Here is a 161,712-nt window from a genome sequence, read left to right on the forward strand (position 1 = left end):
AATAAAAAATAAACCTTAAATACTGCTTATTTTTAAATAAAATTAAACAATTATTTAATTTTAACACTTATTTACCAAAAAAAATACAAAGAAACACAAACGTCTAATTATCAGTAATTTAATCCCATTTACATTCCCTCTAATCTAAAATAAAATTCTTCTTCCAATTCAAATAATATCGGCTATTTAATTCGTACAAATAAAAAAAGTGGCCAAAAGCCACTTTTAAAAAACATATCTATTTCTTTTTTTTAATTCAGGTAGAACTCATACTTATTGAGCAATTGTATTTCCTTGATAAGGTCTCCGTTCAGGTCTACTGAATGCTTCATAGACTGTACTTCAATATGGGAATCATCATCAATATTTTTGATAAAGAACTTCAGTTTCTGATTTCCTTTATTCCGATCCAAAACCGTTCTGAAGAAATCCAGATCCTCATGTCTTACATCCATCACATCCATTACCAGAGAGATACTCTTGGCAAATCTTTCAAATGCTTCCTGAAGCTCGATCACATCATTTACATTCACAAAGACTCTTCCATCTTTTACCTGCGCGAATTTTATTTTAAAAATAACAAACCTCTGAACTTCAAGCTTCTCCTTCAACCTCATATAATCTCTGTCTCCCAATCTGAAAGAGTAAGAACCGGAATAGTCTTCCAGTGTCACAAAAGCTACTTTTTCACCACTTCTGAAACCATCCTGAACTCTGTATTCTGTGATAAGACCTGCAACGGTATACTCTTTTCCACCGCCTCCATTTTCTCTTTCTTTCTGAAGGGTTTTCCAGTCTTTCTTTTTTTCTTCAAACAATTCGTCCTGCTTATTAGCAAAAGCCTGTTCTTTGTAAGCGTCTACCTCATCAAGATTTAAGAATAGGAAATTTCCTTTAGGTTCTGCTTTTTTAGTAGTTTCTTCTATTACTTCTTCATCCCCAACAGATAATTCGTCAGAAACAATCTCGGCAAGATCAGTAGTTTCATCCGGCGTGTCCTGCTCCAGAACAGGCGCCTCATCTGTGGTCACTTTTTCTTCCTCTTCTTTTTCCAACACCGACTTTTTAGAAAGTCTTCCCTGCATAAACTGGAACTGATATTTAAATTCATCCAGCGGATGGGCAGAAAGGTAGAATCCAATAGTTTCCTTTTCTTTATTCAGCTTATGCATATTCGGCCACTCAGGACAAGGAGGTAGTTTTGGCTGTTCAATCTGAACCTCATCTGCAAAATCTGCAAACAGAGAAAACTCCATCTCGTTTTTACTTTCCTGAAAGCTTTGCCCATATCTGATGAGCCTTTCAAGATTAGTTCTTCCCGCCATATCAATATCAAAGTACTGACCTCTGTGGAAAGAATCAAGTTCATCAAAAGCTCCCGCAACCACTAAACTTTCCGCTACCCTTTTATTCATATGAGAAGGCAGTATTCTCTCAAAAAAGTCATAGATATTTTTGAACCTGCCATTTTCTCTTTCCTTTGTAATTGCTTCACTTGGCCCTTCTCCAATTCCCTTAATCGCTCCAAGACCAAAACGGATCTGTCCTTTTTCGTTTACAGAGAATTTGTATTGGGATTCATTCACATCAGGTCCCAAAACATCAACACCCATACTCTTACAATCTTCCATGAACATGGTAATCGAGTCTGTATTGTTAATGTTATTACTCATCACACTTGCCATATATTCTGCAGGATAGTTTGCTTTTAAATAGGCTGTTTGATAAGCAATGAAAGCATAGCACGTTGAGTGAGACTTGTTGAAGGCATATTCTGCGAAGGCTTTCCAGTCATTCCAGATTTTTTCCAGCCTTTCTTCATTAAGATTGTTCTTTCTTCCTCCTTCAATGAACTTAGGGTACATTTTATTAAGAACGTCAATCTGCTTCTTACCCATCGCCTTTCTCAGCGTATCAGCCTCACCCTTTGTAAAGTTGGCCAACTTCTGTGAAAGAAGCATTACCTGTTCCTGATAAACCGTAATTCCGTAAGTTTCTTTTAAATATTCTTCTGTTTCCGGTAAGTCATATACGATCTCTTCAACACCGTGCTTTCTATTAATAAAGTTCGGGATATATTTAATTGGCCCCGGACGGTAAAGGGCATTCATGGCAATAAGATCGGCAAAAACCGTTGGTTTAAGCTCTCTCATGTATTTTTGCATCCCGGGACTTTCATATTGGAAGATCCCAACGGTTCTTCCTTCTTTAAATAACTGATATGTTTTAGTATCATCCAACGGAATAAGATCCGGGTCAATATCCAATCCATATCTGGCTTTCACCAGTTTTAAGGCATCTTTAATGATCGTCAATGTTCTAAGTCCCAGGAAGTCCATTTTCAGAAGTCCGGCACTTTCAGCCACCGAGTTATCAAACTGTGACACTAAAATATCCGCATCTTTAGCTGCAATAGTCACCGGAACCAGATTACTTACATCTTCCGGAGTAATAATTACACCACAGGCATGAATACCGGTATTCCTGATACATCCTTCCATCTTTTTAGCACTTGCCAGTACTCCATGACGTGAATCATCGGGGCTTTCCAGAACATATCTCATTTCGTCAACGAGCATCTGTTCTTCCGGTTTCAGCTTATCATATTTTGCCAATGCTTTCGCAATGTTCATCCCTGGTGTAGAAGGGATAAGCTTAGCAATATTATTCGTATCAGGAATAGGAACATCCAATACCCTTCCGGCATCTTTAATCGCAGATTTACCCCCCAAAACAGAGTACGTAATAATCTGTGCTACCTGATTTTTACCATATTTTTCAACTACCCATTTAATGATTTTATCACGTCCCTCATCATCAAAGTCAATATCAATATCCGGCATGGAAACCCTTTCCGGATTCAAAAATCTCTCAAAAAGGAGATCATATTTAATAGGATCCACATTGGTAATTCCTGTACAATAGGCTACGGCAGAACCTGCAGCAGAACCACGACCGGGACCAACCCAAACCCCCATTTTTCTTGCTTCATTACAAAAATCCTGCACAATCAGGAAGTAACCGGGGTATCCCGTATTAGCAACAACCTCCAGCTCAAAATCTAATCGTTCTTTGATTTCGTCTGTGATTCCTGTCTCAGAATATCTTTTTTTAGCCCCTTCATATGTCAGGTGTGTCAAATAGGCCATTTCACCACGCTTTCCTCCATCAATATCATCTTCAGCATGAATAAATTCTTCAGGGATATCAAATTTTGGAAGGAGAACATCTCTTTTTAAAGTATAAGGCTTAAATTTTGCAAAAAATTCTTCATACGCTTCAAAGGCATCAGGATAAGCAAGGAAAGATGCTTTAATTTCATCAGAGCTTTTCATAAAATACTCTCCGGTAGCAAGTCCTCTTCTCTTCCCAAAACCTTTTCCGATAGGAGTTGTCAGTTTCTCTCCATCTTTAATACAGCTTACAATATCCTGAATATTGGCATCATCTTTATTGGTATAGAATGTTTCGTTCTGTGCTAAAATTTTAACACTATATTTATCTGCCAGGTACAATAAAACTTCGTTTAAGTGCTCTTCTTCCGGCAGATTATGGTTTTGAAGCTGAACATAAAAATCATCTCCAAAAGTTTCACTCCACCATTTGAAAAGCTCCTCCCCTTTCTGTTCACCGGTATTTAAGATCGCATCAGGAATATCTCCCATAATTCCGGAAGTAAGTGCAATGATTCCTTCTTTATACTCAGCAATCAATTCACGGCTGATCCTCGGAACCCCGAAATAAAATCCTTTAAGGAAACCGATACTGGAAAGTTTTGCCAGGTTTTTATACCCGTTAAAATCTTTTGCCAAAAGCACTACCTGTGTTCTCCTGTCCGGATCATCTTTGGTAAACTGCTTCTGTTCATAGCGTTCTGAAATATAAAATTCACATCCGACAACAGGAATCAATGGTTCAGAAACTGGTTCTGATTCATTAAATTCAGTTCCGTTTTCTTCTGCTTCCTGTTTTTTAGCCAGATATTCTTTATGTTTTTTGGCCCTGTCTCCATTAGCTCCTTCTACAGCAGAAACAAACTTGAAAGCCCCCATCATATTTCCAAGATCCACCATCCCGACAGCCGGGAAGTTTTCATCGGAAGCTTTTTTAATTAAGTCATTAATGCTGGTAGTAGCCGTAAGGGTAGAAAAAACACTATGATTATCAAAATTGAAATATTTTCCTAAATCAATTTCATCAATACTTCCGAAATCCTGCTGTTTCTTCTTATTGTGAAAATCTGCAACCTGCCTTCTGATAACAATATTAAAAGGCTTGATCGGATCAGGATAAAGACTCTTAAAATACGCTAACTGATCTTCTGAAATCTTTAATGTTTCAGCAGGAACCACCCCAATTCTTATCATTTCAAAGAAGGCTCTGGCTGTAGCATTTACATCGGCAGCAGCATTATGGGCCTCATCGAATTTATTCCCGTAAAGCTTCTCATAAAGCTCTTCAAGTTTCGGGGATTTGTATCTTCCTCCACGACCTCCGCCCAACTGACAGAAATCGGTTCCCAGAATCATTGTATCCGCTCTGGGCTTCTCCTGAAGATTGTCTTTTATATTTTTTCTATAAAATTCTGCTCCTACAATATTATAATCAAATTCAACATTGTGCCCGGAAACCACTCTTACTCTTTCAAGTACCTTGGAAAATTCTTCTAAGATCTCCTGCAGATCACGCCCTTCTTCATTGGCAATCTTCGTTGTAATTCCATGAATTCTTGCTGCATTAAAGGGAATATCATACCCTTCAGGCTTGATTATATAATCCTGATTTTCAATTAAATTACCATCATCATCATGCACCTGCCATGCGATCTGTACCATTCTTGGCCAGTTATCTGAATCTGAAAGCGGAGCATTGAAATTTTTTGGTAAACCTGTTGTTTCTGTGTCAAAAATTAAATACATATAATTTTCTAACTTTTTTATAAAAAAGAGAATGTAAAGTTACTTCATTTTTTCGAATTATTGGTTTCAAAAACTGGTTAAGAAGTAATTATTCTGTCCGTAAGAAATCAAAAAAGAATACCGATTTTCAACATGATCCCTCACTGTTTTTCAGTCAAGATCATTAGTTTCAAGTCATTTCATTAAAAACACTCAGTTGTTCAGCTTCATTTGAACCATTTTCTCCCTCAATTTAAATGAAAATAAAACTATTAAAAATGAAAATAATTTAACATTTTAAATCAATAAACAGTGAAAATTCAATAAATAACACCAAAATTCAAATTAAAAGCCAAAAAAAAAGGAAAACAAATACAACATTTATATATTTGAAAAACACATAAAAACATAAAAAATTAAAAAATTATGAAGAGAACCTTTATTTTGATCAGCACTTTAGTCATTTCTTTAGCAAGTGCACAAAACAACAGTGAAGCTCTGGCAAGAAAATTTGAAAACCAGAGAGTTGAAAACAGTAAAAAGTTTGATGATTACATAGCTAAACGCTATAGACAAAACAGAAATCCGGAGATTTTAAAAGAAATTGAAAAGCAAAGAATCAGTTTAGCAGGTTTTGTCGAAAACAAGCCTTATTTTTATGAAGCTTATGATCTGGATCAAATTATGAATTCCAATTCTGACTACCTGCAAGGAGGTACTATTAGTGGATTAACAGGCTCATTCAATGGAGAAGGCATTAAATTTACTATTTTTGATGGAAGTTCTATCTCAGGCACACCTGGACGTGTATTTGAAGGTCACGTATTTTTTGACAATGCTACAGACAGAATAAGCAATAAAGAAGCTACTACTGTGATATACGGAGATCACGCAACATCTGTTGCTGGTTTTATTGGTGCCAAAAATTTCCCTTTTACAGTTACACTTAATGATGGCACCACTAGAGCTGTAAATTTTAAAGGCATTGCGCCTAATTCAACGATAGATGCGTATGCATTTCTAGAAACAACACTGCCTAATGAATCAACTCCCAGCACTGTTTTTCAAAAAATAATTAAAGCTCAGCCAAAAATTTCTAATCATTCCTATGGAGGCAACCAAGGATGGATTCAAGCTGACGTTAATGGTCAACCTGCATGGGTTTGGAATGGTGCTTTTGCTAGTCCCAATACTACTGTTGACGGTCAAGGGGCATATTTTAACAATGACCGTGACTATGATCAAATTGTTTACAATAACCCTTCCTATATCATTGTCAAATCTTCCGGAAACTCTTTTGGATTAGGCCCAAGTGCCGACAGTACGCTTAAAAAATTTCACAGAGATGGAAACGGTAATTTAGTAGAGTTTACAGCAACAGATACATTACCTGCCGACAACTGTTCTCAGGGATATGACTGTATTGGTTTTGGATCTTCAGCTAAAAACATTATTGTAGTAGGGGCAACTGACAGAATTACAGCCAACGGAGGAAGGTATACATCCTCAACAGATGTTATCCATTCATTTTACAGCAGCGCAGGGCCAAGAGATGATGGTGGAATAAAACCAGACATCTCTACAGTAGGAACTTCTGTAGGCAGTGCAACTACACAAAATGGCGCAACAGGTACTCAAAGTGCTTCAATTGGCGATGGAACCTCTTTTTCCGCACCTGTGGTTACAGGTATTATTGGTCTTTGGACACAAATCAACAAACAACTCTTTAATAATACGGAACTTAATGCAGCCTCCGCAAAAACACTAATGATTCACTCTGCTTTAGAAGCAGGTAACCCTGGTCCTGATCCACATTTTGGCTGGGGATTCATTAATGCTAAAAAAGGAGCCGAAATTCTTGTTGGAAAATCTAATAACACCGTTATTTTCAGTGATGAAACATTAAATACTGGAGTAACTAATACTAAAACCGTTAAAGCTTCCGGAACTGAACCATTAAAAGTAACTATCTCCTGGATAGATCCCGAATTCACAAACTTTACCGATCAATGGACTAATGTCCATAACAACAGAACTTCAAAATTAATCAATGATTTGGATTTAAGAATCATTGATACAACAGACAACACTATCTACCTTCCATGGAGACTAGATTATAACAACCCCATGACGGCATTAAAAGGAGATAATACCGTAGATAATGTTGAACAAGTAATAGTAGATACTCCGGTAGCCGGAAGAAATTACAAGATCATTATTAATAATAAAGGAACCCTGAAAAATAATGCAGGTGCTAACGCTCCTCAAAATTACTCTATTGTTGTAACCGGATATAACGAAGTATTAACATTAGGAGCCCAAGAGTCTAAACCGGGGATTTTAAGTGGTCTTGCTGTAGCTCCTTCCGTTACAAAAGACATAATAAACATCCTTAAAGCTCCTAAAAAATCTACGTTTACAATTTACGATTTGTCTGGCAAAAAGCTGCATAACGGCACGATCAGCAGTGACAAGGAAGTAGTTGATTTATCGGATTATACAAAAGGAATTTACATCATAGAAGTAAAAACCGGAAATGACGTTATTTCTAAAAAAATAATTAAAGAATAATCATCAAATTTATATTTTTTTTGCAAAATACTAACAGTTGTTAGTATTTTGTTTTTTTTATATATATTTGCTTCCTATGGAAAATACACTTCACGAAAAAGTTTCTCAGGATATTTTACTTAAAGCGTACAATCATATGATGCTTGCTAAAGCAATGGCTGACATTTATGAAGAAAACAGAAACATCTGTAAATACGTTCACAGTACTTCAAGAGGCCACGAAGCCATACAGTTAGCAACAGCCTATCAATTAAAAAAAGAAGACTGGATTTCTCCTTATTACAGAGACGAAAGTATCCTTTTGGGAATAGGTTTTGAACCTTACCAACTCATGCTTCAATTACTGGCTAAAGCTGATGATCCTTTTTCAGGAGGTAGATCCTATTATTCTCACCCTTCAAGCAGGGATGAAAACAAACCCAAAATCATTCATCAAAGTTCTGCAACAGGAATGCAGACCATTCCTACAACCGGTGTTGCCCAGGGAATAAAATACATTCAGGACTTCAATCTCCAGCAGTTTGAAAACAACCCTGTCGTAATCTGTAGCCTTGGTGACAATTCTGTAACAGAAGGGGAAGTGAGTGAAGCATTACAATTTGCAGCACTGCACCAGCTTCCTATTATCTTCCTTGTTCAGGATAACGAATGGGGAATTTCTGTAACCAAAGATGAAGCAAGAACCTGTGATGCTTATGATTTTGTATCTGGATTTACAGGATTAAGCAGAATGAGGGTTGACGGCACTGATTTCATAGAAAGTTTTGAGGCTATGAAAAAGGCTGTAGATTTTGTAAGAACAGAAAGAAAACCTCTGGTTGTCTGTGCAAAAACAGTATTGATCGGGCATCATACTTCAGGAGTGAGAAGAGAGTTTTATAGAGATGAAGAAGATTTAACGAAACATAGAGCTAAAGATCCGGGAGAAATCCTTAGAAAACAATTACTGGAAGCAGGTGCAGATGAAGATCTTTTAAAACAGATTACCAAAAAAGCGCGTCTTGAAGCAGAAGAAGCTTTTGAAAAAGCTAAAAATGCTGAAGATCCAAAGCCTGAAACCGTAATGCAACACATATTTGCTCCTACTCCAATTACAGAGGAAACGGGCACACGTGAACCTGCCAACGGGGAAAAGATTGTCATGGTAGATGCTGCCATCCACGCAATACAGGAATTGATGTGGAAGCACCCTGAGGCTCTTCTTTATGGCCAGGATGTAGGAGAAAGAATTGGTGGAGTTTTCCGTGAAACAGTAACCCTTGGAAAAAAGTTTGGCAGCAAAAGAGTTTTCAATACAGCCATTCAGGAAGCATATATCATTGGTTCTACAACAGGAATGAGCGCTGTAGGCCTGAAACCAATTGTTGAAGTTCAGTTTGCCGATTATATTTATCCTGGGATCAACCAATTAATTACAGAAATTTCAAAATCAAGTTATTTAAGTAGCGGAAAATTCCCGGTAAGCAATATCATCCGTGTTCCTATTGGTGCTTACGGTGGTGGTGGTCCTTACCATAGTGGAAGTGTTGAAAGTATTCTGGCCAATATTAAAGGAATCAAAATAGCTTATCCAAGTAACGCAGCGGATTTCAAAGGATTGCTAAAAGCAGCTTACTATGACCCGAACCCAGTGGTAATGCTTGAGCATAAAGGATTGTACTGGAGCAAAGTTCCGGGAACTGAAGATGCCAAAACCATTGAACCTGCTGAAGATTACGTTTTACCATTCGGAAAAGGAAAAATCATCATAGAAGCTGATAAGAATGAAACAGAAAAAGGCAGAACCTTAGTTGTTGTGACTTACGGAATGGGAGTCTACTGGGCTAAAGAGGCTGTAAAGAACTTCAACGGAAAAGTGGAAGTGATTGATTTAAGAACTTTAATTCCTTTGGATGAAGAACTTGTTTTTGAAAGAGTAAAAGCTCACGGAAAATGTATCGTTCTTACGGAAGAACAGCTTAACAACTCTTTTGCAGAAGCATTTGCACACAGAATTTCTAAGAATTGCTTTAAATATCTTGATGCTCCGGTAGAAACAATGGGCTCTTTAGATACTCCGGCTGTTCCTATTAATCTGGTTCTCGAAAAAGAAATGCTTCCTAACGCTGAAAAGCTTTCCAGGAAGATCGAAGAAATGCTGCAATATTAAATTGATATAAAATAAGACCTCTAAGAAAATTAGAGGTTTTTTTATGCATTTTTTTCATTACTTTTATTTAAGATTATCAAACTCAACCTGAGAACATTATACCTAAACGAAAAACTGAAATTAGATTTATAACAGGCACTTTCCCATAAACTCTTACAAAGTTTGGTACTTATTTTGTCTGTACACGCAAAACACATTCTTCTTTATGATCACAACCAAATACGTCAACTATAAACAGGTTCTCAATCTATCCGGTGTACATCTTCTTTTAATATCAATATGGTGTACTTTGATTGCTGTTCTGTTTTATTTCTTCAACTGGCACTGGATGACCATTCCATGGGTTCCTGTCGCCCTTATTGGTACAGCAGAAGCATTCTTAGTAGGTTTCAAAAACAACCAGGCATATGACAGACTTTGGGAAGCCAGAAAAATATGGGGTGGAATTGTGAACTCAAGCCGTTCATTCGCTTCAATGGTACAGGCTTTTGATACAAAAAATGAAGAAATAGGTGTTTTTGATCTTGAAGACAGAAAAAAGAAGATCATCTACCGCCATATTGCATGGTTATATACTTTCCGTGAACAGCTTTTAGTCCCTACAGAATGGGAACATATCAGTTCTGAAAACAATAAATTCGGGAACATTAACCTGAGAAGAAACAGGCTGATTAAAGCAGGCTTTCCGGATTACGGAAGAGCTCCTATTTTCTTACACAAATATCTCTCAGAAGAAGAATATGAACTGAAAAGTGATTATAAAAATTTTGCCACTTATTTAGTTTCTCAACAGGCAAAAGATATTAATGAGCTTAAAAACATGAATGCTATCACAGATTTCAATCAAACACAGCTACAGAACTGCCTGAATGAATTCTATAACTTTCAGGGACAAGCGGAAAGAATTAAAAAATTTCCTTCCCCAAGACAGTTTGCCAGCACAGCTTTTGTTTTTAATATTCTTTTCATCACCCTTCTTCCCCTGGGACTGGTAAATGAATTTGCCAAACTGGGAGACTGGGGAATCTGGACTTCTATCCCTTTCTGTATTATCATCGGATGGATCTATATTATCATGGAACTTGTGGGCGACTATTCCGAAAACCCTTTTGCTGGATTAATGTTTGATGTTCCAATGCTTTCCATCTGCCGGACTATTGAAATCGATCTTTTACAAATGACAGGTGAAACAGATCTTCCGGATCCTATTGCTTCTAAAAACGGAGTTCTGGTTTAGTATAAGTAATTACTGACGAGTAATACTGGAAACGGTAGTCAATTTAACGGTTCTAATACCTAATTATTTCTTTATAAAGCAATTGCCGTTGTATTTTTCACTTCGGAAATCATAAATGAACTGTGTGTGCTTGCGATGTGCTGAAGCGTCGTAAGCTTTGTGAGCATAAAATTCCGATAATCTTCAATATCCCTCACTCCTATTTTAAGAATATAATCATAATCTCCACTTACATGGAAGCATTCTGTAACTTCCTGGAGATTCATCACTTCTCTTTCAAACTGCAGAACAAATTCTTTCTTGTGCTGTGTTAATTTCACATGGCACAAAACGATAAACTCCCGGTTGATCTTTTTCCTGTCCAATAATGCCACATATTTGGAAATAACACCTGCATTTTCAAGCTTTTTTATCCGCTCATAAACAGCAGTAACTGACAATCCCAGCTTACCGGCAAGCTCTTTGGTGGTTTGCTTACAGTCTTCCTGCAAAAACAGAAGCAGTTTTCTATCTGTATCATCAAGTTCCATAGATAATTTTTTGGTGAAAATTTAATATTTCCGAAGATAGCAATTATATTTTCTAAATAAACAACGTTTTCCAGTTTTATATTCTATAAATTCAAATTTATGTTGTAATAATTAGGAAAATAACGCAAATTAGGCCAGTAAAATAAAAACAATGCTTATGGAAAACTTTAACGCAGCCAACGAGATCCAGGATCTTCAGTATTTTGGCGAATTCGGAGGAGTAAATCCTTCTATTTCTGACAGCTCCACCTATACTTTCCTTTCTGCAAAGACCATGTTTGATACATTTGAAGGGAATGCTGAAGGATGTTACCTGTACTCCAGACATTCATCACCTATGAACCTTTATCTGGCACAGGCTTTAGCAAAAATGGAGAATACGGAATCTGCCAATGTTACAGCATCCGGAATGGGAGCTATTACCTCTGTTCTGATGCAGGTATGCAAAAGTGGAGACCATATCATTTCAAGCAGAACCATTTATGGAGGAACCTACGCTTTCCTTAAAAACTTTTTACCTCAATTCAATGTAGCAACCACTTTTGTAGACATCAACAATTTTGAGTCTATTGAAAATGCAATTACTGCTAACACCAAAGTAATCTACTGCGAAAGTGTAAGCAACCCGTTACTTGAAGTGGCAGATCTCAGAAAGCTTTCCGAAATCTGTAAAAAACACAATTTAAAACTGATTGTAGACAATACATTTTCACCGCTTTCCATTTCACCACAGTTATTCGGGGCAGACGTTGTAATCCATAGTTTAACGAAATTCATCAATGGAAGCAGTGATACTGTAGGGGGTGTATATTGCGGAACACAGGCATTTATTGATGATACTAAAAATGTAAACTCCGGAGCATGTATGCTGCTGGGGCCTACAATGGACAGTTTAAGAGCTTCAAGTATTCTTAAAAACCTGAGAACCCTTCATATCAGAATAAAGCAACATAGCCACAATGCCCTGTATCTTGCTGAAAGTTTTGAAAAAGATGGCTTAAAAGTATCTTATCCGGGATTACCATCTCATAAGAATCATGAACTGATGAAAAGCATGATCGATGAAGAATACGGATTCGGAGGATTACTAACCCTGGATGCAGGAACTACAGAAAAAGCGAACGAACTGATGGAAATGATGCAGACCGAAAACCTTGGGTATCTGGCAGTAAGCCTTGGTTTCTACAAGACCCTTTTCTCATGCTCAGGAAAATCAACTTCATCTGAGATTCCGGAAGAGGAACGTGCTTCGATCGGTATTTCTGACGGATTGATCAGATTCTCCATCGGTTTAGACCACGACATCAAAAGAACTTATCATAAAATGAAAGAATGCATGCTGAAAGTAGGTATTCTTAACCATGAAAACATCTTCATATCCTAAATTTTATTGTACAAAAGAAGGCTGTTTCAAATGAAACAGCCTTCTTTATTTTTTGTTGTAACTAATATCAGTTCATAAATACCAAACCTCTATTTCTTATAATAATGATGCGGAAAAGCATCCTCAGGCTTCATCCTGAAGATATTGAGCAGCACCCAGGATTTCAGGAAACCATATCCGTAAGAAAACATCTGAATATAGGTGGAGATCACCGCCATTCCGGCAATGCTGATATTTTTAGTCAGTAATAAAGCATGGAAAAAGACCAGAAATGTATACAGTCCATAGAAAGCGAGAATAATGCCTCTTTCCAACACAAAATACTCCATAAATCCCATAATATATCCCAGCATAAATAAAGTAGGAAACGCGAAAGATATTTTTACATAATTCGGATGCCTCTGATTAAGAATCGGTCTTGCACAGCCAAACTGATAGACCTGCTTGGAGAACTTTCCAAAATCTACCCTCCGCTTATGGTAAACGGCAATATCATCAAAAAATGCTGTTGTAAATCCGTTTTCCCAAAGGGTCATCGATAAATCCGGATCCTCTCCTATTCTCATTTCGGAAAAACCACCTACTTTTTCAAAAACCGCCTTTTTCACTCCCATATTAAAACTTCGGGGCTGGAATTTTGAAACTGCTTTCTTACTTCCCCTGATTCCTCCAGTGGTAAAAACAGAGGTCATAGAATATGAAATCGCTTTCTGCATCAGATTAAAGCCTTTATGGGCCTTATCCGCACCTCCGAATGCATCACAGGGAACCGTTTGAATATCTTTTTTAATATGTTCAATATAATCCTTTTCAACAATCACATCACTGTCTACAAATACCAGCCATTCATTTGTTGCTCTTTTTGCCCCGTAATTTCTTGTCAGTCCCGGACCTGAATTATCTTTTCTGAAATATTTAATATCCAGAACCTCTTCAAAATTCTTTATAGTAGGTTTCAGATCGATAATTGAACCATCATCAACGATAATAATTTCAAACTCTTTATCAGTCTGTTGGGTCAAAGAAGTCAGCAACTCGAAAAGTTCATCCTTTCGGTTATAAATAGCAACAATAATGGAAATACTAGGATTCAAATTGAAAATTTTTCAAAATTACTTATTCGTGAAGAAACCACAAACATTTTAATAGCTTCTTCTTAGAAATTAACTTTTATAGTCTTTAAATAAATACTCCCGATTTATAGTAAACACACATCACCAAAGCAATAAAAAATGCGATCACAGAACCACAGACAAAAAGCAGCCTGAAAATACTTTTGAAATAAAAAACCTCCAGTACATTCATAACAAAAAACACTAAAAACGACAGCGCTACCCCAATTAATGAAGTTACAAATAAAGTGATTCCATAGTTCTCAGCCGGCAATGGATCTTTGAATACAATAAAATAAAGAACAATAGATGCCGGGATACAAAATATGATAAAATCTGCTTTTAAATTTTTTAATCTTCTTGATTTCTTACTTTGAGGATGTTCGTCATAATTCAGACTCTTTCTGTCTGAGGATGAACCTGAACCTGAACCTGAACTTAATAAGTCCAAAACATCTAAAGCTCCGCCTAACACATCAAAAATATTCCAGGACATCAATTATTTCTTTTAAGATTTATCCTCTAATTTATGTACTTTCTTCGTTCCTTCATACATCTCATATTGCAGGAATCTCGTTTCCAACTTTCCGTTGAATAGTTTGATCTTTCTTGAAGGGCGCAATCCGATTTTCTTCACAGCCTCAAGATCAGATGAAATCAGCCATGCAAGAGTATTCGGATAATTAGTTTTAAAAGTATCTCCTATCTTTTTGTAGAAATCATCGTCATTAATCGAAATTCTCTCATCATAAGGAGGGTTGAATACCATCAATAATGGGAAAAGTTCTTTTTTAGAATCAAAGAAATTCTGCTTCTTGATCTCAATTACATCTTCCATTTCTGCAGCTTCCACATTCATTCTGGCAGCGTTCAGCATTCGTGCATCAATATCATACCCTACAATCTTCCCATCAAACTGTCTCACTCTGTTGACTCTGAATTCTTTAATTTTGGAAAACAGGTCAGCATCATAGTTTTTCCAGTTCTGGAACCCGAATCTTTTTCTGAAAATCTGAGCCGGAAGATCCATGGCAATCATCGCTGCTTCAATCAGCAATGTTCCTGAACCACACATCGGGTCAAGAAAATTTCCTTTTCCGTCCCAACCTGCAAGCTGCAGCATTCCACTAGCCAGAACCTCGTTAATTGGAGCTTCCCCCTGCTCTCTTCTGTATCCTCTCTTAAATAAAGCATCCCCGGAAGAATCCATAGAAATCATGACCAGTTCTCTATCAATATGAAGATGGAATTTAATATCCGGATTTCTGGTTTCTACATTCGGACGTCTTTTAAATTTATCCTGAAAATAATCTACAATCGCGTCCTTCATTTTTAAGGTTACAAACTGAGAATGTTTGAAGGTTTCAGAATTTACCGTTGCATCAATCGAGAAAGACTGATCAACATCCATAAATTCTGCCCAATCAAATTTGAACAGTCTGTCATAAAACTGGTGCTGATTAAAAGCTTTAAACTCATGAATCGGCACTAAAATTTTTAATGCTGTTCTTGCAGAATAATTGATCTTATAAAGAAAACCAAGATCTCCTTCACAATTCACGGCTCTGTTTTTAATTTCAACCTTTCTTCCTCCTAATTTCTTGATCTCTTCAGCAAGAATTGGCTCCAGTCCGAAGAATGTTTTAATCTGTATTGGTAGATTTTCTATGTCCATAATTTTGAATTAAAAGTTCTAAAGCACTCATATTTAAAATATTAACCGTTCAAAATACTAAGTAATTGAATTTCTCAATCTTTCTATGTTATAAAATACTTTGCTTTTAAGACCACAAATTTAGTTATTTTTGCATTATGGAATGGTTTGAATCTTGGTTTGATACCCCTTATTATCATTTATTATATAGCAACAGAGACTATACTGAAGCCGAAAACTTCATCACAAAACTTACTACGGATCTACAGCTTCCGCCTCAATCCAAGATCATTGATCTTGCCTGTGGAAAAGGAAGACACTCAGTTTTCCTCAACAAATTGGGGTATGATGTTTTAGGCCTGGATCTTTCAAGACAAAGTATTGAAGCCGATAAACAGTATGAAAATCAAACCCTGATCTTCCAGGTTCATGATATGCGAAATCCAATTGATGCAGATCCTATGGATGCTGTTTTCAATCTGTTTACAAGTTTTGGTTATTTCGACAATGAGAATGATGATAAAAAAGTTTTCCAGTCGGTATATAATGCATTAAAACCGGAAGGATATTTCGTGTTGGATTATCTGAATGAAGAATATGTAAGAAATACAATGGTGCCTGAAACAATAATTACCCGTGGGGATATTGATTTTAAAATTTTGAAAAAAATTGAAGGCCGACACATTATTAAAGACATCCGCTTTGAAACAGAAGGACAATCTTTTCATTTTTTTGAAAAAGTAAAGCTTCATACATTGGAAGCCATCCATGCTTATGCTTCGGAATGCGGTTTTGAAAGAGTAAAAATCTGGGGAGATTACCAGTTGAATGAATTTGATAAGGAAAATTCCCCGCGTTGTATCAATTTATTTAAGAAAAAATAGATTCAAATAGATTCAAGGATGATTGCTAATATTATATTTTTATTAGGGACCGTGTTTTCAATTTATTTTGGAATTAAATTCGGATATACCCATAGCCATACTCCTCCTCTTCCATTTGTCATTTCCAGCTTGCTTATCATTCTTGGAGTGCTTTTATTTTTTTTTAGAAAAATAGTTTTTAAAGAAAAAATTAATGATACGATACATCTCGTGATAATAGGTGTGAATCTAATTATTGTTTTATTTTGTCTCTTACCCACTTCTATGTAATATGACTTTTATTTTACTTATATTAAGCGTCATTACCGGAGTTTTACTTGGTAAATACTTTGGTAAAAAAGAAAAGCTGGCTAAAAACCTGCTGGTATTAAGTGCCGGTTTCCTGATTACCATCTGTCTGAACGAAGTTTTCCCTCAGGTGTATACCTCCTCAGAAGGCAGCAATCTGGGAATATTTGTCATTGCGGGAGTTCTTCTGCAAATGATCCTGGAAGCACTTACCAAAGGCTTTGAGCATGGGCATTTTCATCATCACGGTGAACACAATATTCTTCCAGTAGCATTAATGGTAGGACTATTTATCCATGCCTTTATTGAGGGAATTCCGTTAGCCAATGAAGAGCATCAACTGTCTCCTTATCTCTTAGGAATCGTATTTCATAATCTTCCAATTTCATTTATTCTGGGAGCGTTTTTATTTAACAGAAAGGGAGAATCGAAAAGTTCATCCTCTTATCCATCACTGCTGATTGTAGCTCTGTTTGCACTGGCATCACCTATGGGAATGTTATTGGGAAATTATTTTAATCCTAACCTTCAGCCTTATTTCCTTGCTATTGTAGGCGGAATCTTCCTTCACATTTCATCGGTGATTATTTTTGAAAGTAATAAGAACCATAATATTGACTGGGTTAAAATAGGACTTGTCGTATTAGGAGTTTCTCTTGCTTTATTTATGCATCTTTTCCATCATCATTAAAATTTATTTTTTAAGCATAAAAAAGCTCTGAATTTTACAATTCAGAGCTTTTATTTTTATTTCATTACACGAAACGGAAATTAGAATTTCCAGCCAACGGTAATGAAGAAATTATTTCTGTTATTTTTAACTTCACTTACTGCATAAGCATCATTTTCAAAAACAGTCACTTTGTTGCTATTATCAACAGAATAGTAAGCCGTATCAAAATTATCACTACGGAATCCTCTCATAAACGGATTACTGTACTTAGAGCTTATGTTCTGATAAGAAGCGTCAATATAGAATGATTTGAAATCATATCCGATACCGAATGAAACCAAATTTCTATCGCTCAACATAAGATTACTATAAGATTGATCTCCTACATTACCAGCACTGTCAAATCTTGGAATCGTAAGTGCATCAAGAGGATTGGATAAATAAGAATACCCTCCTCTTAATCTCAACTGCTGTACTCTATATTCTGCCCCTACTCTTACTTCTGACATATTCTTGTAATTCTCTTTAAAGAAAGAATTCAGTTCACTTTCTATCCCAGAATATACTTTATAATCAGGTTTTGTAAGACCTAGGGTATAATCTACATTCAATGAAAAGTTTTTACTGGCTACAAATGCTGCACTCACTGTTGCTTTAAGTGGAGAAGTGAATTTTCTGTTTTCAGTTCCTATACCATTTCCATACGTAGGATTATCATAGAAACTAAATTCACGGTCTATATTCCAAAACGTGGGTGTTTCAAGAGATGCTCCTAATCTGAAATTAGGGCTTAATTTTCCTATTACCCCTACTGAAGCAGAGAAACCGGAAGATCGCTCCCAATAAGGAGAATCCTGCTTATCAAAATACCTTACTGAATTATTGTCAAGTGAATTGAACGCAGCAATATCTCCCTGATCAACTGTTGCATTGAAAAAGTTCAACCCTGCCCCTATGTAGAAACTATGATTATAATTTGCCCCTACACCAAAACTCATTTTTGATAAATTACCAAATCTTGAATATTGATGGCCTCCTAATGAATAACTAGATTTGTCAGCAAAATCTGCAATCATATTATTGTTGCCCGGAGATTGCACCACATTATCAAGAGATTGGTTTGAAAAATTAACCCCGATATTAATAAACTTCCATTTAGTCTCAGTCATTAAAGGAAAGGCAATAATTCCGCCTACATTTCCTAAATCCCCTCTCGTTTTACTATAATCTATTGTTTGGTTTCCTAAAGTAGCACTGTTTTTATTACCCATAATAGATAAAGTTGCAGAAATCTCTCCTGAAATAGCCACTCCTAAACCGGCAGGGTTGGTAAGCAAAGAATTTGCATCCCCTCCTAGTGCTCCGTTAGCTCCTGCCATAGCATTAAACTTGGCAGATCCCACCATAGGAGAACTTGAATAAACATCTACAGTATTTCTTATTAATGAAACATCCTGAGCCTGCGCAAAAAATGCGGCAGAAATACCCATTAATACTAAAGATTTTTTTAACATTATTTTTTTAATAGTTTTTTATGAAGTTGAATATTATCTGAATCCGCCTGATCGGGTTCCACCACCACCAGATGAACCGCCTCTAAAGCCGCCACCGCCCGATGACCCTCCGGATCTGAAACCACCACCGGAATTATTAAATCCGCCACTGTTTCTAAAACCTCCCGAATCTCCAGATCTGAAGCCTCCATTGTTGTACCTTGGCTGTTGCTGCGGAGCAGTATTACGGAATCCGCCTGAATCTGAATTTCTGAAACCACCGGAGTTTCTGAACCCTCCATTGGAGTTTCCATTTCTAAATCCGCCAGAGTTTCCATTTCTAAATCCACCTGAACTTTCATTTCTGAATCCGCCGGAATTAGAATTTCTAAACCCATTGGAGTCTCTGAATCCATTATTGTTTCTGGCTGTATTTGTTCTGTATACAGCATTACTCATTCCTGAGCCGCTGTTACCACTTCTCATATAAATTCTGTTATGTCCGCCCCAGTAGCCACCTCCATAACCCCAATATGGGTTACCATAGTAACCACCCCAGAAAGGATCATAATATCCACCCCAGTAAGGAGAATATCCATAACCCCAATATGGGCTTCCCCATCCGAAAGAGCCTCCCCAGCCCCAACCGAATGATCCGCCCCAACCCCATGATAGGCTTGCACCCCAGCCCCAGCCACGGTTCCAGCCCCAATATGGAGAATATCCTCCATACCAGCCTCCAGGGTACCCCCAGGAGTTGTCATAGTAATTGGTTTGAGAACCTGCATACATTCCCCAGTCAGAGTTGGTAGCATTTCCCCAATTAGGATCTACATCACTCCAATCATTATATTTATTTTGCTGTTCTCTCGAATTCGCCTGTGCATTCTGGATGACATTGGAATCCTGATAGTAGTCGTAGTAGTCTCCTACTCTGTTTCCGCCACCATTAATGATAACTCCTTCCGGCAGCGTATCCTTATTAGGGTCATAATATACCCCATCCGTCTCGCTATACCCTCCCATCTGAGCACCACAAGACATAAGCAATAATCCACCTGATATTGCTAATATCCCTTTAGATTTTAGCAGACCAAGCAAATTTTTATGTATATTTCTTTTCATGATAACGTAAAAATTTTTAATTTAAATTATATTTGCAATCTGTACCAAAAATGTACCAATACTGATTAAAAAATCTATCAAAAATAGATTTTTATTTTTAGATAACAATAATGTGCAAAAGTTAAAAAAATTTTAAAAGATAATGGCAAAATTAACCTCAAGAAGCGAAGATTATAGCAAATGGTATAATGAGCTGGTTGTAAAAGCTGACTTAGCTGAAAACTCAGGAGTACGTGGATGTATGGTAATCAAACCGTATGGCTATGCAATCTGGGAAAAAATGCGTGATGAAATGGATAAAAAGTTCAAGGAAACAGGTCACGTGAATGCATACTTCCCGCTTTTTGTGCCCAAGAGCTTATTTGAGGCTGAGGAAAAAAATGCAGAAGGTTTTGCAAAAGAATGTGCAGTGGTTACTCACTACAGATTAAAAACCGATCCTAATAATCCTTCAAAACTGATTGTAGATCCGGATGCAAAACTGGAAGAAGAACTGATTGTTCGTCCTACTTCTGAAGCAATTATCTGGAATACTTATAAAAACTGGATCCAGTCTTATAGAGATCTTCCTATCCTTATCAACCAATGGGCGAACGTTGTACGTTGGGAAATGAGAACCCGTCTGTTCCTTAGAACGGCAGAATTCTTATGGCAGGAAGGACATACCGCTCACGCTACAAAAGATGAAGCTGTAGAAGAGGCTGAGAAAATGAACAAAGTATATGCAGATTTTGCAGAAAACTTTATGGCAATGCCAGTAATTCAGGGATTAAAAACACCTTCTGAAAGATTTGCAGGTGCAGATGAAACCTATTGTATTGAAGCATTAATGCAGGATGGAAAAGCTCTTCAGGCAGGAACGTCTCACTTCTTAGGTCAGAATTTTGCAAAAGCGTTTGATGTAAAATTCACCAACAAAGAAGGAAAAATAGAACACGCATGGGCTACATCTTGGGGAACATCTACCCGTTTGATGGGAGCTTTAATTATGACGCACTCTGATGATTTCGGATTGGTACTGCCTCCTACACTGGCTCCAATTCAGGTCGTGATTGTTCCGATCTTTAAAGGTGAAGAACAATTGGCCCAGATCAGTGAAGTAGCTTTAGATATTCAGGCTAAATTAAAAGCTAAGGGTATTTCTGTGAAATTTGATAACGATACTCAGAACAAACCGGGATGGAAATTCGCTGAATACGAATTGAAAGGTGTTCCGGTAAGAATTGCTATGGGACCAAGAGATCTTGAAAACAATTCTGTGGAAATAGCAAGAAGAGATAACCTGACTAAAGAAGTTCGTTCTATCGAAGGTATTGATGTTTATATTGAGGAGTTATTGAAAACGATTCAGCAGGATATCTATAACAAAGCATTTGAATTCAGAAAAAATAACATCACCAAAGTAGATACTTACGAAGAATTCAAAAAAGTTCTTGAAGAAAAAGGAGGATTTATCTATGCACACTGGGATGGTACAGCTGAAGAAGAAGAGCAGATCAAGGATGAAACGAAGGCTACGATCAGGTGTATTCCTCTGGATAATGACATCGAAGAAGGTATTTCTCTACTTTCCGGAAAACCTTCTAAGAGACGTGTGTTATTCGCAAAAGCGTATTAATAATTTTAACGATTTTAAAAAAAATCGTTAATTTTCAAAGAAATATTCAAAAAAAAATGACATTTGGACGGATTTTTGTTTAAATTTATCTCAACATTAATCAAAAAAATTTATTATTATGTCTTTAAATGTCATTGATTTAATTAAAGGACAATTAGGTCCCGCTTTGGTTTCACAGGCTGCATCACAGTTTGGAGAAAGCGAATCCGGTATTTCTAAAGCAATTGGTGGCTTATTACCTGCTGTAGTAGGTGGTTTAGCCAATAACGCAGACAATCCTGGTGTTTTGGATGCTATTACAAAAGCCTCTTCAAGTGGAATCTTAGGAAATCTATTAGGTGGATCATCTAGTAATCCTATCATCACCACTTTATTATCTTCTCTTTTTGGAGATAAGGTAGGTGGATTAGTAAATTCCATTGCCAGTTTTTCAGGAATCAGCAACAATTCTGCAGGTTCTTTGTTAAATCTGGTTACCGGGGCTACAGTAGGCACAGTAGGAAAATATGCAGCAGACAATAATTTGGGTGCTTCAGGTATTTCCAGCTTACTGAATGATCAGAAAGGCATTATTTCTTCTTTACTGCCGGCAGGTCTTTCTTTGGCTTCCTTTGGATTGGGAGCTGAAAATTGGTTCGGCCAGGCTAAGGAAACAGTTTCTTCAGTAACTTCTACTGCTAAGGACAACATCACTGAAGGTGTAGCTACAGCAAGAGAAAACGTGAGCGAAGGAGCAAGAGAAATAAGAGAACAATTTGAAAATAACAATAATAATAATCAAGGCGGAGGTTCAATCTGGAAATGGTTGCTTCCGCTTTTATTATTAATTGCAGCAGGATATTTCCTTTGGAAACAGTGTGAGAAGAAGCAAACCACAACTACAATGACTTCTACTTCAGACTCCACAGGAACATCTGTAGACACAGCTTCTGCAACAACTTCTACATCAGCTACCACAGCTACTCCTGTAGCGAAAACCGATGAAAACATCGATCTTAACGGAGTAATGCTGAAAGGATACAAAGGCGGTATGGAAGATCAAATGATTGGATTCCTTAAATCTGGAGGGTATAAAAATGCAGCAGATGATGCCGCATTAAAAGACAAATGGTACGATTTCGACCATGTAAACTTCAAAATGGGAAGTTCTACTGAATTAGAGACAGGTTCACAAGGCCAGTTGGATAATTTGGTAGCCATCCTTAAAGCTTTCCCTGATGCAAAAATCAAAATCGGTGGTTATACTGATAAAACAGGAAACGAAGCTTCTAATGTGAAATTATCTCAGGCAAGAGCTGATCACATCAAAGCTGCTTTAGCAAAAGCAGGAGTAGGTGCCCAGGTTCTTGGAGCTGAAGGTTACGGAAGTAAATTTGCTACTGTAGACGCAAAAGCTTCTGATGCAGAAAGAGCTGCTGACAGAAAAATGTCTGTAAGATTCTCTAAATAATCTTTAGAATCAATAAAAATTGAATCCCGGAAATTACTTTCCGGGATTTTTTATGTTCTTATTTTTTGTGTTTACATTTATTTAATTAAATTTGTTAGTCATTTCTAACATTTATGAATTTCAATTTAAAAAACGCCTGGCGAAAAGATAAAACATCCCACTCTTTATCAGAAGTTTATTCTTCTATTAAAGTTCCTAAAAATGCCAGTTTTTGGAGAAAGTACCTTGCTTTTGCAGGGCCGGGGCTTATGATTGCCGTAGGATATATGGATCCGGGAAACTGGGCAACAGATATTGCCGGAGGGGCCCAGTTTGGGTATACCCTACTTTCTGTCATTCTTATTTCCAATATTTTTGCAGTGGTTTTACAGCATTTATCCGTTAAGCTTGGTGTAGTAGCTGAAAGGGATTTGGCGCAGGCCTGTAGAGATCATTTCAATCCTACGACCAATTTTATTCTCTGGGTTTTCTGTGAAATAGCCATTGCTGCCTGTGATCTCGCCGAGGTCATCGGTTCAGCGATTGCCTTAAACCTGCTTTTTCATATTCCATTGACTTGGGGAATTGTGATTACAACTGTAGATGTGTTGGTCATTCTTTTACTTCAGGCCAAAGGATTCCGATGGATTGAGAGTATTGTAGGTGGGCTTATTTTCATAATCCTCACCTGTTTTGCTTATGAAATCGTTATTTCTAAACCTGCTTTTAATGAAATTCTGGGTGGATTGGTTCCTCAAAAAGAGATTATTCAGAATCCGGCCATGCTTTATATTGCTATAGGTATTTTAGGAGCCACTGTAATGCCTCACAATTTATACCTTCACAGCAGTATTGTACAGACTAGGGACTATACCCGCGATACGGAAGGAAAGAAAGAAGCCATCAAATTTGCCACTTTAGACAGCACCGTATCATTGATGCTGGCTTTCTTTATCAATGCTGCCATTCTCATTCTGGCAGCTGCTACATTTCATACTACAGGAAACCAGCATGTAGCTGACATTCATGATGCATATCAGATGTTAACCCCAATTTTAGGGGCTTCAATGGCTAGTATTGCATTTGCAATCGCGTTATTGGCCTCCGGGCAAAACTCAACACTTACCGGAACACTTGCAGGCCAAATCGTCATGGAAGGTTTTTTAAATATTAAACTAAAACCATGGTTACGAAGATTGATAACAAGACTTATTGCAGTTATTCCTGCATTGATTGTTGCTATTCTTTATGGTGAAAAAGGAACAACAGAATTATTGGTTTTAAGCCAGGTTATTCTGTCTATGCAATTAAGTTTTGCAGTGGTTCCACTGGTCATGTTTACCAATGATAAGGCTAAAATGGGGGAATTTGTGAATAAACCGTTCTTAAAGGTTTGCGTATGGATTATCTCAGCGATTATCATTGTTTTAAACCTGTATCTTTTGTATCAGACATTTACAGGAGAACAATAGCAGATATAGGAATTCCTGTTATTCAAGATTCAGAGCAGGATGATTCTAAGTTCAAGGTTTAGCTTTTAAGATTGTCGTCTGTAAATCTAAAATTAGAGTTCATTCTCTTCTTTCTCAGTTTCTTGTCTTTTATCTATTCGTCTATTATCTCACTGTCTATTTGTCTCCGGTTAAAATAGTCAATTTATCTTCTATTATTTTTCTGCCTTAATGTCCTGTTTTTTCCTTTGGCAGAGTCTTTGCGAAACATTCATGTAAATAAATATTGAATTATGGAAAATCAGGATATTAACGAAGAAAGCATCAATAATCAAGAAGATAACAATGTTCAGAATGAGGCGACGTCTCAGGAAAATGTGACAGTTACTCCTTCTGCTGAGGAACTTTTGGCAGAAGAAAAAGACCGTTACATCAGATTATATGCTGAATTCGAAAACTATAAAAAAAGGACTTCTAAGGAGAAAATGGAATTCTTCCAATATGCCAATCAGGATATGATGGTTTCTATGTTGGGCGTTTTGGATGATTTTGAAAGAGCATTAAAAGAAATCGCTAAAAACGGAAATCCGGCTGATCTTCAAGGGGTAGAGCTTATCTATCAGAAATTCAAAAATAAGCTTACTGAAAAAGGACTAAAAGCAATGGAAGTAAATGCTGGCGACAGCTTCAATGTAGACTTCCACGAAGCTATTACTCAAATTCCGGCTCCATCAGAAGAACTGAAAGGGAAAATCGTAGATGTTATTGAAACAGGATATACTTTGAGTGATAAGGTAATCCGTTTTGCAAAAGTAGTAACAGGTAACTAAAATTCATAAATGATAAATGATGAGTGATAATGGATGAATATTTCACTTATTAATTTTTAAAATATCTTTTATCATTTATCAGTAATCAATTATATAATTGTCATGTCAAAAAGAGATTATTACGAGATTCTTGAGATCAGCAAATCTGCATCTGCCGACGAAATAAAGAAAGCATACCGTAAAATGGCCATCAAATTCCACCCGGATAAGAATCCTGGGGATAAGGAGGCTGAAGAAAAATTTAAAGAAGCTGCTGAGGCTTATGAAGTATTGAGCGACGATCAGAAACGTGCCAGATACGACCAGTTCGGTCACGCCGGAATGGGTGGAAATGGAGGTTTCGGAGGCGGAGGCTTCGGAGGCGGAATGAACATGGAGGATATTTTCAGCCAGTTTGGAGATATTTTCGGAGGTGGTTTTGGAGGATTTGGCGGTGGCGGCGGTGGTCGTCAGCAGGTAAAAGGTTCTAATTTAAGAATCAGAATCAAGCTGAACCTTGAGGAAATGGTAAACGGAACTCATAAAACCATTAAAGTAAAAAAAATGAAGATGGCAGAAGGAGCCACTTCAAAAATATGTCCTACCTGTAACGGTTCTGGTGTTCAGCTTAAGGTAATGAACACCATGTTTGGTCAAATGCAGACTCAGACCACATGTGGTACGTGTCAGGGAATCGGAAAGGTAGCTGATAAAATTCCTGCCGGAGCAAATGCCCAGGGTCTTATAAAAGATGAAGAGGAAATCACAATCAATATTCCTGCCGGAGCAAGAGACGGAATTCAGCTTAATGTAAGAGGAAAAGGAAATGACGCTCCGTTTGGAGGAACTCCGGGTGATTTATTAGTTATCATTGAAGAAGAAGTAGATCAAACGATCAAAAGAGAAGGCGATAACCTTCACCAGGAATTGTATGTTTCTTTTGCTGAAGCGGCTTTAGGAACGAAAAAAGAAATTCCTACCGTTGGCGGAAAAGTGAAAATCACGGTGGATCCGGGAACTCAATCCGGAAAAATCTTAAGATTAGCAGGAAAAGGTCTTCCAAGCATTGACAGCTATGGTAAAGGAGACATGTTTATTCACATCAATGTATGGACTCCACAAAAACTTACTAAGGAGCAAAAAGACTTCTTTGAAAAGCAAATGTCCAGCGGAGAAATGGTTGCAGAACCTTCCGGAAAGGAGAAAACTTTTTTTGATAAAGTAAAAGATTTATTCAATTAAATATAGAAAGAGGCTTAGGCCTCTTTTTTTTGTATAAAATTTAAGATTTGGATGTTCACCAGTTAGAGGCCCGACAGAAAATAGATAGTCGGTACTTTACCTTTCGTCCGGGTAGAATTTAAAATTGTCTTCTAATTTTTCAATCATCATATCGCTCATATCTGGATAGTAAAGAAACGGTTATAAAATTACCCAGATCTTACATCAAAAAAATCCTGCATGTTTTTGATGCAGGATTTCTTCTATATGGTAGTGATCGTTTATTTTTTTGCAACTAAAGAATACATTCCTTTTCCTAAAGTGAAGACAGCAACCGCTGCCAATCCGCCAACAATTCCAAGCATAAGCTTTTTCAAAACATCCGGCCAAGCTGGAAGTAATCCATGAAAAAATTCTATTCTATGTAGAAAAATTTCACCAGCAACCATTACTAAGGCAATTGTTCCTACAACTCCTAATATTTTAATAACAATAGGCAAAGCCTTCACTAATATATGCCCAAGCTTTCCAAAAAAACCTTTATCGTTACTTTTCTTTATTAATTTAAACCCTGCATCATCCATCCTTACAATAAGAGCTACAATTCCATAAACTCCAACAGTCGCAATAAATGCAACCAAGCTCGTTACTAAAATCTGTGTAATGAAAGGATGACTTTCTTCCAATACGGTTCCTAAAGCAATAATAACGATCTCGATTGATAAAATAAAATCCGTTGTAATTGCCGATTTTACTTTCTGTTTTTCTATTTCTTCTGAACTTTTTTCTTCTTCTACAATTTCCTCTATAACTTCATGCCCCTTTTTGTGACGATGGAAAAGAAATTCTATTATTTTTTCAACTCCTTCAAAGGCCAGATAGAATCCTCCAAGGATCAACACATAATTAATAGCCGGAGCATACAACCAATTGAGTAAAAAAACGATAGGAAGAATAATCAGTTTATTGATAAATGATCCTTTGGTGATAGCCCATAGAACCGGAATTTCTCTGGAAGAAAGAAAGCCTGTGGCTTTTTCTGCATTTACAGCCAGGTCATCTCCCAAAATTCCTGCTGTTTTTTGTGTAGCTATTTTACTGGTAACCGCTACATCATCCATCAATGCAGCAATATCATCTAAAATTGCAAAAAAGCCTGATGCCATATTTTAATGTTTTTTTAATCTCTGTTAAGTTCAGCAAAAATAAATATTTAATTCCATTTTCTGATTCATAATATGACAATAATTTTAAGAATGATGAGAATCACAAAGGAACTCCCCTTCAATAATTTATATCTTTGTTTAAAATCTATACAATGGATGAAAACTGGGAATCTCAATTACAAGATATCTGGCAGAAGCTTGGAACAATAAACAACGAAGAATTTATTCTACAACTTAAAGATCATATAGCTCTCCTTGTGGATTCACAAGCTATTGCAGATTTTGAAATAGCCTGTGCTTTTGACTCAACCGGACATGAAAAGGAAGCAGAGCCCTTATATAGAAGCGCATTAGATCTGGGGCTATCCGGCTTACGAAGGAGAAGAGCAAGGATTCAACTGGCAAGCACATTGAGAAATAATGGAAAAACAGAAGAAAGCATTCATATTTTGAGAGAAGAAAAAGCAAACTACTCTGATGAACTTAATGATGCTGTGGATTCTTTTCTAGCTCTTTCCCTTTCTTCAGCAGGGGAATATAAAGAGGCATTATCACTAACCTTAAAAGCAATTTCCCAACATTTACCCCGGTATAACCGATCTCTTTATAATTATGCAAATACTTTGCATAAAGAATGATTCTAAAAATTATTTTTTAATAAAAAGAAGCTATCCAACCGACTGAATAACAAAACAAAAACGGATACAAATCATATAATTTCACTAGATTTGCACCTTCTTTTTCTGTACATTTAATCTATGAAAAAGCTCATTCTCAGGTACCATTTTTTCGTTATGGGATGCGTCAGTTTCCTGCTGCAGTCCTGCAATACGAAATTCAGAGTTTGGGTAGGTCCTGATGGCCAGCAGAAGATCTATAACTTAAAATATGGAGAGCATAAAAGACAGAAAATGGATGTTTTTCTTCCTAAAGATTATGCTGTAGATTCTCCTGTGGTGCTTATTGTACATGGTGGAGCCTGGACGCTGGGGAAAAAAGAACATATGATCCAGATCCAGAAAATGCTTTTCCAGAATAAGATCCCAAGTATCAACATGAACTACCGATTGGTTTCTCAAAAGAATAAGATCACTTATAAGCAGCAACTTGAAGATATTAGCCTAGTTGTTGAAAAGTTCAATTCTCTAACGGAAAAAGCGGAACTGCAACCTAACAATTATGTTATTCTTGGTGAAAGTGCAGGTGGACATCTTGCTTTGCTGTACGGCTATCAGCATCCGGATCAGATCAAAAAGATTATTTCTTTAAGCGGTCCTACAGATTTTTACAGTCCTGAATATCTGAATTCCTTTTATTCTAAATATACTTCACCTACTATTCAAAAGGTAGTGGGAACAAAGTTTGACCGTAAAAATATCTCTGAAGCTTTTAAGCAAGCCAGTCCTATTGCCAATATTACCGCTGTTCCTACTCTATTATTCCAGGGAAATCATGACTTTCTGGTCAACCAGCATCAGGGAATTTCTATGGATTCTGCATTAACCCGGTTGAATGTACCCCACAAATTTATCTTTATGGAAAGGACAGGTCATGTGCCGAGATTTTTCAGCAAAAGAAAAAGAGACAGTATTATTTACCCCAATATTCTGGATTGGATCAAAAAATAATCTATTAAGCCAACATAATAAACGAAGGTATACTTATAAATTTTATAGCCACAAATGTACCAATACAAGGATTCGTATATTCGTGGCTAATGAAAAAGGCTATCTCAAAGTGAGGTAGCCTTTATATTTTTAATAGGTTTGAATTCTATTCAAAGTCTTTGTTTTCGTATTTAGAGAAGTCTTCTTTCTTTCCGAACATGAATTTTATAATCACCGGAAGTGTTGTTACCAATACAATCACAATGATGATATATTCTAATTTTTCTTTCAGATTGATACCAAACTGCTCCATGAAAAGCTTATCAAGATAGTGTCCTGCAAAGATCAAAATAAATGACCATAGAACAGCTCCGATGACATTATCCCTCAAGAATTCTTTTTTATCCATTTTTACAATTCCTGCAACAATCGGAGTAAAGGTTCTCACAACCGGCAGGAATCTTGCCATGATAATAGCCAGTGCTCCGTGTTTCTCAAAGAAATCATGTGCCTGATAAAGATATTTCTTCTTAAACAGCATTGAATCCGGTCTTTTGTACAAAGCAGGTCCGGCTTTTCTTCCAAAGTAGTATCCTACTTCATTTCCTATAATAGCAGAAAGTGCCACTCCGGAGGCAAGAATTGTTGTATCTAAGAAATCACTTCCTGTAGAACCAAAGGTCTCTTTGATGATTTCAACTGCGTAAATTCCTGAAACGAACAGTAATGAGTCTCCAGGTAGGAAAAATCCTACAAACAGACCTGTTTCAGCAAAAACAATAAATAAAATAAGCCAAAACCCTCCCATTTTAATATAAAACTCCGGGTTTAATAAATCCTTCCAGCTATTGAAATCTTCCATATATATCGATGAACAACAAAAATAGGTCTAAAATATCTGAAACAAAAATTAATTATAACATTTTAACTAAAATTTCACATGATATTTATAAGTCAAGATCATCATCGGAAACTGCGGTCCCATCGGCCATCAGGAAAGCTTTAAGGAAAGGGGTAAGATTTCCGTTCATTACTGCGTCCACATCTGATGTTTCATGGCCTGAGCGTACATCTTTTACCAATTTGTAAGGATGCATCACATAATTTCTGATCTGGCTTCCCCATTCGATTTTCATTTTGTTAGCTTCAATCTCGTTTCTTGCCTTCATACGCTCTTCCAACTCCATCTCATATAATCTGGAACGTAAAAGCTGCATTGCTTTTTCTTTATTCTGAAGCTGGGAACGGGATTCTGAATTTTCAATGATAATTCCTGTTGGGGCGTGACGAAGACGTACAGCTGTTTCCACCTTGTTTACGTTCTGACCTCCGGCTCCGGAAGACCTCATCGTTTCAAAGGAGATATCAGCAGGGTTGATATTAATTTCAATGGTATCATCTACTAAAGGATAAACATATACGGAAACAAAACTGGTATGACGTTTTGCATTGGAATCAAAAGGTGAAATTCTTACCAATCTGTGAACACCGTTTTCTCCTCTTAAATATCCGAAGGCAAACTCCCCTTCTATTTCAAGGGTAACGGTCTTTACTCCGGCTACATCTCCTGCCTGAAAGTTCAGTTCACGGATCTTGTACCCTTGTTTTTCTGACCACATGGTATACATTCTCATCAGCATGGATGCCCAGTCACAACTTTCTGTTCCTCCGGCTCCGGCAGTGATCTGAAGAACAGCAGAAAGCTCATCACCTTCATTGGAAAGCATATTTTTGAATTCCAGGTCTTCAATTTTTTCCACCAATTGTGGAAACGTTTCATCCAGCTCTTTTTCTGAATCAGGATCTTCTTTAGCAAAATCAGCCAGTACCTGAAGATCTTCAAACTGGGTATGAATCTCATCATAGCCTTCTACCCATTTTTTCTTGGAACGAAGCTGCTTCAGGAAAGCTTCTGCTGTTTTAGGGTTATCCCAAAACTCAGGAGCTGCTGTTTTTTCATCATCATTGGCAATTTCGATCTTCTTTTTTTCAATCTGAAGGTATTTGTGTAATTCTTCAATTCTGGATTGAACTTCTTTTATCTGGTCGTTGTTAATCACGATTCTTTCTTTTTTGCAAAAATAAGGGATTTCTTTCAGAGTGGAAAACTAAGAGTTCAAGGTTTAAGGTTTGATGTTTATAGTTTAAGGTTGTATTCTTCAATATTCTAAAATCACTTCTCTTAAATTTCTTTTCCATCTCCTAATCATCGTCTCCACATTTATTACCTCTTCGTCTATTATTTATGCTCTCTACCTTATCATTTCTCTCACAATCTCCCCAATTTTCGGAGCCAATGCCACTCCCATTCCGGAAAGTCTTACTGCACAAAACTGTCTGTCTGAAATCTGCTTCACAATAGGTGTTTTTTCATTCCCCATAGCCATAATTCCTGACCAGCGAAGAGCAATCTTGAATTCCTGATTAGGAAGAATTACTTCTTTTAAAAAGTTTTCCAGATGGTTTTGAAGGAATTCTGTGGTTTCAAAAGCTGTTGTTTCTTCCGTCTTAAAATCCTGATTTCTTCCGCCACCCAACAATATGCGGTTTCCTAAGTTCCTGAAATAATAAAATCCTTCATCATAATGAAAAGTACCCTTTAATTTTAAATTTTGTATAGGTTCAGTAAGGAGAATCTGGCCTCTTGCAGGAATGATATTTTCTTTCTCCAAAAACTTTGAACTAAATGCATTGGTACAATAAATTAACTGATCTGCTTTTACAGTGAGATTTTCTGAAAGATCAACATTTACTTCATCCGAAGTTTCCTCAATATTTTTAACTTCAGTTCCAAACAAAAACTCAACTTTCAATTCATAGCATTTTTCCAAAAGCTTCTGTAGTAACTTTCCGGAATGCAGACTTCCCTCACATGGGTTTTCAATCAAAAACTGGGATTTACACAACCCAAATTCTTTTATTTTATTCTGCTTCAAAGAGTAAGTTTCCTGAAGCCCTGTTATTGATCGGAGTCTTTCATTAACTTCGTTTATATGGAGTAAAGGTTCATCATTATTCAAAATTTCGTACCCTCCGCTGAGTTCAAAATCTATTTCTTCATTTTTAAAATATCGTCTAATCTTCTGAAGCCCTTCAAACCTCATTGTAACAAGATTCAATGTTTTTTCCCAGCCCATTTTCCGGGAATCAGCAATGACTTCTGTAAGGCTTCCAAAACAGGCAAAACCGGCATTCCGTGTTGAAGCGCCTAATGGAACAGTATTTCTTTCAATAATTAATACAGATTTTTCGGGAGATTTCTCTTTCATGGAAATCGCAGTCCAAAGTCCGGAGAATCCAGCTCCAATAATGACAATATCTCTTTTACGGTAGAAGGTTTCCTGTTCCCAGATGCTGATCATGAGTAATGGGTAATTAGTGATGAATAATTTATGAAATGGACGAAAACGAATAGATGATAGACTGAGAAATGATAGGCTGATACTCGGAGAGGTATTTAAAACCTTACCTTAGTTTTTAGATCGGGGCCACTGAAATGTCATAATCTTAAACTTTGAGTCTCATCTTGTAACCGGGATTCAACTACTCTTCCTTCTCGCCGTTGTGATGAAAACCAATCTCACGTCTGGGTTCTTCAACCACTTTATAAGTTTCAAGCTCCTTTCTTAAAGTCTGGATTCTAAACTGGAATTCGTCAAAATTATTGATGATAACATCTGCTAAAAACCGGGCTATCTGATCAAGGTACTCTTCTGTAAGTTTTGCAGCAGCATCCCGTAAGGCTCCATTGATCAGATTCTGATCAATTTTAAGTTTTTCATTTCGGGTCCTTTGATAAAGGTTTTTGATCCGTTTCTTCAGACTTTGGGTAAAATCAATCAGCATGGTATTGCTAAAAACTTTCATCCTTGAAGAAACATCATGCCAGAAAGGTACTTTATCTGCTTTATTATTTTTAAGAATTTTATAGAGTAACGAATCTTCTTCAAGCCCTCTGGTCATCGCATATAAAATAATTTCCGAACGTTCTGATGCATTGGGCGGAAATATAGGAATCATGACATCAAACCTTCCGGGTGCTAAAATTTCTTCATCAATTTCTGAAACTGAATTGGCTGAACCCACCATTAATACGCCTTCTTTTTCAAATTTTCCGATATAATGAAGAATCAGTTCCTGCGCTTCAAGATTACAGGACGCAATATCATTATCTGCTTTCCTTTGCATCATAATTTCATCAAAATCATCAAGGAAAAGGAGCATTTTATTTTCCTTCATCATATTAAGAAGAAAATCACTGAAATTGATCTGATTTCCGTCAACCAATGAAGTTCCCAGATAGTGCTTTTTAACTTCTTTAAACTGATATCCTATGATTTCAGCAATTTTATTGGCCCAGAAAATCTTACCGCTTCCGGGAGGTCCGTACAAAATAATTCCTGCCGGCTTATTGATTCCCCAGTCTTTGATCTGCTGTGGATTTAAAAACGGTTCAAGCACTGCTGATGTATAGAAAAACAGATCTCTGTACCCTATAAAATCCCTTTGCTGTAAACTGGTTTTATGCCCGAAATAGTCATATACGAACTGATAATTCCCTCCAAGTTTGTTATCTATCCCATAACTTGAAATCGAAGACTTAAAAAAGCCATTATCAAAAATATTAAGATTATTTTCTTTTATCGCTTTTTCAACCTTATCTTTAGGCTGATTGATCACTTCAGCAATCTGTTCCAGCGTTTTACTTTTGTCCAGGTCTTTTTCATATAATCTCAAAAAATCTAAATTTTCGCGGGCAAATTTTTCAAAGTCCTCCTTTACTTCAAAATTTGTACTGATACAGTCTACCAATTCAAGATCAAAATCCTGTATAAACTGTTTGATTGCTTCTGCAGAGACATTCAGTTCTGCGGCGAGTTCAATTAGCTTCATAATTCCCTATTAGTTCTATCAAATTTAATATTTTAATATTAAAAACACCTATGAAAGTGTCTGAATTTAATACCATTTTAATCTAATTATTATCAATCCACCTATCCTTTTTCTTCAACGCTGTTAAATATTGAAGTTCTTTGATCATTTGCTTTTTCATTGTGACATTATTTTATAATTTTATCGAAACGAAGGAAATGAAAAAAATATATTACGTGCCAGGTTTAATCAGTGCTGTACTGATACCCCTTTTATTCTGGTATTATGGAAATCAAAGGGTTCATCCTCAGTATACAGTCATAGATTTGGGAATACCTCTCAAAATCAGGCCCGAAACTCCTTTAGAATATACTTTTGAGCCTTATAGAAACTGGAATTATAAAAAGATCATTGTACAACCTAATACCGCTGTGCAAAACCAACAATATTATATTTCTGAATTAAAAACATTACAGGCAAGAAATGAGAAAGAAACAGGAATTGAATTTGTGATCAATGACAGGAATAGTTATGAAGATTTCATAGCCATTATAAATGTGATGTATCTTTCTAAACAGGAAGTCTTTTGTGCTGACATAGGAACAACAGGCCACATTTTTGCTGTTCATGAATATAGTGACCCTAATGAAGATGTTCGTGAAATTATTTGTGGAACTGAATCCTACATGGATAATTATAAAGAAGAAACTCAATATAAAGGCTTTGACAGATTAAAATCTTTTGCGGAACTTCCAAAGCAGTCTTTTTATATGATTTTCGGTTTTATGCTGTTTTTAAATATATCTATGCTGAGTATTAAAGAAAATCTTCAGATTCACAGAAAAAGGGTAATATGAAAAAGATATACTATGTTCCAGGCCTTATCAGTGCCCTATTAATTCCAATTTTATTCTGGTACTATGGGAGTCAAAAAGCTGAAGAAATGAATGTTTCAGTAATAGATATTGGTCTTCCCGCTAAAATAAAAGACCATAATGACATGTCATATTTCACCTTTGAATCTCTTAGAAATTGGAATTACAAGAAAATAAGAGTATTTTCCGGTACAGCTAAAGAAAATTCAAACTTGTATGTTTCTGAACTAAAAAACCTTCAAAAAAGAAACGAAAAAGAGACAGGAGTTGAGTTTATTTTAGATCAAAATAATACCTATGGTGATTTTGTTTCTCTTCTCAATGATATGTCTATTGCCAAACAAGAGACATATACTTTAGATCTTGAAAAAACAGGGCACCTTTTTGCAATAGTGGAATATAAAGACCCTAATCTCATAGAGCCACCATTTGAATGCCTTCTCTGTAATGATAATATTTCCATATCAGGAGAAGGGCATCATCCAAGTCTTTTTGACAAAATGCAACAAATTTATAAGGGTCTTTCTAAAGATGTATATTACGTTATCTTCGGATTTCTTTTATTTCTGAATATATCCATGCTCAGTATCAGGGAAAGATTTCAATTATCTCTATCAAAATAAAAGGCTGCCCAATGGCAGCCTTCCTTTCACATTACTTTTTATCTAACAACGGAAGATATTTTCCGTATCCTTTTGTTTCCATTTCAGCTTTGGGAATGAACTTCAGGGAAGCACTGTTGATACAGTATCGAAGTCCTCCTTTATCCTCCGGTCCGTCATTGAAGACGTGTCCCAAATGAGCATCACCGGTTTTACTTCTTACCTCTACCCTTGTCATTCCGTTCGTACGATCCATTTTTTCATCAATCAGACTTTTGGTAATTGGTTTTGAGAAGCTTGGCCAACCGCATCCTGATTCAAATTTATCTGTTGAAACAAATAATGGTTCCCCTGTGGTAATGTCTACATAAATTCCTTCACGGGTCTCATTCCAGTATTCATTTTGGAAAGGTCTTTCTGTACCGTTTTCCTGAGTTACACTGTATTGTTCTGCTGTTAATTTGTCTTTTAAAACCTTTTTATCCTGTTTTTGATAAGAGGTTGCTTTGGGAAGTGGATTTGCTTTTTTAGCCATTTCAAAAAGTCCCGGTTCAATATGACAGTAACCGCCTGGGTTTTTATCCAGATAATCCTGATGATAATCTTCAGCTTTATAGAAATTTTTTAAAGGAACAGTTTCCACCACAACTGGTTTGTTGTATCCTTTTGCTAATTTCTGAACTTCGGCTTTTACCAAAGTTTCATCAGCTTTGTCTGTAAAATAAATTCCCGTTCTGTATTGGTCTCCTCTGTCATTTCCCTGTTGATTAAGGCTTGTAGGATCAATGGTTTTAAAATACAGATCAATCAACAGTTTCACATCTACCTGCTCAGGATCATACTTTACTTTTACTGTTTCCGCAAATCCGGTTGTATGGCTTACCACTTCTTCATAAGTAGGATTTTGAGTTTTACCGTTAGCATAGCCAACCTCTGTCCCTACCACTCCACGAATCTGCTGAAAGAAATGCTCTGTTCCCCAGAAACATCCGCCTGCAAAATAAATTTCCCTGACATTCTTATTATCCATAATTTCCTGTTTTTCTTTTTTTACGTTTGTTTCAACGGGCTTATTCTTTTTAAAAAGCCCACTTCCGGCAGCAAAAACTGCGATACCCAGAATAATGCCGAGTACGATTAATATATTTTTCATATTTAGCTTTTTGTTCATTATTTATTTTTTTGTAAGATCATGAATCCAAATCCTAAAAGCATCAGATCCTTCAGTATAAAAAAATCTGTAACAGGAACTCCATCCACTATTTTCCACATTCCCGGAGTCGTAAACAAATAGCTTAACGTCACCAAAAAAGTAGCAATCATACCTATTCCTGCGTACTTTTTTAATACAGCAAATTTCGCACTAAATATCAGTAATAAAGCAATGATAATTTCTATCACTCCGATAAGATTTGACACTGTCTGGACGCTCATAATCTTATATACGAAAAAAGTTAAGAAATGGTTTTCCACCAAAGGTTTTATCGCTGAAGCTTCTGTTGGAGTAAATTTGAAAACCCCTATCCAAAGTAAGATGAGTGCCGCACCGAAAAGCGAAATATAATATCCGAGAGCGTACGCTGATTGATTGTTGCCTGAATTTTGTCCTGTTCCTGTCATTTTTTTAGATTTTGAATGAATACTTTTATTGTTTTTCAAAAGTATAGTCGATGCTATTTCAAAATCCTGACAAAATTTTCTTAGAAATTTAGTTTTTCAATCATTTTATTTTTAAAATCCTGAATTTCAGCTTCATTTATTTCAGCTTCCTTTTCAATAAGTGTCTTTCTGAAAACTTTATCCAGTAATTTTAGCTTTTCATTATAGGCTTTACACCATTTACAAATAGCAATATGAAGGCCCAATTTTCTGTTCTCCTTGGCAGAGATTGTTTGTGCATTACGTTTTTCCATAAGTAAAGTAGCTTCACTGCATGGTAAAAACAATATATGTAGAATTTTTCTTATCATCTCTATAATCTTGAAAACCAGTTAAACTCCAGACATTCTCTCAATTGCATCCGGCTTCTCTGAAGGATCTTCCAAAGATTAGTCGTAGAAACATTCAGTTCCTGACTCACATCGGGGCCTTTTTTTTCTTCAATGTAGTACATTTTGAGTAAAATTTTCCATCTAGCGGGCAATTCTTCAATACATTCTTCAAGCGTTTTATTAAATTCCTGGTTGTCCAGAAGTTCAGATTCTGTTGAAACATTCCAGTCGTTTAATACATCATTATTTTTCCAGGATCCTGTTTCATCAAAAAAATGATCCAGCTTTACATTGGGTTCCGATTTATATTTTTTCCGGTAAAAATCTGCAATTTTTCTCTGAAGAATAGCCATCAGCCAAGTGAGTGGCTGGCTCTTCCCTTCAAAAGAATCATAATTGGAAAAAGCAGCGATGAAAACATCCTGAACGATATCCTGAGCATCTTCATTATTGGAAAGCATATATAATGCCTTCTTCAAAAGCGGTCCGGAATATTGTTCTATCCAGCTTTTCAGAATTTCGTTTTTCATCATTGGAAGTTGTTTTTATCTTACTTCAGATCTTAACGAAGGTAATAAGTTAAATGGAAATGAACAAAATATTCTTGGAATGAATGTTTTTTGTTGGAAAACGCTAGGTCGCGATGATTTGAGATAATGAGTCTGTTTTTAAGGCGCAAAGATTTTATCTACAATAAAATTTCACACTGTTTTTAGAGTAGCCACGAATGCACGAATAATTTTAATTATGTATAAATTCTATGCAAAATCTATGTGATTTAAATAATAGTTTGATTTTTACAACACAGATACATAGAATAAGGTTATTCGTGCATCCGTGGTAAAAAATAACGCAGGATATCATACAAAAATATTTACATCTGGTCATTTAATAAAAACTTAGGAGCCTATATAAGTATATATTTCTAATCACGAATAATTATTATGTCCGGCATTTGATAAAACATCCTTGAAAATATGAAATATTGGATATTAAATCACCTAAAAATCTTAAATTTGCATCTTATCAAAATTTGATATTAAAAAAAAGCAAAAGCAATACTATGACATCACAAGAGATACGTCAAAAATTTTTAGACTATTTTAAAAGTAAGGAGCACCTTATCGTTCCTTCAGCTCCTATTGTGCTGAAAGACGACCCTACCCTTATGTTTTCCAACTCAGGAATGACGCAGTTCAAGGATTTTTTCCTTGGCTACAAAACACCTACGGCCCCAAGAATTGCCGATACACAAAAGTGTTTAAGAGTTTCAGGAAAACATAATGATTTGGATGATGTAGGTAGAGATACTTACCACCATACCATGTTTGAAATGTTGGGGAACTGGTCTTTCGGGGATTACTTCAAAAAGGAGGCTATTGCTTTTGCCTGGGAATTACTGACTGAAGTATACGGAATACCAAAAGATAATTTATATGTAACGATTTTCGAAGGTGATCAATCTGAAAACCTTAACAGAGACCAAGATGCTTATGATTTCTGGAAATCTCATATTGCTGAGGATAGAATCATCAACGGAAATAAGAAAGACAACTTCTGGGAAATGGGCGCAAGCGGACCTTGTGGACCTTGTTCAGAAATCCATATCGATTTAAGAACTCCAGAAGAAAAAGCTAAAGTTTCTGGTTTGGAACTGGTGAACAACGATCACCCTCAAGTGGTGGAAGTCTGGAATCTCGTTTTCATGGAATTTAACAGAAAAGCAGATGGTTCTCTGGAAAAATTACCTGCTCAACATGTAGATACAGGAATGGGCTTTGAGCGTCTTTGTATGGCGCTTCAAGGGAAATCTTCCAACTATGACACTGATGTTTTCACTCCGCTCATTGCGAAGGTTGAAGAACTTTCAGGGAAAAAATATACCGGAATTTTAGAAGATGAAAAAGATATTGCAATTCGTGTAGTTGTTGATCACATCAGAGCTGTCTCTTTTGCGATTGCAGACGGACAATTGCCTTCAAACGGAGGAGCTGGCTATGTTATCAGAAGAATTTTGAGAAGAGGAATTTCTTATTCTTATCGATTCTTAGATATGAAAGAACCTTTCCTTTACAAATTGGTTGCTGTTCTTCAGGAACAAATGGGAACTTTCTTCCCTGAGCTTGAAAAGCAGGGAGCTTTGGTAACAGAAGTTATCAAAAGTGAAGAAGATTCATTCTTAAAAACTATTGAAAATGGTCTGATCAGAGTTGATAAACTGATTCAACAGACTATTGCTGATAATCTGAAAGTATTATCAAGCGAAGAGGTTTTCGAATTATATGATACTTACGGTTTCCCTGATGACTTAACGAGAATTATCGCTGAGGAAAAAGGATTAACCATTGATGAAAAAGGATTTGAAGCTGAAATGGAGAAGCAAAAGCTTCGTTCAAAAGTGAGTTCTACTAAGAAAGTCTATGACTGGGTTATTGTAGAAGAAAAGCCTGAAACATTCGTTGGATATGATCAGATTGAGGCTGAAACCTATATTACAAGATACAGAAAGATAGAAAATAAAGACGGTGAATTTTATCAGGTAGTACTGAGCAACTCTCCTTTCTACCCTGAAGGTGGTGGACAGGTTGGAGATACAGGAGTTCTTGAAAATGCTACAGAAAGCTTCGAAGTATTGGAAACTAAAAAAGAAAATGGTCTGATCATTTCTTTAATCAACGGTCTTCCTAAAGATGCAGGTGCTCTTTTCTATGCTAAAGTAAATGCAACTGACAGAAAGAACTCTCAGGGTAATCACTCTGTAACTCACCTTTTACATGAGGCATTAAGAGATGTTCTGGGAACTCACGTAGAGCAAAAAGGTTCTTACGTAGGTCCTGATTATCTGCGTTTCGACTTCTCTCATTTTAATAAAATGACTGAAGAAGAAATCGCTTTAATTGAAGAAAAAGTAAACCACAAGATCAAAGAAAGCATTGCATTACAGGAATTCAGAAGCATCCCAATTAAGGAAGCTTTAGAAAAAGGAGCAATGGCTTTATTTGGTGAAAAATATGGTGACAATGTGAGAATGATCCAATTCGGAAGTTCTAAGGAACTTTGTGGAGGGACTCACGTAAAAAACACCAGCGAAATCGGTCATTTCAAAATCACTTCCGAAGGTTCTGCAGCAGCAGGAATCAGAAGAATTGAAGCCATTTCAGGAGACAAATCTGAAGAATACTTCAAAGGTCTTGAAAAACAGATCATTGAACTTTCTCAATTATTAAAGTCTAAAGATGTTGTAAGATCTATTGAGAAATTAATCGAAGAAAATACATCATTAAAGACTGAAGTAGAAGCCTTTAAAAAAGAAAAGGCAAAAGGAGAAATCGGTGACTGGAAAAATGCTTATGAGCAGAAAGGTAACAAACAGCTATTAGTAAAAAAGACTTCTTTAGATGCTGGCTCTGTTAAAGATATCGTATTCCAGTTGAAGAAAGAGATTCCAACTTCGGTAACGATCATTCTTTCTGATGCGGATGGTAAACCAATGATCACGGTAGGAGTTTCTGATGATCTGGCAGCAGATTATCAGGCAGGAGCTATTGTAAAGGATCTTGCTAAAGAAATCCAAGGTGGTGGAGGTGGAAATCCTGGCTTCGCAACAGCTGGAGGTAAAAACCTTGATGGATTGGAAAATGCTTATCAGAAAGCTTTGAATATTTAATAAAAAATAATTCAACATATTGAAAAACACCTGAATGAATTCATTCAGGTGTTTTTTATTTATATCCATTCTAATTATTGACTATTCCTTAACAAACCATTACATAATCTTAAACTATTTGTTTTCTCCCCGTAAAGTCTAATTAACACTATGTACTTAGTTTTGTCATAATCGAAATTCAAAAAAATTAATTATGAAAATTAATAAAACTATTGGAGCCCTAGTCTTTGCAGCACTTGTTTTTCAAGGCTGTAATGATGATGATAACGGGGATCAAAACAACCCTGTCAATGACAAGGTCAAGATTGAAAATTTTTCTAAAGAGTCCGCTTTTGTTTATGGGATGACGGGTTTTGAAAACTTAAATATTACCACACTTATTTCCAGTTCTGATGTTCTTTCAGGTTCTCCTGATTTCGTTTTCGGAGGACAGCCTGACGGAATGGGAATCATGAAAGATCCTAACTCAGACGGTTACCTGATGATTACCAACCATGAGATCAAGCAGTCTGTATCTAGAGTATATCTGGATAAAACTTTCAGACCTGTAAAAGGAGAATATATTTTAAATGGATCCGGAGGAATGACAAGATTATGTTCTGCTACCCTAGCGACCCCTGAAATTCATGGCTTCAGTGCATTCCTTACTGCCGGAGAATCTGGTGAAGAAAGTATGGTTCATGCTCTGAATCCATTGGCACCAGCATCTCAGGCATCGGATAAAACCAGAGTAAAACCGGCTTTAGGAAAAGCTTCTATGGAAAATGCAGTTCCACTTCCTAAGGATGTTTCCAATGGAAAATCTTATATTCTGATTGGCGAAGACCAGTCTTATTCTTCTTCTCACCAGTCTGCAGGACAGCTGATCATGTATGTTGCCAATACTCAGGGAGATCTGGATAACGGTAAACTGTATGCTCTTAAAAGAACCAACAATAATTATACTGAAACGGATATGACGAAAGGAAACAACTACGACGTAGAGTTTGTTGAGATTCCTAACGCTAAAAACCTTACCGGAGCTCAGATTAATCAGAAAAACATTGATAATAATGCGATCCGTTTTTCAAGGGTTGAAGATGTGGACTACAGAAAAGGAGCAGGAAAAGGAAGAGAAATCTACTTTACCGCTACCGGAGAATCTTCTGATGGGGTAAGTCCAAAACCTGGATTAACGATGTGGGGAAGAGTTTACAAACTTGTGCTTAACTCCAGCAATATGCTGACAGGAAAATTAGAAGTAGTTGCAGAGGGAGATTCTAACCCAGGAAATAACCTGATCAATCCTGATAATTTATGTGTAACTGAAAACTATGTTTACATCCAGGAAGATGGAGATTCATATTATAAGGCTGCAAATCATGATTCTCATATCTGGCAATTGAATATTGCAACAAAGCAATATAAGCCATGGCTGAATATGAAACATAACAGAGGTAATGCTGCATGGAACACGGCATACAACCAATCCGGAGATCTTCAGAAATTCGGTTCCTGGGAATATGGAGCAATGGTTGATATTTCTGATATCATCAGGGTTCCTAATACATTTGCCGTTAATATCCACTCTCACACATGGCAGCTGGATAAATTTAAAAATCCTGACGGTTCTGCAATCAACACCAACAAAGAAGGTGGACAAATTGTAATTATCAGAAACGTAGAAAAATAGTTTTAATTACTCCTATTAATCCAAGTATCAACAGAAGATCTCTGTTGATACTTTTTCATACTTATGAAGAAACTTTCAAAATATCCGATACTTCTTCTTTTATATTCCGCAACAGCTCTTTTTGTCCTTTCATATTGTAAAAGAGAAAAGCAGCAGCCGGTATATGAAGATCTGGGTTCTGTAAAAAACAGGATCACAACCATCAATACTGATTTTGAAAAACAGATCAATGAACTGAAAACCCTGGTTTCCAAAGACTCTGATGAAAAACTTCTCCAGAAGAAGTTTGAGAGTATCAGAAAGACCTACAAAAAAATGGAATGGGCCATAGAATACTTTCTTCCCCACTCTGCCAGATTTATTAACGGGCCGGCGCTTCCTGAAATAGAAATGGATGAACACACAGAAATAGAACCTGAAGGGCTGCAGGTTCTGGAAGAAATGCTGTATCCCTATCAGAAAGAAAATAAAGATGAGATAAACAGGATGCTCAGCAAACTCATCAATAAAAGCAATACCATAAAAACCAATTTCCAGGTTATCACCGTCAGTAAAGATCAGGTTTTTGATGCTTTGAGACAGGAAGCTTTCAGAATTTCCAGTCTGGGAATTTCAGGTTTTGACACCCCCATTTCCGGAGTATTTTTAAAGGAAATTCCTTCTTCCCTGGAAGGTATTAAAGAAACGTTGGAGCAGATATCAACTGACAGATCAAAAGACAAAGCTCTAAAAAGTATTATAACGGAAATCAATGCTGCCACTGAAGTCCTGAAAAAAAATACAGACAAGAATACATTCGATTACATAAGTTTTATACCGGATCATCTCAATAAAATCACCGATCTGATGCTTGATTTTAAAAATCAGGAAAAAATCCCTGATGTAGAAGTTACGACTGCCTTAAACAAAAATGCAGCTACTTTTTTCTCTAAAAATGCCTTCAACCCTAATGCTTTCACTCCAGGAAAAGAATATGCTTTTTCTGAAGAAAAAGCAACTCTCGGACATCAGCTTTTTAATGACCCTATTTTATCAAATAACAACAACCGCAGCTGTGCAACCTGTCACATTCCTGAAAAAGCATTTACTGATGGCCTTGCGAAATCTATGTCACTTGAAAATTCAGAACTTACAAGGAATGCTCCTTCTCTCAACTATGCCGGGTTTCAGCATGGTCAGTTTTGGGATATGAGGAAAGATGATCTGGAAGGGCAAAGCTCAGATGTTATCTCTAATAAAGAAGAAATGCACGGTGATTTAAATGTTATTCTTGCCAAAATTAACCAGGATAGAAATTATCAGGCTGCATTTAAAAAGATTTATCATTCACAAAAAACTGAGGTGTGGCAGCTTCAGAATGTATTGGCAAGTTATATACGTTCTTTAGCAAAATTCAATTCCAATTTTGATGAATACATGCGGGGAAATAAATCGGCGATGAGTGAAAACCAGAAACGAGGGTTTAATCTTTTTGTAGGAAAAGCTCAATGTGCAATATGCCATTTCATTCCTTTGTTCAATGGTACCGTTCCCCCTACTTTCAAAAAAACAGAACAGGAAGTGTTGGGAACAGCTACGAATGGAGAAAATAAAACATTTGACAATGACCTGGGAAGAGGAAAATTTCATGAAACGGTGGCTTCACTACAGCATTCTTTCAAAACTCCTACCCTCAGAAACATTAATAAAACTGCACCTTACATTCACAATGGAGGTTATAAAACTTTGAAAGAAGTCATGAACTTTTATAATAAAGGCGGTGGAAAAGGTTTTGGATTTAAAGTAGAAAACCAGACCCTTTCTGATGCTCCGCTGCAACTGACCGAACCTGAAATAAATAATATTATTGAATTTATGAGGGCTTTAGATGATCGGTAAACAATCCAACCTCCAAAAAACGATAAAAACTCCTGAGCAGATAGAATTCGGGAGTTTTTTTATTGGAAATTCTCGAAAAATACAGAAACACCATCTGAAGTCAGAATTTCAATCAGCTGTTTTAGGAAAACATCCATCCTTATATTAGATTAAATCAATGTTATACTGTGTTAAAAACTTTTCTACCACAATAAATATCATTATTTTTGACATAGTTTTTTTACATGAAAAGGGGTTTACAGTTATTATTTTTCCTGATATGCTTTCTGGGGTATTCACAGCTGAAAATTAAAGTTGTTGACGGCTCCACTCAAAAGCCAGTCTCCAATGCCAAGGTTTTCTGTGGTACTACCATTCTTGGCTATACCAATACTCTGGGAGTCCTGGAGTTTAAAACAGCATGCCAGAATATTGAGGTTGAAGCTGAATCTTTCCAAAAAGAAACCACAACTGTAGAAAGCAGTATGGAGGTTTCTCTAAATAAAAAATCTTCAAAGACCACCAATATTGAAATGGTAGTGATTGAAGATAAAAGTGATCCGAGAGCTTTGGAAATCCTGAAAAAGGTCAACAAACTATTCAACGAGAATTCTCCTAAAAGCTTAGGCTCCTATGCTTATAAATCGTACGAAAAGATCTCTCTGGACATTGATGAAGACAGTCTTTCTCAATTTAACCAGTATTTTAACGATTTAAATTTCTTCAAGAAAAAGAGGGAAAAAGACTCACTGAATAACATCAATGCAAGGAAAATATTTGCGAAAAGCAAACTCTTTCTCTGGGAAAGAGCACAGGAGTTTTTATACTCTAAAAAATATGGTGAAAAGATCAATATTCTAGATAACAGGATTTCAGGACTGAAACAGCCGGTCTATGAAATGATTGCCCTTCAGCAAAGCAACAGGGATATTGTCCCTGAACAGGTAAAACCTGAAAACAGGGGGCTTTACAGGTACTTCCTTTCTGATACCATCGAACTTGACGGAAGAAAAAACTTTGTGATCCGCTTCCGTGAGGTCAATTATAAAAATCCTGACAAAAAAAGAAAATATACCGGAGCCATCTACATAGATACTGAAACCTACGGGATCAAAAAAATTGAAAACTTCAGTAAAAACAAGAATGACGGAATTATTACCAGCACCTGGATTTTCTACAACAACAAATGGTTTCTTGCCCATGAAAAGACCAAACTTAAAATGGGTAAAATGGCCATGGACGATAAGGAACATGCAGACAAAAAGGACAAAAAAAGCTTTGGAACTTATGCTTTTCTTACCTCAAAATATTTTGATTTTCAATCTCCCATTGAAGAAAAAGCCAAGGACTTCAAAGGATATACTTTTGATGTAAAAAGCATTGACGGGCATTCTCTTGACCGATACAGAACCGAGCCTCTTACTGAAAGGGAGAAGAATACCTATAAAACTGTTGACAGTTTAGGTAAAAAATATAAAATTGACAGCAAAGCGCAGATCATTTCCGGGCTGCTTAACGGGCAGATCAGAGTAGGTGTCGTAGATTTTGCCGTAGATGAAATTGCAAACTTTAACTCGTACGAAGGATTCAGATTGGGATTAAAAGCTAAGATCAATGAAAACTTCAACCCTTACTTCTCTCCGGATTATTATTTTGCGTATGGTGTAAAAGACCGAAGATGGAAATACGGAATGGGAATAGATATTAAAACAACTTTGGAAAAGAATTCCTTTTTCAGATTTGACTTTTATGATGATGTAACCGCTTCTGGTGAGTTCTACAGAAGACTCTGGAACTTTAAGATGAGAATGATGAATTTTGGAAATAATCTTAATAATGATAAGTATTTCCACTTCAAAGGAGCATCATTATCTTATCTGAATGACGTAACGAATGGTCTCACCCTTGCCTTAGCCGTAAGAAGAAATATTGAAGAAGCTCAGTTTGATTACCAATTCAGGGATGGCGGAGCTTCCTTTAAGAATTTCAACACGTTGTTTACCTTAAAATATTCACCTAATTCAACCAATATTATGACCCCTCAGGGAAAATCCCTGATCGATCAGAAATATCCGGAGCTGTATTTTAACTATGAACAAAGCTACAAAATGGCAGGCGGAAGCTTCAATTATTCCCGTTTTGATGCGCTTTTTGTACATAATTTCAAGACCGCCATCGGAACAACAGGTTTCAGACTGTACGGAGGAGTGGTTTTGGGAGAAGCTCCAATCTGGAAGAATTTCACAATGAACGGACTGGCATCACCTGGCAAAGATTTTAATTTTAACCTTACTTCATTCCTTGGATTTGCTACATTGGAGGGGGGAAAATACTATAATGATAAATTTGTCGCGTATTATTTCACGCACAAACTGCCTTTGTATTTCAAGAGTTTCGGACATAATGTTTCCAGTTTTGATTTTGTACTTCGCGGAACGATTGGAGATATGAAACACCCGGAATACCATCAGTTCAGGTTTAAAGAATTAGATCACCTGTATCAGGAAGTAGGATTGGAATGGAATAACTTCCTCTCCAGCTACTTCAACCTGGGATTATTCTACAGAGTAGGTTATTATGCTACTCCACAATTCAAACAGAATTTTGCCATTCAGTTTAAATTAAAATTCCTGGAATTTTAAGCAAAAAAATTACACATATCATTAACATGCAAAGAATAGAAATAAAAGCGGAAGCCTTTTTTGAATTATTAAAATTAAAAGACACTTCCATGTGGGTTATTTTCTCACAGATGATTGACGGAAATGAAAAAGAAATTATATTTTTAGACAGCGAGGACAAGATTCTTTTCAACTATATTTTACCTACTGATGCAGAGAAACTGGAAGAGGACAGAAAAGAATTCTCAAAACAGTTTGCCGACAAACTTGGCAGTTTAAATTAAAAGCTGATGAATAAGAACTATATTTTTTCATTGCTGGGGCTTCTTGTCTTCAGTATCGGAAACGCCCAGGGCTACAAAAAGCCACTGGTATCAGCTATTAAAGAAACGGATCTCAGAAAGGATATGTATGAAATGGCCGCCGATCAGTTCTGGGGTCGTGAAGCAGGAACACTGGATGAGTTGAAAGTATCTATGTGGCTGGCTGATAAAGCTAAAGAAACCGGAATGAAACCTGCGGGTGACAACGATACTTTTTTCCAGTTTTTTGAGATGTACAGACATCAGACGACTCCGCAAAGCACCCTGAAAATCGGAGATACCTCGCTACAATTGTGGAAAGATTTCCTTGTTGCAGAACCTGTAAATGCTTCGTTAGATGCAGAAATTGTATACGCCGGGAATACAGAACCCGAAGATCTTTCTAAGCTAAACCTTAAAGGAAAAGTTCTTGCTATCTATGCTTCTGATAAAAACATTGATAAGGAGATGACTCTTTTTGTAAGAAGATATCCCGGATTTGTAAGAACAAAATATTACAATAAAGCGAATGAACTGGGAGCAAAAGCTATCATTTTCATTACGGATGATATTTCTGAAAAAAGCTGGGTGGAAGTACTTCCTCAAATGACCAGAGGCAGCTATGGTGTAGAAGGATTAAGAGAGAAAATCACCAATAATATCCCTGTTCTCTGGATCAAGAGAGAGAATGCCAACTGGGTAAAAAACAATCCTAAAGTTTCTCTTAGCCTGATGACTGAAACGTACAAATATCCTTCAGTAAATATCATTGGGAAAATTGAAGGGACAGACCCTGTCCTTAAAAACGAATATGTTCTGCTGAGCGGGCATCAGGATCACGACGGAATCAGACATCCTGTAAAAAACGACACGATCTATAATGGTGCTGATGACAATGCCAGTACCTGTGTTGCGATGCTGGCCATGGCAAGAGCTTATAAAAAGCAGCCGGGAAAAAGAAGTATTCTGTTTGTCTTCCATGGTGCTGAAGAAAGAGGTTTATTAGGTTCGAGATGGCATGCTGCCCATCCTGTAGTTCCGAAAGAGAAAATTGTAGCCGTACTGAACGGTGATATGATCGGAAGAAATGATAATAATGAGGCTGCTTTATTAGGAGGAAACGCCCCTCACAAAAACTCTGAAGAGCTTGTAAAAATGGCTGAAGATGCCAATAATGAAAGTACAAAGTTCAAGTATTTAAAAGATTGGGATTCTCCGAATCATGCTGAATATTTTTATTTCAGAAGTGATCATCTTCCGTATGCTAAAATTGGGATTCCGGCAGTGTTTTTTACCAGTGTACTGCATGACCAATACCACACTCCGCAGGATGAATCTGAAAACATCAACTACAAAAAGCTGTATAAAATGACGGAATGGATGTACAGAACATCCTGGAAAGTAGCTAATGAGACTGAACGTCCGAAAGTTATTTCGAATTTTACGCTTGAAAGATAAAATGACCAAATCCGGTTCACGAATGTGAACCGGATTTTTCTTGTTTTAATGCCACGAATACACGAATAAAATCATTAGTGCATTCATGGCTAATAAAAATATGGTGAGATTTTAGACTCATCTTTATAACAATTAAATCAGCAGATTCATCAAAGACGGATCGTTATTAAGATAGTTCACAAAAAAATCCTGCTTTTTCATCTTGTCCATGAGTGGAGTGAAATCTTCTTTTTGTTTTAATGCAATTCCTACCACAGCGATCCCCTTTTCTTTTGAATTTTTCTGAGTATATTCAAAAAAAGTAATATCATCATTAGGTCCGAGCACATCCATAACAAAGGCCTTCAAAGCTCCGGGACGCTGAGGAAACCTCACAAGAAAATAATGCTTTAAGTTGGAATACAGCAAAGCTTTTTCCTTAATTTCTTCCATTCTGGTGATATCATTATTGCTTCCACTGATAATACATACTACATTTTTACCCTGTATCTGATCTTTATATTTTTCTAATGCAGCCACAGAAAGGGCACCTGCCGGTTCCGCAACGATAGCATCTTTGTTATATAAGGAAAGGATCGTTTCACACACAAGCCCCTCTTCTACTGTCACCATATCATGCAATGTATTTTTGCACAGTTCAAAAGTGAGATTGCCTACCTGCTGTACTGCGGCACCATCTACAAAACGGCTGATTTTTTCAAGGTGTACAGGTTTTCCGGCTTCAAGGGCTTTTTTCATGCTTGCCGCAGCTGAAGGTTCTACCCCGATAATTTTGGTTTGGGGAGACAGTTCCTTAAATACGGAACAAACACCTGCTGCCAAGCCACCACCACCAATGGGAACAAAAAGATAATCAATAGGGGCTTCTGCCTGATCCAGAATTTCCAGTGCCGTTGTAGCCTGCCCTTCAATGATCGCAGGATCATCAAAGGGATGAATGAATATTCCATCCTGTTCATTACAAAACCTCATCGCAGCTTCTTTTGCTTCATCAAAGGTATCTCCATACAGGATAATTTCAATATCATCACCACCAAACATCCTGACCTGCTCCAATTTTTGTCCGGGAGTGGGTAAAGGCATAAAAATAGTTCCTTTCACTTTCATCATATGGCATGCAAAAGCAACCCCCTGAGCGTGATTTCCGGCACTGGCACAAACAATTCCTCTGGAAAGCTCTTCCTGGGACATCGTTGTCATTTTATTGTAAGCACCTCGAATTTTATAAGATCTTACCCGTTGAAGATCTTCTCTTTTAAAGTATATTTTTGCATTATAAGCCCCTGACAAATTATTATTAACAGCCAAAGGGGTTTTGATACACACATTTTTAAGTCTTTCTGCTGCTTTATAAACAGTATCCAACATGGATAAATCAGTTTCTCCCGTCCTCATTTTTCTTTATGTATTAATTATTCTCCGGTCTCAGGCTGCGTACAGTTTTTCCTGCCCTCCACATTTCACTTTCTCTCAGCTCTGTTAATTCAACCTCCAGTTTTTCTCTGTAATCAGGCTTGCTGTTACTGTCAATTGATCTTTGGGCTTCATTTCCCGCGGCAACATTATCATACAATTCCTCAAATAAAGGAGAAGTGGCATCTCTGAAACGCTTCCACCAATCCAAAGCACCTCTTTGAGCGGTTGTACTGCAATTGGCATACATCCAGTCCATTCCGTTTTCTGCTACTAACGGCATAAGGGATTGGGTAAGTTCTTCCACAGTTTCATTAAATGCTTCTGAAGGACTGTGTCCGTTTTTCCTTAATACATCGTATTGTGCCGCAAATATTCCCTGTACTGCTCCCATCAATGTTCCTCTTTCTCCGGCAAGATCGCTGTATACTTCTTTTTTAAAATCTGTTTCAAATAAATATCCGCTTCCTATCGCAATTCCCAGAGCGGTTACTCTCTCTCTGGCTTTTCCTGTGGCGTCCTGATAAACGGCAAAACTACTGTTCAGACCTCTGTCCTGAAGGAACATTCTTCTTAATGAAGTTCCTGATCCCTTGGGAGCTACCAGAAAAACATCTACATCTGCCGGAGGAACAATTCCGGTACGTTCACTAAAGGTAATTCCAAAGCCATGTGAGAAGTACAATGCTTTTCCGGGTGTAAGATGCTGCTTTACTTTGGGCCAATATTCAATTTGTGCAGCATCACTCAGAAGGTAACAGATAATTGTTCCTTTCTCTAAAGCTTCTTCTATTTCAAATAATGTTTCACCCGGTACAAACCCGTCTGCCACAGCTTTATCCCAGGATTTCGAATTCTTTCTCTGCCCTACGATTACATTAACGCCATTATCTTTCTGATTAAGCGCCTGCCCTGGTCCCTGTACTCCGTAACCAATGACAGCCACTACTTCATCTTTTAATACTTCCTGAGCTTTTTTTAATGGAAATTCTTCTCTTGTTACTACATTTTCTTCTACTCCTCCGAAATTTAATTTTGCCATTTTCTATAATTTAATTTTGTTATTTATAATTTTAATTTTCTACTTAACTAGCATGTTCTATTGCTGTGAAATATGGATTCCTGTGATAATGAACCTCCAATATATCTACCTGTTTTTCCATTTGTCTGGTGATCTTCTGAACAGATTCCTCTGTTTCCCTGATGGTGATCACAAACTTTCTTATATTCTCTGTTTCAACAGGGCCCATATTGAAATTCACCATGGAAATCCTTCTTCTTGAGAAAATAGCATTGATCCTACTGATCAGCCCCAAACAATCCTCTGTATAGGCTGTTATCGTATACTCTTTATGTTCTTTTTTCATATTTTTCTGTTTACTTTACTGTTGATTATTCAATACAATTTCTGAAACACTCTTTCCCTGTGGAATCATCGGAAATACATTATGTTTTTTTCCTGTCATAACCTCCAGCAGGAACGCCCCTTTATGAGTAAGCATTTCTCTAAGTGCTTCTTTAAGATCTTCTCTTTGTGTAATTTTTCTTCCGGAAATATGATATCCGCCTGCCACCTGTACAAACTCCGGACTCTGGATATCTACAGAAGAATAGCGCTCTTCATGGAACAGCTCCTGCCACTGCCTTACCATTCCCAGATAACTGTTATTCAGAATTAAAATTTTAACCTCCGGACGATACTGCATGATGGTTCCCAACTCCTGAATATTCATTTGGGCACCTCCATCTCCCATCACTGCGATCACCGGAAGCTCACGTTCTCCATAAACAGCTCCTATTGCAGCAGGAAGGCAGAATCCCATCGTTCCCAATCCTCCGCTGGTAACATTAGTTCTTGGAAATTTAAATTCTGAATACCGGCAGGTTACCATCTGGTGTTGTCCCACATCTGTTACAATAACAGCCTTTCCCATCGTCATTTCATTAAGATACCGGATCACCTCTCCCATTGTAATTTCTTCTTCTGTAGGAAACAGTTCATCATTAATCAGATTAATATTTTCTGTCTCAAGACAATCTTTAAATTTTTGATGCCATTCCGGATGTTCTCTTTTTTGAATCACCGTTGTAAGAAGAGGCAAAGTTTCTTTACAGTTTCCAAGAACCGGAACATCCACTTTTACATTTTTATTGATCTCTGCTTTATCAATATCCAGATGAATGATCTTTGCCTGTTTCGCATACTGATCCAGCCTTCCGGTCACGCGGTCATCAAAGCGCATTCCTATTGCAATCAGGACATCACATTGGTTGGTAAGGATATTAGGTCCGTAATTTCCATGCATTCCTACCATCCCTACAGCTTGAGGGTGATCTGTAGGAAGAACACCCATTCCTAAAACAGTCCATGCTACCGGAATTCCGGATTTTTCTGCAAATTTCAAAAATTCCTTTTCTGCCTTCCCCAGCGTAATTCCCTGTCCTGCAATAATGAACGGACGTTCGGCCTGGTTAATGAGTTCCCCTGCCTGTTCAATATTTTCCAACGATGGAATCGGGTCAGGTGTATAACTTCTTAAAGAATCGCAGGGAGTATATTCTTTGTATGATACTTTCTGTAACTGAGCATTTTTTGTCACATCAATGAGTACCGGCCCCGGGCGTCCTGATCTGGCGATATAAAATGCTTTAGCCAGAACTTCCGGAAGCTCATTGGCATCAGTCACCTGATAATTCCATTTGGTAACCGGGCTGGTGATATTCATAACATCTATTTCCTGAAAAGCATCTGTTCCTAAAAGATGTTCAAAAACCTGTCCCGTGATACATACAAGCGGAGTATTATCCAGTAAAGCATCTGCTAATCCTGTCACAAGGTTTGTAGCTCCCGGGCCGCTGGTTGCCATTACCACTCCTACTTTTCCGGATACTCTTGCCAATCCCTGTGCTGCATGTACTGCTGCCTGCTCGTGGCGGACAAGAATATGCTCCAGCTGATCTTTATAATCATAAAGCGCATCATAAATGGGAATAATAGCACCTCCGGGATACCCAAAAACAGTCTTTACTCCTTCCCCAAGAAATGCCTCAAGAATAATCCGGCTTCCGCTCAGTTCTGTTTCTGTTGATCGATTTAAATTCTTCATGATGTTTGATTTTAAATTTCATCCGTTACACAGCCTTCAGCTGCAGATGATACCGTTAATGCATATTTATAGAGCAATCCTTTTTTAACTTTCAGAGCAGGCTTTTGCCAGCCTTGTTTTCTTTTTTCAATTTCTTCCTCTGAAACTTTAAGCTGTATGGTGTTATGTACAGCATCTATTTCAATAAGGTCATTATCTTCTACAAAGGCAATCAGCCCGCCTTCATGAGCTTCGGGAGTGATATGCCCCACAACAAAACCATGAGTTCCGCCACTGAATCTACCATCTGTAATTAAAGCTACACTGCTTCCCAACCCTGCACCGATTAAAGCACTGGTAGGTTTCAGCATCTCAGGCATTCCGGGAGCTCCTTTTGGCCCTTCATTACGAATTACAATGACATCACCCTTTTGTACGGTTCCATTTTCTATTCCTTTGATGAGGTTTTTCTCCCCATCAAATACACGGGCTTTCCCTACAAAGCGCTCTCCTTCTTTACCTGTTATTTTGGCAACACTTCCTTTTTCTGCAAGATTTCCGTACAGAATTCTCAAATGTCCGGTAGGCTTTATGGGGTTTGATAATGGTCTTATAATTTTCTGAGTATTAAAATCCAGTGTTGGGACATGTTCTAAGTTTTCGGCTAATGTTTTCCCGGTAACAGTAAGGCAATCTCCATGTAACAAACCTTCTTCCAACAAATATTTCATTACGGCAGGTATTCCGCCATGCTCATGTAAATCCTGCATCAGATATTTCCCACTTGGTTTAAGATCTGCCAGCATTGGCGTGCAGTCACTCATCGTTTGAAAATCATCCTGAGTAAGAGCTACTTCTACACTTTTGGCCATTGCTATAAAATGAAGAACGGCATTGGTACTGCCTCCTAAAACAACGATTACACGAAGTGCATTTTCAAAAGCCTTTCTCGTCATAATGTCTGAAGGTTTAATATCTTTTTCCAAAAGCGTCTTCAGATATTTTCCTGCCTGCATACATTCTTCCTGTTTTTCTTTGCTTAAAGCCGGATTAGAAGATGAATACGGAAGACTCATTCCCAACGCTTCTATTGCAGAAGCCATCGTATTCGCGGTATACATTCCTCCACATGCGCCTGCACCTGGACAGGAATTTCTGACTACCCCATCAAAATCTTCTTCTGAGATTTCACCTGCTATCTTTTTCCCTAAAGCCTCAAAAGCTGAAACAATATTCAATGTTTCTCCTTTATAGCATCCAGGGGCTATGGTTCCACCATATACCATCAGTGAGGGTCTATTTAGCCTTCCCATCGCTATGATTGTTCCCGGCATATTTTTATCACAGCCAGGTAGCGCAATAAGCCCGTCGTAATATTGTGCTCCGCAGATCGCTTCAATACTGTCTGCAATGACATCTCTGCTTACAAGTGAGTAACGCATTCCATCTGTACCATTACTCATCCCGTCACTTACTCCAATTGTATTAAAAATTAATCCCGCTAATCCATGGTCCCAGGTTCCTTTTTTCACTACCCTGGCCAGATCGTTGAGGTGCATATTGCAGGTGTTTCCGTCATATCCCATACTGGCAATTCCGACTTGTGCCTTATGCATATCCTCTTCTGTAAAGCCTATCCCATACAGCATTGCTTTTGCAGCGGGCTGTTCGCTATTCTGCGTGAATGTTTTTGAATATTTATTTAACATATTATCCTGCATTTTCTACTCTTATTATCTCTTAAAATGACATTTATTTACTTAATTCTGATTCAAAACTACAGCTTGTAATATTTTCTTCATTTCTGATTTTCATGAAAACTACAATATCCAACTGTTTACAAAAAAGACTCAACCATCTAAAAATCAATTGTTTATATTTTTAAAATTTACAATGACAGAACTCTTACTAATTTCAAATAAGCCTGCTGTACTTTTTCACTTGCTGTATCTTCCCATCTCCTGGTAAAAGGAATATCATCCATTGAATCCAGGGCTACAATTTCAGCGGCAGTACCGCAGAAAAAAGCTGCATCAGCACCTCTCATTTCTTCAGGTTTAAAAAGGGTTTCTTTAACGGGAATATCCAATTCATTACATATTTCAAAAACTGTCTGACGTGTAATTCCCGGAAGAATACTGCCTTTTGCCGGAGTAAATAATGTTCCCTCTTTTTCATAAAAGACATTGGCTCCCGAGCTTTCTGCTACATTCCCGTTCTCATCCAATACCAAAGCTTCATCATAACCTTTGTCTTTCGCATCCTGACAGGCCAGAATAGAATTCACGTAATGTCCGCCGACTTTGGCTTCTACTTTAAAAGCTTTTGGATTGGGGCGCTGAAACTCTGATGTCATGATCTTCATTTTATCTGCCAGATAACCGTTATTCCACTCCCAGGCTAATAAGGACAGATAGGATTCTTTACCTTTTGAAAGGGACATATTGGGAGAACAGGTCACCAAAGGACGGATATAAGCGTCTGAGAAACCGTTTTTTTCCAGCAGTTCATAAGTAAGATCTGTAAGCTGATCTACTGAATAATTGAAGGGAATATGCATCAGTTCTGCGGATCTTTTCAATCTTTCATAATGTTCTTTTGCTTTAAAAATCTTTGTTCCGTGGGCTGTACTGTAAGATTTGATTCCTTCAAAAACAGAATATCCATAGTGAAGAGATTGCCCGTAAAGATTGGTTCCTGCGTCTTTGGCTTTCATGAAGTTTCCATCAAAATAGATGACCGTGTCGTCGTTGTAATACATGTTATAGTGGGGGTTAAAAATTTAAGAAATGGGAATAAAAAAAGCCCTCTCACAGTGTGAGAGGGCTCAATATATGTACAGTCATACATCTTCCGTCTCACACACGTAAGGGAATAATAATGACGATAATAATTACTGCGAATAACTGATACATACCTGTACTTTAAAAATTAAAATAAAAAAAGCCGCTTCAAAATGAAACGGCTTATATATAATTTAAATAAAAATCTATTTTAAAATGCCGTTTCCTTACTGTTGTAAATGACAACAGCTGCAATAGAAATGACAATAATATTTTTCTGATTCGTAAAATTCATACTGCAAATGTATAAACTTTTTAAAAACCCACAAGTTTTTTTATCACTTTTTATTTTTTCTGTAAAAAATGACTGATTGTTTCTTTTGCTTCAGCCACATCATGAACTCTTATAATTTTGGCTCCCTGCTCCAGAACTTTCATGTGTAATTTCTGTGTTTCCTCATTGATATCAAGTGGAGATTTCCCAAGCGGTTTATAGATAAATGATTTCCTTGAAATACCGATCAGTAAAGGAAATTTCCCAAACCCAAAATATTCAACCTCGTTGATCATTTTCATCTGATCTTCTACTGTTTTTCCAAAGCCGAAACCGGGGTCTAAAATGATATCTTTTACTCCTTTTTGTAGCAATTCATTCGTTTTTTCAGAAAAATATCTGTTAACCTCCAATGTTATATCTTCAAACTTAACTTTATCATGCATAGTTTTATAAGACGGATTGATATGCATCAAAATGTACGGAAGCTTGGTTTCTGCTGCTGTATCAAACATTTTTTCATCATACTGCCCACCAGAAATATCATTAATCATATCTATACCTTCATTGAAGCCGAACCTTACTGTTTCTGCGTAAAATGTATCCAAAGAAATCAATGCTTCCGGAAATTCTTTTTTGATATTAGAAATCACATTTCCAATCCTGTTAATTTCCTGTTCACTGTTCAGAAATTCAGCGTTTGGGCGGGTGGATTGCGGGCCAATATCAAGAATTTCTGCTCCATCATTTAACAGTTTCTCTGCATGTTTTAATGCCAGTTTTTCATCATTAAACTTTCCTCCATCTGAGAATGAATCCGGAGTCAAATTCAGGATTCCCATGATCTTTGGAGTGTCTAATTGTACTAGCCTGCCATTACAGTTGACAGAGTAAGTTTGAGGGTTTGAGGGTTCGAGCGCTTTAGAGTTTGAAAACATAAGAAGTCTATAAATGATTTTATGTACTGCAAAATTAGTGATTTGCACTTGAAATAGGAGGCTAATAGCCAGAAATCAGATCATCTCAATTACTTATTTTTCACTCGATACTTTCACACTCTCTTACACTCCTACCCTAAAACCCTACAACTCTCAAACATGATTCCCCTCAGACCCGTTTCATAAACAAAACCGAATTCGTATATTTGGAAGATTAAGAAATTTTATGTCAAAAACATCAGTACAGTTCGAGAAAATTATCAGTCAGTGTCGTGATCTTTTCAGTAAAAAGTTACAGGATTACGGACCGGCGTGGAGGGTTTTAAGACCGAGTTCCATTACGGATCAGATTTATATTAAAGTCAACAGAATCCGTACGCTGCAAATGACTGATGTAAAAATGGTGGATGAAAGTGAGGAAGATGAATTTATCGCGATTGTCAATTACTCTATCATTGGGCTTATTCAGCTTGAAAAAGGACTTTCCAATGATTTTAATGAAAATAAGGAAGAAATTTTAAGTCTGTATGACAAATATTCCCGGGAAGCTCAGGCTTTAATGGAAAGAAAAAACCATGATTACGGGGAAGCATGGAGAGATATGAGAATCTCTTCTATTACAGATTTGATTTATCAGAAAGTATTAAGAACTAAACAGATTGAAGACAATCAGGGAAAAACCATCGTATCTGAGGGCCTTGATGCCAACTATTTCGATATGCTGAATTATGCTGTTTTCTGTCTGATTAAATTCTCTGAACAAAAAAACCAATTCGAACCCAAAACTATTTAACATGATCAAAGGTTTATTACGCTTTATTATCGCTGTCATTTTTATCCTTTCCGGCTTTGTAAAAGCTGTGGATCTGGTAGGATTCTCTTTCAAAATGGAGGAATATTTTTCACCTGCAGTCTTCAATATGCCGTTTTTTGAAAAATTTGCCCTGCTGTTTTCAATTATCGTTGTTGTACTGGAGCTTTTCCTCGGATTTATGCTGCTGCTGAAAATGAAGCTTAAATTTACCTTATCAGCTCTAATTGCACTTTGTGTGTTCTTTGGCTTCCTTACCTTTTATTCCGCTTATTTCAATGTGGTTACAGATTGTGGATGCTTCGGAGATGCTATTAAATTTACCCCTTGGCAGAGTTTCTTTAAAGATGTTGCTCTTCTTATGGGACTGATCATTCTGTTTGTCCTGTACAAAAAAGATTTCCGTAAAACGGATGAATATGGCAGTAGCAGAAAAGAATCTACAGGAAAGTTCAAATATTATATTTTCGCGGCATTTTCTCTGGTAATGATCTACATTATGGCTCAGGGAATTATGCATGAACCTATGATTGATTTCCGTGATTATAAAATCGGGACAGATATCAAAGGGGAAAAGGAAAAGATCAATAAAAATCCATCCGAATACAAAACTTTTTATTCTCTTAAAAATCAGAAAACAAATGAAGTTTTAAAGGTGAATCAGGATGAGTATATCAAGGAAACAAAATACTGGGCAGAAGGTTCTCCATGGAAAATTGAAGAAGGAAAAAATGAATCTGTACTTGTAAAAGAAGGTTATAAATCTGAGATTGTAAAATTCAAGATTGAAGATCCTACAGGAATGGAACTTACTGACGAGATCATTAAAGCTCCAAAAGCTATTCTTGTATTTTCTTACCATCCGAAAGAAGTTTCTGCAGATCTTCTTCAAAAGGTAGAAGCTAAAGTAAATGCTCAGAAAGGGACACTTATCTATGGTGTTTCAACGGATCAGAATACTTTTAAAACGATTAAAAATGCCATGATGGACGGCACTGCTATTAAAACCATTGCAAGGAGCAACCCGTTTGTACTGGTTCTTCAAAATGGAAAAATTATTGATAAACAGCCTGCAAAGGACTATGTAAAATAAATGGGAATAGTCCGTTTTGCTTCACAAGTGGATGGTCAATTTCAAAAGATAAAGACTAAAACTTATAAAGACCAGACTATACCTTTAAACACTAAACTTAATTTTAAAACTTATGCAAAAATCAAATAAATCTATCGCCGGTTACCACTTATTAATGATCCTTTCTTCTGTAGACGGAGAGTTTGCTCCTGAAGAAGGAATGTTGGTACAGCAATATCTGGCTGATGAATTCCCATTCAGAATGAACCTTGACAATGAGCTTGAAACATTGGCTCTTTTACAGCCTGAAGAATGGAAAGATCACTTTGAATTTCATGGAAGATGTTTCCTAGATGATTCTACAAAAGATGAACGTGTAAAATTTGCTCAGTTTGCCAAGTCTCTGATTAAAGCAGACAACAAGGTCACTGAAGAAGAACACACCTTCTACGTTTTGCTGAAAAACTTATGGGGATTATAATTCCTTCCTAAATCAAAAAATACCATGAAAAAAATTTATCTAGGACTATTAGTAATGAGTGCATCTACATTTCAATCTCAGAAATTTCCGGACCTGAAAGCTCCTGTTGCAGAAAAACAGGAACACATCAGAGAAATCCATGGTGATAAGGTCAATGATCCTTATTACTGGATGATCGATTATTTTAAAAAAGGAAAAGATTCTACCAAAGTTGTTGATTATTTAAAAGCTGAAAACACCTATTGGGAAGGGATGATGAAAGATACAGAACCTTTCAGAGAAAAGCTTTTTCAGGAGATGAAAGCCAGAATTAAGGAAAAAGATGAATCTGTTCCGGTTTTCAAAAACGGATATTATTATTACACCCGTACAGAAGCAGGAAAACAGTATTTTAAGTATTGTAGAAAAAAAGGAAGTCTTACGGCTCCAGAAGAAATTCTTTTGGATGTTGACAAACAGGCTGAAGGGCATTCCTATTATTCTGCTTCAGGCTTCACGATCAGTCCGGATAATACAAAACTTATTTATGGTGTGGATGATGTATCCCGAAGACAGTATAAATTATTTTTAAAAGATCTGTCAACAGGAAAAACCATTGATCTCGGTATTAAAAATACAACAGGATCAGCTACATGGGCGAATGATAACAAAACGATATTTTATACTTCAAAGAACCCGGAAACTCTTTTAACAGAAAAGATTTTCAGACACACTCTGGGAACTGATTCTTCAAAGGATGCCCTAGTATATGAGGAAAAGGATAAAACCAACTATATTGGTGTAGGAAAATCTAAGAATGAGAAATTTATTATGATCTATTCTCAGGCTACCACCTCTTCTGAAACCAGATATCTTGATGCCAATGAACCCAACGGAACATTTAAGGTTTTTCAGCCTAGAATAAATGATGTCCTGTATGATGTTACTCCACTGGAAGATAAATTTTTAATTACCACCAATAAGGATGCTCTTAACTTTAAAGTTGTAGAAACACCTTTAAATAAAACAGGCGTTGAGAACTGGAAAGATTTTATCCCTCACAGAAAAGAGGTTCTGATGGAAGGAATTACTGAGTTCAAAAATTACCTGGTGTTCAGTGAAAGACAAAACGGGCTTTCTCAATTGGTGATTTATGACAGAAAAACAGGTAAAAATGATTTTCTAAAATTTGATGAAGCAGCTTACACTGTTTATCCATCAGGAAATCCTGAGTATAATACAGATAATTTCCGTTTCGGATATACGTCTATGATTACACCAAGTTCTCAGTATGAACAGGATTTAAAAACAGGCAAAAGAAATCTTTTGAAACAGCAGGAAGTTCTGGGTGGCTATAACAAAGATCTTTATACAACAGAAAGGCTTTTTGCTACTGCAAAAGATGGAACCCGGATTCCAATATCTATTGTTTACAAAAAAGGATTAAAAAAAGAAGGGAGCAATCCACTTCTTCTTTATGCTTATGGTTCATACGGAAGTTCTATGGATGCTACATTCAGCAGTACAAGATTAAGTCTTCTGGACAGAGGTTTTGCCTATGCTATTGCTCACATCCGCGGCGGCCAGGAAATGGGAAGACAATGGTATGAAGACGGGAAAATGATGAAAAAGAAAAACACATTTACCGATTTCATTGATGCAGGAGAATATCTTGTGAAAGAAAAATATACCTCGCCTAAACATTTATATGCTCAGGGCGGAAGTGCCGGAGGATTGTTAATGGGAGCTATCGCTAATATGAGCCCTAGTCTTTGGAATGGTGTGATTTCGCAGGTTCCTTTTGTAGATGTTATCAATACCATGCTTGATACCAGTATTCCTTTGACAACCAATGAGTATGACGAATGGGGTAACCCCAACAATAAAGAGGCTTACCTCTATATGAAATCTTACTCCCCTTACGAAAATATCGAAAAGAAAAACTATCCGAATCTATTGGTAACAACGGGTCTTCATGATTCTCAGGTTCAGTATTTTGAACCTGCAAAATGGGTAGCCAAACTGAGAGATATGAAAACAGATAAAAACGTATTATTATTAAAAACAGACATGGAATATGGCCATGGCGGAGCTTCCGGAAGATTTGATTATCTGAAGGATCTGGCTTTGGTGTATGCTTTTATGTTTAAATTGGAAGGGATTAATAAATAAGTCTCTCGCAGATTTTGCAGATAACGCAGATTGATACTTTATGACAGAAAATGAAATTTCATATATTGTACGAAAGTCTGTTTTCAAAGTTTATAATCAGCTAGGTCCTGGTTTGCTTGAATCTGTGTATCAAAAAATTCTCATCTACGAATTAGAAGAAAATGGATTGAGCGTTAAGTCTGAAGTTTTACTTCCTGTTTATTATGACAATAAAAAATTTGATATCAATTTTAAAATTGACATTTTAGTGGAAGATAAAGTTATTTTAGAATTAAAATCTGTAAAAGAGCTGGATAATGTTTATTATAAACAATTATATACTTATTTGAGATTGTCAGACAAAAAACTGGGGCTATTAATTAACTTTAATACAACCAATATTTTAGATAATATAAAAAGAGTGGTCAATAATCTGTAAAGATCTATTAAAACTACATTTATCTGCGAAATCAAACTAATCTGCGAGAGAAAAAAATAATACATGCAGATTTTGCAGATAACGCAGATGTAAAGTAAAAATTTAATTAAAAAGTAAAATAAATCAATATAAATCTTATGAGAAGAAAAATAGTTGCAGGCAACTGGAAAATGAACAAAAATGTAATTGATGCACAACAATTAATGATTCAATTGCTAAGCTATAAAAACAATAATGCTACGAACTGTGAGGTTTGGATCGCTCCTCCATCTTTATACTTAATGATGGCTAAAGATATCTTTGAAAAGGATGAAATTGGAGTATTCTCTCAGGACATGAGCGAGCACGAAAGTGGTGCTTATACAGGAGAAATCTCTGCTGATATGCTGGAATCTATCGATGCTACAGGTTCATTGATCGGACACTCTGAAAGAAGACAATACCACGGAGAAACAGATTCTCACTGCAACAGAAAAGTAAAATTAGCTTTAGATAAAGGTCTTACCCCAATCTATTGTAACGGGGAAACACTTGAACAAAGAAAAGCGGGTCAACACCTTGAAGTGGTTAAAAATCAAACTGAAGTAGCTCTTTTTACTCTTTCAGCAGAAGAGATCAAAAAGGTAGTTATCGCTTACGAACCGGTTTGGGCGATCGGAACAGGGGAAACAGCAAGCCCGGAGCAGGCTCAGGAAATTCACGCACACATCAGAAATACGATTGCTACTAAATACGGACAGGAAGTAGCAGATGAGGTTTCTATCCTTTACGGAGGTTCTGTGAAACCGGATAATGCTAAAGAAATCTTCTCTCAGCCTGATATTGATGGAGGTCTGATTGGAGGTGCTGCTTTGAAATTAGAGGATTTCTCTAAAATTATTGAGGGTTTCAATTAAAAGATGTAACATAAAAAAAGGCGGTCTCTAAAAGATAACATAGTACTCCAGGAATCTACTAAATGGCAAAAGCTATCAGCCGGATGACTACGAGAAACATTATTTTTTTGAGACCGCTTTTTTATTATAAAAACCTATATTTACATTTGTTTTGATTTTTAGAAAAAATTAGTTGGGGCCAAGGATAGGAAGTGAAGAAATTCTGAAGATTTTTATTTTTTTATACATCACTTAAAACTACTTAAATGGATTTTTTAAAAACGATCGCTATCATATCTGTTTTTATATTATTCCTTCTTATTTTCTTTTTATTGACCATAAAATCTACTAAAAAGCTTTCCAATCAACTTTTTGCAGGATATCTTTTTCTGACATCTATTGATGTTGCCGGAGTTTTCATTGCTGAACCTATCATTAGCATTTATCCAAATTTAGAGATTTTCAGATGGACTGTCATATTATTGAACATTCCCCTATTCTACTTGTATGTTTTATCACTTTGCTATAATGATTTTCAATTAAAAAGTAAATTTCTGTTACATACAATTCCTTTTATCGTTATCAACCTTTTGTTGGCTTCAGGAATTTATGGAGCTGATGATATTGAAAAAAAGTATTTCTTCAAACATCATCATCAAACCTTTGAAATGATTATTTTCCAATATTTGATAGAAATCCAGTATTTAGTTTATACTATTTTCATTTTCATGATTTTGAGAAGAACCCGAAATCTCTATCTCCAAAATCAATCTTATTCTGCCAATTTAGTATTTAAATGGTTGTTTCAAATAACCTTACTTTTTACAGCTGTTCATTATTTTGCAACCTTTAAAAATATATTGAGATATACCGATGATCATCAACTTCTGATTTTCATTAATGGATTTCTGGATATCATTGCATTAATTGTCACCAGCTGGTTTGTTTTAAAAGCATTAAAATATCCTGAATTTTTTAGAGGAGTTGATACTCAGTTACAGATCATAAACGACTTAAAAGGTGAAATACCTCCGAAGATCAAATCAGAAGACCAACAAAAGATCAACGATAACAGGATCAATTTCCAAATCGAATTACTGAACAGATATATGGTAGAAGAAAAGCCATATTTAGATCCAGCTCTTACAGTTCAAAACCTTGCAGCGCAAATGAATATGCCCACCCGGGAATTGTCCGTTTTAATTAACTCAAATATGAACCAGCATTTTTTTGATTTTGTGAATACATACCGCATCGAAAATGCAATGGAATTATTAAAAAATCACTCTAAAAAAGATTGCACTGTTTTAGAAATCTTATACCAGGTTGGCTTTAATTCAAAATCATCATTTAATACTGCATTTAAAAAATATACTACTTTAACCCCTACAGAGTACAGAAATACCTTTTATAAAGCAAATTGATCAACCCCTTTTTATTTGGTTCGACTTTTTAAAATCGGTCGCTTTTCGGAAGATAATAATTCAAATTTGTCTGCTATAAAACAGAGACTATTTTGTCTCACATAACAAACAAAAGAATTATGAAAACAAAGAAAGCATTTTTCACCTTATTATTTTTAGGAATAAGCATTTGGGGATTTGGACAAGACACAATAAGGCTAAAACCTTATATTGAAAACATGAAAACTGTAGAGGTAATTATTGAAGGGGAAAAGTATAATTTCCTTTTTGATACCGGGGGAGGTGGGACTCTTATTTCTCCAGAGATCGCAAATCATTTTAATAAAAAAATATATGGAAGTGCTACAGGTTTTAGAATGAGCGGAGAAATTATTAAAGTTCAAAAGTCAGATCATATCTCAATGACTATTGGTTCTCAAAAAATCGACCATCCAACAGTAGGTGTTCTAGATATTATGACTATTCTGCCAAAAGAATTCCCCAAAATAGATGGTGTTATTTCTTTAAAATCATTTACTGATCATATTCTTACGCTCAATCTTGCTAAAAATACTATTATTATCGAGAGTCATTCTTCATCAAAAAAGGCAATACATAGGAAACATCTAGTTTCCAGCAGATTTGCCAATGGTCTGGAAGCTACTGAACTTAATATTTTTTTAAATATTCCAAAAGCCAATCAGTCATACTGGTTTCTTCTTGATTCCGGAAACAGCGGGCCTTTACTTTTATCTACAGAAACTGCTGCAACTTGGAAACTATCAAAAGACAAGGATCAAATGAATTCTGAGACTCCATTTATTATTGGAAAAAAATCATTTACCTCAAAGTCATTTACAAGAGATATTATTTATGATGGCGTGCTCAATTTTGAGGCCATGTGCAGCTATATTTTTACAATTGATTTTAAAAATAACAGAGTTTGGATTGAATAGGCTGAACAAACACCACCTTTCTTCCAAATATCTTTTATTTTCTAAACTAATTATCAAGGTCAATAATAATAAAAAGCGGCGGAATAAATCCGCCGCTTTCCGTTAAAAAAATCTAATTATTGAATATCGACTATATACATAGTTCCTTTGTCTACCTTCCCTGTTTTAGGAAGTATTTTTGCTTTAGGATTTCCGTTTCCATCATCTACTACCCCAAAGTCATCATCATTGAAAACAGCCAGTTTATTGTTTCCTAAATAAACAATTCCCTCAAATTTATCGTGCTCATATCCTAGTTTAGCAACCAGGTCTACCGCTAGTTTTTTAGAAACAGGTTTAATTCCTGCGTTGGCAAGTTCATCCCAGGTACACTGTTCCAACGCTTTTCCGTTTACTTTCATTCCGTCTACAGCTGCAAGGTCAGTTCCGGTAACATCCGTTGCATCACTTAAGTTGATTCTGTATACCTTTTTAATTCCGCCCTGTGTCCCGAAATTACCATCTCTTTCAATCACTAGGAATTCATTATTCCCTAATGCCGTAATGTCACAAACAGAATCCGAAGCTCCACCATCCTGCTTATACAGATATTGTTTCGTTTTTCCAGTACTGATATCGAAAGTTACGATTCTCGTTAAGGTTGTGTTCGTTGCCAAAGCTTTTGAAGGCACCAACATCATGGACTGTATTGTCCCCACCAATGTTTTCCCGTCCGGAGTTATACAAAGACCTTCCATTCCTCTGTTGGCTCTTCTTTTAGCTAAAACGGCAGGTAATTTTCTACTTCCTGTATTTACCCCAATCGGGCTTATTCTTTCCAGCTCTACTCCATCAGCACTATAATGAACAATGTGCGGTCCGTATTCATCAGAAACCCAGAATGTACCATCTGATGCAGCTACAATACTTTCACTGTCTAAGCCATATTTATCCGTTCCCAGAACATTTCCTGATGCATCATAAGCTACTTCACCTGTACTTCCCATTCCTACTGGGTTTGGAAGTCCTGTAATAGGCTGTCCGGATGGATTTTTAAGTTTAATATATTTGATTACTTCTACATTCCCTTCAGCATTAATTTTAAAATGCATAATGGTTGGAGTAAAATTGGGAGTTAAAAATTTTTTACCATTCTGATAATCTGTATTCGGACCACGGTCTGTAATCACATAAAACTCCCCTTTTCTTGTAGGGTGAGCAGCAGCTCCTGAGCCAAATCCACCATTAATCACAGCTACTCCGTTTATTGTTGCCAAAGTAGAAAATGGAAATTCCTGCGGAAGTTTAGAATAATTAACATCCTGGTTATTTACATTATTTTCATCATCTTTACATGACCATAATACAGTCATCATCAAAGCAGATAATAGTAATTTTTTCATATTAACTTTTATGGCGCGAAAGTATAACTTGATTATAAACTGATCTTGAATGCAATGATAATTGTATTTTAACAATAGAACCTAAAGATGAATTCAGTATAAACAACAAAAATTCAGATTTAACTTAAAAATCCGAACACATAAACCCAATCCATTACCAATCAATAAATTCAAATTCAGAAAATACAATTAACCTTTAATAAAAGGTTAAAACAGGTATGTAATTCACAAAATAGGCATCAAAAATTTATATGATATATTTGCGGTCTTTAAGGTTGAACACTGTTCATAATAGGGAATTAAGTGAGAATATTATTCAAATCTTGAGCTGTACCCGCAACTGTAAGCTGTTTACCTGTAGCTGTATGATACCACTGGACCAAAATCCGGGAAGGTTAGCTATAGGATGCGAGCCAGGAGACCTGCCTTGAATAAACTTTTAATTTTAGAATCAGACTATACCAGTCTCTTCCTATTAATAAGTTTCGGGAATAAAACTTTAATTTAATTATATTATGAGAAAAATCTATTTTTTTTTCTTACTGCTTTGTACGCAGTTTTTCTTCGCTCAATTCACAGAAAATGACATTAAGTTTTGGGTGGGAACCGGTTCTAAAAAGGCCTATTTCATTGCTGATTTTAATGACAACAACACGCCTAATTCTTATGTTTGGGGCTATCGTTTTGATGATGATAATTTAATGGCGGAAGATATGGTTAATGCTATTGTAGAAGCAGAGCCTAAAATAGAGGCTGACATTCCTTCAGGGTTCCTGTACAGCTTCACATACAATCATCATACTCCAAGTACAGATGACTACTGGATTACCTGGTCGGGACCTAATGCAGGGAATATGTCCAATCAAAATAATGGTGTAGGCTATACTGCTTTAACAGACGGACTATGGTTTGGAATAACCTATGGAATGGATGAAATTGATACCCCACCATCAACTCCAGTACCCGCTTACAGTTCCCAATGGTATACTTCATCACAAATTACCCATTGGATTGGAACAGGAACCAATAAAAGTCTTGTAGTGGTAGATTTTGGAACTAATAATTCTAATGATCAAGCCAATTCATTTGTTTTTGGAATTCAGTATAATGGCAGTATAACAGCGGAACAGGCTCTGCAGCTTATCCAGTCACAAGCTTCCTATTTCAATTTCACTTCCAGCAATAACCAAATTTCCAATCTATCACTCAATACCTTCACAGGAAATAACTCCGGAACAGAAAACTGGAAATTATACACCGGAGAAGACCTTTCTAGCTGGCAGAAAAAAACTGATCTCAGCCAGATACAATTGAGTAACAATATATGGTTAGGATTAAGTTTCGGACAAAGAAGACCTTTCACACCAACTGAGGCACATAACGCTACATTATCGGTGGCTTCAGCAAACAAGAAAGCATTATTCAATATTTATCCAAATCCAACAAGTGATTTTATTCAGATTGAAACTCCTGAAAATATCAAAGAAGTCAATATTTATTCTTCTTTAGGACAGAAAGTGATGACTACTCAGACATCTAAGATTAATGTTACATCTTTAAATACCGGTGTATACTGGGTTGAGGTTAAAACTAAGAGTGGTTCTACTGTACATAAGATTGTGAAGAAGTAAAGAGGGAGATGGTAAACCACCCCGTCAAAAATTCTTTGAATTTTCGACACCCCTCCATCGGAGGAGAATATCACGTCTTCAATTTTGATATTTCTTCGTTATAGCAATCCGCTATGAAACGTACAATAAAAATTCGTGTATTCGCCGCAAACAAAAAAACGCATCCAAGTTGGATGCGTTTTTCATTATGATTATACAATCAATTATTTTTTCTCTGTAGATCTTTGAAGAACCTCATCTACCATACCGTAGCTTTTAGCTTCTTCGGAAGTCATCCAGTAATCTCTGTCGGAAGATTTCTCTACCCACTCGTAAGTCTGTCCTGAATGATGAGCAATAATGTCATAAAGCTCCTGCTTCAATTTCAACATCTCTCTTAAGTTGATCTCCATATCGGAAGCTACTCCCTGAGCACCTCCTGAAGGCTGGTGAATCATTACTCTTGAATGTTTAAGCGCAGAACGCTTTCCTTTTTCTCCTGCAACCAATAATACGGCTCCCATAGAAGCAGCCATTCCTGTACAGATTGTCGCTACATCCGGCTTAATGATCTGCATGGTGTCATAAATACCTAAACCGGCATATACACTTCCACCAGGAGAATTGATATAGATCTGAATATCTTTAGACGGATCTGCACTTTCCAGGAATAAAAGCTGAGCAGTAACGATATTCGCTACCTGATCGTCAATTCCAGTTCCCAGGAAGATAATTCTATCCATCATCAGACGGGAAAAAACGTCCATCTGAGCAACGTTTAATCTTCTTTCTTCCATGATGTACGGAGTTAAATTCGTTGGGCCATACATTCCCATATACTGATCGGTAGCCAGACCGTTGTTTCCTAAATGTTTTACAGAGAAATCTCTGAATTCCTTTTTAATGTCCATATTGATATTATGTATTATTTTAAAATATTTCCGAAGTTTAAATTACAATATTTATTCCTAAAATTTTATAGGACTTTTTGTCATAGAATCCGGAATCCTTTTGTCTTTAAACTATCTTTTCCGATCTACATAGATTCCCTTGATCGGGGAATACTCAATGATATTACTCAATCGGATGGAAGCCTGCTTCAGTAAAGTAATTTTTTTGATCAGCTCAAAGTACTTTACTTCATCAGCCCCACTGTATTGATCCAGCTCGCCCGCCGTTTCCTTAATCAGATAATCAATATATCTGTATTTATGTAGCAAAACATCACCCTGGATCTGATCTGCAACATTATCTCCGTAATTGGGTGGATAAATATTTCTGGACGCCCAATTTTCAAGCTCATCCAAAGGAATCAGCGCATCCACAACCTTTGTCGTAATTTCTTCATCCATAAAAGATACAAAAAAGTTTCCACTTCTCAATTCATCTTTCTGAATTCCTTCTTTGACCTGATTGATAATAATCTCATTTCCTTTAACTAAAAATGTATATTGTTCCTCTTCAAAGTGATGAATAATTTCTTCAATAACTGTTATCTGATATTCTTCATTATTTTCATTTTTCCTTTTAAGAACAATATCTCCAAATGCTAACATATGCTCAACAAGTTTGTTCTCCATAAACAATACTTCAAACAAAAAAGGGTCTTCTTTTTCTTTATCCGGAGGAACAATCTCCAGCTTTGGAGCCGCTTTTTCCTTATGCTGCTGCTGGACATGATGGGTCTGATTCTGGGTAATCTGCTTCTGAACATCCAGCTCATTGAAAAGACTCTGTTCAGAAAGTCCGAATTTATTGGAAACCTCCTTCAGATACACTTCCCTCTTCAGTGCGTTCTGTACAAAGGAAACTGATTTTACGATATCACGAATTGCTTCCGCCTTTTTGATAGGATCATTTCCAACATCCCGCAACAGAATTTCCGCCTTAAAATCGATGAAATCCATCGCTTCATTTTCAATGTATTTTTCTACATATTCCTGCGGATGTTTTCTGGCGAAGGAATCCGGGTCATCACCATCAGGGAACAGCAAAACACGGATGTTCATCCCTTCTGTCAGCAACATGTCAATGCTTCTGAAGCTGGCTTTAATCCCTGCATTATCTCCATCAAAAAGAATCGTTACGTTTTCCGTAAGTCTCTTAATCAACTTAATCTGCTCAGTGGTAAGGGAAGTTCCGGAACTTGCTACAACGTTTTCAATTCCGGACATATGAAGTGAAATCACATCCATATATCCTTCCACCAAAAGACAGCCATTCTTTCTTGAAATGGCCTGCTTACTTTGGTTTAACCCGTAAAGAACATTGGATTTATGATAGATCTCCGTTTCCGGCGAGTTGAGATACTTTGCTGTTTTTACATTATTCTTAAGGATTCTCGCTCCAAAGCCCAAAACCCTTCCTGAGAAACTATGGATCGGGAAAATTACCCTTTCACGGAATCTGTCAACACCTGCCGGAGTATTTTCAGGAAAAATAGAAAGCCCTGATTTTTCAAGAATCTCTTTAGTATAGCCTTTCTCTAAAGCATAAGCGGTAAATGCATTCTTTTGTTCTGGAGAATATCCAAGTTGGAACTTATTAATAATATCATCTTTAAGTTCTCTTTCTTTAAAGTAGGATAATCCTATACTTCTCCCCTCTTTGTTATCCCAAAGGATTTCCTGAAAATAAGTATTAGCTACTTCATGAATTTTAAACAACAGATCTTTTTCTGTCTGTGCATGTTTTGCTTCTTCAGAAATTTCACGCAGATCTTCTTCGATTTCAATTCCGTATTTTTTTGCGGCATGACGGAGAGCTTCAGGATAAGTGAAGTTTTCAATTTCCATTAAAAAGGATATCGCGGTTCCTCCTTTTCCAGTAGAGAAATCCTTCCAGATCTGCTTACTTGGCGAAACAACAAAACTGGGAGACTTTTCTTCATGAAAAGGACTGAGGCCTTTAAAGTTAGACCCCGCTCTTTTCAACTGCACATATTCACCTACAATCTCTTCCACCCTGATTGTGGAGAATATTTTATCTATGGTCTGCTTAGAAATCATGATGTAAAAATATGACATTTCTCTTCCTCTAACAAAAAAAGAAAGCCTTACAAAAGTTTTCTATAGAGTAATTTATTACCCTAAAATCCTCTAACCCCTTGCTACACATACTTCAATAAAAAAGCCGGGAAACTCCCGGCTTAAAAGTATTTATAAACAAAATTATTTTTTTATGAATTTCAGACTCTCTTTTGTAGTACCATATTCTATATTAACAATATAGATACCCTTTTCCAAACCATTAGTATATTTACCAAAGTCTAAGCTATTTTCACCATTTACTTTTACAGTATATTGATTCAACAATTTAGAGGAGTAGTTATAAATTTTAACATTTACCTCTCCTGTAAGCACACCACTACTTATTAGTTTTGTATTATCACCAATAGGATTATCACCAATGGTAAATTGAGTTCTATTTTGAATATTTGCGGCTTTAGATTGAGTAACATTTCCGTTATTTGAAACAACAAAACCATTTATAATATTTCTTTTGATTCCATTCCCAAGATTAGCGGTTAGCTTTATAGAATAGATCCCATTCTGTTCACGATTTACATCTGCTACAAATTTATTGTTACGAAGCTCAAATTTCAAGTTCACTGGCTTTTCTTCAGATGTCATATTCATTCCTTTTAAATCCGATATCCAATAGGCTTCATTTTTAATTGAAACTTTTTGAAGTTCTTCAGAACTAAGGTTAGGAAAAGATATTTCCAGATAAGTTTTCTCATTATCTTTTTTAATTTTATACTCCATCGGACTGTCAATTCCATCTTCAACCACAGCTATAAATTTAGAATTACTGTTTAGTTTAAGCTCTTTATTTCTTAAATTGAAGCCGAATGACAGTAAATGGCTTTCAAAACCTCCACTCTTATCTAGGGTCCTATTACTTTTTACTTGGCTCAACATTTTTCCAGTAGCAGAATCTATAATATCTACAGAAGCATTTGCATCTTTGGTAATAATTTCAAAACGAACATTATTGACATTTTTTCCAAACTGTAAATTTTCCAGATCGTTATTTGAAATCAATTGATAGTTACTTACCACTTTAAATTCAGCCCTTTCCGGTTGTGATATTCTATTTGCCACACCATTATTGATAACTTGTCCATCCAAAACAGGTTTTATAGCATTATTCCAAACATAGACTCCTTCCATTATATCTATATGATTAATATATCCTCTAGGGTCAGTGTCAGTCATTAATTGCTTAGAACCCGGTCTTGTTGAGCTATAAAATGGGGTAACCCCGTCATTTTTCCCTCCTCCTAAAGCAAGAATTGCATTTCCTGCCGGAATAATTACGGGAGAAAGCAATCCTGTTACTCTGGTATATCCCCAAGCCCCCAGACTATAATATTTCTTAGGTTGGTTAAGTGAATGGTTATCCATGTAAGGTCTGAAATAAGTATCACAGTAAGAGGTAGTGGACAGTTGTGAACCTTGTCCCAATTGCAAAGCCTGCGTTATCCAGGTAAGTACCGGATAGTTAACAAAATCTGCAAGTTGAGTTCCTCTGTGGGGAGTACCTAAAGTAATCACTTTATCTACTTTATTTATTTTTTTATATTCCAATAGGGCAACATCTGAAGCCTTTCCCCCATTACTATGAGCTATAATAGTAATTGTATTGGCTCCAAAATAAGTCTCTACCTGATCAATTGCTCTGGACAATATTTTTCCGTTCTCCCAGTCTCCCAAAAACCTGCTGGTTGCTACAAAAGCCGTTTTATATCCGGCATTATAAGCTTCTTTATACATTGAGTTTCCAATAAGTAAAGATTCAGTAGACCCTATAAAACCGTGGGTAAAAAGGATTGTTTTCCCGTTATAATTAGGCGGCGTAGTCCCATACAAAATATTTTTTTCCAGGAGACTATTAAGATAGTTTAAAGATAAAGCATTAGGCTTTGGTAAAATAGCAGAAGAAAGCTGCTGAGTAAAAAATTTACTAGAGAAAATAACCAGAAATAGTAACAATTTTTTTTTCATAAGATGTAATTTTTAATTATGTTTTTACTAAAATAACAAATCACTAAAACAATTAGATGAATCTATATAATCTTAATTCTTTAGAACGCAAAAGGTATTAAGCAAGACCAACACATCACTGTAAAGTGATTTATAAATATCCGACCAAATTTAAAATAGCAATAATAAAATAACAAATAAAATTGACGAAAAATAAATTAAACACAATAAATAATACAAATAATTAAATTACCAATAAAAATATTCAACAAAAAGAATCTTATTCAGAATTATATTAAAAAAAAGCGATTCACTAACACCAATTTTGTTTATCATTTAGTATAAAACTCATCTTTTTTGAAACCTTCTGTTATTATCATAACCTGAGTTCGGGATAAGAAAGCAATAATAGCAACCTTGTAAGTTGTTAATAATGAATAATATATTATTCAATCATTAGTGTTTTATATCTTTATTCTATGAAATTTTATAAAAAATGAATTTAATATTTCTATTCTCGTCCATTTTCTATCCTGAAAACTAAGTGAATGGGCTAAAAAACAAGATAATTAAATATAAATATTTGATTTACTGTTATTTATATAAACTCCTTACCCCGAACTCAGGTTATCATATTAAAATCAGCTTATTTTTGACAGCTGTTTTACTTGGGATGAGTGTAATTAATTCTTAATTATCAATCTATTAAAGGGTTTTTAGGATTCAAAGATTTCTTCAAATGCAAAATTATTACGTGTAAATTTTACTATTTTTGTAACAAATCAGCCTATGCAATTCACTATACATACAATCGAAGACTGGCAGGAAGTTGTTGACACCATTCTTCCTGAATTAAAACATAATATTCTTTTGCTTAAAGGAAATCTGGGAGCAGGAAAAACCACTTTTTCTCAGTTTTTGCTTAAAAACCTGGGAAGTGAGGATGAAGTAAACTCTCCTACCTATTCTATCGTTAATGAGTACAATACCTCAAAAGGAAAAATATTTCATTTCGATCTTTACCGCTTAAAAAACATTGAAGAAGTATATGATATTGGGATTGAAGAATATCTCGATAACTCTTTTCTATGTATTATTGAATGGCCGGAAGTGTATGAAGACGAGCTCTACGGGCTCAACTATCACACAATGAGTATTGTGAACACGGGTGAAAACAGAGAAGTTTCATTCGAGTAAATATTATGTATCTTTGCTTATTAATTCAGTATTAAAATAACAATCTGTAAGACATAATTTAATTTAAGGATGAGCACAAATATTTTTACTCCTTTCACAGAAGAAGAATTGATGCCGAAAGAGGAAAAATTGGAGGTTATAAAAAAGGGGAAACAGTTCAGTATTGGAATTCCTAAGGAAACCTGTCTCAACGAAAGGAGAACCTGCATTACTCCGGACGCTGTACAGGTATTGGTAGAACATGGCCATGAAATTATCATAGAAGCAGGAGCCGGAGAAGGTTCTTTTTTTACAGATTTGCAATATTCGGAATCTGGGGCAAAGATTACTAATGATCCTAAAGAAGCATTCGGGCAAGATCTGATCCTGAAAATCAATCCTCCCACTTTGGATGAAATTGATTTTATGAAGCCTAATACTTACATGGTTTCAGCACTTCAGATCAACCTTAGAGACAAGGAGTATTTCCTTAAACTTGCAGAGAAAAAAATAAATGCCATTGCTTTTGAATTTATCGTAGATGAATACAAACAGCTTGCATTGGTAAGATTAATCGGTGAAATTGCAGGAACCGTTTCTATTTTATACGCTTCAGAATTATTAGCCCTATCCAATGGTTTAATGCTTGGGGGAATTACGGGAGTAAGACCTGCTGAAGTAGTTATTCTTGGAGCCGGGATTGTAGGTGAATTTGCTACAAAGGCAGCCATCGGCTTAGGAGCAAGTGTAAAAGTCTTCGACAACTCTTTATCAAAATTAAGAAGGCTTCACACCATGGTAGACAGCCGTGTTCCGACTTCCGTTATCGATCCTAAAGAGCTCAGCAAAAGCTTAAGACGTGCTGATGTAGTGATCGGAGCCCTTCCAAGATTAAATATGACGCCCATTGTGACTGAAGATATGGTCATGAAAATGAAAAAAGGCAGTGTCATCATCGATATTACCATAGACAACGGTAAGGTTATTGAAACGTCAGAGCTTACTACCATGGAAGATCCTTATGTGATCAAACATGGGGTAATCCATTGCGGGCTTCCGAACCTTACTTCAAGAATGCCGAGAACCACTACCAAGGCTATCTCCAATTTCTTCCTTTCCTATATTTTAAATTATGACGAAGAGGGCGGCTTTGAAAACATGCTGATCCGAAAAAATGAAATGAAGCAGAGCTTATATATGTACAAAGGAAGACATACCAAAAAGATCATCTGTGACCGTTTCGGACTTACGTACCACGATATCAATCTTTTAATTTTCTAAATGAAAAAACTTAAATTTTATGCAATAGGCTTCCTTCCGGGGCTAGTTATCGTATTTTTTATATTAAACAAAAAAGGCGCAAGCTGCAGCGGTTATTTACCTAACAGCCGCGTAATTGCCGAAACACTTTCTAAAGAATTTCAATATTCAGAAGAATTTCATAATGAAATGATTTTAAATAATATTGATGAAAAGTTTTTAAAAGACAGCATCATTACTAACGGAAAAGTAGATTTTGATCGCAGCCATGCACAAAAGAAACCTTGCCCGGATTATCTTATCACCTATCCTGAAAAAAATCCGAGGTTCGAAATTCATTTCGATAAATGTGAAGATCACGCAGGTTTTATTAGTTTAAAAAAACTTAAATAGTTTTCAAAAACAAGCTATGGAAGGCAATTACTACATGATTCATGATTATCTGATATTCATCGGAGTTTTTGCCATTTTTCTTTTTCTGGCAGCCAGTATCTATCTCTTCAGCCAAAATCAAAAGCTGAAACAGCGAAATACCAAGCTTTCAGAATCCAATAAAATTATTGAGCAAAGGCTGAATGAGGTTCGTTTGGAACATATTGGAACAAAGCTGAATCCACATCTGTTTAAAAACATTCTGAATTCTGTTCAGTCTCATGCCTACCAGACCTATATGTCTCTGGATAAGCTGGCCAATGTTCTGGATTATATTTTATATGAAAGCAACAATAAATATGTAAGCCCTAAAGAGGAATTAAACTTCGCCTTAAGCCTTATTGAAATCAATAAAATTAAAGTGAATCCTCTCTTCGACTTCAGGATTAAATTCAAGATCAATAAATCGGATTCTCTGTATGAAGAGAAGGTTTTTGCTCCGCTTATTTCCGTTGATCTTATTGAAAATGCCTTTAAACATACAGATTTTCTGGCTCAGGATTCTTTTATTTCTATTTTCATGGAACTTGAAAACCGGACATTCACCATGAAAGTGAGCAATAAAGCTTCCTTAAAGAATAATCTGGAAAAGGAAAAAAGTGGTTTTGGAAGCCAGTCTTTGGATCAGCGGTTAAAAATGATCTATAATACCCACTATCAGGTTGAAAAAAGTTCAAAAAACGGTATCTTCACTGCAGAATTAAAAATCAATTTAGGAGAATTCTATGATAAAATGCGTTATTCTGGATGATGAATTATTAGCCATCAGCTATTTAAAACTTTTATGTGAACAGATTGATGACGTAGAAGTTGTAAAGGCTTTCAATGATCCTAAAATCTTCCTGAACGAGATTAATTCCCTTGACTGCAACCTTTGTATTCTGGATATTGAGATGCCTGGAATGACAGGACTCCAGGTGGCAGAAATCATCTCCGGTTCCAAAAAAATCATCTTCACCACAGCCTATAAAGAATACGCAGCTGAAGCTTTTGACCTCAACGTAGTAGATTATGTAAGAAAGCCGATCAAAAAAGAACGATTGGTGCAGGCTTTTGAAAAAGCAAAAGAACAAATCAGCACGATTCAGAAGAAAACCTTTATCGAATGGAATAGCAATATTGGTAAAACCGTTATTTTAACGGAACAAATCGCTTACATTAAAACATCTGAAATAGACAGCCGCGATAAGGATATTATGCTCAATGACGGAACTACCATCGTTTTAAAGAATCTTAATTTTAAAAGCCTTCTGGAAATGTTGCCCACTAAGGATTTTGCACAGGTTAATAAAAAAGAGATCATTGCATTATCTTTCATTAAAGTATTAGGAACCAACGAAATTATCACCACTATTTCTACCGAAGATGATCATTTTCTTAAGCTTCAGATTGGTGATGCTTACAAAAATTCACTAATGGAGTTGTTTACAAAATAATACAGATAATTTCCCCTGTTTCCTACAATCAGTAATATCTGCTACCCAATTATTTATATATGTTATTTTGTCTTGAAACAAAAGAACGAAAAATTCAAGACCTGGAACCTTCCGCTAAAAATGAGATCTGCTCTCTAAAAACTCTGAACCCGTGCGATAGCAATCTATTTTTATTATCAAAAGTAATCCCGCACTCAGACAATAGAGTTTTCTTAACGTTCACAGACTTCATTTTCTTAACGCTCCAGTTTCCTAAGCCATATTCAAACTCCAAATTCAGGAAGACATTTCAATATCAGGATTTTTATTACATTTTTTACTGTATTCATTACATTTAAAAAACAAACTATTTTAATCTCAGTTTATTCTTATCAACTTTGCATCAAAATAATAGGAATCATGAATTTGGGGAAATATAAAAATATTATATTTTACATCAGTACAATTGCATTTTTTTCATGCTTAATGTATTGGTTTTTTGTAGAGGGTAAAACACTGGAAGTTGGGGAGAATATTACTCCCAGCAAAGCTGCAGGTTCTACGATGTGGGAAAATTTTGTTGATTCATTTCTGATAAACCTTCATCATCCGCTAGCTCTTCTTCTTGCACAGATCGTCACCATTATTTTAGTTGCCAAGCTTTTCGGATGGATCTGCATAAAGCTGAAACAGCCCTCTGTAATTGGTGAAATGATTGCCGGTATTGTTTTGGGACCATCACTTTTCGGATTATATTTCCCTGAACTTTCAGCATTTATTTTCCCTAAAGAATCGTTGCCTAACTTACAGTTTTTAAGCCAGATCGGACTTATCCTGTTTATGTATATTGTTGGAATGGAACTGGATCTGAGTGTTTTACGAAAAAAAGCACATGATGCCGTTGTTATAAGCCATGCCAGTATTATCATTCCATTTGCATTAGGTGTAGGCCTTTCTTATTTCATTTATAAAGAATTTGCACCGGAAGGAATTCAGTTCAGTTCATTCGCCTTATTTATAGCCATTGCCATGAGTATTACAGCATTTCCTGTATTGGCAAGGATTGTTCAGGAACGAAATCTTCACAAAACGAAAATAGGTACCGTCGTGATTACCTGTGCTGCAGCTGATGATATTACAGCCTGGTGTATTTTAGCTGCTGTGATTGCGATTGTAAAGGCTGGATCTTTTTCAGGATCGGTATTTGTTATTCTGATGGCTATCCTGTATGTTTATATCATGATCAAAGCTGTAAGACCTTTCTTAAACAAAATCGCTGAGTCTCAAAAGGGAAAAGGCTTTATCAATAAAGGATTGGTTGCTATATTCTTTCTTGTATTGATTATTTCATCATATGCAACCGAAGTTATAGGGATTCATGCGCTTTTCGGGGCGTTTATGGCAGGAGCTATTATGCCTGAGAATGTAAAATTCCGAAACCTTTTTATAGAGAAAGTAGAAGATGTTGCATTAGTTCTGTTACTTCCTCTTTTCTTTGTATTTACAGGATTGAGAACCCAAATTGGGCTCCTCAACGATCCTCACCTTTGGAAAATCGGGGGCCTTATCATACTTACCGCAGTCACCGGAAAATTTGTAGGAAGTGCACTCACCGCAAAATTCCTGAACATAAGCTGGAAAGACAGTCTCACGATAGGAGCACTTATGAATACGAGAGGGCTTACAGAACTTATTGTACTTAATATCGGATACGATCTTGGAGTATTAGGCCCGGAATTATTTGCATTGCTTGTAATTATGGCTTTATTTACCACTTTTATGACAGGTCCATGTCTGGATTTTATTAATTATCTTTTCAAAGGGAAAGAGTCCATGATTGAAGAAGAGCCTGAAGATGATGATACCAAATACAGAGTCCTTCTATCTTTTGAAACGGCAAAATCAGGAAGTAAACTTCTTAGACTGGCCGATAATTTCACTCATAAAATGAATGGAAACAAAAGTGTAACCGCTATGAATATTGCTCCTGTTGATGAACTACATGCTTTTGATATCGAAAATTTTGAGAAAGAACAGTTTAAAAATGTAATAGAAACTTCCCAGGAACTTAAACTGGAAGTCACTACCCTCTTTAAAGCTTCTACAGATGTAGAAAGTGATCTGACGAATATTACCAATAAAGGAAATTATGACCTTCTTCTGATTATGCTTGGAAAATCTATGTATGAAGGCAGTTTATTAGGCCGATTATTAGGGTTTACTACCAAAATCATCAATCCTGAAAAATTATTAAACACGGTAAAAGGCAAAGGAAATATTTTTAACAACTCTCCTTTTGATGACCTTACGCTGCAGGTTTTGGACAAAGCTACCATTCCGGTGGGTGTTCTTGTAGAAAAAGACTTTACTACTGCTGACAGGGTATTTGTTCCGATTTTCAACCTGAGCGATTTTTACCTTCTGGAATACGCAAAAAGGCTGATTAACAATAATAATTCTCAAATCATTATTCTGGATGCTGCAGGACAGATCCGTAACAATATTGAGGTAAAAGAACTGATCCGAAGCATTGAACAGGTAGCTCCTAATCATATCACCTTATATAACGAGAAAAGAATTGAAAAAGAGTTCCTGAATTCCCAGGATCTGATGCTCATCAGCAGCAAAAGCTGGAAAAACCTGATCGATACGAAGAGTCTTTGGCTCTCCGATATTCCTTCAACATTAATCATATCAAATCCGTAACACCGATATTTTCTATTTCTATAAGAAGCTGTAAATATTATTCGTTGTCTGTAAAGAAAAAACGGGTATATTTATGGCTTCATTTTTTTTGAATATGCTGGTTAACAATGAAAACGGAACGTTGGAACTGAAGGATTTCGGTACACAACTGTACAAGGGGATGCTGCTGGATCAGCTGAAACAAACTGATTTTTATAAGGAGAAATATCACAATAGGTGGGATGTGAAAACCGGATATTTTTGGTATTATTTTAAAGAGGTGGAAATAGAAGGTCATGAGCTTTCTCTCAGCCTCTGCTTTTGGGGAGATCGGCTGCAAAGCATTCACATGAATACATGGAAAAGCACTGATGCGAAAGACTGGAATGAATGGACCGAGGAAAGGGAGATGCAGGTATTTTACCGAAATAATAAATTTTTGACTTTAATTTTGGGAATGCCTCCAACCCGGAAAAAGAAAACACCCTATCCAAGCTGTACTTTCACTTTTTCATGGGGAAAGGTATGGTCGGTTTATGATCCTCGAAGTGCCAGCAGTTTTATGGGAATCAGTTATGATGAGAAGACATAATGAATAACTAAAAAACAACATTAGCCACTGGTAAACAACTGATTAAAATTAATCAGAATAAAAAAACATATAAAAACCCACACTTTTTATTGCATTTATTATATAAGTTTAAAAATTTTATTATATATTTAAAAAAACTTAATAACCTTAATGATTACTATATCCAAAAAGACTTTTGAGGGTAAACATTGGGACTATTTTATTCTGATATGCAGAGTTTTGCTTGCATGGCAATTCTTGTCTTTTGGATATGCTAAATTTTTCGATGACGGACAATTTGGTATTTCTCCTGAGGAATTAAATAAGCCCATCAAAGATCTCAGCCTTTTCAAGGTGATGTGGTATCTTTTTGACCACAATCCGTTTAAAACAATCATTGGAATTTGTCAGGTACTATGTGGAGCGCTTCTTCTTTATAAGAAAACCGTTATCATAGGAGCTCTTTTTTTCCTGCCCATTGCCTTTAATATTTTAATCATGGATATTACTTTTATGGATTCATCTATGGTTAATGGTTTTGCATCAAGACTTAGCTATTATATTATTCTTGATTTTCTCATCCTTTTATATTACAGAGACAGAATGCTTATTGTTTTTAAAGCAATTACAAGCAATATGACTAATAAATTCAGTCATCCTTTCGGAATGTATCTGATTTCTCCGGTATTAGCTGTTCTTTTAAGCTTAGTACCTGTCATTCCTGTCGTTCTGTTTTATCTTGTAGCCGAACCGGATGAGATGATACACTCTCTCGGCCATGCCTGGCAAGGGCTCACTAAAGCAACTCAACATTTTTTAAAATAAAATTACTATGAAAAATTCAAACAAAAAATTGACAATCTCAAAAAAGAATGTACAAAACTTAAGCAAAAACAACCTTTTTGAAATAAAAGGAGGTAAAGCCATCGACATGGATGGGAATGTAGGATTGTTTACTGCTGGATGTTCAGACGGTTGTATGTCTAAATTTATGCATACTCACCTGCTAAACTGTTCAAAAGCAAACTGTACTGCAGATTGTGGTAACTGCTAATTAAACAATTGATCTCTTTTGTCATCTCCAATTTAAAAATATTATGTCCTCAAAGCAATATACTCCATTTCATTACACAATATTGAGAACTCCCGTTCTTTCACCTGATGATTTAAACAGCTTTTATGCAACATCAGATGTCATTGAAAATATTTCCTGTAATGAGACAGTAATGGATGCTATTAAGCTGTCGTCATTAAATTTTTATCATGAGATGACAAAAGAGTTTTCAAAAAAAAATGCTGAGCAAAAAGAAAAACTTGAAATTTCATTATATAAATATCTTTCACGATATACTACAAGACCCACCCCTTTTGGTCTATTTTCCGGTATAGGTTCCCTTAAAAATTCATCAGAATCTTCTGCAACAAAAATAACATGGAAGCATTCCTATCCGGTATTGAGATTTGACTCGGAATACCTTTACAAAACAGTAAATTCACTGGAAAAACATGATACCTATCTCACCAATAATACATGGTATGAAATTTTTGATGAGTACAAATTCCTTCAGGGTTACACAGGAATTATCGGAAGAGATTATCGCTTAATAACGATAGAAAAAGATGAATCTATAGGTTCTATTACAAGGTTTTGTAAACATGAAAGAACTCCCGAAGAAATCATCAGTTTTATTCAAACTGAAAATGACGTTACACAGGAAGAAGCAGAAGAATTTTTCCATGAACTTACGGACGAACAAATACTCAATCCGTCTCAGTCTTATTCCGGAAGTGAAACACAACATATCATCAATTTCCTCGATAAAAATATTGAGAATTCAGAATTTCATGAACTAAAAAAGTATATCGACCGATGTAATACACAAAAAAAAGTAGCTGAAATTCTTTCAATTCCTGAACATAAAAAAGTTCCTTTACATATTGACCTTTTTTTTGAGACCTCAGATACCATGCCTAAAAGGTTTTTGGAGGACATTCAAAAAAGTGATTCTATTTTTGAAAGATTCAGTACTCTGGAAAATCAGACTCCTTACAGAATCGTCAGTTTTAAGAAGAGTTTTATTAAAAAATATGACCAGCAGGAAGTAAGTTTATTACACGCTTTGGACATTGAATTTGGTGTAGGATACGGAAAATTTGCTAACTCCGAAAATGTAGATGCTGGCAATCTGATTCTGGCATGGCCAAAAGAAAATATGCAGGAGGAAAATATCACCCTCAATCAAAAAGAGGTTCAATATTCTTACCCTATTCTGAACTGTCTTAAAAATAAAAAAACAAGCATTGACCTTAATGAACTGGGACAAAATCACGAAACTTTTCTCCCGGAAAAGGTCAGTGAATTCTTCCCTTTCAAATCTTATAAAGCATCTATATTCCTAGATCAAAATACAGGTAACCCTGTTTATTTTATTGACTATATTTCATTTCATTCACCAAGAAAAATTCTGGGACGTTTTTCCAACCAGAAAGACATTGCCCACACAATGGATGAAATTGATGAGCAGGAAAAAAAATATTATGATGAAGATACCATCATTGCTGAAATTGTACATCTTCCGTCTGAAAAAATCGGAAATGTAATAGAAAGAAAAATCAATACAGAATATTATATCGGATATATTGACGAAATCAGCGGCAAAAAGAAAATAGAACTAAACGATCTGTATGTTTCTGTTGTGAACGATCAGGTGGTTCTGCGGTCAAAATCCCTGGATAAAAAAGTACTTCCTGTATTTTCCAATGCCTATAATATTATGCATCCTACGAACAGTCCTGTTTTTGAATTCCTCCTCGATTTTCAGGCTCAGTATAACAGCAGTCTATTAATTAATGAGGATTCATTATTAAATCTTTTTAAATTTTTCCCGAGATTACAAAAAGGAAATTTCATTGTCAAGAAAGCAACCTGGCAGATCGAATATCATGACTTCTTTGAAAATAAAAAGACAAGTATTTCAGAGGCTCTTACCCATTTTGATAAAAACCTTGATACGCTTAATATACAGGGCAACTTTTTCATTTCAGAAGGAGACAATGAATTATATATCCTTTTAAATCAGGAAATATCAAGAAAAACTTTCTTAACACAGCTCAAGAAGAAGCAAAAATTAAAAATAACGGAATCTCTTTCGGATCAATTTACTCCTGTAACCTTTAATACAGAAGGAAAAATGATCAATAACGAATTTTTATTGTTTTTTAAAAACGAAAAATTTGAACAGAAATATGAAATCAAACGTGCGCAGGTAGAACATTCTGCGGTTTCAAGATCTTTGTTTCCCGAGGTTGATGACTGTATTTATTTAAAAATTTACACCGGGAAAGTATTTTCCGATCTTTTGATCTGTGAAATGGTAGGAATTCTTGGTTTTCTGCAATCCAATAAACTCATAGAACACTTTTTCTATATAAAGTACTATGATCCCGATTTCCACTTGAGATTCAGGATTTTTGCTCCTTTAAGCAACCATATGGAAATCAAATCTCACCTCAATGCTTTGCTTAAAAAGTATCTGGGTGAAAAAATACACAAAATTTCATATGATACTTATGAAAGAGAAATTGAGCGATATGATGGTGATAAAACTCCGGTTTTTGAAAAAATATTCTTTTATGACTCATTGATTTCTGCTTCCATTATCGAAAAAAATATTGAAGAGGCCAATACAGATATTTTATGGATGTATCCTATACAGCATATCTTTTTTTACTTCAGTCTGTTCAATCTCAGTACGGAAAATCAGCTACAATTTGTAAGCGGAGTAAAAAACAGTCTTGCACGCGAATTTAATATGTCGCCATTAAAAACTTCATTTATAAATGCGAAATATAAAGCTTTTTCTGATGAAATAGAACGGATCATCAATGAGACAGATGGAATACTTTCTCCTGTTCATATAAAATTCCGTAATGATATTCAGAAAGACCTTCCGGCAATAACGGATGAGAATACACTCGGAAATCTTGCCAATATCATCCATATGCATATCATACGGGTTGTGAGAAGCGACAACAGACTGCATGAGTATTTAATCTACTGCCTCATTGAAAAAATATTAAAAAAACAATTTTTCAGCTTAAAAAACAATGTCAATACTTCATCACATATATAAAAACATATTAAACTACGAACACCAGCATATAGGGCTTATGAACGGAGCCTGTTCAGAGTTGATATTTCTTCATCATTATTTTAGCGCTTATCCTGAGTTATACGATCAGGCTGCCGAACAAAAAATAGCTGGATATCGAGATCTTATTTTCAATGATATTGAAAATGAAAGAATTGATCTTTCCTATGCTTCAGGATTGGCAGGAGTACTCTCCTGTTCATACTATCTGGAAAACTCTCAATGGTGTGCTCTGGATTTTCTGGATTTTGAAGATATCGGTAATGTAATGCTGGAACAGGCTATAGAAGAATTTGAAAACGACAACTTTGATTTTTTTTATGGAGGAAATGGTCTCCTGATGCCCTTTCTAAATAATCGATTGGATATCCGAGAACTTGATAAAGATCTTTTGCATATCCTTAAGGAAACCATCGTTCGTAAAAAGACAGATCTATTCTGGCAAAGTCCTAAAAATAAGGAAGACAACATTTCAAATTTTGGTATTTCCCATGGCTTTCTGCCCAACCTTTTTCTTTTGGCCTGCATAGCAGATTCTGACAAGGATATTTCTTTTATCAAAAAAACGGCATCAGAGTTCTTAGCCTACGCATCAGAGGAAGATACGGAATCGGTGTTTCCTTCTGTCATTGAAGGCAGTAAAGAAAATTCAAAGTACGCATCACGCCTTGCCTGGTGCTATGGAGACCTTGGCATAGCCTGTATTCTTTATAAAATAGGTGAATTAATTAAAGATAAAAGTCTACAGGATAAAGCACTGGAAATACTTTTAAAAACTACCCTGAGAAAGCATGACGATTCCAGTAAGGTGACCGATGCTTCGGTTTGCCACGGGAGTGCCGGCATTTCTTCGATATACCATTCATTTTATGACCAAACCGGAAATATTCTGTTTAAAGAAGCCGGTGATTACTGGCAAGAAATTACAAAATCTTATTATTCTCCCAAAGATCAACAATGCTGTTTTCTATATAAATCAGCGGATGAATATGTCTATAATATAGGGCTTTTAGAAGGTCTTTCCGGCATAGGATTATCTCTTTTGCCTAATAAAGACTGGTCTTCTTTATTTTTAATCCGATAAAAAAATAATAAATCTTCCTTAATTAATAATTAGTTCATTAAAAACTCATGAAAATTTATATTTTTACAGCAATATAAACAATATCCTAACGATTAAATAAAAAATACAATGTGCCGATATGCCATGATGGTTTATAAAGGTCATTATGCCTGTTTCAACTGTCAGAAAACCTTCAAACGTCGTGTTTTAAAAGATGTAGACAGAGATGCTCAGATCTCCGTGGAAGCCAAGTGCCCCGAATGTGGGAACCTTATGGCCAATATGGGACTGGACTTTGAATCACCGGCGAAAAATGACCATAAACAGTGGGCACATATTCGTAATCTATATACGGTAGGAATTACTTTTCATTCCTGTGGATGTTCCGGGCCGGGATATATTCCCCAAGATCGCAAAGCCATTATCACTTATTTTGAAAAAATACGTGCAGAATATATGCGTTCACTGGTCTATTGGAGATACCGCATAGAACCGGAAACCAAAAGGGAACGTGAAATTGAGTATCAGCAAAACCATTCTAAATTATGGACTGTAAGCCGCAATGCTTTTAAGAAAACAGTTACTAATCAGGAAGGAATCAATTACTGGATCAATAAAATTAAAGAGGTAGAAGAACGTCTTAATCTCATTAAAGAAACCAAATAACTTATTTTTTCAAATACAAAAAGATGGAAGTTGAAAGTTACTTTTAGTTGTTGTATTACTTAAAGTCATAATCTATCAATTCATTTTTATAATATAAATATCATCTATGTACCTGTGTGGAGAAATAAAATATTACTTTGCTTTCTCCAGCTTCAGAAGTCTTTTAAAATCATCTTTTATGCTTTTATCCTCTTCTCTCATATAATCTCCACTGAAAGGAGCTCCACAGTCCTGGCTGTTTACAATATGCATCAGAGATCCGCCTTCAAAATAATTCCGGGTTTCAACAATCTCTGATTTCTCAAAATCAAAGGCCTCGGTATCATTATTTTCCTTCATGGCTTTTGCATCGTAGAAAAGCGGACGATTGTACTTATAGTCCTTTTCAAACACAAAAGACAGCTTACTGTTCAGCAAATAATACTCAATCAAAACCTGCCCCATTTCCCCATAATGCCTGGCCATAATTTTTTCCAAACGGTTATTTTTATAATAATAGGTAGCTTCCCCACCTTCTGCAGACTCGCCTTCAATATTTTTCTTTTTGATGTTGGTCCATTGAGTGATTGAATTGATTCGCTTAAAATTGGACTGAATGGGCTTTAACCGGTCTTTAAGGTATTCATTGGCTTCAATATCTTCTTCATGAAGGCTTTCCTTAATTCTTATGGTATCTTTTTTTTCTAAAGAAAATTGATAAGACCAATTTCCGGCATACCCAAAGTGGAATGCTATCAATAGTATAAGAAAGCTTTGCAAATATTTATTTTTCATAGCATTATATTTTGAATTGGATGATGACAAGCAGTATGACCGCCGGGCATTTCTACAAAATTAATAAATCTGCTCATTGTTTTCTATCAAAAGGACAATATTCTCTTGTCGTAGTTTTACTACAATTTTTAAAATTTAACCTTAAAAATGAATTTCAAATTTAGTTTTTTAATAGTTTTATGGTATAATTCACTTACGATGGAAATTGGTTTTTTAGAATATAAGGTTCGTAACGGAGATTCCCTGAGCTCCATTGCTTCCCGGTTGGGTATTACCGGAGAAGATCTCAAGTCATTTCACAATTCCCATTGTCAAAAAATGGATAAAATCTGGTTTGAGAACCTTAATGAAGTGAAAAGTGTTTTCGTCCCTGTACAATTGCGAACAGGAAAAGAAAAAGAGCAAAAAAGAAAAAATGCACTTCCCTCTTCGCAGGCGTCAGATTCATTTTTTGCCAAAACTTATAAGGTCTCTGAGACGTTTGAAAACCCATTTGAACCTTCTTTAACTATAGATTATAGTATAGATCTTGATGTTCATAAAGACAAAAATAAGAACCTTCATATCGTTTCTTACCGTCAGGGAAATTTTAAAACCAATAGCAAAACTCCTGAGGATAAGATGAGTGAGCTTTCCATTGCCTGTATGAAAAGTATTATGCCTATTGATTTTACCCTAAGTGAATCAGGCAAAATTACAGGATTTTCAGATCATAAAAAGATTACCAATACCTACTCTGCCCAACGGAAAGATCTTGACTTTTTCGCCGGAGAGATTTCTGAGCGTTATATGAATACATTTGAAAAGAATATTTCTGATGAAAAGTTTTTTTTCCAACAGTTTCAAAGTACGCTGCTCTTTCAGACTTTATTCCCGAAAATGGATTGGTTTCACAAGAAAACAGATTGGACAGAAGCTTTTTATTTTTTGCAAAATTCCTTTCCTGTGGAATGCATTATGGACAGTGAGCAGGAGAATGAAGATCAGGAGCATATTACAACCCTTCTGACAGGCAACAGTGCAGAATTCTACAGTTTACAGGAATTAAAAACGGGAACAAAATATAATGAACCTGCTGATGATCCCGTTTCAGGAGAATTTATCATTCAATACACCACCCATAGAAAAAATAAAACCCTTCTTCAGGCCTCGGCTACTGTAAGCCTATGGCGTGGAGAAGAATCAATTCAAAAACACACCATTACGATAACACAAGGATAATATGAAAAATTATATCATAAAGCAGGGCGACACCTTCAGCTCTCTGGCTCAGCAATTTAAGCTGAAAAATGAAGGTATCTTAAAGGCCTATCACAACCTCCATTGTTCAGAAGAGGATATTATGCAGGAACCTGTTCCCGGAAAGAAAATACTCATTCCGGAAGATCCACAGCTTATGGCTGAGGAATCCGGTTCTCAATATCCTTCTAATCCATCTTCTGAGGAAGAAGCTACAGATGAACCAACCAACGAGGGAGCTTCTTCGGAGCAGTCATCCGGTGAAGCCCAATCAACTGACAAATCAGATAAAAACCAAGAGAAAAAAGAAGAAAAGAAAGATAAAGGTGGAGATAGTGGTTCCAATCCCCACGAAGGAAAATATTTTGTCATACAGAAAGGAACCGTACAATGTAATCAGGGTTTCAAGTTTCCAAAATTTAAAGTAACGAGTCACCAGAAGCATTATTGGAATGATAAAGAAGGACAGGCAGATTATCTTGCTGTAACAGAAGATGATCTGCAATTCGATCCTCCTGCACAACCTTTTGGGCAATGTAAGCTTAAACCCACTTCGGGAGGATATCTTCCCTGCGCTTATGCCGCTGCCGGAAAATGGCAAAAACCCTATGAAAAAGTAAAGGTTATGGGAAAGAGCTGCCTGACAGAAATATCTGAACTGATGTGTACCACAGGTGGTAAAATAACGATCTTAAAACACGGCCAGCAAAGCGAAGCAGGCAAAAACCAGGTCAATAAAGCAGATACAAAGGAGCAGCAGGTTTATAATCCTGTTGTCAATTTTGACCAATTCAAAGCAGAAACTGACGAACAGGAGGCAGAAGCCTGGTAACCAAAAAAACTAAAGATCATGGCAAAAAAAGGCGTTTCAAGAATCACCGGAAATACTTCTCCCAAAACAGGAGAAAAAGCATTGTATAAAGTCACGGAATGGTATACCAGTACTCCGGCTAATGAACGAAAAGACTCCCTCGTTACCTGGGAATTGTTCAGAAAAAGAGCAGATGGTAAGTTTACCACCACTGATATTAAGAAAAAAATTGGCGAATTTACTTTTGGCAAAGATGCCTGGCAATATACCTACAGAGTTGAAGCCTATCTTCATAGCCCTGAAGGTAAAGAACCTATGTCTATTATCGTACAGCCTCAAAAGAATGAACAGCAGCCTTCGGCAGAAAAAAATATTCTTGATGTAAAGCTTACTTTTCAGGATGGCACTCCGGTTAATAAAAAATTAAGTTATCAGGATCGCCTCTGGGCAATAGCTAAATGCAAAGGTATGGAGGGCGAACATGTTATTTTCACGCTCTGGGAAGATGATGAAAAAGGTGATGGCCACAATAAAAAGAATCAATCTATCGTAAAATCGCCTCCTGTCTTGGTAGACAGCCAGGGAAATGCCCGTTGGAATTTTACATTGCTCAATACCTATATTGCTCTTGCCAACCAAAGGGAAGACGATAAAAAGCAGCATGAATATTATATTACCGCAGAGTACAATGGGAAATTAAAAGCCTCAGATAATGCCAATGCCAATAACCCTGAGTATAAAGCTCCTCCTGCTCCCCCTAAAAAACCAGCAGGAAGTACTGGTGGAACATCACAACCCAAACCCGCTCCACCCAAGCCTCAACCTAATTCTCCCAAAGGATCTACAAGACCTAATTCGCCTAATAACCAGCCGGATAAAAAGGGAGTTATCACTCAGGTAAAACTGACCGATAAAAATGGGAAAGAGTTTACTAAAAATCCTAAATTTGGAGAAACCATAATTGTTCATATAGAGTCTAAAAACCTTAAAAACAAAAAATACACCCTTAAAATATGGGAGCATGACACGATTGGAAACAATGACCTTTTATATAGCCATGAACACACGTTCTTAGGTGACAAAATAAATCTTTCCATGCCATTAACTGCTGCCATGCAAAAAACCGGAGAAATAGGAAATGATCCTAAAAATCCGGACAGTGGAGAATACTGGAAGGGAGGACAACAGGAAATCTTCGCAGAAGTTATTTATATAGACATCTCTGCTAAATCAAAAATTATTGATGTGGATATTATGGAAGCTCCAAAGCCGCAGAATAATGGGAATACGGCGACTGGGGTGAAGAATGAGCCGAAACCGGAAGCACCGAATTCAACAAAATGCCCTAGATGCGAAAAATTAACTGAAGAGGAAGTAAATAAAATATTCACAACAGCTAGCAAAATTAATAAGCAAGCATTAATGGATGCTTTTAATGATGCAAATAAAAAATTTGAAATTAATACCTGTTTACGTAAAGCTCATTTCTTTGCACAAGTTTTAGCAGAAGTAGGTACTGATCTAAAATTAAATGAACCTGAGGGATTTAATTACAGTGTTAGAAGATTGAAAGGAGGAGATTATGTAAAAGGCACTAATTGGGTTAAAGGAAATAATAACCCAAATGAAGGAGGCTATTATTCTAATGGAATCAAGAAAGATTGGAAATCCTCTCCTTTTTCTTATTTTAAAAAGAATCCTAAAGAAGCTGAGCTATACGGTCGAAAAGATCTAAACTCATACAACGACAAAGGAATACAGCCAGCCAATAGTGTAGCAATTGCAAATATTGTATATGATGATAAAAATCGCGAGCCTAAATATAGGCTAGGAAATATTAATAAAGGTGACGGTTGGAAATTTATGGGAAAAGGCATAATTCAAATTACAGGTAGAAATAATTATACTGAAGTTAATAAAAGATTAGTAAATAAAGGCTACAACATTGATATTGTAGAAAATCCAGACAATGTGCTAAAACACAAAGAGAGTGTTTTGTCAGCTATGGCATTTTGGTATTGGAAAGACTTGCAATTAAAGGTTGGTGGCAAAGAAATAGTTGATAGTATTACTAGGATTGTCAATGAAGCAACAAGTACTTACAATATTAGAAAAGAAAACTTTGATAAGACATATTCTATTTTCCAAGTTGATAAATGTAGTCCTATAAAAAAAGATGAACCAACTACAGGCAAATGGAGGTTTCCTATAGATAACCCTATGCTTTGTTTATATTCTCAAGGCGGTGTAGAAAAACCTTGGCATGGTTCTTTTGGAGAAAAAATAAGGGATGGAAGTTCTAATCACTCGGGGTCAGATTTACTTGCTATTCCTGGAACTCCAGTGTATGCTTGTTTGGAAGGTAAAATAGAAAGAATTTATACATCAACATCACTTGCAGGTAGAACGATTGTCGTAAAAGTAAAAGATAAAGAAACATTTAAAAGTCTTAAAAATGATTATAAACTGATATATAAGGATAAAGGTGAACTTTTAGAAAAAGGATTTAATCCTGATGGAGAAATCTACTTTGTTTTTATGCATTTGAGTAGATTTGGTAAATTTGAAGAAGGTCAAACAGTAAAACATAATGATATTATAGGTTATACTGGCATTTCTGGAAAAAATGGAAACAACTTTACAACTAGAAATCCTCATTTACATTTTGAAGTTAATAATGTTGGAAGTAATTCTGGTATAAACGGAAAATGTAACCCTATGGTATATTTCAAATTTAAAACAGAACCTGAAATGTCTGCAGTAGATAAAAAAAACCAATTAGATATTAAAAATAAAGAATGGAAATAAAAAAAATTTTATGTTTATTAGTCTTTGTATTAAGTTTTCTTTCATGTAAAAAAGAACCAGAATTACAAAAAGAACATCCGCAAAACATACCAAATGAAACTAAAAGTTATCAATTAATTTCTTATAAAAATAGAATATTAACTGATAATAATATTAATATTTTTGAATATAATGATCTAAAAATTTCACTTGAGTATGATAGACACACATTCTTGGGGTATGGAACTAAACCATTTAGTCTTTATCAGTCATTTTATGATTTAGATTCTGGAGATTTAGATCTTTGGAGATATGATGAACCAGATACAAAAAGTAAAATATTTTTTGTTGAACTAGATAATTATAGTAGCAGGCAATTCCATATATATGTTCATCAGAATAATCATTTATATTATTTAGGCGAAAACAATATTGATTTATCAAAAATTATTGAAAATGTTAAGAACATCAAGGTCAATTTTGATATCAGACAAGCAGATAATGGTATTTTAATTGAATCTATAGTAAATAATAAGAGTTTTTCAACTTTAAATTACAAGCTGGAAAAACCTTTGAATATATATAAAGAATATGATGATATAAGCGAATACATTAAAACTGGTAAAGATATATCACAAAATTCAGAACAAGAAAATCCACCTCATAAAATATCTAAAAATGAGTTTTTTTCAATTAACTCCGATCGAGATGGTATAATTGAGGTAACACTTAATAGGATAAATAAAAAATTTGTCAATACAAAAGTTTTAGAAGGTAACCCAAACTGTCCAGACACAAGTCTTGACAATATTGTATTGAAAAATAATTACTTTACCATAGAAAAGTATAATTGTACAGATAAATACTACCTGAAAGAATACATCACATTTAAATTTGACAAAGACCTTCTTCTACACAAATATAGTATAGAATTTACTGACAGGCATGATCCGGATAAAAGTATACCTAATAAAAATTATACTTCTAAAGATTTCGGAAATGTTAAGTTTGAAAATGTTGATCGCGAATTTTTAATAAACTTATTAAACAAATAGTTTTAAACACTAACAAATTTTAGTCGGAAAAAGAATCAAATTGAAAAGTATATTTTTTGTTGAAAATTAAGATTTTTACAGCCACACATTAAGAGTTAATGACAGAATGAAATAAAAACATATAACACAAATGAAAAACTTTTTAATCTTACTCATTTCTATTTTACTTTCATGCTCAGATAAAAAGAAAAAAGAGTTATCTAAGACCTCAACAGAAGCTAGTTTATCTCAGATTCAAAGTAAAATTCCAGATTTTTTGTCAATAGATGAATCATATGTTGGTAAGGAAATCATTCATTCAGCTAGGGAAAAACTTATACAAACATATAAAAAAGCATTAGAAAGAGATTTTGAAAGGCCTTATATGTGGGATGCACTTCAACCAGATAATGAAAATCTTATAAAAATTTATACTTATAAAAAATATATTATCAATAACCAAAATTTTAATTCATACTGTGTTAAAATAAAATATGAGGATGCTAGTTATGAAGCTATTTTACTTACAACAGACAATTTAGACACAAATAATAGTGATGATTCTTCAATTATTGTCTATGAAAATCTAATCTCTGAAGAACTTTACAAAAGATGTTCAAAAATTGATAATGCTAATATTCTAATAGTTTTACAGAAAAATAAAAAGGAATATAACCATTTTCAATACTTAATATCTGAAAATAGGTTTTTAGATTACTTTACAAACGAAGAAAAGCAACTAAACAAAAATTGGGGAGAGCATGAAGATAACACTTATGAATACCAAATAAAAGGGAATATAAAAAATCATTTAAAAAATGGACATTGGGAAGAAAAAAGATATTCTTTTGAATATAATAAATCTATATGGATGGACGGTGAATATAATAACGGTATTAGAAATAAAGAGTGGAATATTTTTCCAGAAGGGCCAGTTGAAAAAATAAATGTTTATAACAATGGAATTATAGTTAAAACATTTACTCCATAAATATATTTTAAAAAAAACTAAATATTCTTCATCTTATTTTAATAAAATGTAACGTAAAGTTGGAAATTTTACCAGTGTCGTTAAGAGTTAAAGACAGAATGAAGTAAAAACCAAAACACAAATGAGAAACTTTTTAATCCTAATACTCTTTACTTCAATTTCATGCTCAGATAAACAAAAAAAGGAAACAAATGAAATTATAACAGCACCCCAATGCCTTCAACCTCAACTTCAGGCAGGTTTCTCAGCAGAAAAAAGTGAAACAGATTATCCTAACTACACATACGGTCAAACAGATCTTGATTGTGCAGTACCAATATTAGAATCAGAATTAATTAAAAAGGGCTACAAATCTCCGTCTAATGAGGAGTTTTCACAAAAAGTACTTGAGATTTTCAAAAGAAAGATAGACTATAGCATTGATAGTAAATACATTTACTTAGATGGCAAAAATTCCTGTAACAAATCAATTGCTTATAATAGAAACACTGATGATGAAATGGAACCAACGTCTTATTATTTAATTAAAAATAATAGATTTATTACTGAACTATTTGCAATTCCAGAAATTATCGATTATTCAACTGCATTTCCAGAAACTAAAAGCTTTGAGGATAAAGTTAACAATATTCAAAATGATGTACATATTACAAAATGGAATGAAGACAAAAATTTATCCCAAAAACGTTTCGAAAATATAAATAAACTAGTAGCCCGGAATAAGTATTTATTCAATAACAGTAAAGCCGATCTTGCATGGCTTTTAGCTAATGACAAAGAATTTCTAAGAAAACTAGTAGTTACTTTTGGTTATGATAAAGAACAAAAAATTAATAAGCAAGTCATAGATGACTTATATAAATCATATACACAATCAGGGCAGATTTGGTATGGAGCAAAATTAGGAGAAGTATTTTTCACCAAGGATTGTCAAGGAAAATTACAAACTCAAGAAGGTTTGTTAAATTATGTTTCTCAAAACACAAACGAGAATGATGATCGATTTATATACACTTTAAGTAACTACATAGTTTACTTATTTAAAGAAGATAAAGATGGGATATTTTCAGAAGCACCTTCAAAAAAATTCACACTTGAAGAAAAAGCAAAAATAGTAGCTTACGTAGCAAATATAGAAAGTCCTGCATTTTACAAATACAAACCTTTAAATAGCAATTCTGCATGGCGAAATGCGGGCACTTCGTTGTACAATATTACCGCTGCTCATCCAGAAATATTAAAAATAATAGAAAAAAATAACTACTATGGTTTAACCGCTTTGAAGGAAGTTATAAATAGTACCCAATTTGAAGAAGAAGCACCTATTACAAACCAATCTGGAGAATAACAAGATATTCATTCAATAATATCAAAATGAGGGTAAGGGCTTATTTTCAAACATTTAAATAGAACAATTTATGTAAAGGATAAACTATTCCATATTTTCAAAAAGCATAATAATAAAGATTAAATTGACACCAACAACACATGATGAAAACCCTTTCCTTACTTTTCGCCTTCATTTTACTTTCTTGCAATGGACAAGAAGGTAAAATGAAGAGTAGAAAAGAAAGCAGTTTAATTATTAAAGATAAAAACTTTACATTCTCTATACAAGATAACAACTACACTGTAAACTTCGCAACAAAGTCCATTGTTCCAAAATCAGATGATGTTTATTTTGAAAACAATTCTCTCATAGTAAAAAAGACTAGTGAAGATGATAATCCCCATAATCTTCTTATTTATAGATATTATTTTACTTCAGCTTCCAATACTATACAATTAAACAAAATAGACTTTTCAAAAGAAACCTATGTGGAACAGGATGATATTTGTAAACTGTCATATACTTATTTACCTACAAATGGTTCTGCGCTTTCTCCTAACGATATCAATACATTTACTGAAAAGGATTTGGCAATGTACACTAGGAAGTTGGACTTAAAACAGGCATTGGATATTGTTTCAAAAATTAATAAAGACTATCAATGTACCTCATCGTTAAATGATAATGAAATCACACTACTTTTAAAGCAATACCCTTTAAATGAAAAAACAGTAAATGACTACAATAATATAGCCTACTATCAGGAACAAAATAAAAACTATAATAACTCTATTTTCATTCTTGATAAAATACTCTCACAATATCCTAACAGAGTTGTAGCTTGGTTAAACTATGCTGATTCGAAATGGGGACTTAACAATAAACAAGTGTCAAAAGAAGCTTATATAAAGTATTATAATCTTATGAATAGTCAATCCAAAGATATGTCCAGAGTTCCACAAAGAGTTAAAGACAGAATGAAATAAAAGCCAAAACACAAATGAAAAACTTTTTAATCCTAATACTCTTTATTTCAATTTCATGTTCAAGGGATAAGAAAAAAAATGAACACAACGAAATACAAAATATGAGTACTAATTCATCCATAGTCAACCGTGGTAAAGAGGTTGATGATAAACATCCTCAATTATCAAAATTAGATCAGCTTATTCAATCAAAAAGTGTTACTGACAGCCTTATTTTGAATAAAGAATGTGACTTAAACATGGATACTATTAAAGATAAAATACTTGTTTTTACTCCCCGAAAGACAGATGCAGAAAATAGTTTTTCAACAATCTATGTTCTAATTTATAAGAAAAATGGGGAATTTACTAAGTATAGCAATAGCAAAATTATAAACTCATACAATCCTAATTCTTACGCCGAAGGATTCCGTGATATAGCCATTAAAAATAATTATTTTACCGTAGAAGAGAATATTTCATCACAACCTATACAAAATAAGTATACCACATTCATTTTTGATAAAAAAAACAACTCTATTTATTTACATAAATTGGGATTTTCAACAATATATCCTGATTCAAATCAAGACAAGGATGTGGTATATTCAACTAAAGATTTTGGCATCAATACCTTCGAGAATTATAATTCAGAAACAATAAAATACTAATATTTCGAATAAATATGAAAAAAATATATAGTTCATCTGCTTTACTACTGATGATATTAGTGAGTGTTTGTTGTAAAAAAACAGTGGATAATTTATCAAAAAATGCTGGGCACAATAAAAATTATTTTTCTGGAGACTCCATTCTTGCAAGTCCAAATTACTTCAATTCTCTGAAGAACAAAAAAGGAGACATGGTCTTACAACAACAAAATGAAGAATATCTAAAAAAATATACGTTATCAGAAAATAATGAATCCTATTTTCCTTTAAAAGATAATGTTTCCATTAAACTTGTAAAAGAAAAACAAATTGATAGAAGTATCATAAAAGTAAACCTCTTTACTTACGTCAACAATAAAAAAACAGATTCAATACAATTTTACAGAAATATTTCAGGAGAAGGTTTTGGAAACTACAACTGTCTGTCTTATTTTAATGCAAAGACAAATAAAATCTGGCAAATAAAGTATTTTCCCTTAAATCCTTTAAGAGGAAATTCAGCAGGCATCGTTTCTTACACAGAAAGCAGCATAAGTCCTGATGGTACAATCAAATCTGATTCTCTACATTATCTGGATGAGTCTTTAGATGTTGAAATGGAGAAATATAATCTTTATTATTAAGTGTAATAAGAAGCATATATCAAGTATACTTTCATCGAGAGTCAATCAAAAGATATGTCCAGAGTACCACAAAGAGTTAAAGACAGAATGAAGTAAAAACATAAAACACAAATGAAAAACTTATTAATTCTACTAAGCTTTATCATCACTTCATGCTCGGGAAAACAAAAAGAAGAGCTTCTACTTTTTCCTGGTTCGTGGCATTTGAGATCGGAAGACAAAAGTCAAGAATTTACCATTAAAATTCAAAGAATCACTAAAGATTCTTTATTTGCACAATATTGTGCAGTATATAACAATGGACAAAAACTTGACTGTGATTTTGAACAAAATATCAATATAAAAGCAATTTTCAATAAAGATAAAAATGCTTATGTTGGTGAATTTCACAGTTTTTTCAATTCTGGAAAAGGAACATGTCTTATAAAAATAATAGATAAAAATCTAAATTGGGAAATTATAAAAACACCTCATGGAGAATATTATGCTCCTACTAAATGTATTTTAAAGAAAGAAAATAAAATTGAATCCAAAGGCAATCCTGAAGCTAAAAAACCTGAGCAAGTAAACAACAGTATTCCAATATCTACTGTATTACCATTGGATTATAAAAATTTAAGTGACAAAATTAAATTAGAAACTCCCTCTGATAGCAATATCAAAAACTTATTTAAACAAAAGTATCAACTTAATGTAGATGCAATGGCACAAATTCCTTCAAAAGGAAATTTTGATTTGTATATTATCAATAATATGAGTGGAGACAGTGACTTACTGTATCTTATTACATTAAAAGAAGGAAAATTAATCGATGGGCTCGAAGTAGGTAATAGCAATGGTGATAGTGATGAAACAACTGTATTTTCCATTAATGAAAAATATGAAATATCCATTTATTCTGAAAATAATAACAAAAGGAAATTAATTGCATTATATGCTTTAAATGATATGGGAAATTTCAATAAACAGAAAGCTCATTAACCTAAGAAACAATGAAAAGAATTTCTTTACTTTTTATTCTCGTTTTACTTTCTTGCAATAAACAAGAAAGTAAAGGTCATTTACAGAATAACAAAGAAATAACCTCTTTAAAAAAAGCTCCATACAATATTACAGATGATGGAGATGGAACAAAATCAAACTATGATGATCTATCTCCTGAATTTATAAAGACAGCAAAAAAAATATTAGAACAAAGAAAATTTCAATTTCCGGATGAAAATACTTTCAATCACAAGGTTTCAGAAGTATTTTCCATTAATTTAAAAGAATATTCAAATCCTATTATTGCCTTACGCCTTTCAATGTTTCCTGAAGTGGCCATTAGAGAAAGTCAATTTATCTTCATTCAGGATGCCAATGCCAATGAACCTGAATTTATAAATCCCGATTTATTATATCACTTTAATTCCTATGTATTTTATAATACACCTGTATCTTATGTCTGGTTACAGTCTAATAGCTACAATCTTCTATATGATTTAGTCGTTCATTACGGGTATAATAAAGATAAAAAACTTGTAGAATCAATATTTAAAAAATTTGATTTTAATAGCCTTTCTGAGATGGAAGAATTAATCTTTAGAGACTCCGGTACTCATAAAAAATTAAAAAAACAAATATTTGATGATATAGAAACCATCACCTATAAAGGTAAAGTTGAAGATTTTTCTTATGCAAAAGAGGGAAATGGATATCTTAGAATAGGTGAAATTATCAATACAATTTCAGCTTCATCTAAAGAATATGATGAACCAGAACAGACAATTTCTTATTTATTTGAGCGAGAACTAAGAGTGGGAATTCAAGGTGATATTGAAAGTTATCTGAATAAAAACCCACAATATCAATCAAATCTGGAAAAAAACAATTTCTATGATTTACCTACTTTAAAAAAATATATAAAATACATCTATCAAAAGGAAAGTAGTACCATCTTTACAGTACAGGATGCTGACGGTTATACCACTTTAAGAAAGGATAAAAATTCTTCTTCTCAAATCCTACAAAAAATAAATACGGGTGAACAGATTGATGTATTAGATCAAAGTGGAGACTGGTGGTTAGTAGTATCAAAAGAAGGAAAAAAGGGATATGTTCACAAAAGTAGAATAAAATCTGAATAAATATGCTAATCAAATGATGAAAACCCTTTCCTTATTTTTCGCCTTCATTTTACTTTCTTGCAATGGAAAAGAAGGTAAAGATCAGCTACGGAATGACAAAGAAATGAACTCTTTAAAAAACGCTCCATACAATATAACAGATGAAGGAGATGGAACAAAATCAAACTATGACGATCTATCTCCTGAATTTACAAAAACTACAATAAAGATAAATGCTAATTGGAATGGGGTATATTATTATAAACCACAAAGTAGTTCAGATTCCATAGGGAGTTATTATATTGATATAGATCAAGCTAATTCAGATTTTGGATTCAGCGGGAAAAATTCCTTTAAGTTTAAAGTAGAACCTAAACAGGAAAAAGATTCATTATTACTTTATAATATAAAAAATAAAGAGTTGATAGGAAAAATTTATAAAAAAAACAATCAATTTTGGATAAAAAGTGACTTAATAAAAACCAAGGAAAAAAATAAAACAAATAATGTTTTTCTCTTACAATACGCCAAATCAGCTGATGATTTAGATTAATTTCAATAATATGGAATGAGTAAAACGAGAGATTTATTTATAGACTCTGGTACTTATAAAAATATAGCACTAAAAAAGTGATTTTTTAATTAATAAGACTACAAAATGATGAAAACCCTTCCCTTACTTTTCGCCTTCATTTTACTTTCTTGCAATGGACAAGAAAGTAAAATGAAGATGAGAAAAAAAAACAAAAGTTCTGAATTAAAAAAAAATGAAGAAATAAAATCATCTATAATTGAAAAAGATAATAATTATTCTATTGTTACTCAAAAAGAAGCTGATATTAACCAGGATGGAAAACCTGACAAAGTAACAGTTTATAGTACTGAATGGAATAAAGAAATTAAACCCAATGATTTTAAGCTTTTCAAAGTAATTGTTAAATTAAGTAATAACGAAAATAAGTTTACAATATTAACCAATGATAACATTATTGAGCCTTACTATCCTGACAATGTAGCATCCGGATTCTCTGATGTCAAAATTAAAGATAATTTCTTTACCATAGAACAGGCTAATGGAGGTGGTGGCGTCATTGACAGGAGCTTTATAACTTTTAAATATGATAAGTTTAAAAAAGGAATTTATTTACATAGATACTCTGTATTAACTACTGAAATGTCTTCCGGAGATGAAAAAGAGTATAAAACAGAACTGACTACAAAAGATTTCGGATCTATCCCATTCGGGAATTTCAATATTAAAGCGATTAACTCTAAATAACAGATTTTTAGAATCATTAAAGGGAGATCAGTATATTATATTTTTAATTTTTGCAATGGGAAAACACCCGTAATAAAATAGCTTAAAATAGAAGTTACAGATGAAAAATATATTATCTATATTTATTTTCGTAATCAGCATTACCTACGCTTCTCAGCATAAAGAAAGTTCTGAGAAAAACAAGATCAGCCTCAGACAGCTTTCAAATGAAACCAAAAGAAGTTCATTTAAAACTTATGTTAATAATGAAGATTACTTCATAAAGACCATTGATGTTAACAAAGATGGCATCACTGATAAAATTGTAAGCCACAAGCCTTATCAAGGGGAGGATTTGTTTATATTTTTAGGAAATCAGCAGGGAAAATATACACTAGCACTGGAAACAAGGAACTTTTCTGAGGATGGCGGCAATATTATTGGTAATATCATTCCTATTTTTAATGAAAAAGGATTTACTGTAAAAACATATTTCCCTGACCGCGGATACTATGAAAAAGAATATAATGTCATTATGCAAAATAATACATGGCTTCTTCGGAATATTATCTATAAAACAATGTCAGATATTTCTCAGGATGCCGTAATGTACATTTGTGATATTCCTCAAAATATTAATATACAAAAATCCGGATGGACTGACAGAATAACTCCTATTCCGGAAGAAAAAGTAAGGGCTAAAAAGTGCAGAACGGAAAAAATTCAGAATACAGCTTATTTTATTCAGGATCCTGATGGCTATACCAATCTGAGAAAAGACAAAAGCATTACCTCTCAAGTGCTGCAGAAGATTAAATCAGGAGAACAGATTGAAGTGACTGACCAGAATGGCGACTGGTGGTTCGTTACATCACAGGAAGGAAAGAAAGGATATGTCCATAAAAGCAGGATACAATCCAAATAGAAGATTTATATATTTAAGACCTCATGAAAAAAATACTTCCTACCCTTACTTTAATAAGTCTGTGTATACTTTCCTGTCAGGATAAAAAGACAACAAAGCCTTTCAAGCCTGATTCCAATAAAGAAAAATCCGTTACTTCTCCTGCAGAAAAGAAAGATGAAAAAGAAGATAGAGGTTTTATCATATTAAAAAAGACTTACCAGCAAAAGGATTGGATCAAACTTTATAATAAAGATCATTCAGAATGGAAATCGTTTCAAATGAACGATACTTTCAATGATGATGATGTTACCCCTTACATGATAAAGCCTGAATACACCCTTTTGGTTTTCAAATTCTTAGGCAATGAAAATGGATTTTATAAAGTATTGGTGAATGAAAATACCATAAAATATATAAAAGAATCAGATCCACTGTTTTTATATCAGACCACTCAGGAGCATATTTTATCTGTCTTCTCTGTGGGGTTCAATGAAAAAGAAAACCCTTTAAGAAAAATGCCTGATAGTAAAACCCCATCACAACCACTGGATGATGACAGCTTTTATTATCCTATTAAAATTACCGAAAATTGGTTAATGGTAAAAGATGATCATGAACAAAACTTATGGATAAAATGGTGTGACGAAAAAGGACACTTGATACTGGAACTTTACTATGATGCCTAAATGGCAAAAATCCCCATAAACAGTGAAAATTTTAAGTACAAAAAAGAGTTATCTTCAACCCATGAAAAAGATGATTCCATTTTGTTTTTTATTGCTGCTAGCGGGATGTAAAAACGATTCAAAACAGACTGTAAATGAAACTGAGCCTATAAAGAAAGACAGCCCTGTTGTACAAGCTCCTGTAGTGGAAAAACCTGTTGAAGAAAGCAAAATACTCCCTACTTTAAAAGAATGTACAGAAAAAACAGCTGACTACGAAACTGAGCTGGAGTGCATTTTCCCTAACAGTACAATGGAAGATGTATATCAAAAAATCATCAAAGAGAAAGAAGTGGAAAAAGCAGAACTTCTTCTTACGACATTGCCCAAACAAAGTAGTGAAAAGGAAATTCATCAGGATGGTCTGGAAACTATTAGCTACAAAGTATCCTCTAATAAAGTTGAAATCGAATTCTTATTTGCCGGCGGAGTTACCACTCTTGAATTGGAACAGAAAGGTGAAAATGTAAAAAGAACCATTATTCACAGTGCTGATTAAGGCATCTTTAGCATTATGAAAAGAATATTTTTAATACTTCCAGCCCTGGGCATTATTTCCTGCAAAAGCCTGCCGGAAGGATCTTCAAAAGATTCCGAAACGCCCGTTCATACCCAGTGGAAAGGAGACTATTCTATCTCTCATGATTTTGGAAAACTGGATGAAAACTCAGAAATGACATTGGATTATGGTCTCACCATTACCAAAGACAGCTGTACTTTTTGGGGACTTGGCTACAAAACCTTTTTTACAGATGTCTGCAGTATCACCGGAAATGAAAAACAGATCATAGTAAAATACATCAAACAGATTGAAGGCAGTCCAATGAGTAACCATCCTCCCACCGATACTCTGGCTGTTGTATTCAGGAAAGATAGAAAATATTATCTTCAAAGCAATATAGTTCCCAATAAGGACTGGCAGTACAATACTCCGATCCGGCTCAAAAAGAAATCATAAAAAAGTTCTCAACTTTAAAAAATATTTTATAATTTCGCTTTGTGAATTTTAACAACGGAACATATTATTATAGAATTTTTAACTCAGATCTGGGATAGGGATTCTTATGAACATAACTTAAAACCTCGTCCTTGACGAGGTTTTTTTATTTAAAAAAAAATTAAAAAGATGAAAATAAGTATTATTGGAGTAGGATTAATCGGAGGTTCAATGGCCTTGAAATTAAGAGAAAAAAAAGTTGCCAGCTTCATCTACGGAATAGATAACAGCAAGCAGCACATCACCGAAGCATTAGATTTGAAAATAATTGACGCAGAAGCAGATCTGGAAAAGGGAATTAAAGATTCAGATCTTATCATCCTTGCCATTCCGGTGGATGCGGCCAGAAAATTACTACCTGCCGTTCTTGATCTTGTATCAGATCATCAGACAGTTATGGATGCAGGTTCTACCAAGGCTGGAATCGTAGGTGCAGTAAAAAACCACCCGAAACGTTCGAGATTCGTTGCCTTTCACCCGATGTGGGGTACAGAAAACAATGGACCTAAATCTGCTATTGCAGAGAGTTTCTCAGGTAAAGCCGGTGTGATCTGCAATAAAGAAGAATCCGCAGATGATGCTCTGAATATCGTTGAAGGGATTGTAAATGCCCTCGAAATGCACACCATCTATATGAATGCTGAAGATCACGACATTCATACTGCTTATATTTCCCATATCTCCCACATCACTTCATACGCTCTGGCCAATACCGTTCTGGAAAAAGAACGCGAAGAAGAAACCATCTTCCAGCTTGCCAGTTCCGGTTTTTCAAGTACCGTGCGTCTGGCCAAATCCCATCCGGAAATGTGGGTTCCGATCTTTAAACAAAACAAAGAAAATGTTCTGGACGTTCTCAATGAACACATTACTCAGCTCAGAAAATTCAAATCTGCTTTAGAAAAAGAAAACTATGAATACCTTGAAGAACTGATTACAAATGCCAACAGAATCAGAGGAATCCTAAGATAAACCACTGAAAATCAATACAAAAAAAATATTTAATTAACCACAAAATAACTTTTTTTGTGGTTATTTTTTTGTTCCAATTTAAAATTAATTTTAATAAAGTTAAAAAATATTTTAACTTTATTAAAAAATATATTACTTTCGTAAAAAATAAATTCAATGAAGTTACCGATAGTCTGTCCAAGTTGTGACAATACTCTTAATGTAAGTCAAATGAAATGCCCTGCCTGTAAAACTGAGGTAAGTGGTGACTATGAACTTCCGGTTCTTCTTAAACTGAATCGTGAGGAACAGGATTTTGTCCTTAATTTTTTCCTGTCCAGCGGGAGCATTAAAGAAATGGCCAAACAGGCTGGCCTATCCTATCCCACCATGAGAAATAAAATGGACGACCTGATCACAAAGGTTGAACAACTGAAAAATAATCTGTAAACGCATACTAACCTGTAAACTCATTCATGATGAACTGGAAAACTATTTTCAATCCGTTTGAAAGATTTGATGAAAAACTTCTTCTTCTTGCCGGAACCCTTGCTGTCATTCTGTCTATTGTTGCAGGATATTGGACAGATACTGCCTTTACCAGTATATACAGAATCAGTTCTATAGAAAATGCTTCACTTGGAACGATAACGGTCTGTACTCTGTTAAGTTTTTCTGCTGCAATTGTCATTCTTTTTATTTTAGGCAAAATCCTGAACGGAAAAACAAGGATCATTGATATCGTCAATACTGTTCTGATCTCCCAACTCTTTCTGATCCTGTTACAATTCACAGGAAAAATATCATCCCTTAAACTCGCAGGAAAAAGTGTTGCCAACTACGAAGCTAGTCCCTCAGGAACATTTCCTTTTGTGGATTTCCTGATTATGATTTCTATGACCATTATATCTATTACCACTCTTATTTATAGCGTTACCCTTTTTTATAATGGATTTAAAACAGCGACCAACATTAAAAAATGGCAGCATATTGTACTTTTTTGTGCCGTAACAATGATCAGTTCTCTGATCTGCCAGATTATCATCAATAAAATTATTTAAATACTATGAAAATCAAATTATTATTTGTGCTGGCATGTCTGGCACAGTTTTGTCACGCCCAGATTGAAGGAACCTGGAATGGTGAAGTGGACATCCAAACCATGAAACTGCCCGTCATTTTTAAAATATCAAAGAAATCACAAGGCTATACCACCACTCTTATAAGTCCCAAGCAGAGTGCTAAAGAAATTCCTACAGATAAAACAGATTTCAGTAATAACGAACTCAGTCTTGAAATAGGAAGTATAAATGCCGGCTATAAAGGAACCTACAAAACAGATCATTTTGAAGGAAACCTGATCCAGAATGGTAAAACAATGACTTTAAACCTTTACAGGGATATTAAACCGGAAAGTTCCGAAGTTTCCTACCTTAATGGAAAAGCAATCAACACACAGAAGATTGATGAATTCTTAGATTATATGGTGAAGAATAATCAGGAAATCGGAAGTATAGCCATCTTCAGAGATGGAAAACCTGTTTATAAGAGAAACTTTGGTCAGAATCTTCTTCCTGGAAATACAGCTTATGACCAAAATACCGGATACCAGATAGGATCTATCAGTAAACTTATGACAGCGGTAATGCTTCTTCAGCTTATAGAAAAAGGAAAACTGAACCTTACCGATCCACTTTCAAAATTCTATCCTGAAATTCCCAACGCTGAAAAGATCACCATCCAAACGATGCTGAATCATACCAGTGGATTAGGAGATTATGTAGGAGAATCTATTGAAAACAATTGGCTATTTGAAAAAGCTGTAGGAGATAAAGCCATTATTGAAGCCATCAAAAAAAATGAGGTAAGTGCTAAACCCGGAGAAAAGTTTAAATACTCCAACTCCGCTTATTTCCTCCTGAGCAGAATATTGGAAAAGATCTATAAGAAGCCTTATAACGAGATTTTAAAGGAAAACATTCTGAACAAAGCACCAATGCCCCATACTTTTTCTGTACTTGACAATCCAAAAAATATTTTTAAATCCTATGAATTAAAAAATGGCAGCTGGAAAGAAGTAAAGGATTTTGATTTTCACAATTGCATCGGATTAGGAGACATCACCTCCACTCCGGAAGACCTGAATATCTTTATCAATGCCCTATTCAATGGTACATTTATCAAAAAAGAAACCCTTGACATGATGATTTCCAATAAAAAAGAGAAAGTATTTGGATCAGGAATTATGAAAATACCATTTTACAACATCATATCCTATGGACACGGAGGTACTACAGCAGGAAGCCACTCTATAGTATCCTTTGAACCTACAGATCAGTTATCCTATGCTGTAACCATCAACGGTAAGAATTTCCCTCAAAACAGCTTCTATATCGGCATCATGAATCTGGTATATGGCAGAGATTATCAATATCCAGCATTTAATAACACTAAAACACCTGCTGCTGACCTTGAAAAATATGTAGGAGATTATACCTCAAAAGATATTGCTTTGGGTTTAAAGATATTGATTAAAGATGACACATTATATGCCCAGGGCACCAATCAGCCGGAATTTCCACTCACTGCTCTAGAAAAAGATCAGTTTACCTTTGAAAAAGCTGGTCTAAAACTCTCTTTCACCCCTGAAAATAAACAGCTCCACCTCACACAAGGTGGGAAAACTTATCTATTCAATAAAAAAAGTCCCGGCAAATAGCTTCATACTAATATTGCAGTTGAAGACATAATCATTCCCTCCCTTGGAGGGTGTCAAAATTTCTTTGAATTTCTGATGGGTGGTTCTACTACGCAACAAAATAACATTCACAAAAAAAATCCTTAGATGTTTTTCTAAGGATTTTATATTTAAATAATGGAGTTTATATAACCCTCCGGAATAATATTCTAAACTAGCATTCCGGAACATTCACTGCAATGGCCAATCCTCCTTCAGAAGTTTCCTTAAAGCGGTCGCTCATAGAAAGAGCTGTTTCCCACATCGTCTGGATCACCTCATCCAAAGTTACTTTTGCTTTGGCAGGATCACTTTCCAGTGCGATATTAGCTGCTGTAATTGCTTTCATTGCCCCCATTGTATTTCTTTCAATACATGGAATCTGTACCAGTCCTCTGATAGGGTCACAGGTTAATCCAAGGTGATGTTCCATCGCAATTTCTGCGGCCATCAATACCTGTCCTACACTTCCGCCTAAGATTTCTGTAAGTCCGGCTGCTGCCATTGCTGATGAAACTCCGATTTCTGCCTGACATCCTCCCATCGCTGCAGAGATGGTTGCATTTTTCTTAAATAAAGTCCCTATTTCTCCTGCTACCAATAAGAAACGGACAATATCATCATCGCTGATAGAATCTGTAAACGCTTGAGAGTACATCAAAACAGCAGGAATAACGCCACTTGCCCCATTTGTAGGTGCTGTAATAATTCTTCCGAAGCTGGCATTTTCTTCATTTACTGCCAGTGCAAAACAGGCAATCCATTTATTGATATTGGTGAAGTTTTCTTCGGCATCCACAACCTGCTGAAACCATTCATCCTTATTTTTATAGATTTTATCACCCAATAATTTTCTGTTGATTCCTGCTGCTCTTCTCGAAACATTCAATCCACCAGGAAGAATTCCTTCCTTATTTACGCCCTTGTAAATACACTCTTTGATCTGCTGCCAGATGTAAAGCGCCTCTTCTCTTGTCTCTTCCTGAGTTCTCCAGCTTTCTTCATTAATGAAAATCAGATCGGAAATCTTTTTAAGTCCCAGTTTCTCACAATATTTTGCAATGTCTGAAGCCTTATGACAAGGATATATTGTACGTACACACTGCTTTTCTATTGAGTTTTTTTCCTGACTGGCAATAAAGCCACCTCCTACAGAATAAAAATCCTGAACAAGTTCGGTTCCATCTTCAAAAACAGCTCTGAAAATCATTCCATTCGGGTGAAAATCAAGTGATTTCTTCATATTTAAAATCAAGTGATGGCCATAAATAAACGGAATAACCTTCTCACCACCAAGATTAATGGTTTGGGTACTCTTTATATAGTCTATTTTTTCGTCAATTTTTGTAGTATTGATCGTCTTGTAATCTTCACCATTCAGACCAAGCATTCCGGCAATATCCGTTCCGTGGCCTATCCCCGTTTTGGCAAGTGAGCCGAAGAATTCAAGAAAAACTTCTTTAACGTCTTCTATTGATCTTTCTCTTTTTATAATCCTAATAAATGCAGATGCTGCATTCCACGGTCCCATTGTATGTGAACTGGAAGGACCTATCCCTACTTTAATAATCTCAAAAACCGATATTGATTCCATAAATGATTCTTCATTTTCCTCAAAAGCAAAGATACATGATAAATCTTATAATATGCATAGTAAAACTTCACAATTAGCAGCCTTATATCATGTATTTTTTACCTGTTTCAAATCTATTCTCCAATTTTCTTTAAATGAGCTTGAAAGGAAATCGTAAGTAAGAATATTACACTTAATTAAAGTGCTCCTGATGCTGGGAAAGATCAAGTCCCATAGTCTCAGATTCCTCCGAAACCCTTAAGGTAATAATCGCATTGGTTACTTTATACAGCAGTAAAGATCCTAAAAAAGTAAATGCAGACACCAGAAACAAGGCAGTCAGATGATGAAGGAATACTTCAACTCCACCATGAAGAAGACTGGCTTTTTCACCATGAGCAAAAATAGCTGTTAAAATCATTCCCATAATACCTCCTACTCCATGACAGGCAAAAACATCCAGGGTATCATCTATCTTCTTTAAAGCTTTCCAGTTGACCATCAGGTTAGAAACAATTGCTGAAATAAATCCTATGAAAAGACTTTCCTGAATACTGACAAATCCACAACCGGGTGTAATCGCTACAAGACCTACCACAGCACCAATACAGGCACCCAAAGCAGAAACACTTCTCCCGTTAATCCTGTCAAAAAATATCCAGGTCATCATAGCGGAAGCAGAAGCAATAGTAGTCGTTCCAAAAGCTGTTGCTGCAGATGCGGAAGCACTCAAGGCAGATCCTGCATTAAAACCAAACCATCCAAACCATAACATCCCTGTGCCCAGGAGTACATAGGGAATATTGGAAGGTTCATGATGTGGATTCTTCCGTTTTCCCAATACCAAAGCTCCGGCAAGTGCTGCAAAGCCTGCACTCATATGTACAACAGTGCCACCTGCAAAATCTTTCACTCCAAAATATTTGTTGAGAAGACCATCAGGATGCCATACCATATGACAAAGCGGAGTATAAATACAGATGCTGAAAAGCACAATGAATAAAAGATAAGAAATGAAACGGACCCTCTCTGCAAAAGATCCGGTAATGATCGCAGGAGTAATAACGGCAAATTTCATCTGAAACAATGCAAAAAGAATAAAAGGTATAGTGGGAGCCATCATACTATGGGGAAGACCTCCTACTCCATTAAAAAAAGGATAGCTTAATGGATTTCCAATTATTCCATAATGCTTACCCGCAATAGTAACTCCCAAAGATTCACCAAAGGATAATGAAAAACCAACGACCACCCAAACAATAGAGACTACTCCTAAAGCAATAAAGCTCTGCAGCATTGTAGAAATTATATTTTTCCGACCTACCATTCCTCCATAAAAAAATGATAATCCGGGTGTCATTAGCAGTACAAGCCCTGCCGCTGCCAAAATCCAGGCTACGTCAGCTCCTACAATTTTATCTTCAGTTAAAAACACTCCTTTATCAGAAATATCTGTACCCGGAGTCCAGAATAACCCTCCAATAGCAACCAATGCAATAAGAGAGAATGAAACGATCCACTTTAACCCTATTTTCATAAAATTTATATTTAACCCTATCAAAATTACATATAAATACTATGAAAAAGTTATTTAATTGACAAACACCCCTAAAAAAAACTATTCACTTAATAACATTATTGTTTTTTCACTGAATATTTCATTTAGAATTTTAGAAACTTCCTTAGCTTTGGTGGCCGGAAACAAATGGGTTCCTCCTTTAATCACATAATCCGGTTTTGAATTCTTGATGGGAAATACAATATCCTTATCTCCCAAAATCTGGATGACCTCCGGGTTTTCTTCAAATTTCCATTCGGATACTTTTTCTACAGACCATTTCAGGTAATAAGGGTCCCTTACTCTGAAATACTGAAGAAGTCTCGGATTTTTAGGATCAAAAAGCTTTCTGAGTACAGCATATACGTTGGCTGCTTTCACATTGAATAGTCCTACAGGCAGGATACGGGGAATCTTGGTTACCTCTCCTGTTTTTATGAATCTGGATTTTTCTTTATCAGATTTAATACTTCCCAGAATCACTACTTTTTCAGCAGGCTTCAGCCGATTGATCTCCTGGACCATAATTCCGCCAAAAGAATATCCCAACAGGCAGAAAGGTTCAGAAGGATCTACTTTTTCGGCCATCCGCTCAACATAAGCATGAAAAGGTTCATTTTCTTCCGGGATGAGCCAGTCTATAAAAATCAGTTCACAATGCTTGGGAAACTCTAATCTTTCAAGTACCTTAAAGTCTGCCCCAAGACCGCTTACAATATAAATTTTCATACTACTAATTTATGAAAAATGCGGAAAAGCTACGATTCAGATTAAAAAAAACTTGAACAACAGAGCTTTAATCGTCTTAAAAGCTCCTTTTGAAAATAAAATCTATATAAAAACCAATGTTTACCATATCGGGATCCATTCTGAATGACAAAATAATTTCACCTATACCTTCTACAGACATCCCTACACAAAAAAAAACAGCTCCTAAGAACTGCTCTTTTTATCAACATTACATTTAATTTTATTTCTTCTTTGCAGGAACTCTGTTGTCATTATCCAGCTTTTCAGTAGACACCTTAAACTGAATATCCATTTCGTTCTTAATGAAGTAATCTTTCAGTGAAGACTGGTAGAATACCTTGAAATCTCTTCTGTTCAGAGAGAACTTCGCAGATTCAATAGAAGTTGTAAACTGAGTAACATACACATTTGCGGGGAAAGAAATTGTTTTTCTCACTCCTTTAAGTGTAAGATCTCCGTATACGGTAGAATTATACTCACTGTTTGCTAAAGGAATAACTTTAGTCAAATGGAATTTCGCAACCGGAAATTTCTTCACTTCAAAGAAGTTGGTACTTTTCAGGTCATTGGTAAGTTTGATCTGATCTTCATCAGAAACATCACCAGCCATCATACTTCTCATATCTATGATGAATTCACCATCTACCAGTACAGTATGGTCAAAGTTGAATTTTCCACTTTTTAGTTTTATCGTTCCTGAATGGGAGGAAGCCTCAGTTTTCACAACCTTATATCCCCACCACCTGATCTCTGATGAAGTCACTTTCGAAACCTTATCAAATTTCCTTTGGGCAGAAACAAATGACATGCTTGCGCACACCATAGCAAACAATAGTAATCTTTTCATTCTTTTTTATTTACAATTCAACAAAAATAAAAAAAAGTGTAGAACTTCTACACTTTTAATAATCTTTTTTTGATTAATTTATTGAGCAGTTACCTTTACTACCATATCAATATCATCTTTCACAAAAACGTCCTGCATTGTAGATTTGTAAGCAACATCAAATTTCTGTCTGTCGAAAGAGAACTTATTTGAAACCAGACTTACTACTCCTTTGCTGTAAGAAATTTTAGCAGGGAAAGTAATCGGGCTTGTTTTTCCTTTCACAGTAAGGGTTCCTGTTACTAAAGAATTGTAGATTTTATCGCTGTTTTTCTTTACTCCTGTAATTTTAAAAGTAGCAGTAGGGAATTTTTCAACTTCAAAGAAGTCACCGTTCTTAAGGTGTCCGTTCAGCTTTTGCTGATACTCTCCCGTAAGGTCAGTCGCGTTAATAGAAGTCATATCCAATACAAAGCTTCCTCCTACAAGTTGATTTCCTTTCATGACCATATCTCCTGATTTCACTTTCACAGTTCCGTCGTGAGAACTAGCTTCAGATTTAGCTACTTTATATCCCCACCAGTGAACATCAGATGCTACTACTTTTTTAGACTGTCCGAAAGCTAAACCACCAGCTAATACTGCTAATAAAAATATTTTTTTCATTGTTTAGAATTATTTTAATTAAGTTTAGCACAAAGGTAGCCATCTTATTCAATAGATTTCGTTGATGTATATCAAGAAAGTTAATTATTTTTATGAATAATATCATCCCATAAAAAAACTCCGAATTTCTTCGGAGCTTTCTTTTATTCTTGATAGTAGGCTGTATATAATGCCATCCCTTTTAATGCTGTATGGTTTTGCTTGACCAGATAGATCGGAATGTTTCTAAGCATTCCTTCCATTTTATCACTGATCTTGAATTTTTCATAAAACTTGGCTTTATCGATATATTCTCTTACCATCTGAGGAATATCTCCGGCAATCAGCAATCCGCCGGTAGCTTTTACCTTTAAGGTTAAGTTATTGGCTTCTCTTGCCAAAAACTCAAGGAAAGTATCCAGAGCAATTTTGCATATCAGTACGTTATCTTCTACTGCTGCTTTATAAAGCTCTTCAACAAAATTACCATTGGCAAGACGATCTCCTAACCATTCAGGTTCCGGATGTCTTTTTACATCTCTCAGAAAACGATAGATATTGAATAATCCTGATTTGGATAATACATTTTCCCAGCTTACAATCCCATAGATATTATTAAGGAACTGGTAAAACTCAACCTCTACATTGGTTCTTGGTGAGAATTCAGAATGCCCTCCTTCTGTTGCAAAAGGTCTTAAATTTTTCCCGTCAAAGAAATATCCAGCTTCACCCAATCCGTTTCCTGGAGCAAGGATCGCCACATTTCCTTTTTCAAGATGACCGCTGGTATAAATGGCTTCAAGATCATCATCTTCAAGAAGAGCCATTCCGTAAGCAGAAGCTTCCAGGTCGTTCAGCATATCTACCTTTTCAAAACCGAAATCTCTTTTATATTCTTCAACATCTAAGTTCCAGCCTAATCTTACGGGGTTGCTTTTTCCGTCAATGACAGGTCCCGGCACAGCCATTCCCAGGCGTTTTACCTTAGCTAACTCATTATCCTGGATAAACTTTTTTAAGATGTCATTAAAAGAAGCATATTCCTTAGTAGAATATGTATTTTGTGCTTTAATCTCAAGACCTCCGTTACCGGAAACAAAATAGCCTAAGATGGTCATATCTTCACGGAGACTTGCTCCGATGATAGAAACATTATCATTATTACTGTTCTCTACTCCTGGTAAATAAAGTGGAAATTTTGGATTCAGAATCATAACCTCAAATTTTACCAAATATAATAATTGTTTTCGTAAATCCTGCACAGAACAAAAAAACCTTTCCACTTTCGTGAAAAGGTTTTGGTTAATAATTGTTTATATATTAAATCTAACTACTTTCCTAATGGAATATTATAACCGAATCCTACTCCGATATTCCCCACATTATAATCCTGACCAGCTAAATCTCCTTTAGTTCCTACAAAAACCTTTTGGTATTGTACGAAGAAGTTCCAGTCTCTGTTGTGGTATCCGATTTCAGGTTTGATATAGAAACCTCCGCTTGCTCTTTCTACATTCGTATTAGAAGCTACTGTTTTGTCTCCAACTAAGAATCCATACCCTAAGTCAGTTCCGAAATAGAAACCGGTTTGTTTTGGATAAATTCTTACTAAAGCAGCTACAGGGACTACTCCTACATCATTATTTTTATACCCGTTGTTATCTTTACCAAAATAGTGAGTATATCCTGATGCAATACCTAATCCAAATCCTGGAGTAATAAGGTTCTGATAAGCTACATCTACACCAACTGCTGCGGAAAGGTTATCTGCGGGAACTGCTAAACCAACATTTGCGCCTACTTTGATCATATTATTCATTTGTGAACTCTGTGCGCTTGCTATACCTGCTGTTAAAATTCCGGCAAGTAAAATTGCTTGTTTAAACATTTTCATAACTCTAATTTTTAAATTTTACTAAACAAGAGGATGTAAAAATCGTGCCAAGCAAAGCTTTCTGCTGTTTTTTAACACGCATCAAAACCGTAACAAAATGAATATCAATCATTTATTTTATGTTAAATTTTAAATGATTGTTTAACAATTTTTATAAAAAACAGGACCTGAAATGTGAAATATATCTAAAAAGTTAAAAAATATAAACAGGATAAGTCAACTTATTGATATAAAAGGAATTCAAACATTGGAAAACGCTAAGGCGCAAAAGTTTTATTAGCATTACGTATATTTTAAGCCACAAGAAGATCAAAGGTCTTCAGCAAGGATACTATTTATTTTTTGCCACGGCACCAATAAAATTATTCTATGCACTATGTGGTTATATCTTTTTAAACCACACAGATTTTACGAATAAATAAAATAATTCGTGCATTAGTTGCGATGAAAAAGCAGCGAGAGAATCTAACCATAAATAATTTTGTCGAAGATAAAATCCTCGCGCCTTACAATATACAACGTACAAAACCTTAGTGCCTGAGCATTTTCCAACAGCCCTATTGTGCACACATTATAATATTAACAAACCTTAACCCGTTATTATTTTAACCTTTTTTCTTCAGAAACATCAAAAAAATAAATGCTCTCATCATGGCTGACACCTTATTAAAAAATAAACATCTTCTCTGGCGTGCAGGCTTTGGTCCTGGAATTAATCAAATCGATGATTTGAAAAATAAAAACATCAAGACGCTGATTAATGAATTATTTAAAGAAGAAGGCTTTACAGAGATTACTTATGATACGCCTGATATCGAACCTGCTGCAGATTATATGAACAGTACAGCTCCTGCTGAAAAAAAGAAGGAAATGCAACGGATTTATAGAACACAGAACGAAGAACTGAATCTTAACTTTCTGGATAAAATGGTGAACAGTAAGGAACAAATGCGAGAAAAGATGGCTTTTTTCTGGCATGGACATTTTGCTTCAAGAGTCCTTAATCCAAAGTTCAATAAGCAACTTTTAAATACAATCCGGAAGAATGCATTGGGAAGCTTCAAAGATTTACTTTTTGAAGTCAGTCAAGCTCCGGCTATGCTTAACTTCCTGAATAACCAGCAAAATAAGAAAGACCACCCCAATGAGAATTTTGCCCGTGAGGTCATGGAGCTTTTCACTATGGGCAGAGGAAATTATACGGAAAAAGATGTGAGAGAAGGAGCCAGAGCATTTACAGGATGGAGTTACGATAAAGAAGGAAATTTTAAAGAAAGGAAAAATCAGCATGATGAAGAAACCAAAACTTTTCTGGGGAAAACAGGTAATTTTAACGGATCAGATGCTCTAAATATTATTCTGGAGCAAAAAGCAACCGCAAAATTTATCACAGCCAAAGTCTATAAGTTTTTCGTTAATGAAAATATAGATCAGAATATTGTAAATACACTCAGTATCAGCTTCTACAATTCCGGTTACGATATTAAGAAACTGATGACGGAGATCTTTTCAAGCTCATGGTTTTACGAACAGAAAAATATCGGAAACAGGATAAAATCGCCCATAGAACTGATGGCCGGAATGATGCGGATCCTTCCAATGAATATTCAGAATCCTGAAAACCTCATCGTGTATCAAAAGCTATTAGGACAAATGTTGCTTTATCCACCGAATGTTGCAGGGTGGCCCAATGGAAGATCCTGGATTGACAGCTCTACTCTGATGCTGAGACTTCAGGTACCGCAGATATGGTCCGGCCTTCGCCCGCTGGAATACAGTCCACGACAAGATGACGATATTGATATGGGAATGAAATCTAAGGAAACAGCTTTGAATAAAAGCTTTAAAAATCCCAATATAACAATAGACTGGAACCGGGTAGATCAGATTTTTGACCATAAAAACTGTGAGGATTATCTGATTCAGAAACCACAAAGCCTAGATATGAATACAGTCAATAACTTCTCTGATAAAAGCACGAAAATGACCATTATCAACCTTATGTCAACCCCTGAATATCAATTAATGTAAAGAGGGCACTTATATCTATCACCAAAATCCAACATTATGTTAATCAAAAGAAGAGAATTCCTCAAAATAAGTTCACTGGCCACAGCATCACTTCTACTTCCTAACTTTCTAAAAGCTATAACGTTGGAAGAGGCACTGAATCCCAATCAGAATATTCTCGTAGTTCTTCAGTTTACTGGTGGAAATGATGGCTTGAACACGGTTATTCCTACAAAAAATGACATCTATTTCAGAGAAAGGAAAACGCTTGCTGTTCAGGATTCTTTATCCCTTACAGATGAAGCCGGAATCAATCCTTCCCTCTCCTATTTTAAAGATCTTTTTGATAATGGAGAGCTTTCTGTGATGAACAATGTGGGTTATCCCAATCCGGATAAATCTCATTTCCGCAGCATGGATATCTGGCAATCGGCAAGCAGAAGTGATGAATTTCTGGAAACAGGCTGGTTAGGCCGCTTTCTGGATGAAGAATGTTACCGTTGTGAGCATCCCACACAGGCGCTTGAAATTGATGATATGCTAAGCCTAGCTTTGAAAGGAGAAAATAATAAAGCATTTGCTTTTAAAGATCCTAAAAGGTTATATCAAACCAGTCAGGAGAAATATTTCAAATCTCTTTATGATCACCATCATGATGACGAAACGGTGTCTTACCTTTATCAGACTTTAGGCTCTACGATTAACAATGCCGGCTATATTTTTGATAAGAGCAAAGCAAAAAAAACGGAACAGACTTATCCTAATTCGCAACTGGGAAAGGACTTTAAGACAGTGGCCTCTTTAATCAAATCAGATATCAATACCCAAGTTTACTATCTTTCCATTGGAAGCTTTGATACCCATGTGAACCAAAATGACAGACAGAAAAAACTGTTCAGTGATATTAATGAAGCTGTGAAGTCCTTTGTGGCTGATATGAAAAGCAATGGCTTATTCAATAATATTCTTTTGATGACCTTTTCTGAGTTCGGGCGCCGAGTGGCCCAAAATGCAAGCAATGGGACAGATCACGGAACGGCTAACCAGATGTTCTTTATCAGTGGAAACCTTAAAAAGAAAGGCCTTCTGAACAGTCTTCCAGATTTACAGAATCTGAATGAAGGTGACCTGATCTATACAGAAGACTTTAGAAAAGTATATGCTACGATCCTTAAAAACTGGTTGAAGGCCGATTCTTCCAAAGTGTTGGGATGGAAAAACGGAGTTTATGACTTTATATAAATCGACTGAGCTCTATTTAGGCATAAAAGTTTTATAACACTTAAGTTATTTTTAAGTGATAGATTTTATGTATGAAAAGTATACTTAAGTTTTGAAATCTCCGATTTCCAGGAATATTATAATGAATACATCAGTTGAAGAAGTGAACATTCCCCTCCACCGGAGAGGTGGCAAAAATTCATTGAATTTTTGACGGGGTGGTCATCATCTCCCCTTCTCCTATCACCACAAAAAAAAGAGACCATCCATAATGACAGTCTCTTTTCGATAATTTTAAATTTTAACTACTTTTACTTTTAAGCAGTAATCTGCTTCGGTTCTTTCTCTTTCTGATCTTCTTTCTTATCAAGTTTCTCAGATATTTTTTTAACGATATACTCTATCGCTATGGGTGCTATAATGGCAATAAGTGCTTTAAATATTCTTGATTTCATATGGTGATTTTGTACTTGATTACTACAATTTCCAAGCCAAGATAAAAATCAGAGGTCAATTTCAATTAAAATTTTCCTGAGTCTCAGTTACTATCCTGATCTTTTTACCTGATAATTCAGAAATACTAGTTTTCTTCCGGAATGATCAGATCCTGATAATTTTTACTTCCGGCTTTAAATTTTTCTTCCATTCTCAATCTTAGCTTTTTTGGTCGATGAACAATCAACGAATCTCCAAAGCCCAGCAACAGTCTTTCTAATTCAAAATTGATCTGCACACAAATTTTAAAAAGAGTACCTTCCTCAACCTCATTAATGATCTCCTGACTTTTATGTAATGGTTTTGTTTTGATATAAGGAGCATTGGCCGTATCAACAAAGAAAATGACGTTTTTAGGAGACATAGATTCTGAAACGGTAACTCCTACAATATTCTTAAAGTATTCATCTCCGTCCAGATCCTTATCAATGTAAGGAAGGGCTTCATCTGTTTCAATACTTTCCATTCTGTCCAGAGCCAGATTATACATTTTCTGTTTGTAAAGACAGATGAGGAACCAGCGGTTGTTAAATTCTTTCAACAGTTGCGGATGAACGGTGAAAATATTGGATTCTCTTGCAGTAAAGCTCTTGTATAAGATTTTCAGTACCTTTTTATTGAGAATACCTTCATACAGAATATCAATATGCTCCAACCCCTTCAACTGTTCATTTTTATCCAAATGAATGATTGACTTCTGGTTAGTAGAATGAATAGAATCCTCCAGTTTCTGAATGACACCGTTCATTTCTTTGAACATAGAGAAATCTTTGAACTGCTTCAGGATCTGAACTGCATTATTCATCGCTTTCAGATCACTTTCATTTACAGAAATATTATGGATACTGTAGTCCGGATCGCTGTAACGGTAATATTTTCTTTCATATACTTCAATAGGAGCTTCATACCCGAATTTCTCACTCCGCATATTCTGAAGATCCAGCTGAATAGTCCTTCTGCTTACATAAGATTCTTTTCCCTCAAATTCAAATAATGCTTCGGAACATTCATCAATAAGATCTTCCAAAGTATATTTACGGTATTTGTTTTTGAGGCACTTGTCTAATGTTTTATAGCGGATCAGTGCGTTTTTATTGGATGACATGATTATTCTTTTTTATCTGAAAACCTATTTCTCTCTCAGCGGATTTCCTTCAAAAATCAATCCTTCCCATCCGAATTCCATAAAGTTTCTGATGTTCTGGTGATCTGTTCCATGAGGGTTTTTAAGTACATCTTCCCTATAAAAATCTCCGAAAAGCGGAAGTGTCTCCTCTTTTGTCAATCCGTGATAAGATGCAAAACCGAATATTTTACATGACCCATTATTCTGGTCTTCTTCATTTCTCGTATTTCCATTTTTGAATGCAGTAGGGGTAAAATGGTAATTTGCATCTATATAAGCAATCACATCGCTGAATTGAACGGTTTCAGGAAAATGTTTTAATTGTTCTAATAATATCATAGTTGTAAGTTTAATTTTTTTTACATAATGCTAATAAGCGAATTTGCATACCAGCGAATTTGTCTTTTTTATAATTTTTGTAAAAATAATCAAAAATTTATTATCTACGCAAAACTATTGCGCAATAAAGAAGTTACTTTGCATTATCAAAATAACAAAACAATGGAATTTAATGGAAATCACTTAATCGAATTGGGATATAGACCCGCTAAATGGTTTAAAGATGCCATTACCTATATCAACGAAAATCATCTGGATGAAATTCAGATTAAAGAATATCTGGAACAGTTCAAACAACCTGAACATATTCCGCTTCATGAAACTGCTCCTGAGTTTATCATCAACATCAGAGCGGAACATGAAAATGAGAGTGATAATGTAGAAAAAGTAATCAAAACGATGAAAGTTCTGATGAAAACACCTACGCTCACTGCCGGAGCTTTAATGCCGGATGCCTGTCCTACAGGTCCCGAAGGTCATATTCCTGTGGGAGGTGTGGTGGTTGCAAAAAATGCCATCCACCCGGGATTTCATAGCGCAGATATCTGTTGTTCTGTAATGCTGACAGATTTTGGAAAGGTTAACCCTAAAGATATTCTGGATGCTGCCCATTCTGTAACACATTTCGGATATGGAGGAAGACCAAGAGGCGAACAGATGCCGATGTCCCAGGAACTGATGGATGCGTTCAGAGAAAATGAATTCTTAAATGATGAAAAATTAATCAGCATTGCCCGTTCTCATATGGGAACTCAGGGAGACGGAAATCATTTCCTATTCGTTGGAATTTCCAAAAACACAGGAAATACAATGATGGTAACCCATCACGGATCCAGAGCTCCGGGTGCTGCATTATATGATAAAGGAATGAAAGTTGCCAACCGTTTCAGACAGGATATTTCTCCTGAAACATTAAAAGAAAATGCATGGATTCCTTATGATACTGAAGAAGGAAAATCTTATTGGGAAGCGCTGCAATTGATAAGAACATGGACGAAGGAAAACCATACCAATATTCACGATGCTGTTTTAAATAAACTGAAAATAGAGAAAGAAAACAGATATTGGAATGAACATAATTTTGTTTTCAAGGATGGTGACCTCTTCTATCATGCAAAGGGAGCGACTCCATTGGATGATAAATTCATGCCTGATATCACGGGACCAAGATTGATTCCATTGAATATGGCAGAACCGGTATTGATTGTTCAGGGAAAGACCAATGAAAGAAACCTTGGTTTTGCTCCACATGGAGCGGGAAGAAATTTCAGCAGAAGTCAGCATAAAAGATCTTTAGCCCATAAAACGACTGAGGAGATCTTCAATGAAGAAACAGCAGGATTGGATATCAGATTCTATTCCAATGAAATTGATATTTCCGAACTACCCACTGCTTATAAAAGTGCAGCGAATGTAAGAGCACAGATTGAAGAATATGGACTTTGTGAAGTACTGGATGAAGTGATGCCTTACGGATGTATTATGGCGGGTGATGTTCAGAAAAATGCACCGTGGAAGAAAAAATATAGAAAGGCATAATTCTTTATTTAATATCACTCAATATAAACCTGATAGGTTTCCAAAAAAACTAATAACCAACCTTATGGGTGTCAAAGCCTGTAGGGTTCATGAAAACTTATCATAATGGCAGGGGCAGTAGCTCAGATGGTTAGAGCAACAAAAAATTACTTTTCGCTACGGGCAAATAAAGTTCCTATAAACTACCAGGTTTGTGGGTCACAGGTTCGAGTCCTGTCTGCTCCTCAATACAGTGAAAATGCTTATATTCATATATCTGTCATTTCATACGTAAAAAAAATGTAAGGCAAAGAAAGTTCCTATATTTTAGAATTACTTTCCGCCTTTTTACAAATTATAAAGCAAAGGGAGTTCCTATATTTTTCGGATAAATTACTCCCCGCTTTTTATAAACTATAGGTAAAAGGAGTTCCTATACACTTCACTTTTAATGAACTTACTCCTCACTTATTTTTTAAACTTAAAACAATGAAAACATTACAATTATTCAATGCTGTATTGGCTAAAAAATCAGATAAAATGCCATTTATTTCCAATGAAGGTTTTATTATTGAAACTGATGCACTTTGGGCTAAAAAAGAGATCATCTCTTATTATGCAAAGGAAAAATTAAATGGAAATGACCTGAATAAATCCTTTCATAAATCCTGGGAGAAAATAAAAAACACATCCAGAATTGAATTATTTTTTGAACAGATTCAACATTATATTTCAACCTATGGAAGTAATTTCCAGAGTGAAATCTATATTCCTAAGGAAATCCTAAATGTTCCTGATGTGAAGATGATTTTTAAAGTAATCAAAGCTTATACTGTAGAAGAAATGCAGGAAAAATGTCTTTCTCTGCTGAGATCCGGGATTGCTTTAAAAGAAGAAACAATCAATGATCTTTTATATATCCTTACAGAAGAGCTTGATTACGATTTTACAGGAAAAGAAAATATCAGAAATAAAGAAGCGATTATAAAAATAGCCGATTTATATGAGATCTATCCAGAAAACCCTGTTGAATTTTTCCGTTATGTGATTTATAAAACCACTCAAACAACGCTTTTAATTAAAAACGATGAATTGATTGGCTTAATTAAACAAAGCAAATTTAATCCAACCTATCTATTTGAAAGCTTTGGAATGGAAAAAATGGCTGAAATTTTCAATAGATTTAAACCGTTATTTCTTGCTTATAAAAACAGAGCTCCGAAAGCGATTAACAAAATTTCGAAGCTGTCTAAAGTACACCATAAGCCATTAATTTCGAATCCGTTAAATGATGCAACTCATATATTATTGGAAACCAGCGATTGGCATTGGTTAGAAAATGCAACACCGTTTGCCCTATTCAAAGCATTATCAGCATGCCATTCCAGAATGTATGGTCAGGACACTTTTGTCTATAGAGTCAGAAATGGAAAATCGTGGGTTAAAAAAGGTAAGGAAACTTATGTGAATCTGTTAAACTATGATTTTATTTTAGATTTTCTGAAGCTGAAATACGAAAGTTTTTCCGGAAAGAAATTCTATTTCCCGGAGAATGTAGAATTTGCGCTGCCAACTTCTGAAAAAATGTTTGTTGGAAATATTCCTACCGGAACCCGTTTTTATGGAGATAGACTGGCTGTTGGTATTTATTGGGAAGATAGATGGGGAGCCCGGGACCTTGACCTTTCAGGATTGAATATTGAAGGAAAAATAGGTTGGAATGCAGCTTATAATTATGGTGAAGGACAATTGATGTATTCCGGAGATATGACTTCTGCTCCCAACGGTGCTGTAGAATATCTTTACGCCAATAAAGGATTAAGTACCTCTACTCTTGTTATGAATAATGTGTTCAGCGGAGATGCAAATTGTGGATATAAAATCGTTATCGGAAAAGGAGATCAAATTTCCTACGACTATATGATGAATCCGAATAACCTCTTTGCTGAAGCAAGATGTAACTCGGTTCAGAAACAAACGATTCTGGGAATCCTGTTACCAAAAGTGGGAAAACAATGTTTTGTACTGTTGAATTTCGGAGCTGGACATTCTCACGTTTCCGGAAATAATGAGGTATCCATGATGGCTACCAGTGCATTATATCAGCAGTGGTCTGAAGCTATGTCATTCAATGAGCTTATAAAAGAGCTTGGAGCAGAGACTACCACAAAAAAATCCGAAGCTGATTTTGATTTTTCAATGGAAACTTTGGAAAAGGATAGTTTTATCAGAATTTTTAAATAAAATATGCTGTTCAATAGATTTGAACGGCATTTTTATTTTAACTAGTGATTTTATTTAATCTCTCGCTGATTTTGCCGATAAAGCAGGTTATTTTTAAAACCACTGTTTGTCATACATTCACCTTTACAACAGAAAAATGTCCTTCATTCACCTGAATAACGACTTTCTTTCCAAAATCAATCCGGATGCTGAACATATTCTCTAGTGGAAACTGCAATACATCCTGAAGAATCAAACGAATTACTCCAGCATGGGCAATAATCAAAACTTTTTCAACTTCTTTTTTAGTAACCAATTCGTTCCAAAAACAGAGTACACGGCTTTGCATTTCAAGGAGATTTTCTCCACCTGATGCTTTTACATGGATAAAATCTTTATACCAGGGATTGATCTCTTCTTCCGGAATATCAGTCCATTTTTTCAGCTCCCAGTCTCCAAAATTCATTTCCCGAAGTCTTTCATCGGTTGAATAATTAAACTTAAAATGTTCTGCCATAAGACGGCATCGCTTTGCCGGGCTTGAAATCACTAACTCAAAATCATTATCCAGATGCAAACTTTCAAAATCTTCTGAATAATCTTTACGTAAGGGCATTTCGGCAAATCCATAACACAGATTTTCCGGATTATCTACAGCAGTATGACGAATCAGATGAATTTCCATACAATCATCGTTCCTAAGTAAAATAAAACTTCAGTTACCTGCTGCACAGCTCCCAGACAATCTCCGGTATACCCTCCGATATGTTTTTTAAAATACCATCCCATACAGATCTTTCCTAAATAAGCCAGTGCAAAAGCCAGTATCAGGCGCCAGTCTGGTATTAGGGCAAAGGAAAGTAAGACTCCCATAAAACTTACCAAAAGAGCCATACCATCCAAGGGCTTATTCGCCAGAGGCTTTGATTTGCTTACATCAATATCTGTCACATACTGATGCGTATAAATCATCGTTCCTGAAATAAAACGGCTTGAAGTATGTGCCAGAATAACAATTCCCAGGGTCTTTATCAGATCAACTGTTCCCAAAGCCTGAATACTGAAGAATTTCAAAGCAAACAATAAAATAATCCCAATCGTTCCATAGGCTCCTACTCTACTGTCTTTCATAATGGTAAGAATTTTTTCTTTTCCATATCCGCCTCCGAAACTGTCACACATATCCGTAAAACCATCCTCATGGAAGGCTCCGGTTAGAAGGACGCTGCCAATCATCATCAGAACAATTCCTATTTCAAGATTAAAAAGCTGAGAAGAAAGGTATAAAATCCCTGCATTAATCAACCCTACCAACAATCCGATCCAGGCGAAATATTTCTGGGATTTATTCATGATCTCACCGGAATACGGAATAGTGAACGGAACGGGAATTCTGGTGAAGAACATCAGTGCCGTTGCAAAATAGATCAGTTCATTCTTTAAAGTCTTCATTTATTCTTTATTTGAAACGTGAGCATCTTCAAAACTGGACATTTCGTTCAGAAAATTGACTGCACTTTGAATAAGCGGATACGCCAATGCACAGCCTGTACCTTCACCCAAACGTAAATTAAGGTTCAATAAAGCTTTTTGTCCCAATAATTCAAGAAGCTGAAGGTGGGCATTCTCATCACTTACATGACAGAATATACAGTTTTTCAGAATCTCAGGATTCTTTTTCCATGCCGTGGCCACTGCAATGGTAGCAATAAATCCGTCTATCATGATCAGCATATTCTGACGGAAAGCCTCTTCCATCGCACCCATCATCTGCACAATTTCCAGCCCGCCAAAAGTCTGAGCAATTTCGTCCGGGGTTTTAACACCTGGATATTGCTCTATGGCAGCTGATAAAATACTGATCTTATTCTGCAGCTGATCATCATTCAATCCTGTTCCACGACCAATACAGCTAGCAATGGGAATATCAAATAGTTTACTCATCATCAGAGAAGAAGCGGAAGTATTCCCAATTCCCATTTCACCAAATCCAATAATGTTACATCCTGTTTCAGCAATCTCTGCCACTACCGAGTTTCCATTCTGCAAAGCCTTTTGATATTCTTCAGAAGTCATCGCTGGTTTCTCCAAAATATTACGGCTGGATTTTCTGATTTTTTTATCGATTAGCTCCAACCCTTCCGGAAAATCAAAGTTGACTCCGGCATCTACAATCTTAATTTCAATATTATGCTGCCTGCAAAATACATTAATAGCCGCTCCACCACCCAGAAAATTCATTACCATCTGATAGGTTACCTCCTGCGGATAGGCACTTACTCCTGCTGTTGCAATCCCATGATCGGCGGCAAAGACCACCAGATGAGGATTCGATAATTGGGGGGAAGTAGTATTTTGAACCATCCCAATTCTGTGGGCAAGATGTTCCAGATGTCCTAGTGCACCTAAAGGTTTTGTCTTGAAATCAATTTTATGCTGTAGTTCGGTTGTCAACATGGGTATAAAGTAGTTATGTTAAATAGAGAAAGTGCAATATTAGTGAAATAAGGGGTATTCTGGGTAATGGATGGAGGATGTATTAAGGAGAAAATAGATAATAGACGAAGAGATGAGAGACAAGAACCGCGAAAAGGAAGCTGAGAACTATATTTTAGATTTGAGACTGTTGAAAAACCTTGACAACCTTTAAACCTTTAGGCTTGGAGTGTTTGAGCGTAAGATTCTTTTATATTGTAATAAAAATATTATACCCCCTCCATTCTCAAACTCAAAACAACTACGTAAGAACATTGCGCACAATCATCATTACTTTGCATTATAAAATTGAAAACAATGACACCAAAAATACTAGAAAAAATAAAAGAAGTGGAGGCAGTACGAGGCGTAGAAGTCCTTCTTGCCGTTGAATCCGGAAGTAGAGCGTGGGGCTTTGCCTCGCCGGATAGTGATTATGACATACGTTTTATATACCGCCATGAAAAAGACTGGTATCTTTCACCATGGGATAAGGATGAAACGATAGAATTTATGACCGAAGATGACCTGGATGGTTCCGGATGGGATCTCAGAAAGACTTTTCACCTTTTGCTTAAATCGAATGCCGCTTTACTGAGTTGGTTCTACTCCCCTATCGTTTATACAGAAAACGCAAAGTTTATGAAGCTTTTCAAACCATTGGCTGATGCTTGCTTTTCTCCGATAGCTGTTTCCTATCATTATTTAAGCATGAGCAAAAAATACCTGGAAGCCTGCAGAGCTGATGAAATAAAATTAAAAAGTTATTTTTATTGTCTTCGTACTGCCTTAACCGGAAAGTGGATCATAGAAAAAGGAACAGTTCCACCTGTATTGTTCAGTGAACTGCTTGTTTTAGTAGACAATGAAACCAGAACAAAAATAGAAAATCTCGTAGCCCTAAAAGCAACGAAGGGAGAAGCTTATTATCACGCGAATGATTGGGAATTGTTTGAGTTTTTGGAGAAAACGATCGCTTATAATGAGGAAAAGTCAAAGGGTTTGAGAGGTGGAAATGCTGACAAGAAGGAGATGGAGAGGGTTTTTAGGGAGATATTGAAACTTTAAATAAACAGAAAAATACTATTAACATTTTTAAAATAACATCAAATGAAAAATATAATCGCACTCTCTCCTATGTATACGGAAGACAGCAATAATCTTAAAAAAGCATCGCTCAATTCACCATATGAACTGAGCCGCTTCAACGCAAAATGGAACGTTCCTGAAGAATTTCGTACTGATGTGATTGCGGTCTATGGTGAAGACATTTATTCCGAAATTGTTGCTGAGCAATGTAATCTAATCCTAACAAAACCAAAGGACAATTGGCTTTCTGAAATTTCAGAAGAATTTACCCATCGTAAAATTACCTATGGGCAATTAGGAGACTTTCTGCAAGAACGAGATATATTCATTAAATGTTCTGACTTTAAAAGTTTTAAAGCAGGAGTTTATCATAACTTGACAGACATCAAAGGTTTTGATACTGTAGATTTGAACTCGAACGTTTTCACCTCAGAAATAGTAGAATGGGAACTTGAAGTAAGATGCTTTGTATTTAATAATGAAATAAAAACATATTCTTCTTATTGGAGAAACAATAGCTTTGATACAAATCCATTATCTGAAACTGAAGAGCATGATATGTTTGAGTTTTTCAACCGCTTTATCCAGAAATATTCTTCAACATTACCCAATGCTATTGTATTAGATTTTGGAATCATCAAAGGAAAAGGCTGGGCATTAATTGAAGCTAATCCGGCATGGTGCTCAGGATTATATGCCTGTGATGCAGAAAAAGCACTGGAAGTTGTTGTCAATAGCTGTATTAAAAACTAATTTAAAAAATATTATTTGAATAATTAAAATGACCATCCAAGACCTCAAAAATAAAAACCTCCTCCTCTTCGAAGCCATCTCCGGAAGCCGGGCTTTCGGCCTGGCAACGGAAACTTCGGATACGGATATCCGTGGCGTGTATTATCTGCCGAAGGAAGATTTCTTTGGGCTGAACTATATTCCACAGATTTCCAATGAAACGAATGATATTACCTATTATGAAATTGGAAGGTTTGTGGAGCTATTGCAAAAGAACAATCCTAATATTCTGGAAGTGCTGGCAACTCCTGAAGAGTGTATTTTACATAAACATCCGTTGATGGATCTGCTGAAAACTGAAGACTTTCTTTCTAAGTTATGCAAAGACACTTTTGCAGGATATGCCATTTCCCAAATTAAAAAGGCGAAAGGTCTTAACAAAAAGATCCTGAATCCTATAGACAAAGAAAGAAAATCTGTTCTTGATTTCTGTTTTACTCTGGATGGACAAGGTTCTGTTCCTTTGAAAAAATGGTTCTTGGAAAACGGAAAAGTTCAGGAAAAATGTGGCCTAACAAGCATTGACCATACCAAAGGGATGTTTGCATTATTTTATGATGAATCTCAAACATTGGGGTATAAAGGAATTATTCAGCATGAAGAAGCGAATCAGGTTTCGGTATCTTCTGTTCCAAAGGATGAAAAGCCCGATGCTTACCTGTTCTGTAACCTCGATGCCTACTCCACTTACTGTAAAGACTACAGGGAATATTGGAAATGGGTTGAGGAACGCAATGAGAACCGATACAACGTCAACCAAAATCATGGACAGAACTATGACAGCAAAAATATGATGCACACCATCCGTTTGCTGCAATCCTGTGAACAGATATTTACAACCCAATCCCTTCAGATTCGGGTAGAAAACCGGGATGAACTGCTGGATATCAAAGCTGGAAACTGGTCGTATGAAGCGGTGATGCAAAAAGCTGAAACCCTTATTGAATCTATTGAACTTCATCATTCAAATTCACTTCTTCCTGAAAGTCCTGACCTGGAAAAAACCACTAAAATTCTGGTTGACATAAGAGAAAAACTATACGGAGGAATCATCAGTAATGAATGATAAGTAATGAGTAACACTAGTGGGAAACTACAGCTGTGGCCTCCCACTCTAATACTCTAATACTCTCAAACCCTCAAACCCTCAAAACTACCTCTTCTTCGAAGCCTTCGCTATTTTGTTATAATCAAGACAAAGCTTCATCCAATACTCAAAATCTTCGGGTTTCTGAAAACCAATGGGCTCCACATAACAGTATTCCTTTAACTGTTTCCCTCTCATAATCATAGGAAGAAACCCCATTTTCTCTGCTACTTCTTCTTCCTTTTCAGGATTATAACGGCACATCAGGTTATCATGACTGATATTGATACACATTTTATCATTCACCAGAAATGCAAGGCCGCCAAACATTCTCTTTTCTTCAATTTTAATATCATTCACCTGAGCCAGCCACTCTCTCACCCTGTCAGCCAATTCAGTATTATAAGCCATGATGATGATGTTTTAATAGTAAAGATAGCGATTATTATGATGATTTTCTGATTCCTAATTAATGATAAAAATAAAATTTTATTTAAATTAATTATTGTTTTACGATAATTAATTATACATTTGCAATACTAATTAATGATCGTGTCATGAACCAGACCAAAATTATTTCCCGAATTTTATTTTATATCTGCTCGGTAGTATCGGCCGGATATTTAATCATCGTCTTATATTCCATGCTCTGCCTGGCTACAGCTTTTTCTGTAACACCTTATGGAAACGGGCAATATCTCCATATCAATTATCCATTCACTGAGCAGCCGTTTTTGAATATAGAAGATAATTATCCCTATATCATTTTTTCATTTCTGTTGGTTTTATTTTCCTATGGAATCTTTTTCTGGCTTTCAGCAAAAGTTTTCAGAGTATTCTTCCAGCCGAAGCTTTTTACCCAAGAGCATGTATTGCATCTTAAGAGATTTTACCTGTATAATATTTTCATTCCGCTTCCTCTGGTTATTATCGCGAGTTTCTTCGTGGAAGTAGAAAGTATTGTATGGGGACTGGTGTTTATTCACTTTATGCTTGGAATTTTCTGTCTGTTTCTTGCCAATATCTTTAAGCAAGGACTACATTTGCAAAACGAACAAGATCTATTTATTTAAAATGCCAATTATAGTCAACTTAGATGTCATGTTAGCCAAACGAAAAATGCAGAGTAAAGAATTGGCAGAAAAACTTGGAATCACTCCCGTTAACCTTTCCATCCTGAAAACCGGAAAAGCCAAAGGAGTACGCTTCGACACCCTGGAAGCCATCTGCAAAATCCTGGAATGCCAGCCGGGAGATATCCTGGAGTATAAAGAGTAGAATTCAAAGTTCATCGTTTAAGGCGGTTACCCTTTCAATAGTCTGTTATTTGAAAGCTGAAAGTCTTTTCCTTTGTTCTTTATTTTTGAATCTCTAAGTCTCTCATCTCTTCGTCTATTATCTATCCGCCTCTTTAATTCAACATAACTGTAGTCCTCAAAAGGATTGCCTGTTCTTCTATTACCCAAACTCAATATTATGAATACCTTATCAATCAACAACCTAAACCTCACCTACAAAAATGGTTTTCAAGCGATTAACAACATCTCTTTAGAAATAAGCAACGGAATGTTCGGACTGTTGGGACCCAATGGAGCTGGAAAATCATCACTCATGAAAACTATTGTAGGAGTACAGAAACCGACCTCGGGAAGTATTATTTTTAATGACATTGACATTATTAAAAACCCTGAACACATCAAACAAAATTTAGGATTTCTGCCCCAGGATTTTGGAGTATATCCTAAAATTTCCGCGTATGACCTCTTAGACCATATTGCTGTTCTGAAAGGAATTACAGATAAAGCCCAACGTAAAAACCAGATTGTAAAGCTGCTTGAAAAGGTGAATCTTCAGGATTTTCAAAACAAAGAAGTTCATACTTTTTCCGGTGGAATGAAGCAGCGCTTTGGAGTTGCCCAGGCATTATTGGGAAATCCTAAAATTATTATTGTAGATGAACCCACAGCCGGTTTAGATCCCGAAGAACGAAACCGTTTCAATATTCTCCTGAATGATATAAGCCGCGATGTTATCGTTATTCTTTCCACGCATCTGGTGGAAGATGTGAGAAATCTGTGTTCAGAAATTGCAGTAATGAACCACGGGCAAATTCTCAGAAAAGGAGAACCCAAACAATTGATGGCTGAATTAGAGAATAAAATCTGGTCAAAATCCCTGGAAAAAAACGAGTCGGAAAGCCATTATTCACACTATGAAGTCATCAGCAGGCAATTGATAGAAAGAAAGTTCCATCTTACTGTATTTTCTGAAGACTCACCTCTCGATTTTAGCCCTGTAAGTCCTTTACTGGAGCATTTTTACTTCTATACTTTAACGCAAAAACCTTAATCATGAATGCCATATTTTCTTTTGAAGCCAAACGCAGTACAAAGCATTGGCTTAGTTATCTTGTTGCCTTAATCCTTGTATTTCTGGGTATTTTCTGTGGAAACCAATTCAACCTTTCCATTGGAGAAGGAATCTATTTAAATTCACCTTATACCATTGGATTCATGACCGGAATGCTAAGCCTTTCCATCATATTTTTTGCAACAGTTTATGCTTTACAATTATTATTTAAAGACTATGATTCAAAATTTGACACAGTACTCTTTTCATTTCCTATTACCAAAAAAGCTTATCTCAAAGGGAAATTCTATCTCTATTTTCTGCAGACCTTTTTAAGCTTTTCCTTTTTGATGCTGGGATTTGTTATAGGCCAAAGCCTTCGGACCGGAAGTGAAATGCAAAACGGATTCAGTATAGGGTACTATTTCTATCCTTTAGTTATTTTTGGGTTCCTCAATAGTCTTTTGGTCTGCAGCTTTCTTTTTTTACTTTCATTAGTCATCCGGAAAAAGCTGTTGGTAGTAGCGGGTGGTTTGCTACTTTATATTTTCTACATGATTATTCTACTGTTTTCCAACTCCCCTTTTATGGCGGGAAGCATGCCACAATCATTGGAAACCCAGCAATTATCAGCTATTGTTGATCCGTTCGGGTTATCCTCTTATTTTTTTGAAGCAAGACTATTAACCGTTTCCCAAAAAAACACACAGACTGTCCCTTTTACTGGCTATTTACTGCTTAACAGGGTTTTCTGCCTGCTTCTGTCTGCAATACTTTTATTCCTTAGTTTAAAACAATTTTCATTTTCAACTACATCCGGACAGAAAGTAAAAAAAGGAGCTCACCAGGCCGGTTATCAGTCGAAATTAATATCCACAGATTACTCCAGGGTACAACCTCATTTTGGAAGATTGTCTTTTCTGCAATCCATACTATCCTTTGCCAAAATTGATTTAATTTACCTGTTCAAAAGTATTACGATTCCTGCAGTTTCTATGCTCCTTATATTTTCTGTAGGAATGGAAATGTACGCCGAAATTGAAAAAGGAATCCGTCTGCCACAGAAATATGCCAGCTCAGGGCTTATGGCCACAACCATATCAGAGAATTTTCACTTACTCGGATTACTGATTACAGCCTATTTTCTTAATGATTTGTATTGGAGATCAAAATCATCGGGTTTTTTCCTGATCGAAAACAGCACTTTTTTCTCAAAGAATAAATTAACAGGACATTTTATCTCCATAAGTATTTTGTTGTGTTTTTTTACAGGAATTTTAATTGGAGAAGGAATTATTTTTCAGGCTGCTTATCAGTATTTCCATATCGATTGGAATGCTTATCTGGCAGTTTTTCTTTTCAATACTTTTCCATTGATTTTATTTGCTGGTTTTATCCTATTTATTAATGACATCATCCCTAATAAATTTATAGCTCTCGGTTTATCTGTACTTGCCGTTTTTATCCTTGCAGGGCCTGTTTCCGGTAAGATTATCCCTTATCCGCTTTTTAGAATATTTTCTGATTTTAAAGGCAGCTACAGTGATTTTAATGGGTATGGACTCTATCAAAAAGCCTTTGCCCAAAGACTATTGTTTGGAATCGGACTCATTGCTTCATTATGGGCATTGAATACTATAATTAAATTTAAAAAACTCCCTGTTGCCCAATCTGTTTTCACCATTATTCTGCTCATCTCAGGGATGATATCCGGAAGATATTTCATGGAAGGGTATATTCCCAAAGATGATGAAAAAGAGGTCTTGAATTCCGTTCAGTATGAAAAGAGTTATCGAAAGTATGAAAATCTGCCACAACCTTATATTACTGACATTACCACCGATATTCAACTAAATCCGTCAAACAGTTCATATGTGATTTCCGGAAAATATATCCTTAAGAATCAAAAAGAGAAAACCATTCATAGCATTCTTATCAATTTCCACCCTGATCTGAAATTGAAAACCGCCGTTTTTAAAACCGGAAATGAAATGATACAACTTAATGAAAACACTTATGAGATTTCATTAAAAGCAGGTTTACATCCTAATGATACTGCTACTTTGGATTTCGAGATCTCTTATCAATGGTACGCTGTAAATGGACATCAATCTTTTAACTCGATTATAGAAAATGGATCATTTATGAGAATCAGCAGATATTACCCAACCATTGGCTACCAAAAAGATGATGAAGTTCAGGATCAAAATCTACGGAATCAATATGGACTTGGAAAACTAGCAGAATTGAAAAAGCCTGAGGCTGCCGAAGTAGTAAAAAAGGATTTCATCAATCTTGATATGACAATTTCTACGGAAAAGACTCAAACAGCTATAGGAACTGGGGATCTCATTAAAAAATGGACACAATCAGGCCGGAATTATTTCCGGTATAAAGCAGAAAATATCCCTTTCCGTTTTGCTGTTTCTTCTGCAAAATATCAGACAAAAAGTATCCATTACAAAGGAATTGAAGTCAATGTATTTTACCATCAAAAACATTTTGAAAATGTAGATCATTTGCTAAAAAACGCCCAACTTACCCTGGATTACTGCCAGCAGAATTTTGGAAAATACCCTTTCAAAACAATCAATTTTGCTGAGATTTCTTCTTTTACCAAGGGCTTTGCTGCTACCGCTTATCCTTCTTCGGTTTTCATGCCTGAAGATATGGTTTTTCATGCTAATATTCATGCGGATAAAAAGCAGGACGTGATTAATGAGCTTGCCGGACATGAACTTTCCCATTTGTGGTGGGGAAACAGCCAGATCAATCCCGATAACAGAGAAGGTGCTGTAATGCTTACGGAAACCCTTGCCATGTATACTGAAATGATGCTCTATAAAAAGATGCACGGAAAAATAGAAATGATGAAAAGAATACAGGTACACCAACAAATCTATGATAATGAAAAAGGGCTCTCTGAAGAACTTCCCCTCTACAGGGCTACCGGAGATGTTCCTCATATTTCCTATTCCAAGGGAGCGGTGGCTATGGTGAAATTGAGTGACCTGATGGGTGAAGACAAGGTGAATATGGCATTGAAAAATTTCCTGAACGATAATCAATATCCGAAGAAGCCGGCTTCAACTGATCTTCTTTATGAGTTTTACAAGGTTTCGCCTGATTTGAAAAAACAAATTGATCAATTATTTAAAAACCCATAAATAGTTATAATGAGTGTAAAAAACTTCCACAACAGTAAAAAACTATAAATACTATTCTGTTTTTTTAATTTTTAATAAAAATATTTTCAGAAAGTTGTAACAAAGAAAAACTGTGATCAACTAATTAATTGATATATCAATAATTGATAAGTCATTTTAATCTGAAAAATATGGAAAAATTAAATTCAATTATATTCTACAACATAGACAAAGCCATCAGAGTCTATAGAAACTATGCACAACGCCAACTGAAAGCAAACGGTTTTACGATCACTATCGATCAGTGGCTTATCATCAAAGCAATTCTGGAAAACCCGGGAATTACCCAGAATGAAATTGGTGATCTGGTTTTCAAGGACAATGCATCTGTGACGAGAATTATTGATTTAATGGTAAAATCTGAATATATCACAAGACATGTTCATCCTGATGACCGCAGAAAAACGAACCTGCAAGTAACAGATTCCGGAAAAAAAGTCATCAAAGAGGTTCAGAATATCGTCGAAAATAACCGGGAGGTTGCTTTGGAAGGGGTTTCGAAGGAGGAACTTGAAATGATGTATTCAGCTTTACTTAAGATTTCAGAAAACTGTCTCAACCCTAAAAATTAAAACACTATGACCAGAATATTTACACTCATCTTTCTCTGGATGCTGCTGCTGTTCACCAGCTTATTGTCAGCCCAGACTATGAAGAATTTTTCCCTTTCGGGAAGTATTAAAACGGACAAGGCGGAACAAATGGAGATCAATCTTTTGGATGCTGAAAATAAATTAGTAAAAACGGAAATTGCAGATTCCAATGGGAAGTTTGATTTCATTGATGTTAAAAGAGGAACCTATCATTTAAAAATCAGCAGAAACGGATCTGAGGTTTATCATTCAGACCATATTTCATTGACTGATAATACTACTCTTCCTTCAATTGATCTTAGTATAAAATCTATTGAAGGGGTAACGATCACCAAAACCAAACCTATGATTGAAAGGCAGGATGGTAAAATGATTTTAAACGTAGAAAACAGTATTGCAAGCACAGGGAACTCTGCTTTTGAGGTATTAGAAAAAGCTCCGGGAATCAATATTGATAACAATGACAACATCAGTCTTCGCGGGAAAGGAAATCTTCTTATTCAGATTGATGGAAAAAATACACCAATGACCGGAAATGACCTTGCTAACTATCTTAGGGGAATTCCTTCCTCAACGATTGATAAAATAGAATTTATTACCAATCCTTCCTCAAAATATGATGCTGCCGGATCTTCTATTATCAACATCAAGCTTAAAAAAGAGCAGAGAAAAGGCACAAACGGAAGTATTTCCACATCTTTAGGAATGGGTAAATATGTGAAGAACAATAATAGCATCAGCATCAATCACAGAAACAAAAAGATCAATATATTCGCCAACTACAGTTTTGCGTACAGAGAAGCTTATAACGGACTGGTTCTGGACCGTAATTTCTATGAGAACAATAACTTTCAGAAAGCCTATATACAGGACAACTATCTGAAATTTAAGTTTAATAATCACAACGCCAAAGCGGGAATGGATTACTATGTGAATGATAAAAATATATTGGGATTTTCAATAGGACTGGTTTCCAATAAATTCAATCTTAACGGTGACAATTTCAATACAACACTGGGCAGTAATCATGCTCCTGAGAGTACTTTTAATACCCAAAATACATCTAATGACAGCTGGACCAACGCTTCTTTTAACCTCAACCATAAATACACTATTGATTCTTTAGGTTCAGAAATTTCTACAGATTTTGACTACATCAACTATTCCAATTCCTCTTTACAGAATTTTGAAACGAGAACCCATCAGATCATCAGCGGAACGGATCAACTTGATATCATGAAGGGAGATATGAACGGAAAATTAAATATTTATTCCTTAAAATCTGACCTTACCAAAAATTTCAAAAATGACTGGAAGCTTGAAAGTGGAATTAAAACGAGTTTCGTAAAAACAGATAATGACATGAAGTTTTTTGATGTCAATAACGGAAATCTGGTTCCTGATCTTGGTAAGACCAATCATTTTATTTATGAAGAAAACATCAATGCCATCTATGGGAATGTATCTAAAAAATGGGATAAATTTAAAGCCACGGCAGGTTTAAGACTGGAAAACACCAATGTAAAAGGAACCCAACTGGCCACTAATCAAGTGAATAAACGAAACTACACCCAGTTATTCCCAAGTGCTGTATTATCCTATGATCTGACAGAAAAAAGCAACCTGGAAGTAAACCTTAGCCGAAGAATTACAAGACCTAGCTATAACCAGTTGAATCCATTTAAACTTTATCTTGATCCTACAACCATGAGATCCGGAAATCAGGACCTGAATCCGCAGACTACAATGAATTATGAACTGACCTATAGCCTCAGCAATAAATATTTTGCGACATTAAGCTATAGCAGAACCTCAGATAACATTACAGACATCCTGAAACCCATCGTTGAGAATGGCCAGAATGTAACGGTACAAACCTTTGAAAACCTTAACTCGGTTTCGTATTACGGATTATACCTGATTGCTCCTGTAAAAGTTACCCAATGGTGGGATATGAATAACAGCGCCAATTTCTATTATGGTACCTATACCGGAAATGTTTCCGGAACACAGATTAATAATAAAGGAAACTTTACTTTCAATATCAATAGCATCAATTCATTCAAACTAGGAAACGGATTTACAGCAGAATTAACCGGAAATTACAAGGCTAAAGAAGTGTATGCTTATCTGAACGTAAGCCCCAATTGGTATTTGAATATTGGTGCACAGAAGAAGTTTAAAAACAACAGTACCTTGAAATTCTCCTTCACTGATGTATTCTTTACAAGTAATATAAAAGGGCAAACCATTTATAATGATTATCTGGAAAATTTCGCGGTAAAAAGAGATACACGTGTGGTGACACTTTCCTATACTTACAATTTCGGGTCTTCTAAGAATGGGCAGCCGAGAAAAACCGGCGGTGCTGAGGATCTTAAACAGAGAATTGGAAGCTAAATTTTGTAGAGCTGTTGAATAGCCACGAATGCACGAATAATTTTATTTACAAATAACTTATATGTGCCTATTAGTTAAAATTAAAGTATTTTTTAACCACATAATAACATATAATAAAGTCATTCGTGCATTCGTGGTAAAAAAATAAATCAATGTGATGCTTTAAACTCTTTGTAGCTTTGCGTTTTCCAACAAGTAAACCATCTAAAAACAAAGAAATCCCTCAAAATTGAGGGATTTCTTTTATATCTAAGAATGATTCTTATGATTCAGCAGAAGGTTCCTGATTTTCTACAGGTCTTTCACCTTGTGGTTTATCTTGTCCTTCCGGTCTTCTCTGTCCTTCCGGTCTTCTTTGTCCATCTGGTCTTCCTTGCCCTTCTGGTCTTCTTTGTCCTTCCGGTCTACCCTGTCCTTCTGGTCTACCTTGTCCTTCTGGTCTTGGAGGTCTTGGTAAAAGAACTTTACGGGAAAGTTTCATTTTCTTACGGTCATCATAACCCATAAATTTAACTTCTACTTCATCACCTTCAGCATAAGGAACTTTGTCTAAACGAGCCCATTCAATTTCAGAAATGTGAAGAAGTCCTTCTGTTCCTTTAGCAATCGCAACGAATGCACCGAAGTCCATTACTTTCACTACTTTTCCGTTGTAAACTTCTCCTATAACAGGTACGAAAGTAATTTCATTGATTCTTGCAACAGCAGCATTGATTTTCTCTCTGTCTGTTCCTGCAATCTCGATACGTCCGATCTCACCAATTTCTTCAATAGCAATAACCGTATCTGTATCTTTCTGCATCTGCTGAATAATTTTTCCTCCAGGCCCGATTACAGCACCAATGAAGTCTTTAGCGATCTCCATTACCACCATTTTCGGAGCGTGAGGTTTCACATCCGCTCTTGGCTCAGAAATAGTTTCAGTGATTTTATTTAAGATGTGTAATCTTCCGTCTCTAGCCTGCATCAAAGCTTTTTCCATGATATCCATAGAAAGACCCTGAATTTTGATATCCATCTGACAAGCAGTGATACCGTCTGCAGTACCTGTTACTTTAAAGTCCATATCTCCAAGGTGATCCTCATCTCCTAAGATATCAGAAAGTACAGTGAATTTACCCGATTTTGCATCTGTGATCAACCCCATTGCAATACCTGAAACAGGTTTTGTAATCTGAACTCCAGCATCCATTAATGCTAATGTTCCTGCACAAACTGTTGCCATTGAAGACGAACCGTTTGATTCAAGAATATCAGAAACAATTCTGATGGTATATGGATTTTCTTCAGGAATAACTGCCTGTAATGCTCTTTGAGCAAGGTTTCCGTGTCCTACTTCTCTTCTTGAAGTACCTCTTAAAGGTCTTGCTTCACCTGTTGAGAATGGAGGGAAGTTATAATGTAGGAAGAATTTCTCGTCGTGCTGAGAAATAACGCTGTCTACCATGTTTGCATCTTTTACAGAACCTAATGTTACTGCTGTTAAAGACTGAGTTTCACCTCTTGTAAACACTGCAGAACCGTGAGCTCCCGGAAGATAGTCAATTTCTGACCAGATTGGACGGATCGTTTGAGGATCACGACCATCAAGACGGATATTGTCTTCAAGGATCATCTGACGCATTGCTTCTTTTTCTACATCATGATAATATACTTTTACGAAAGGAGTTACTCTTTCCAATTCTTCTTCATTATCAACATATTGAGCTAAAAATTCTTCACGAACCGCTTTGAATTTCTCTCCTCTCTCCTCTTTACCAGATGGAGTTCTTGCTACTTCATATACTTTATCGTAAGTTTCTTTCCAAACTTTTTCACGAATTTCTTCGTCATGGTTTTCGTGAGAATATTCTCTTTTAGGGAAAGCTTTACCTACTTTTTCTGCTAGTCTCTCCTGAGCTTCGATTTGCTTTTTAATTTCAGCATGACCAAAATTAATAGCTTCTAACATTTCCTGCTCAGAAATTTCTTTCATTTCTCCTTCTACCATTACAATGGAGTCTTTAGTAGCTCCAACCATAATATCCAATTCAGAATTTTTTAATTCTTCATAACTTGGGTTGATAGAAAGTTGTCCGTCAAATCTTACCACTCTTACTTCAGACATAGGTCCGTTGAAAGGAATATCAGTAATGGCAATAGCTGCAGAAGCTGCTAAACCAGCTAAATCATCAGGAATTGTTTTTCCGTCATAAGAAATTAGAGAAATCATCACCTGAACTTCAGCATGGAAATCTTCAGGGAAAAGCGGACGCAGTACTCTGTCTACTAAACGCATTGTTAAAATTTCCTGATCTGAAGGTCTTGCTTCTCTACGGAAGAAGTTTCCAGGAATTCTTCCACCTGCATAGAATTTTTCTCTATAATCTACTGTTAATGGTAAAAAATCTACACCAGGATTTGCTTCTTTATTGGCTACAACAGTTGCTAAAAGCATTGTTCCACCCATTTTTACTACCACAGATCCATCAGCCTGCTTAGCCAATTTCCCTGTTTCAATAGTGATTTCTCTGCCATCAGCAAGAGTAATCAGCTCTGTAAACGCTTGAGGTATACTCATAAATTTGTCTTCTTAATACTCCGTATTGAGTATAATTAATATTTAAACTCTTTAAATTTCGTGTGCAAAGGTACTATATAATAATGATATATTAAATTTTTCAATTGCATAAATAGGCCCTTAAAATACAAAATTTTGGCTATCAGTGGATGAAAGATTTAAAAAATTCACATCAGTAATCTTAACTCATTCATTATTTGTGAAAATAAAAAACTGTTTTTTTGAGATAATGTATTGAAAAATCCTGCTGTTTTTGTATTATTGTCTCAAAAAATGGAAATAATATTATACTTCTATTAAAAAGTATACCTATCATTATAAAAACCATTAAAACAATTGCAAAACCATAGGCTGATCCCTATATTTGCCCTACTTCACCAAATACAATGCTGTAGGTAAAAATTAAGGAGACTCTCCTTTCCTAATAAATAAATGTTTATGATCAATAAAGAAGTACAAACTCAAAGCAGGAATTATACAGTTCCACTGATTACCATCACTCTGCTATTTTTTATGTGGGGATTCATCACCTGTATGAACGACATTTTGATTCCCTATCTGAAACAACTTTTCAAGCTTACCTTTTTCGAATCCATGCTGGTACAGTTCTGTTTTTTTGGAGCTTACTTTATTGGTTCTTTAATTTATTTTCTGATCTCCATTTCTAAAGGTGACCCCATTAATAAAGTGGGATACAAAAAAGGAATACTGTTTGGAATCGGTCTAGCAGCATTAGGCTGCATTCTGTTTTACCCGGCAGCAACATTCTCTTATTATCCTTTATTCCTGGGTGCTTTATTTATTTTAGGATTAGGATTTACCGTGTTGCAAATTACAGCCAATGCTTATGTTTCTTTGCTTGGTTCAGAAGATTCTGCATCCAGCCGTCTAAATATGACCCAGGCATTCAACGCTTTCGGAACCACGATTGCACCTGTGTTGGGAGGACATTTAATTTTCGAACTGTTTTCTGAGCCGGATGGAACATTCAGCGCTGTTGCTACCAGAATACCCTATTTAATTTTTGCTGCCATCCTTTTATTAGTAGGATTATTAATTTCAAGGGTAAAACTTCCTTCCTTTCAGACGGAAACAGAAGAAACCGTACAGGGTTGGGGTGCTTTAAAATTCAACCACCTAAAATTCGGAGTTTTTGCGATGTTTTGTTACGTAGGAGGTGAAGTAGCGGTAGGAAGTTTCATCATCAGTTTCCTTGAAGAAACAATGAAGTTCAATGAAGCAATCAGTAAAAATTATCTTTCTTTATATTGGGGCGGAGCAATGATCGGGCGTTTCTTAGGGGCGATTTCTTTAAATCATTCCATTAGCCTGGCTAAAAAAGCAATCTTCATGCTAGGAGCTGCAACATTAGTATTCCTTGTCATCTTCAGTATTGTAAACCTTAGTTTTGAGCAAATAAGCTTCTTCTTAGTATTTATATTATTGAATTTTGCAGCATTTTTTGTGGGTAAAGCGGCTCCGGCAAGAACACTTTCCATCTTTGCTGCCATCAATGTCATTCTATTAATTTCTACGATGGTTAACCACGGTGAAATGGCCATGTACAGTGTTTTAGGAATCGGAATTTTCAATTCAATCATGTTCTCCAACATTTATACTCTTGCCATTTCAGGATTAGGAAAGTATACAAGCCAAGGTTCGTCCTTAGTCGTTATGGCTATTTTGGGAGGTGCTATTGTTCCTATTTTCCAGGGACTTTTAGCAGATCAGTTTGGAGTGCAGCATTCATTTATCATCCCTGTTTTCTGTTATCTGATCATTCTAATTTTTGGGGCATATTGCACGAAATATTTGAGCCATGTAGAAAGTACTGAAGCAAAATCAGGACATTAAATACAACATAAAAATATAAAAACAGGCTGTTTCTTTTTCTGGAGCAGCCTTTTTCTTTTCAGCATCTTAGCTTATGGAGAATAAACCAATTACTTTTAACTACATATTCACACAGCGTAAAATCATTATTTTATTCGTGAATTCGTGGCCATCAAAAAGTAATTCCGAAGATCTGCATCATCTGCAAAAATCAGCGAGAGCATCTACCCATAATCGATTTTATCGGAGGTAAAATCCTGGCGCCTTAAAGCATACAGCTTATCAAAAATCTTAGCGACTTAGCGTTTTCAACATTATTTTTAGCCACGAATTCACGAATTTATTGTATTATGCTTATTATTTTGTCTTTCAGTACTCTTGGTATGTAACTTTGTTTCCGAAATTCCGACTTACTTTATAGACTTAAATTTTATATTCCAATGAAGATCCAGTTAAAGCTTGAATACATAGCATTTTTAGTCCTTGGAATTTTTGCTTTTGCGCAAACGGGATATTCATGGTGGTGGTTTGCCGCTTTATTTCTTGCACCGGATCTTTCTATGCTGGGTTATACCATCAATAATAAAATAGGTGCATTTTGTTATAACTTATTTCATCATTTCGGAGTTGCTATTGCAGTTTATCTTATCGGAACAGCCTTATCTCTACCCTATTTACAAATGACCGGAACTATTTTATTTTCCCATTCAGCTTTTGACAGAATATTAGGATATGGATTAAAGTATCCTGATAGTTTTCAGAATACACATTTGGGGAAGATTGGAAAAAAGGCGGAGTGACTCTGTGCTATATAGGATTGCCACCCCGTCAAAAATTTCTTGAATTTTTGCCACCCCTCCGAAGGATGGGAATATACAGTCCTTCAACTGAGGTATTATAACAAGGTATAACTACAATATCCTTTTTGGGAAAATTATTTAGGATACATACTTCATATAGCAACTGTTGAACTCAGTTCAATATTTCTTCTGTCATTCTGTAAAAATCTAAAAGCTTTTTGCTATTGATTGATTTTAAAGTCCTGTAAGTTCCACTTAAACAACTAGTAATCAATTCAAAAAAAACTAAAGTAGTAGAAAAACCAGCAACTTTGTATGCAATATAATCACAACAAAAAAAGCAACCTCTTTCGAAGTTGCTTTATTTTGAAAATCTTTATAGATTATTTTCTTAGTCCTAATGCAGCAATAATTGCTCTATATCTTGCGATATCTTTTTTCTTAAGGTAATCTAATAAACTTTTTCTCTTACCTACTAATTTCACTAGAGATCTCTCTGTGTTGAAATCGTGACGGTTAGCCTTTAGGTGTTGAGATAAGTGATTAATTCTGAAAGTGAAAAGAGCGATTTGTCCTTCTGCGCTTCCTGTGTCTTGTGCAGATTTCCCGTGTTGTGCGAAAATTTCCTGCTTTTTGTCTGTTGTTAAGTACATTCCAATATTGTTTAATGATTATTATGTAACGGGTGCAAAATTACGACTATTTTTTGAATCTGCAAACATTATTGATTTCATGTATCAAATTTGATAGAAAAAAATGTTAAAAATTTCTTAATAAATTTTACACAATTCAACGAAAAGGCAGTAATTTTGCATTCGAATTACAAATGAGAAAATTTATATTCTTTACAGCCGTTACAACTTTTTTATTCATTGGCTTTACTTCAGTAAAAGCACAGAAAAATGCCGATGATAAAATAAAAAAAGTTCTATACTTCAATCCCGAGGTAGAGCCTGATATTGATGAAATAAAGGAACCTACCAACAATGCATTCTTTGATGTTGTTTCCGACAATTTCAGTAGCAGAAAAAATAAAATGCTCCGTGCAGAAGTACAAGTTCCCTTCGACAGCATAGACAAACAGACCATTGTGGACTACTGCTCCAATAACGACGCTGATTTTGCAATTGTTTCCAAAGTACGTTACTTCAAAGTAGGTTTTGGAAAGTATGTTTTCTCCAACCAGGTGGTGGTCAGCATGAAACTTTTCGGAGCTGATGGAAATTTAGTAACGGAAACGGATCATGATACCTACCGTAAAAATATGCGTCTTCTTGGTTCTACCGTAAATTCCGTTAAAATAGGTACGGAAGGAGCCATTAAAGGCATTATTAAAAAGCTTAGAAAGCTGAAGCCTACTGAAGGGGAACTGTAAAGTTTAAGGCTTAAAATTTTAAATTTAAAGTTCAGTTTACCTTACTTCTATTGGATAAATTATCAATGAGCAATTGGTCTTCACATATGAATCTTCAATGACGGATGATTCTAATTTTCTCTTTTTTTCAATTCTTATGTAAATTCGTTGTTACTTATTGTTTTTGTGCTGTTGGTAAACGCTAAGACACAAGATGATTTACAAGTAATCTATTTTTAGGGCACAAGGATTTTATCTTCGATAAAATTGTCACTGATGGAATATTTCAACATTGATTCAAAATTCACTTCCCAAAATTCAAAAACCACAAAACATTACACACTTAATTGGTTTTCAGATAAATATTTTCACCAATTAATGAATAATTGAAAAATATTTACTATTTTAGATTGACATTAAAACCAAAAATCTATGAAAAATTTAAAAAAACTCAACAGAGAAGCGGCAAAGCAAATTAATGGAGGAGCTATTGCAAGATGTAGCAATACAAGACCATGTACAATAGGATGGTGTTGTGATGGCGCTTGCAGTCCCTACATGTGCCCTATAATAGATTAGAAAATAAAAATACATTCAGCATCTGTTTTTGCAGATGCTTTTTTTATAACACAAACACAAAAAACAAATACAACTTACTGATTTACAATTAAATATTTTCACTAAACAATGAATAATTAGAAATTATTTACTATTTTAGATTTACATTTTAATCTAAAATCTATGAAAAATTTAAAGAAAATCAGCAGAGAAGCTGCTAAGCAAATCAATGGAGGATTTGCTCCAAAGTGTGGAGAAAACATTCCATGCAGCATCGGATGGTGTTGTCAGGGAGTTTGTAAACCTCAAAGATGTATGATTAATTAACCTACTGTAAGTATCATTTTAAATCTATTACTATGAAAAAACTAAAGAAAATCAGCAGAGTAAAAGCAAGTCAAATTAATGGCGGTTCAACTGAAAGATGTAGTGAATTCAATCCATGTGCTGCAGGATGGTGTTGCAATGGCATTTGTTCTCCATTTATCTGTATGGAATAAAATAAATCATTATAAACTATTCAAAAACAAATCACATGAAAAATTTAAAAAAAATCAACAGACAAGCGCAAAAACAAATTCAAGGCAGCGGAATTATCAAAAGATGTACAGAACATTTTCAATGTCCTGGTGGAGCTTGCTGCCAAAATGTATGTGTTCTCAATCCTTGTATGATGGAATAAAGATCAACTACTACAACATCTGTTTTTCCAATTACACAAAATAATAAAAACCAAACACTTATATTCAAATAAACATTTTCACCATTCAATGAATAATTAGAAAACATTTATTATTTTAGTATAACTTTTAAATCTAAAAAACTATGAAAAATCTAAAGAAAATCAGTAGAGAAACGGCAAAACAAATTAAGGGAGCAGGTCTTACAAAATGTACAGAACATTCGCAATGTATTTTCGGAATGTGTTGCAAAGGTGTTTGTATGGAATACATCTGTTTTGAAGATTAATTTTGAAATTTTAATAAAAAATCAATCCTCATGAAAAATTCAAATCTTAAAAAGCTTAGCAGAAAGGAGCAAACAGAAATAAAAGGAAGCCTGCAAATGAAAAAATGCAGAAGTAGCTATCCTAAATGTGATTATGGAGAATGCTGCATCGGAGGCTTCTGCCATCCTTCTCCTATTATAGAATGCGAACCTATTATTCTTGATTAAAAGGATATTTTTTAAATTTAATTTTTAACATCCGCTTCGGTGGGTGTTTTTTAATGCTGTTTTCCAGTCTGAGACTTTAATAAATCCTTAAATTTCCCAGTTTATTGCTCAGTCTTAAAAATTTGAATTATTTTTGCATATCTTAAAAATTTCACGTTTTGAATTCTAGAGACGAACTTATCTTCAATCCTGCCGATATTGCCGAAACTCTCAGCGAACTTCCAGCTGACGAGCGACTGCTCGCGTTTCTGAAGGTTCCTAAAGAGTACAAAGCAGAGGTTTTTTCTCATCTTGACCCGGACTTTCAGGAAGATACGATCAGAAGTATAGGAAGTGACGAGGTTTCAGAAATTCTGAATGCTATGACTCCCGATGACAGGACTGCTCTTTTTGAGGACTTTCCCGATGAGCTGATCAAGTATTCTATCAATCATCTTAATCCACAGGAAAGGAGGATTGCCCTGAAGCTATTAGGCTATAATTCTGATTCTATTGCCCGTCTGATGACCCCTTATTACATTCAGATCCGTAAGGAGTGGAGTGTAAAACGATGTCTTCAACAGATCAAAAAGGTAGGAAAAAGAGTGGAAACCATGAATTACCTGTATGTAGTGGATGAAAGAAACCGCCTGATTGACGACCTTGCTATCGGTACTTTGTTACTGGAAGAGGAAGATACTTTGGTGTCTGACATTACAGATAATCACTTTGTAGCGATTACCACAACCACCTCGAAAGAAGATGCAGTAACGTATTTTGAAAAATATGACCGTGGCGCTCTTCCTATTATTACGGAAGCGGGAGTTTTGGTTGGAATTGTAACCATTGATGACATCCTTGACCAGATTGAACAACAGAATACGGAAGATATTCAGAAGTTCGGGGGATTGGAAGCACTAGACCTTCCCTACACTCAAACTTCATGGACAGAAATGATTAAAAAAAGGGCAACCTGGCTGATCATTTTATTTGTTTCTGAAATGCTGACGGCTTCGGCAATGGGATATTTTGATAAAGAAATTGAAAAAGCAGTGGTTCTTGCCCTGTTTGTCCCGTTGATTATTTCCAGTGGCGGTAACTCAGGATCACAGGCTGCAACATTGATTATCCGCGCAATGGCCCTTCAGGAGATCAATCTTAAAGACTGGTGGTACGTTATGAGGAAGGAAATCATCTCAGGATTATGTCTGGGGGCTATTTTGGGACTTATTGGTTTTATCAGGATTATGCTTTGGCAGAAAATTGGTCTTTTTGATTATGGCCAATATTGGGTATATGTAGGACTCAGTGTATCTATTTCTTTAATTGCCATTGTGCTATGGGGAACTTTATCAGGTTCTATGATTCCATTTGTCTTAAAGAAATTAAAACTTGACCCTGCTACATCCTCTGCTCCATTTGTAGCAACCTTAGTAGATGTTACCGGATTAATCATCTATTTTACAGTAGCTGGATTTTTCTTAACCGGAAGACTTCTCTAGTTTCTTTACTTTGTCAGATTAACCTCAGTTATTACCCTACAACTTATATATTTTCATATCTTTAAAATATGAAAGTGATCTCTTTAGTACCATCCATCACAGAGGCGTTATTTGATTTAGGCCTTACTGAAAATGAAATTATCGGGCGAACAAAATTCTGTATCCATCCCGAAGAAAAGATAAAAAATGTTCCAGTAATTGGGGGAACAAAAAATATTAATATTAATAAAATCAAGGCTCTCCAACCGGATTTAATTCTCGCGAACAAAGAGGAAAATGTCAAGGAACAGGTAGAAGCATTAATGAATGACTTCAAGGTTATGGTCACCAACATAGAAACTATCGAAGACAATTATTACCTGCTTAAAAACCTTGGAAAGCTTTTAGGAAAAGAGGAAAGAGCTCAACTTTTTAATCTTAAAATTTACGAGATCTTCAATCAGTCTAAACTCGATACTCCTGTAAAAACAGCTTATCTCATCTGGAATAACCCGTATATGACCGTTGGTTCGGATACATTTATTCATAAAATACTAACGGAAATAGGTTTTGAAAATATTTTTAAAGATAAGACCCGCTACCCGGAAATTACGGCTGAAGACCTGGAGAAAGCAGAGGTGATTATGTTATCTTCTGAACCGTTTCCATTTAAAGAAAAACATATTGAAGAACTCCGTGTCTTTTATCCTGATAAAAAAATAATGATTGTAGATGGTGAAGCCTTTTCGTGGTACGGAACTCATATTGCGAAATGTGAACATTACTTTAAAGAACTGATTTCTGAAATTCATTCGATGCAACTTTGATTGCTAACCACAAAAGTTTTTAACACTTTAGTCATTTTTAAGTGGCTACTAACCGGCTGAGAAGTACACTTAAGTTTTGAAAATCTACGGTTTACTTTATATTACAGCCTAAACATAAAGCTCTTACTATTGTGATAGAAAATATCTTTCATGAAAATTGTTTCTTGTCTTATTCTGTAATTTTTGGTACATTGTTCTTCATTAATATTTAAAATACATGTCTGGTACTGTTATATTATCCGAAGGAGCAGAATTTGATCACGTTATACAGGAAGTTTCGAGATATATCCACCTTTATGTAATGCCATTTGGAAAGGATGAGCGAACTATCGCACGTATTGATAAACGTGAAAATATGTATGGTGGAAATGGAACAGTATACTTGATACAAATGTTTGGTCAGAATGAATTGGCTAATAACCGCCTGGCTGCTTATATGGTTTTGCTGAATAATGGTGATGAATCGGGATTTCACACTCACAACGCCAGAAACGAAGAAGAATTGTATGTTGTTGTACATGGAACAGGAGAATATCGGGAAAGAACCGGAACAGAAGGGGCAGTGCGTAAAAAAGTACTTCAAAAAGGAGATATTACAGCCATCAGTTCCATAGGCTATCATTCTATTGAAAATACAGGGGATGAACCTTTAATTATGTTTGTTATTACTACGAATAATCCATAAGACATAAAAAAACTCCAGCTATAAAAGCCGGAGTTTATATTTTATTGAAACTTCAATTATAAAACCTTTGAAACCTCATTACAAAGCCACTCCAATAATTCACGGTCTTCAGCTGTAAAAGGGTCAACCGTATGAGAGTCAATATCAATCTGACCGATGTTTTTCCCGTCTTTAAAGATTGGAACTACAATTTCAGCTTTAGTATCTATTGAACAGCTTAAATAATTGCTCTCTTCATGTACATCCGGTACTACGAACGTTTCATTGGATACTGCAACCTGGCCACAGATTCCTTTCCCATAAGGGATAATGGTATGGTCTGTGGGTGCTCCTACATAGGGTCCTAAGATCAATTCATCTTTATCTCCATTTTTAAAATAGAATCCTGTCCAGTTGAAATAAGAGATTTCCTGATCTAAAAGATGACAAACTTTTTCAAGCTTCTCTTCTGTATTATGTTTTGGACTTTCAAGAATAGAGGAAAGCCTTTTTTTTAATTCTGACATTATATTAATTTTTAAGAGAATTGTTTTAAAGGAAGTTCTTCTTTATATCCGAACATTCCACGCTCTTTAATCATTTCCGCTACGCCTTCCGGAACCTGTGTTTCCCAACCTTTAACACAACATGCTATTTTTCTTAAAATCTCTCTTGAGTAAATTTCCAAAAACTCAGGATTATAGTTTGTGATATCTACAATACGGTTGTTACGCATGAAATATTTATATAATTCCTTAAGGTTTTCTTCTACTTTAAGATTGGTAGAATCCAATAACTGGTGTGTTTCAGGATCTTTGTAAGGATACAGGTATACTCTCATTCCGTTTCGGAAAAATTTACCGAATGCCTCAAGTATTCCTCCAGAAAGATTTTTATAGTATTTCTCGTCAAATACCATCAATAAGTTATTTACCCCCATTGCTACTCCTATATCTCCGCTTGTGTAAGATGCGAAATAATCAATCAGTCTATAGTATTCTGAGAAGTTTGAAATAATAACGGTATATCCTAATTTGCCCAGAATATCTACTCTATCCAGGAAATCCCTTTCATCGATATCTCCATCAGCCCTAAGATTGGAAATGGTAATTTCAATCAGGACCTCAGTTTCTTCGTGAGTACAGATTGCATCTTTGAAAAACATATCCATTCCGTTTCGAAGCATATCAATATTCACTTTCGTTACAGGTCTGAAACTTCCTCTTACCGCAAAGATATTTTTCTTGTACAGTACATCTGCAGGAAGCATATTGTTCCCCTGAGAATTGAAGATCACCGCATCTGTCATACCGTTCTTCACCAGCTGAAGAGACATTAGTCTGTTATCAACATAGGAAAAAGCAGGTCCGCTGAAATCGATCATATCAATTTCAAGGTTGTCTTTTGCCACATCGTCGTATAAAGATTCTACTAAAGTTCTTGGATTGTCAAAGTAATTAAATGCTCCAAAAATAAGGTTTACACCAAGATTCCCCAGGGTTTCCTGCTGAAGAGTAGCATCATTCTCATTGAATTTCACATGAATTACGATCTCATTGTAATCTTCATTTTCTTTAGTCTGAAAACGGATTCCCACCCAGCCGTGGCCTTTTACTGTTTTGTCGAAGTTGATGGTGGTTACTGTATTGGCATAGGAAAAGAACTTTCTGTCCGGGTTATTATCCCTTGAGATCCTTTCTTCGATCAATGCTACTTCATAGCGAAGCATTTTACGAAGCCTGTTCTGGGTAACATACCTGTTTTTTACTTCTTTTCCGTAGATGGCATCACTAAAATCTTTGTCATAAGCAGACATTGCTTTAGCAATCGTACCGGAAGCTCCCCCTGCTCTAAAAAAGTGACGAACAGTCTCCTGCCCTGCTCCAATTTCTGCGAAAGTACCATAAATAGTAGGATCTAGATTAATTGTTAATGCTTTTTGTTTAGGAGTTAGTTTCTGATACATTAGGACATTAAATTTTTTGTAAATTTACCAAAATTAAACCAACCTCAAAACAAAATGAAGTTGAAATTTTTAGGAACCGGTACTTCCCAGGGTGTGCCCGTTATTGGCTGCACCTGTGAGGTGTGTATTTCCGAAAATCCCAAAGATAAGCGTCTCCGCTCATCTGTGATGGTTACTACAGATGAAAATAGAAAAATACTCATCGACTGTGGTCCGGATTTCAGACAGCAAATGCTTACCAACCATGAACATACTGTAGATCTTGCACTGATTACTCATGAACATAATGATCATGTGATTGGGCTTGACGATATGCGTCCGCTTATTTTTAAAAGTGGAAAGGATGTCCCACTTTACTGTTATTCAAGGGTAGCACATGAGATAAAAAACCGTTTCCCTTATGCCTTTGCTGATGTAAGATATCCGGGAGCTCCTGCTTTTGAGCTACATGAGATTGAAAATAAACCGTTCCAGGTATTGGACACTGAAATTACCCCTATTGAAGTCATTCATTTTAAAATAAGTGTTTTTGGATATAAATTTAAAAACCTGGCCTATATTACAGATGCCGGCTTTATTTCCGACACAGAAAAGGAAAAACTGAAGAATCTGGATGTCCTGATTTTAAACTGCATCAGAAAATTTGACCCGCATCCGGCCCATTTTATCCTTCCCGATGTAATCAAACTGTTTGAAGAACTAAAACCTAAAAAATTATTTTTAACTCACATCAGTCATCATTTAGGCGTGCATGATATTGAAGATAAACAACTTCCATCCGGAATACACCTTGCCTACGATGGTTTAGAGATAATTTTTTAAAAAAAAATCTTCGAAAAGCTTTTGAACATTGAAAAAAGTTCCTATATTTGCACACCAATTTGAAACAAACAACATGTTTGGAGTAAACATCAAGCCCAGGTGGCGGAATTGGTAGACGCGCTGGTCTCAAACACCAGTTCTTAGGAGTACCGGTTCGATCCCGGTCCTGGGTACAAAAATCCCCTGAAATCATTTGATTTTCAGGGGATTTTGATTTTTAGGGTGGTCAAAAAAGTGGCTAAATAATATATTGTAACTAAAAAGACAATTAAGTTAAAGTTTAGTAAATTTGCTATATTAGTATAAAATAAAAAAGTGAGAACTAATAATTTTAATCAAGAAACTCCTACATTTTTTGAAAGTCTTCACAGACCATTTCACCAACCTCTAAAAATGTCTCGATGGGTATGTGAATTTATTTCAAAAAAAGAAAAAATAAGAGCGTCTGAACTTAATCTACAGTTTTATCTTTTTTTAATAGACAAAGTCAACAAAGCCTATAAAGCAAATGAAAACCTCGAATTACCAGGAGTCAGTAGTAGAAATGCAACACTCGCTGTTTCTCAGTATTTAGCTACAAAAAAAACAAGAAAAGAAAAAATAAAAATCATTTCATTAGCACTAAACCAAGCGAAAAGAAATGATATAGAAAAGCAAATTTATTCTTCATATAAATCTGCATCATACTATGTTAATTTAGCTAAGGAGAAGCTTAACTTATTAAGTTCTAAAAATAAATTAACCAAATATGGTGAAGAGCTACTATCGATTAGAACTCAGAAACATATTACAACTCTTAGTAAAGGAGAAAAATACTTTTACTTTAAACTATTAATAAAAAATGATTTTTTATTATTTGTATCATTATGTTTATTTAAAAAATTAGAATTCAAATTTAACATTGAAAAAATAGAAAATTTATATTTCGATTTTATAGATCGATTCTATGGAATAAAGCATTTCAATTATAATAACAGAAGTTTATCTAATTATAATATAGTAAGAGAAGCTTGGATTAATCAAATACAAGTTTTAACTAAAACCAATCAAATCAAGTCTGAATTTTTAAAGATTTTAAAAAGTGATCCACTTGTATCAAAATGGTTTATTGATCTAGATTTAAATTTTACAGTTTATATTAATGAGAACTTTAAAAATGATAGAAGTTTTGAAAGTAGAAAACTAGACTTTATTAAGTTTTATCAAAAGTGTATAGATGAAAAAAAGGATGTCCAAGGATTTGTAAATCTATATGATATAAAAGAAAACATTAGAATATCACATATAAAATTCAATGAATTTGTAAGTAAATTTTATGAAGATGAAAGATCAAAACGCCATATTTTTTTTAGTAATATTGTTTCTTCAATTGATGGTAGAAAAAGATTCATTGTAAGAGGACGCCCGGTATTGAAAATAAAATTTAAACCTGAAATAAAATAACTCAATGGAGATAAATAATCTTTGGCAGGATCTCGTAATTAAAGCAGATACTAAAGTTACTTTACAAAAAGACTTATCAGAAGGAAAAGTACCTCAATTACCATATTTTGTAATTGGTATTCCTGATGTAAAAGAAGAAATCAGTAAGAAGCTAGAAAAAATTGATGATCCGAAAGAACTTAGAATGACAACCAGCTTAATTATAGCTAAGTATGGAAATGGCAAAACTAATCTTTTAAAATATTTAGAGTTATTTTTTGAGAACCACCCTAATATTAAAATTATATATAACAAAGCAAACATAGATCAACCTGATTTAGGTTTATTTTTACTTAAACAAATACAAAATCATTTCACAGAAACATTGATAAATCTAATTATAAATATGCGTAAACATTATAATTTTGATTTATTAACAAATAATAATCCCGCAGATTTTGCATCCATTAGAGAATACTCTGATACCCTTTTTGAGGCTTCTAAAACAGAAGAGGAGATTAAAAAATTAATTTACCTAGGAACTGGAAGATTATATACAAAAAACGAATTTTTAAATTTTGGACTTGAACAATTATCTAATTATGAAAGAAAAGAAGTGCTTATATTATTTCTTAATATTCTAGCATTAGGTAAAACATTTGTTATATTTCAAATCGATGAGATAGAAAAGATATTAGAAAAATCCAAACTTAGGCTAAATACATTTTTAACATCTTATAGAGAATTGTATGATATGTTTAGTTATATTAAAGGACATTATCTTCAATGCTGTATAACGGATGCGGGTGGAGATGGAGCTTATTTGGAAGGAATAAATCAAGCATTTTATTCTAGAATTGAGCCCCACATACTTCTCTTAGATATAATGGAAGGCAAAGATGATATCTATGACTTAGTTAGTCGATTAAATGTACTTTTTGACATCAACAAGGAAAAAAAAGAAATTGACAAAATAGTCAAAGAATTGCTGAAAGAAAACCACGGACAAAATAGAGAATTAGTAAGAAGTGCAGTCGCTCATTTGACTTCTAAAGAACAGAGATTACCTTTGTCGGAACTACTTGTAAAATATAAGTTAAATGACCTTTATAAATCAACTTCTACAGAATTAGAGTACGAAGGTTTTTTCAAGTCGCTCAAAGACAAATTCTTTGATCCACTTGAAGCTTATTTAGAAGGAAACTTTATGCTTGAAAGAGGACATGTAAAAATCCGAGACCTCCAATCTTTTATTGATGATGAACTTGAAAAAATTCACTATTTTATATTAAATCAAAACATTAGCTTAGAAGCTATACAGAGCAAAATTGATGATATTTCAACAAAGTATAATTATGATATTATTATTTATTCCCCTGAAAAATTAGAACTCAGAAACGGTGAAATTAATTCTACTTCAAATATTGAAATAGTTGATTATGATCCCATAGAGCTTTTCGTTCTCTTAAATATGTACAGAGATAATTTTGAACATCAATCTGAACTTACAAAAATCATTAGGGATTACACAAATAACAATTTATAATCATGCTTAAAAGCCACTGTATTGTAGAATATTACAAATATGATATAAACTTAATTAAACCTATTAAGTACATTTGTCAACTAACTTATGATATACTTTCTATTTCAACGGAGCAACCTAACATAAATAGTTTATTCGAAGAAGATTTTATAACAAATGCTAATATAGATCTAACAAACCTACCGGAAGATATAAATGGAAAAGATTCAATTGGCTGGTTATCTGATCAATTAGCACTATTTTTTGTAAAGGATATTTTAAATAAAATTGATTTAAAAAAGACATCCATTTTACTAATACATCAAACTTCTAAAATTTTATATGCTTTAAATAAAAGCAATAGAAGTATTGATAAGAAGGAAGAAGGTAATATTGATAAAAAACAAAGCATTAAAAATGCTTTAGTACGCTTAATTAAAGAACAGAAATTAATAAAACTATTTGCAGAAAAAATTTCTGATGAAAAAATTCGTAACTGCATAAAAGATTCATCAATATTAGATGTAGATGAATTATATTTTGATTGTGTTACAGTTGAAGACACTGATGTACCTTTTGACGTTCCTTATTTCGAATATTCCTTACTTGACGAAAACTTAATCAATACTGACTTTGCAGAAGCTTCTGATGTATGGATTAACAAAGATAAATTGAAATCAGAATTAAAAATTGAAATTGGCACCGATAATAATGTGTCAATAATAAGAGATTCAGACATAAAAAGAGACATTGGACTTAAATTTAACAACTTTGTTTTTCCTCTAAAATCTAATCTTAATAGCTATATACAAACTAATAAAAAAGCTGATTTTTACTGGATACAAATAAAAGATGTATTTAAAGTTGATGATAATAAAAAGGATTATAAATCAGCTTTAATAAGTAGTTTTAAATCAGAAATAAAGAAAAAGAATTTTACTAATCTTCTTTCATATTTGCAAAAAAATCTCTACATAAGTAATGAATTGTTAAAAAGAGAGGAATATATTCCTTTTAAAAAGTACTTTACATCTTCACTTAAAATTCAAGATGTGAAATATCTTAAAAAATTAAATTTTTTTATAAATGATACCGAATCCTCTACTTCTTTTGGAATATATTCTTCAGAAAAACTTGCAGAAGATTCAAATCACTTTAATTTAGTTCATTGGTATGATCGTACCGATGAAGGAAAAGATCTTAGATATCGGGATAATTTAGGACCAAAAGGGACTAAGGAGGTACATAAAGTAAATACTTTAAAACCGGAAATTGCATTTTATTTTATCACCAAATATTTTGAGGACTTTATTGAGTACTTATTAGAGGATATAAAAGTTCAATTCATCAATAATTTCCATCTTTTCAAAGATAACGAACCATTAGGGGAGTTTGACTTTTTAGTGAAAAAATCAAATACATATTATTTCATCGAAGTCAAAACCACTTTAAATAAATACTATATTTCAGACTATGGAATAAAATGTAAAAAAATTATTGAATCTTTCAAAAACATTGATGTTGAACTTGAATTCATAATTATTGGTGCATATAGCAATAATACAATAGAAGATTTGAAGCATTATGTTACAACATCCCACAAAGGTCATAAAAGATACAATAAAAGAATTGAAGAATTAGATACTGTTCCTTATTATTTCAATTACCCAATTGAAGCAAGTGACAAGAAGATACAATGTATCTCAGAATCTAATTATAGCTCTTTAAAAACATTATTAAAAAAATGTCTAAAATAAAATTACCCGTTACAAGATATTATGGTTCAAAAAGAAAACTTGTTGAAAGAATATGGAATGAAATAGAAAGAAAAGAATTAATATTTGATTCCGTTTTAGATATCTTTGGAGGAACAGGTTTATTTTCCTATTACGCTAAATGTAAAAGTAAACAGGTAATTTATAATGATATTTTTAGATTTAACTCAATAATTGGTAAAAAGCTTATACAGCAAAGCTCTAATGAGCTTACATTAGAAAGAGCTAGAAATATGCTACTTCCAATTGAGGGAGTTATTTACCGAAATGTAATAACAGAAAATTTCACAGGAATATATTTTACCGATGAAGAAAATCATCAAATAGATATTTTTATTCAAAATATTAATTTTTTAGAAAACGAAAATTTACAGGCAAGTGCTTATTATATACTTTTCCAATCATGTATTATAAAAAGACCATATAATTTGTTTCATAGAAATAATTTGAATATGAGATTAAATTATAAGAAAGGAAATTTTGGTAATAAAAAGACTTGGGAAAGATCATTTTCAGAGCTATTTGAAAGATTCATAAATGAGTTAGATGAATTTTGTTTTGACAATGGAGAAGAAAATATTTCCCTAAATTCAAGTGCCCTTCAATGTAACGCTCAGGCAAATTTGTTATATATTGATCCCCCTTACTTCACATCTGGTTCAAATACTACTTATCATAGTAAGTATCATTTTTTAGAAGGTTTGGCGCACTATGATGAAATACAAAAAAATATTGATCATAATAAGAAAAATAAAGAAATTACTATTAATAAATCTTTAGAATTTGAAAGCAAAACTACTTTTCTAAATGACCTGCAACAACTTCTTTTAAATCATACTGATTCTCATATAGTTATTTCGTACAGAAACAATGGTGTTCCTAGTATTGAAGACATGGCTGAGTTACTTAGAAGTATTAATAATAATTTCGAAGTTTCAGTTATTGATTTAGGTAACTATGGATATGCATTAAATAGGAATAATATTAATAATAATGAGGTATTAATAATCGCTAAGAATATATTACTATAAGAAAAAGGGCTTCTTTTAAAAGCCCTTTTTACTTTATTATATCAAATTGTTTAAGAATATCTGTGGTCAGCTTTGACATAGGTTTTTTACTATTATCTTCTAAATAAGCGTTCCAAATAATTAAATCAATTTGTTCAGGAGATTTACCCAATCCAGGAAAATCGTTGCATAACGCAGTATAATAATCATTATTATATCCATAAATTTTACCAATTATTTCATCAACATAATCAGTATGTTCCTCAAAGACTTTATTGATACCTAATCTTTTCATAAAATTTGTTTTCTCATCCTTATCTGTAATAGTTTTACCATCGAATGAATGCTCAAAATCTATTTTTAATTTTGAAGTTTCTGTTATCCATTTTGAAATATTCGCATTCTTATCAATCTTCTTACCATCGTTAGAACTAATATGAAATGTTACCGCTTCAAAGCAATCGTCTCTATAAGGATGAAATGATATCTCATGTTCTCCTTTAATATTATTACAAACAGCACATGCAGGTATTAAATTGTATAATGATAACGCAAATAGAGGGTATTTTTTTTTGGGATAAAAATGATCAAACTGTGGTCTAGAATAGACCTTTTGATCATTATTGTTTATGGTAAAAATGTAATTATGATTACAATAAGGGCAAACTTTAACGTTTAGCATTTTAGTTAACCAACGTCCATAACTTATTTTCTCACCTTTAAAATCTAATTTAACTTGGAAAAATTTTGTATAATAATATTCCATTTTATCTTTAAATTGATCAAATTGTTCTTGGTGTAAGGCATCATCTTTTCGAAAATTCAAAAAAGTTAAAAATTCATCATTTAAGTTCATCATATCCTTTGGCTCTGAAAGTATTATTCTTTCTATATTAGTATGAAAAAACCGTAACATTTTAGATACTAAGTCAATTTTTCCTTCAAAACTTTTAATCAACTTATCCTTTTCAATTCTTACCCCATTTCTATCACAGGAAGAAATTTGATAATTAAAATATTTTTTTATCAAATCTAGAAACTCCACTCTAAGAGCATCAACAAATAATTTATTAACTCTAATCATTTAATTTTTCTTTTAGTGAATTTACTTCGTCTATAAGATTTTTTACAATTTTTTCGAGTTCTAAATTCTTAGATTTTGAACTTAGATCATTGTATAATTTAAGTAATTGTCCCTTGATAAAAGGTTCACTTACAATAAGAATCTCTTCATAAATATCATTCCCGTTATGATCTGCAATATTACCATCATGTAGAATCTTAAATAAATAATTAATTTTGTTTTTTGCAAACTCACCAATGGGAACTGAATTTAGAAAAAAGCCATGTTGCAATAATGTATGAATATTTGATGCAAATGTATTTTCTGTCATCGGAAATACAGGATTACCCTTTTCTAAAAAAAGAACATTATTTTTAGGAATATCAGAAAGAATAAATGGAGAATGAGTAACAAATAAGAAGTTTATAGATTTAATTCGCTTAAATTTAGTATTCTTTAAATTAGTTATTAATTCCCTAATAAATTGTCTTTGAAATTCAGGATGAAAATACAATTCGATCTCATCAAGAATTACATTAATATTTTCAAAATTATATATAGCTGGTTTATCCAATTCTAAATCTTCATCAATTGGAATTACAGAGTCAAGGTTTTTTAAATGGTAAATAATTGAACTTATTATACAAACTTTTTGATACTCACCAGAGCTCAGCTTTCTTATAGAAATATCTTTTTGTTTTTCATCATTTGTTTTTAAGAAAATTTCTACATCAAAAATTCTAGGTGGTAATAGTAATAATTTGTCAACTCTTATATGCTGTGAAGTTTGATTAATCAATTTACTTAAAATTTCCAATTCAAAACTTCCAATATTAGAGCTCAAATATCCCTCATAAAATGATAACAACTCATTAGGTTTTCCTTCGTTATCAAAATACATTTTAAGTAATCTAATAGATTGACGAAGCTTTAATGTAATGTGAGAATCATCAGCCTCTAATTCTACCAAAAATTTAATATGTTTATTAATCGTTACTTCTTTTAAAGCAAATTTCTCCATAAAATTATCGATTGAATCAGATAATGGTTGTTTATACTTAGGATAATTTAATGTCTTAAAACTTTTTATTAAGCAATAATTAAATAAACGTTCTTTTAAAAGATCACTATTTGATATTTTTTCTAAAGGTTCAAAAGAGAAATATCTTTTCCAAAAATTATAGTAAATACAAAGCGTTTGAAATAAGTTATAAGTTTGAAAATTAAACCCTCTTGTTTCTGATAATATATATTCAATTTTTTCTATAATTAAAACATCATCTGGGAACCAATTGATATCTTCTAGAAAACTTTTAACGTTTAATTCAATTTCTTCGAAACTTACATCGTTTTCAAGGTCTACTTTAATATTCAATACCTTAGCAATAAGAGTTAAATTTATTTTATTGAGGTCTGTTAATTTATTTACTCTATTATTCTTAATAGTTTTTTGAAATATTAGAAGTAAATTTCTATTATCACTCAAAAAATCAGCATATTGATGGATTAACAAACTTAAAGAAGAATTATCATTCATTTTTTGTAAATGATATAATGAATATTCACCATACCCTTCTAATTCATCAATCTGTCCATATCTATAATAAAAATCACGAACATAATTTTCTAATGAATCAGGCTTTAATAAAAGAGATAATTTGTCAACTATTAAATCTTCAGTAATTTTATTATATATATTTTCGTTTTCTAGAATTAAAGATAAATATCTTTGATCCATCAAATATTTTTCATTTCTTACATCTATTTGTCCTCTATTTCTAAATGGATGTAAGACAAGAGGAGTTTGATAACCGTCATTTTTATGAAAAATTTGACTCAACCAAGATTCATTTTGTGGAGTAAAGAAATCGTTTTTATCTAAAAATTCAGCATTAATCAAACTCTCTTTAATATAATCAATTTCATCTAATCCATAAATTGAATAGTTTATATACATCGTAAAAAATAAGTTCTGAAGAACAATCATATTATCTTCAATAATGTTTTTAGATGTTTTTTCTGAGTTATATATCAATTTTGTATCCTGATAAAATCTCACAACAATATTAAAATCTCCGGAAGAAGAGTTTTCATTTATAGAATTTATATAAATTCTATAAATAGAATCATCTTTTAAGTAATATAAATCAGCATGCAAATTTTTTATAAAAACTAGCTTTTCTGTCACTTCACCAATTCCATAAGTTTTGAAAAAATTATTTAAAATTCTTATCAAAAGCTCTATCAAACTACTTTTCCCTTCACCATTTTTACCTACTAAACCTTGGATATTCACATATTTTAATGTTGAATCAACGGACGGTTCTAAATCATAAAAAAAATTTTGTGGCAAAGAATTACCGTTTCCTTTTCTTATAAAATCACCATTTAAATCTATACTGTAATTATTATCAAAAAAGTAAAATTGATTTGTAGTTAAATTTTTTAAAATGTTGGGGTCACACCCTTCTAAAGGACGAACTGCTATAATTTTGAAACTCATGAATAATAGTTTTTTATAAGTATATTAAATTATTAAGATTTTTC

At 34.9% G+C, this 161,712-nt stretch carries 140 protein-coding genes, 2 tRNA genes and 1 riboswitch; of the genes, 94 read left to right on the plus strand and 48 right to left on the minus strand.

Features of this window, described 5'->3' with window-relative positions:
- Positions 1-251: 251 nt before the first annotated feature.
- On the minus strand, positions 252-4,919 hold the full coding sequence (gene dnaE, locus WH267_RS13035; protein ID WP_115973498.1) for a DNA polymerase III subunit alpha: 4,668 nt from the start codon (positions 4,917-4,919) through the stop codon (positions 252-254).
- 405 nt (positions 4,920-5,324) lie between these two features.
- Between dnaE and WH267_RS13040 the strand changes: the two genes are divergently transcribed.
- The 3 genes from WH267_RS13040 (at position 5,325) to WH267_RS13050 (ending at position 10,855) form a co-directional block, all read left to right on the plus strand.
- Positions 5,325-7,469: a S8 family peptidase gene (locus tag WH267_RS13040; protein ID WP_340008783.1), complete on the plus strand. Its 2,145-nt coding sequence runs from the start codon at positions 5,325-5,327 to the stop codon at positions 7,467-7,469.
- A 76-nt stretch (positions 7,470-7,545) separates the two neighbouring features.
- Positions 7,546-9,618 (plus strand): alpha-ketoacid dehydrogenase subunit alpha/beta, encoded by a 2,073-nt coding sequence (locus WH267_RS13045; protein WP_340008785.1) that lies wholly within the window; start codon positions 7,546-7,548, stop codon positions 9,616-9,618.
- A gap of 205 nt (positions 9,619-9,823) precedes the next feature.
- Entirely contained in the window at positions 9,824-10,855 is a 1,032-nt protein-coding gene (locus tag WH267_RS13050; protein ID WP_340008787.1) for a bestrophin family protein, read from the plus strand.
- Between the two features lie 71 nt (positions 10,856-10,926).
- Here the strand turns inward: WH267_RS13050 and WH267_RS13055 are convergent, their stop codons facing one another.
- Positions 10,927-11,385 (minus strand): Lrp/AsnC family transcriptional regulator, encoded by a 459-nt coding sequence (locus tag WH267_RS13055; RefSeq protein WP_340008789.1) that lies wholly within the window; start codon positions 11,383-11,385, stop codon positions 10,927-10,929.
- 157 nt (positions 11,386-11,542) lie between these two features.
- Between WH267_RS13055 and WH267_RS13060 the strand changes: the two genes are divergently transcribed.
- Entirely contained in the window at positions 11,543-12,769 is a 1,227-nt protein-coding gene (locus WH267_RS13060) for an aminotransferase class I/II-fold pyridoxal phosphate-dependent enzyme (protein WP_115971671.1), read from the plus strand.
- A gap of 89 nt (positions 12,770-12,858) precedes the next feature.
- Here WH267_RS13060 and WH267_RS13065 read toward each other — a convergent pair whose 3' ends face one another.
- From WH267_RS13065 to WH267_RS13075, 3 genes are all read right to left on the minus strand, one after another.
- A complete protein-coding gene (locus WH267_RS13065; RefSeq protein ID WP_340008793.1) occupies positions 12,859-13,863 on the minus strand; it encodes a glycosyltransferase in 1,005 nt (334 codons plus the stop codon).
- An 85-nt stretch (positions 13,864-13,948) separates the two neighbouring features.
- Entirely contained in the window at positions 13,949-14,377 is a 429-nt protein-coding gene (locus WH267_RS13070) for a branched-chain amino acid ABC transporter substrate-binding protein (protein WP_340008795.1), read from the minus strand.
- Between the two features lie 12 nt (positions 14,378-14,389).
- Positions 14,390-15,556, minus strand: coding sequence for a THUMP domain-containing class I SAM-dependent RNA methyltransferase (locus WH267_RS13075; protein WP_340008797.1), 1,167 nt, complete (start codon positions 15,554-15,556; stop codon positions 14,390-14,392).
- Between the two features lie 137 nt (positions 15,557-15,693).
- Between WH267_RS13075 and WH267_RS13080 the strand changes: the two genes are divergently transcribed.
- Both WH267_RS13080 and WH267_RS13085 read left to right on the plus strand, forming a co-directional pair.
- Positions 15,694-16,419 (plus strand): class I SAM-dependent methyltransferase, encoded by a 726-nt coding sequence (locus WH267_RS13080; RefSeq protein WP_123319858.1) that lies wholly within the window; start codon positions 15,694-15,696, stop codon positions 16,417-16,419.
- A 271-nt stretch (positions 16,420-16,690) separates the two neighbouring features.
- Positions 16,691-17,398, plus strand: coding sequence for a ZIP family metal transporter (locus WH267_RS13085; RefSeq protein ID WP_115971558.1), 708 nt, complete (start codon positions 16,691-16,693; stop codon positions 17,396-17,398).
- Between the two features lie 80 nt (positions 17,399-17,478).
- Here the strand turns inward: WH267_RS13085 and WH267_RS13090 are convergent, their stop codons facing one another.
- Positions 17,479-18,894 (minus strand): OmpP1/FadL family transporter, encoded by a 1,416-nt coding sequence (locus tag WH267_RS13090; protein WP_340008800.1) that lies wholly within the window; start codon positions 18,892-18,894, stop codon positions 17,479-17,481.
- 33 nt (positions 18,895-18,927) lie between these two features.
- A complete protein-coding gene (locus WH267_RS13095; protein ID WP_340008802.1) occupies positions 18,928-19,998 on the minus strand; it encodes a prolyl-tRNA synthetase in 1,071 nt (356 codons plus the stop codon).
- Between the two features lie 142 nt (positions 19,999-20,140).
- On the opposite strand from WH267_RS13095, the gene proS reads away from it, so the two are divergent.
- From proS to dnaJ, 5 genes are all read left to right on the plus strand, one after another.
- Positions 20,141-21,616, plus strand: coding sequence for a proline--tRNA ligase (proS, locus tag WH267_RS13100; protein ID WP_115973941.1), 1,476 nt, complete (start codon positions 20,141-20,143; stop codon positions 21,614-21,616).
- 118 nt (positions 21,617-21,734) lie between these two features.
- Complete coding sequence (locus tag WH267_RS13105) at positions 21,735-23,066, plus strand: OmpA family protein (protein WP_340008804.1); 1,332 nt, start codon at positions 21,735-21,737, stop codon at positions 23,064-23,066.
- A gap of 113 nt (positions 23,067-23,179) precedes the next feature.
- A complete protein-coding gene (locus tag WH267_RS13110) occupies positions 23,180-24,517 on the plus strand; it encodes an Nramp family divalent metal transporter (RefSeq protein WP_340008806.1) in 1,338 nt (445 codons plus the stop codon).
- Positions 24,518-24,789: 272 nt separating this feature from the next.
- Positions 24,790-25,326, plus strand: a complete 537-nt coding sequence (locus WH267_RS13115; RefSeq protein ID WP_115973938.1) for a nucleotide exchange factor GrpE — start codon at positions 24,790-24,792, stop codon at positions 25,324-25,326.
- Between the two features lie 102 nt (positions 25,327-25,428).
- Complete coding sequence (gene dnaJ / locus WH267_RS13120; protein ID WP_340008809.1) at positions 25,429-26,547, plus strand: molecular chaperone DnaJ; 1,119 nt, start codon at positions 25,429-25,431, stop codon at positions 26,545-26,547.
- A 260-nt stretch (positions 26,548-26,807) separates the two neighbouring features.
- Here the strand turns inward: dnaJ and WH267_RS13125 are convergent, their stop codons facing one another.
- The gene (locus WH267_RS13125) at positions 26,808-27,692 is read right to left on the minus strand and encodes a DUF808 family protein (RefSeq protein WP_115973936.1); all 885 of its coding nucleotides are present in this window, start codon (positions 27,690-27,692) and stop codon (positions 26,808-26,810) included.
- A 152-nt stretch (positions 27,693-27,844) separates the two neighbouring features.
- On the opposite strand from WH267_RS13125, the gene WH267_RS13130 reads away from it, so the two are divergent.
- Both WH267_RS13130 and WH267_RS13135 read left to right on the plus strand, forming a co-directional pair.
- Positions 27,845-28,330 (plus strand): tetratricopeptide repeat protein, encoded by a 486-nt coding sequence (locus WH267_RS13130; protein ID WP_115973935.1) that lies wholly within the window; start codon positions 27,845-27,847, stop codon positions 28,328-28,330.
- Between the two features lie 120 nt (positions 28,331-28,450).
- On the plus strand, positions 28,451-29,320 hold the full coding sequence (locus tag WH267_RS13135) for an alpha/beta hydrolase (protein ID WP_340008812.1): 870 nt from the start codon (positions 28,451-28,453) through the stop codon (positions 29,318-29,320).
- A 145-nt stretch (positions 29,321-29,465) separates the two neighbouring features.
- Here the strand turns inward: WH267_RS13135 and WH267_RS13140 are convergent, their stop codons facing one another.
- The 4 genes from WH267_RS13140 to WH267_RS13155 form a co-directional block, all read right to left on the minus strand.
- Complete coding sequence (locus WH267_RS13140; RefSeq protein ID WP_115973933.1) at positions 29,466-30,161, minus strand: DedA family protein; 696 nt, start codon at positions 30,159-30,161, stop codon at positions 29,466-29,468.
- Positions 30,162-30,246: 85 nt separating this feature from the next.
- Positions 30,247-31,359 carry a peptide chain release factor 2 gene (gene prfB / locus WH267_RS13145; protein WP_115973932.1) on the minus strand — a complete coding sequence of 371 codons (1,113 nt, stop codon included), beginning with the start codon at positions 31,357-31,359 and terminating at the stop codon, positions 30,247-30,249.
- 192 nt (positions 31,360-31,551) lie between these two features.
- Positions 31,552-32,661, minus strand: a complete 1,110-nt coding sequence (locus tag WH267_RS13150) for an NAD(P)/FAD-dependent oxidoreductase (protein ID WP_340008814.1) — start codon at positions 32,659-32,661, stop codon at positions 31,552-31,554.
- 181 nt (positions 32,662-32,842) lie between these two features.
- Positions 32,843-34,192 carry an ATP-binding protein gene (locus tag WH267_RS13155; RefSeq protein WP_340008816.1) on the minus strand — a complete coding sequence of 450 codons (1,350 nt, stop codon included), beginning with the start codon at positions 34,190-34,192 and terminating at the stop codon, positions 32,843-32,845.
- Positions 34,193-34,389: 197 nt separating this feature from the next.
- Here WH267_RS13155 and WH267_RS13160 point away from each other — a divergent pair, with 197 nt between their 5' ends.
- Together WH267_RS13160 and WH267_RS13165 are read left to right on the plus strand one after the other, a co-directional pair.
- On the plus strand, positions 34,390-35,028 hold the full coding sequence (locus tag WH267_RS13160; protein WP_340008818.1) for a hypothetical protein: 639 nt from the start codon (positions 34,390-34,392) through the stop codon (positions 35,026-35,028).
- On the plus strand, positions 35,025-35,669 hold the full coding sequence (locus WH267_RS13165) for a hypothetical protein (protein ID WP_340008820.1): 645 nt from the start codon (positions 35,025-35,027) through the stop codon (positions 35,667-35,669). Before WH267_RS13160 ends, WH267_RS13165 begins: the two co-directional genes overlap by 4 nt.
- Positions 35,670-35,700: 31 nt before the next feature.
- Here WH267_RS13165 and msrB read toward each other — a convergent pair whose 3' ends face one another.
- The 4 genes from msrB to WH267_RS13185 all read right to left on the minus strand — a co-directional run bounded on the left by msrB (position 35,701) and on the right by WH267_RS13185 (position 38,172).
- Entirely contained in the window at positions 35,701-36,801 is a 1,101-nt protein-coding gene (gene msrB / locus WH267_RS13170) for a peptide-methionine (R)-S-oxide reductase MsrB (protein ID WP_340008822.1), read from the minus strand.
- Between the two features lie 17 nt (positions 36,802-36,818).
- Complete coding sequence (locus WH267_RS13175; RefSeq protein WP_340008824.1) at positions 36,819-37,268, minus strand: DUF417 family protein; 450 nt, start codon at positions 37,266-37,268, stop codon at positions 36,819-36,821.
- A gap of 80 nt (positions 37,269-37,348) precedes the next feature.
- A complete protein-coding gene (locus WH267_RS13180; RefSeq protein WP_340008826.1) occupies positions 37,349-37,561 on the minus strand; it encodes a hypothetical protein in 213 nt (70 codons plus the stop codon).
- Between the two features lie 59 nt (positions 37,562-37,620).
- Positions 37,621-38,172, minus strand: coding sequence for a sigma-70 family RNA polymerase sigma factor (locus WH267_RS13185; protein ID WP_340008828.1), 552 nt, complete (start codon positions 38,170-38,172; stop codon positions 37,621-37,623).
- 530 nt (positions 38,173-38,702) lie between these two features.
- Here WH267_RS13185 and alaS point away from each other — a divergent pair.
- The 6 genes from alaS to WH267_RS13215 all read left to right on the plus strand — a co-directional run bounded on the left by alaS (position 38,703) and on the right by WH267_RS13215 (position 49,216).
- The gene (gene alaS / locus WH267_RS13190; protein ID WP_340008830.1) at positions 38,703-41,306 is read left to right on the plus strand and encodes an alanine--tRNA ligase; all 2,604 of its coding nucleotides are present in this window, start codon (positions 38,703-38,705) and stop codon (positions 41,304-41,306) included.
- 193 nt (positions 41,307-41,499) lie between these two features.
- Complete coding sequence (locus tag WH267_RS13195) at positions 41,500-42,978, plus strand: alkaline phosphatase PhoX (RefSeq protein ID WP_340008832.1); 1,479 nt, start codon at positions 41,500-41,502, stop codon at positions 42,976-42,978.
- Between the two features lie 63 nt (positions 42,979-43,041).
- Positions 43,042-44,856 carry a cytochrome-c peroxidase gene (locus WH267_RS13200; protein ID WP_340008834.1) on the plus strand — a complete coding sequence of 605 codons (1,815 nt, stop codon included), beginning with the start codon at positions 43,042-43,044 and terminating at the stop codon, positions 44,854-44,856.
- A gap of 224 nt (positions 44,857-45,080) precedes the next feature.
- A complete protein-coding gene (locus tag WH267_RS13205) occupies positions 45,081-47,477 on the plus strand; it encodes a hypothetical protein (RefSeq protein ID WP_340008836.1) in 2,397 nt (798 codons plus the stop codon).
- Positions 47,478-47,503: 26 nt separating this feature from the next.
- A complete protein-coding gene (locus WH267_RS13210) occupies positions 47,504-47,740 on the plus strand; it encodes a hypothetical protein (RefSeq protein ID WP_340008838.1) in 237 nt (78 codons plus the stop codon).
- 6 nt (positions 47,741-47,746) lie between these two features.
- Positions 47,747-49,216 carry a M20/M25/M40 family metallo-hydrolase gene (locus WH267_RS13215; RefSeq protein ID WP_340008840.1) on the plus strand — a complete coding sequence of 490 codons (1,470 nt, stop codon included), beginning with the start codon at positions 47,747-47,749 and terminating at the stop codon, positions 49,214-49,216.
- Between the two features lie 132 nt (positions 49,217-49,348).
- Here the strand turns inward: WH267_RS13215 and ilvA are convergent, their stop codons facing one another.
- The 7 genes from ilvA to folP form a co-directional block, all read right to left on the minus strand.
- A complete protein-coding gene (gene ilvA / locus WH267_RS13220) occupies positions 49,349-50,611 on the minus strand; it encodes a threonine ammonia-lyase IlvA (RefSeq protein WP_340008842.1) in 1,263 nt (420 codons plus the stop codon).
- 13 nt (positions 50,612-50,624) lie between these two features.
- On the minus strand, positions 50,625-51,671 hold the full coding sequence (gene ilvC / locus WH267_RS13225; RefSeq protein ID WP_123319882.1) for a ketol-acid reductoisomerase: 1,047 nt from the start codon (positions 51,669-51,671) through the stop codon (positions 50,625-50,627).
- Positions 51,672-51,714: 43 nt separating this feature from the next.
- A complete protein-coding gene (locus WH267_RS13230; protein WP_115972490.1) occupies positions 51,715-51,996 on the minus strand; it encodes a hypothetical protein in 282 nt (93 codons plus the stop codon).
- 15 nt (positions 51,997-52,011) lie between these two features.
- Positions 52,012-53,736, minus strand: a complete 1,725-nt coding sequence (ilvB, locus tag WH267_RS13235) for a biosynthetic-type acetolactate synthase large subunit (protein WP_340008844.1) — start codon at positions 53,734-53,736, stop codon at positions 52,012-52,014.
- Positions 53,737-53,747: 11 nt separating this feature from the next.
- Positions 53,748-55,424, minus strand: coding sequence for a dihydroxy-acid dehydratase (gene ilvD, locus WH267_RS13240; RefSeq protein ID WP_185148476.1), 1,677 nt, complete (start codon positions 55,422-55,424; stop codon positions 53,748-53,750).
- 179 nt (positions 55,425-55,603) lie between these two features.
- Positions 55,604-56,476 (minus strand): branched-chain-amino-acid transaminase, encoded by an 873-nt coding sequence (ilvE, locus tag WH267_RS13245; protein ID WP_115972487.1) that lies wholly within the window; start codon positions 56,474-56,476, stop codon positions 55,604-55,606.
- 367 nt (positions 56,477-56,843) lie between these two features.
- The gene (gene folP / locus WH267_RS13250; RefSeq protein WP_165852275.1) at positions 56,844-57,710 is read right to left on the minus strand and encodes a dihydropteroate synthase; all 867 of its coding nucleotides are present in this window, start codon (positions 57,708-57,710) and stop codon (positions 56,844-56,846) included.
- 226 nt (positions 57,711-57,936) lie between these two features.
- On the opposite strand from folP, the gene WH267_RS13255 reads away from it, so the two are divergent.
- From WH267_RS13255 to WH267_RS13290, 8 genes are all read left to right on the plus strand, one after another.
- Positions 57,937-58,503, plus strand: coding sequence for a DUF1599 domain-containing protein (locus WH267_RS13255; protein ID WP_123319887.1), 567 nt, complete (start codon positions 57,937-57,939; stop codon positions 58,501-58,503).
- A gap of 1 nt (position 58,504) precedes the next feature.
- Positions 58,505-59,614: a BT_3928 family protein gene (locus WH267_RS13260; RefSeq protein WP_123319888.1), complete on the plus strand. Its 1,110-nt coding sequence runs from the start codon at positions 58,505-58,507 to the stop codon at positions 59,612-59,614.
- A gap of 112 nt (positions 59,615-59,726) precedes the next feature.
- Positions 59,727-60,074, plus strand: a complete 348-nt coding sequence (locus WH267_RS13265; protein WP_115972484.1) for a TerB family tellurite resistance protein — start codon at positions 59,727-59,729, stop codon at positions 60,072-60,074.
- Between the two features lie 24 nt (positions 60,075-60,098).
- Complete coding sequence (locus WH267_RS13270) at positions 60,099-62,225, plus strand: S9 family peptidase (protein WP_340008849.1); 2,127 nt, start codon at positions 60,099-60,101, stop codon at positions 62,223-62,225.
- A 40-nt stretch (positions 62,226-62,265) separates the two neighbouring features.
- Complete coding sequence (locus tag WH267_RS13275) at positions 62,266-62,643, plus strand: GxxExxY protein (protein ID WP_068942189.1); 378 nt, start codon at positions 62,266-62,268, stop codon at positions 62,641-62,643.
- Between the two features lie 137 nt (positions 62,644-62,780).
- The gene (gene tpiA / locus WH267_RS13280; RefSeq protein ID WP_340008853.1) at positions 62,781-63,539 is read left to right on the plus strand and encodes a triose-phosphate isomerase; all 759 of its coding nucleotides are present in this window, start codon (positions 62,781-62,783) and stop codon (positions 63,537-63,539) included.
- A 245-nt stretch (positions 63,540-63,784) separates the two neighbouring features.
- Positions 63,785-64,942 carry a helix-turn-helix domain-containing protein gene (locus WH267_RS13285; protein ID WP_340008855.1) on the plus strand — a complete coding sequence of 386 codons (1,158 nt, stop codon included), beginning with the start codon at positions 63,785-63,787 and terminating at the stop codon, positions 64,940-64,942.
- 119 nt (positions 64,943-65,061) lie between these two features.
- Entirely contained in the window at positions 65,062-65,877 is an 816-nt protein-coding gene (locus WH267_RS13290; protein WP_340008857.1) for an aspartyl protease family protein, read from the plus strand.
- 116 nt (positions 65,878-65,993) lie between these two features.
- On the opposite strand, the gene WH267_RS13295 is transcribed toward WH267_RS13290, so the two are convergent.
- The gene (locus tag WH267_RS13295) at positions 65,994-67,259 is read right to left on the minus strand and encodes an esterase-like activity of phytase family protein (protein WP_340008859.1); all 1,266 of its coding nucleotides are present in this window, start codon (positions 67,257-67,259) and stop codon (positions 65,994-65,996) included.
- A gap of 255 nt (positions 67,260-67,514) precedes the next feature.
- A riboswitch (cobalamin riboswitch) is annotated at positions 67,515-67,703 on the plus strand.
- Between the two features lie 71 nt (positions 67,704-67,774).
- On the opposite strand from WH267_RS13295, the gene WH267_RS13300 reads away from it, so the two are divergent.
- On the plus strand, positions 67,775-68,890 hold the full coding sequence (locus tag WH267_RS13300) for a T9SS type A sorting domain-containing protein (RefSeq protein ID WP_340008860.1): 1,116 nt from the start codon (positions 67,775-67,777) through the stop codon (positions 68,888-68,890).
- Between the two features lie 203 nt (positions 68,891-69,093).
- Here WH267_RS13300 and clpP read toward each other — a convergent pair whose 3' ends face one another.
- From clpP to WH267_RS13315, 3 genes are all read right to left on the minus strand, one after another.
- A complete protein-coding gene (gene clpP, locus WH267_RS13305) occupies positions 69,094-69,780 on the minus strand; it encodes an ATP-dependent Clp endopeptidase proteolytic subunit ClpP (RefSeq protein WP_115972476.1) in 687 nt (228 codons plus the stop codon).
- A gap of 111 nt (positions 69,781-69,891) precedes the next feature.
- Positions 69,892-71,877 (minus strand): DNA primase, encoded by a 1,986-nt coding sequence (gene dnaG / locus WH267_RS13310; protein WP_340008862.1) that lies wholly within the window; start codon positions 71,875-71,877, stop codon positions 69,892-69,894.
- Between the two features lie 162 nt (positions 71,878-72,039).
- Positions 72,040-73,878, minus strand: a complete 1,839-nt coding sequence (locus WH267_RS13315; RefSeq protein WP_340008864.1) for a PGAP1-like alpha/beta domain-containing protein — start codon at positions 73,876-73,878, stop codon at positions 72,040-72,042.
- Positions 73,879-74,646: 768 nt separating this feature from the next.
- Here WH267_RS13315 and tsaE point away from each other — a divergent pair.
- The 12 genes from tsaE to WH267_RS13375 all read left to right on the plus strand — a co-directional run bounded on the left by tsaE (position 74,647) and on the right by WH267_RS13375 (position 87,276).
- The gene (tsaE, locus tag WH267_RS13320; protein WP_340008867.1) at positions 74,647-75,054 is read left to right on the plus strand and encodes a tRNA (adenosine(37)-N6)-threonylcarbamoyltransferase complex ATPase subunit type 1 TsaE; all 408 of its coding nucleotides are present in this window, start codon (positions 74,647-74,649) and stop codon (positions 75,052-75,054) included.
- Between the two features lie 69 nt (positions 75,055-75,123).
- Complete coding sequence (locus WH267_RS13325; RefSeq protein ID WP_123319896.1) at positions 75,124-76,314, plus strand: alanine dehydrogenase; 1,191 nt, start codon at positions 75,124-75,126, stop codon at positions 76,312-76,314.
- Entirely contained in the window at positions 76,315-76,686 is a 372-nt protein-coding gene (locus tag WH267_RS13330; RefSeq protein WP_115972471.1) for a hypothetical protein, read from the plus strand. It begins immediately after the preceding gene.
- Positions 76,687-76,702: 16 nt separating this feature from the next.
- Positions 76,703-77,476 carry a histidine kinase gene (locus WH267_RS13335; RefSeq protein ID WP_115972470.1) on the plus strand — a complete coding sequence of 258 codons (774 nt, stop codon included), beginning with the start codon at positions 76,703-76,705 and terminating at the stop codon, positions 77,474-77,476.
- Positions 77,451-78,161: a LytR/AlgR family response regulator transcription factor gene (locus tag WH267_RS13340; RefSeq protein ID WP_123319898.1), complete on the plus strand. Its 711-nt coding sequence runs from the start codon at positions 77,451-77,453 to the stop codon at positions 78,159-78,161. The genes WH267_RS13335 and WH267_RS13340 overlap by 26 nt, the downstream gene beginning before the upstream one ends.
- A gap of 399 nt (positions 78,162-78,560) precedes the next feature.
- A complete protein-coding gene (locus WH267_RS13345; protein ID WP_340008870.1) occupies positions 78,561-80,846 on the plus strand; it encodes a cation:proton antiporter in 2,286 nt (761 codons plus the stop codon).
- A gap of 73 nt (positions 80,847-80,919) precedes the next feature.
- Positions 80,920-81,417, plus strand: coding sequence for a hypothetical protein (locus WH267_RS13350; protein ID WP_340008871.1), 498 nt, complete (start codon positions 80,920-80,922; stop codon positions 81,415-81,417).
- Positions 81,418-81,567: 150 nt separating this feature from the next.
- Positions 81,568-82,221: a hypothetical protein gene (locus WH267_RS13355; RefSeq protein WP_340008873.1), complete on the plus strand. Its 654-nt coding sequence runs from the start codon at positions 81,568-81,570 to the stop codon at positions 82,219-82,221.
- Positions 82,222-82,228: 7 nt separating this feature from the next.
- Entirely contained in the window at positions 82,229-82,450 is a 222-nt protein-coding gene (locus tag WH267_RS13360) for a class I lanthipeptide (RefSeq protein WP_115972467.1), read from the plus strand.
- Positions 82,451-82,493: 43 nt separating this feature from the next.
- On the plus strand, positions 82,494-85,529 hold the full coding sequence (locus tag WH267_RS13365) for a lantibiotic dehydratase (RefSeq protein ID WP_340008875.1): 3,036 nt from the start codon (positions 82,494-82,496) through the stop codon (positions 85,527-85,529).
- The gene (locus WH267_RS13370; RefSeq protein ID WP_340008876.1) at positions 85,504-86,631 is read left to right on the plus strand and encodes a lanthionine synthetase LanC family protein; all 1,128 of its coding nucleotides are present in this window, start codon (positions 85,504-85,506) and stop codon (positions 86,629-86,631) included. The genes WH267_RS13365 and WH267_RS13370 overlap by 26 nt, the downstream gene beginning before the upstream one ends.
- A 123-nt stretch (positions 86,632-86,754) precedes the next feature.
- Entirely contained in the window at positions 86,755-87,276 is a 522-nt protein-coding gene (locus tag WH267_RS13375; RefSeq protein WP_228455731.1) for a hypothetical protein, read from the plus strand.
- 132 nt (positions 87,277-87,408) lie between these two features.
- Here the strand turns inward: WH267_RS13375 and WH267_RS13380 are convergent, their stop codons facing one another.
- Positions 87,409-88,050, minus strand: a complete 642-nt coding sequence (locus WH267_RS13380; protein WP_340008878.1) for a hypothetical protein — start codon at positions 88,048-88,050, stop codon at positions 87,409-87,411.
- Positions 88,051-88,197: 147 nt separating this feature from the next.
- On the opposite strand from WH267_RS13380, the gene WH267_RS13385 reads away from it, so the two are divergent.
- From WH267_RS13385 to WH267_RS13485, 21 genes are all read left to right on the plus strand, one after another.
- Positions 88,198-89,271 (plus strand): LysM peptidoglycan-binding domain-containing protein, encoded by a 1,074-nt coding sequence (locus tag WH267_RS13385; protein ID WP_340008879.1) that lies wholly within the window; start codon positions 88,198-88,200, stop codon positions 89,269-89,271.
- 1 nt (position 89,272) lies between these two features.
- Positions 89,273-90,121 carry a DUF4280 and LysM peptidoglycan-binding domain-containing protein gene (locus WH267_RS13390; RefSeq protein ID WP_340008880.1) on the plus strand — a complete coding sequence of 283 codons (849 nt, stop codon included), beginning with the start codon at positions 89,273-89,275 and terminating at the stop codon, positions 90,119-90,121.
- Between the two features lie 153 nt (positions 90,122-90,274).
- Positions 90,275-92,908, plus strand: coding sequence for a peptidoglycan DD-metalloendopeptidase family protein (locus WH267_RS13395; RefSeq protein WP_340008882.1), 2,634 nt, complete (start codon positions 90,275-90,277; stop codon positions 92,906-92,908).
- Entirely contained in the window at positions 92,899-93,942 is a 1,044-nt protein-coding gene (locus tag WH267_RS13400; protein WP_340008884.1) for a hypothetical protein, read from the plus strand. Before WH267_RS13395 ends, WH267_RS13400 begins: the two co-directional genes overlap by 10 nt.
- Positions 93,943-94,072: 130 nt before the next feature.
- A complete protein-coding gene (locus tag WH267_RS13405; protein WP_340008886.1) occupies positions 94,073-94,912 on the plus strand; it encodes a hypothetical protein in 840 nt (279 codons plus the stop codon).
- 121 nt (positions 94,913-95,033) lie between these two features.
- Complete coding sequence (locus WH267_RS13410) at positions 95,034-96,260, plus strand: hypothetical protein (protein ID WP_340008888.1); 1,227 nt, start codon at positions 95,034-95,036, stop codon at positions 96,258-96,260.
- 140 nt (positions 96,261-96,400) lie between these two features.
- The gene (locus tag WH267_RS13415) at positions 96,401-97,228 is read left to right on the plus strand and encodes a tetratricopeptide repeat protein (RefSeq protein WP_340008890.1); all 828 of its coding nucleotides are present in this window, start codon (positions 96,401-96,403) and stop codon (positions 97,226-97,228) included.
- A gap of 101 nt (positions 97,229-97,329) precedes the next feature.
- Positions 97,330-97,878, plus strand: coding sequence for a hypothetical protein (locus WH267_RS13420; RefSeq protein ID WP_148060775.1), 549 nt, complete (start codon positions 97,330-97,332; stop codon positions 97,876-97,878).
- Positions 97,879-97,892: 14 nt separating this feature from the next.
- Complete coding sequence (locus WH267_RS13425) at positions 97,893-98,501, plus strand: hypothetical protein (protein WP_148060776.1); 609 nt, start codon at positions 97,893-97,895, stop codon at positions 98,499-98,501.
- A 111-nt stretch (positions 98,502-98,612) separates the two neighbouring features.
- The gene (locus tag WH267_RS13430; RefSeq protein WP_148060777.1) at positions 98,613-99,482 is read left to right on the plus strand and encodes a hypothetical protein; all 870 of its coding nucleotides are present in this window, start codon (positions 98,613-98,615) and stop codon (positions 99,480-99,482) included.
- 11 nt (positions 99,483-99,493) lie between these two features.
- The gene (locus WH267_RS13435; protein ID WP_340008893.1) at positions 99,494-100,627 is read left to right on the plus strand and encodes an SH3 domain-containing protein; all 1,134 of its coding nucleotides are present in this window, start codon (positions 99,494-99,496) and stop codon (positions 100,625-100,627) included.
- A gap of 13 nt (positions 100,628-100,640) precedes the next feature.
- Positions 100,641-101,159, plus strand: a complete 519-nt coding sequence (locus tag WH267_RS13440) for a hypothetical protein (RefSeq protein ID WP_115972453.1) — start codon at positions 100,641-100,643, stop codon at positions 101,157-101,159.
- Between the two features lie 177 nt (positions 101,160-101,336).
- A complete protein-coding gene (locus WH267_RS13445) occupies positions 101,337-101,885 on the plus strand; it encodes a hypothetical protein (protein WP_123947396.1) in 549 nt (182 codons plus the stop codon).
- Between the two features lie 100 nt (positions 101,886-101,985).
- Positions 101,986-102,789 carry an SH3 domain-containing protein gene (locus WH267_RS13450; RefSeq protein ID WP_340008895.1) on the plus strand — a complete coding sequence of 268 codons (804 nt, stop codon included), beginning with the start codon at positions 101,986-101,988 and terminating at the stop codon, positions 102,787-102,789.
- Between the two features lie 23 nt (positions 102,790-102,812).
- Entirely contained in the window at positions 102,813-103,457 is a 645-nt protein-coding gene (locus WH267_RS13455) for a hypothetical protein (protein ID WP_340008897.1), read from the plus strand.
- Between the two features lie 61 nt (positions 103,458-103,518).
- Positions 103,519-103,995, plus strand: a complete 477-nt coding sequence (locus WH267_RS13460; RefSeq protein WP_340008899.1) for a hypothetical protein — start codon at positions 103,519-103,521, stop codon at positions 103,993-103,995.
- A gap of 15 nt (positions 103,996-104,010) precedes the next feature.
- Positions 104,011-104,454 (plus strand): DUF5991 domain-containing protein, encoded by a 444-nt coding sequence (locus WH267_RS13465; protein WP_340008900.1) that lies wholly within the window; start codon positions 104,011-104,013, stop codon positions 104,452-104,454.
- A 168-nt stretch (positions 104,455-104,622) separates the two neighbouring features.
- Entirely contained in the window at positions 104,623-105,465 is an 843-nt protein-coding gene (locus WH267_RS13470) for a prephenate dehydrogenase (protein ID WP_340008901.1), read from the plus strand.
- 156 nt (positions 105,466-105,621) lie between these two features.
- A complete protein-coding gene (locus WH267_RS13475; RefSeq protein WP_115972446.1) occupies positions 105,622-105,894 on the plus strand; it encodes a DUF2089 family protein in 273 nt (90 codons plus the stop codon).
- Positions 105,895-105,920: 26 nt separating this feature from the next.
- Positions 105,921-106,505 carry a YIP1 family protein gene (locus WH267_RS13480; protein ID WP_340008903.1) on the plus strand — a complete coding sequence of 195 codons (585 nt, stop codon included), beginning with the start codon at positions 105,921-105,923 and terminating at the stop codon, positions 106,503-106,505.
- Between the two features lie 5 nt (positions 106,506-106,510).
- The gene (locus WH267_RS13485; RefSeq protein WP_340008905.1) at positions 106,511-108,163 is read left to right on the plus strand and encodes a serine hydrolase domain-containing protein; all 1,653 of its coding nucleotides are present in this window, start codon (positions 106,511-106,513) and stop codon (positions 108,161-108,163) included.
- Between the two features lie 193 nt (positions 108,164-108,356).
- On the opposite strand, the gene WH267_RS13490 is transcribed toward WH267_RS13485, so the two are convergent.
- The 7 genes from WH267_RS13490 to WH267_RS13520 all read right to left on the minus strand — a co-directional run bounded on the left by WH267_RS13490 (position 108,357) and on the right by WH267_RS13520 (position 115,427).
- On the minus strand, positions 108,357-109,775 hold the full coding sequence (locus WH267_RS13490; protein WP_115972443.1) for an L-serine ammonia-lyase: 1,419 nt from the start codon (positions 109,773-109,775) through the stop codon (positions 108,357-108,359).
- 172 nt (positions 109,776-109,947) lie between these two features.
- Positions 109,948-111,291, minus strand: a complete 1,344-nt coding sequence (locus WH267_RS13495; protein WP_115972442.1) for an ammonium transporter — start codon at positions 111,289-111,291, stop codon at positions 109,948-109,950.
- Between the two features lie 81 nt (positions 111,292-111,372).
- Entirely contained in the window at positions 111,373-112,041 is a 669-nt protein-coding gene (locus WH267_RS13500) for an alpha/beta hydrolase (RefSeq protein ID WP_340008908.1), read from the minus strand.
- 241 nt (positions 112,042-112,282) lie between these two features.
- The gene (locus WH267_RS13505; protein ID WP_340008910.1) at positions 112,283-112,909 is read right to left on the minus strand and encodes a YceI family protein; all 627 of its coding nucleotides are present in this window, start codon (positions 112,907-112,909) and stop codon (positions 112,283-112,285) included.
- Between the two features lie 78 nt (positions 112,910-112,987).
- Positions 112,988-113,554 (minus strand): YceI family protein, encoded by a 567-nt coding sequence (locus tag WH267_RS13510; RefSeq protein ID WP_340008912.1) that lies wholly within the window; start codon positions 113,552-113,554, stop codon positions 112,988-112,990.
- 143 nt (positions 113,555-113,697) lie between these two features.
- Positions 113,698-114,747 (minus strand): glucokinase, encoded by a 1,050-nt coding sequence (locus WH267_RS13515; protein ID WP_340008913.1) that lies wholly within the window; start codon positions 114,745-114,747, stop codon positions 113,698-113,700.
- Between the two features lie 116 nt (positions 114,748-114,863).
- Positions 114,864-115,427 (minus strand): hypothetical protein, encoded by a 564-nt coding sequence (locus WH267_RS13520; RefSeq protein WP_123319928.1) that lies wholly within the window; start codon positions 115,425-115,427, stop codon positions 114,864-114,866.
- Positions 115,428-116,078: 651 nt separating this feature from the next.
- Between WH267_RS13520 and WH267_RS13525 the strand changes: the two genes are divergently transcribed.
- Complete coding sequence (locus WH267_RS13525) at positions 116,079-117,458, plus strand: DUF1800 domain-containing protein (RefSeq protein ID WP_340008916.1); 1,380 nt, start codon at positions 116,079-116,081, stop codon at positions 117,456-117,458.
- Between the two features lie 36 nt (positions 117,459-117,494).
- Entirely contained in the window at positions 117,495-118,679 is a 1,185-nt protein-coding gene (locus WH267_RS13530; protein ID WP_340008918.1) for a DUF1501 domain-containing protein, read from the plus strand.
- Positions 118,680-118,975: 296 nt separating this feature from the next.
- Here the strand turns inward: WH267_RS13530 and WH267_RS13535 are convergent, their stop codons facing one another.
- From WH267_RS13535 to WH267_RS13545, 3 genes are all read right to left on the minus strand, one after another.
- Entirely contained in the window at positions 118,976-119,113 is a 138-nt protein-coding gene (locus tag WH267_RS13535; protein WP_002980888.1) for a hypothetical protein, read from the minus strand.
- Between the two features lie 125 nt (positions 119,114-119,238).
- Positions 119,239-120,258, minus strand: coding sequence for a helix-turn-helix transcriptional regulator (locus tag WH267_RS13540; protein ID WP_123319930.1), 1,020 nt, complete (start codon positions 120,256-120,258; stop codon positions 119,239-119,241).
- A 24-nt stretch (positions 120,259-120,282) separates the two neighbouring features.
- Positions 120,283-120,618 carry a HopJ type III effector protein gene (locus tag WH267_RS13545; RefSeq protein ID WP_340008923.1) on the minus strand — a complete coding sequence of 112 codons (336 nt, stop codon included), beginning with the start codon at positions 120,616-120,618 and terminating at the stop codon, positions 120,283-120,285.
- A gap of 744 nt (positions 120,619-121,362) precedes the next feature.
- Here WH267_RS13545 and WH267_RS25170 point away from each other — a divergent pair.
- The 3 genes from WH267_RS25170 to WH267_RS13560 all read left to right on the plus strand — a co-directional run bounded on the left by WH267_RS25170 (position 121,363) and on the right by WH267_RS13560 (position 124,380).
- Positions 121,363-122,157, plus strand: a complete 795-nt coding sequence (locus WH267_RS25170) for an RtcB family protein (protein ID WP_445223277.1) — start codon at positions 121,363-121,365, stop codon at positions 122,155-122,157.
- Between the two features lie 111 nt (positions 122,158-122,268).
- Positions 122,269-122,382, plus strand: a tRNA-OTHER gene (locus WH267_RS13555).
- Positions 122,383-122,625: 243 nt separating this feature from the next.
- On the plus strand, positions 122,626-124,380 hold the full coding sequence (locus WH267_RS13560; protein ID WP_115972432.1) for a hypothetical protein: 1,755 nt from the start codon (positions 122,626-122,628) through the stop codon (positions 124,378-124,380).
- A 109-nt stretch (positions 124,381-124,489) separates the two neighbouring features.
- Here WH267_RS13560 and cobC read toward each other — a convergent pair whose 3' ends face one another.
- From cobC to cobT, 3 genes are read right to left on the minus strand one after another with little or no spacing between them, the layout of a single operon-like run.
- Entirely contained in the window at positions 124,490-125,044 is a 555-nt protein-coding gene (cobC, locus tag WH267_RS13565; RefSeq protein ID WP_340008927.1) for an alpha-ribazole phosphatase family protein, read from the minus strand.
- Positions 125,029-125,811: an adenosylcobinamide-GDP ribazoletransferase gene (locus WH267_RS13570; protein ID WP_340008929.1), complete on the minus strand. Its 783-nt coding sequence runs from the start codon at positions 125,809-125,811 to the stop codon at positions 125,029-125,031. Before WH267_RS13570 ends, cobC begins: the two co-directional genes overlap by 16 nt.
- Positions 125,812-126,816 carry a nicotinate-nucleotide--dimethylbenzimidazole phosphoribosyltransferase gene (gene cobT, locus WH267_RS13575; protein WP_340008931.1) on the minus strand — a complete coding sequence of 335 codons (1,005 nt, stop codon included), beginning with the start codon at positions 126,814-126,816 and terminating at the stop codon, positions 125,812-125,814.
- Between the two features lie 336 nt (positions 126,817-127,152).
- On the opposite strand from cobT, the gene WH267_RS13580 reads away from it, so the two are divergent.
- Genes WH267_RS13580 through WH267_RS13590 form a run of 3 tightly spaced genes read left to right on the plus strand, consistent with a single transcriptional unit; the run spans position 127,153 to position 129,781 of the window.
- Positions 127,153-127,902 carry a nucleotidyltransferase domain-containing protein gene (locus WH267_RS13580; protein WP_340008933.1) on the plus strand — a complete coding sequence of 250 codons (750 nt, stop codon included), beginning with the start codon at positions 127,153-127,155 and terminating at the stop codon, positions 127,900-127,902.
- Positions 127,903-127,944: 42 nt separating this feature from the next.
- Complete coding sequence (locus WH267_RS13585; protein ID WP_340008935.1) at positions 127,945-128,676, plus strand: ATP-grasp domain-containing protein; 732 nt, start codon at positions 127,945-127,947, stop codon at positions 128,674-128,676.
- Between the two features lie 28 nt (positions 128,677-128,704).
- A complete protein-coding gene (locus WH267_RS13590; protein ID WP_340008937.1) occupies positions 128,705-129,781 on the plus strand; it encodes a nucleotidyltransferase domain-containing protein in 1,077 nt (358 codons plus the stop codon).
- An 87-nt stretch (positions 129,782-129,868) separates the two neighbouring features.
- Here WH267_RS13590 and WH267_RS13595 read toward each other — a convergent pair whose 3' ends face one another.
- A complete protein-coding gene (locus WH267_RS13595; RefSeq protein ID WP_340008939.1) occupies positions 129,869-130,213 on the minus strand; it encodes a TfoX/Sxy family protein in 345 nt (114 codons plus the stop codon).
- Between the two features lie 146 nt (positions 130,214-130,359).
- On the opposite strand from WH267_RS13595, the gene WH267_RS13600 reads away from it, so the two are divergent.
- The 6 genes from WH267_RS13600 (at position 130,360) to WH267_RS13625 (ending at position 138,350) form a co-directional block, all read left to right on the plus strand.
- Complete coding sequence (locus WH267_RS13600) at positions 130,360-130,875, plus strand: DUF2975 domain-containing protein (protein ID WP_340008941.1); 516 nt, start codon at positions 130,360-130,362, stop codon at positions 130,873-130,875.
- A 1-nt stretch (position 130,876) separates the two neighbouring features.
- Positions 130,877-131,080: a helix-turn-helix domain-containing protein gene (locus WH267_RS13605; protein WP_045494476.1), complete on the plus strand. Its 204-nt coding sequence runs from the start codon at positions 130,877-130,879 to the stop codon at positions 131,078-131,080.
- A 198-nt stretch (positions 131,081-131,278) separates the two neighbouring features.
- Complete coding sequence (locus tag WH267_RS13610; RefSeq protein WP_340008944.1) at positions 131,279-132,151, plus strand: ABC transporter ATP-binding protein; 873 nt, start codon at positions 131,279-131,281, stop codon at positions 132,149-132,151.
- A gap of 2 nt (positions 132,152-132,153) precedes the next feature.
- Complete coding sequence (locus WH267_RS13615; protein WP_340008945.1) at positions 132,154-135,318, plus strand: ABC transporter permease/M1 family aminopeptidase; 3,165 nt, start codon at positions 132,154-132,156, stop codon at positions 135,316-135,318.
- A gap of 170 nt (positions 135,319-135,488) precedes the next feature.
- Positions 135,489-135,929 (plus strand): MarR family winged helix-turn-helix transcriptional regulator, encoded by a 441-nt coding sequence (locus tag WH267_RS13620; RefSeq protein ID WP_340008947.1) that lies wholly within the window; start codon positions 135,489-135,491, stop codon positions 135,927-135,929.
- Positions 135,930-135,935: 6 nt separating this feature from the next.
- Positions 135,936-138,350: a TonB-dependent receptor gene (locus tag WH267_RS13625; RefSeq protein WP_340008949.1), complete on the plus strand. Its 2,415-nt coding sequence runs from the start codon at positions 135,936-135,938 to the stop codon at positions 138,348-138,350.
- Between the two features lie 262 nt (positions 138,351-138,612).
- On the opposite strand, the gene WH267_RS13630 is transcribed toward WH267_RS13625, so the two are convergent.
- Positions 138,613-140,910 (minus strand): polyribonucleotide nucleotidyltransferase, encoded by a 2,298-nt coding sequence (locus tag WH267_RS13630; RefSeq protein WP_340008951.1) that lies wholly within the window; start codon positions 140,908-140,910, stop codon positions 138,613-138,615.
- Positions 140,911-141,348: 438 nt separating this feature from the next.
- Here WH267_RS13630 and WH267_RS13635 point away from each other — a divergent pair, with 438 nt between their 5' ends.
- Together WH267_RS13635 and WH267_RS13640 are read left to right on the plus strand one after the other, a co-directional pair.
- Positions 141,349-142,764, plus strand: a complete 1,416-nt coding sequence (locus tag WH267_RS13635) for a sugar MFS transporter (RefSeq protein ID WP_340008953.1) — start codon at positions 141,349-141,351, stop codon at positions 142,762-142,764.
- A 419-nt stretch (positions 142,765-143,183) separates the two neighbouring features.
- Entirely contained in the window at positions 143,184-143,543 is a 360-nt protein-coding gene (locus WH267_RS13640) for a DUF4260 domain-containing protein (protein WP_340008955.1), read from the plus strand.
- Between the two features lie 383 nt (positions 143,544-143,926).
- Here WH267_RS13640 and rpsO read toward each other — a convergent pair whose 3' ends face one another.
- On the minus strand, positions 143,927-144,196 hold the full coding sequence (gene rpsO / locus WH267_RS13645) for a 30S ribosomal protein S15 (RefSeq protein ID WP_045494446.1): 270 nt from the start codon (positions 144,194-144,196) through the stop codon (positions 143,927-143,929).
- Between the two features lie 173 nt (positions 144,197-144,369).
- Between rpsO and WH267_RS13650 the strand changes: the two genes are divergently transcribed.
- The 9 genes from WH267_RS13650 to WH267_RS13685 all read left to right on the plus strand — a co-directional run bounded on the left by WH267_RS13650 (position 144,370) and on the right by WH267_RS13685 (position 149,603).
- Positions 144,370-144,918, plus strand: a complete 549-nt coding sequence (locus WH267_RS13650; protein ID WP_340008962.1) for a pyruvate decarboxylase — start codon at positions 144,370-144,372, stop codon at positions 144,916-144,918.
- A gap of 411 nt (positions 144,919-145,329) precedes the next feature.
- Positions 145,330-145,476: a bacteriocin-like protein gene (locus WH267_RS25175; RefSeq protein ID WP_409013135.1), complete on the plus strand. Its 147-nt coding sequence runs from the start codon at positions 145,330-145,332 to the stop codon at positions 145,474-145,476.
- A 162-nt stretch (positions 145,477-145,638) separates the two neighbouring features.
- Complete coding sequence (locus WH267_RS13655; protein ID WP_165852302.1) at positions 145,639-145,782, plus strand: bacteriocin-like protein; 144 nt, start codon at positions 145,639-145,641, stop codon at positions 145,780-145,782.
- 208 nt (positions 145,783-145,990) lie between these two features.
- Entirely contained in the window at positions 145,991-146,137 is a 147-nt protein-coding gene (locus WH267_RS13660; protein WP_165852301.1) for a bacteriocin-like protein, read from the plus strand.
- Between the two features lie 143 nt (positions 146,138-146,280).
- Positions 146,281-146,424: a bacteriocin-like protein gene (locus WH267_RS13665; protein WP_165852300.1), complete on the plus strand. Its 144-nt coding sequence runs from the start codon at positions 146,281-146,283 to the stop codon at positions 146,422-146,424.
- A gap of 30 nt (positions 146,425-146,454) precedes the next feature.
- On the plus strand, positions 146,455-146,631 hold the full coding sequence (locus WH267_RS13670) for a hypothetical protein (protein ID WP_165852299.1): 177 nt from the start codon (positions 146,455-146,457) through the stop codon (positions 146,629-146,631).
- 158 nt (positions 146,632-146,789) lie between these two features.
- Entirely contained in the window at positions 146,790-148,112 is a 1,323-nt protein-coding gene (gene mgtE, locus WH267_RS13675; RefSeq protein WP_115973082.1) for a magnesium transporter, read from the plus strand.
- A 68-nt stretch (positions 148,113-148,180) separates the two neighbouring features.
- The gene (locus tag WH267_RS13680) at positions 148,181-148,918 is read left to right on the plus strand and encodes a helical backbone metal receptor (protein ID WP_340008967.1); all 738 of its coding nucleotides are present in this window, start codon (positions 148,181-148,183) and stop codon (positions 148,916-148,918) included.
- Between the two features lie 217 nt (positions 148,919-149,135).
- The gene (locus WH267_RS13685; protein ID WP_340008969.1) at positions 149,136-149,603 is read left to right on the plus strand and encodes a cupin domain-containing protein; all 468 of its coding nucleotides are present in this window, start codon (positions 149,136-149,138) and stop codon (positions 149,601-149,603) included.
- Positions 149,604-149,659: 56 nt separating this feature from the next.
- On the opposite strand, the gene WH267_RS13690 is transcribed toward WH267_RS13685, so the two are convergent.
- Positions 149,660-150,109 carry a GAF domain-containing protein gene (locus WH267_RS13690; protein ID WP_115973079.1) on the minus strand — a complete coding sequence of 150 codons (450 nt, stop codon included), beginning with the start codon at positions 150,107-150,109 and terminating at the stop codon, positions 149,660-149,662.
- A gap of 11 nt (positions 150,110-150,120) precedes the next feature.
- Positions 150,121-151,548: a TonB-dependent receptor gene (locus tag WH267_RS13695; protein ID WP_115973078.1), complete on the minus strand. Its 1,428-nt coding sequence runs from the start codon at positions 151,546-151,548 to the stop codon at positions 150,121-150,123.
- A 54-nt stretch (positions 151,549-151,602) separates the two neighbouring features.
- Between WH267_RS13695 and WH267_RS13700 the strand changes: the two genes are divergently transcribed.
- The 6 genes from WH267_RS13700 (at position 151,603) to WH267_RS13725 (ending at position 158,123) form a co-directional block, all read left to right on the plus strand.
- Positions 151,603-152,370 (plus strand): MBL fold metallo-hydrolase, encoded by a 768-nt coding sequence (locus WH267_RS13700; RefSeq protein ID WP_115973077.1) that lies wholly within the window; start codon positions 151,603-151,605, stop codon positions 152,368-152,370.
- A 93-nt stretch (positions 152,371-152,463) separates the two neighbouring features.
- Positions 152,464-152,543, plus strand: a tRNA-Leu gene (locus WH267_RS13705).
- A gap of 142 nt (positions 152,544-152,685) precedes the next feature.
- A complete protein-coding gene (locus WH267_RS13710) occupies positions 152,686-153,813 on the plus strand; it encodes a hypothetical protein (RefSeq protein WP_340008971.1) in 1,128 nt (375 codons plus the stop codon).
- A 4-nt stretch (positions 153,814-153,817) separates the two neighbouring features.
- The gene (locus tag WH267_RS13715) at positions 153,818-155,338 is read left to right on the plus strand and encodes a hypothetical protein (RefSeq protein WP_340008972.1); all 1,521 of its coding nucleotides are present in this window, start codon (positions 153,818-153,820) and stop codon (positions 155,336-155,338) included.
- Positions 155,339-155,340: 2 nt separating this feature from the next.
- Positions 155,341-157,074 (plus strand): hypothetical protein, encoded by a 1,734-nt coding sequence (locus WH267_RS13720; RefSeq protein ID WP_340008974.1) that lies wholly within the window; start codon positions 155,341-155,343, stop codon positions 157,072-157,074.
- A complete protein-coding gene (locus tag WH267_RS13725; protein ID WP_340008975.1) occupies positions 157,062-158,123 on the plus strand; it encodes a DNA adenine methylase in 1,062 nt (353 codons plus the stop codon). Before WH267_RS13720 ends, WH267_RS13725 begins: the two co-directional genes overlap by 13 nt.
- Before the next feature lie 28 nt (positions 158,124-158,151).
- On the opposite strand, the gene WH267_RS13730 is transcribed toward WH267_RS13725, so the two are convergent.
- Both WH267_RS13730 and WH267_RS13735 read right to left on the minus strand, forming a co-directional pair.
- Positions 158,152-159,186 (minus strand): hypothetical protein, encoded by a 1,035-nt coding sequence (locus tag WH267_RS13730; protein ID WP_340008977.1) that lies wholly within the window; start codon positions 159,184-159,186, stop codon positions 158,152-158,154.
- Positions 159,179-161,668 (minus strand): AAA family ATPase, encoded by a 2,490-nt coding sequence (locus WH267_RS13735; RefSeq protein ID WP_340008978.1) that lies wholly within the window; start codon positions 161,666-161,668, stop codon positions 159,179-159,181. Before WH267_RS13735 ends, WH267_RS13730 begins: the two co-directional genes overlap by 8 nt.
- Positions 161,669-161,712: the final 44 nt, after the last annotated feature.

Source organism: Chryseobacterium sp. MYb328 (genome assembly GCF_037572595.1).
GTDB lineage: Bacteria > Bacteroidota > Bacteroidia > Flavobacteriales > Weeksellaceae > Chryseobacterium > Chryseobacterium pennae.

Bases quoted from the DNA above. Each gene is read 5' to 3' on its own strand.
- dnaE (WP_115973498.1), bottom strand. From the start codon at position 4,919: ATGTATTTAATTTTTGACACAGAAACAACAGGTTTACCAAAAAATTTC.
- WH267_RS13040 (WP_340008783.1), top strand. From the start codon at position 5,325: ATGAAGAGAACCTTTATTTTGATCAGCACTTTAGTCATTTCTTTAGCA.
- WH267_RS13045 (WP_340008785.1), top strand. From the start codon at position 7,546: ATGGAAAATACACTTCACGAAAAAGTTTCTCAGGATATTTTACTTAAA.
- WH267_RS13050 (WP_340008787.1), top strand. From the start codon at position 9,824: ATGATCACAACCAAATACGTCAACTATAAACAGGTTCTCAATCTATCC.
- WH267_RS13055 (WP_340008789.1), bottom strand. From the start codon at position 11,385: ATGGAACTTGATGATACAGATAGAAAACTGCTTCTGTTTTTGCAGGAA.
- WH267_RS13060 (WP_115971671.1), top strand. From the start codon at position 11,543: ATGGAAAACTTTAACGCAGCCAACGAGATCCAGGATCTTCAGTATTTT.
- WH267_RS13070 (WP_340008795.1), bottom strand. From the start codon at position 14,377: ATGTCCTGGAATATTTTTGATGTGTTAGGCGGAGCTTTAGATGTTTTG.
- WH267_RS13075 (WP_340008797.1), bottom strand. From the start codon at position 15,556: ATGGACATAGAAAATCTACCAATACAGATTAAAACATTCTTCGGACTG.
- WH267_RS13080 (WP_123319858.1), top strand. From the start codon at position 15,694: ATGGAATGGTTTGAATCTTGGTTTGATACCCCTTATTATCATTTATTA.
- WH267_RS13085 (WP_115971558.1), top strand. From the start codon at position 16,691: ATGACTTTTATTTTACTTATATTAAGCGTCATTACCGGAGTTTTACTT.
- WH267_RS13090 (WP_340008800.1), bottom strand. From the start codon at position 18,894: ATGTTAAAAAAATCTTTAGTATTAATGGGTATTTCTGCCGCATTTTTT.
- WH267_RS13095 (WP_340008802.1), bottom strand. From the start codon at position 19,998: ATGAAAAGAAATATACATAAAAATTTGCTTGGTCTGCTAAAATCTAAA.
- proS (WP_115973941.1), top strand. From the start codon at position 20,141: ATGGCAAAATTAACCTCAAGAAGCGAAGATTATAGCAAATGGTATAAT.
- WH267_RS13105 (WP_340008804.1), top strand. From the start codon at position 21,735: ATGTCTTTAAATGTCATTGATTTAATTAAAGGACAATTAGGTCCCGCT.
- WH267_RS13110 (WP_340008806.1), top strand. From the start codon at position 23,180: ATGAATTTCAATTTAAAAAACGCCTGGCGAAAAGATAAAACATCCCAC.
- WH267_RS13115 (WP_115973938.1), top strand. From the start codon at position 24,790: ATGGAAAATCAGGATATTAACGAAGAAAGCATCAATAATCAAGAAGAT.
- dnaJ (WP_340008809.1), top strand. From the start codon at position 25,429: ATGTCAAAAAGAGATTATTACGAGATTCTTGAGATCAGCAAATCTGCA.
- WH267_RS13125 (WP_115973936.1), bottom strand. From the start codon at position 27,692: ATGGCATCAGGCTTTTTTGCAATTTTAGATGATATTGCTGCATTGATG.
- WH267_RS13130 (WP_115973935.1), top strand. From the start codon at position 27,845: ATGGATGAAAACTGGGAATCTCAATTACAAGATATCTGGCAGAAGCTT.
- WH267_RS13135 (WP_340008812.1), top strand. From the start codon at position 28,451: ATGAAAAAGCTCATTCTCAGGTACCATTTTTTCGTTATGGGATGCGTC.
- WH267_RS13140 (WP_115973933.1), bottom strand. From the start codon at position 30,161: ATGGAAGATTTCAATAGCTGGAAGGATTTATTAAACCCGGAGTTTTAT.
- WH267_RS13150 (WP_340008814.1), bottom strand. From the start codon at position 32,661: ATGATCAGCATCTGGGAACAGGAAACCTTCTACCGTAAAAGAGATATT.
- WH267_RS13155 (WP_340008816.1), bottom strand. From the start codon at position 34,192: ATGAAGCTAATTGAACTCGCCGCAGAACTGAATGTCTCTGCAGAAGCA.
- WH267_RS13160 (WP_340008818.1), top strand. From the start codon at position 34,390: ATGAAAAAAATATATTACGTGCCAGGTTTAATCAGTGCTGTACTGATA.
- WH267_RS13165 (WP_340008820.1), top strand. From the start codon at position 35,025: ATGAAAAAGATATACTATGTTCCAGGCCTTATCAGTGCCCTATTAATT.
- msrB (WP_340008822.1), bottom strand. From the start codon at position 36,801: ATGAAAAATATATTAATCGTACTCGGCATTATTCTGGGTATCGCAGTT.
- WH267_RS13175 (WP_340008824.1), bottom strand. From the start codon at position 37,268: ATGACAGGAACAGGACAAAATTCAGGCAACAATCAATCAGCGTACGCT.
- WH267_RS13180 (WP_340008826.1), bottom strand. From the start codon at position 37,561: ATGGAAAAACGTAATGCACAAACAATCTCTGCCAAGGAGAACAGAAAA.
- WH267_RS13185 (WP_340008828.1), bottom strand. From the start codon at position 38,172: ATGATGAAAAACGAAATTCTGAAAAGCTGGATAGAACAATATTCCGGA.
- alaS (WP_340008830.1), top strand. From the start codon at position 38,703: ATGACATCACAAGAGATACGTCAAAAATTTTTAGACTATTTTAAAAGT.
- WH267_RS13195 (WP_340008832.1), top strand. From the start codon at position 41,500: ATGAAAATTAATAAAACTATTGGAGCCCTAGTCTTTGCAGCACTTGTT.
- WH267_RS13200 (WP_340008834.1), top strand. From the start codon at position 43,042: ATGAAGAAACTTTCAAAATATCCGATACTTCTTCTTTTATATTCCGCA.
- WH267_RS13205 (WP_340008836.1), top strand. From the start codon at position 45,081: ATGAAAAGGGGTTTACAGTTATTATTTTTCCTGATATGCTTTCTGGGG.
- WH267_RS13210 (WP_340008838.1), top strand. From the start codon at position 47,504: ATGCAAAGAATAGAAATAAAAGCGGAAGCCTTTTTTGAATTATTAAAA.
- WH267_RS13215 (WP_340008840.1), top strand. From the start codon at position 47,747: ATGAATAAGAACTATATTTTTTCATTGCTGGGGCTTCTTGTCTTCAGT.
- ilvA (WP_340008842.1), bottom strand. From the start codon at position 50,611: ATGAGGACGGGAGAAACTGATTTATCCATGTTGGATACTGTTTATAAA.
- ilvC (WP_123319882.1), bottom strand. From the start codon at position 51,671: ATGGCAAAATTAAATTTCGGAGGAGTAGAAGAAAATGTAGTAACAAGA.
- WH267_RS13230 (WP_115972490.1), bottom strand. From the start codon at position 51,996: ATGAAAAAAGAACATAAAGAGTATACGATAACAGCCTATACAGAGGAT.
- ilvB (WP_340008844.1), bottom strand. From the start codon at position 53,736: ATGAAGAATTTAAATCGATCAACAGAAACAGAACTGAGCGGAAGCCGG.
- ilvD (WP_185148476.1), bottom strand. From the start codon at position 55,424: ATGTTAAATAAATATTCAAAAACATTCACGCAGAATAGCGAACAGCCC.
- ilvE (WP_115972487.1), bottom strand. From the start codon at position 56,476: ATGTATTACAACGACGACACGGTCATCTATTTTGATGGAAACTTCATG.
- folP (WP_165852275.1), bottom strand. From the start codon at position 57,710: ATGTTTTCAAACTCTAAAGCGCTCGAACCCTCAAACCCTCAAACTTAC.
- WH267_RS13255 (WP_123319887.1), top strand. From the start codon at position 57,937: ATGTCAAAAACATCAGTACAGTTCGAGAAAATTATCAGTCAGTGTCGT.
- WH267_RS13260 (WP_123319888.1), top strand. From the start codon at position 58,505: ATGATCAAAGGTTTATTACGCTTTATTATCGCTGTCATTTTTATCCTT.
- WH267_RS13265 (WP_115972484.1), top strand. From the start codon at position 59,727: ATGCAAAAATCAAATAAATCTATCGCCGGTTACCACTTATTAATGATC.
- WH267_RS13270 (WP_340008849.1), top strand. From the start codon at position 60,099: ATGAAAAAAATTTATCTAGGACTATTAGTAATGAGTGCATCTACATTT.
- WH267_RS13275 (WP_068942189.1), top strand. From the start codon at position 62,266: ATGACAGAAAATGAAATTTCATATATTGTACGAAAGTCTGTTTTCAAA.
- tpiA (WP_340008853.1), top strand. From the start codon at position 62,781: ATGAGAAGAAAAATAGTTGCAGGCAACTGGAAAATGAACAAAAATGTA.
- WH267_RS13285 (WP_340008855.1), top strand. From the start codon at position 63,785: ATGGATTTTTTAAAAACGATCGCTATCATATCTGTTTTTATATTATTC.
- WH267_RS13290 (WP_340008857.1), top strand. From the start codon at position 65,062: ATGAAAACAAAGAAAGCATTTTTCACCTTATTATTTTTAGGAATAAGC.
- WH267_RS13295 (WP_340008859.1), bottom strand. From the start codon at position 67,259: ATGAAAAAATTACTATTATCTGCTTTGATGATGACTGTATTATGGTCA.
- WH267_RS13300 (WP_340008860.1), top strand. From the start codon at position 67,775: ATGAGAAAAATCTATTTTTTTTTCTTACTGCTTTGTACGCAGTTTTTC.
- clpP (WP_115972476.1), bottom strand. From the start codon at position 69,780: ATGGACATTAAAAAGGAATTCAGAGATTTCTCTGTAAAACATTTAGGA.
- dnaG (WP_340008862.1), bottom strand. From the start codon at position 71,877: ATGATTTCTAAGCAGACCATAGATAAAATATTCTCCACAATCAGGGTG.
- WH267_RS13315 (WP_340008864.1), bottom strand. From the start codon at position 73,878: ATGAAAAAAAAATTGTTACTATTTCTGGTTATTTTCTCTAGTAAATTT.
- tsaE (WP_340008867.1), top strand. From the start codon at position 74,647: ATGCAATTCACTATACATACAATCGAAGACTGGCAGGAAGTTGTTGAC.
- WH267_RS13325 (WP_123319896.1), top strand. From the start codon at position 75,124: ATGAGCACAAATATTTTTACTCCTTTCACAGAAGAAGAATTGATGCCG.
- WH267_RS13330 (WP_115972471.1), top strand. From the start codon at position 76,315: ATGAAAAAACTTAAATTTTATGCAATAGGCTTCCTTCCGGGGCTAGTT.
- WH267_RS13335 (WP_115972470.1), top strand. From the start codon at position 76,703: ATGGAAGGCAATTACTACATGATTCATGATTATCTGATATTCATCGGA.
- WH267_RS13340 (WP_123319898.1), top strand. From the start codon at position 77,451: ATGATAAAATGCGTTATTCTGGATGATGAATTATTAGCCATCAGCTAT.
- WH267_RS13345 (WP_340008870.1), top strand. From the start codon at position 78,561: ATGAATTTGGGGAAATATAAAAATATTATATTTTACATCAGTACAATT.
- WH267_RS13350 (WP_340008871.1), top strand. From the start codon at position 80,920: ATGGCTTCATTTTTTTTGAATATGCTGGTTAACAATGAAAACGGAACG.
- WH267_RS13355 (WP_340008873.1), top strand. From the start codon at position 81,568: ATGATTACTATATCCAAAAAGACTTTTGAGGGTAAACATTGGGACTAT.
- WH267_RS13360 (WP_115972467.1), top strand. From the start codon at position 82,229: ATGAAAAATTCAAACAAAAAATTGACAATCTCAAAAAAGAATGTACAA.
- WH267_RS13365 (WP_340008875.1), top strand. From the start codon at position 82,494: ATGTCCTCAAAGCAATATACTCCATTTCATTACACAATATTGAGAACT.
- WH267_RS13370 (WP_340008876.1), top strand. From the start codon at position 85,504: ATGTCAATACTTCATCACATATATAAAAACATATTAAACTACGAACAC.
- WH267_RS13375 (WP_228455731.1), top strand. From the start codon at position 86,755: ATGATGGTTTATAAAGGTCATTATGCCTGTTTCAACTGTCAGAAAACC.
- WH267_RS13380 (WP_340008878.1), bottom strand. From the start codon at position 88,050: ATGAAAAATAAATATTTGCAAAGCTTTCTTATACTATTGATAGCATTC.
- WH267_RS13385 (WP_340008879.1), top strand. From the start codon at position 88,198: ATGAATTTCAAATTTAGTTTTTTAATAGTTTTATGGTATAATTCACTT.
- WH267_RS13390 (WP_340008880.1), top strand. From the start codon at position 89,273: ATGAAAAATTATATCATAAAGCAGGGCGACACCTTCAGCTCTCTGGCT.
- WH267_RS13400 (WP_340008884.1), top strand. From the start codon at position 92,899: ATGGAAATAAAAAAAATTTTATGTTTATTAGTCTTTGTATTAAGTTTT.
- WH267_RS13405 (WP_340008886.1), top strand. From the start codon at position 94,073: ATGAAAAACTTTTTAATCTTACTCATTTCTATTTTACTTTCATGCTCA.
- WH267_RS13410 (WP_340008888.1), top strand. From the start codon at position 95,034: ATGAGAAACTTTTTAATCCTAATACTCTTTACTTCAATTTCATGCTCA.
- WH267_RS13415 (WP_340008890.1), top strand. From the start codon at position 96,401: ATGATGAAAACCCTTTCCTTACTTTTCGCCTTCATTTTACTTTCTTGC.
- WH267_RS13420 (WP_148060775.1), top strand. From the start codon at position 97,330: ATGAGTACTAATTCATCCATAGTCAACCGTGGTAAAGAGGTTGATGAT.
- WH267_RS13425 (WP_148060776.1), top strand. From the start codon at position 97,893: ATGAAAAAAATATATAGTTCATCTGCTTTACTACTGATGATATTAGTG.
- WH267_RS13430 (WP_148060777.1), top strand. From the start codon at position 98,613: ATGAAAAACTTATTAATTCTACTAAGCTTTATCATCACTTCATGCTCG.
- WH267_RS13435 (WP_340008893.1), top strand. From the start codon at position 99,494: ATGAAAAGAATTTCTTTACTTTTTATTCTCGTTTTACTTTCTTGCAAT.
- WH267_RS13440 (WP_115972453.1), top strand. From the start codon at position 100,641: ATGATGAAAACCCTTTCCTTATTTTTCGCCTTCATTTTACTTTCTTGC.
- WH267_RS13445 (WP_123947396.1), top strand. From the start codon at position 101,337: ATGAGAAAAAAAAACAAAAGTTCTGAATTAAAAAAAAATGAAGAAATA.
- WH267_RS13450 (WP_340008895.1), top strand. From the start codon at position 101,986: ATGAAAAATATATTATCTATATTTATTTTCGTAATCAGCATTACCTAC.
- WH267_RS13455 (WP_340008897.1), top strand. From the start codon at position 102,813: ATGAAAAAAATACTTCCTACCCTTACTTTAATAAGTCTGTGTATACTT.
- WH267_RS13460 (WP_340008899.1), top strand. From the start codon at position 103,519: ATGAAAAAGATGATTCCATTTTGTTTTTTATTGCTGCTAGCGGGATGT.
- WH267_RS13465 (WP_340008900.1), top strand. From the start codon at position 104,011: ATGAAAAGAATATTTTTAATACTTCCAGCCCTGGGCATTATTTCCTGC.
- WH267_RS13470 (WP_340008901.1), top strand. From the start codon at position 104,623: ATGAAAATAAGTATTATTGGAGTAGGATTAATCGGAGGTTCAATGGCC.
- WH267_RS13475 (WP_115972446.1), top strand. From the start codon at position 105,622: ATGAAGTTACCGATAGTCTGTCCAAGTTGTGACAATACTCTTAATGTA.
- WH267_RS13480 (WP_340008903.1), top strand. From the start codon at position 105,921: ATGATGAACTGGAAAACTATTTTCAATCCGTTTGAAAGATTTGATGAA.
- WH267_RS13485 (WP_340008905.1), top strand. From the start codon at position 106,511: ATGAAAATCAAATTATTATTTGTGCTGGCATGTCTGGCACAGTTTTGT.
- WH267_RS13490 (WP_115972443.1), bottom strand. From the start codon at position 109,775: ATGGAATCAATATCGGTTTTTGAGATTATTAAAGTAGGGATAGGTCCT.
- WH267_RS13495 (WP_115972442.1), bottom strand. From the start codon at position 111,291: ATGAAAATAGGGTTAAAGTGGATCGTTTCATTCTCTCTTATTGCATTG.
- WH267_RS13500 (WP_340008908.1), bottom strand. From the start codon at position 112,041: ATGAAAATTTATATTGTAAGCGGTCTTGGGGCAGACTTTAAGGTACTT.
- WH267_RS13505 (WP_340008910.1), bottom strand. From the start codon at position 112,909: ATGAAAAGATTACTATTGTTTGCTATGGTGTGCGCAAGCATGTCATTT.
- WH267_RS13510 (WP_340008912.1), bottom strand. From the start codon at position 113,554: ATGAAAAAAATATTTTTATTAGCAGTATTAGCTGGTGGTTTAGCTTTC.
- WH267_RS13515 (WP_340008913.1), bottom strand. From the start codon at position 114,747: ATGATTCTGAATCCAAAATTTCCACTTTATTTACCAGGAGTAGAGAAC.
- WH267_RS13520 (WP_123319928.1), bottom strand. From the start codon at position 115,427: ATGAAAATGTTTAAACAAGCAATTTTACTTGCCGGAATTTTAACAGCA.
- WH267_RS13525 (WP_340008916.1), top strand. From the start codon at position 116,079: ATGGCTGACACCTTATTAAAAAATAAACATCTTCTCTGGCGTGCAGGC.
- WH267_RS13530 (WP_340008918.1), top strand. From the start codon at position 117,495: ATGTTAATCAAAAGAAGAGAATTCCTCAAAATAAGTTCACTGGCCACA.
- WH267_RS13535 (WP_002980888.1), bottom strand. From the start codon at position 119,113: ATGAAATCAAGAATATTTAAAGCACTTATTGCCATTATAGCACCCATA.
- WH267_RS13540 (WP_123319930.1), bottom strand. From the start codon at position 120,258: ATGTCATCCAATAAAAACGCACTGATCCGCTATAAAACATTAGACAAG.
- WH267_RS13545 (WP_340008923.1), bottom strand. From the start codon at position 120,618: ATGATATTATTAGAACAATTAAAACATTTTCCTGAAACCGTTCAATTC.
- WH267_RS25170 (WP_445223277.1), top strand. From the start codon at position 121,363: ATGGGAACTCAGGGAGACGGAAATCATTTCCTATTCGTTGGAATTTCC.
- WH267_RS13560 (WP_115972432.1), top strand. From the start codon at position 122,626: ATGAAAACATTACAATTATTCAATGCTGTATTGGCTAAAAAATCAGAT.
- cobC (WP_340008927.1), bottom strand. From the start codon at position 125,044: ATGGAAATTCATCTGATTCGTCATACTGCTGTAGATAATCCGGAAAAT.
- WH267_RS13570 (WP_340008929.1), bottom strand. From the start codon at position 125,811: ATGAAGACTTTAAAGAATGAACTGATCTATTTTGCAACGGCACTGATG.
- cobT (WP_340008931.1), bottom strand. From the start codon at position 126,816: ATGTTGACAACCGAACTACAGCATAAAATTGATTTCAAGACAAAACCT.
- WH267_RS13580 (WP_340008933.1), top strand. From the start codon at position 127,153: ATGACACCAAAAATACTAGAAAAAATAAAAGAAGTGGAGGCAGTACGA.
- WH267_RS13585 (WP_340008935.1), top strand. From the start codon at position 127,945: ATGAAAAATATAATCGCACTCTCTCCTATGTATACGGAAGACAGCAAT.
- WH267_RS13590 (WP_340008937.1), top strand. From the start codon at position 128,705: ATGACCATCCAAGACCTCAAAAATAAAAACCTCCTCCTCTTCGAAGCC.
- WH267_RS13595 (WP_340008939.1), bottom strand. From the start codon at position 130,213: ATGGCTTATAATACTGAATTGGCTGACAGGGTGAGAGAGTGGCTGGCT.
- WH267_RS13600 (WP_340008941.1), top strand. From the start codon at position 130,360: ATGAACCAGACCAAAATTATTTCCCGAATTTTATTTTATATCTGCTCG.
- WH267_RS13605 (WP_045494476.1), top strand. From the start codon at position 130,877: ATGCCAATTATAGTCAACTTAGATGTCATGTTAGCCAAACGAAAAATG.
- WH267_RS13610 (WP_340008944.1), top strand. From the start codon at position 131,279: ATGAATACCTTATCAATCAACAACCTAAACCTCACCTACAAAAATGGT.
- WH267_RS13615 (WP_340008945.1), top strand. From the start codon at position 132,154: ATGAATGCCATATTTTCTTTTGAAGCCAAACGCAGTACAAAGCATTGG.
- WH267_RS13620 (WP_340008947.1), top strand. From the start codon at position 135,489: ATGGAAAAATTAAATTCAATTATATTCTACAACATAGACAAAGCCATC.
- WH267_RS13625 (WP_340008949.1), top strand. From the start codon at position 135,936: ATGACCAGAATATTTACACTCATCTTTCTCTGGATGCTGCTGCTGTTC.
- WH267_RS13630 (WP_340008951.1), bottom strand. From the start codon at position 140,910: ATGAGTATACCTCAAGCGTTTACAGAGCTGATTACTCTTGCTGATGGC.
- WH267_RS13635 (WP_340008953.1), top strand. From the start codon at position 141,349: ATGATCAATAAAGAAGTACAAACTCAAAGCAGGAATTATACAGTTCCA.
- WH267_RS13640 (WP_340008955.1), top strand. From the start codon at position 143,184: ATGAAGATCCAGTTAAAGCTTGAATACATAGCATTTTTAGTCCTTGGA.
- rpsO (WP_045494446.1), bottom strand. From the start codon at position 144,196: ATGTACTTAACAACAGACAAAAAGCAGGAAATTTTCGCACAACACGGG.
- WH267_RS13650 (WP_340008962.1), top strand. From the start codon at position 144,370: ATGAGAAAATTTATATTCTTTACAGCCGTTACAACTTTTTTATTCATT.
- WH267_RS25175 (WP_409013135.1), top strand. From the start codon at position 145,330: ATGAAAAATTTAAAAAAACTCAACAGAGAAGCGGCAAAGCAAATTAAT.
- WH267_RS13655 (WP_165852302.1), top strand. From the start codon at position 145,639: ATGAAAAATTTAAAGAAAATCAGCAGAGAAGCTGCTAAGCAAATCAAT.
- WH267_RS13660 (WP_165852301.1), top strand. From the start codon at position 145,991: ATGAAAAATTTAAAAAAAATCAACAGACAAGCGCAAAAACAAATTCAA.
- WH267_RS13665 (WP_165852300.1), top strand. From the start codon at position 146,281: ATGAAAAATCTAAAGAAAATCAGTAGAGAAACGGCAAAACAAATTAAG.
- WH267_RS13670 (WP_165852299.1), top strand. From the start codon at position 146,455: ATGAAAAATTCAAATCTTAAAAAGCTTAGCAGAAAGGAGCAAACAGAA.
- WH267_RS13680 (WP_340008967.1), top strand. From the start codon at position 148,181: ATGAAAGTGATCTCTTTAGTACCATCCATCACAGAGGCGTTATTTGAT.
- WH267_RS13685 (WP_340008969.1), top strand. From the start codon at position 149,136: ATGTCTGGTACTGTTATATTATCCGAAGGAGCAGAATTTGATCACGTT.
- WH267_RS13690 (WP_115973079.1), bottom strand. From the start codon at position 150,109: ATGTCAGAATTAAAAAAAAGGCTTTCCTCTATTCTTGAAAGTCCAAAA.
- WH267_RS13695 (WP_115973078.1), bottom strand. From the start codon at position 151,548: ATGTATCAGAAACTAACTCCTAAACAAAAAGCATTAACAATTAATCTA.
- WH267_RS13700 (WP_115973077.1), top strand. From the start codon at position 151,603: ATGAAGTTGAAATTTTTAGGAACCGGTACTTCCCAGGGTGTGCCCGTT.
- WH267_RS13715 (WP_340008972.1), top strand. From the start codon at position 153,818: ATGGAGATAAATAATCTTTGGCAGGATCTCGTAATTAAAGCAGATACT.
- WH267_RS13720 (WP_340008974.1), top strand. From the start codon at position 155,341: ATGCTTAAAAGCCACTGTATTGTAGAATATTACAAATATGATATAAAC.
- WH267_RS13725 (WP_340008975.1), top strand. From the start codon at position 157,062: ATGTCTAAAATAAAATTACCCGTTACAAGATATTATGGTTCAAAAAGA.
- WH267_RS13730 (WP_340008977.1), bottom strand. From the start codon at position 159,186: ATGATTAGAGTTAATAAATTATTTGTTGATGCTCTTAGAGTGGAGTTT.
- WH267_RS13735 (WP_340008978.1), bottom strand. From the start codon at position 161,668: ATGAGTTTCAAAATTATAGCAGTTCGTCCTTTAGAAGGGTGTGACCCC.